The organism is Sphingobium sp. VMM (genome assembly GCF_056790315.1).
Genome location: NZ_JBXGSI010000003.1, coordinates 54889 through 279763 on the forward strand (window position 1 = coordinate 54889; position 224875 = coordinate 279763).

The following is a 224875-nucleotide window of genomic DNA, read 5'->3' on the forward strand; positions in this document are numbered from 1 at the left end:
GCAGCCCCTTTGCCTTTTGAACAGGAAGCGCTTGCCGTGCCGTCCGCCCCGACCGGCACAACATCGCTCGGGACCACAGCCCTCCCTTCCCGACGCTCCAGGTCATGACCATTCCCCCATCGGGAAATTCGCCGACCACTGGATCATCGTAGACGTGCTCTGCTGTTCCAGGCCCAGGCCGCCGGCACGATAGCCGCACAGCCGACTTGTGGTCGCGGCGCATTGGCGTCAGAGGAACGGCCATGACCGCCCCTGCCCTGCCGATCCATGCCGTCCTGCCCGACCTGCTCGCCGCCCTGCGCGTGGGCAGCAATGCGGTGCTGGTGGCGCCGCCGGGTGCGGGCAAGACGACGGCGGTGGCGCCGGCGCTGCTCGACCAGCCCTGGTGCGAGGGGCAGGTGCTGCTGCTGTCGCCGCGCCGCCTTGCCGCTCGCGCCGCGGCCGAGCGGATTGCCGAGATGCTGGGCGAACAGCCCGGCGGCACGGTCGGCTATGCGACGCGGATGGACAGCAAGGTCAGCGCGAAAACGCGGCTGCTGGTGCTGACCGAAGGCATCTTCGTCCGCCGCATCCAGGATGATCCCGAACTGACGGGCGTGTCCGCCGTGCTGTTCGACGAAGTGCATGAGCGCAGCCTGGACAGCGACTTTGGCCTGGCGCTGGCGCTCGATGCGCAGGCGGCGCTGCGCCCGGACCTGCGCATCCTGCCGATGTCGGCCACGCTCGACGGCGCGCGTTTCTCCACCCTGCTCGATGGCGCACCGGTGATCGAGAGCGAGGGCAAGATCCAGCCGCTGGAGTTGCGCCATATCGGCCGCCATGCCGAAAAGCGGATCGAGGATGAGATGGCCGCCGCCATCCGCCGCGCGCTGGAGGAAGAAACGCAGGGCGACCTGCTCGCCTTCCTGCCCGGCGTCCGGGAAATCGAGCGCACCGCCGAACGGATCGAGGGTGGCGCGTTCGAGGTCCACATGTTGCACGGCTCGCTCGATCCGGCGGCCCAGCGCGCCGCCATCCGCCCCTCGCGCGAAGGGCGGCGCAAGGTAATCCTCGCCACCTCGATCGCCGAGACCAGCCTGACCATCGATGGCGTCCGCATCGTCGTCGACAGCGGCCTGGCCCGCCGCCCGCGTTACGACCGTGCCGCCGGCGTCACCCGCCTCGTCACCGAGCGCGCCAGCCAGGCGTCCGCCACCCAGCGCGCCGGCCGCGCCGCGCGCCAGCGGCCGGGTGTCGCCTATCGCCTGTGGGAAGCGGCGGCGACCGCGGGCATGCCGCCCTTCGACCCGCCCGAAATATTGGAAAGCGATCTTTCCAGCCTGCTGCTCGACTGCGCACTCTGGGGCGTCAGCGATCCGGCCAGCCTGCGCTGGCTCGACGCGCCGCCCACCGCTGCCGTCGCCGAGGCCGCCAAGCGACTGACCGCCCTGGAGGCGCTCGACGCCGATGGCCGCATCACGGCCCATGGCAAGGCGCTCGCCACCCTGCCGCTGGCGCCGCGCATCGCCCATATGCTGGTGCGCGCCGGTGAGCGCGGCCTTGCCCGCACCGCCGCCGAGATCGCAGTATTGCTGGGCGAACGCGGCCTTGGCGGGCAGGATACCGACCTCACTTTGCGGCTCCAGCGCTGGCGCCGCGAGGGCGGCAAGCGGGCCGAAGCCGGACGGGGATTGGCGAAGCGCTGGACGCGACTGGTCGATGCCCAGCCACCCGCAGAGGGCGGACTGCACGATGTCGGCCTCTGCCTTGCCCTTGCCTTTCCCGATCGCGTCGCCAAGCGCCGCTCCGCCGATGGCGCAGACTGGGCCAGCGTGGGCGGGCGCGGCTTCCGGCTCGATCCGCTCTCGCCGCTGGCCAGCGAAACCTGGCTGGCGGTGGGCGAAGTGCAGGGCAGCGCCGCCGGCGCGCGCATCCTGTCGGCCGCCCCGATCGGCGAGGCGGAGGTGATCGCCTTGTTCGGCGAGCGCATCGCCGAGCATCGCACGGTGAAGTTCCGCCCTGCCAATGGCGGGATAGAGGCGCTGCGGGAGCGGCGGCTGGGCGCGGTGCGCCTGTCCTCCGGCTCCGATGACCGGCCCGACCCCGACGCGGTGGCTGCCGCACTGCTCGATGGCGTGCGGCAGGGCGGCCTTGCCCTCCTCCCCTGGTCGGAGGCGGCGCAATCGCTGCGGATGCGGGCGGACTTTGCCGGGATCGAGGCGCTGTCCGACGCCGCCCTGATCGACACGCTGGACGAGTGGCTGCCGCCGCTGCTGGCGGGCAAACGCCGTCTGTCCGACATCGATCGATCGCAACTATCGGGCGTGCTCGAAACGCTGATCGGCTGGGATGGCAAGCAGCAGCTCGACCGGCTCGCCCCACCCGATTTCCGTTCGCCCGCCGGTTCCACCCATGCGATCGACTATGCGGCCGAGGGCGGCCCGCGCGTGGAATTGCGGGTGCAGGCGCTGTTCGGCCTGTCGCAGCATCCGACCGTCGGCAACCAGCGCATCCCGCTGGTCCTCTCGCTCACCTCCCCCGCCGGCCGGCCGATCCAGACGACGCGCGACCTGCCCGGCTTCTGGGCCGGCAACTGGCGCGACGTGGCGAAGGAAATGCGTGGTCGCTATCCCCGCCACCCCTGGCCCGACGATCCGGCGAGCGCCAATGCCACATTGCGCACCAAAAATGCGGATGCGCGCCGCAACTCTTGACTTCACGGCGACCGCTGGTGCAACGCACAATGACGATTTTACGGAGTTTCATCGCGATGACCGCGCGCATTTACCAGATCCAGAAGAACGCCCTCCAGTCCGGCAAGGCGCTGACTCACAAGTGGGTGCTGGAATATGCGCCCGCCGAAGCGAAGAAGGCCGATCCGCTGACCGGCTGGGCCGGCTCGGGCGACACCAAGCAGCAGCTGAAGCTCAGCTTCTCCTCGCAGGACGCCGCCGTCGCCTATGCCGAGCGCGAGAAGATCGCCTACACCGTCATCGCGACCCCGCCCAAGACGCTGAAAATTCAGGCCTACGCCGACAATTTCCGCTGACCCTCCCGCCCTTGCGGGGCTGGAATAGCAGAGCGCGGCGCGACACGGCGCGCCGCGAACAAGGCATTTTGCCCCAGATGCTGCCCGATTGACGCCTTATTCGCTTGCCAAAGAGCGGCGTGAGGCGGCAAAAGCCGTGCTTTCATGGAAAGATTGAAGAGATAATGACCGATCGCAGCGAGATTTTCGACAGCGTCGCAGCGCAGATCGCCCCCTTCAACAAGAAGGGCGTCGATCTGACCGAAGCCACCACCTTTGCCGGCGACCTGGAATGGGACAGCCTGACCGTGATGGATTTCGTCGCCGCCATCGAGGACGAGTTCGACATCATCATCACCATGAACATGCAGGCCGAGATCGAGACCGTGGGCCAGCTGGTCGACGCGGTCGCCAAGCTCAAGGCCGCCTGATTTAGATTTTTGCCGTTCGCCCTGAGCGAAGTCGAAGGGCGTTGCTGAGCGAAGGTGAAGCAGGGAGCCTCGGCTCCGCTCGGCACAGAGCTTCGACTTCGCTCAGCTCGAACGGTTAAGGGACTTTGGATATTATGACCGACGCCGCCATCGCTACCGAAACCCGCGATCTCTTCTCCAAGTTCGATCCGCTGATCAACGAGCGCGAGGCGCTGCTGGCGACGGGCGTGCGCGATCCCTATGCGATCGTCATGGACCAGGTGCTCTCGCCCACCCGCGCGATCATCAAGGGCAAGGAAACCATCCTGCTCGGCACCTATAATTATATGGGCATGACCTTCGACCCGGATGTGGTCGAAGCCGGCAAGAAGGCGCTGGACGAGTTCGGCGCCGGCACCACCGGCAGCCGCGTCCTCAACGGCACCTATCAGGGCCATAAGGAAGTCGAGGACGCGCTCAAGGAGTTCTACGGCACGTCGGGCGCCATGGTCTTCTCGACCGGCTATCAGGCTAACCTGGGCATCATCTCCACCCTCGCGGGCAAGGGCGATTATGTCGTGCTCGACGCCGACAGCCATGCCTCCATCTATGACGGCTGCGCCATGGGCAATGCGGAAATCGTCCGCTTCCGCCACAACAGCGTCGAGGATCTGGACAAACGCCTGGGCCGCCTGCCCGCCGACGCGCTGAAGCTGGTCGTGCTGGAAGGCGTCTATTCGATGCTGGGCGACGTCGCCCCGCTGCCCGAAATGGTCGCCGCGATCCGCAAGCACCCCAATTGCATGATCCTGTGCGACGAGGCCCATGGCATGGGCTTTTTCGGCCCCAACGGCCGTGGCGCCTATGAGGAACAGGGCGTCGAGGGCGAGATCGACTTCGTGGTCGGCACCTTCTCCAAGTCGGTCGGCACCGTCGGCGGCTTCTGCGTCTCGAACCATCCCAAGTTCGAAATCCTGCGCCTCGTCTGCCGCCCCTATGTCTTCACCGCCTCGCTGCCGCCCAGCGTCGTCGCCACCGCCGCGACCAGCATCCGCAAGCTGATGCACGCCGGCGAGAAGCGCGCGCATCTGTGGAAGAACAGCCAGCGCCTGCACAAGGGCCTCACCGACCTCGGCTTCAAGCTGGGCAGCGCGACGCCGCAGTCGGCGATCATCGCCGTCATCCTGACCGACCAGATGCAGGCGGTGGCGATGTGGCAGACGCTGCTGGAGCTGGGCCTCTACGTCAACATGGCGCGCCCGCCGGCAACCCCGGCCGGCACCTTCCTGCTGCGCTGCTCGCTCTGCGCCGAACATAGCGACGAGCAGGTCGAACAGATCATCGCCATGTTCGAAACCGCCGGCAAGGCCACCGGCGCGATCAACTGATCGCGCTTTTCGACACTCCGACGATCGACCGGGTATTTCCTGCGATAGAATCTGCTACAGCAGCGGAACCATCTAACCTGCATATTCGCGCGGTTAACATAGTTCGGTTAGTGTAACGGTATATGGCGGAACGCGAAGTGATCGATGAACAGGACTGGGGCTGGCGCGCCGCGGCGCGGCGCTACATGCCCCTGGTCCTTGGCATATTGCTGATCGGATCGCTCGGCGCCCTGCTCTACAGCGCCAGCAGCGCCTCGCGCGATCACCAGCGCGCGCTTGCCGAACAGCAGCGCAGCTGGGAAATCATGGCGCTCGCCCGCGCCTTCGAGGCCAAGACCGCCCGCGCCGAAGTGACGCTGGCCCGCTATGTCATCAGCCTCGACCCCGACACCGGCCGCCTGTTCCAAGACCAGTGGCGCACCGCCGCCAGCCAGCTCAAGTCGCTGACCTATGCCACCCGCAAGTCCGACTGGCAGCGCGGCAATGTCCGCGCGCTCCAGTTCGCCTTCGAACAGCGCGGCAAGACGCTGAGCGAAATCGGCCTGCGCACCACCTATGACCAGAAGATGGGCGCACTGGCGCAATTCCATCAGGCCGGGCGATCGCAGGATATCAAGCGGCTGACGGCGCTGATCGATCTGGTGATCCAGGCCGAAAATGCGCGGCTGCGCGAACGCAGCCTGGCCGTCAGCCTGGCGGGCGACCGCACCGAACTGGTCGGCAAGACATCGCGTATGGTCGGCCTCGCCCTGCTGGTCTGCGTGCTGTTCGCGCTGTGGCTGGTCAATGCGGCCTATACCGAACGGCGCAACGCGCGCCGCATGGCGGATATGGAGGCGGAACGCGCCGACCGGCTGGAAGAGGCAGTTTCCGCCCGCACCAGCGAATTGTCGGACGCCTATGAGCAGTTGAAGCGCGAATCCGCCGAGCGCGCCGCCGCCGAGGATAATCTGCGCCAGATGCAGAAGATGGACGCGGTCGGCCAGTTGACCGGTGGCATCGCCCATGACTTCAACAATATGCTGGCGGTCGTCGTCGGCGGGCTGGAGCTGGCCAAGCGCAAGCTGCGGCTGAAACCGGCCGAGGCCGGCCATCATCTCGACAATGCGATGGAAGGCGCCAACCGCGCCGCCGCGCTGACCCGCCGCCTGCTCGCCTTTGCCCGTTCCGAACCGCTGCTGCCCAATGCTGTCGATCCCGACAGCCTGCTGCGCGGCATGGCCGATCTGGTCGACCGCACGATCGGCGACCAGATCATCGTCAGCTTCGCCCACAAGGCAAGCGGCTGGCGCATCTTCGTCGACCAGCATCAGATGGAAAACGCCCTCCTCAACCTGTGCGTCAACGCCCGCGACGCGATGGAGGGCCGGGGCAAGCTGACCATCTCGACCGGCCAGGCACAGCTTGCCGCCAACCAGATCGGCGAATGCCCGGCCGGCGACTATGTCACCGTCAGCGTCACCGACAATGGCTGCGGCATGACGGCCGAGGTGGCCGCCCGCGTGTTCGAGCCCTTCTTCACCACCAAGCCGGTCGGCAAGGGCACCGGCCTTGGCCTCAGCCAGATTTTCGGCTTCGTGCGCCAGAGCCAGGGCGAAATCCGCATCGAATCCGAACTGGGCACCGGCACCAGCGTCCATATCTACCTGCCGCGCCGCATCCTGACCGAGCAGGAGGCCGCGGCAGAGGCCCCGGCGAGCGAGCAGCTGCACACGCTCCATCCCCCTACCCGCATCCTGGTGGTGGAGGATGATCCGCGCGTGCTGAACCAGACCATGGCGGCGCTAGCCGAACTCGGCCATCTGCCGATCGCCTGCGACCATCCCAGCAAGGCGGCCAAGCTGCTCAGCAACAATGCCGATATCGGCCTGATCATGAGCGACGTGCTGATGCCCGACATGACCGGGCCGGAAATGATCCGCACCCTGCCCGCCCATATGCGCCATCTGCCGGTGCTGTTCGTCACCGGTTTCACCGGCGATGCGACCGACAGCGACGATTTCCGGGGGCATGAAGTGCTGCGCAAGCCCTACACGCTCAATGCCCTGGGCCTCGCTCTGTCGAACGCGCTCAGCGGATCGAACCACCCAGGAACAGCCGCGGCAGCAGAGTGACCGCGCCCAGCAGCGGCCAGCGCCGCTGCCAGGGCTTGATCTCGATTGCGGTGCCGGCATGGCGGTTGATCTTCCACGCCAGATAATCGATCCCGCCGGCATAGGTGAAGCTCGCCTTGGCGAGGCGCACCACCGACAGATATTTGCCGCGCCGCTGCAGCCCGCGCCAGACCTTGTCCGCATGGTCGGGCGACGGCGGCAGTCCCTCGGCCAGCGCCGCCGCGCCGAAGCGGCGATAGCGGTCGGGATCGGCATCGACGATCGAGAGCGAGCGCCCTGTCTTCTCCGCCCGCAATTCGGCGTTATAGGTGAGGGTGAAGCCGGTCTTCCACAGCGCCACGGGGTCATCGCCCTGCCCATCCGCCATCGGCCGGGCGAGCGACAACAGAGTCGGCGCGGCCTGCGCCACAGCCGCCAGCGCGCGCTGGCGCGCCAGATCATCCGCCGACCATAGCAGCCGGGACGGCTGGGCAAAGCGCGCCCAGACCGAGACATTATCCGCCTTCATGCTGTTCAGCCGGGCAAAATCAGCCTCCGACAGCACGGCATATTTGGCGATCAGGCCGCCATGTTCGAACGGAAACACATTGGGCGGGATCGCCCGGTTGGCGCGCGCCAGCCAGCCCTTGCCATAGGCCGCCTCATAATCGGAGACGATCAGGTAGAAATCGAGCATCAGCCCGTCGAGATTGGCCTCGCGCAGGCAGGAGCCGTAGAAGAGCACCGCCCGTGCCGCACCGGGATATTTCGCCGCCAGCGCCCCCGCCATGGCGGCCGCGCGCGGATCGGCCGGCGCGGACAGTTCGGCAGCGACGAGCGAGAACAGGCTGTTGGTCATCGCCAAGCGCTTTAGAGCCTGATCCCGCCCGGTGGAAGCGTCTTGCGCGGATCATGCGCGGACGACCATATGCACCCTATCCCCGACGATAGACCAGCATCAGATTATTGGCCGGCATCGCCACCCGCCGGGTGCGGCCGAACCCGACATCGGCCGCCGCCCGGTCGACATCGGTCAGGGTCCGCAGGCCCCATTGCGGGTTGCGATCCTTCAGCGATCGGTCGAACGCCAGATTGGAGGGGGCGGTCGGCACATCATCCTCGACATAGGGGCCATAGAGGATCAGCGGCGCCCCCGGCGCCAGCAATCGCGCGCCATGCGCCAGCAGCCCCAGCGTCGCCGCCCAGGGGCTGATATGCACCATGTTGATGCACAGGAGCGCGTCGGCCGCATCGATCGGCCAGTCGGCGCTCGCCGCGTCGATCAGCAGCGGCGCGCGCAGATTGGGCAGATTGGCGTCGCCGCGCAGCGCCGCGATCGAGGCCAGCGCCGCGGGATCGGGATCACTGGGCTGCCAATCGAGCGCGGGGAAGGTGACGGCGAAGTGGACGACATGTTCGCCGCTGCCGCTCGCCACTTCCAGCACCAGCCCGGCATCGGGCAGTTCGTTCCGCAGGACAGCCGCGATCGCATCGCGGTTGCGCAGCGTCGCGGGGGCATGGCGGCGCGGATCGGGGCCGTCGCCCTGCGGCGTCCAGGGTGCGGGGGCATCCTGTGTCATGGACAAATCCTTGTCTGTAGCCGGCCGATGCAAAAAGGGCGGTGGAGATCCTCCACCGCCCTTTGCGTCCGGCTTATTCGGCGGCGACCGCCAGGTCCGGTTCGGACCAGGTCAGCACCGGCTTGCGTGCGGCCAGCGTCTCGTCGAGGCGACGGCGCGGGGCGTGATAGGGCGCGCCCTTCAGCGCCTCGTCACCCGCCTTGGCCCGTTCGGCCAGGCTGCGCAGCGCCATGATGAACTGGTCCAGCGCCGCCTTGCTTTCGGTCTCGGTCGGTTCGACCAGCATCGCGCCATGGACGACCAGCGGGAAATACATGGTCATCGGGTGGAAGCCTTCGTCGATCAGGCCCTTGGCGATATCCAGCGTCGTGAAGCCTTCGGCCAGCCCCTTGTCGCTGAACAGTGCCTCATGCATGCACGGGCCAGCCGCACCGAAGGGCGCGTCGAGCACGTCATCCAGGCTGCGCAGGATGTAATTGGCGTTCAGCACCGCATCGCTCGCGACCTGGCGCAGGCCGTCGGCGCCGTGGCTGAGGATATAGGTCAGCGCGCGGGTGAACATGCCCATCTGGCCATGGAAGGCGACCATGCGGCCAAAGGTCTGGGCGTGGTGATCCTCCGCCGTTTCCTCTTCGACCAGCACGAACTTGTCGCCCTGCTTTTCCACGAAGGGGAGCGGCGCGAAGGGCGTGAGCGCTTCCGACAACACGACCGGACCGGAACCGGGACCACCGCCGCCATGGGGCGTCGAGAAGGTCTTGTGCAGGTTGATGTGCATGGCGTCGACGCCCAGGTCGCCGGGGCGGACCCGACCGACGATGGCGTTGAAGTTCGCGCCGTCGCAATAGACGAAGGCCCCGGCGGCATGGACCGCGTCGGAGATGGTCTTCATGTCGCGCTCGAACAGGCCGCAGGTGTTGGGGTTGGTGATCATCACCGCCGCAACGTCCGGTCCCAGACGGGCCTTCAAGGCTTCCAGGTCAACACGGCCATCCGGGGTCGCGGGGATATCCTCGACCTTGTAGCCGCAGAAGGCGGCCGTCGCCGGGTTGGTGCCATGGGCGCTTTCGGGCACCAGGATGACGCTGCGGGCGTCGCCACGCGCTTCGAGCGCGGCGCGGATCGCCAGCAGGCCGCACAGTTCGCCATGGGCGCCCGCCTTGGGCGACATCGCGACCGAGTGCATGCCGGTCAGCGTCACCAGCCAGGCGGCCAGTTCATGGATGACGGCCAGCGCGCCCTGCACCGTCGACTGCGGCTGGAGCGGATGGATGTCGGCGAAACCGGGCATCCGCGCGACCTTTTCATTGAGGCGCGGGTTATGCTTCATGGTGCAGCTGCCGAGCGGGAACAGGCCAAGATCGATGGCGTAGTTCTGGCGCGACAGGCGGGTGTAGTGGCGCACCGTTTCCTGCTCCGACAGGCCGGGCAGGCCGATGCTGTCGGTGCGGGCCAGCGAACCAAGGCGGCTGGCCACCTTGGGCGCGTCGGCGAAATCGACACCGGTGGTGTCGGTCGAGCCGATCTCGAAGATCAGCTTTTCCTCCAGCATCAGCGCGCGATTGCCGGTGGCGGTTTCCGGGGCCATATGCTCCTGCGCAACGGCCTGCGGGGTGGTCGGGCGACCTTCCTTCAACATGGTCATGCCAGTTCCTCCTCAAGCGCTGCGGCAAGGGTTTCGATATCCTCCGGCGTGACAGTCTCGGTCACGGCGACGACCAGGCCGTTGCCGATCTCCGGCGCGTCCGGGAACAGGCGGCCGAGCGAGACGCCGGCCAGCACGCCCTTGTCGGCGAGGTTGCGGACGACGTCGCGCGCATCCTTGGTCAGGACCAGCGTGAATTCGTTGAAGAAGCCGTCATTGAGCAGGGTCACGCCCGGCACCTTGGCCAGACGATCGGCAGCCTGCACGGCCAGGCCGTGGTTCAGGGTCGCCAGCTCACGCAGGCCCTTCTCGCCCAGCAGGGTCATGTGGATGCTGAACGCCAGCGCGCACAGGCCCGAGTTGGTGCAGATGTTCGACGTCGCCTTTTCGCGGCGGATATGCTGCTCGCGGGTGGAAAGCGTCAGCACGAAGCCGCGCTTGCCGGCCGCATCGACCGTCTCGCCGCACAGGCGGCCCGGCATCTGGCGGACATATTTCTGCTTGCAGCCGAACAGGCCCAGATAGGGACCGCCGAACTGGAGGCCGACGCCGATCGACTGGCCTTCGCCCACGACGATGTCCGCGCCCATATGGCCCGGTGCCTTGATCGCGCCCAGAGCGACGGGTTCCGTCACGACCGCGACCAGCAGCGCGCCGGCGGCGTGCGCCGCTTCGGCCAGCGGGGTCAGGTCGGCGATGCGGCCGAGGATGTCGGGATACTGGACGACGACGCAGGACGTATCCTTGTCGATCGATGCGATCAGCGCGTCGATGCCGGTCGCGGCGTCCAGCGTCGGCGCCTGATGCACCAGCGCGTCGCCGGTGAACTTCGCCATGGTGTTGGCGACCGAGACATAATGGGGGTGCAGGCCGGACGACAGCAGCGCCTTGCCGCGCTTGGTGATGCGGCGGGCCATGCCGATCGCTTCCCAGCAGGCGGTCGAGCCGTCATACATGGAGGCGTTGGCGACATCCACGCCCAGCAGGCGGGCGACCTGGGTCTGGAACTCGAACAGCACCTGCAGCGTGCCCTGCGCGATTTCCGGCTGATAGGGCGTGTAGGCGGTCAGGAACTCGCCGCGCTGGATCAGATGATCGACGCTGGCGGGGACATGATGCTTGTAGGCGCCGGCGCCCAGGAAGAAGGGCGCTTCCCCTGCCGACAGATTCTTGCGAGCGAGCGCGCCCATATGGCGCTCGACCGCCAGCTCGCTGGCATGATCGGGCAGGCCGGCGATGGTGCCGCTCAGGCGGGCTTCGGCGGGGACGTCGATGAACAGGTCGTCGATCGTCTCGGCGCCGATGACGGACAGCATTTCCTGCCGGTCGGTGTCGGTAAGGGGTAGGTAGCGCATGTATTTCTCCACTCCCCTCCCTTTTAGGGAGGGGCCGGGGGTGGGTGCGATTGCGCAGCAATCGCCGGCAACGCCTGAGGCCAGGTTGCAAGGCTCGCTTCGCTCGCCACCCACCCCAACCCCTCCCTTGAAAGGGAGGGGCGATTATCGGATCAGAGGCTCGCCACGAACTTCTTGTAGGCGGCTTCGTTCATCAGGCCTTCCAGCTCGCTCGCATCAGCAATGCGCAGCTTGAAGAACCAGCCATCTTCCTCGGCATCGCTGTTGACCAGCGCCGGCTCGTCTTCCAGCGCGCCATTGGCTTCGACGACTTCGCCCGAGATCGGGGCATAGACGTCGGACGCGGCCTTGACCGATTCCACGACAGCGGCGTCGTCACCCTTTTCGAAGGTCGTGCCTTCGGCGGGCAGTTCGACGAACACGATGTCGCCCAGCTGTTCCTGCGCATAATCGGTGATGCCGACGGTGGCGATGTCGCCTGCAACGTCGATCCATTCATGTTCGTCGGTGAAATAGCGGCTCATGCTTGCTCTCCTCGAAAAGCGGTAATTCAGGCCTTGCGGCGATAACGATGCGGAACGAACGGCATCGGCGCAACCGCCGCTGCAATCCGCTTGCCGCGCACCTCGATCTCCAGCGCGGTGTCGAGCGCGGAATAAGGCAGGCTGACCCAGCCCATGGCGATCGGCGCGCCCACGCTCGGCGCGAAGCCGCCCGAGGTGACTTCGCCCACCAGCACGTCGCCGGCGTAGATTTGCGCGCCTTCGCGGGCCGGCAGGCGGCCTTCGATCTTCAGGCCGACGCGCTTGGAACCGGGGCCTTCGGCCAGCTCCTTCATCACGCGGGCATGGCCGATGAAGCCACCTTCCTCGCGGCGGCGCTTCTGGATGGCAAAGCCCAGGTCCGCGCCGATGGTGCTGACGGCGGGCGACAGGTCATGGCCATAGAGCGGCAGGCCGGCTTCCAGACGCAGGGAATCGCGCGCGCCAAGGCCGATCGGCTTGACCTGCGGCAGCGCGCACAGCGCATCGGCCAGCAGCGCGACGGAATCACCCGGCACGCTGATTTCAAAGCCATCCTCGCCGGTATAGCCAGACCGGCTGATCCACAGCGGCACGCCGCGCCAAGTGAAGGGACCGGACTGCATGAAGATGAGGTCGGCGGTTTCCGGGATGAGCGCGGCCATCGCCTCGCCCGCTTCGGGGCCCTGCAGCGCCAGCAGCGCCTGATCGGCCATATGGTTCATGGTGACGTCGTCGGGCAGATGCTCGATCATCCAGCCGATATCGTCATATTTGGTCGCGCCATTGACGACCATGTAGATCGCCGCGCCTTCGAATGCACCGTCGCCGGGACGCGAGACCATCAGGTCGTCGAGGATGCCGCCTTCCTGATCGAGCAGCATCGAATAACGCTGGCGGAAGGGCTTCAGCCCCTTGATATCGCTGGGCAGCAGGGTTTCGAGCGCCGCGTCGACGCTGGCGCCGCCGGTCTCGTCGGAAAAGGTCAGCTGGCCCATATGGCTGACGTCGAACAGCCCGGCATGTTCGCGGGTCCAGCTATGTTCGGCCATGATGCCTTCATACTGGATCGGCATGTGATAGCCGGCGAAGCCGACCATGCGCGCGCCCTTGGCACGGTGCCAGGCGTCCAGCGGCAGGGCTTCGAGGGGCAGTTCCGCTTCGAGGGCGGCGACGTCGTCAGTGGCGGTCATGGCAAGACCTTTCCGTAGGAGGGATGCGGCGACAGGCCAACGCAGCCGACGAATCGGCGCTTCCGGCATGCCACCCCCTCTGTCACGGAACCTGAGAGCTTTGACCAGCGGCCTGGGACCGGCTGGCTTACCCCTTCGGTGGGACGGCACGGGGCCATCCGCTTTCCAGAGTATCTACGCGCGATGCGGTCCTTTGGCCTGAGAGATTCCGGGGCGGTTGCTCCTTCGGCGACGGGCTCAAGCCTGAAAGGCGCCCATGCTCTCCCGCATCGTGCCCGCTGCCGAATCCTCGGCACCGGAGACGCCCCACGCATTTGCCCAAAGCGCGGGCGGCGTCAATCGGGCAAATGTCGCAGGGACGCAGGTTGCAGCCGGATCAGCCTTCCTCGCGCGCCAACCGCTGCGCCATCGCCAACGCCGCTGCCCGACATTGAGATAGCGTCGCATCGACCGCTTCATCCGCCAGGGTCAGCTCGGCAAAGCCGCTCTCCCCCTCGAACATGGCCAGGAAGCGGGTGACGCCGGCATAGTTCGAGTCCGCGACGGCGCGCTGAATGAGGTCGATCCGATCCGCCCAGGGCCGCGCGCCCTGCGCCCGCAACAGGCGGGAAAGATCGTCAAGCTGGGCGGCAAAGGCCGCGATCTGGGGATGCAGTGTCATGGGCAGAGAGATAAAGCCCGCGCGACGACCGGACCAGCCGGCGGAACGCCAACGCAGCGTTTCCGTTGGCGGAGTTTGAGTGGAAAGCGGATCGGCGGCTTTCAACCGACTGTTGGCAAAATTGGACACCAATTGGCTTATCCAACGCCTAATAGCATTTCGTAAAAGCGGCCGTATGTTCGCCCTCCTGCAACTTTCACACAGTCTTTGAGAGCCTCTTGTTGAAATGCTGTGCCTGCTTGATCGACGATCATGCACGCGCCCAGATATTCTCCCGCTATGGACAGGGCAGCGAGCAGGCTCGCTCCGTTCCGCGCGCATTTCCATATCAGGTGATCTGGGTCAGCATGGTCACGCACTACCAGTTCTCCGGAGGGGGTCTCCAGAGTTAGGTAATCTGCTTCTACATCACCTATGATAAAACCGTTTTGCGCTGGCTCAGGAAGGTCGCGGAAACGGACCATACCTATTTCGGTGTTGCTGGCGTCATAGCGCGCGAACAAATCACGCAACGTAGGGTCTGGGAGATTATTAGATTGCGCCATCGTTCGATCGAACATTTCGAAAGACGATGAAATATCAATAACCTCGTCCTTGCTGAGGCCGATGGTGGCAAAGGCTTCTGCGGCAGGCTTCGCGTTCCGAAGAGCATTCTTGAATGACAATGCGTCCACCGAGTTTCCTGTTCGCTTTGATAGGCAGGCTAGGTTTCGATGGCCGCTTTAAAGCATTTCGGCAATCTCCATAAGCGGCAATAATTGGTCGTCAGCGGCCAGAGCCATGATCGCCCGTGCCCTTTCCTACTCCGGCTTTCTCTGATCTATCCTGCCCGATGGAACAGCCCCCTGCCCCTTCCGCCTTATCTCCCGCAAGCTCCATCGGCGTCGCTTCGCTGTCGTCTCATTGTCGCGTCGGTGTCGCGCGGGCGAGGCGCCATCGTCGCGTCGACATGACCCAGGTGGCGCGTCGCAGGCGCGTAGGGCCCGCAAACACGCCAGAATGCGCGGGTAACGACGCTGTGAACTTTCAACTGTCGCGTCGAAGACGGCCGCTCGCGCCTAGACCAGTGCGCCACAAATTTCGGCATGCCGCTTTTCGGCATAGCGATCGGTCATGCCGGCGATGAAGTCGGCGATGTGGCGACTGCGGGTCGGCTCCTCCAGCGCGCATTCGTCGCGCCATTCGGGCGGCATCAGCGCGGGGTCGGCCAGATAGGCGCGGAACAGGTCGATCACGATCACCCGCGCCCGGTCGGCGGCGGCCAGCTGATCGGGATGATGATAGAGGGTCGCATACATGAAGCGCTTCAATTCCCGCTCCTGCGCGGCCAGTTCGGGCGAGAAGGCGACCAGCGTGCGGCCCAGCGCGCGGACATCGGCGACCGTTTCCACCCCGGCGGCCGCGATATTGGCGCGGGTGGTGGTGAGCAGGTCATTGGCCATCACACCAATCTGTTCGCGCACCAGTTCGCGCAGCAGCCGATCCTGCGGCACATCGGGATAGCGGGCCGTCACCCGATCCCAGCAATGGCGCACCAGCGGCACGGTCAAAAGCTGTTCCAGGCTCAGCAGCCCGGCGCGCAGGCCATCGTCAATATCGTGATTGTCATAGGCGATATCGTCCGACAGCGCCGCCAGCTGCGCCTCCAGCGAGGCATGGCTGGCAAGGTCGAGCGGAAACATCGCGTCCAGTTCGCGCATCGCCCAGCCGGGCTTGGTCACGGGGCCATTATGCTTGGCCAGCCCCTCCAGCATTTCCCAGCTGAGGTTGAGCCCACGAAAGCGCGGATAGGGCGAATCCAGCAGCATCAGCGTGCGCAGCGTGTGCGCATTATGATCGAAGCCGCCATGATCCTCCAGCGCCGCCTCCAGCGCATCCTCGCCGGCATGGCCGAAGGGCGGATGGCCGATATCATGGGCCAGGCACAGCGCCTCGGTCAGATCCTCGTTGAGGGCCAGCGTGCGGGCGATGGCGCGGCCGATCTGCGCCACCTCCAGGCTGTGGGTCATGCGCACGCGATAATGATCGCCGTCGGGCGACACGAACACCTGCGTCTTGTGCCGCAGCCGGCGGAAGGAGATCGAATGGATGATGCGGTCGCGGTGGCGCTGGAACATATCGCGCGGGCCGCGCATCTCGCCGCCCGGTTCGGCATGGAGCCGTCCCCGGCTCTGGTCGGGCTGAGAGGCGTAGGATGCGAGCATCGTCATGCGAACCCCTTATTTGCTGCCCAGCTTTTCGACCACCTCGCCCGCGTCGCTCTGCCAGGCGAAGGCGTCGGCGCCGGCCTTTTTGAGGTCCGCCTCGACCGCCTTGGCGCGGGTGAAGCTGGCAAAGGGACCGATCAGCAGGCGAGAGGTCTGGCCCCAGCTTGCGCTCCAGCCATCCTGCGGCGCGACCGCGTCATATTTGCCCTGCAAGCGCTTGAAGGTGAAGGCCAGCGCGCTCTTCTGCCCGGTGCCGATCTGCACCCAGTTGCGCGCGGGATTGGCGGCCAGTCGCTTCTTTTCCTCGGCTTCCTTCTTCGCCTTGGCGTCGGCTTCCGCCTTAGCCTTGGCGGCGGCCGCCTTCTTCGCCTTGTCCGCCTCCGCCTGGCGCGCAGCGGCGCGGCGGGCAGCCTGCAGCTTCTCGACCTCGGCCAGGTCGACCGCGACCACGTTCGAGCGGCGCTCGCTGTCGGGCACGTCGATGGCGTGGATGATGTCGGCCAGGCTCCGGGTCGCCTCCGGCGCCGGCTGCGGCGCGGCACTGCCCGCCGGCGGCGTAAATTGGGTGGCGACCGGCGCCGATGGCGTCGGCGCGGGCGGCGTGCCCTGCGGCGCGGGCGGGGTCACGCTCGACGCCTGGGCAAGCGCGCTCGAATTGAGCTGCGAGGCGGCGCTCGGCTGGCCGGTGGTCGGCGCCGGCGCGGTGGAGCGCGGCGCGCCGCCATCCAGCGCATCGAGGCCCGGCGCAGGCGGCCCCTGCACATCGGCCGATGCGCTGCGGACCGGGGCAGGCGTTGGTGCCGGGGTCGGCGCAGGCGCTGTCGCCTGACCGGGCACCGGCTGCACCATCTCCGAACGGGCGCTCTGGCTCGGCGTCGGCTGGACGATCGTCTGGCGGCCGCGCGTGTCGGCGGGCAGCGGCTGGACCGTTGCGGATGCAGGCGTCGGCGTCGGCGTCGGCGTCGGCGTGGGGGCAGCAGGCTGCGTGGCTTGTGCGGCAAGCTGCGTCCCGCTCTGTGTCGGCGCGGGCTGGCTGGCGGCAGGCTGGCTGGCAGCAGGCTGGCGGGCGGCGGGCGTGCCGAGCGGCGCGCGGGCCAGCGACGTACCGCGCTGCCGGCCACTGCCGTTGCGGGTCGTGCGGCGATCCCCCTGGGCCGGCGCGGTCGAAGCGGCGGCAGGTGCGGCGTCGCGCGACGCCAGCTGGACGCCCGGCGCCGGCGGGGTCGGCACGATCGGCGTGATGCTGGTCGCGACCACCTGCGGGAAATGGCCGAAATGGACCGCAGCCGCCTTCTGCGCCGCCGTCAGATAGGGCATTTTCTGCATATAGGGGGTGATGGCGCTCGCCAGCTGGGCGGGCATGGTCTGGTCGACCACCTTCTTGGCCTCGGCCTGGCGGTTGTTCATCGCGAGGATGAAGGCATTATAGCGCCAGGCGGCCCGGTCGCTCTTGTAGAGCAGCGGCTGCAACACCTTGTCGGCGGCATCCACCTGCCCCGAAATCCCGAGCGAGGCGGCGTAGCGGCGCACCAGTTCGGCATCGTCCGGGGTGCGTTGCAGGGCGGCATGATAATCGCGCTGCGCCCCGGCCTGATCGCCGGTCATGTCGCGCGCAAGGCCACGGTCGCCCTGGATGGTCGCTTCGGGATAGCCGGCACGACTGGCCTGGTCGAACAGGCGCAGCGCTTCGGCCGGGTTCTGCATCTTCAGCATGACCCGGCCCAGGCCCGCCTTGGTGCGTCCATTATTGGGCTGGATCGCGTCGGCGCGGGCAAAGAAACCGGCGGCCGCGCGGGCATCGTCCAGCTCCAGCGCGGCTTCGCCTGCTCCAACCAACGCGTTGAAATCCCGCGGATTGGTCGCCAGCTTCGCCAGATTATTGTTGAGGTCCGCGGCGCCCGAGGGCCGGACCAGATCGGCCTGGTCGGTTTGCGCCTGCGCAGCCGTGGCAAGAAGCAGGCTGCCGAGAATCCATAGATGAGATCGTGTCACATGGCTGCCTTAGCGGATCGCGGAAGCAATGGGAAATGACCTGCACAAAAAAGCGCGCCGGGTCGCCCGAAGCGACCGACGGCGCGCCTTTGGCAGGCCGGTGCGGGCCTGTGCCCGCACGCTGGCCTTACTGGTTGTTCTGGCGGTTGAGGAAGCGCGGGATATCCAGGCCCTGCGTGCCTTCTTCGGCGCCCGGTGCCTTTTCGCTGCCACGGGTAAGGCCGGCCATACGCTCGAACAGCGTGCCACCGGTCGCGACGCGCGGCGCCGGCTGGGCGGGCTTGGGCGCGGCTTCCGGTGCGGTCGGTTCGGCTGCTTCGGCGCCGAGCAGCAGTTCATCCTGCGAGGGATCCTCGTCGGAGAAGACGGCGGCGGGACGCGCCGGCGCGAAGGCCGGCGGCGCCTTTTCGGCGGCAGGCGCGGCGATCGGCGCGGGTGCCGGAGCTTCGGGCACGTCCAGTTCCAGCGCTTCGGGCTCGGGCGCGGCGACCGGAGCCGGCGCGGCAGCGACCGGCGCGGCCGGGGCAGGTGCGGCCACCGGTGCCGGACGCGGTGTCTGCGGCACGGCGACGGCCGGACGGCTGGCGAAGCTGAACGGCTGGGTCAGCGGTGCGGCCTGGCTGCCGACTTCATTGTCGATGCCGGTCGCGACGACCGACACGCGGATCTTGCCGTTCAGATTGTCGTTGAAGGCGCTGCCCCAGATGATGTTCGCATCGGGATCGACCAGTTCGCGGATATGGTTGGCGGCTTCGTCGACTTCCATCAGCCGCATGTCGTCGCCACCGACGATCGACACGATCACGCCCTTGGCGCCGCGCATCGACACACCGTCGAGCAGCGGGTTGGCGATCGCCTTTTCCGCCGCCTGGAGCGCACGGCCGTCGCCTTCCGCTTCGCCGGTGCCCATCATCGCCTTGCCCATCTCGCCCATCACCGAACGGACGTCGGCAAAGTCGAGGTTGATGAGGCCCGGCATGATCATCAGGTCGGTGATCGAGCGCACGCCCTGCTGCAGCACCTCGTCCGCCATCTGGAACGCTTCCTTGAAGGTCGTGTTCGGGTTGGCGATCAGGAACAGATTCTGGTTCGGGATGACGATCAGCGTGTCGACATGCTTCTGCAGCTCGTCGATGCCGCTTTCCGCCGACTTCATGCGGCGATTGCCCTCGAAGGTGAAGGGCTTGGTCACGACGCCGACGGTCAGGATGCCCTTTTCACGCGCCGCCTTGGCGATGACCGGGGCCGCACCGGTGCCGGTGCCGCCGCCCATGCCGGCGGTGATGAAGCACATATGGGCGCCTTCCAGCGCCTGTTCGACGGTGATGATCGTTTCCTCGGCCGCCGCGCGACCGATTTCGGGGCGCGAACCGGCGCCCAGACCCTCGGTGATCTGCGGGCCAAGCTGGATGCGCCGTTCAGCCGGCGAGGCGTTCAGCGCCTGCGCGTCGGTATTGGCGACGATGAAGTCGACGCCCTCGACGCTGGCCGCGATCATGTTCGCGATGGCGTTACCGCCTGCACCGCCAACGCCTATCACCGCAATGCGTGGCTTCAATTCGTCCACATGCGGCGGGCTGATCTCGATGCTCATATACTTTGCTCCCTCAGCTTCCTCGTCAGGAAGTGACAACCGTCATCAATTGTTAACACCAGAAAATAGAGTATTTCACCTGCTATTTTCGTTTTCGTTCAAATTCGCTCAGTAATTCGTCCGCATCGCCCGCATCATGCGCTGCCACCATTGCGGGGCGCCCAGACGATGCACGGTTTGCGGCGCAGGCGCCATCGCCCTAAGATCAACCGGGTTTGAAGCGCCGTAAAGCGCCAATCCGGCCAAAGTAGCGAAGGCCGGGCCACTATGCGCTTCGGGCATGGCTGACAAGCCACGCGGGCGACCGACCCGCACCGCACGCCCCAATGCACCTTGCGCATAGTCGGCAATGCCCTTCATCTCCGCGCCGCCGCCGGTCAGCACGACCTGGCGCCCGGTGCTGTTGAAGCCCATGCCGGCCAGCGCCGCATTCACTTCCGCCATGATCTGGTTCAGTCGTTCGCAAATGACGCCGACCAGCGCCGCGCGGGTGATCTTGCCGCCTTCCGCATTGGGGCCGGCGCTCTGCCCCGGAATGGCGACATCGCCATGGGGCGTCGCGATCTCGATCATCTCGCGGAAGTCGCGGCGGTTCTGCATCGCCGAACCATAGAAGCATTTGATCCGCTCCGCCTGGCTGCGGCGAATGCCGAAAGCCGAAGCGATATCGTCGGTGATGTCGGACGCACCCATCGGGATCGAATGCAGCCCCACCAGCATGCCGCCGGCATAGAGCGATACATTGGTGACCCCTGCCCCCATCTCGACCAGCGCCACGCCCAGGTCGCGCTCCTCTTCCGACAGGCAGGCAAGCCCGGTCGCGATCGGCGAAGCGACGATCGAATTGACGTTCAGATAGGCGCCACGCACGCACAGGTCGAGATTGGCGAGCGGCGCGCCATCCGCCAGCACGACATGGATGTCGACGCCCAGCAGATCGGCGTGCATGCCCAGCGGCTTCTTCACCGGCACCTTGCCATTGATGGTGAAGCAGGTCGGCTGCGCATGCAGGATGATGCGGCCATCGGGGTCGATGCCCTGCTGGCCGGTGGTCAGCAGATCGTCGATGTCCGGCTGCTCGACACGATAGCCGCCCATGTCGCGCTCGACCGTGACGACGTCGCTCACCAGGCTGCCGCCCGAGAAGCTGACCCAGACATCCTCGATATTGGTGCCGGCAACACGCTCGGCCTGTTCCACCGTCTCGCGCACGGCCAGTTCGGTGCGTTCCATATCGGCGATGTAGCCGCGGCGCACGCCCCGGCTCTCGCGCTGGCCGGTGCCCAGGATCGCCAGCTCACCCGTATCGGTGCGCCCCGCGATCAGCGCGGACACCTTCCACGATCCGATATCGATCGCGGTGATGAGCTTTTCGACCTTGGGCTGTGCCATGACTTAGCCTTCCTCGCCCGCGGCAGGCGCACTTGCGGTCTTTTCCGCCTTGGCATCCGCCGCTGCCGGCTTATCGCTGGTCTGGCCCTGCGGCAGACGCAGCACGAAACGATCGGGATCACGCATGTCGAACTTGACGATGCCCCGGCCGAGCAGCCGGTTGACGCCATCCATGCGCGCGAAATTCACCAGCGCTGCCGCCGATGTCTGTTCACCTTCAGGCAGCGACAGCGTCTCCCCCGACTGAAAGCGCAGATCCCAGCGACGGTTCCCGACCCAGGTTGCGCCAGCCAGCATCGGCTTCAAGGCAGGTGCGCTTTCCATCAGCTTATTGAGGCCGGCGGTCTGGAGATTGGCATTGGGGCCGACCACCAGCGGCAGGTCGGGCATCGCCCCGGCCGACACCGATTGCAGCACCACGCCGGCCACGTCGATCAGATGCAATTGCCCGTCATGCTGCCACACCGCGACCGGATCACGCTCGACGATATCGACAACCAGCGTGTCGGGCAGGCGACGGGAAATGCGCGCATCCTTGACCCAACCAAGCTTCAGCATTTCCTGCCGCACCTTGGGCAGGTCGAGCGAGAGCATCGAGCGATCGACCTGGCCAAGCGCGATATTATAGACCGGCATCTCGTCCATGCGCTCGACGCCGCGCACCTCGACCTTCTCCACCTCGAAACCTGCGCGCGCGGCCAGGCTTGCCGCCTGCTGGCGCGCCATGTCGGGCAGACCGGCATAGATGGCGATGGCGATCAATATGCCACCGAAGATCGCGAAGATGGCCCAGGTGGCCAGCTTCTGCAGCGTATCCTCGCTGATCGGCAGCAGTTCGAGCAGCCGATCGAAGGAGGATTGGCGCTTGAGCTGGCGGCCACGGCCCGATCCGGCCTTGGCGCGCACCTTGCCCCGCGCCGTGCTCAGCCGCGCCGTGCCGCCGCGCCGGATCCGTGCCTCAGCCATTGCCAGCCCCCATGTTCGGCCCCCTCGTCAACGCTTCCTCGCAGATCCGCTCGACCAGCTCGGCATATTCGATGCCAAGCTTTTTCGCCTGTTCCGGCACCAGGCTCAAGGGGGTCATGCCCGGCTGGGTATTGACTTCCAGCAGGTAAAGCCCCTCGACGCCCTGGCTGTCGTCCCAGCGGAAGTCGGAGCGCGACGCGCCCTTGCAGCCAAGCAGCTGGTGCGCCTTGAGCGCGATCGCCTTGCATGCCTGCGTGATCTCGTCCGGTATCTCCGCCGGACAGACATGTTCGGTCATGCCGTCGGTATATTTGGCGTCGAAATCATAGAAGCCGCTCTTGGGGCGCAGCTCGGTAACGAGCAGCGCCTCATCGCCCAGCACGGCGGTGGTCAGCTCGCGCCCGCGAATATAGGGTTCGGCCAGAAGCTCGGGAAATTCCTGCCATGGGCCGACGCTGTCACGCGCGATGGGATTGCCATAATTGCCCTCGGCCGTGACGATCGCGACGCCGACCGAGCTGCCCTCATTGACGGGCTTCAGAACATAGGGGCGCGGCAGCGGATCGCCGGCGTACAGGCTCTCGCTCGCCACGATCTGGCCACCGGGCATGGGGATGCCGTGCGGCACCAGCGCCTGCTTGGTCAGTTGCTTGTCGATCGCGATGACCGATGTGGCAAGGCCGCTATGGGTGTAGGTGAGGCCCATCAGGTCCATCATGCCCTGCACCGTGCCATCCTCGCCCGGCACGCCATGCAGCGCGTTGAACACCACATCCGCCTTAGTCTCAGTCAGGCGCGCGGCAACGTCGCGATCCATGTCGATCCGCGTGACCCGATGGCCGCGCGATTCCAGCGCCTTGGCAACGCCCTCGCCGCTGGACAGCGACACCGGCCGCTCCGCCGACCAGCCGCCCATCAATACGGCGACATGCCAGGGACCACGGCTCATGCATTCTTTCCTTCAATCAACTGAACGCCGACACGCTGGATTTCCCATTCCAACTCGACGCCACTCTTTTCCTTCACGCGGCGGCGGACTTCCTCGCCCAGCGCTTCGATGTCGGCGCTGGTGGCGTCGCCGGTGTTGAGCAGGAAGTTGGTGTGCTTCTCGCTCACCTGCGCGCCGCCCAGCGCGAGGCCGCGGCAGCCCGCTTCATCGACCAGCGCCCAGGCCTTGTGCCCGTCCGGGTTCTTGAAGGTCGATCCGCCGGTCTTGCTGCGCAGCGGCTGGCTTTCCTCGCGCGCGGTGGCGATGCGGTCCATTTCCGCCTGGATTGCGGCCGGTTCGCCGGGTTCGCCGCGGAAGGTCGCCGATACCACGACCGCGCCATCGACCATGTTGGAATGGCGATAGCTGTAATGAAGATCGCGGTTGAGCAAGGTCACCTGCTCGCCCGAGCGCAGCACCACCTCGCATTCGACCAATATGTCCGCGGTCTCGCGGCCATAGGCGCCGCCATTCATCCGCACGAAGCCGCCGACCGTGCCGGGGATGGAGCGGAGAAATTCGAGACCGGCAATGCCTGCGTCCCGCGCGGTCGAGGATACGAGGATGCCCGACGCACCGCCGCCGCAGACCAGGGTGGTGGCGTCCAGCGCCTCCACCTTGGCGAAGGGCTTGCCCAGACGCACCACCACGCCCGGCACGCCGCCATCGCGAACGATCAGGTTGGAACCGAGGCCGAGCGCCATCACCGGCATCGCCGGATCGAGCATGGCCAGGAAATCGGACAGGTCGTCGGCGTCCTTGGGCTCGAACAGCCATTGCGCCGCCCCGCCCGCCTTGAACCAGACGAGCGGTGCCAGCGGCGCATCGGCCTTGAGCGCGCCGCGAACGGCCGGGAGAGAAGCCATCACCGTCAACCGCGCACGCCCCAGAGATTCATCCAGCTCTTCATCGCCTTCATGCCCGCCTCGCCGGCCTGATGCGCGGCCATGCCGGTCTGCACCTGCTTCTGCGCCGCCTCGACCATGTCGCGCGCGACTTCCACGCCCTGCATCTGCATGTCGATCATGCGCTTCTGCATTTCGAGGCCGACATTGAAGAGCTCGAACATCAGGCGGTTTCCTTGACCTTGGCGGTGACCGCAGCGGACAGGCCCGCCGCCCATTTGGTGATGTCGCCGGCCCCCAGGCAGATGATCATGTCGTCAGCCTGGACATCGGCGGCGATGACGCGGGCAAGATCGTCCGCATCGGCGACAGTGGCGGCGTTGCGATGGCCGCGACGCTTGAGCCCGGCGACCAGCGCTGCGCTGTCGACATCCTCGATCGGCTGCTCGCCAGCGGTATAGACCGGGGCGGCATAGACGATGTCGGCGTCGTTGAAGGCCTGCTGGAAATCATCCATCAGGTCGCGCAGGCGGGTGAAACGGTGCGGCTGGACCACGGTGATCACCCGGCCCTTGGCGCCTTCACGCGCAGCGGCGAGCACCGCCTTGATCTCGACCGGATGGTGGCCGTAATCGTCGATGACGGTGGCCACGCCTGCCCCGGCCGGGATTTCGCCGACCTTGGTGAAGCGGCGCTTCACGCCGCCGAACTTGGCGAAGCCGGTCTGGATGGTCGCGTCATCGATGCCCATCTGCAACGCCACGCCGATCGCGGCCATGGCGTTCAGCACATTGTGGCGGCCGGGCATCGGCAGTTCGATCCCCTCGATCCGGCGGGTCGCGCCATCGCGCTCGCGGATCTGGACGTCGAAGCGATTGCCGCCGGGCACCGGCTGGACATTCTCGCCGCGAATATCGGCCTGGGCGGAGAAGCCATAGGTGACGATGCGGCGGTCCTGCACGCGCGGCAGGATGGCCTGCACCTCGGGATGGTCGAGGCAGAGCATCGCCGCGCCATAAAAGGGCACATTCTCGACGAACTCGACAAAGGCGTCCTTCACCGCGTCGAAGCTGCCATAATGGTCGAGATGTTCGGGATCGATATTGGTCACGACCGCGATCGTGCCATCGAGGCGCAGGAAGCTGCCATCGCTCTCATCGGCTTCCACGACCATCCAGTCGCTGTTGCCCAGGCGCGCGTTGGAGCCATAACTGTTGATGATGCCGCCGTTGATGACGGTCGGATCGACCCCGCCCGCGTCCAGCAGCGCCGCGACCATCGAGGTGGTCGTGGTCTTGCCATGGGTGCCGGCGATGGCGACCGTGGACTTCAAACGCATCAGTTCGGCCAGCATTTCCGCGCGGCGGATCACCGGCACGCGATTTTCCAGCGCCAGTTCGACTTCCGGATTGCCCCGCTTGATCGCGGTCGAGGTGACGACCACGGCGGCATCGCCCAGATTTTCGGCCTTGTGGCCGATCATCACCTTGATGCCCTTGGCGCGCAGCCCTTCCACGACATAGCCTTCGGCGACGTCGGATCCTTGAACCTTGTAACCCAGATTATGCATGACTTCGGCGATACCGGACATGCCGATGCCGCCAATGCCGATGAAATGGATCGTGCCGATGTCGGTGCCGACACCCTTCATGCCTGATATTCCTTGTTCCAATATCCGTTCGCCCTGAGCGAAGTCGAAGGGCCCAGCAGAGCCGCAGGCGAAGCGGCTTCGCTCCGCTCAGCAGAGGGCTTCGACAGGCTCAGCCCGAACGGGGAGAGATATGTGCGGATCATGCAGGGACGCCCTGCAAATTGAGCGTGGTCGGCGTGGGGCCGACGCGAAGCGGGTCATTCATGATCGGCGCGGGACCGATGCTTTCGAGCAAGTCTGCCATGTCGCGCGCCGCATCCGGGCGGCCACAGGCACGGGCGCGCTTGGCGGCATTTTGCAGGGCGCCGGGTTCCAGCGCCATCTTCTGCATCTGCTTGGCCAGCTCCACGGCGGTGAAGCGCGACTGGGGGATGGTGCGGGCGCCACCGGCCTCGGTCATCTCGCGCGCATTGGCGGTCTGATGATCGTCCATGGCGCTGGGCAGCGGCACCAGGATGGCGGGGCGGCCGGCACAGGTCAGCTCGGCCAGGGTCGATGCCCCTGCCCGCGCGATCATCAGGTGCGACCAGCCCAGCTTTTCGGGCACGTCGTTGAAATAGGTGGCGAGATCGGCCGGGATCTCCATCTCGGCATAGGTAGCGCGCACCCGCTCGATATCCTCGGCACGGCACTGCTGCGTCACCTGAAGGCGGCGGCGCAACGCGATCGGCAGCATCGACAGCCCTTCGGGCACGACGCTCGACAGGATGCTTGCCCCCTGGCTGCCGCCGATCACCAGCACGCGGAACACGCTCTCGTCAGTCAGCGCGGGAAATTCCTCGTCGCGCAGCGCCTTCACTTCCTCGCGCACCGGATTGCCGACCAGATGCACCTTGCCGGCATATTTGTCCTTGAGGCGCTCGACCAGCGGATAGGCGGTGGCGATCGCGTCGACCCGGCCGGCGAGCAGGCGGTTGACCCGGCCCAGCACCGCATTCTGCTCATGGATCGCGGTCGGGATGCCGTCGGCCAGCGCGCCCAGCAAAGCGGGCATGGCGGGATAGCCGCCAAAGCCGACCACGGCGGTCGGCTTGAACGTGTCGTTGAGCCGACGGGCCATCGCCCGGCCGGCCAAGATCGCCTTCAAGGCGCCGGGCCAGCTCGCCGGATTCTTGGTCATGCGCCCCGCCGGCATGACATGGACCTGCGCCTTGTCGAAAATGCCGGGGATCTTGGCGCCGCGTTCATCGGTGACCAGGGCGACATGATGGCCGCGCGCCATCAGTTCCTCGGCCACCGCATGCGCGGGAATCATGTGACCACCCGTCCCGCCGGCGGCGAGGACGAAGTGACGGGAAATGCTCATCGACCACTCCATTTGACGACCGTGTGCCGACCCATGAAGGGGTTGCGCCGCGTGAATGCGAGCAGCAGGCCGACGCCGATACAAAGCGCGAGCATAGAGGAGCCACCGTAGCTGATAAAGGGCAGCGTCATGCCCTTTGACGGAAAAATCTGCGCATTGACGCCCATATTGATGATCGCCTGCAGCCCGAACTGGGTCGTGAGGCCGGCGGCGGCGAGGATGGTGAAATTATCCTCCTCGTCCAACAGGCGCAGCAGCACGCGCACGACGATCGCCAGATAGACGCAGGCGATGGCGATGCAGGCGAGCAGGCCGAACTCCTCGCCGATCACCGAGAAGATATAGTCGGTATGGGCTTCGGGCAGACGGAACTTGTTCTGGCCGCCGCCCGGCCCGACGCCGGTGAAGCCGCCATGGGTGATGGTGCGGAACGCCAGGTCCGTCTGGTCCGGGCCGGTATCCATCTGGACGCCGATGCCCAGGAAGTCGTTGATGCGCTGGCGACCATTTTCATAGAACATGTAGACCGCGACAAGCCCCGCCAGCGCCAGCCCGCCCAGCATGGCGATCCAGCGCATTTCGAGGCCTGAGAGCATCAGCAGCACGCCCCAGCAGGCAAGGAAGATGACCGTCTGACCAAAGTCCGGCTGCTTCATCAGGATCGCGGCGATCAGCAGCGTCATCGCGCCGGTGAGCGGCATCACCGGCAGGCTCTGGTCCTTGGCGCGCAGCGACAACAGCCAAGCCAGCGTCACGACATAGACCGGCTTCAGAAATTCCGAGGGCTGAAAGCGGAAGCCCGGCAGGTCGATCCAGCGCTTGGCGCCGTTCACGGTGGAACCCAGCAGCGGCACGAACAGCAGCATCAGGAAGAAGAAGACGGCCAGGAAGATTGCCAGCCGCCGCGCCTGTGGCCGGGGCAGCATGGAGATGACGAGCATGATCGGCAGGCCGATGAACACCCACATCAGCTGGCGATAGAAATAGATCAGCGGATTGACCGCCACCTGCGCGGTCGAGCGGTCGATCGCGGCAACCGGCGATGCGGCGGCCACGGCGACCAGCCCGATCGCCATCAGCGCGACGATCAGCGACAGCAGCACCCGGTCGATTTCCCAGAACCAGATGGCCAGCGCGGTACGCTCGCGCGGCACGGTGCGGGTCTTGAAGCCCTTCACCAGTTCGCCCGCCCTGAACATGCCCTTACGTCCCTCGCTATCCATCCCGTTGCCCCCGATCGCCCTGCCTATTCCAGAGCGTTCTATTCCAGCGCGTTCACGGCCGCGGCAAAGGCATCGCCGCGCGCCTCGAAATCCCGGAACTGGTCGAAACTGGCGCAGGCCGGCGACAGCAGCACGACATCGCCCGGCTGGGCGATGCGCGCGGCGCGACGGACGGCGGCGCTCAGCATCTCGCTGTCATCGACCGCCATGTGCGGCCGCAACAGGTCGGCAAACATGTGGCCCGCCTCACCAATGGTGTAGGCATGGGCGATATTGCCATAATAAGGCGCGCATTCGTCCAGATTGTCGGACTTGGCGACGCCGCCCAAAATCCAGTGGATGCGGGGCTTGCCATCCTTGGCCGGCCAGGCACCCAGCGCCGGCGCGGTCGAGGCGGCATTGGTCGCCTTGCTGTCATTGACGTAGAGCACGCCATTATGCGTGCCCACCGCCTGCATCCGGTGCGGCAGGCTGGCATAGCTGGCGAGCGCGGCCATGATGGTCGCGTCATCGATGCCCAATGCCCGGCCGACGGCGATCGCGACGGCGGCATTCTGGGCATTGTGCGGCCCCTGCAGCGACGGCCAGCCAAGCTGAGCCTCCGGATCGATATCGGCGGCCTTCACTTCGCGCAGCTGCGCCGGGGCCGATGCGGCGATGCCACGGCTCGGCTCATCCTCGGTCGCGATGACCGCGACATGTTCGGCCGATTGCATGGCGAACAGCCGCGCCTTCGACGCGACATAGCCGGCAAAGCCGTTGTAGCGATCAAGATGGTCGGGCGTGATGTTGAGCAACACGGCGACATCGCAGTCGAGGCTGTGCGTGAGGTCGATCTGATAGCTCGACAATTCCAGCACATAGACGCCCACGCCATGCAGGTTCGGCTCCAGCGGTTCCTGACCCAGGATCGGCAGGCCGATATTACCGCCCATCCGCGCCGGGAAGCCCGCCTGCTCGATGATGTGATGGATCAGCGCGGTGGTGGTCGACTTGCCGTTGGTGCCGGTGATGCCGACGACCTTGTGCGGCGGCAGCGTCGGCCGGGCGAGCGCGAACAGTTCGATGTCGCCGATGATCGGCACACCGGCGATCTTCGCCCGCATCGCGATCGGATGCTTGTTGAGCGGCACGCCCGGCGACACAACGATGCCGTCGAAACCGGCCAGGTCGATCTCCATTGGGTCGCCCAGTTCAGCCTTGTCGGCGACGGCCGCCCGCGCTTCCTCGCGACTGTCCCAGGCGACGACGCGCGCGCCGCTGGCGACGAGCGTCTCGACCGTGGCCAGCCCCGAACGGGCCAGCCCCAATACGGCGTAGGTCTTCCCCTTGAAGGCCTGCGAAACGATCATCCGCTTACCTCAGCTTCAGCGTGGCGAGGCCGGCGAGCGCCAGCACGAAGGAGATGATCCAGAAGCGGATCACCACGGTCGGTTCGGCCCAGCCAAGCTGTTCGAAATGATGGTGGATCGGCGCCATCTTGAACACGCGCTTGCCGGTCCGTTTGTAGAAGAAGACCTGGATGATGACCGACAGCGCCTCGACCACGAACAGGCCGCCGACGACGCCCAGAACGATTTCATGATGGGCGGTGACGGCGATCACGCCGATCGTGCCGCCCAGCGCCAGACTGCCAGTATCACCCATGAAGACCGCGGCGGGCGGCGCGTTGAACCAGAGGAACGCCAGCCCCGCGCCGATGATCGCGCCGCACAATATGGTGAGATTACCCGCGCCCGGAACATGCGGGATGCCCAGATAGGTGGCGAAGTCCGCGCGGCCGACCAGATAGACGATCGCCATGAACGCCATGCAGGCGATGATGACCGGCATGGTGGCGAGGCCATCGAGCCCGTCGGTCAGGTTCACCGCATTGCCGAAGGCGACGATGACGAAGGCGGCAAACAGGAAATAGAAAGGCCCAAGCTCGATCGCAGGCCCATTGTAGAAGGGCACGTAGAGCGCGGTGTTGCCATGCTGGTTGACGATCATCCAGGCCGCGAAACCGGCGATCAGGAACTCGAAGGCCAGGCGCATCTTGGCCGACAGCCCCTTGTGGCTGGCCTTGGTCACCTTGTCATAATCGTCGAGGAAGCCGATCGCGCCGAAACCCAGGGTCACGAACAGGCAGGCCCAGACATAGGTGGAGGACAGGTCCATCCACAACAGCACCGATACGACCATGGAGGTCAGGATCATCAGGCCGCCCATGGTGGGCGTGCCGCGCTTGGCCAGATGGCTCTGCGGCCCGTCGCTGCGGATCGGCTGCCCCTTGCCCTGGCGCACGCGCAGCCAGCCGATGAATTTGGGGCCGATGACCAGGCCGATGATCAGCGCGGTCGCAATCGCCGCGCCCGCCCGGAAGGACAGGTAGCGGATGAGGTTGAAGGCCCCCGCAAAATCCAGGGTCTGGGCAAGCCAGTAGAGCATCAGTCTTTATCTCCGTCGCGGGCGGCATCGCCAAGGGCGGCGACCAGGCGGGACAGCCCGATGCCATTGGAGCCCTTGACCAGGATCGCGTCACCCGCACGCATTTCCTTGTTGATCAGATCGGTGGCGGACGCGGCGTCCGGCACATGGTCGAAGGCGACAAGGCCGCCAAGGGCGTCGGCCAGCGGCGCCATCTCCTCGCCCACCAATATCGCATAGTCGACGCCATTCTCGCTCAACGGTTGCGAGAGTGCGGCGTGCAGTTCGGTGCTGCGGCTGCCCAGTTCGCGCATGCCGCCCAGCACGGCGATGCGGCGGTCGGCCTGCTCGCGCCCCAATTGCTTGAGCGTTGCCGCCATGCTCAAGGGGTTGGCATTATAGCTTTCGTCGATCAGCAGCGCCTCGCCCCCCGCCACCGGCAGGATGCGGCGCGCGCCGCGTCCGGGCAGGCCCGGCATTTCCGCCAGCGCCAGGCCCGCAGCGGCCAGATCGCCGCCCAGCGCCTCGACCGCGGCCAGCACGGCGAGCGAATTGGACACCCAATGGTCGCCCGGCGCGCCGACGGTGAAGCAAAGCTCCACCCCCGGCAGCGCCGCGGTCACCAGCGTCCCACCGCCCGGCGCCGGCACGGTATCGCGCACGAAAATATCCGCCTCCGGACTGAAGCCGAAGGTCAGGATATGATCGGCATGACGCTCCGCCTTGCCATAGAGGGTCGCGACATGCGGGCTGTCATAGGGGATGACAGCGGTGCCGCCCGGCTCCAGCCCCTCGAAAATCTCGGCCTTGGCTTCGGCGATCTTTTCCTCTGTCCCGAAAAATTCGATATGGGCCGGCGCGATGGCGGTGACGATCGCCACGTTCGGGCGCACCTGCCGCGTCAGCGCAGCCAGTTCGCCGGCATGGTTCATGCCCATTTCGAACACGCCATAGGCCGCATCGCGCGGCATCCGCGCCAGGCTCAGCGGCACGCCGACATGGTTGTTATAGCTTTTGACCGACCGATGGACGCCGCCCGGACAGGCCCGTTCAAGGGCATGGAACAGCGCTTCCTTGGTGCCGGTCTTGCCGACAGAGCCGGTCACGCCGATGATCTTCGCGTTGCTGCGCTTGCGTGATGCACGGCCCAGCGCCTCCAGCGCGGCGGCACTGTCGGCCACCAGCACATGGGGATAATCGACCGGCTCGCTGACGATCGCGCCGGCCGCGCCCTGGGCAAAGGCCTTGTCGACGAACTTGTGGCCGTCGGTCGTCTCGCCCTTCATCGCGACGAACAGGTCGCCCGCGCCCACCTCGCGACTGTCGAAGGCGACGCCAGAAACGGCGAACGGCGCCGACACGGCGCCGCCCGTAGCGTCTGCGATCTCGGCCGAGGTCCAGAGATCGCTCAACCCGCGCACTCCCGTGCCACGGTGACATCGTCAAAGGGTAGCACCCGGTCGCCGATGATCTGGCCCTGCTCATGCCCCTTGCCGGCGAGCAGGACGATATCGTCGCCCCCCGCCTGACCGATGGCCGCGGCAATCGCCGCGCGGCGCCCGCCAATTTCCTCCGCCCCCGGCGCGCCCGCCATCACGGCGGCGCGGATCGCGGAGGGTTCTTCCGAACGGGGATTGTCGTCGGTCACGATGACATGGTCGGCCAGATCGGCGGCAACCTTGCCCATCAGCGGGCGCTTGCCCGCATCGCGATCGCCGCCCGCGCCGAACAGCGCGATCAGCTTGCCCCTGGTATGGGGACGCAGTGCCTCGATCGCGGCGCGCAGGCCGTCGGGCGTATGGGCATAGTCGACATAGACGGGCGCGCCCGCCTTGCTGATGACGGCGCGTTCCAGACGGCCGCGCACCGGCTGGACCCGGCCCAGCAATTCCAGCACCTTGGCCGTATCGCTGCCGGTCGCGATGACCAGACCGGCCGCCGTCAGCGCATTGGCCGCCTGATAGGCACCGATCAGCGGCAGGTTGACCTTGTAGAGCTTGCCATCGGCTTCGATTTCCAGCGTCTGGCCCAACTGGGTCGGGGTGCGGTTGGCAAGACGCAATGCCTGCCCCTGCACCCCGACGCTCAGCACACGAAGCCCCCGCTTCGTAGCCCGCTGGATCGCCTTGTCCGACCATTCATCGTCGGCCCAGATGACGGCCGCGCCGCCATCGCCCACGACTTCGTCGAACAGGCGCATCTTGGCGTCGAAATAGCTGTCCATGTCGCCATGATAATCGAGATGATCGCGCGACAGGTTGGTGAAGGCGCCGGCCGCAACCGGCAGCCCCTCGGTGCGATACTGGTCGAGGCCATGGCTCGACGCCTCGAACGCGGCATGGGTGATGCCCTCGCGCTTGAGGCCCGACATGTTGGCGAGGAAGGTGACGATGTCCGGCGTGGTGAGCCCGGTCGACACCTGATCGACCGAGGTGGTGACGCCCAGCGTCCCGATCGAGGCCGACTTGTGGCCCAGCATGCGCCACAGCTGGCGCGCCAGTTCGACCGTGCTGGTCTTGCCATTGGTGCCGGTGACGGCGACGGTCACATCCGGGAAAGGCGCGAAATAGCGCGCGGCCAGTTGCGCGAACAGGCGGCGGGGATTGGCGTCGGCGATATGCACCGCGCCCTCGACCTTCGCCTCCGGCCGGGCGACGATCGCGACCGCGCCCGCCTTCACCGCGTCGGCAATAAAATCCTCGCCATTGACGCGCAGGCCCTGAAAGGCACCGAAGATGGTGCCCGGCGCAACCTTGCGATTGTCGATGGCGAAACCCGTCACGGACGTGTCGAGGCCGGTGTTGCCACCGACCTCGACGCCCAGCTCCTCGATTAGCGACCCGAGGCGCATCACTCTGTCTCCTTGTCGCCGTGCAACAGCGGCATCAAATCCGAAATATCCACGTCCCGCCGCTCGTCCGGCATTACGCCAAGCATCGGCCCGGTGCGCTCCACCACCCGCTTCACCACCGGCGCCGCCGTCCATGCAGCGGTACGCAGGCCATATTGGCCCGTCGCCTCGTCCATCGTGACGAGAACCACATAGCGGGGATTGTCCATCGGGAAGGCGGAAGCGAAAGTCGTCACCAGCGAAGTCTTGTTGTAGCGCCCTTCCTGGGGCTTTTCAGCGGAACCCGTCTTGCCGCCCACCCGGAATCCCTTGGCGTCGGCGCTACGCCCTGTACCCGCCGACACGATCATCCGCAACAGCTGGCGCATGCGCGCGCTGGTCGCGGCGGAAAAGACGCGGCGCCCCTCGGGCACTTCATCGGCCTTGAGCTTGCGGATCGTCGCCGGACGCCAGATGCCGCCATTGACCAGCGCCGCATAGGCCGCCGCCAGATGCAGCGGCGTCACCGCGATGCCATGGCCGTAGGACGTGGTCATGCTGGTGATCCGGCCCCAATTGGTCGGCCACAGGCCACCGGCACGCTCATTGAACTCGATCGGCGCGCGCTGGTCGAAATCCAGGCTGCGGAACAGCTTCTGCAACGGCGCGGCGCCCATTTCGTCGGCGATCCGGGCGGTGCCGATATTGGAGCTGTGGACCAGGATTTCCGGCACGTTGATCCAGCGGCCAAGCGAATGGTCGTCCTTGATGCGGAAGCCGCCAACGGCCAGCGGCGCGGTCGCGTCATAACGCTTGCTCATCGAAGTCACGACGCCCGCATCCATGGCCGCCGCGATCGACAGCGGCTTGAACGCCGAACCCAGCTCATAGCGGGCCTGCACCATATGGTTGCAGAGCGGCGATTCGGAGCAGCGCTTGCCGGCATAATTTTGCAGCTTGTTGGGATCGAACACCGGGATCGATGCCATGGCGATCACTTCGCCGGTATTGACGTCCAGGATGATGCCACCGGCGCCCTTGGCCCGTGTCTGGACCAGTTGGGCATAGAGCTCGCTTTCCAGCGCGCCCTGCACCCGGCTGTCGATCGACATGGCGAAGGGCCGGCTACGCTGCGCCGGGTCGATCATCCGATCGTTGAATGCCGCCTCCACGCCCATGCCGCCCTTGCCCTCGGCATTGGGTGCAAAGCCGAGAATATGCGCGGCCAGCGTGCGCTGGGGATAGAGGCGCTCCTTCTCGCGCGGAAATTCGATGCCGATCTCGCCCAGCGCGTTCACCGCCGCCACTTCCTCGGGCAGCGCACGGCGGCGCAGATAGGCCCAGCCGCGCCCCCTCAGCTTCTTGGCGAAGACTGCCTCGGACTCGTCCGGGAAGATTTCGTGCAGCTTGCGCGCCAGTTCGTCGGGATCGCCGATCAGCTTGGACGGGCGCACCGCGATCGAATAGGCGTCCATGGTCCGCGCCAGCGGTACGCCATTGCGGTCGACAATGTCCGCGCGCGCCGGGGTGAAGCCTGACAATCCATCGCCATTGCCGTTGCCGCTCGCGAAAATGCCGACCCAGGTCAGACGCAGGATCAGCACGGCCGTGATCATCATGAACAGGATCAACAGCAACATCAGGCGATTATGGGCGATCGCCGTCAGGTTGACCCGTTGCCGCCCGGCACGGGCGCCGCCCGGCTGGACGATGATCGTGGCCATTAGCGGCCTCCCTTTCGCTCGCGCGCCGCACGGGCGCTAAGGTCACCCATGGTGCTGTCGTCCAGCAACTTGGCATCCAGCATCGCCATGCGCTCCGCCCGGCGCGCGACCGGATTGGGCCGCGACACATCCGCGTCGGCCTTGGCACGCTGTTCGGCCAGCTTCACCGGCGCGGCGGGCTTGGCCAGCTTCTCGACATTATCGGCGGCATGCGCCTCGCGGATCACGGCGATATCGCTGCGGATCTGGCTGGCGGCAGGACTGGCCGGCGCAGCCTGCGGCGCGGACGGCAGATCGGCCGGCGTCTCGACCATCGCCACCATCACCGGCGGCGCGACATAGTCCGGGCCGTTGGGCTGAACGCCATCCAGATGCGCCAGCGCCTGTTCGCCCGCCAGATACTGGCCAGCGGTCGGCGTCGCATACATGAAGTCGTCCTGGTTCCACCGCTCCAGCTGGCGCATGCTGGCGCGCGCGCTGAACTCGGTTTCCAGATAGCGGATATCCCCGCGCGCCTGCGCGATCTGCATCCGCACCCGCATCACGTCATTGCGCTCGGTCGCGACCTTCAAGGAGACGAGATAGGCGCCGAGCGCGCCGAGCGCGACCAGCAACACCCAGATCAGGCTCTGCAATCTCTTGACCGCGATCATGGCCGGGCACTCCGATGGGCATTGGCAACAGGGGCGCCGGTCCGCACGGCGCTGCGCAGGGTGGCGGAACGGGCACGCGGATTGCGCGCCAGTTCCGTTTCGCCGGGCTTTACGGCCTTGGCGGGCTTTTCGAATGCAGGCGCGACCTCGACCTTCTTCTCGGGCAGGTGGCGCGATCCGCCCGCCTCGCTGCCGCTGCGCTTGCGCAGGAACTGCTTGACGATGCGGTCCTCCAGACTGTGGAAGGTCACGATCGCAAGGCGGCCGCCCGGCTCCAGCAGCGCTTCCGCCGCTTCGAGCGCACGCTCCAGCTCCTCCAGTTCGCGATTCACATGGATGCGGATCGCCTGGAAGGTGCGGGTCGAGGGATCCTTCTTGTCATGCGGCTTGTAGCCCAGCGCTCGGCGCACCACGGCAGCAAGCTGCCCGGTCCGCTCCAGCGGCCGCGCATCAACGATCGCGCGGGCAACCCGGCGCGAACGCGGCTCCTCGCCATAGCGATAGATGACGTCGGCAATATCCTCTTCCGCGGCGGTATTGAGGAAATCGGCCGCGCTCATGCCACCCTGGCTCATCGTCATGTCGAGCGGACCGTCCGCCTGGAAGGAAAAGCCGCGTTCGGGCCGGTCGAGCTGCATCGACGACACGCCGATATCCAGCGTGATGCCCGACACGCTGCCGACGCCGCGCTCGGCCAGCAGCTCCTCCATCCGCGAAAATTCGCCGGGGATCAGGGTGATACCCTTTTCATCGGCCAGCGCCTGCCCTTCCCGGATCGCATCGGGGTCGCGATCAAAGGCAAAGACCTGCGCGCCAGCAGCCGCCATGGCACTGGAATAGCCGCCCGCGCCGAAGGTGCCGTCGACATGCCGCTCGCCTGGGGTAATGGCGAGCGCGTCGAGCACTTCGGTCAGGAGGACAGGGATATGCGGCGCGGCGCTCACTTGCCGCCCTCCGTTGCGCGCTGTTCCAGCCAGCGACGCACCTTGTTGCGGATCAGCGCCGGGCGATCCGGGCTTTCGACCAGCGCCTCGGGCTTCCAGATCTGGAAATAACGGCCAACGCCATAGAAGAACACGACGTCGGTGATACCGGCCTCTTCTTTGATATCGGGGTGCAGGAAGAAGCGGCCACCCTCGTCGAAATTCACGTCCTCGATCGTGCCCAGGCGATTCTCGCGCTCTAGGTCACCGTTGAAGGGGCGATTGGCGGCGCGCGCCTCGCGCTCCAGCTCATTCACTTCCTCGAACAGGAACAGCTTATGGGACAGGCCGAAGCCGGTGGCGCAGCCATTGTCCATATGGACCGACAGGCACAGACGGTTTTCGCCGCCGCTCGCCAGCTTCACCTGGCGGCGCATCTCCAGGGGCAGCACGAAACGGCCCTTGCCGTCCGCGACGCTGAACGCGTTGCCCGAATAGAGAATGACGTCCGACACGCTGGAAATTCGCCCCTTTTAAGCAGGGCGCAGGCTTCCCGTCGCCGGAACCGCATTTTCGAATCCCGGCGCAAGACTCTCGCAAAGCCTGACTAACCCCAATGTTGGAATATCTACCAAGCATGAGGCGGCCTGCAAAGGGAAATGTTGGGTGAAGTTGGGAAAAGCCGGTCAGAAACGGGATTAACCGTTTTTTCCTCCTTTCACCAGCTTATTTTCACTTTTTGTTCTCATGCCGTTTCGCCCGGAACGACGGCGCAGCAGCATCAGACCCAGTATCGCCCAGCCTGTCCCAGCCAGAAGCGCCGATCGCAGCCCCAGCCGGACATCCGCGACATCGCGCATCCAACGGCGGCCATCCGGCATCTCCGCGCCCAGCCATTGCGCCATCAGCGCCGGCGTATCGGCGCTCCAGGCGCGCGGGTCGAGCGGCCGCGCCGGATCAGCCAGCCACAGCCGGTCGTCGATCAGGTCCGCGTCGCCCAGCAACAGCACCTCCCCGCGACCGATCCGCAGCCGCAGCGGAACAGCCGCCACCTGCCCCTCCAAAGACAGGGGCTGCATCCCGGCCATCGTCAAAAGCCGCCCATCCGGCAAGAAATGGCGTATTTCCCGGTCACGCACCGCCCCACCCCGCACGCCCCAATGCGCCAGCAAGGGGCCAAGCGTGCCGACCATCGGCGCCCGGCGCCGGTCGCCCAGCGGCAGACCGGAGGGCCAGCGCAGACGCGGATCGGTGAGCAGCAGCAGCCGGCCGCCATTCCTGACCCAGCGGTCAAGCGCGACCAGCGCCTGCGGCGTCATCGCTCGGGGCTGCGCCAGCAGCAGCACGGGCGCGCCGGATGCGGCCAGGGCCCGCACATCATCGATCGGCCGCACGTCGAACCGGCTGCGCAGCAGCGTCACGATCGGCGCATCCCGCCTTGTCCCGACCCCACCCTCGTCCCAGAAGAGCGGCAGCGCGGTGATGACAGCGAGCACCGGACGATCAGGCTGGGAGGAAATGGGACGGGCCGGACCCACGCCGAGCAGCAGCAGCGCTGCGGCCAATGCGACACATGCCGGCAGCCAGCACCGCTGCCACAGCAAAGCGCCACCAGCGGCCGCCGCCAGAGCCAGTAGCAGCAAGCCGATCATGGCCCAGGGGTCGGGCATGCGTGCAGCGGCCAGGGCGCAGAAGAGCAGCGCCATCCCGGCGCCACCCAGCCCCACCCACAGCGCATGCAGAAAGTCCTGCCGCGCCAGCCACCACCCCGTCGGCACGAGCAACAGCAGCGCCGGCCAGCCCCAGCACCATGGGTCTGCCTGCCCGGTGCACCAGGCAACCGCCAAACCGGCAAGCAGCATCAGCGTCGCTGGCAGCAACAGGGTGAGCAGTCGCGAAAGAAAGCGAACGAACGACATCATCGCCCGTCAGGGCGTCTGCGGCGTGGGTTCCTGGTCCATCGGCTTGCGGATCTTGGGATCGGGCTGCAGATCGGGGACGATCGGCGCCATTTCCGGCGCGGGTTGCACGCCCAGTTCGGCGAGCGGCTCCTTGGGCGTGGTGGCGGCAACAGCGGCATTGACGTCGATCGTCGGCACGGCCGGCGGCGCGGACGCAATATCGTCCACCCGCGCCTTGTCGATGACGATATTCGCCAGTCCGACCAGCAGGACAACGCCTGCCAGGCCGGTCAGCCCTATCTGAACGCGCTGCAACCCCTCCTGTCGGCGGGAATGATCAGCCATGAACATGCTCTATTTTATGCCGCCGCGACCCGTGTCGGCCCGTCAATTGTGCGCGAGCCAGGGGAATATCGTCAAGCCCTTCGATTCGAGCCACTGCCGGTTGTAGAGGGTCGACAGATAGCGGAAGCCGGTATCGCACAGGATTGTCACGATTTTCTTGCCCGGCCCAAGCTGTTTCGCAAGCGCAACGGCACCCGCGACATTGATGCCCGACGACAGGCCCAGGCACAGCCCCTCCTCGGCCAGCAGGCGGCGGACCCACTCCAGCCCTTCCTCGTCGGAAATGCGGAACTGGGTATCGATCGGCGCGCCTTCCAGATTGGCGGTGATGCGCCCCTGGCCGATGCCCTCGGCGACCGAATTGCCCTCCGCCTTCAACTCGCCATGGGCGTAATAATTATAGAGCGCCGCGCCATGGGGATCGGCGAGGCCGATGACGATATTCTCGTCATGCGCCTTGAGGCCCAGGCCCACGCCAGCAATCGTGCCGCCGGTGCCCGCCGCACAGATGAAGCCGTCGATCCGCCCTTCCATCTGGGTCCAGATTTCCTCGGCCGTGCCGACGATATGCGCCTTGCGATTGGCGATATTGTCGAACTGGTTGGCCCAGATCGCGCCTTCCGTCTCTTCGGCCAGGCGGCGCGAGGTGTGGACGAAATGACCGGGATTGGAATAGGGCGCCGCCGGCACCGTCACCAGTTCCGCGCCCAGAGCGCGCAGCGTGTCCATCTTTTCCCGGCTCTGCGTCTCGGGCATGACGATGATCGACTTGTAACCCTTGGCATTGGCGACCAGCGCCAGACCGATGCCGGTATTGCCGGCCGTCCCCTCGACGATCGTGCCGCCGGGCTTCAGCAGCCCCTTCTCCTCGGCATCATTGACGATGAACAGGGCGGCGCGATCCTTCACCGACGCGCCGGGATTGGCGAATTCGCACTTGGCGTAGATATCGCATCCGGTGGCTTCGGACGGACCGGCGAGACGCACCATCGGGGTATTACCGATCAGGGCGAGGCTATCTTTCTGGAGCAGCATGCACCCCGCATAGCGGAGCCGATACGTGCTTGCCAAGCAAGGGAATGCTGCATCACGAAAAGAGCCGGTTTGCCCCGGCTTTGCGCGCCGGTCGCCCGCCCCCGATCCAGGGTCGGCCCGATTCCGTGGAGGAATTGGAAAGGAAAATCGGCTATAGCCAGGGCCGCGCGGCAATCGGGCCCGCTCGATACCGGCTGGATGATGCGGCTTTCGCGACAACAGGAACGATGGATCTGGCATGGCGGCCTGGGCGTGGTGGCGCTTGCGGTGCTGGTCGTGCCGCATCTCATCACCGCCGCGCCGCTGGACATGCTGGCCGAGGATCATCATGGCCCCGATCCGGCCGAGCAGGCGGGTGCCAATTTCCCCGGCTCCGCCTTCTTCTATGCCGAAGGCGCCTTCGATCCACCGCCCGGCGCGCTCACCATCCAGAGCCCGCATGTCATGGGCCTGGCCGAGGTCAAGGTGGCGCCGGCCGCCACCTTCCGCGGGCTCACCCCAACCGACAGCTATCGCGCGCTCAACTGCCTGACGTCGGCCATCTATTATGAAGCCGGGAACGAGCCGGAAGAGGGCCAGCGCGCCGTGGCACAGGTGGTATTGAACCGCGTGCGCAGCCCGCTCTGGCCCAACAGCGTCTGCGGCGTGGTCTACCAGGGGTCGGAACGCACCGACTTCCACTGCCAGTTCACCTTCAGCTGCGATGGCGCCATGGCCCGCCTGCCCAACGCCGTCGCCTGGGTCCGCGCGCGCGGCATCGCCCAGCAGGCCCTGTCGGGCAAGGCTTACGCCCCGGTGGGCCTTGCCACCCATTATCATACGCTGGCCGTCCGCCCGGCCTGGTCCGCGACGCTGCAGCCGGTTGCCGTGATCGGCGCCCATATCTTCTATCGTGGCATGGGCTTCAACGGTACGCCCGCCGCCTTTAGCGACGCCTATCCGGGGCGTGAACTGATAGCCGGCCCTGCCCGCCGGATCTGGCCGGTCCAGCCGGTGACGCCCGTCGAATTGATGAGCGCGGGACCGGCAACCGCCTATGTGCCCCTGCCGACGGTCGCGCCCTCCACGCCGGCGACACAGCCCGCCCCAACCGCGCCTCTCACCGCGCCGATCGACAATCTGCCGAAATCGACGATCCGTCCCGAATATCGCAACAGCGGCCGGCCGCTCGGTTGAACCGCACCATCTTTTTGCGCTCGCCTGGCGAGATTATTTTAGGTTAATATCCAATCAACCAGCGAAATGCCTGAAAACAAGGGCAATTAAAATTCGCGATCAGGAGCGGAAATCGGGAACCACCCGCTTTGCCGCTCGTTCTGCATTTCGGATAGCAAATCTTTTGCCCCCCGCTCTTGCTATCCAAAAAATATGAGCCCGGAACGCATCACCCCCCCCCGACGCGTTCCGGGCTCAGACTTTTTCGGGCCACCCTCCCTCATCGTCGAACCAGCGTCAGCCGGCGGAACCCTTCCCGTCCAGGCGTGTTCTCCAGCGGTCACCGATATGGCTCGCCATGCGGTCGGCCGAATTTCGGAAGGAGAAACCGATGACCAAGACAATCGTCACCGCCCTGCTGCTCACCGGCTCGCTGCTGGTATCCGCCTGCAACACGGTGGAAGGCGCTGGCAGGGACGTGCAGAGCGCCGGCAAGGCCGTCGAGAAGTCGGCCAACTGATCACATAAAAAGGCCCGCGTTTCGCGGGCCTTTTCTTATGCGGATGCTTCCTCTGCCGCTGCTTCTGCGGCGGCTCGTTTCGCTTGGCTGCGATCGGTGAACCAGATCGCGACCAGCGTGATTTCGTAGAGCAGAAGCAGCGGGATGGCGAGCATCAGCTGCGACACCACATCCGGCGGGGTCAGCACCGCGGCCAGGATGAAGGCGCCGACGATCATGTAGCGACGCATGCCCTTGAGCTGGTCGCGCGATACGAAGCCGGCCCGGTTGAGCAGCATCAGCAACACCGGCAGCAGAAAACAGATACCGAAAGCCAGGATGAACTGCATCACCAGGCCCAGATAGCTGTCCGCGCTCGGCAGCGCCTCGATCTGCAGCCCGCTTGCATTCCCCTGATAGCCCAGGAAGAAATGGAAGGCGGTCGGCATCACCACGAAATAGGCCAGGCTCGCGCCCAGCGCGAACAGGAAGGGCGTGGCGATCAGGAACGGCAGCAGCGCCTTCTTTTCCTTCGCATATAGGCCCGGCGCGACGAACGCCCAGAGCTGGTTGGCGATGATCGGAAAGGACAGGCAGAACGCACCGAAGGCCGCGATCTTGATCTGCACGAAAAAGGCTTCGTAGAGTTTGGTGTAGACCAGCTTGCCGCCGGCGTCGCCAAAGGCTTCCTTGAGCGGATGGACCAGGATGGCAAAGAGCTGTTCGGAGAAATAGAAACAGATCCCCCCGGTGATGAACAGCGCATAGACGCATTTGAGCAGGCGGCTGCGCAGCTCGATCAGATGGTCCAGCAAGGGCGCCTTGCTGTCGTCAATCTCGCCGATCATGCCGCCGCATCCCCCTGCTTGGGCGCCACCGGCTCCTCGGCAACATAGGGTGGCTTGTCCGCCACCGGTGGCGGCGCGGCCTCCGCCACATAGGGCGGCGCATCGGCAACGGGGGCCGCCGGCGCTTCCGCCACATAAGGCGGCTTGTCGTCTACAGCCGAAGCAGCAGGCGCATCGCTGGTCGAACCATGCTCAATGACCTGGGTTTCGGGAACCTGGGTCTCGGGCGGATGCTCGGCCATGATGCGCTTATTCTGCTCGGCCCATTTCTTTTCCAGCTCTTCCAGCTCGACTTCCCGCACCATGGCATCGATGCCGGTGCGGAAATGCCGGGCCATGCCCTGGGCCTTCCCCACGATCTGCCCCACCTTGTAGAGCGCGCGCGGAAGATCCTTCGGGCCGATCACGATCACCGCAATGATCACGATCACCAGAAATTCGGTCGAATCGATGCCAAACATGCGCGACTACCAGCCTGCGTTAGAGATCAGGCCTTGGTCTTTTCTTCGGTCGCACTCGGCGCATCCTGTTCGGGCACGCGATGACCCTCGATCCGGGTCGCGGGCTTTGCCGGCGTCGCGTCGTCCTCGTCGTCGGCCATGCCCTTCTTGAAGCTCTTGATGCCCTTGGCCACGTCACCCATAAGGCCGGAAATCCGGCCGCCACCGAACAGCAGCATGACGACCAGGAGCACGATCACCCAGTGCATCAGCGAGAAAGAACCCATTTTCACATACTCCTGAAAGGAGGCCTTTCTAGGCCTCTTCCTCATCCTTTTCCAGAACGGATTGACCGCCCAGACCCTCCAGCGCCAAATCCACCGGATCCAGCAACCCCGCAGCCCGCAAATCATCCAGACCCGGCAAGTCCCGGCGGCTGCTAAGGCCAAAATGTGACAAAAACTCTACGCTGGTCGCATAGATGAGCGGGCGCCCCGGCACTTCGCGCCGTCCCACCGGACGCACCCATCCGGCCTCCATCAGCACATCCAGCGTGCCCTTCGCCACCTGAACCCCGCGAATCGCCTCGATCTCCGCGCGGCTCACCGGCTCATGATAGGCGATGATCGCCAGCGTCTCCATCGCCGCGCGCGACAGCTTGCGCGTCTCGTCCCGTTCCCGCCGCAAGATATGCGCCAGGTCGGCCGCCGTCTGGAAATGCCAGCGCCCGCCCCGCTCGACCAGATTGACGCCGCGCCCGGCATAATCCTGCGCCAGCCCGGCCAGCGTCGCGGGCAGATCACCGCCATCGCCGACATGGGCGCGCAGTTCAGCAGGCGTCAGCGGCTCCTCCGACGCGAACAAGGCCGCCTCCACCGCGCGCGCGAAATCATCCATCTCCCGGATCACCGCAACTGCTCCCATTGATCGCCCGACAGCGCCGCCCGCAGATAGATCGGCTCGAATATTCCGTCCTGCCTTATGTCCACCCGCCCCTGCTTGGCCAGTTCCAGCATCGCTACGAAGCTGCTGGCCAGCGCCGATTTCGCCATCGGTCCGTCGCGATCGTCGGGCAGGAAGGATTCCAGGGTCGTCCAGTCGAGCGCCGACCCGACCAGCGCGCTCACCCGCTGGATCGCCTCGTCCAGGGTCATGACCGGCCGCACCGCGACCATATGCACCACCGGCTGGTTACGCGCGCGGATCTGGCCATAGGCCTGGATCAGATCATAAAGGCTGGCGCTCCACTTCGCCCGCCGCACCATGTGCAGCCCCTCGGGCCGGGGGCGGACGAACACGTCGCGCCCGATTCGATCGCCGGCCATCAGCCGCGCGCCCGCCTCGCGCATGGCGTGCAGCCGTTGCAGCCGCAATTGCAGGCGTAGCGCCATTTCCTCGGGACTGGGCTCGGGCTGCGCTTCCTTGGGCAGCAGCATCGCCGATTTGAGATAGGCCAGCCAGGCCGCCATCACCAGATAGTCGGCCGCCAGCTCCAGCTTCAACTGCCGCGCGCCATCGACATAGGCCAGATATTGCTCGACCAGCGCCAGGATGGAGATTTCGCGCAGGTCGACCTTCTGCGTCCGCGCCAGCGCCAGCAACAGGTCGAGCGGCCCCTCCCAGCTTTCGAAGCTGACGGTCAGGACCTCGGCGGGCGTCGCAGCCGGGGCGGTGAAGAGATCGTCCATCGCCCCCGCGTCCGCGATCAGGCCGGAACCAGCGCCAGCAACGTATCGCGGGTCGCCAGCAACTCCTCGAACGGCGGCAGGTCGGCGACATGGGCCGACGCCATCGCCCGATCGAGCCGCGCCCGCGCAGCCGGCGTGATCTCCGGCATCAGATTGGCAATGCCGACCATATCGTCCATCCGCCCCCAGCAGTTGAGCGCCAGGTCGCACCCGGCCGCGACCACCCCGGCGGCCAGTTCGGGAATCGAGCCCTTGAGCGCCTTCATGTCGAGATCGTCGGACATCAGCAGCCCGTTAAAGCCGATACGCTGGCGAATAATCTCCTCGATCACGATCGGCGACAGGCTGGCCGGCCGGTCGGCATCCCAGGCGGTGTAGACGACATGGGCCGTCATGCCCATCGGTGCATCCTTGAGCGCGCAGAACGGCGCCAGGTCGGTTTCCAGTTCTTCCGTCCCGGCATGGACGACCGGCAGTTCCAGATGGCTGTCGACCAGCGCGCGGCCGTGGCCGGGCATATGCTTGACGATGCCCACCACATTGCCGTCGGCCAGCCCCTCGATCACGGCCCGGCCAAGCGCCGCGACGCGCATCGGCTCGGCGCCCAGCGTCCGGTCGCCCATGATGTCGCTCGCGCCCGCCTGCCGCACGTCCAGCAGCGGCAGCGCATCCACCGTGATGCCAACCTCCGCCAGCATCAGCGCCAGAGCCCGTGCATTGGCCCGCGCCGCCGCGATCGCGCTGGACGGCGCAATGTCATAGAGGCGGTCGAACACGGCGCCGGCCGGAAAGCTGGGCCAGACCGGCGCCTGCATCCGCGCGACCCGGCCGCCCTCCTGATCGATCATGATCAGCAGGTCGTCGCGCCCGTGCAGCGCGCGCAGTTCGTCGGTCAGCGCCCGCACCTGCGCGCGATCGGCGATGTTGCGCTTGAACAAGATATATCCGGCCGGCTGCGCCTCGGCAAAGAAGGCGCGCTCGTCGGCGGTCAGGGTTTCGCCGGATAGGCCGAAGATGACGGGTTTCATGACGCCGATGCTAATGACTAAGGCGCGGGCTGTCGACGCCCGCGCCCTGTTTGGGTCAATTGACGATGATGCAGCTTTCGCCCGCGACCTTCAGCTTGCCGCAGACGGTCCCCGCCTGCCCGCCGGCGCTGGCGCGCAGGCGATAGACGGTGCTGCCGCCCACTTCGGCCGGCTCGACCGACATGGCGAGCGGCGCCAGATAGGCAAAGCGCTTCGACAGGCGGCCCCAGGCATCCTTGGCGCCCGACGCGCTGCCATAGGCGCCCAGCTGGATGACGCCGCTGCCGGCCGCCTTTGGCGCGACTGCCTTGGGCGCGGCCCTGGTCTCGTCCTCGACCTTGGCGGTGACGCTCTGCGCCGGCTTGGCCGGAACAGCGGGCTTGGTGCCTGCGGGGGCTGCGCCGGTCGGGGTGATCGGCGCCTCGGGCACGCGGCTCGGGTCGATCTGGCCATCACGGGCCACGCCCTCGCTCGCGGCGAAGCTGGCATCGCCCTCGCCCTGGAACTTCTTGGCGTCCGCCTCCTTGGCAGCGATCTTGTAGTCGCCCTGCGGCGCGGCGATCAGCTGCCCCTCGCCCGCGCCACCGCCGTTGCGGTTCTGCAACCACCACATGCCCGCGACCACCGCGCCGATCAGCACCAGCCCCAGGATGATGAGGCCCAGCAGGCGCAGGGGCGAAATCCGCTCCTCATCCGCCTCGTCGAGCGCAGGTTCCAGCCAGGGCAGCCGGTCCTCGTCATCGAGGTCAAGTCGCCCACGTGCATAGTCACCCATTATCGAAACTCCGCTCGGCTCACTGCATTTCGGTCAGCGCGACCACGCCCATCAGGGCAAGGCCGTTGCGGATGATCTGCCCTATTCCGCGGCTCAAGAAAAGCCGGGCCGAGGTAAGGGCCGGATCGTCCGCCAGCACGACGCGCGCACGCGGATCGTCATTGCCCATATTCCACCAGCCATGGAATGCCGAAGCCAAGTCATTGAGATAGAAGGCAATACGATGCGGTTCGCGGGCCTGCGCCGATCCTTCGACGACGCGCGGGAACTGCGCTGCCAGCTTCACCAGGTTCAGCTCCGCCGTCCCAAGCAGGGACAGGTCGGGCGCGGGAAGGTCGATCCCGGCTTCTTCGGCGCGGCGGCCGAGCGAGGAAATGCGGGCATGGGCATATTGCACATAGAAGACCGGATTGTCCTTCGAGGCTTCCACCACCTTGGCGAAATCGAAGTCCATCTGGGCATCGGCCTTGCGCGTCAGCATGGTGAAGCGGACGACATCCTTGCCCACTTCGCGCACGACATCGGCCAGCGTGACGAAATTGCCGGCGCGCTTGGACATCTTCACCGGCTCGCCGTCGCGCAGCAGGCGGACCATCTGGATCAGCTTCACGTCGAACCGCGCCTTGCCCTCGGTCAGGGCGGCGACGGCGGCCTGGATGCGCTTCACCGTACCGGCATGGTCCGCGCCCCAGATGTCGATCAGCTGGTCCGCGCTCTGGGCCTTCTGGAAATGATAGGCCATGTCGGCGCCGAAATAGGTCCAGCTGCCATTCGACTTCTTGATCGGCCGATCCTGGTCGTCGCCGAACCTGGTCGAACGGAACAGCGGCAGTTCCACCGGCTCCCAATCGTCGGGCAGTTCGCCCTTGGGCGCTTCCAGCACGCCGTCATAGACCAGGTCATGGGCGCGCAGCCAGGCTTCGGCCTCGGCCGGCTTGCCCGCCGCCTGCAATTCCGCCTCCGACGAGAAGATGTCGTGGTGGATGCCCAGCAGCGCGAGATCGCTGCGGATCATGTCCATCATCTTCGCCACGGCAAAGGTGCGGAACAGGACCAGCCAGTCGCCTTCCGGTGCGCCGACGAACCTGTCGCCATATTCGGCGGCCAGCGCCTGCCCCACCGGCACCAGATAATCGCCCGGATAAAGCCCCTCGGGGATCGCGCCGACATCCTCGCCCAGCGCTTCGCGGTAGCGGACATGCGCGGAACGGGCGAGCACGTCGACCTGGCCGCCGGCATCATTGATATAATATTCGCGGATCACCTTGTGCCCGGCATATTCCAGCAGGGTGGCGAGCGCGTCGCCCACCACGGCGCCGCGGCAATGGCCCATATGCATGGGACCGGTGGGATTGGCCGAGACATATTCGACGTTCACGGTCGTGCCCGCGCCGAAATCGGACCGGCCATAGTCGGCGGCCTCGGCATGGATCGCCGCCAGTTCCGCCCGCCAGGTCGGGTCGGTCAGGGTCAGGTTGATGAAGCCGGGGCCGGCGATGCTGGCCGCCTCGACCTCGTCCAGAGCCTGCAGCTTGGTCACGATCGCATCGGCCAGCGCGCGCGGATTGGTGCCGGCGGGCTTGGCCAGCACCATCGCGGCGTTGGTGGCCAGGTCGCCATGGCTGGGATCGCGCGGCGGCTCCACCGTCACCGGCTTGCGGTTGAGGCCGGCGGGCAGCGTGCCTTCAGCCTCCAGCGCGTCGAGCACGGCATCGAGATGGGCGGTGAAACGGGTGTAAAGGGACACGGGCATTTCCTTCAACTCCGTTCGCCCTGAGCGAAGTCGAAGGGCCAGGCTGAACGGAGTGAAGCACTTCGCTTCGCTCAGTGGCGGGCTTCGACTTCGCTCAGCCCGAACGGAAACAAATCAACGGGCTTAACGGGTCGCGTTATATTTGAGCTGATCCTGGGTCAGGTTGAAACCCACGAGCAACTCGAAGCTGGTTCGCTGCAGCGCCGCCTTGACGTCCGGCTGGGCGAAGGGGTCGATCGCGGCATCCGCGTCGCCTGCCTTGCGCTTCTGCGTGATCTTCTGCTGAATTTCCGGCGGCAGCGTGGCCGATGCCTTGTCGACATAGGAGCCGGCCGTGGCAGTCGCGGTCGCGCGATATTCGCCCGGCGCGAAGTTCAGCGTCACCTGGCCGATCCGCTTGGCGACGACGGCGCTGCCGCCCCGCACGATCGCCGAGAAATAGGGCAAGGTCACCTGGCGCGCGGCGCTGGCGTCGTTGCGACGCGCATTCACCACGAAGGTCGCCTGGGTATAAAGCTGGGCGCCATCGGAACAGGTCGAGCGCAGATCGGTGATGTTCGCCACCACGTCGATCGCGGAGGCATCGCGGCTCTGGGCCGGATTGAACAGGGTCACGTCACCGGTATAGGCCGGGATTGCAGCCACCGGGCAAGCCGAACGCACCGTGACGATACCGCCCGTCGGGTCGATTTCCCCCCGGCGAGAACAGCCGGCAAGGGCAAGGGCGAGCATTCCGGTCAACGCAATTCGGGACAATGTCACAGGCAGCAATTCCTCAGCATGCCCCTTGGACAGAGGCGTCCGGCTTCCTTATCCATCCCCCGCCGCCCACGCAACACAAAGCGCGGTGATTTGCGTTGGCCCTTCCTTCGGGCGCGACATTGCCCTAAGCCGCGCCCATGACGCAGAGCCCCGCCCCTCGCCCGCCGATGACCCTGTTGATCGCTGCCCCGCGCGGCTTCTGCGCCGGTGTCGACCGCGCCATCATCATCGTCGAGCGCGCGATCGAGAAATATGGCGCGCCGGTCTATGTCCGCCATGAAATCGTCCACAACAAGTTCGTGGTCGACAGCCTGAAGGCCAAGGGCGCGATATTTGTCGAGGAACTGGACCAGGTGCCCGACGGCGTGCCGGTGGTCTTTTCCGCCCATGGCGTGCCCAAGGCGGTGCCGGCCAAGGCGGAGGAGCGCGGCCTCGACTATCTCGACGCCACCTGCCCGCTGGTCAGCAAGGTGCATCGCCAGGCCGAACGCATGGTGACCGCCGGTCGCCACATCCTGTTCATCGGCCACAAGGGCCATCCGGAGGTGATCGGCACCTTCGGCCAGGTGCCCGACGGCACGATGACGCTGATCGAAACGGTCGAGGATGCCGAGGCGCTGGCGCCCACCGATGCCGACAATCTCGCCTTCCTGACCCAGACGACCCTGTCGGTCGACGACACCGCCGCGATCGTCGCCACGCTGGAGCGCCGCTTCCCTTCGATCATCGCGCCCAAGGGCGAGGATATCTGTTACGCGACGTCGAACCGCCAGACGGCGGTCAAGGCGATCGCCGCCCGCTGCGACGCCGTCTATGTGATCGGCGCGCCCAACAGCTCCAACTCGCTGCGCCTAGTCGAGGTCGCCGAGCGCGAAGGCACCCCCGCCCGCCTGATCCAGCGCGCCGAGGAAATCGACTTTGCCTGGCTGGACGGCGTAACAACGCTCGGCCTCACCGCCGGCGCCTCCGCGCCCGAAATATTGGTGCGCGAAGTCGTCGACCGGATTGCGGAGCGCTTCGCCGTGACCGAGGAACAGGTCGAAACCGCGCAGGAGAATATCTCCTTCAAGCTGCCGCGCGGACTGGAGGTCGCATAACCCCCATGGCCGTTTATACGCATGTTCCCGCCGAAGAGATTGACGCCTTCCTCACCCGCTATGATGCTGGTCGGCTGGTGTCCGCCAAGGGCATCGCCGAAGGGGTGGAAAACAGCAACTATCTGCTCGAAACCACCGGCCATGACGGAAGCGGCCACCGCTATATCCTGACCCTCTATGAAAAGCGGGTGGATGAGGCGGACCTGCCCTTCTTCATGGACCTGCTCGACCATCTGGGCGCGCGCGGCTGCCTGGTGCCGCGCTTCATTGCCGACACCGATGGCAAGCGGCTGCAACAGCTGGGCGGGCGCCCGGCCTGCCTGATCGAATTCCTGACCGGCATTTCCGTGACCGAACCGACCCCGGCCCAGGCGCGCGCCTGCGGCGTGGCGCTGGGCGAACTGCACAAGGCGGCGCAGGGTTTTGCCGGCGAACGGCGCAATGCGCTCGACAAGGATGGCTGGCACGCGCTGGCCGCCAAGTGCGGCGATGATTTCGACCAGATCGCGCCGGGCCTTGGCGCCCGCGTGGCGGAGGAACTGGCCTTTCTCGACGCCCATTGGCCGGCCGACCTGCCGCGTTCGGTGATCCATGCCGACCTGTTCCCGGACAATGTCCTGATGCTGGACGATGAAGTCACCGGCCTCATCGACTTCTATTTCAGCTGCACCGACATTCGCGCCTATGACCTGGCCGTCACCCACAGCGCCTGGTGCTTCAGCAATGACGGCGCCACCTGGTTTGGCGACCGCGCGGTCGCGATCGGCGCAGGCTATGCCGCTGCCCATGGCCTGACCGACGCGGAACGGACCGCCTTCCCGATCCTGTGCCGCGGCGCCGCGCTGCGCTTCCTGCTGACCCGCGCCTATGACTGGATCAACACGCCCGCCGATGCACTGGTGACGCGCAAGGATCCGCTCGCCTATCTGCGCCGCATGGATTTCTACGCCAAGGCCGATCCGGCGGAGCTGCTCGGCGCATGAGCGACCTGCCGCAAGTCCAGATCTTCACCGACGGCGCGTGCAAGGGCAATCCTGGTCCGGGCGGCTGGGGCGCGGTGCTGCGCTTTGGCGACCAGGAAAAGGAAATCTCCGGCGGCGAGGCGATGACCACCAACAACCGCATGGAGATGATGGCAGCCGTCGAAGCGCTCAACACGCTCAAGAAGCCGTGCCAGGTGACGCTCTACACCGACAGCAAATATGTCATGGACGGCATCACCAAATGGATCTTCGGCTGGCAGAAGCGCGGCTGGAAGACGGCCGACAACAAGCCGGTCAAGAATGTCGAGATCTGGCAGGAACTGGTGAAGGCCGCCGCCCGGCACAAGCTGACATGGCAATGGGTCAAAGGCCATGCCGGCCACCCGGAAAATGAGCGAGCCGATGCCCTCGCCTGCGCCGCAGCGGAGAGCTTCCGCAAATAGGATAGGGACGGGGAGGTCACCCTCCCCGCGCCGCGCAGCTTATTCGGCTTCTTCGATCGGCGCGCCGGGGCCGTTCTTCAGGATCGACTCGATCGCATTCTTCGCGCTGGCCTTGGAGCTGTAGCCCTCGGTCCAGAAGATGATCTCGGCATTATATTTGAACTTGGCCACGAACTCGCCGGCCTTGTTCTTCTCGATCACGAACTTGTGCGCCATCATGCTCTCCTGCTGGTTGCGCTATCGAAACCGTTCGGGAGCATAAGCAGCGATATCGAGGCTGGCAATCGCCTGCGGCATGGCCTTGCCGGTCAACAGGCTGGCGCCCAGCAGGGCGGCCGCCGGCGCGGTCTGGATGCCGAAACCGCCCTGCCCGGCGAACCAGAAGAAGCCCTCGACCGCCGGCTCGAAGCCATAGACCGGCCCCCGGTCCGGCGCGAAGCTGCGCAGCCCCGCCCATTTGCGCTCGACCGCCGCGATCCGCCAGTCGACCGCCGCCTGGAACCGGTCGATGGCCTGCGCGATCGCCAGTTCCTCGGGCGCGGCATCGCAGGGGGGCGAAGCGACCTCGTCATGCGGCGTCAGCCAGATCCGCCCCTGCCCCTCGGGCTTGAAATAGAAGCCGCCCTGCATGTCCATCACCAGCGGCATCTCGTCAGCCGGCATATCCTCCAGCCGCAACTGCACCACCGTCCGGCGATAGGGCGTGATGCCGACCGGCGTGACACCGCAGGCCACAGCGACATCATCCGCCCAAGCCCCGGCGGCATTGACCAGCAGGCCGCATTCGATCGGCCCGTCGCGGGTCTCGATCCGCCAGCCATCGCCCTGTCGTTCGGCGTGCTCTAGCCTTGCCCCCAGCCGCATTTCGCCGCCCAGCTTGCGGAACCGACGCAGATAGGCCTGATGCAGCGCCGCGACATCGATGTCGCGGCAACTCGGTTCCAGCACGCCCAGCACCCAGTCGGGCCGCAGCCCCGGCACCAGACTGGCCGGATCGACCGGCTGCAATTCGACCGCCCCGGCAAAATCGGCCAGCAGCGTGTCGCGCAAGCCTTCATCCCCGGCCCGGCCGATATGCAGCGTGCGGCGCGGCGACAAAAAGGAGCCATCGAAGAAATCGGGATCGGGCGACTCCAGCAGCCTGCCAGAAGCCGTGGTCAGCGGCTGGACCACCGGCCCGCCATAGGTTTCTTCCCAGAAGGCGACCGATCGCCCCGTCGCATGATAGCCGGCGCTGTCCTCCATCTCCAGGATCAGCACCCGCGCCGTTTCCGCCAGCGCCGCGCCCAGGCTGGCGCCCGCGATCCCGCCACCGACAATCACGATATCGGGCCTGTTCAACGGGCAACCTCATCCAGGAAACGGTCGATCCGCCCCAGCGCATCGAGCCGCACCGGGTCGAGCTCGCGCAGGATTTCATGCGCGGCCTCGCGCCCATAGACATGCAGCCGGGCATCGGGCGAGCGCGCCGCGATCCGCCGGATCGCCGGCGTCGCCACCAACTGGTCGCGGCAGGCCGCCAGAACCAGGGTCGGCACAGCGATTCGCTCCGGCCCGCTTCCCGCCTCCAAAGCGCGAGTCGACTCGAGCGCCAGCCGCACCCAGTTCCAGCTTGGCGGCCCCAGCGCGATGTCCCGGCTATGATCCCGCCACCAGATTTCATCGGCGTAGCGATCGGGATCATGGGTCAGCCGCTTCTGCCGCATCTGGCGCTGCCGCTCGCTCTCTTCCTTCTGCGTCCAGGCCTGCTTCCCCCCCTGGCCGATCGCGCACATGAAATTGGCGATCGCCACCGCCAGCCAGCGCGGCAGCGGGGCCGTATGCAGCCCAAGCATCGGCGCCACGGCCACGGCCGCATCGGGCTTCGGCAGCCCCTCTGCCAGCGCCCGCAGCAGCATATGCCCGCCCATGCTGTGGCCCAGCATGACCGTCGGACCACGGCCCTCCGCGCGCCAATCATTTGAAAGCGCGCGCAAATCACCAATCCACCGGGCAAAGTCATCGATATGGCCGCACAGCGGATCATCGGTCAGCCGGCCCGATCCGCCCTGCCCCCGCCAGTCGAAACTGGTCACCGCCCAGCCCCGCTGCGCCCAGTGGTGGATCACCTCCAGATATTTCTCGATCATGTCGCCACGACCGTTGAGGATCAGCATCCGGCCACGGGTACCAGCGCCCAGCCGATAGCGGCGGATCGGCCAGCCGTCAGGGGCCTGCCAATAATCGAGCTGGCCACCCATCGGCCAGGCGCGACGGTCAAGGGCGGGCGACGGGAAGATCGGCGAATCCATGGGCCATGGTTACGGTTTGGTAAGCCATATGGTCTAGTGCCTGACCCTCATGTTGGGGGAATATTTCAGACTGGCGCTGATCGCCGCACTGGGCATCCTGCTGATCGCAGCCGCGATCACGGACCTGCGCGCGCGCATCATCTCCAACCGGCTGAACCTGGGCGTCGCCGCCCTGGCGCCACTATGGTGGATCGCCTGCGGCTTGCCGCTCTGGCCGGGCATGGCGGTGCAGTTGCTGGTCGGCCTGCTGGTCTTCGTCCTGTTCGCCGCGCTGTTCGCGTTCGGCATGATGGGCGGGGGCGATGTGAAGCTGCTCGGCGCGCTGGCGCTGTGGTTTCCGTGGCAGGCGGTGCTGACCCTGTTGACGCTGATGGCGATTCTGGGCGGGGCCGTGACGATCGTCACGGTGATCCACCACCGCCTCCGCCGGAAGCAGGGCCAACCCGAAATACCCTACGGCGTAGCCATATCGATCGCCGCCCTTTGGTTACTTGGCGAACGATATCTTAACCAATTTGCGTGATGATTGGGCCCCTGGGGGCAGGCCGCCCATTTGAGAAAGGCGAGTTTCGTCATGGATGCTAAGAAGATCGTGCTGCTGGTGGGGGCGCTAATCATAGCGGTCACTACAGCCTTGCTTGCGCGCAGCATGCTGAGTTCTTCATCTACGCCGCAGGTGAACGCGGCCGCAATGCCGAACGAGGCGGACCAGCCGCATGTTCTGGTGGCGACCAAGGCCCTGCCGGTGGGGACCATTTTGGACGCGGAAAGCTTCCGCTTCCAGCCCTGGCCCAAGGATCTGATCGAGGCCGCCTATTATCTCAAGGGCCAGGCCGATCCGCTCAAGCTTGCAGGCAGCGTCGTCCGCAACGCGATCACCGCCGGCCAGCCGCTGACCCAGGGCGCCGTCATCCGTCCGGGTGACCGTGGCTTCCTGGCCGCCGCGCTCGGTCCGGGCATGCGCGCCGTCACCGTGCCGGTCTCGGCCCAGAATGCGGTTGCCGGCTTCGTCTTCCCTGGCGACCGCATCGACCTGGTGCTGACCCAGACGGTCTCGGGCGGCGGCGATGGCGCCCCGCTCAAGGTTTCGGAAACGATCCTGCGCAACCTGCGCGTGCTCGCCACCGACCAGCGCACCGACGCCATGGGCCCCGATGGCAAGCCCGTCGTCCAGACCTATTCCAACGTCACGGTCGAAGTGACGCCCAAGATCGCCGAAAAGCTCGCCGTGTCGCAGACCATCGGCTCGCTGTCGCTGTCGCTGCGCTCGATCGCCGATACTGCATCGGATCTCGACGCCGCCATTGCCGGTTCCGACGTCGACCTGCCTGATGGCAGCAATCCGGGTTCGGAAAAGTCGATCATTGCCAAGATCGCGGCCCGCCCGGTCGATCGCGGCTCCACCTATTCGACCGGCGCCGACGTGTCGCGCTACCAGCGCAGCAGCGTCCCGGCCAAGCCTGATGCAGCGGCCATGCCCGCGATGGCAGCTCCGGGTGGTGCACCGGTCGGCACGGCCGAATTCAAGGGGCCGACCGTCCGCATCGCCCGCGGCACCAATGTGACCGAAGTTCCGGTCGGGGGGAAGTAAGATGAACGCTTACCAGATGCTCGTGCGGCACAAGGCGGCTCGTCCGCTCGCTGCCCCGGCGATCGCGCTCGGCCTGGCCCTGGCCGCCGTCGCGGCGCCCACCACGGCCCTCAATGCCGCCCCTGCGGCCGATCAGGACAATGCGATCCTGATGTCGGTCGGCGGCAGCAAGGTTGTCAACCTGCCGGCCAAGATGTCGGATGTCGTCATCGCCAATCCCGATGTCGTCGATGTCCATGTCCGCTCGAACAACCAGCTTTACCTGATCGCCAAGAAGCCGGGCGAAACCACCGTCTTCGTGACGGCCGGCAATGGCAAGGTGCTGTTTTCCGGCACGGTTCGGGTCGGCAACAACCTGACCACCATCGACGACATGCTGCGCCTGGCGATGCCCGGTGCCAATATCGCCGTCAACAAGATGAACGGCATGGTGCTGCTGACCGGCACGATCAAGGCGCCCGAAGACGCGGCCGAAGCCGAACGCCTGACCCAGGCCTTTGTCGGCAAGGAAACGACCGTCGTCAGCCGCCTGCTGATGGCGACCCCGCTTCAGGTCATGCTGCAGGTCAAGATCGCCGAAGTCAGCAAGGATGTCGGCCACAAGATCGGCACCAACTTTGCCAGTGCCGATAACAGCGGCGGCAAGGTCGCGGGCAATATCGGCGGCGGCTCACGCGACTTCGCGAGCTATGACAGCGCCAACAACAGCTGGACCTTCAACAATCCGACCGATGGCTCCTACAGTCTCGGCGGCGTTGCCCGGCTGTTCGGCATGGACATTGCCGGCGCACTTGACCTTGCAGAAACCAGCGGTCTCGCGACCACCCTGGCGCAGCCGAACCTGACTGCCTTGTCGGGCGAAACCGCCAGCTTCCTGGCCGGCGGCGAATATCCCTACACGGTCAATAACGGCCCGTCGTCGGGCAACAGCATCCAGTTCAAGCAATATGGCGTGCAACTGGCCTTCACCCCGACGGTGCTGGCCGATGGCCGCATCTCGCTGCGCGTCCGCCCGACCGTCTCGAGCCTCGACTTCAGCGTGAACAGCTCCGTTCCCGCGCTCAAGAGCCGTACTGCCGAAACCACGGTGGAACTGGGCTCGGGCCAGGGTTTCATGATCGCGGGCCTGCTCAACAATGAAACCGGCAACACGATCAACAAGGTGCCGGGCCTGGGCAATGTCCCGATCCTGGGCAGCCTGTTCAAGTCGCGCAGCTTCCAGCGCAGCGAAACCGAACTGGTGATCGTCGTCACCCCCTATCTGGTGAAGCCGGTCAACGCGTCCGACATCCGCCTGCCGACCGACGGCTTCCGCAATGCCAATGTCGGCCAGGGCCTGTTCCTGGAGCAGATGCATGACGGCGTCAGCGGCGCCCAGCCCAATATGCCGACCCGTGCGCCAGGCTCGCCCGTCGCGCCCGCGCCCGGCCCGCAGGCATCGATCGCCGCGCCCGCCCTCGCGGCCCGCGAAGACAGCCGCTCCTCCGGCAAGTCGGGCGGCGCGACCCCCGGCTTCAGCTTCTGACGGAAGGACGAAAGACATGACTTCCACCTCCCGCAAGACCCTCGTCCGCCTCGGCGCCCTTGCCCTGCTGGCGCTGCCGCTCGCGGCCTGCTCGACCGACAGCCCCAATCGCGGCGTGGACTCGGTCCACCAGCCGGTGGTCAGCTATACCAGCTACACCTTCGACGTGCAGGCCGGCGGCGCGCGCCTTGCCCCCGCCGAAGCCGCGCGCCTCGATGACTGGTTTGCCACGATCAAGCTTGGCTATGGTGATCGGGTCGCGATCGTCACCGACGCGGGCTATTACAGCCCCGATCTTGGCGAGGATATCGCCAATGTCGTCGCGCGCCATGGCATGCTGCTGGGTCAGGACAGTTCAGCCGCGGCCGGCTCCGCGCCGGAAGGCAGTGTCCGGCTGGTCGTGCGCCGCACCACCGCGTCGGTTCCCGGCTGCCCCGACTGGTCGAACAAGGCCGAGTCGCCGATGAGCCTGGGCGCTTCTTCCAATTTCGGCTGCGCCATGAACAGCAATCTCGCGACGATGGTCGCCGACCCCGAAGATCTGGTCCGTGGCCAGAGCAGCGACAGCGAATTGCGCACAGCCACCTCGAACCGCGCCATTTCCACCTATCGCGACAAGGCACCAACCGGCGCTGGCGAGCTCAAGCAACTCTCGAACGGAGGCCAGTAAGATGAACGCACCCTGGAAACATGGTTCCGTGGGCCAGCGCGACCCCTTCCACGCCTTCGTCTGCGACGATCACAGCTTCGACCTGCTACGTGCGGTCGCGTCCGAAATGGGCTGGGCGCCGGAAAAGGTGAACAAGGGCGGCATGCGCAACGCGGTGCAGAGCCTGTCGATCACCGCCAGCCCGCAGATCCTGTTCGTCGACATGTCGGAAAGCGGCGATCCGCTGAACGACATCAACAGCCTCGCGGAAGTCTGCGAACCCGGCACGGTCGTGATCGCGGCGGGCCAGGTCAATGACGTGCGCCTCTATCGTGATCTGGTCGCCAGCGGCATCCAGGATTATCTGCTCAAGCCCTTTGGCGCCGACCAGCTGCGCGATGCGCTGGCCCAGGCGCAGGCCGTCTTCCTCGCCCCGCGTGACGCAGGCCCGGAACGTCCGCACATGACCGTCGCGGTCATCGGCACGCGCGGCGGCGTCGGCGCCTCCAGCATGGCGACCTCGCTCGCTTGGTTGCTGAGCGAAAAGAAGAAGCGCCCGACCGCGCTGCTCGACCTCGACATCCATTTCGGCACCAATGCGCTGGCGATGGATCTGGAACCGGGTCGTGGCCTCACCGACGCGATCGAAAATCCCAGCCGCATCGACGGCCTGTTCATCGAACGCGCCATGGTCCGTGCCAGCGACATGCTGGCGATCCTGTCGGCCGAAGCGCCGATCAACCAGCCGATGATGACCGATGGCGGTGCCTTCTACCAGTTGCTGGAGGAGTTCCGTCAGGCGTTCGAATGCAGCGTCATCGACCTGCCACGCAACATGCTGATCCAGCATACCCACCTGATGACCGACGTGAACGTGGCTGTCGTGGTGACGGAACTCAGCCTGGCGGCGGCGCGGGACTCGATCCGCATCCTCTCCTGGCTCCGGTCCAACGCGCCGCAGACCCGCGTTCTGGTGGTCGCCAATCGCGTTCATCCCGGCGCGCCGGAAATCAGCCGCAAGGATTTCGAACAGTCGATCGAACGCAAGGTCGATGTCATCGTACCTTTCGACCTGCGCATCGGCGCCCAGGCCGCCAAGCTCGGCAAGACGCTGGCGGAAACCGCCAAGGGCAGCAAGGTTGGCGCCGCCTGCACCGCGATGCTGGACGAAGTGATGGGCCTGGCCGGCGATGAAGCCGACAATGCGGGCGGCAAGTCCGCAGCCAAGAAGGGCGATTCCCTGCTCGGCAAGATCGGCGACTTCAAGAACATGATCCCGTCGCGCCGCAAGGACAAGGCGACGGCACTGGAAGGCTGACGCGCGGGCCGCCCTAGGGCGGCGGCGCACAGGCATATTCACGCACGGGGAACGGGCGAGCAATGGACGGCAATTTCCTTCTGATCTTGGTGTTGATCGCGACCATGCTTGGCTTGGTCGTGGTTGCCTTTGCCGGCCCCTCGCCCGACAAGGCGCAGAAACGCCGGGTCGCGCTGATCCGTGGCCGCCACAGCGACTCCACCGAGGCGATGATGGAAGCGCGCATGCGCAAGGCCATCTCCAACCGGGCAACCGGCACCGAAGCCAAGATGCTGGTTTCGCTGGTTCCCAATCCGGAGAATCTGGCCAAGCGCATCCGCATGACCGGCAAGAAATGGACGCTCAGCCAATATATGACGTCCTGCGCGGTGGTCTTCCTGCTGACCACCCTGTTCCTGCTGATGCGCGGCTTTCCCTTCCTGCTCGCCCTTATGGTCGGGCTGGCCGCTGGGCTCGGCCTGCCGCATCTCTGGATCGGCCGGCTGATCAAGAAGCGCATCAACCAGTTCACGACGAAATTTCCCGACGCGCTCGAACTGCTGACGCGCGGCCTGCGCTCGGGCCTGCCGGTCGGCGAGACGCTGGGCATCGTGTCGAGCGAAATCCCCGGCCCGGTCGGCGAGGAATTCAAGCTGATCACCGAACGGATCAAGATCGGCAAGAGCATGGACCAGGCGCTGCAGGAAACCGCCGATCGCCTGGGCACGCCGGAATTCCAGTTCTTCGTCATCACCCTGGCGATCCAGCGCGAAACCGGCGGCAACCTCGCCGAAACGCTGCAGAACCTCGCCACCGTGCTGCGCCAGCGCGCCCAGATGAAGCTCAAGATCCGCGCCATGTCGTCGGAATCCAAGGCGTCGGCCTATATTATCGGCGTCCTGCCTTTCCTGGTGTTCGGCATGATCTGCTACATCAACTTCAACTATATGAGCCCCTTCTTCACCCCCGATCCGGCGGGCATTTTCGGGCTCTCGACGATGCAGGTCGTCGGCATTGGCGGCTTCTGCTGGATGGGCATCGGCGCCTTCATCATGGCCCAGATGATCAACTTCGAGATTTGACGGGGAACGGATAGAGATATGGACGCCCCTACCCCCACCGGCACCCTGTTCGGCATGACCGCGACCGATTTCGGGACGCTGCTTGCCGCGCTGGCCACGCTTGCCACCCTCTACGCGCTCTACGCCGTGATGACCGTGCGCGATCCGATGGCCAAGCGGGTCAAGGCGCTGAATGAACGCCGTGAACAGCTCAAGGCCGGCATCACCGCCTCGACCGCCAAGCGCCGCGCCAAGCTGGTCAACAAGAACCAGACGACCGACCAGATGCGGTCCTTCCTGACCAGCCTCAAGGTGCTGCAGGACGACCAGCTCAAGGACGCCCAGATCCGCCTGGCCCAGGCCGGCATCCGATCCAAGGACTGGGCCGTCGCCGTCATCTTCGGCCGCATGATCATGCCGATCCTGATCGGCGGCACCGCCGCGATCCTGCTCTATGCCGTCGGCATCTATCCCGAATGGGGCGGCGCCAAGCGCTTCATGGCCTTCGCCGGCGCACTGCTGCTCGCCTACAAGGCCCCCGACCTCTTCATCGACAACAAGATCGCCAAGCGCTCCGCCGCGATCCGCAAGGGCCTGCCCGACGCGCTCGACCTGCTGGTCATCTGCGCCGAGGCCGGTCTGACCGTCGACGCCGCCTTCAGCCGCGTCGCCCGCGAACTGGGCCGCGCCTATCCCGAACTGGGCGACGAGTTCCAGTTGACGGCGATCGAGCTCAGCTTCCTTACCGAACGCCGCATGGCCTTTGAAAATCTGGCGACCCGCGTGAAGCTCGACGCGGTCAAGGGCGTGGTCACGACCATGATCCAGACCGAGAAATATGGCACGCCGCTCGCTTCCGCGCTGCGCGTCCTGTCGGCCGAGTTCCGCCATGAACGCATGATGCGCGCGGAGGAAAAGGCCGCCCGCCTGCCCGCGATCATGACCGTGCCGCTGATTCTCTTCATCCTGCCGACCCTGTTCGTCGTCATCCTGGGTCCGGCCGCCTGCTCGATCAGCACGGCTTTCTAAAAAAATTCGGGCGAGGAGGGGGCGCTGCCGTAGCGTCCCCTCTTTCCGTTTCCGTAAACTGCAAGCGAAGCGCTGGCGCGCCGCATTTTCCTCCCTTATTCTCACCCTCAACCCAAAAGGAGAGGATCGCATCATGACCATCAAGACCGGCGCTCGCGTCGCCATCGCCGCTCTGGCCGCCTTCACCACCGTCCTGCCCGCTTATGCGGCCCAGCCCATCACCGGCCGCTGGTCGACCGTTGATGGCAAGGCGATCGTCCAGATCGCGCCGTGCGGAAAGAGCATCTGCGGCAAGATCGAGAAGATCGTGAAGCCGACGCCAGGCCGCCCCCAGACCGACATCAAGAACCCGGATCCGGCGCTGCGCTCCAAGCCGCTGGTCGGCCTTGCCCTGCTGTCGGGCTTCAGCGATGCGGGCGATATCTGGAAGGGCACGATCTACGACCCGGAAAGCGGCAAGAGCTATACGTCCAAGGTCAGCCGCAATGGCGACGGCACGCTCAAGGTTCAAGGCTGCATCGCCTTCTTCTGCAAGACCCAGACCTGGACGCCGCTGCGCTGATTGCGCGCACAGCCTGGAAAACGAAAGGGGCGCCAAATGGCGCCCCTTTTTTCTGTGGATACGGCCCCGTTCAATCCCCGGCATGTTCCATCGGCGTGAAGCGCTGCGACCAGAGCGCGCCATAGATCGCCATCCACTGCACCACCGGCCCCAGCCCTTTGGTCCGCGCCGCAAACCAGGTTTCGCGCCCCGTCCGCCGGGCCGTCACCAGTCCGGCGCGCTTGAGCTTGCCCATATGGCGCGACACCATCGGTTGCGACACGCCGGCCACGGCGGTCAGCGCGACGACATTCTGCTCCCCTTCGCGCACCAGATATTCCAGCAGGGCACGTCGCGTGCCGTCGGACAGCGCCTTGAAGAGTGAATCGCTGTTCGCTCCAAGATCGCCTCTGAATTTCACTTCCGTCATGCAAATTTCATAATCATCTGGTTATGATTTGGTCAAGTGGAGGATGATTTTCGACTCGGCCGCGCCATTAACTAAAAAAAGTGCGAACCGCGTCCTCGCTGAGTCTTTTGAGTCACACCACCCGATGATGAGTCTCCCGCGACTCGCATGACTCAATATGTTGTGGCTACCCGCTTCGTTCTCCACCATCCTCGCAATCCTCACAGGGATGAGCGCTAAATCCCTGACCTTGACGGCAGACTCCTGAGGACTCAGTGCTGATGGACGAAACATATGGGGGTTGCACACATGGGTGTCATGGAACGCGTCGCACCGCGGCGGAAGAAGGCGGTTGCGCTCGCGCCGGCACCGGCGATCGAGGCAAATCGCCTGCTGCGCGGTGACTGTATCGCGGAAATGGCCAAGCTGCCCGACGGCTGCATCGACATGATCTTTGCCGATCCGCCTTATAATCTTCAGCTCGGCGGCGACCTGTTCCGCCCCGAGGGCGGCCGCGTCGATGCGGTCGACAATGACTGGGACAAGTTCGACACGCTCAGCAGCTATGACCGCTTCACCAAGGCGTGGCTGGCGCAGGCGCGCCGCATCCTCAAGCCCAATGGCACGATCTGGGTGATCGGCAGCTATCACAACATCTTCCGCGTCGGCGCTGCCTTGCAGGATGAGGGATTCTGGATCCTCAACGACATCATCTGGCGCAAGGCGAACCCGATGCCCAATTTCAAGGGCACCCGCTTCACCAACGCGCATGAGACGCTGATCTGGGCCAGCCAGGGCGAGGACGCCAAGTACACGTTCAACTACAAGGCGATGAAGACGCTCAATGACGAGCTGCAGATGCGCTCCGACTGGGTGCTGCCGATCTGCGGCGGCCAGGAGCGGCTGAAGCGCAACGGCACCAAGGCGCATCCGACGCAGAAACCGGAATCGCTGCTCTATCGGGTAATGCTGTCCTGCACCAAGCCGGGCGACATCGTGCTCGATCCCTTCTTCGGCACCGGCACCACCGGCGCCGTCGCCAAGCGCCTGGGCCGCCAGTGGATCGGCATCGAGCGCGAGCCCGACTATATCGAGGTTGCCGAGGAACGCATTGCCGAGGCGCTGCCGCTCGATGAATCCGCGCTCGCCATCATGCAGACCGCACGCCAGCAGCCCAAGGTCGCCTTCGGCACGCTGGTCGAGACCGGCTATCTCCAGCCCGGCTCGGTGGTGATGGACAGCAAGCGCCGCTGGAGCGCCACCGTGCGCGCCGACGGCTCGCTCGCCGTGGGCAGCGACACCGGTTCGATCCACAAGCTGGGCGCCACGCTTCAGGGCGCGCCGAGCTGCAACGGCTGGACCTTCTGGCATATCGAGAAGGCGGGCAAGCTCCACCCGATCGACACGCTGCGCCAGACCTATCTGCTCGCCAACGAGCCTTGATTTCCGTCCCCCGTTCGGGTTGAGGCAGCCATAGTTCTTCCAAGACATGGCCCCAACCCGTCCGGGGCGAACGGAGCTTTATGACCCTCTCCTCCATCCCCGCTGACGCCCGGCTCTACCTCAAGCCGACCTGGTTCGTGCCGAGCCCGATCGGTCTGGCGGACGGATCGGCGGCGCGGATGGGCAATGGCCTGATCTGGTTCCAGGCCTATGAGCTGACGGCGCGCCATGCCGGCCGCCGGATCGCGCGCGAAACCATCCCGGTCGCCGCGTTCGAGGCGATCACCGCCACCCTGCCCGATCCACTGGCCGAGCGCGCCCGCCAACTGGCCGCGAACATCTCCGCCCAGCGCGCGCCGCTCAGCCTTGGCGATCGCGTCATCCGCTTCGACGCGCCGCAGGCGATGGCGATCCTCAACATCACGCCCGACAGCTTCTCCGATGGCGGCAAGCATATGACCGACCCGCAGGCGGCGGCCGATGCCGGCTTTGCCATGGCGGCGGCCGGCGCCGCTCTGATTGATGTCGGCGGCGAATCCACCCGGCCCAAGGCGCCCAAGCTATGGGAGGGCGATGAGATCGCCCGCATCGTGCCGGTGATCGAGAAGCTTGCCGCAGCCGGCGTCGCCATGTCGGTCGACACGCGCAAGGCCGCGGTGATGGAGGCAGCGCTGGCCGCCGGTGCCCATGTCATCAACGATGTCAGCGCGCTGGAACATGATCCGCGCAGCCTGGAGGTCGCGGCCCGCGCCGGCTGTCCGGTGATCCTGATGCACGCGCCTTCGACCGGCGACGATCCGCACGACAATCCCAACGGCTATGCCGATGTCGTCACAGACGTGTTCGACTATCTCGATGCCCGCATCACCGCCTGCCTCGACGCCGGCATCGCGCGCGAGAAGATCATGGTCGATCCGGGGCTGGGCTTCGGCAAGAGCCTGGCGGACAATCTGGCGCTGGTGAACGGCCTTGCGACCTTCCAGGGGCTGGGCGTGCCGCTGCTCTTCGCCGGCAGCCGCAAGCGCCTGATCGGGGCCCTGTCGAACGAGGCACCGGCGCCAGACCGGCTCGGCGGCTCGGTCGCCCTCGCCTTCCGCGCCGCGCAACTGGGCGCGCAGATGGTGCGCGTCCATGACGTCAAGGAAAGCGTCCAGGCGCTCCATCTGTGGCGGGGCCTGGCCGATGCGGGGCTGAGCGCGGTCTGACACCGCGCCCGGCCTACCGCCATACCTATTCGCTCAGGATGAAGTCGACGCCCGCCATGGCGTGGATTTCGGTGCAGTCGTAGATCGGCAGCACATTGGCCTTCACATCGACGATCATCTCCAGTTCGGTGCAGGCCAGCACGACGGCCTGCACATCCTCCTTGGCGATGTCGGTCAGTTCCGACTTCATGAAACGCTCGGAATCGCGGTTGATCTTGCCGACGGTCAGTTCGTCATAGACGATCCGATCGATCCGCTCGGCCAGCGCAACATCGGCCGGCAGCAGCGACACGCCGTGCGACACCAGCCGCTGGCGATAATATTTCTCGGTCATCACGTTACGCGTGCCAATCAGGGCGGCGCGATCGATCCGGTCGGCCTTCATTCGCGTACCGACGACATCGGCGATGTGGATGATGGGAATGGCGATGCTCGCCTGGATCCGGTCATAGATGCGGTGCATGCTATTGGCACAGATCAGCAGCGCTTCCGCCCCGCCCTGCTCCAGCCGCTGGGCCGCGCCGATCAGATGGCCCGATGCGCAATCCCAGTCTTCCTGCGTGATGCAGCCGGAAACCTGTGCGAAATCGAGGCTTTCGATCAGCAGCCGCGCACTGTGCTGGCCACCCTTGGCCCGGTGGATCGCCTGGTTGATGATCTCATAATAGCGGGCGGTGGACGTCCAGCTGAGACCACCAATCAGACCGAGTTTACGCATGTCGCTCCCAATATGGGGGCGCCTGTCCGGCCCCGTGCGGGCCGGGCATGTCGGTGCCCCAGCCCTTCTTTTACGAAAGATGCCGGCTTCGACAAGTCAGGACGATCCACCCGCCCCGTCGACGGGGCGATCCGGCGCGGGTGGATCGGGTCACTTTAGTGGGCCAGCGCCTTGACGATCTCCTCAACCATCTTCTTGGCGTCGGCCAGCAACATCATCGTGTTGTCCATGTAGAAGACCTCGTTGTCGACGCCGGCATAGCCGGCCCCGCCCATGGAGCGCTTCACGAACAGCACCGACTTGGCGTTGGCGACGTCCAGGATCGGCATGCCATAGATGGGCGACGTCTTGTCGGTCTTGGCGGCCGGGTTGGTCACGTCATTGGCGCCGATGACGAAGGCAACGTCGGCCTGGCCGAACTCGCTGTTGATGTCCTCCAGCTCGAACACCTCGTCATACGGCACGTTCGCTTCGGCCAGCAGCACGTTCATGTGGCCGGGCATGCGCCCTGCGACCGGGTGGATCGCATATTTGACGTTCACGCCTTCCTTCTTGAGCAGGTCGGCCATTTCACGCAGCGCATGCTGCGCCTGGCTGACCGCCATGCCGTAACCGGGCACGATGATGACATTGTCCGCCTGGCTCATCAGGAAGGCCGCATCCTCGGCGCTGCCGCGCTTGTAGGGACGGTCGACCGCCGCCGCGCCACCGCCCGACGGGCCGGCTTCCGCGCCGAAGCCGCCGGCGATCACGCTGATGAAGCTGCGGTTCATCGCCTTGCACATGATGTAGGACAGGATCGCGCCGGAGCTGCCCACCAGCGCGCCGGTGATGATCATCGCCGTGTTGCCCAGGGTGAAGCCCATGGCGGCAGCGGCCCAGCCCGAATAGCTGTTCAGCATCGACACCACGACCGGCATGTCCGCCCCGCCGATCGGGATGATCAGCAGGAAGCCGATGACAAAGCTCAGCGCCGTCACGGTCCAGAAGATCCAGGGCGACTGGTCGGTCACGAAATAGGCGATCAGGCCCAGGATCGCCGCCAGCGTCGCCAGATTGATGACATGGCGGCCCGGCAGCATGATCGGCTTGCCCGACATGTTGCCGTTCAATTTCAGGAAGGCGATGACTGACCCCGAGAAGGTGATCGCGCCGATCGCGACGCCCAGCCCCATCTCGATGCGGCTGGCATTGTGGATCTCGTTCGTCAGCGGATCGAGAATGCCGAACGCGCCGGGATTGAGATAGGCGGCCGCGCCGACCAGCACGGCGGCCAGACCGACCAGCGAGTGGAAGGCCGCAACCAACTGCGGCATCGCCGTCATCTCGATGCGACGGGCGATGATGAAGCCGATGCCGCCACCGATGGCGATGGCGCCCAGGATTTCGGGCAGGCTCAGCACGTCATGGGTATAAAGGGTCGTGACCACGGCGATCGCCATGCCGACCATGCCCATGCGGTTGCCGCGACGGCTGGTCGACGGGCTCGACAGGCCGCGCAGCGCCAGGATGAAGAGGACGCCGGAAACCAGATAGGCCAGCGCAACGAAGGGCGAGACGGGCGCAAGCTCGTGCATCACTTGCGCTCCTTCTTCTTGTACATGGCCAGCATGCGTTCGGTCACGGCAAAGCCGCCGAAGATGTTGACCGACGCAAAGACCACCGCGACCAGCCCCAGCAGCTTGGCCGCCAGGCTACCGGCCTCCGCCGACGCGACCAGCGCACCGACGATGATGACCGACGAAATGGCATTGGTAACCGCCATCAGCGGCGTGTGCAGCGCCGGCGTCACCGACCAGACCACATAATAGCCGACGAAGCACGCCAGCACGAAAATCGACAGGATGGCAATGAAGTCCATCGTTCCTACTCCCTGTTCGCCCCGGAGCATCGCTCGCGAAGCGTCTGCGCCATTCGCGCCCGGCCTGAGACCGAAAACGCGCAGCGATATGCGTTCAGCCCAGCAGTCGTTCGTTGACGACCTTGCCCCCCTGGGTCAGGCGGATGGCGTTGCCGATTTCCTCGTCCAGCACCGGCGCATTCTTGTCCTTGTCCCAGAAGGCGGACAGGAAATTATAGAGATTGCGCGAGAACAGGGCGGAGGTGTCGGCGGCCAGGCGGCTGGGCACGTTGCGATGGCCCACGATCTTGACGCCGTGGCGCACGATCACTTCGCCCGCGACCGCGCCCTCGACATTGCCGCCCTGCTCGACGGCCAGGTCGACGATCACGCTGCCCGGCTTCATCGATGCGATCTGCGCGTCACTGATCAGGCGCGGCGCAGGCCGGCCGGGGATCAGCGCGGTGGTGATGACGATGTCCTGCTTGGCGATATGCGACGACACCAGCTCGGCCTGGGCCGCCTTATATTCGTCGGACATTTCCGTGGCATAGCCACCGGTGCCTTCACCCTCGATGCCGGCCACCTTCTCCACGAAGATCGCCTTGGCGCCGAGCGATTCGATCTGCTCCTTGGTCGCGGCACGCACATCGGTGGCGCTCACCTGCGCGCCCAGGCGCCGCGCGGTGGCGATCGCCTGAAGACCGGCCACGCCCACGCCCATGACGAAGCATTTGGCCGCCGACACGGTGCCCGCCGCCGTCATCATCATCGGGAAGGCGCGGTCATATTCGGCCGCCGCGTCCAGCACGGCCTTGTATCCCGACAGGTTCGACTGGGACGACAAGATATCCATCGATTGCGCGCGAGTGATGCGCGGCATGAATTCCATCGCCAGCGCCTCATAGCCACCGGCGGCATAGGCATCGACCCGCGCCCGCTCGCCGAACGGATTGAGGCCCGCGACGATCCAGGCCCCCGCCGCAGCGCCGCCAAGGCTGGCCGGATCAGGGCCCTGCACGCCCAGCAGGATATCGGCACCCGCCAGCGTCGCGGCACGATCGCCAACGCTGGCACCGGCCGCCGCATAGGCGTCGTCAGCAATCGACGCCGTCGCGCCAGCGCCAGCCTCGACAGCCACGCTTGCGCCCAGCGCGATGAATTTCTTCACGGTCTCGGGCGTACCGGCCACGCGCCGTTCGCCCGCAGCCTGTTCCTTCAATATCGCAATTTTCATTATATCAGCATCCCCCTCCTATAGCGTCGACATGGCTCAGCTGGAGATCAGCAGCACGACAATCGCGGCGACGATGAGGCAGGCAATGGTGCCCCACTTCACGAAGCCGACAAACCCTTCATAGGTCTGGGTTGCGCTCTGGATGTTCCCGTCAGAAGCCATATCCGTTCCCCTAGTTATTACATCGTTGTGCAACCTCTTATCCTGTCCCACCACCCCCCTCAAGCCGTAGGGGCACAAGAAAATCTTTACAGGTTAAGGGCGCTTTTACCCCCGGTGCCTAGAGTGACCTCCTGTTTGCACAAGAGGGGTCCAGATGGTTCGCGAAGGCGTTCCCTTGCTGATGTTGATCGACGACGAGCCCGCGCAGCGCCGGCTGGTGTCCGCGCTGGCCGCGCGCGCGGGATGGCGGACCATCTTCGCCAGCGATGCCGAAACCGCCCTGGCGACGCTGGGCACGCAGGACGGCATGCAGCTCGATGCGGTCCTGATCGATCAATGGAGTCCGGATTTCGATCCGGCCGACCTGATCGGCGACATCCATGCGCAGCGCCCCGCCCTGCCGATCCTGGTGCTGACGGCGCATAACAGCGTCGCCGTCGCGGTACAGGCGATGCGCGCGGGCGCCACCGATTATCTGTCCAAGCCGATCGCACCCGAACGGCTGCTCGCCGCGCTCAACGCGACGCTGGAGGGCAATGTGCGCGGCGAACTGCGCCCGCTCACCGAGAAGATCAGCGCCCCGCTGGCGTTCGAGGATGTCGTCGGCGCCGCGCCCCAGTTCCGCACTGCCCTCGCCATCGCGGCCAAGGCCGCACGCGCCCGCGTGCCGGTGCTGATCGAGGGCGAAAGCGGCGTCGGCAAGGATGTCGTCGCCCGCGCCATCCATGCCGCCTCGCCGCGCCACAAGCAGGCGATGGTGACCGTCAATTGCGGCGCGATCCCCGCCAACCTCGTCGAATCAGAACTGTTCGGTCATGAACGCGGCGCCTTCACCGGCGCATTCGACCGCCATGTCGGCAAATTCCTGTCGGCCGACATGGGCACCATCTTCCTCGACGAAGTCAGCGAAATGTCGCTCGACGCGCAGGTCAAGCTGCTGCGCGTGCTTCAGGATGGCGAGGTGCAGCCGATCGGCGCGCGCCGCCCCGTCCATGTCGATGTCCGCGTCATCGCCGCCACCAACAAGAAGCTCAGCGACGAGATCGAGGCGGGCCGGTTCCGCGAGGATCTCTATTACCGCCTGAACGTCGTCCAGTTGACCGTGCCCCCATTGCGGGAGCGTATGGGCGACATTCCCGCCCTGTGCCGCCACCTCCTCGCCCGCATCGCGACCCAGCCGGGCCTGCGGGGCCTGGGCCTCACCGACGATGCGCTGGCGCTGCTGATGCAGCATGACTGGCCGGGCAATGTCCGCCAGCTCCAGAACGCCCTGTTCCGCGCTGCCGTGCTGTGCGAGGGCGATGCGCTGACCCCGCATGACTTCCCGCAGGTTGCCGCCCATATCCTGTCGCGCGGCGCCAGCGGTCCGCGCCAGCGCGCCGCCGCCACGCCGCCGCGCGAAGCGGCCGGCATCACCCTGTTCGAAGGCGACGGCCATGTCCGCCAGCTCGCCGAGATCGAGGCCGACGTCATCCGCCTGGCCATCGGCCATTATCGCGGCCGCATGACCGAAGTCGCCCGCCGGCTGGGGATCGGCCGTTCGACCCTCTATCGCAAGCTCGCCGAACTGGGCATCGACAACGCGGCCTGATCGCGGGACCAGGCGCCCTGCGGCTGGGGCATATTGTCGCGGGGGTTCCGCTACGGCGTTGAATTATCCCCGCGCCTATGCTTTTGAACGGGGCATGAAAGCGCCCCTCCTCGCCGCCTGCTCCCCCCTCCTGCTGCTGGTCGCCTGTGGCCGCGCCGAACCGGTCGCGGACATGCCGAGCCAGGAGGAACTGGCCGCCGCCGCCAATGCGGCCGCTGCCAATGCGCTGGCCAACGCGCAAAAGGATGATGCCGGCGACAGCCGCAACTATGTGAATATCGACCATGGCTATTCCGTCACCATGCCCGAAGGCTGGATGAAGGATGGCGAAGCCAGCAATGCCGATGGCGTCGTCTATCAGGATCCCGGCGCGGGGGCCGATGTCCGTGTCTTCTGGCAGAAGAATGACAATGACCAGACGCTGCAGCAGATCGTCGAGGCGCTGTCCGACGGCGCCGAGGGCGTGGATGGCGATTTCATCGGCGAGAATGAATATCGCGGCACCGCCAATGACGGCGAAGGCAATAATGTCGCGCTGCGCCTGCTGAAACAGCCTGACGGCGCGATCGTCACCGCCACCTTCGTCTATCCCGAAATGCTGAGCGAACAATATCAGCCGATCGCGCAGGCCCTGCTCGACAGCCTGCGTATCTTCGCACCCAAGGCCCAGACGCCGGAGGGAGCCAGCGCCACGGCCACGCCCGCACCAGCCGCCAACGCCAGCAACTGACCGGCGGCTTTCGGCGCGGTCGTTCGTTTCCGTCCGCATCGATCATTCCGAACCGCTGCCAGGAAGCCCAGCCCCTTGCCCCTGATCCGCCCCTTCGCCCCCGCCGACCAGCCGGGCATTCTCGACCTGATCCTTGGCATCCAGCGCGACGAATATGGCATCGCCATCACCGCAGCGGACCAGCCGGACCTCACCGACATAGCGGGCTTCTATTTGCCCGGCACCGGCGGCTTCTGGGTCGCGGAGGAGGACGGCCGGATCATCGGCACGATCGCGCTCAAGGATATCGGCCAGGGTCAGGGCGCGCTGCGTAAGATGTTCGTGGCGTCCAGCCATCGCGGCCGCGCCGCCGGCGTCGCGCAGGCCCTACTCGACCATCTGCTCAACGCGGCGGCCGACCGCGGCCTCGCCCAAATCTATCTCGGCACCACTGCCCGTTTCCTGGCGGCGCACCGCTTCTACGAGAAGAATGGCTTCGCGCTGGTCGAAGCCGACGACCTGCCGCCCGCCTTCCCCAGGATGGCGGTCGACACGCGCTTCTACGAAAAATCGATCGAACCGGCGAAAGCCGGATAGATTACGGATTATCGGTGCTGTTGGCCTTAGCGCCCGGCACCGCTTCCTTGCTGGTCATCGCCACTGCCGGCGGTCCTTTCTGGATCGCGGCATTGAGCTGCGCGACTTCAGGACAGCTGCCCTTGCACAGATTCTGCGCCTGAGCGAGATTTTCCTTGGCCTTGGCGATCGCGCCCTTCTCGACCATCGCCTCGCCCTGGCCGGCGATCGCGGTCACGTCGGTCGGGTCGAGCAGCAACGCTTCCTTGTAGAGGCGGATGGCCTTGCCCTGCAGTCCCTGCGCGCGCGCCACTTCGGCCAGTTCGATATAGGCCGCACGGTTGCGCGGATCGACCGCCAGCGCACTTTCCAGCGCGTCGGTGGCACCGGTCAGATTGCCCGCCTTGCGCGCCGCCTCGCCCGCCTTCTGCCATTCGATCGATCGCGGTTCGATCTGGGTATCGGGGCGCTGGGTCAGGCCCACGCTGGAAACGGTGGTCAGAAGGACGGCAAGGGCAATCGAGGCCGGGGTGAAACGCATCAAAATCTCCAGCCATGTTTCAGGCATTGACTCAAGCCCGCAGACCGAAGGGCAAGTGTCGCTATTTTGCGCGCGCTTGTCCATGGCCTGTTTCAGGCGGTCCTCCGCAGCCGGGCGAAGTAGAAGCCATCGGTGCCGTCATGGCCGGGCGTCAGCAGCAGCCCATGGCCATGGGCGCGGCCCATATCCGCTTCGATCGGCTCGGCACTCCAGCCGGCCTGACGCGCCAGAAACGCATCCACCTGATCCCGCCCCTCTCTGTCGGTCAACGCGCAGGTAGCATAGACCAGCAGACCGCCGGGCGCCAGCAAGGGCGCAGCGAAATCCAGGATCCGGGCCTGTTCCGACACCAGCCGGTCGAGCCGCGCCTGGGTCAGGCGCCAGCGCGCTTCGGGATTGCGGCGCCAGGTGCCCGTGCCCGAACAGGGCGCGTCGACCAACACGATGTCCGCCTGCCCCGCCAGCGACGCCAGCGCGCGCGCCTCATGCCCCTGGTCCAGCAGCAACCTCTCGATACAGGTCACGCCCCCCCGTTCGGCGCGCGGCGCCAGCCGGTCGATCCGGCTGCGGATCGTATCGGCGGCGATCAGCCGGCCCTTGCCGCCCATCGCCGCAGCCAGCGCCAGCGTCTTGCCGCCCGCCCCTGCGCACAGGTCGATCACCGTCTGCCCGGCCTGCGCCCCGCAAGCGGCCGAAATCAGCTGGCTGCCGGCATCCTGCACCTCGACCGCACCGCGCTTCCACGCCTCGCTCTGCTCGACCGGATAGCCTTCGGGCAGGCGCAGCGCGTCCGGGATGCCGGCGATCGGCGTCGCGTCCGGCAATTCGGGCGCCACTTGCGCGGGCGTCGCCTTCAGCCGGTTGACGCGCAGGTCCACCGGCGCGCGGCCCAGCAACGCATCCTGCTCGACCGGCGCGGCCAGCAAAGACTCCAACCAGCCCGGCACCGCGCCAGCCGCCGCGCCTGCTTCGCCCGGTTCGATCGGCAGCGGCGCATGGGCCGATCCGTCGAACAGCGCGGCCAGCTCCGGCTGCGCCTCGACCAGGCCGATCATCGCCGCACGGCCGGTCTCGGGCCGATCGGCGACGCGGCGGATCGCATCATAGACATGGTCGCGCACCGCGCGGCGATCGCGCGACCCGGCATAGCGCCGTTCCTTGAAATAGCGCGCGATCAGCGTGTCCGCCGCCGGCCCGCCATCACGGGCGGCAGCGATGATCGCGTCCAGCAGGTCGATCGCGGCTTGGATACGGGCGGATGGAGTCATTTATACCTTCCCCCCTCCCTTCCAGGGAGGGTTAACCGGAGACACGTGTCTCCGGTTAAGGGTGGGTGCCTCCGCAGGAGGCTCGCTCCGCTCGCTACCCACCCTCGATCAGAGTCACGTGCCTCTGATCGGCCCATCCCTTGAAAGGGAGGGGAATGAAATGGGTTAGCGCGTCGGATAGTTGGGAGCCTCACGCGTGATCGTCACGTCGTGGACATGGCTTTCCGACAGGCCGGCATTGGTGATCTGGACGAAGCGGGCACGCTCCTGCAGATCCTTGATGGTGCGGCTGCCGGTATAGCCCATCGCGGCCTTCACGCCGCCGACCAGCTGGTGGATGACATCCTTGGCCGGGCCCTTGAACGGCACCTGGCCTTCGATACCCTCGGGCACCAGCTTCATCTGGTCCTTGATGTCGGCCTGGAAATAGCGGTCGGCGCTGCCGCGCGCCATCGCGCCGACGCTGCCCATGCCGCGATAGCTCTTATAGGCGCGCCCCTGATACAGGAAGGTTTCGCCCGGCGCTTCGGCCGTGCCCGCCAGCAGCGAGCCCACCATGACGCAGCCAGCGCCCGCGGCCAGTGCCTTGGCGACGTCACCAGACGTGCGCAGGCCGCCGTCGGCGATCACCGGCACGCCATGCTTGTGCGCTTCATTGGCCGAATCCATGACGGCGGTCAGCTGCGGCACGCCCACGCCGGCGACGACGCGGGTGGTGCAGATGGAGCCGGGGCCGATGCCGACCTTCACGCAGTCCGCGCCGGCGTCGATCAGCGCCTTGGTCGCTTCGGCGGTGGCGACATTGCCGGCCACGACCTGGACATGGTTGGACAGTTTCTTGACCGCTTCCACCGCGACCGCGACCTGCTTGCTGTGGCCGTGGGCGGTGTCGATGACGATCAGGTCGCATTCCGCGTCGATCAGCGCCTTGCTGCGCTCCAGCCCCTTGTCGCCCACGGTCGATGCCGCGGCGACGCGCAGCCGGCCCGACGCATCCTTGGTCGCCTGCGGATAGGTCACGGCCTTCTCGATATCCTTGACGGTGATCAGGCCCACGCAGTGATAATTATCGTCCACCACCAGCAGCTTCTCGATCCGGCGGGCATGCAGCAGGCGCATCGCCTCATCCTGGCCGACACCGGCCTTGACCGTCGCCAGATTGTCCTTGGTCATCAGCTCGCTGACCGGCTGGCCGGGATTCTCGGCAAAGCGGGTATCGCGATGGGTCAGGATGCCGACCAGCTTGCCGTTCGCCTCGACGACCGGAATGCCGCTGATCCTGTGGCGCTGCATCAGCATCTGCGCGTCGGCCAGCGTGGCGGTCGGCAGGATGGTGATGGGATTGACGACCATGCCGCTTTCGAAGCGCTTGACCGCGCGGACCGCATCGGCCTGTTCCTCGACCGTCAGGTTACGGTGCAGCACGCCGATGCCGCCCAGCTGCGCCATGACGATCGCCATGTCGGCCTCGGTCACCGTATCCATCGCCGACGACAGGATCGGGATGTTCAGCTTGATCGCCTTGGTCACATGGGTGGACGTGTCCGCCTGGCTGGGCAGCACATCGGATTCGGCGGGCTGCAACAGCACGTCGTCAAAGGTGAGGCCAAGGCGGATGTCCATGTGAAAGCCACTTTCTGCTGCGCGGGTCGGGCGGAGGGGAACCGGACCGCTGGGGATTCGTGGCGGCCCATGTAACCATTAACCCGCAAAACGACCAGACCCCTTGGGGATTTTCTTGCCGCCTTTCTTGCGATCCCGATCTTGGCGTTCGGCTGGTCGCTATGCCCCCTGGCTGCCCCGCCCGCGATAGACCAGATTGGAAAAGCGCGCCTGCCCGGCTCCCGATACGAACAGCGCCGGGCGCAGGCTCAGGAAGCCGTCCGCCAGATTATGATGATAGCTCGACACTTCATAGGAAATGATCTTGCGCCATGCCTTGCCGGCGCCGCGAATATGGAAGCTCGCGACATTGTCGTCATTCACGACCCGAAGCGAAAAACGGCCACCTTCCGCCGGTCCGGGCGGCGGATAGCCCTGCTCACGCCCGACCTTGTAATTATGCAGCGCGCCCACGTCCGACCCCAGGCCGACAAAATATTGGGGATTGTAGAAGAGCAGCAGCCCCGCCTGAGCGCCGCCCTCCAGTTCAACATCGACACTCACCTCATAGGAACGATCCCCGGCGATGAAGGCCAATGGCGATGACTCCGCCGGCCCCTTGCCCTGCGCCTTCAGCACCAGCGCACCATCCCTGAAAGCGGCACGATCGAGATAATCCTTCTGCGGCGCAAAGAAGGCCAGCCGGCTCCCCATGTCGCTGGGCTTGAACGGGCCGGACAGCGCAAGCCCCGATCCGCCCGCGCGCCTGGCCGCCGGCATGGGCAACGCCGCCGACAGGTCGCCGCCGGTCATGCGCGGCCAGCCATCCGCGTCCCAGACGAACGGCTCCAGCAGCATCTGCCGTCCCAGCGTGCGATAGCCATTTTCATAGCCATGATAGGCGAGCCACCAATCGCCCGCCGGCCCTTCCACCGCCGTGCCATGGCCACGCGACCACCAGGGTTCGCCCGCCCGCGCTGTTCGCACGATGGGATTATGCGGACAATTTTCCCACGGTCCGTTGATCGATCGGGACCGGGCGACGATCACCATATGGCTGGTCGGCGGCCCGGCCGTCCCGCCCTGCCCGGAAAACAGGTAGAACCAGCCATCCCGGCGCAGCACCTTGGGGCCTTCCAGCGCCAGCGCCTCGATGATCCAGTCGTCCGGGATCGGCCACCCCTCATAGACCTGCTCGATCGGCCCGTCCCGGCGCAGCCCGTCATCGCTGATCCGCACCCGCGCGCCGCCATTCAGGAACAGATAGCGTTTACCGTCCTCGCCCACCGCATGGCCGGGGTCGATATAGCCCTTGATGTCCATGTCGACGGGGGCGCTCCATGGCCCTTCCATCCGGTCGGCATGGACGACGAAAATCTTGCAGGGAATGGCCGGCCCCGCCGAAAAGCTGGGATCGGTCGGATTGAACACCGGAATATAGATGAAATAGCGGCCTTCATGCTTGGCGATGTCCAGCGCCCAGACCGAACCCAGCGGCACGGTCAGCGCCGGCCCCACCGGCCGCCAGTTCACCAGATCGCGCGAATGCCAGATCACGACCGCCGGGAAATAGTCGAAGGACGAAAAGGTCGCCCAATAATCGTCGCCATCCTTCAATATGTTGGGATCGGGCCGATCCCCCGACAGCACCGGGTTCAGAAAGCGGCCATTGCCAAGGTCCGCCAGCCGCTCGCCCTCGGCGCCATGGCGCCAGGCCGGCGCAGAGGCACAGCTATCCGACGCCCTCACCTCGCCCAGCACCGGCATCGCCAGCCCCGCCGTCGAAGCCAGTCCGAGAAACATCGCGTCACGGCGGGAATGGGCCAAGATATTTCCCCAAAATTGATGGTGTCCGGCCCCGCTTCTGATCCGCTCGCGCATGCAACGCAATGGTCCGAAACGCAAAAGTACCGGAAACGAAAAAGGGGCGCGACCATCATGGCCGCGCCCCTTTTTCATTCCACTGCCTGCTCGGCGATTACGCGCCAGCGGGGGTCGGATCGCCGAACGGCCCCTTGCGCTTGCGCGTCTTGGGGATGGACGACCCCGCAGCCGGGATCACCGACGGCTTGATCGTGGTGCCATCGTCGCGGGTGATCTCGCCCTTTTCCAGCAGCGCCTTGATCTCCTCGCCGGAGAGCGTCTCATATTCCAGCATCGCGTTGGCCAGCAGGTGCAGTTGGTCCTCATGGCCCTTCAGCAGTTCCTGCGCACGGGCATAGCCCTGCTCCACCAGGCCACGGATTTCCTTGTCGATCAGCTTCGCCGTCTCGTCCGACATATGGACGCGCTGGCTCTGCGAATAGCCAAGGAAGGTCTCGCCCTGCTGCTCTTCATATTGCAGCGGACCCAGCTTGTCGGACATGCCCCACTGGGTGACCATGTCGCGCGCCAGCTTGGTGGCATATTGGATATCGCCCGACGCACCCGACGACACCTTGTCATAGCCGAAGATGATTTCCTCGGCGACGCGGCCACCCATGGCCACGGCCATGTTCGCGTGCATCTTGTCACGATGATAGCTGTAGCTGTCCCGTTCCGGCAGGCGCATCACCATGCCCAGCGCACGGCCGCGCGGAATGATCGTCGCCTTGTGGATCGGGTCGGATGCCGGCTCATGGACCGCGACGATCGCATGGCCCGCCTCATGATAGGCGGTCATCTTCTTCTCGTCGTCGGTCATGACCATGGAGCGGCGCTCGCTGCCCATCATGACCTTGTCCTTGGCCGCCTCGAACTCGTCCATGGCGACCAGACGCTTGCCGCGACGGGCTGCCATCAGGGCGGCTTCATTGACCAGGTTGGCGAGGTCCGCGCCCGAGAAGCCCGGCGTGCCGCGCGCGATGGTGCGCGGGTTGACGTCGGGCGCCAGCGGCACCTTCTTCATGTGGACGGCCAGGATCTTCTCGCGGCCCTCGATGTCGGGACGGGGCACCACGACCTGGCGGTCGAAACGGCCCGGACGCAGCAGCGCGGGGTCCAGCACGTCGGGGCGGTTGGTCGCCGCGACGATGATGATGCCCTCATTGGCCTCGAAGCCGTCCATTTCGACCAGCAGCTGGTTCAGCGTCTGCTCGCGTTCGTCATTGCCATTGCCCAGACCCGCGCCGCGATGGCGACCGACCGCGTCGATTTCGTCGATGAATACGATGCACGGCGCATTCTTCTTGGCCTGCTCGAACATGTCGCGCACGCGGCTCGCGCCGACGCCGACGAACATCTCGACAAAGTCGGAACCCGAAATGGTGAAGAAGGGAACGCCCGCTTCACCCGCAATCGCGCGGGCCAGCAGCGTCTTGCCGGTGCCGGGCGAACCGACCAGCAGCGCGCCCTTGGGGATCTTGCCGCCAAGGCGTGCGAACTTGCTCGGGTCCTTCAGGAACTCGACGATTTCCTGCAGTTCCTCACGGGCTTCGTCGATGCCGGCGACGTCATCGAACGTCACCTTGCCATGCTTTTCGGTCAGCAGCTTGGCCTTGGACTTGCCAAAGCCCATCGCGCCACCGGCGCCGCCGCCCTTCTGCATCTGGCGCAGCACGAAGAAGGCGATGCCCAGGATCAGCAGGAACGGCAGCGACTGATACAGCATGATCTGCCAGAAGCTGGGCTGCTGTTCGGCCTGGCCCGAATATTTGACGTTATAATCGTCCAGCAGGTCGGTCAGCTTGGGGTCATTGACCGGGACCGTGCTGAAACCCTGGCCACTCGACAGGGTGCCGGTGATCCGGTCGGGCGCGATCGCCACATCCTTGACCTGGCCTTCCTGCACCTTGGCACGGAATTCCGAATAGGCGATGGCGCTGCCGGCCTGGGTGGTCGGGCGCTCGAACAGCGAAACGAACAGGAGCAGGGCGATGATGACCCCTGCCCAAATCATCGCACTCTTGATCCAGGGATTACCCTGTGGGTCTTTTTCGTCGTTCATCATCACTCTCTTTCACCCCGCAAGATAGGGTGTGGCCGGCAAAGCGCAAGCTGGACGCGCCGTCCGCTGCCGATTTCCGGCCCTGTCGATTGCCAGATGGTCAGTTGCCGGTCAGCTGGAACAGCGCGACATAGGCCAGCACCAGCGCCAGGCCGGCGGACAGGCCGCACAGCAGATAGCCCATATAGAGAAGCAGCGGCGGATGCGCCTTGTTCAGCTTCCGGTTCCGCTTCACGGCCGAGAGGATCACGCTGATCAGCAAGCCATAGGTCAGCGCCGCAAATTCCATCATTCCGAACAAATCCCGCTATTGGTCACGCCATGTGGTTAACGGCCCATGGGTTAAGAACCGGTCAGCATGCCGCCCAAAAGCGACCGGCCGTTGGCACCTTGCGTCGGACGGTGGAACTTTTCCGAAAATCTCAGCGTCTCGGGGGTGCCGGCGACAGGGTCCATACCGCGCCACCGCGCAGCAGCCAGTCGCCCAGACTCGCCTGCCGCCCCGCCCGCGCCGCGGCAATCGCCCGGTCCAGCGCCTCGCCGCGCGGCAGCACGATCTCCGGGTCGGCAGAACAGAGCATCTCGATCAGCAGGCGGCGCAACAATTCTCGCGGCAGGTCGGTGCGGTCCAGCACCCAGGCATCGGTCGATGGATGGATATGCGTGGCCGCCAGTCCCGCCACCGTCCATATCAGCGCCGCCTCCGCCTCCGCCAGCGCTGCCGCGCTGCGCGCCGCCGCCTCGGCATCGATCCAGTCGACGCCATCCAGCCGCTTGCGCAGCGCCGCCCGGTCGAAGCGCGGATCGGCATTGGACGGGTCCAGCACATAGGGTAGCCCGGCCTGGTCGGCATGGGCCTGCAACTGCGCCTTGCGCACCGTCAGCAACGGCCGCAGCACCCGGCCGGCCCGCGCCCGCACCCCGGCCAGGCCGCCGACCCCCGATCCCCGGTTGAGCCGCATCAACAGGGTTTCCAGCTGGTCATCGGCATGATGGGCGGTCAATATCCAGTCCAGCCCGGCGCCGGCCCGCCACGCCTCCAGCTGGGCATAACGCTGTCGCCGCGCCCAATCCTGGATATTGCCGGACACTTCCGTCTCCGGCGCCAGGGTCGCATGGGGGACGCGCCGCTCCGCACACCAGCGCGCAACCATCGCCGCCTCGGCCGCGGATTCAGCCCGCAATCCATGATCCAGCGTCGCCGCCGCCACCCGGCCGGGCCAGGCCTGCACCGCCAGGTCCAGCAGCGCCATGCTGTCCGGCCCGCCCGACACCGCAATGCCGAACCGGGCCATCTCCTCCCCGTCCACCAACGCGCGCACGGCCAGCCGCAGCGCATCGGGGCGATGGGAAGGTGCCAGCTCCGGCACGTCTATCGGCTCACACGCTGCACTTGGCCTTGGTCCGGCCCTTGTCCATCATGCCGCGCAGGCCGCTCGACAGGGTCGAACCATAAACCTGTTCCAGCTCCGCATAGACCTTGCAGGCATCCGCAGGCTTCTTGAGCTGGATCAGCGCCTCGCCCAGATAGGCCAGGCTGTCGGGCGCGCGCTCGCCACGCGGGCGCTTCTGGTAATTTTCGTAGAAGGCGACCGACGCCAGCGCCGGTTTGCCATCGTCCAGATAGGCGCGGCCCAGCAGGTTGGCGGCGCGGCTGCCGACCGACCCGTCGCCATATTTGTCGACCGTCGCCTTGAGCTGCGCCTGCGCCTCGGGATAGAATTTCGCGTCCCACAGGCGGAAGCCATAGCTATAGGCATCGCCCGCCGCATCGCCGGTATCCGGCTTCTCGATCGCCGCCACCGCCGTCTTGCGCGCATCGCTGGCCACCGGCGCGGCGGCCGACTTTGCGGGCGGGGTCGTCGGCTTGGCAGCAGCCGGCTTGGGCGCAGGCGCATCGGTCGCGACCGTCGGACGCATCACCGGCGGGCCGGCCTCGACCGGCGTTACGGCCCGCGCTTCGGCTTCCGCCTTGTAGCGGTTGAACGCCTCTTCCAGCTGCTTGAGCTTGTAGCTGTTTTCCTCGACTTGGCCGGTGATCGAGGCGAGCTGCGATTCCAGCGCCCCCACCCGCGCGGTCAGGTCGGCCACCGGGCTCGACGTCGGGCTGCCGGGCGCGATAGTCGGCGTCTGGGGTCGGGTGATTTCCGCCTCTACCGGCGTGCCGGCCGGGAACACCTTGCGCTGCACCGCCCGCATTTCCTTTTCCAGCCGGTCGACCCGCAGTTCGACCGTGGGATTCTGCTGGGCAGCGGCCGGCACGGCCGACAGCAGCGGGGCCGCCAGCGCGATGGCGGTGGTGGCGAGAAAGGCGTAACGCATGATGATCCCCGACTAAATCTTTCCGCCTTTAACCATAGGCGGACGCGCCACGCAACAAAGCGCGGCCCGCTCGTACCTGTCCGGCTATGGGACGGATTAGTTGCCCGCGCTGGGCTGCGGCGCGGCGGTCGGCGGCGGGGGCGAAGCCGGCGTCGGCACGCTCCCCTGCCCGCCTGCGGGCGTCGTCGGCGCGCGCGACGGCTGGCCTGCCGGCGCCGGAGCGCCCACCGGAGCCCCTGCCGGTGCGGCGGCCCGTGCCAGCAGCGCCTCGGCACTGACCGGAACGTCGGCGATGGTGCGGTCGGCCGCGCCCAACGGCGGGATCGCCTTGCCACCCACGGTCACGTCCAGCGCCTGCGGGCGACCGGTCAGGATCGTCGGATTGCGCGCGCCGGCCGGCAAGGTGAAGCTCTCGCCCTTCTTCAGCAGCCCGTCTTTCAGCCGCTCGCCCGCCTCGTCGACGATGCGCATCCACACATCGTCATTGGCGGTGAACACCACCGGCCCGGTCACGGGCGCCGCAATCGGCGCCTGCACGCCGGCCTTGGGCGCGGCAGCGGGCTTTTCTGCCTGCTGCTCAGCGATTTCCTCGCCGGTCGGCGGGGTCAGCAACTGAGTGCGCCAGATGGTGAAGCCGGCAATCACGATGATGCCGATCACCGCCGCGGTCCAGGCCAAGGTGCGCGACGGCACCCGCGCCGGGTCGGCCGGCTCGAACGCTTCGTAGCGGGTCGCCCCCATGTCGGAATTATGCACGGCATTGCGCACGTCGGCGGCGATCGCCACCTCGTCCAGATCGATCGCGCGGGCATAGGCGCGGGCGAAACCCACCGCATAGGGAATGCCCGGCAAGGCGCCATAATCGTCCCGCTCGATCGCCTCCAGCTGGCGCTGGGCGATGCGCGTCCGGGTGGCGATATCCTGCACCGACAGCCCCTGCGCCTCGCGCGCGGCGCGCAACTTGGCGCCGGGGGTGCTGGGCTGCGCTGCCGTCGCGTCGTCCGCGACGGGTTCGAATTCGGGTTCGTCTGCCATGCTGCTCCGCGACCTTGATTGGCGGCCTTGTCTCATTGCGGGACGGCGCTTGTCAACGCCGGGGCGGTGTCTTTTCAGGCTAGCTCGATGTTCCTCTGCTCGGCCCAGCTGGTCAGTTGCGCGCGCAGATCGCTTGCCCCGCTGTCCAGCAGATCGCGCATCAGCGCCTGCAATTCGGCCGCGTCGATCGCCCGGATCATCGCCTTGACCGGCCCGACCGACGCCGGCGTGATCGACAGTCGCCGTACGCCCAGGCCAATCAGCGCCATCGCCTCCAGCGTGCGCCCGCCCATTTCGCCACAGACGCCGACCGGCACCTTGTAGATCTCGCAGATCCGCACCACCCGATCCAGGAAACGCAAGATCGCCAGGCTCAGCCAGTCATAGCGCTCCGCCAGCTTGGGATGGGCGCGGTCGGCGGCGAACAGGAACTGGGTCAGGTCGTTGGTGCCGATCGACAGGAAATCGAGCTGCGGCAGCAGCAGGTCCAGCACCTCGGCCAGCGCCGGCACCTCCAGCATCGCGCCATAGCGCACCGCCACCGGCAGCTTCTTCTTCTGCCCGATCAGCCATTGCCGCTGATGCTCGACCAGCGTGCGCGCCTCCTCGAACTCCCAGGGTTCCGACACCATCGGGAACATGATGTTCAGTACCTTGCCCGCGCTCGCCTCCAGCAAGGCGCGCGCCTGCGCCTTCATCAGGCCGTCGCGGTCCAGCGCCAGCCGGATCGCGCGCCAGCCCATGGCCGGATTATCCTCATGCTCGTCATCCTCGCGCGTCATATAGGGCAGCGCCTTGTCACCGCCGATGTCGACGGTGCGGAAGATGACGGGCCGGTCGCCGGCCGCGTCCAGCACATCCTTGTAGAGCCGCTGCTGCTTCTCGCGCTGCGGCAGCGTCGCCGACACCAGGAACTGGAATTCGGTGCGGAACAGGCCGATGCCGTCGGCGCCGACCATGTCCAGCGCCTGCGCATCCTCGCGCAGGCCGGCATTGACCATCAGCTCGATCCGCGCCCCATCCTGCGTCACCGACGGCAGGTCGCGCAGCGCGGCAAATTCCGCCCGCCGCTTCTGCGTGATGTGCAGCTTGGTCTCGAACGCCTCCTCCATGTCGGGCGTCGGCCGGATCAGCAGCGCATTTTCGGCGACATCCATCAGGATCAGGTCGCCTTCATTGACCCGGTGGCGAATGTCGCGCACCCGGCCCAGCACCGGCACGCCCATTGCGCGGGCGACGATGGTGACATGGGCGGTCAGCGACCCTTCCTCCAGGATCACGCCCTTCAGCCGCCGCCGGTCATATTCCAGCAGCTCCGCCGGCCCCAGGTTGCGCGCGATCAGGATGGCGTCCTGCCGCAGCCCCAGTTGCGCCGCCGTGCCCAATTGCCCGGACACGATGCGCAGCAGCCGGTTTGCCATATCCTCCAGATCGTGCATCCGGTCCTGCAACAGCGGATCGTCGATCTGGCGCATCCGCATCCGGGTGCGCTGCTGCACCCGCTCGATCGCCGCCTCGGCGGTCAGGCCGCTGTCGATCGCCTCGTTGATGCGGCGGATCCAGCCCTCGTCATAGGCGAACATCTTGTAGGTTTCGAGCACCTCCTGATGCTCGCCCTCGGTCCCGAAATCGGCCGTGCCGGTCATCCGGTCGATCTGTTCGCGCATCTTGGCAAAGGCGGAAATGACCCGCTGCCGCTCCGCCTCCGTATCCTCGGCGACGGTATGCTCGATATGGACGCGCGGCTGGTGGAACACGACATGGCCCCGCGCCATGCCCATCACCAGTTGCAGCCCGGTCATGATGTTCGACCCGGTTTCCTGCACCCGCGCATCGGTCGGGCCGTCATCGGCCAGTTCGGCATTGGCGATCAGCTCGGACAGCACCATGGCCACCGTCTGCAGCGCCTCGATCTCGACCTCTTCATATTTGCGCGGCTCGACATGCTGCACGCACAGCACGCCCAGCGCGCGCTCGCGCCGCACGATCGGCACGCCGGCAAAGCTGTGGAACAGTTCCTCGCCGGTTTCCGGGCGATAGGAAAAGTCGGGATGGGCGGCGGCCTCGTCCAGGTTCAGCGGCTCGACATTGGTGGCGATCAGCCCGACCAGCCCCTCGCCCTTGGCCATGCGGGTGACATGCACCGCCTCCTGCTTCAGGCCGCGGGTCGCGAACAGTTCCAGCACGCCCTCGCGCACCAGATAGATGGAGCAGACCTCGCTCGACAGCGATTCGCCGATGATCTCCACCACCTTGTTCAGCTTGGCCTGCGCGCTGGTGCGCGCCGCCATCACCTCCTGCAGGCGGACGAGGATCTGGCGGGCGGCGGCGGCGGGCGTACTGGGCATGGCAAATCGCTAACAGATGGATGGCTTTCTTTCCAAGCGCTTTCCTCGCGATATGTTCATGAACCCCGCAGAAAAGCACGATTGTTGCGCATCGCTGATAAGCTAGGTCATCTTCCTCATTTGCGTGGCGGATACATGCTGTACATTCGTCTAACGCCGCAAAGGCAGCATCAAGCATGTCTGGGAGTCAGGGATCATGGAAACGACCACGCCAACGGAGTTTGAACAGGAGCTTCTGGACCGCGGCTATTCGCGCCGCCAGCTGGCCAAGGTGACCGCGCTGCTCGGCGCCGGCGCCGTCGCGATGCGCACCGTCGGTGCCGCCGCCCAGCAGGCCGCCAAGCCGGTCGAGGGCGCGGTCCGCATCGGCGCCAACGAATGCTGGACCGGCCCCTTCCCGGTCGCCGCCGAAGCCGCCTTCAAGCTGGTGACCGAAGGCAATCGCTACGAACCCGACAATGAGCATGAAAAGCTGTTCGCCGCCGTCGCGCAGGTGGAGGGCATTCCGGCGGACCGCATCGTCGCCTGGCCCGGCTCGTCCGATCCGCTGAGCCGCGTCGCCGTCGCCTTCGCCTCGCCGACCAAGGGCATCGTCACCGCCGACCCGACCTATGAAGCGATCTGGCGCACCGGCGCCTGGCTCGGCGCCAAGGTGACGAAGGTGCCGCTGACCAAGGACAATGCCCATGACGTGAAGGCGATGCTGGCGGCCGATCCCAATGCCGGCGTCTATTATATCTGCTCGCCCAACAACCCGACCGGCACGATCACGCCGATCGGCGACATCGAATGGCTGGCCGCCAACAAGCCCAAGGATTCGGTACTGGTCGTCGACGAAGCCTATATCCACTGGACCGACACGCCGCGCGCCGCCAAGCTCGCCGCCACCCGCGACGACGTGCTGGTGCTGCGCACCTTCTCGAAGCTGTTCGGCATGGCCGGCATGCGCCTCGGCCTCACCTTCGCCGCGCCCTCGCTGATGGAAAAGATGATGCGCTATGACGGTGGCCAGGTCACCGCCATGCTGCCGATGACGGCCGTTGCCTGCGGCACCGTCTCGGTCGCCCAGGCCGATCTCATCAAGGCGCGTCAGGCCGAAATGGCGGCCAACCGTGACAAGGCGATCGCCCATCTGACCAAGAAGGGGATCAAGGTGCTGCCGGGCAGCATGGCGAACATGTTCATGGTCGACTGGGGCAAGCCCGCCAAGGACATGCAGGCCGCCCTGCTGACGCAGAAGGTGCAGATCGGCCGCAACTGGCCGATCTGGCCCAATGTCTCGCGCATTTCGGTCGGCTCGGCCAGCGAAATGGACGCCTTCTGCGAGGCCGTGGATGCGGTCTGGAAAGCCTGATCTGACCTGACCTTACGAAAAAGGGGCTGCGGCGCGCAAAATAAAGCGTGCCGCAGCCCCTTTTGCATTGCGGAAATTGTTTCCGCCTTCGTTTCTCCAGACGAAATCCAAGGCATTTCGCAGGAAAACAAGGGGACAATCGGCATGACCATGATGTTGGACAAGGAAGCGCGGGAAGACCTGATCGAGCGCGGCTATTCGCGCCGCCAGCTTGCCAAGGTTGCCGCCCTGATCGGCGCCGGCGCCGCGATGCACGAAATGCTGGCCGCGCCCGCCTTCGCGCAGCAGCAGGCCGCCCGCGGCATCAAGGGCGCGGTGCGCATCGGCTCGAACGAATGCTGGACCGGCCCCTTCCCCTCGGGCGTCGACGCCATCGCCAAGGCCGGCGCCGTCGGCAACTGGTATGACCCCGACAATTATCGTGGCGACCTGGTCTCGACCATCGCCAAGGTGGAGGGCATTCCCGAAGCCCAGGTGATGCTGTGGCCCGGCTCGGGTGGCCCGCTGGTCTCGACCGTCGCGGCCTATTGCTCGCCGACCAAGGGCCTGGTCACCGCCGACCCGACCTTCGAATCCGCCTGGCGCACCGCCGATTATCTCAAGGCGCCGATCGCCAAGGCGCCCCAGGCCGTCGGCAAGGGCCATGACGTCAAGGCCATGCTGGCCGCCAACCCGAACGCCGGCCTCTATTATATCTGCACACCCAACAACCCGACCGGCACGATCACGCCGATCGCCGACATCAAGTGGCTGCTCGACAACAAGCCGGCCGATTCCATGCTGCTGGTAGACGAAGCCTATATCCACTTCTCGGACGCACCCAGCGCCGCTTCGCTGATCGGCAACCGCAAGGACATCATTGTCATGCGGACCTTCTCGAAGCTGTTCGGCATGGCCGGCATCCGCCTCGGCCTCACCTTCGCCGATCCCGAAGTGCAGAAGCGCCTGATGCTGTTCGGCCCGTCGGCCGGCGGCCTGTCGATCACCGCCATGGCCTGCGGCAACGCCGTCTATCCCGAAGCCGCGCTCATCAAGGCGCGCCGCGACGAGATGATCGCCGCCCGCGACCAGACCATCGCCTGGCTCACCAAGAAGGGCATCGAAGTCCAGCCCGGCAGCGAAGCCAACATGTTCATGGTCAACTGGAAGAAGCCGGCCAAGGAAATGCAGGCCGCCCTGCTCGCCTCGCCGGAAAAGGTGCAGATCGGCCGCAACTGGCCGATCTGGCCCAATGTCTCGCGCGTCACCGTCGGTTCGGCCGAAGACATGACGAAATTCTGTGCGGCTGTGGACAAGGTCTACAAGGCCTGATCCACGGCACCCCATAGCAAAGCCGTCACGAAGGAGGGGCGTCCGGACAACCGGGCGCCCCTTTTCATATTAGGGCGCATCGCCTTCCTGACTGTCCAGCGCCTTGCGATCCTCATGCGACACGAACTCGCAGGTCAGCAATGTCCGTCCCGCCAGGGCAGGCCCCTGCCGCGCAACGACGGAAATCAGCCCCATCTCGCGCATATCCTGCGCCCCATCGTCCAGTTGCCGCGCAAAGCCCAGGCTCGACGCGCCGAACAACCGGCTCTTTTCCCTGGCAAGCCCATAACGGGCGGCCGCAGCCTCCGCGACTTCGCCATCCAGCAGCACACCGATCGACATGCCGGCGAAGACCACCGCCCGCGCCACAAAGCCGTCCCGCTCGATCGGCGCGGGCAACGTATAGATCGCCGCCCCCAACATCGATGTATCTGCTTTGGCGACCTTTTCGGCGGCTTCATACAGGGCGGTCGCGCTGTCGGTCGAATAAGGCGGCTGGCACAGCGCCGCACCGAAAAAGTCCGGCGCCTCCTGCGCAGCGGCGGGCGTCCCCAGCAGGACGCCGATCGGCGCCCCTATCCGGGCAAGGAAAGAGAGTTTGCTCATCCATGCCAGATGCGCAGTTTATGATGGATTTTCAATCAGGTTGAAGGGGTAGCCGGTCATCGGCCGCCCCTTTCCCGTTCAGAATATCTTGCGCACCGACAGCATCAACGTCCGCCCCTCGGGATCGAGATAGGCGGGCTGATAGGCGACGGGCGTCGCGCCCGTGCCATCGGTCACGCTCTGCCGCCGGTTGAGCAGATTGCCGACGGTGAAGCTCACCCGCATGCCTCGCGCCCACTCCTGGCCGCGGAACCGGTTGGCCATGTTGGCAAACAGCCGCAGGTCGAACGTCACCAGTTGGCCAAAGCGCAGGTCGCCACCCGACGCCGTCTGGTCGCCGGTCACATGCGACGCGCTCTGCCAGTTGCCGTCCAGCCGGATGCCGACGCCATTGTCGATCACGCCACTGCTCAGCTGCACCTTGTGGCGCGGCTGCGGACTACCGCCCAGCGTGCCGCCGTTCAACAGGTCGACCCATGGCCCGCCCTCGCTCAGCAGCACCGCGTCGCGCAGCATGATGCTGTGATAGAGCGAGAGCTGCAGCCGCGCGCCATTATCGCTGCCACCGCCGAACGGACCGCCACCGGGCGGGCCGAAGCCGCCCCGTCCACCGGGGCCACCGGGACCGCCCGGACCACCGCCGGGCGGCGGACCATCGGGCGGCCCCATGCCGTCGGGCGGAGGGCCAGGCGGCGGGCCGAAGCCATCCGGCCCGCCAAAGCCGCCGGGCGGCCCCATCGGCGTCGCATCATCGGGCCGGTGGCCGTCGACCAGGATCGCATCCTGCTCGGCATCGGGACCACCGCCGGGCGCGCCCTCTGCGGGCTGCGCATCGTCACCCTCTGCCTTTGGCGCCGCCATCTGCGCCTCATCGCCCTGCGCCGCCGCCCGCCGCCATGGCGGCACGAAGCCGGCCGGCGGCTCGGGTCGCTTGGGCTTGCGCAATATCTGCGTGAAATTGAGGCCCCAGCGCAGCTGCTTCATCTCCTCGCGCGCGACATTGACGGACCGTGTGTCGATCCGCGTCAGCATCCCTTCCTCGTCGCGGCTGTAGCGATCGGGGAAGGCCGCCTCCAATGCGGAGGACACGCCGGTCAGGCTGATGATCGCGTCGCGCGTCTCGCTGCTCACATAATTGGCCGACAGGGTCAGGTTGACCTTGGTGAGCGGCTTCACCGTCGCGCCCAGCTTGAACTGGTGGCGATTGTCGGCGGTCAGCGCCGGATTGCCACCGCTCACCTGCATCACCGTCACGCTCTGCCCCCGCACATAGTCATAGACGCGCACATTGCTGGTGGTGATGGTCGGGCTGTTGCGCTGGTCCAGCGTCGGCGCGGTCCGGTCATTATTGACCGCCGCGATGATGGTGATGCCGGTGCGCGGCGTCCAGCTCAGGCCATAGCCCAGCGTGCCGAGCGTGCCATAGTCGGAAACCTGCGTCACCGACGCGTTCATATTGGCGGTCAGCGTCCCCAGCACCGGCAGGAAGCCGTTACGCCGGCTGGCAATCGGCAGGTCGAAACTGATCTGCGCGCCGCCATTGGTGCGGCTCGCGGTCCGCTGCGACATCACCCCATCCAGCGTGCTGGACGATCGCAGGCTGCTCGTGTCGCCGCTCAGCCGCAGGTTCATGCCGACATTGCCGGCCGGCAGCTTGAACAGCTTGCCATTGACCAGCAGGCTGGCGCTGCCCGTGTCCTGCAACGCACGCGCCTTCTGCGTGCCCATGCCCCCCAGCAGGCTCGCGGGCAGCACGCCATCGGCCGCCACATCGCCCGCATCCAGCGCCGCCTGCACTTCGTCCAGATCATAGCCGCGATCGCTGTCGGTCCGGGCGTCGCTATGGCTGTAGCTGCCGATCACCGACATGCGCCAGGTCTTCGACAGGTCGATGTTCAGGCTGACGCCGCTGCTCAGCGTCAGCGCGCGCGTGTCCTGATGCAGCGGATCGAGCGACAGGATGCGCTCGACCGTCTCGTCGCCCTCGGTCAGGCTGCCGGTGGGCAGGCCATTCAGCGCCTTGCTGGTCTTGTAGTCCGCACGCCCGTTCCAGGACAGGTTCGCCGTCTCGCCCAGCTGATGCGCGACCGTGGCGTTCAGCATATAGCTGCGGGTGGCGGGCGACAGGGTGCGATAGGCGCGGTCGTCGCTGACCCGCCCGGTCGGATCGCCCGCCGCCTCCGGATCGACGATCACGTCGCGCTCGCTCTCCAGCAGCGAGGCGGAGGATTTGGCCCGCGCCGTCACACTCACCCGGTCATTGTCGCGAATGCGGGTATAGCCGACATCGCCGGCCAGATTTTCGCCCTGTCCCGCCGTCGCGATCCCGCCGCCCGCATTGGCCACCTGCGATCGGAAGCGGCGGTGCAGGATGATGTTCACCACCTTGCGCTGCGCATCATAGCCATATTTGAGCGCGACCTCCTCGGGCAGGATGTCGAGCCGCAATATCGCCTCCGTCGGCAGGTCGCTGACCTCGTTGACGCCCGAAATCCGCTTGCCGTTGACCAGCACCACCCGGCCGTCATCGCTGCGCCCCTGATTGCTGCTGGTCTGCGACGCGATCTCGTCCAGCAATTCGCTGACCGTGCCGACGCCATAGGCATCGATGTCGGCACGGCCGAGCTGGTTCTGCGCGGGAATGTCGCCGATCACCGCACCCGGCGGCGCCTGCCCCGTGACGACGATATCGTCGCTCGCCACGCTCTGCGCCATAGCCGGCGTCGATAGGGCGAACAGACTGCATCCGGCGCGCAGCAGGGCGCTGCCCGCCCGACGGCAGGACAAGGATAGGCAAGGCATCGGCATCAATCCCGTCAGTTGCGCGGCGGCGGTCCGCCCGCGCCGCCCGGTCCACCGGGGCCACCCGGACCGCCGGGGCCTCCACCGGGACCACGCCGCGGCATCAGGCTGCGCATCTCCTCGGCCGACAGCACCCCGTCATGATCGGCGTCTGCCGCGTCGAAGCGGGCATGTTCGAACGCCAGCACTTCTTCCAGCGAGGCACCGGCATCATAATTGCTGTTGGCCTGGGCGATCGCGCTGGCATTGAGCGGTTCGATCAGCCGGCCCAGTATCGCGTCCTCGGGGTCATCGCCCAGCTTGGGCATGATCGCCTCGGCCACCGGCCCGCCCTGATCGCCCATCGCGCCCGTTTCCGACAGCGCGACCGATCCCATGCTGCTCTGCCAGGCCTGGAACTCGGCCAGGCTCAGCGTGCCGTCATGATTGCTGTCGATCGCGTCGAAACGCGTGCGGATGATCGCTTCGCGCCGCGCCTGCACCACCAGCCGCAATTCGTCGATCGTCACGATGCCGTCGCGATTGCTGTCGGCTTCGGCAAACATGACGGTCACGATCTTGTCGATCTGGCTGCGCTTGATCGGCTTCATCTCGCGCGGCTTTTGTGGCCGGCCTTCGCCGCCACCGGGAGGGCCGCCGCCACCGCCGGGCGGGCCACCGCCCATGCCACCACCCATGCCGCCGCCGCCCATGCCGCCACCCATGCCCCCCTGGGCCAGCAACGGCGCCGAACAGAGCAGCAGCGCCGCCCCGATCATCATCTTGCGCATCGCGCCTCGTCCTTCTTCATGAAAACAGGAACGGGGCGGCGCCGTCCCCCGGCACCGCCCCGCATCGGTCGCGATCAGAGCGTGCAGCGCACCCGCTTGCCGCGATAGAGATAGCTGTCCAGCCTGGCGTCATAGCTCTTGTAGCGATTGCGGCAGGCCTTCTGGTGCGCCGCGCCGGTCGAACGGCCCTGGGCCTTGGCGGGTTGGGCCTTGGCCGGCTGAGCTTTGGCCGGCTGGGCTTTTACCGGGGCAGGCTTCTTGGCCGGCGCCTTGCTGCTCACCGGCTGGCTCGTGCCATGATGCGGCGCCTGCGCCATGGCCGGCGCGCCCAGCGTCGCCATCAGCGCGGCGGCGCCCAGGGTCAGGAGCGAGGGATAAGTCATGTCATGGCCTTTCATCTGGGTGGAAAATCTCCGCCCCGTCTGTGGCCACCCGATTTTGCCCCGTCATTTCACGAATATTTCAGAAGCCCGCGCCTTATTGCCCTCCTCTGTCAAAGGCTTGGCTCGGCAAGCACGCGGCGCGCCCGCATCACAGCCGCCTTGCCAAATTCCCGATATGCGGTATCCAATCCCGCAAATTGAACTTGGACTGGGAGGATGGGATGCGGTTGAGGCAGGCAATGATCGGGCTGGCCCTCCCCCTGCTCGTCGCAGCGCAAGCACCCTCGCCCGCCAGCTGGACCGACCCGACCACCGGCCATCGCATCGTCCGCGTCGATGACCGGCCGGGCAATTACGGCCTCTATTTCAACTATAATCCCTTCACCCCCGACGGAAAGCGCATGGTCTATCTGACGCCGGAGGGGATTCGCGTCGCCGACACCAGCAACTGGCGAACCCGGCTTGTGCTGAAGGAAAAGGTCGACCGGCTGCTGTTCGTCGGCCACCGCGCCAATGTCGCTTATTATACCACCAACCCGACCGGCAGCAGCGAAGGCGAGCCGTCCTTCATCGTCTGGTCGGTCGATCTCGACAGCGGCAAGCGCCGCCGGATCGCGGCAATGCCGGGCGGCCGCATCGAATCCATCAATGCTAACGACACGCTGCTTGCCGGCCATCGCGAACTCGCCCCGCCGCCGCCCGCCATCGCCGCCCAGGGCAAGCGCGATCCGAAAACCGGCTCGCCCAGCTATAGCGGCACCGACGATCAGGGCCGCCCCCTCTCCTTCGCCGCCGCCAAGGAAAAATGGATGGAGGCCCGGCTCGCCGCCGGCGTGCCGATGGAAATTTTCGCGATCGACATCGCCACCGGCCAGCAGCGCCGCATCACCGCGTCGAAGGACTGGCTCAACCATGTCCAATTCTCGCCGACCGATCCCGATCTGCTCATGTATTGCCATGAAGGCCCCTGGCAGCAGGTCGACCGCATCTGGACCATCCGCACCGACGGCAGCGCCAAAACCAAGGTGCATCAGCGCATCCTGCAGGGCGAGATTGCTGGCCATGAATATTGGGCGCCCGACGGCCGCACCATATGGTACGACCTCATCATGCCGCAGGGGATGCGCTGGCTCGCCGGCCATGATGTCGCCAATGGCGCGCGCCGCTGGTATGCGATCCGCCCCGGCCAGGGCGCCTATCATTTCGCCTCATCGCCCGACGGCCGCAGCTTCTCGGGCGACGGCGCCAATGACGGCAAATATATCAGCCTCTTCCACCCCCGCCCCGACGACAATCCCCGCGCCCGCAACACGCTGGCCGGCGACACGCTGATCGCCACCGGCACGCTGGAGACGGAACGGCTCGTCGATCTGGCAAGCCATGACTATACGCTCGAACCCAACCAGCATTTCACGCCCGACGGCAAATGGCTGGTCTATCGCAGCAATGTCGCGGGCAGTCCCGCCATCTATGCCGTCGAAACCGCGAAAACCCGCTAGACCGCGCGCGCACAAGTCCGACGCCCGTTGAATGACGGGGATGGGTGGAGAGCGGACTGTCCGAAAATCCTCCCCAAGCTTGCTTGGGGAGGGGGACCGCCGCAGGCGGTGGAGGGGCAATAGCGTTGCGCTTGCGCCATTTCCCCTCCGTCAGCGCTTCGCGCTGCCACCTCCCCAAGACAAGCTTGGGGAGGAATGAGAAACGTCAGCTTCTGGTCGCTTCCAGACCGTCCGAATTTGCCCCAGCGGCGCAGAACCAAAGAATAGCGTCTAATTAAAATCGAGACGCCACACGGAAGGGTAAACATGCCCTTCAGCCCATTCCCTCATATTCCGGTAACAGCTTCCCCGTCAGGCTGCCGCCGCGGCGCGCCCGCATTCCTTCCTGCCGGACCCTTGCCATGCGCCGCCTCACGACCAGCTTCATCGACAGCGCCTTTGGCCATGGCGCGGACGGCCGCCCGCTGTTCATGCCGTTCGGCCTGATCGGCGGCCAATATGCCATCCCCGACATGGCCACCGCGCAGCGCCTGCGTCGCGGCGTCGCCCGCCTGCTGCCGCTCGCCCTGCTGCCGATATTCTGCCTGCTCGCGCTGTTCCTGCAGCCGCTGCGCAACGCCTATGCGCTGCCGCTGCTCGGCGCCATGGCGGCCAGCTTCGCGCTGTTCACCCTCGCCTTCTCTCTCTGGGTCCGCCACGCCACGCGCGGCCTGCACCGCGTCGATCGCGCGCGACAGGGCATGCCCGCCCTGCTCGATCCGGACGAGGCGCTCGCCCGCCGCCTGCTCGACCGGGTCCGTCCGCCGCGCACCCGCTCGGCCGAAGAGACGCTGGGCGCCCTGGCCGGTTTCGCCTGCCAGATGCTGCTGCGCCATCGCGCCGAGCAGGAAGGCACCGCCGCCCCGTTAATCGAGGTCGCGACCCATGACGGGCGGCTGCGCTATTTCGGCGATGCCTTGAACGGCCTGCTCGCCGAATATCCCGGCTCGCTCTGGGCGGGCGTGGGCGATGGCAAGCCTCAATTGCTGCTCGGGCCGATCTTCCGCGAGATGACCGATGCCTGTGTCGGCGACTCCCGCGACTATGCCGACATGATCGGCCTGCTCCAGCGCCACTGGAGCGCGACCGCGCTGATCCTGCGTGGCCAGGGCGTGGATATCGAACGCTGGCCCGACCTGTTCGTCCGCGCGCTGCGGGAACTGGTGCAGGAAAGCGGCGACACATCGCTGCGCCCCGCCCTGCTCTTCATGCGCGCCGCCATCGCGATGTCGAAAATGGACCCGGCCGAAATATTGGTGCCCGACCAGCCCGCCAGCGATCCGCTCAGGCGCTCGCGGCCGACGTCTCGCACAGCGCCTTGAACTGGGCCATCATCTCGTCCCAGCCGGGATGGAAGCCCATTTCCTCATGCCGCGCCTTCGCCTCCGCATCCCAGTGGCGCGCGGTCGCGGTGAAGCGGGTGCCATCGCCCTCCGCTACAAAGTCCCAGATCGCGGTCATGAACGGGCTCTGCGGTATCCAGCCGGCGGCATAGGCATCGGTGGTGACGATCCGCGCACCCGGCACCACCTCCAGGAAAATGCCCTCCATCGGCCCGGTCTCCTCGCCATTCGGCCCGAACATCTGCACCGCGCTGCGGCCGCCGGGGCGCATATCCTCCTCGATCACCTCGGCGCGCCAGGGCTTGGGACAGAACCATTCATCCTTCAGGTCGGTCCACACCTTCCAGCAAATCTCGCGCGGCGCCTCGATCAGGCAGGTGACCGACAGCTCATGCGCCGCCCCGCTCATGCCGCCTCTCCCAGGAACGCCGCGTGCATCGCGCCGCTGTCCAGCTTCTGCATCGTCATCATCGCCTGCATCATCCGGGCGATGCCGGCGCGGTCGCCGGTATGATAATTGTCCATGATCTGGCGCGTCACCAACTGCCAGGAGAGGCCATATTTGTCGGTCACCCAGCCGCACGGCCCGGCCGTGCCGCCATCACCGGTCAGCCGGTCGAAATAGCCGTCCAGTTCCGCTTGGTCCGCACACGCCACCGACAGCGATATCGCCTCGTCAAAGCTGAATTGCGGCCCGCCGTTCAGCGCCTGATAGCTTTGCCCGAACAGGCTGAACTCGACCAGCAGCACGCTCCCGCCCGGCAGCGGCGAAGGCGACGGATTGACCTCGGGATAATAGCTCACATGGTCGACCGACCCGCCGAATACCGACACATAATAATGCGCCGCCTCCTCGGCCTGGCCGTCGAACCACAGGCAGGGCGAAATCTTGTCCATCACCCCTCTCCCTTGCTGCCGACCAGCGCGAACATCGCGCCCTGCGGATCGGTCGCCTGGATAATCCAGGCGCCACCCGGCACCTCCATCGGCCCCTGCAGCACCGTGCCGCCACCGGCCGTCACCCGCTCGACCGCCGCATCGATGTCGCCGACGGTGAAGTAGAACAGCCATAGCGGCACCGGCATCATCGGCGGCACCGGCATGATGCCGCCGGTCATGCCGTCAAAGTCCGTCGAGCCGGTCTGCGAGACAAGCTGATAGCTGCCCATCTCGCCCATATCCATGGCCTCGCCCTTCGACCAGCCGAGCTGCCCGGTATAGAAGGCCAGATCCTTGTCGAAATCGCCGGCATATAGCTCGTGCCAGCCGACATGGCCCGGCGCCATTGGCGGCGGCGCATCCATCCCCTCGGGGCTTGATCCCTTGAGCAGCATGAACACCGCGCCGCCCGGATCGGCCATCACCGCAAAGCGGCCGACGCCCGGAATATCCTCGGGCGGACGCTTCACGCTGCCCCCGGCCGCGCTCAGCCGTTCGGCATCGGCATCGACATCGGCAGACCCGACATAGCCGCCCCACCAGGGCGTCATGCCACAATCCTTGGCCTCGGCCGGAATCGCCATCACCCCGCCCAGCGGTCCGGCGCTGCCGGAAATCACCTGATAAGGGCCGTCAGGCAGGTCGCCGCCAAACGGCTCTGCCGTCCAGCCGACGACATCGCCATAAAAGGCCAGCGCCGCCGCGGGATCGCTGGTCATCAGTTCATACCAGAAGAATTTGCCGCTAAAGTCGGTCATCCTCTTTCTCCCGAAAACGATATTGGGGAAGCTCAGGCGCTTTCGTCGACCAGCACCTCGAACCCGCCATATATCAGCCGCGCGCCGATGAAGGGCATGTCCTCGCCCTCCTTGGGCTGCATGCGCTCATCCTTCATCACCTTCTCGGCGCCGGCATCGCGGGTCGCCTTGTCGGGCCATTCGATCCAGGAGAAGACGACTTCCTCATCCTCTTCGGCGATGACGGCAGTGCGGAAATCATTGACCTTGCCGGGCTTGATGTCGTTGCCCCAGCATTCGACCACGCGCAGCGCGCCATATTCGATGAAGATCGGCGCGGCGAAGGCCGCGACCTCCTTATAGCGTTCCTTGTTGCCCTTGGGCACCGGGATCACGAACCCGTCCATATAGCTCATCGTCTCTCTCCTTCTGCAAGGTCGTCGACATCAGGCGTCGGCAATTTCTCCCTGGTTCGCGGCCATCGCGGCGGCGACATCCATCCACATCACTTCCCAGATATGGCCGTCCAGATCGGCAAAATTGCGGCCATACATGAAGCCATGATCCTGCTTGGGGTTCGGCTCGGTCCCGCCCGCCGCCAGCGCCCTGTCCACCGTCGCGTCCACCGCGTCCCGGCTCATCTCGCTCAAACACAGCAGTACCTGCGCGGTTTCATGGGCATTGGGGATCTTGCGCGGGGTAAAGCCGGCGAACCGTTCATGGGTTAGCAGCATCGCATGGATCGTCTCGGAAAAACTGATCATCTGCGCGCTGTCATCGGCGAAATCATTGTTCCGCACGGCGCCGACCGCTTCATAGAAGGCGATCGCGGCGGGCAGGTCGGTGACGGGCAGGTTGACGAAGATCATCTTCGGCGCGGGCGCATCGGCCATCGTCTCTCTCCTCATGCTTTCATGGCGGCTCGCACCTTGTCGTGAGTCGCCGACTTGAACTTTGTGCGCCCGAAGATTATATTATGCAACAGACAAGTTAGAAAAGATAACCAATGAGTCCCAACCCGCGCAAACGCGCCTATCAGGATGGCTGTGCCACCGCCCATGCGCTCGATCTGATCGGTGATCGCTGGGCGATGCCGATCATGCGGGAATTGCTGCTCGGCCCCAAGCGCTTCACCGACCTGCGCGCCAGCCTGCCCGGAATCAGCGCCAATGTGCTGACCCAGCGGCTGGAGGAACTGGAAGCGGCCAGCATCCTTGTCCGCCGCCGCCTGCCCCCGCCCGCCGCCAGCCAGATTTACGAGCTGACCGAATGGGGCCGCGAGTCGGAAATATTGTTCATGGTACTGGGCCGCTGGGCGTGCCGATCGCCCACGATGCAGCCGGGCATGCCGATGAGCCAGGTGTCGGTGGTGATGTCGATGCGCACGATGATCGATCGCGCCGCGATCGGCAATCTGGATGCGACCATCGGCTTCCGCTTCGGTGAGGAGGAGTTTCGCGCCACGCTCCATGACGGCGATTTCACCATCGACCGGGGCGAAGCAGCCGGCGCCGACCTGATCTTCACCGGCGACCAGAATGCGCTCGCCGCGATCGTCTATGGCGGCCAGTCCTTCGCCGCGATGGCCCCGGCCCTGCAAATGGAGGGCGACCGGGGGCTGGCGGAACGGTTCGTCCGCCTCTTCCCCCTGCCGCCCAAGGCACCCTCAACCGTCAGCCAGGCGACGCCAGCTTCATCATGACAAGACCGGAGAGGATCAGCGCCGCCGCCGCCAGCCGCGCCGGGCTGATCGCTTCGCCCAGGAAGGCGACGCCGACGGCAAAGGCCCCCAGCGCCCCGATCCCGGTCCAGATCATATAGGCGGTGCCCAGCGGCAGGCTGCGCATCGCCATCGACAACAGGCCGAAACTGGCGATCATCGCGATGAGAGTGATGAGGCTGGGCACCAGCCGGGTAAAGCCATGCGACTGCTTCATCGCAAAGGCCCAGACGATTTCGAGCAATCCGGCAAAAAACAGGGCAATCCAGGCCATGATGGCGCTCCTTCACAGGGGCGCCGGGCCGTCCCGGACTTGAAACCCGCATGGCGGGGGAGGACGTGGCCTCGCTTGACGAAGCCCAGATAGTCCTCCCCGATGCAGGAGGCAAGCTTTGCAGGCCTCAATGCGCCCCGTTCAGCATCCCGAACACCTGGTCGAACTCGCCGCGCTTGGTCGCCTCGCTCAGGAACTTGACCCGCTCGACATGGATTTCCGCCGGGGTCGGCTCCTGCCGCAACAGGCCCATCGTCTCGCTGATGAAATCGGCCAGCGGCATCATCTGCGGATTTTCGGCATGGCCGGGCATCAGGTCGGTCTGCACGCCGGGCGGCACGATCTCCACCACATCGACGCCCGTGCCCTTGAGCTGCTCGCGCATCGCCAGCGACCAGCCATGGATCGCCGCCTTGGTCGCGCTGTAGGTCGGCGTCGCCGCCAGCGGGACAAAGGCCAGGCCCGACGACACGGTCAGGATCGTCGCGCTCTTCTGCGCCAGCAGATGCGGCAGCAGCGCATGGGTCAGGCGGATCGGGCCGAGCAGATTGGTGGCCACCGTCGCCTCGGCGATGGCGAGGTCGATCTGGTCCTCCGCCACCATGATGCCGGCATTCAGCAGCACCGCGTCGAGCGCCGGGAAATCGGCGACCAGCTTTGCCGCGAAGGCGGCGATCGCCGCCGGATCTTCCATGTCGATCACCATCGACGCCATGCCGGGGTGCGCCGCGACCACCTCGTCGAGTGCCGCCTGCCGCCGCCCGGCGATGATGACCTGGTTGCCCGCTGCGTGGAATTCATGCGCCAGCGCCGCGCCGATGCCCGAACCGCCGCCGGTGATGAGGATGGTGTTGCCGGAATTTTTCATGGGAAAGCTCCTGTGACTGGTTGCTTGCCCACTAATTTAGCCCCACACTCTCTTTTGGAAAGAAGGCACCGAAAAGTGCCATAGGCACCCAAAGGTAAGAAATGGCAAATCCTCTGGAATCCCGCTTCGCCACGGCCGAAATAGCGGCCGCCGAGCAGTATCTCGACCATGATCCGCCGACCGAACTCGATCCGCGGGTGGAGCGACTCGTCAATGAACTGATCGGCCGGGTCGCCGACAAATGGACGATGCTGATACTGGAACTGCTGGAGGAGCGCGGCACGCTGCGCTTTACCGAGATCGGCCGCGCGGTCGAAGGGATCAGCCAGAAGATGCTGACCCAGACGCTGCGCCAGATGGAGCGCGACGGCCTGCTCACCCGCACCGTCCATCCGGTCGTGCCGCCGCGCGTCGACTATGCCCTCACCCCGCTCGGCAACAGCCTCAGCGCCGCCTTCTGCGGCGTATGGGTCTGGGCCGAACGCAATCTCGCCACGGTCGAGGACGCCCGCGCCCGCTTCGACGCGCGCGACGCCTGACCGGCGATCAGCTTTCGGGCGGCGCGGGAACCGGCTGCAACGGCAATTTGGGCGCCTGCACCTGCGGCTGGGTCGGCACCACCGGCGGCGGCGCGCCCGGCGTTCCCGGAACAGACGGGGCCGGAGCAGTAGGCGCGGGCGCGGAAGCCGGCGCATCGGGCAGGATCATGTCCGACGGCCGCTGCATCGGCATGGCCGGCACCTGCCCCATTGGCGCGGGCGCAGTCGGTGCTGGCGGTTCATGGTCGTTCAGATCATCGCCGCCGACCGGGCCGACCAGCTTGACCGTCGCGCCGAACCGCTTGCGCCATTCCTCCAGCCGCCGCAGATAATCCTCATATTCCGCCCAGAAATCGCGGAAGGGCTGTTCCAGTTCATCCAGCGCCTTGGGCGCATAGGCGGCCAGCGCCTCGGGCGTCAGCCCGTTGATGATCGTCATCGTCGCCACCGCCTTCTGGCAGAAGGCCTTCTGCGCCGGCGGCAGGGCGAAGAAATTATAGACCAGCGTGTTCAGCACTTCGCGCATGCGGATCGCGCTGCTGCCGTAACGCTGCTGATAGCTGACCTCCAGCGTGTCGTTGGCGCGTTTCAGCGACGCGCCATGCACGGTCAGCATCTGGTTATACAATATGCGCGTCTGGCCATTGGTCTCGGGACAGCCCAGCGCCGCGACGTTCAGCCCCATGCGCACATGCCACAGCGCCTGGTCCCCCTCGGAATCGCGATTGGGGGTGATGAACTTCCCGGCCTCGTCCTTGTCGGGCGGCACCATGTCGGGCGCGGAATAGCGCGGCGGGGTCGGCATTACCGTAGGCACCACCGCCGGCGGCGGCGTGGGCGGCACTTGCTTCACCGGCGTCGCACAGGCCGCGAGCGCCGTCAGGGCAAGCAGCGACAGGCGGGAAGACAGGGAACGTGGCAGGAACATCAACTACTCCGACGATCTGGCCCGACCAACATGCCGGGCATTTCCACCGGAGGAAATATGCTTAACGCGCAGCCAAGGACGGCCCCGCCTGTGGTTCACCGCTGAACCCCCGCCCGGTTGCTGTTAAAAGCCCGCTATCCCAATTGGTTGCAATGCGGCAAGCCGAGCATCGCGAAAAAGGCCGGAAATAGTCGATTTTTCTCAGTCGGCGCGCGCCAGCAGGCGCGGCATCGCTCCCTTCGGCACCGTCACGCCATCATCCGCGATCAGGTCCGCCCGGCTCAGCCGGACCTCCAGCACCACCGGCGCCATCGCCAGCGTCCGCCCCGAACGCCATGCCGCCAGGTCGGTCTGATAGCGGGCATAGGCATCGAAGAAGTCGGTGAAGGGCTTTTCCAGCGCGGCGAGGCCAGTCGGCGCATAGGCCAGCAACTGGTCCGCGGGCAGGCTGTTGACGGTCGCCCCCACCCGCACCGCCTCCGCGCAAAAGGCCGCCTGTGCCGGCGGCAGCGCAAAGAAATTATAGACGATAGTGTTCAGCCGCTCGCGCTGCGCGATCGCGCCGCCGCCGAACTGTGCCTTAAATTCGCCCTCGACCTGCGCATTGGCCCGCGTCAGCGCCGCCCTGTGCCGGGCCAGCAGCGCATTATATTGCAGCCGCGCCGCGTCGCCATTCCCCTGGCAGGACAGGGCCGCCACATTCAGCGCCATGCGCATATGCCATAGCGTTGCCGGCCCGCTCAGATCGCGGTTGGGCGTGACGCGCTGACCATCGGCACCGACCGGCGGTATCTGCATATTGGCTGTCGCGCCCATCGGCGGCAGCGGCTGGGGCGCGGGCTGCGTCCGCACGGGCGCAGGCGGCGGCGCAACCGCCACCTCCTGCTGCCCCGCGCAGCCCGACAGCAGCGCAATCCCGCCCAGCGGGCACAAGAGCAGGTGACGGATCGAGGCACGCATGAACGGTCTCCGGCAAATCTGATGCCGGAAACCATGCCCGATATTGGTTAAAAGCCGATAAAGCCTGTTTTTCAGGCAGCGGGGATCAGGCCGCGCGGCGTTCCAGCGCCGTGGCGGCCTGCGCCATCAGCTCGGCGATGATGTCGGCAACCGGCTCTTCCTTGGTCACCATGCCGACCGACTGGCCCGCCATCAGCGATCCGCCCTCGACATCGCCGTCGATCACCGCCTTGCGCAGCGCGCCGGCCCAATAATGCTCGATCTGCAACTGCGCCTCGCCCATGTCGACCGCGCCGCTGTCCAGCAGGTTGGCGACTTCGCGCTGCTTCGCGGTGAAGGCTTCGGTGCCGGCATTCTTGAGCGCGCGCACCGGGATGACCGGCAGGCGCGGATCGATCTGCACGCTGGCGATCGCATCGCGCGCCGACGCGCGGAAGAAGGCCTTCTTGAACGCGGGATGGGCGATGCTCTCGCTCGCGCAGGCAAAGCGCGTGCCCAGCTGCACGCCGGCCGCGCCCATTTCCAGATAGGCGGCGATCGCCTCGCCTCGGCCGATGCCGCCGGCCACGAACACCGGAACCTGCTGCGCCATTTCGGGCAGGATTTCCTGCGCCAGCACGCTGGTCGCGACCGGGCCGATATGGCCGCCCGCTTCCATGCCCTCGACCACCAGCGCGTCGACGCCCGACCGCACCAGCTTCTTCGCCAGCGCCAGCGCGGGCGCAAAACAGATCAGCTTCGCGCCATTGGCCTTGATCGCCTCGATGCTGCCCTTGGGCGGCAGGCCACCGGCCAGCACCACATGGGATACCTCATGCTTGGCGCACACCGCGATCAGGTCGAACAGCTGCGGATGCATGGTGATCAGGTTCACGCCGAACGGCTTGTCGGTCAGCGCCCTGGTCGCCGCGATTTCCGCGTCCAGCAGTTCGGGCGACATCGCGCCACAGGCGATCACGCCGAAACCGCCGGCGTTGGAAATGGCCGACACCAGATGCCGCTCGCTGACCCAGCTCATCGCCCCGCACAGGATCGCGCTCTCGCAGCCGAGAAATTCGGTGCCGCGGGCCATCAGGGAAGCGAGTTTGGCAGTGGTCATGTCGTCAAGCCTTCAAGATACAAAAAGCCCCTCCCCGACGGGGAGGGGTTGGGGCGGGAGCATGTCGAAACAGGCCCCCTCACCCTTCCTCATCCCTCCCCTGACCGGGGAGAGGCAAAAAATCAAGCCGCCGGGGCGTCCAGGCCATAGGCGGTGTGCAGCACGCGCACCGCCAGTTCGGTCTCGTCCTCGTCGATCAGCACCGAAACCTTGATCTCGCTGGTGGAGATCGCCTCGATGTTGATGCCGCGTTCGGCCAGCGTCTTGAACATGGTGGCGGCGACGCCGGCATGGCTGCGCATGCCCACGCCCACGACGCTGATCTTGGCGACTTCGGTGTCGGTGATGATCCGGCGGAAGCCGATCGCGTCCTTGTTAGCTTCCAGGATGTCGACGCTGCGGGCGAGATCCGCGCGCGGGACGGTGAAGGTGACGTCGGTCTCCTCATTGTCCTTGCTGTCATTCTGGATGATCATGTCGACGTTGATCGCCGCATCGGCCAGCGGGGTGAAGATGCTGGCCACCGCGCCCGGCTTGTCGGGCACGCGGGTGACGATGATCTTCGCCTCATTCTTGTCATGGGCGATGCCGGTGATGAGCTGACGTTCCATCTTGGTTTCCTTGAGCTTGGCTTCCAGTTCCTCGTCGCTCACGATCAGCGTGCCGGGGAGGTCGTCCTGGGTGGGATCATCGAAGGAGGAAAGCACCTGCACGACCACGCCTTCCTTCATGGCGAGGCCGACCGACCGGGTCTGGAGCACCTTGGCGCCGACCGAGGCCAGCTCCAGCATTTCCTCATAGGTGACGAGGTCCAGCTTGCGGGCACGCGCCACGATGCGCGGGTCGGTGGTGTAGACGCCGTCGACGTCGGTATAGATGTCGCAGCGATCGGCCTTGACCGCCGCGGCCACCGCGACCGCCGACGTGTCCGAACCGCCACGGCCCAGCGTCGACACCCGGCCATCGTCCATCATGCCCTGGAAACCGGGGATGACGGCGACCTGGCCCGACTGCATCGCCGCGATCAGCGCATCGGTCTCGATCGTGCTGATGCGCGCCTTGGCATGGGCCTCGATCGTGCGGATCGGCAATTGCCAGCCCAGCCAGCTGCGCGCGTCCACGCCGATCGCCTTCAGCGTCATCGCCAGCAGGCCGCTGGTGACCTGTTCGCCCGCCGCCACGACGACATCATATTCGGCCGGGTCGTAAAGGGCGGAGGCTTCCTTGCAGAAGCCGACCAGGCGATCGGTCTCGCCGGCCATGGCCGACACCACGACCGCCACTTCATGGCCCTGGTCGACGACATGTTTGACGCGCGCGGCCACGTTGCGAATTCGCTCCATCCCCGCCATGGAGGTGCCGCCGAATTTCATCACGATGCGCGCCATTTGCTTGTCGAACCTGTCCTTTAAGCGTTTTCGAAGCAGGTGGAACACCTGCTGACTTCAGAAAACGCGACCAACAAAAGATATGGAGCAGCCGAGCCGATGCAATCGGATCGGACACTGCTCCAATTGTGAAACAAAATGTCCCAAAGGGGCAAAACGGCTGCCCTATTAGCAGCCGCGACGGATATGGCAAGCAATCCCGCCATCCGCTCGCCCTCCTTGCCGCCACCCGCGCTCCTACATGCCCCGCCTTCAAAGACATAGCTATGACAGCATGGCACATTGGCCTTCCCGCCGCCCGCTGCTAGAACCGCCGCACGGGTGCTTCGCCACCCAGCAAGACCCAAGGTGCATGATGACTGAGACGACCGCGACGATCGACCCGAAGGAAGCCGCCCATTTCGGCACCATGGCCGCCGACTGGTGGGATCCCAAGGGGTCGAGCGCGATGCTGCACAAGCTGAACCCGGTCCGCCTCGCCTATATCCGCGCCGCGATCGACCGGCATTGGGACAGCGACGATCATGGCTTCCGTCCACTCGCCGGCAAGCGCGCGCTCGATGTCGGCTGCGGCGCCGGCCTGCTCGCCGAACCGCTTGCCCGCCTCGGCGCCAGCGTCACCGGCCTTGACGCGGCGCCGGAAAATATCGCCGTCGCTGTCGCCCATGCGCAGGGCCAGGGCCTCGCCATCGACTATCGCGCTACCCCGGTCGAACAGGTCAGCGACAGCGGCTATGATCTCGTCACCTCGATGGAGGTGATCGAACATGTCGCCGATCCCGCCGCCTTCGTCCGCGCCCTCGCGGCCAAGCTGGCGCCCGACGGGTTGATGATCCTCTCCACCCCCAACCGCACACCCATGTCCCGCCTCGCCATGATCACCATCGGCGAAAGCATCGGCGGCATTCCCAAGGGCACGCATGACTGGGCCAAGTTCATCACCCCCGATGAACTGACCGCCTTGCTCGAAGAGGCGGGCCTGGAAGTCACCGACAGCAGCGGCCTCGCCTTCGATCCGGCGCGCGGCTTCACCCTGTCGGCGAACACAGCGATCAACTATCTGCTGACCGCGCGCCACAAGAGCTGACGAAGACTCGGGCGCGCCAGCCTCAAGTCGACCGTCCCGCCATGGTCGACGCGCGCCCCCGCCATCCTGCGCCATGCCGGCCCGCGCACCGGAATAGCGCGCGGTTTTCCGGGACTTCTTCCCTTCCCCTGTCATCCAGCGCCAGAGAGGTCGCCCAAGAAACGCTGTTCTCACAAAAAGCATTTGCAACTAAATTTTAATTCCCAAACATCTTAAGCATCTAAATGGCAAATTCATTTGCGAAATTGTCATTTCATCTTTCTCCTGATAAAAAATGCAGGTGCAGACATTGCCGGGTCGCCGTCTGCACCTTCGACCGCATGCGGGCCGACCAACGACGTCCTTCCCGCCCCCGGCCGATCATCCGCTCTCAGGAGATCGAAACATGAAACTGCTTTTCTGCCTCTGCCTTGCCGTGCCGCTGCTGCTGCCGGCCGCATCCCGCGCCCAATCCTCCGCCCCCTCGATCGACGTGACGGCGCCCACCACCGCCCCGCCCACGCTCGACCGCTGGGTCGAACGCACCGGCAACATCCTTTCCAACCGGCTGCGCTATCCCACCATCCTGTCCGGGCCGGAGGAAGGCATCGTCCAGGTCAAGTTCGCCTGCAGCGACAGCGGTGCGCCGGCCGGCATCGCCCTGCTCAACTCGTCCGGCTCACGCCAGCTCGACAAGGCGGCGATGCGCGCCATCCAGAGCATACCGACCCTGCATCCGCTGCCCGCCGGCATCGGCGCCGGGCAGAATTATGTCGCCACCATCCTCTTCGCCACGACCCAGGCCAGCTACAACCGGCAGATCCGCGATCTCCGGCGGCAGGCGCTCGACAATAATGCCCGCTTTGCCCGTCGCGCGGGTGGCCCGGCCATGGCCATCGCCCTGCTCGACACGCCGGACACCCCGCGCGCCGCCAACTGAGCTAGAGCATCGTGCGCAAAAGTGGGAACCGGTTTTGCGCTTAAAACGATGCGGCAACAGAAACTTAGAGCGCGCGACCTGCGTCGGATATAACGCAGCGCGCTCTAGGCTCTGCGGGCGCGTGAAAGGGGCGCGCCCGCAGTCCCCCTCGCTGCGCCCCGTGCGTTGCACTGCCCGCCGGCTGATGGCATCACCAGCCGATCGGGACAGCCGCTTGAGCCCGCGGCACAGCGAGGGGGATCATCCTATGGCCATGGACTCGCGGATCGACGCCTATATCGCCGCCCAGGCGGACTTCGCCCGGCCGATCCTCATCCATATCCGCGCGCTGATGCACGCCGCATCGCCGGACATGGGCGAAGCGGTCAAATGGGGCATGCCCTTCTTCACCTACAGGGACCAGAATCTCGCCAACATGGCCGCCTTCAAGGGCCATGCCGCCTTCGGCTTCTGGCATGACAAGGTAGGACGCGAGGACAGCAGCGACGACGCCATGGGCCAATTCGGCCGCCTCACCGCCCTCGCCGACCTCCCCTCCGACGCGGAGATCGCCCGACTGATCGCGCAGGCCATGGCCCTGATCGACGCCGGCGATCGCCCACGCACCGGCCCCAAGCCGCCCAAAGCGCCTTTGCCCGTCCATCCCGCCTTCGCGACCGCCATCGCCGCCCATCCGGCCGCCGCCGCCATCTGGGCCGCCTTCCCGCCCGGCAAGATCCGCGACTATTGCGAGTGGATCAATGAGGCGAAGACCGACGCCACCCGCGACAAGCGCATCGCCCAGGCCGTCGACTGGATTGGCGAGGGCAAGGGCCGCAACTGGAAATATGAGAAGAAATAGGGACTTACTTCCGTCCCTCCCGCGGCTCTGCGGGCCAGCAATTGGTGCAGCGCCGCCAGCAACTGACACCCGGCATCGCGGTAGCCGGCTTGAGCCCCGGTTCGGGATGCAGCCCTGCCAATATCTCCGGTGAGACGCCCTCTGGCGCGGCGCGGCTGTGACACATCAGGCATCGGGCGCGATAGGCTGCGCGGGTCAGGCCGGAATGATCCTCCTGCGCGCGCGGCGCCACCGGCATGGCGAGCAACATGCCCGCCACCCCGATGAAAATGGCCATGCCCCGCGCGCATATCGTGCGGGGCATGGCCATATTGTTCGGCGACCTGTTTAGAATTTTTGGCCGAACCTTATGCCGAAGAATTGCGGCTTGATCGTGAAGGTGCGCGAGCTGTTGGCGCAGAAGTCGATCGAGCAGAAGGTGTTGCGCGTCAGCTGCCCACGCTTGTCGAAGGCGTTCTGCAGGAACAGGGTGACGCTCCAACCATCCTTCTTGATCCCGCCCGAAAAATCGAAGCTGACAAAGCCCTTGGTATTGCCCAGCAGCTCGTTGCTCTCGACGTTCAGATCCTGCGTCGCGCCGGTCTGGTAGAGCGCCGCGCCCTGGATATAGGCGGCATAGTCGCCCAGGTCGGTGTCATAGCGGATCGATGTCGTGCCCTTGAAGCGCGGCTGGCGCGGCAGGCGGGTGCCGTTGGCGGCCGCGACCTGCGGCGTCGGCGGGCTCGATCCTTCGACGAACTCGCCCAGCGTACAGCTGCTCAGCTGCGCAATGGACTCGGTCTCGGTATTGAGTGCGAAGTTGCAGAAATCGCCCTTCAGCTTGGCATCGTTGAACGCGCCGGAGGTGGAGATCGTCACCTTGCCCAGCCGCAGGTCGGCATCATATTCGATGCCCTTGACCTCGGCCTTGCCGGCATTGCCGGTCATGCCCGCGCCCTGTGCGCCCGACACGACCACGCCATATTGGATATTGTTCCACTTCTCATAATAGACGGCGGCGTTGAAGCGGAAGATATTGTTCCAGGTCGTCTTCACGCCGACCTCGAAATTGGTCAGCGTTTCCGACTTGAACGGCGCGACATTGACGATCTTGCCCAGGCTGCGGATGCGCAGCGGCCGGTTGAACCCGCCAGGGCGGAAGCCGGTCGAATAGTTGAAATAGACCATCTTGTCGGGCTGGAACTGCCAGTCGAGCGCGACCTTGTGGGTCTCGCCATCTTCTTTGTAGCGGCCGGTGCCGTCCGCCGCATTGGGGTTGGTGTTGACGCAGGTCAGCCGCTCGTCATCGGGCAGCGGCGTGGTGCAGCCCACGCCTGCGGCCGATCCGGCCACGCCGGCAAAGCCCCGAACCTTATAGTCGGTCCAGAAATAGCGCATGCCGCCGGTCAGCTTCAGCGTCGGCGTGATGTTGTAATGACCCTCGGCGAAGATCGCCTTGTCATGATAGAGCTGGTCCTGCTCGACATAGTAGAAGGCGTCGCCCTTCACCGCCTGGGTGCCCAGGATCATCGTGCCCAGCGGATTGCCATTGGCGTTGATGACGTCGCTGGTATCGAAATAGGGATTGCCATCCTCGTCATAGGCGATGCCATACATGGCTGGCACACCGATCAGCCCGCCCGCGACATCGCCGCCGCCGGTCGCGGTATAGCCGGTGATGGTGTCAAGCCCGCGGATCGCATAGCTGGTGTTCAGCTCATTCTTCTGCCGCTGGTAGAAGCCACCGACGGTCACGTCGAACGGCCAATCCTTGGGCGTCGAAATCCGCAATTCCTGGGTGAATTTGTTGCGGTGCGTGTCGGCATGATAATATTGGGTCGGGTTGATCATCTGGCACTGCTGACTGGCGCCAGAGCCGGTGCAATTGTCGAAAAATTGCAGATAGCTTTCATAGCCCGGCCCGAAGCCGTCATAGGTGACCGTGTAATAGGTATAGTCGTTCAGCGTGCGGGTGCGGCGCTTGAAATAGCCGGTGGCCGAGACGATGTCCCAGTCGCCGATATGGCCGTGGATCGACAGCGCCGCCTGATACCAGCGATCGTCATTCTTGGTCTGGTCATAGTCATGGACTTCCAGGTCGCCGACCCGCGGATCATAGCCGAAATAGCCGCGTGCCACCTGCTTCTGGGCCGTGATCTCGGGCGTGATGTCCCAGCCCTCGGTCGGCTGCCACAGCAGCTGGAAGCGGCCGCCAAATTCGCGGATGGTGTTGTAATCATCCTTGGCGATGTCGCTATTGTCGAGCGTGTAGGATGTGTTGGGGTTGTTGTCGCCCAGAGTCAGGGTCGACGAACTGCCATCGTTGAACGTGCCGTTGTTGGGCGTGTTATCGATATAGCCGCCGTCGCGGCGATAATAGCCCATGGCGCGCATCGCCAGCGTCGGCGCCAGCGGCACGTTGATGTAGGATTCCAGCTGGCCGCCGAAATCGCCCTTGCCATATTTATTGGCTTCCACGTCATAGCCGAACTCGAACTTGTCGAGCTTGGGCTTGTTGGTGATGAGGCGGATGGTGCCGGCCAGCGAGCCCGCGCCATAGAGCGTACCTTGCGGCCCGGACAGCGCCTCGACCCGCTCCAGGTCATAGGCATGGATATCGGGCACTTCGGTGCCGGTGATCGGCATGTCGTCGAGATAATAGCCGACCGAGGCATAGGCGCCGCCGGCGGGCACGATACCGCGGAAGAAGGCGGTGTTGCGGCCGGGGCCGATGCCCTCGAAAGAAACCGACGGCAGCAGGGCGGCGAAATCGCTCAGGCCCTTCACCTGTCGTTCCTGCAATTTCTCCGCGCCCAGCGCCTGCATCGAAATCGGCACCTTCTGGATGCTCTGCGCGCTGCGCGTCGCGGTGACGACGATCTCGCCCAGCCCCTGTTCGGCCTCGGCGGCGGCCGCATCGGCGGCGGCGGCATCTGCCGCCGGGGCCTGCGCCAGTGCCGGCACGGACAGGATCATCGGTGTGAGGAACGTGCTCGTGCCAAGCGCGCAGAACGTGCGCACTCTTCGCGAGCGGAGACGAATGGCCATACGAATACCCCCTGATACGCGTTGCGACTCGTCCTCTCCTGCGAAATTCGCCCGGTGCTCCGGGTCTCCTTCCCTGACGCGTTCGCATGGCCTCGCGCACAGGCGGCCGACAGGGCGAAGGATGCCCCGCCCGAAAGAGAGACTCTTTCAGGATCGCCGCCAGACGCTGGCCACGCTGTTTATCTGTTCCATAATCCCCGGACAGTTCGCTTTTGCAGCAATCAGAACAACTGTCCTAAATTCGATACTGCCGATCGGACACGCCCTGTCAAGCGGCTGTTCGGCGACTTTTTGAAACTTTTACGACAAGCTGACTCGACGCCCGCCTGCAGCCGACATAAGATTTTGAGCAGTCGCACAAATATGAGGGGCTATGGGGAACGCGTCCGCCGTACCGGCAACCGACAGCATCCAGACGGCGCTGGCAGACGCCGCCGCCCTGCTCGACGCCCGCCCCGATGCGGCATTGGCGCAGGCCGAGGTGATCCTGCGCCGGGCCGGGCGCCTGCCCCCCGCCGAACTGCTGATCGGCCAGGCATTGCGTCGCCTCGGCAAGCCCAAGGCCGCACTGGCCCGACTCAATCCCCTCGCCCGCCAGCATCCCAGCGTCCCCGCGATATTGTGGGAACTGGCCCAAGCCGCGCAGGAAGCCGGTGACCAGCGCCAGGCGATCGGCGTGCTCGAAAGCCTGACCCGCCAGCAACCCGGCGTCCCCGGCGGCTGGTTCCTGCTGGCCGGGCTGCTACGCACGGTTGGGCGCGATGGCGATGCCTGGCGCGCCGACCTGTCGGGTGTCCATGCCGCCTCGCGCGATCGCGACCTGCTGGCAGCGGCAATGGCGATGAACGAGGGGCGACTGGACGACGCGGCCACGCTGCTGTCGGCGCGCGCAGACCGCCTGGCCGACGATCCCGCCGGCACCCGCCTCATGGGTGAGGTGCAATGGCGGCGCGGCGACATGAATGCCGCCCTCGCTCATGTCGAGCGCGCCGTCGTGCTGGCACCCGGCTTCGACCTCGCCCGCGATTTCCTCATCCGCCTGCTATTGCAGAACAACCGCCTGAGCGAAGCGCTGGCCCATGCCGAAACCCTTGCCCGCTCGCCGATCCATAATCCGGGCTATGACCTGATCCGCGCATCGGTGCTGGTGCGACTGGGCGATCAGGACGCGGCGCGCGCCATCTATGAGCGGCTGCTGGCCGATCGTCCCGACCAGCCGCAGGTCTGGCAGAATCTGGGCCATGCGCTCAAGACGCTGGGGCGACAGGCCGACGCAGTCCATGCCTATCGCCAGGCGGTGCATCATCGCCCGACCATGGGCGAGGCCTGGTGGAGCCTCGCCAACCTCAAGACCGTGAAGCTCGACGCCGCCGACATCGCCACGATGGAGCGCGCGCTCGAAACCCTGGCCCGCGATGGCCAGACGGAGGGCGAGGATGTCTTCCACCTCCATTTCTCGCTCGGCAAGGCGCAGGAGGATCGCAAGGCGGACGAAGCCGCCTTCCGCCATTATGACGCCGGCAACCGGCTGCGCCGCGCCATGATCCGCCATGATGCCGGCGAATTTTCCACTGAAGTGGCGGCTACCGCCGCGACTTTCAGCGCGCCCTTCATCGCCGCCATGGGCGATGGCGGCTGCCCCGCGCCCGACCCGATCTTCATCGTCGGCCTGCCGCGCGCCGGATCGACATTGGTCGAACAGATCCTCGCCAGCCACAGCCAGGTCGAAGGCACGATGGAACTGCCCGAGATGATGATGATCGCCAGCCGCCTGCAATCGCGGGTGGACGATGGCGAATTTACCGATTTCGCGGCCATGGCGGCGTCGCTGACCCCGGCCGACCGCCGGCGTCTGGGCGAGGAATATGTCGAGCAGACCCGCGTCCACCGCCAGAGCGGCAAGCCGCGCTTCATCGACAAGATGCCCAACAACTGGCAGCATGTCGGCCTCATCAAGCTGATCCTCCCCAATGCCAGCATCATCGATGCGCGCCGCCATCCGATGGGCTGCTGCTTTTCCGGCTGGAAACAGCATTTCGCGCGCGGCCAGGCCTTCACCTATGACCTTACCGACATCGGCCTTTATTATCGGGACTATGTCGCGCTGATGGCCGCCTATGACGCGGCCGCGCCGGGCCGGGTCCATCGCGTGATCTATGAACAGATGGTCGCCGACACGCCCGGCGAGGTCGACCGGCTGCTCGCCTATCTCGGCCTCGATTTCGAGGCGGCCTGCCTGTCCTTCTGGCAGACCGACCGGGCGGTGCGCACCGCCAGTTCCGAACAGGTGCGCCAGCCCATCTACACCGGCGGCGTCGATCATTGGCGGCGCTTCGAACCCTGGCTGGCCCCGCTGGCCGACGCGCTGGGACCGATCGCGCACAGCTATCCCGACCTGCCGCCGCGCTGATCATGCGCACATTTACTCCCCTCTCTTCCAAGGGAGGGGCCGGGGGTGGGTGCGCCGCGAAGCCGCGGCCTACGCGCTAGTGGGCAGACGTGCGCTAAACCGCGCCATCCTCCCCCCGCCATGGAAAGCGCACGCGGATATGCGTGCCCGCGCCACCCTCGACAATCTCCACCTGCGCGCCCATGCGCGACGCGGCGGACTGGACGATGGCAAGGCCCAGCCCCGTCCCCTCCGGCGCGCTGGCGCCGCCCACGCGAAAGAAGCGCTCGAACACCTTGTCGCGATGCTCCACCGCAATGCCGGGGCCGTCGTCGCTGACCGTCATCAGGGTCGCGTCCTCGCCCTGCGCCAGCGCGATCGTCACCGTGCCGCCGGGCCGGTTATAGCGGATGCCATTATCGACCAGATTGGCCAATATCTCGAACACCAGCGTGCGATGCGCCTCGACGCGATAGCTTTCAGCGTCCGACGCCTCCAGATTGAGTTCGACCTGCGCCTGGATCGCCTGGTTGATCAGTCGGTTGACCACCACCGCGCTGACCTCTTTCAGGTCTACCGTCTCCAGCGGCGGCGATGCCCCGGCTTCCTCGGCCCGCGCCAGCGCCAGCAACTGCGTCACCAGCCGCTCCAGCCGCTGCGCCGCATCGGCAATTTCGTCGAACGCCTCGCGCGATCCCCGGCGCGCCAGCTCGATCTGCACCTTCAGGACCGAAATCGGCGTGCGCATCTGGTGCGATGCATCGGCGGTGAAGCGACGCACGCCCCCCGTGGCCTGGTCCAGCTGGCGCAGCAGCCGGTTGAACGCCCGCGCCAATGGCCGCAATTCGCTCGGCAGCGGCCCCGCTTCGAGCGCCGAGAAATCCGGCCGCGCGCCGCCATCGCGCACCTCGACCGCGCGCCGCAGCCGCAGCAACGGCCGCAGGCTCCAGCCCAGCGCCGGCCGCAGCAGCAGGATCGCCACCCCCACCAGCGTCAGTTCGCCGATCAGCAGCGCGATCATCAGCCGGTGCATCAGCGCCCGCCGGTTATCCAGCGTCTCGGCCACCTGCACGATCACCGGCTCGGCGATCCGCGGCAAGCTGCGCTTCACCTCGCCGATGCGGATGTCCTGCCCGCGATACCGGGCAAAGCGGAACCGCGGCTGGTCGACCGGCATGGTCCGCGGGTCGGGCGCGGGCAGATCGGCATAGCCGGTCAGCAGCGTGCCACCCACCGCGATCCGGTAATAGACATTGTCCCGCTCGCTATTTTCCAGCATGCCGAACGCGGCGGGCGGCAGGTCCAGCGTCACCTCGCCCCGTTCCACCTGCACGGTTTCGGCGATCGCGCCCAGCGCGCCGCCCAGCACCCGGTCGTTGGTCCGGCGGACCACGTCGGAAATCAGCGTCGCGCCGCCCACGCCGATGATCGCCGCCGCGCCCAGCATCGGTCCCAGCATCGCCGCCAGCAGGCGGGTGCGCAGGGCAATGGCCCGCCCCTCGCCCGATGGCCGTCCCTCATTGGGCATCGAGCATATAGCCCACGCCGCGCACCGTGCGGATGCCCGGCCCGTCGGGCGCCAGCTTGCCGCGCAGCCGGGTCACATGCACCTCGATCGCATTGCTGCCGACCGGCTCGTCAAAGCCGAACACCTCGCCGATCAGCAATTCGCGCGGCACCACCTGCCCGGCCCTGGTCGCCAGCGACTCGAGCACCGCCAGTTCGCGCCGGCGCAGGTCCAGCGCCCGTCCGGCGACATCGGCGGCGCCGGTCGATCGATTGATGGTCAGCGGCCCGACCGTGATTTCCGGGGTCGGATCGCCGCCCCGCCGCCGCCCCAGCGCCCGCACCCGCGCCTCCAGTTCCTGCGGCTCGAAGGGCTTGCGCAGATAATCGTCGGCGCCCAGGTCCAGCCCCCGCACCCGGTCGTCCAGCGCATCGCGCGCGGTCAGCATCAGCACCGGCACTTTCTCGCCGCGCCGGCGCAATTCCGCCAATACGGTGAAGCCATCGATATCGGGCAGGCCCACGTCCAGTATCACCAGTGCATAGGGTTCCCCGCCCACCACCGCCAGCGCATCCTCGCCGGTCGCGACATGGTCCACCGCATGGCCGCCCGCCCGCAGCAGGGCTGCAATGCTGCGCGCCAGTGCGGCGTCATCCTCGATCATCAAAATCCGAATAGGGCACCCGATGCTGAAAGGTTGATGACAGCTTGGCTTCGTAACTGCCTCTCCCAATCCGACAGAAGAACGGAACATGTGAGGAGCAGGGTCGATGCGAAGGGTTATTCAGATAGTGGCGGCGCTGGCAAGCCTGTCCGTCACCAGCGCGACAGCGGTAGCGCAAAGGCCAACCGGCTATCCGCGTTCCTATGACGATCTGATCGGCGATGCCCGTGCCGAACGGCAGGTCATCGTCTATGCCAATGCCGACACGTCGGAAATGGCACCGGTCATCCTGGCGTTCCAGCGCCGCTATCCCGGCGTCACCGTCAGCTATTCCGACCTCGGGTCGAACGAGATGTTCCGCCGCTTCTCGACCGAGGCGCGCAGCGGCCGGATGTCGGCCGACCTGGTCTGGTCGTCGGCGATGGACCAGCAGGTCAAGCTCATCAACGACGGTTTTGCCCAGGCCTATGCCAGCCCCGAAAAGCCCGCCCTGCCCGCCAATGCGGTGTGGAAGAATATGGGCTTTGGCGTCACCGCAGAGCCGATCGCCTATGTCTACAACAAGAAGGCGATTCCCAATCCGCCGCGCAGCCATGCCGCGCTGGAGGCGATGCTGCGCAAGGATCGCAAGGCGCTGACCGGCAAGGTCGCGACCTTCGATCCTGCCCGGTCGAACACCGGCTATCTCTATCTGACGCAGGATTATGCCATCACCCGCGACACCGGTTCGCTGGTCGAGGCGATGGCCGCGACCCGGCCTCAACTGCACATCACCACCGAACCGATGCTGCGCGGCGTGGCCGAAGGCAAATTCTCGATCGCCTATAATGTGATCGGCTCCTACGCGCAGGAACGCGCCCGCCGCGACCCGCGCATCGGCGTCGTCTTTCCCGAAGATTATACCATCGTGATGTCGCGCATCGCCTTCATCGCGCGCGAGGCGCGGCACCCCGCCGCGGCCAAGCTGTTCCTCGACTTCCTCCTCTCGCGCGAAGGGCAATCGCTGCTCGCGCAACATAGCCTCTGGCCGGTGCGGACCGATATCAAGGGCCGCCGCCTGCCCGCTGCCCAGGCCCGCTCGATCCGCGTCGGCCCGCAGCTTCTCGTCAATCTCGACCGCCTCACGCGCCAGCGCTTCCTGCGCGAATGGCAGGCGGCCCTTATTTCCGGAGCCCGATAAGCATGTCCCATCTGATGTTGCGCGGCGGCTGCGCCGCGCTGGCACTGATCGTCGCCACGCCCGCCCTCGCCCAGGCGCCCCGCGCCGATGACCTGGCCGCACTGGTGAAGGCCCAGGCGGCCGAGATCGCCGCGCTCAAGGCCCGGCTCGACAAGATCGAGGGGCAACAGGCCGCCGCCCAGGCCGCGACGCCCCCCGCCGCTGCGCAGCCCGCGCCGCAAATGGCGCAGCAGGACACGGCCCAGCCGCTGGTCATCGCCCCCTTCGCGCCGCAGATCGTGCCCCCCGGCCCGGCCGATATCGACGTGGCCCAGGCCCGCGCGGTCGCCGCCAATCCGTCCGGCGTCACCACCGAATGGGGCGCGGGCCTGCCCGTCTTCCGCTCGGCCGACGGCGTCTTCACCTACAAGCCGCGCGGCCGCATCCTGGTCGACGTCAGCTCGACCATGGGGTCGAAATATGGCGGCCGCAACACCACGACGACCGGCATGCGCGCGCTACGCCTGGGTCTGGAAGGCGGCGTCGGCCCGCATTTCTTCTACCAGTTCGAAAGCGATTTTTCGGAGAATGAGGTCGACATCGTCACCGCCTTCCTGGGCTATCGCAACAAGATCAGCAGCAAGGTCGATTATGACGTGCGCGCGGGGCACCTGTTCAACGACCGCGCCTTCGAAGGCAGCACCGGTTCGGACTCCACCCCCTTCCTGGAACGGGGCGTGGTGTCGACCGCCATCATCCCGCAGCGCGGCTTCTACGGCATCGGCATCATGGGCCGCATGTTCGGCCCCAACTGGCATGCCTCGCTCAGCGTGACCGGCGACCGCGTCGATGGCGAACAGGCGACCAATGACAGCCGTACCTTCAGCGGCCGTGCACACTGGAACCCGATCAGGACCGATCGCTCGCTGCTCCATGTCGGCGGCTGGTTCTTCGACGAAGCCCTGTCGTCCGCCGCGACCACGCTGACCCGCAGCACCGTCATCGGCGGCCGCTTCAACGGCGCGGTCCGCGTCACCACCGGCGAACTGCTCGGCGGCCGCTCGACCACCGGCTATGGCGCGGAACTGGGCGGCTATGTCGGCGGCCTGTGGGTGATGGGTGAGGCCGGCCGCCGCATCGCGCGCCTCGACGGTGGACGCCCCAGCTTCGAAAGCAAGGCCTGGAGCCTGTCGAGCGGCCTGTTCCTGACCGGCGAACTGCCGCCCTACAACCCGCGCCTCGGCAGCTTCGGCCAGCCCAATGTGCTCGACCCCGTGCTCGACGGCGGCCTCGGCGCGATCGAGCTGACCGCCCGCTACGAAAATCTCGATTATACCGACCTGGTGCTGGGCGGCGACGGCTGGGCCGCGACGCTGGGCGTCAACTGGTATCTCAACAGCTTCACCCGGATCCAGCTCAACGGCATCCAGTGGCACACCAACAACCGCGCCGGCACCTACACGGGCGGCGATGACGGCCAGACCGTCAGCGCCCGTGTCGGCGTGACCTTCTGATCCTCCTTCCTCCAGCCCCCTCAAGGACGCAGCGATGAATCTTGCCCTGCTCGGCTTCCTGATGGTCGCCACCTTCATGACGCTGATCATGACCAAGCGGATGACCCCGCTGGTCGCGCTGATCGTCATCCCCTCGCTGTTCGGCGTGATCGCCGGTCAGGCCGCCGGCCTTGGCGACATGATGATCGACGGCATCAAGAATCTGGCGCCGACCGGCGTCATGCTGCTGTTCGCCATCCTCTTCTTCTCGACCATGACCGACACCGGCCTGTTCGACCCGCTGGTCGCCCGGCTGGTGAAGATCGTGCATGGCGATCCGCTGCTGATCCTGCTGGGCACGGTGGTGCTCTGCTCGGTCGTCAGTCTCGACGGCGACGGGTCGACCACCTACATCATCACCATCGCTGCGCTGCTCCCCCTCTACAAAAGGTTCGACATGAACCGGCTCTACCTCGTCTGCCTGCTGATGGTGACGAGCGGGATCATGAACCTGACCCCGTGGGGCGGGCCGACCGCCCGCGCCGCGAGCGCGCTGAAGCTGGACCCGGCCACCCTGTTCCTGCCGCTCATCCCCGGCATGATCGCCGGCCTCGCCTTCCTGCTCGGCCTCGCCTTCTGGTTCGGCATCAAGGAACGCCGGCGCCTGGGCAAGGTGCAGGCGCGCCAGTCGGTCGCCCCGTCGGACCTGGGCGTCTCGCAATATCCCGAGGCGCGCCGGCCGCATCTGCGCTGGTTCAACGGCCTGCTGGTGGTGGCGCTGCTCGTCCTGCTGGTCTGGGGCGTGCTGCCGCTCTCGGTGCTGATGATGATCGCCTTCGCCATCGCCATGATCGTCAACTATCCCGGCGTCGCCCAGCAGAAGGAACGGATCGCCGCCCATGCCGGCAATGTCCTGTCGGTCGTGTCGCTGATCTTCGCCGCCGGCATCTTCACCGGCATCCTCGGCGGCACCGGCATGGTGGAGGCGATGAGCAAGGAAGTCGTCGGCGTCATCCCGCCCGCGCTCGGCCCCTATATGGCGCCGATCACCGCCCTGCTCTCCATGCCCTTCACCTTCTTCATCTCCAACGATGCCTTCTATTTCGGCATGCTGCCGATCCTCGCCGAAGCCGGCGCCCATTATGGCGTCGAACCGATGGCGATCGCCCGCGCCTCGCTGATGGGCCAGCCGGTCCATCTGCTCAGCCCGCTGGTCCCCTCCACCTATCTGCTGGTCAGCCTGGCGGGCGTGGACCTGGCCGATCATCAGCGCTTCACCCTGTTGCCCGCCGCCGCGGTCGGCATCGTCATGACCCTGGTCGGCATGATCGCCCTGGCCTTCCCCTTTGTCGCCTAGGGGTGTGGACACACTCCTCCGCTTCCTGGCGGCGCTTGCCGTCGGGGCGGCCGGCGGCGCGCTTTTCTGGTCGATCCATGCGCCACTGCCCTGGGTGCTCGGATCGATGGCGGCCTGCGCGGTCGCCAGCGTCGCCGGTTTGCCGATTCAGGCTTCCGCCGCCACCCGCCGCCCGATGGCGGCGGTGATCGGCGTGGTGCTGGGCAGCAGCTTTGGCCCGCATCTTCTGCCACAGGCGCGCGACTGGATCATCCCGCTCGCCGCCCTGCCCTTCTTTCTAGCCACCGCCGCGCTGCTGTGCGTCACCTATTTCCGCAAGGTCGCGAAGTTCGATCCGGCCACCGCCTATTTCGCCGGCATGCCCGGCGGCATTGCCGAGATGGTGGTGATGGGGGCGGAGCGCGGCGCCGACGAGCGCGCCATCGGCCTGATCCATGGCGCGCGCATCTTCCTCGTCGTCTTCATCCTGCCCTTCCTGATCCGGCTCGACCATGCGCCGGTCGCGGCCAGCGCCATCACCCCGGTGACCGGCGACGTCGCCAGCTGGTCGCTGCTCTTCTGGGGGCTGGGCTGCGCGCTTCTGGGCCTGCTGATCGGCCGGCTGCTGCGCCTGCCCGCCTGGCATCTGGTCGGGCCGCTGGCGGTCAGCGCCGCCGTGCATATGAGCGGCCTCGCCGATTTCCGCATTCCTGGCTGGGCGCTGGCCGCGGCACAGGTCGGCCTTGGCGCCACCATGGGCTGCCGCTTCGTCGGCCTGACGTTGAAGGAATTGCTGCGCATCCTGGCGCTGGCGGCGGGGTCGACGGCGATCCTGCTGGCCGTCACCTTTGCCTGGGCGGCGGGGATCGGCACGCTTGCCGGGGTCGATCCGGTGCTGCTGACACTCGCTTATTCGCCGGGCGGTCTCGCCGAAATGAGCATGGTCGCGCTCAGCCTGGCGCTGGAGCCGGGCGTCGTCGTCATCCACCATCTGACCCGCGTCATCCTGGTGCTGATCGGCGCGCCGCTCGGCTTTGCCTCCATGGGGCGGAAGAACGGGGCCGACTGACCGGCCCCGCGCTCTCTTATGCGCCTCTGGCGCATCCGCACCGGCCCGCGCCCCCACCCGACCGCCCAGACATGGTATCCTGATGGGTGGTCGGGTGGGGGCGCGGGCCGGTGCCGCATCGAAAATGCGCTCTCCCGCGCATTTTCCAGACAGGATCTCAGAACAGGGTGATGAGGCCCGTGGCCGGGTCGATCGCGCCTTCATAGATCATCTTGCCGGCGACATAGAGGATCACGACCAGGCCGAAATAGGCGATCGCGCGATAGCGTTCGATCACGCGGGCCAGCAGGTTCGCCGCCACGCCCATCAGCGCCACCGACAGGACAAGGCCGATCACCAGGATGCCGGGATGCTCGCGCGCCGCGCCGGCCACCGCCAGCACATTGTCCAGGCTCATGCTGACGTCGGCAATGGCCACCGCCCAGGCCGCCTGGGCAAAGCCCTTGGGCGCGGCCTTGCCGGCAATATCCTCGGCATCTTCCGGTTCGCCATGCGCGCGCAGCTCGCGCCACATCTTCCAGCCGACCCAGACCAGCAGCAGGCCGCCGGCAAAGACCAGGCCGACAAGCTGCATCAGTTGCGTCACCAGCAGGGCAAAGGCGATGCGCAGCACCAGCGCGGCGATCACGCCGATCGCGATCACCTTGCGCCGCGACGCAGGCGGCAGGCCGGCCGCCAGCGCGCCGACGACGATCGCATTGTCCGCCGCCAGCATGATGTCGATCAGCACGACCTGGCCAAAGGCGGCCAGCGCGGATGGAGAGCCGAGATTGGAAAAATCGGCGACTATGTGAGTCCAGATGTCGTTCATAAATCCTCTCGCCGTCCCGCAAGGCAACGACGTGAAGAACATCACCGCCGCAGCGAACAGCCTATTGGGTGTGAATTGGGCCGCCGCCGATTAGCGAAGCAGCCTGTCATCAACCTTTCAGCCGCGCTGTGCGGACATGGTGCGATGCCGCTGACGCGGCTTGTTGAAGAAACGGATCGCCAGCCACCCCAGCAGCAGCGGCACCAGGCACAGGCCCAGCGCCATCATGGCGAAATGCTCCGCCTCGAAATCGAAATGGGTCAGACGGCCGCCGGCCAGATAGCCGGGCAGCAGCAGCGCCGGCACCCACAGCAGGGCGGACAGGATATTGGCGATCTGGAACGGGCCATGCGGCATCTTCACCACGCCCGCGACCACCGGCACGGTCGAACGGACCGGCCCCAGGAAGCGGCCGAGCAGCACCGAGATGAAGCCATAGCGGCGAAAGAAGAGCCGCGCCCGCGCGAAGGCCAGCCGATGCCCGCGCAGCCAGCGATGGCGATAGATGGCCGGCCCGACCGAGCGCCCCAGCGTATAGGATACCCAGTCGCCCAGGATCGCGCCGAACACGGCGCAGGCGAACACCGGCGCCGGATCGACCAGCCCCGCCCCGATCAGCCCGCCGACCGCGATCATGGTGGCGATCGCCGGCACGAACAGCCCGATCACCACCAGCGATTCGAAAAAGGCCAGCACGCCGATGATCGGCCCGCTCCACCAGCCATAGCGGGTAATCATGTCCAGGATGAGATCAGACAGGTCAGACATGCTCGATCAACGCACCAACAGGGAAGGAGTCGCAACCTAGGGCGATCCGATGAGCCTTTGGTTAACCGATGGACGAGCTGTTTCCTGTCTGCGGCCGGACGGATGCTGTCAATGATAGTTTCTCAACCGATCCCGCCATGGCTTTGCATTTCCTGACAAACGGCTAGAAACCAGTCGCTTGCCACGAAAGGGCCATGACATATGGAATATCGCACGCTCGGTCGCACCGACCTCTGGGTCAGCCTGATCTGCCTTGGCACCATGACCTGGGGATCGCAGAACAGCGAAGCCGAAGCGCACGCCCAGCTCGATTATGCGATCGGCCAGGGCGTCAATTTCATCGACACCGCCGAAATGTATCCGGTCACCCCGGTCAGCCGCGAGACCCAGGGCCTGACCGAAGCCTATATCGGCAGCTGGATCGCCGGGCGAAAGAAGCGCGACGACATCATCCTGGCGACCAAGGTGGCCGGCCCCGCCCGCGATCCCTCGCGCGGCATCCGCACCGCGGACCGGCTGGATCGCCGGAACATCGAACAGGCAATCGACGACAGCCTGCGCCGGTTGCAAACCGACTATATCGATCTCTACCAGGTCCACTGGCCCGACCGGCCCGTCCCCTCCTTCGGCGTGCGCGGCCTGTCCGCCCTGGCCGACCGGCCCGACACCGTGCCGATCGAGGAAACGCTCGATGCCCTTGCCGATCTGATGAAGGCGGGCAAGATCCGCCATGTCGGCGTGTCGAACGAAACGCCCTGGGGCGTCAGCGAATATCTGCGTCTGGCGCGGGACCAGGGCCTGCCCCGCATCGCGTCGATCCAGAACGCCTATAATCTGCTCAACCGCGTGTTCGAAATCGGCCTGTCCGAATTTGCCCTGCGTGAAGATGTCGGCCTGCTCGCCTATTCGCCGCTCGCCGGCGGCAATCTGACCGGCAAATATCTGGGCGGGGTGATCGCGCCCGGCACCCGCCGCGACGTCGCGCGCCAGTTCGTCCGCTACGACCTGCCCGGCCAGGCCCCGGCCTCCGCCCGCTATGTCGCGATCGCCCATGCCCATGGCCTTGATCCCGCACAGCTCGCGCTCGCCTATGTCAACAGCCGCCCGTTCGTCACTGCGACGATCATCGGCGCGACCTCACTGGACCAGCTCAGGGCCGACATCGACAGCGTCAACCTGACGCTCAGCGCCGACGCCATCGCCGCGATCGAGGCGGTCCATCGCGATCTGCCCGACCCCTGCCCCTGACCGGGGCCGGCCACCGCGCTACAGCGTCAGCCGGAACAGCGCGCCGCCCGACGGCGCGCTGTCGATCTCGATCGTGCCGTCATGCGCCAGCAGCACCTGCCGGCCAAGGCTCAGGCCGATCCCGCTGCCGGTCTTCTTGGTGGTGAAGAAGGGCAGGAAGATGTCGTGGCGCAGCGCCTCGGGCACGCCGGGGCCATTGTCCGCCACCTCGATCCGGGTGCGCCCGGCGCTGATCGCGGCAATGCTCAGCGACACTTCCGGCCGGTCGCGATGGCATTCGGCCGCATCGGCCGCATTGCGCAACAGGTTGATGACCACCTGCGCCAACAGGTCGGGATCGGCATCGATGCGATGGTCCGCCGGGCTGACCCGCACCTCCAGATGCACGCTCGCGCGATCGGCATCGGCCGCAAACAGCTTGGCCAGTTCATCGGCAAAGGGCCGCGCCGCGAACAACCGGCGATCGACCAGCGGCGGGCGCGTGATGGTGCGATAGGTTTCGACGAAATGCATCACCCCGTCGGCGCGTCGGGCCAGCGTATCGACGGCAGCACGGGCATCGGCGATCAGCGGGTCGCCGCCATCGTCCGCCTGCGCCATCAGGTCCGACGCGGTGCGGGCGAGCGATGTCACCGGCGTCATCGAATTCATGATCTCATGCGTCAGCACACGGATGAGGTCGCTCTGCGCCGCCACCTCGACCGCGTTCAGGGCCTGTTGGATCACCTGGACCGCAATCACCCGCGTCGCCCCGCCCAGCCGGGTCAGGCTGGCGCAGCGGATCAGCACGCGCTGCGGCCCGATATCGGTCTCGATCAACATGGTCTGGCTGCGCCCCGGCTCCAGCGCGGTCAGCGTCGCGGCGAAATGGCCGCCATAGGGGGCATAATCATCCGGCCGCACCCCGGCATGGCGGTTGAATAGCTTGCGCGCCGCCTTGTTCACCGGTTCGATCCGGCCATCGGGCGCGATCGTCAGCAGCGCGGCGGGCGCATCATCGGCCAGCGCCTCGTAAAAGCGCGACGCCTCCTGCAAGCGTACCCGATCGTCGCGCAGCTTGCGGATGCCGCGATCCAGCGCCGCGCCCAACTGGTCAAAGCCGCTGTCCGATCCCGGCCGGGCAAAGCGCGCCTGCAGGTCGCCAAACTCGATCGCCTCGACAAAGCGGGCCAGCTCGAAATTGGCGCGGCGCACATGATGCCATAGCGCCATCGCACTGACTGCCGCGCCGATCGCGCACAGGATGCGCACGGCGCCAAGGTCCGGCGTCATCAGCGCCCAGGCGAGCGCCGCCAGGCAGGCCATGGCCATGACGAGCCGCAGCGCCAGGCCGATCGAGAAGCGTCGATCAAAGCCCATGTTTTTCCATGCGGCGATAGAGGGAGGCGCGGGTCAGTCCCAGCTCGGCGGCGGCGCTGGAGATATTATAGCCATGCTTCATCAGCGCGGTCTCGACCAGCCGGCGCTCGACCCGTTCCAGATTCATGTCGTCGGGTGGTGGCGGCGCCTCCACCACGGCGGCCCGGTCGATCCGGACCGGCTCGGGACTGCCATGGCTGCGCAGCGGGATATCCTCGACGCCAAAGGGCGCGTCCCCGGCCAGGATCACCGCCCGTTCGATCGCATGGCGCAGCGCGCGGACATTGCCCGGCCAGTCATAGGCGACCAGCGCCGCCATCAGCTCGGGCGCGATCGGATGCACCGGCCGGGCATATTTGCGGGCATAGAGCGCATGATAATGGGCGACCAGCGCGGGAATATCCTCGCGCCGCTCGCGCAGCGGCGGCAGCACTATCTCGACCGTATTGAGCCGGAACAGCAGATCCTGACGAAACCGCCCCTCGTCCGCGATCTGCCCGGCGCTCAGGTTGGTGGCGGCGATCACCCTGATGTCCACCGGCACCGGCTTGTTGGCGCCCACCGGCGTCACCTTGCGCTGCTCCAGTGCGGTCAGCAGCTTGGGCTGCAGGTGCAGCGGCAAATTGCCGATCTCGTCCAGGAACAGGGTGCCGCCATCGGCCGCCTGCAACCGCCCGATCCGGTCGGCCCGCGCATCGGTGAAGGCGCCCTTCACATGCCCGAACAACTCTGAATCGATCACGCTCTCGGCCACCGCGCCCAGGTCGACCGGCAGCATGATCCGCTCGGCCCGGCGCGATCGGCGATGCAGTTCGCGCGCAACCAGTTCCTTGCCCGTGCCATTCTCGCCCAGGATCAGCACATTGGCGTCGGTCGGCGCGGCACGGTCGATCAGTTGCTGCACCCGCGCCATCGCCGGCGATGTGCCGAGCAGCGGCGTCTCCCCGGCCGGCGCCGCCGCGATCATCGCCACCTTGTCCTTCTGCGCCACCGCCTTGCGCGACGCGCGCAGCGCCGCGGCCGTGCGCACCGTCGCCAGCAGCCGCTCGTTCGACCAGGGCTTGGTCACGAAATCGGTGGCCCCGCGCTTCATCGCCTCGATCGCGACCTGCACCCCGGCATGGGCGGTAATCATCACGATCACCGCCTGCGGATCGCGCGCCAGGAAACGGCCGAGCCATTCGAACCCTTCCGCCGCATTGGTCGCCCCGCGCGAGAAATTGGCGTCGAGCAGGAATGCTTCGGGGGTCAGGCCGGCGGTCGCGGCAAAGGCGGATTCGGGGTCGCGAAAGGTCAGCACCTCGCCAAAGATCGCGCGCAGCAACAGGCGCGCGGCCAGCAATATGTCGTCATCATCATCGATGACGACGCACAGCTCGAATGGCTTCTCCTGTGTCATCCGCCCCTCTGTCATCCGTTCGCTCCCGTACAGCGCCTGTCCGGAACCGTGCAATCAATATCCGTGCCAGACCCGTCGCGGCCCGGATTCTGTCCCGCACATGCCCGCAAAAAGGCAACTGGCACGCCGCTTGCGAAGCATCGGGCAAAGGGCATGTGCCCCAAGTCCAGATGGAGACTGACAATGTATCGCCGGCCCGGCTCCTCGCTGTCAAAACCGCTTTCGATCCTGCTCGGCATCGCCGCCACCCTGCTGGTGATGGCCGCGCCGCAGGCCGCTTCCCGGCCATTCGGCTGCGAAGCGCCGCGCCAGATGGCGGCCGAGGCCGGGCATCTCCGCTGTCCCGCCCGCGCCGGCACCGGCTGCAAGCCCTTCCTCGCCTGATGTTCGGTATCGGACAAGCAATGTTCGGAATCGGACAGTGGAGTCGCCGCGCATGAGCGTCGTCAGCATGCCCAGCGAAACGCCGCGGGCCGCCGCGCCCACCAGCGGCGGCGCGATGGACCGGGTGGTGGCGCGCAAGACCCTGCCGCTGCGCGCCAAGGTCGCATTGGGCGCCGCCGGCGCGATCGCGCTGCTCGGCACCGCCTGGTATTATATGCCCAGCAGCAACAGCCAGACCCTGCCGGCCGACCGCATCGTCATCTCCACCGTCAGCCAGGGCCGGTTCGACGATTTCCTGCCGCTGCGCGCCCGCGTCACCCCGCTCATCACCGTCTATCTCGACGCGATCGAGGGCGGCCGGGTCGAAGAGGTGCTGGTCGAGGATGGCGCCACCGTCCAGAAGGGCCAGTTGCTCGCCCGCCTGTCCAACGCCGAGCTGCAACTGTCGGTCCTCGCCCGCCAGACCGAAGTGACGCAGCAGCTCAATTCGATGCGCAGCCAGGAACTGGCGCTGTCACAGAACCGGCTCACCAACAACCGCGCCATGCTGGAGGCCGATCTCGACCTCAAGAAGGCGCAGCGCCAATATGAGCGGGAAGCGCCGCTGGCCGCGCGCGGTTTCGTCGCCGGCCGGACCTTTGCCGACACGCGCGACGACCTTGCCTATCAGCGTGATCGCCGGGCCGTCCTTGCCCGCACCCAGCAGACTGACGAGCGGCTCCAGACCAGCCAGCTCGCCCAGTTGCGCGCCTCGGCCGAAACGCTTCAGTCCAGCCTTGGCGTCGCGCGCGCCAGCCTGGAGGCGCTCAATCTGCGCGCGCCGGTCGCCGGCACCGTCTCCGCCTTCTCGATCCAGGTCGGCCAGTCGATGGCGCGCGGCGAACGGCTGGGCCAGATCGACAGCCCCGGCCGCAACAAGCTGGTCGCCGGGATCGACGAATTCTACCTGCCCCGCGTCCAGCTTGGCCAGACCGCGACGGTCGACTGGAACGGCAAGAGCTATCGGATGAAGGTCGCGAAAATCTATCCGACCGTGCGCAACGGCCAGTTCGAGATCGACCTGCAGTTCCTCGACGGCGAACCGCCCCAGATCCAGCGCGGCCAGACGCTCCAGGCCAAGCTGACCCTGGGCGATCCGGTGCGCGCGCGCCTCATCCCCAATGGCAGCTTCTACAATGACACCGGCGGTGCCTGGGTGTTCGTGGTGACGCCCGACGGCGGCGAGGCGGTGAAGCGCGCCGTGCGCCTCGGCCGGCGCAACGCCGACTATATCGAGATCCTCGACGGGCTGGAGCCCGGCGAGCAGGTGCTCACATCCCCCTATACCGGGTTTGCCGACAAGGATCGGCTGGTCCTCGAAAAGAAGTGAAAGGCAAAGACATGACCCAAGCGTTGCTCAGCCTGCGTGAACTCAGCCGCGTCTATCGCACCGACATGGTCGAAACCACCGCGCTCGACGCGATCGACCTCGACATCTTCCAGGGCGAATTTGTCGCGATCATGGGCCCGTCGGGCTGCGGCAAGTCGACCCTGCTGAACATGATCGGCATGCTCGACAGCCCGTCGAGCGGCTCCTACCGCTTTGGCGACACCGAGATTGCGGGCCTGCCCGAGCCCAGGCTGGCGGGCATCCGCAAGACCCATCTGGGCTTCATCTTCCAGAGCTTCAACCTGATCGACGAACTGAGCGTGGCCGAGAATATCGAACTCGCCCTGCTCTATCACGCCATGCCCGCGGCCGAGCGCAAGGCGAAGGTCGAGGCGGTAATGGACCGCGTCGGCATCGCCCATCGTGCCCGCCACCGGCCCAGCCAGCTGTCGGGCGGCCAGCAGCAGCGCGTCGCCGTCGCCCGCGCGCTGGTATCCGAACCCCGCCTGATCCTGGCCGACGAACCGACCGGCAACCTCGACACCAGCCATGGCGAGGAGGTGATGAAGATGCTCCAGACGCTCAACGCCGAAGGATCGACCATCGTCATGGTCACCCATTCGCCCGCCCATGCCGACTATGCCAGCCGCGTTGTCCACATGCTGGACGGCCGCATCCTGCAGGAACGGCGCCGCGCCGCCTGACAGCCCAAGACGGAGAGACTTCCCATGTGGCGCAATTATCTGACGGTCGGCCTGCGGTCACTGCTCAAGAGCCGCACCTATGCGGCGATCAACATATTGGGGCTGGCGACCGGCATGGCGGCCTGCCTCATCATCCTGCTGTTCGTCCGCAATGAACTGACCTTCGACGCCTGGATGCCGCAGGCGGACCGAACCTTCCAGTTCCAGACCTATTATACCGATCCGCATGGCGGCCGCGAAAACAATCTCCAGATGGCGCCCTATGTCGCGCAGGCGGCGCTGCGGAAGGATTTCCCGCAGATCGCGGCGGCCGTCCATTTGCTTTCGGCAGGGCCAGTCGTGCTGCGCAACGGCGTCGCGACCGAAGTGGACGATATGAAATTCGTCGACGGCCCGGTGTTCGACGTGCTCGACCTGCCGCTGGTGAAGGGCGATCCGCGCACCGCGCTGGCCAAGCCCGGCGACATGGTGCTGAGCGACAGCGAGGCGAAGCGCCGCTTCGGCGGCGAAGACCCGATGGGCCAGACGCTGACGCTCATCTCGCGCGGCATCTCGACCGACTATCGCGTCAATGGCGTGCTCAAGGATTTGCCCAAGGCCTCGCACCTCAAGCTCACCATGCTCGCCCGCTATGATCCGCCCAGCTACTGGGCGCAGACGCCCGATTTCCTCAGCCAATATGGCTGGCAGTCGGGCTGGATCTATGTCCGGCTGAAGCCCGGCGCCGACGTCAAGGCGATCAATGCCCAGCTGCCGCAATGGGAAAAGCGCAACATCCCCGACCAGTTTTTCGGCGGCCGCCGCTTCAACCAGGGCGACGACATGAACTTCGCCCTCGTCAATGTCCGCGACGTCCATCTCGGCCGCGCCCAGAACGGCTCGATGACGCCGGGCAATGATCGCGGCTCGATCATCACCTTTGCCATCGTCGCCCTGCTCATCCTGGGCATGGCCTGCGTCAATTTCGTCAACCTCGCCACCGCCCGCGCCAGCCAGCGCGCGCGGGAGGTCGCCCTGCGCAAGGTGCTGGGCGCCAATCGCCGCCAGCTTGTGCTGCAATTCATCGGCGAATCCATCCTGGTCTCGGCGGTGGCGATGCTGGTCGCGCTGGCGCTGACCGAATTGCTGCTGCCGCTGGTCAGCCGCTTCCTCGACGCGGACCTCAGTCTCCATTATTTCGGCAGCGGCGGCCTCATCCTGCCGATCATCGGCCTGGTGCTGCTGGTCGGCGTGGCCGGCGGCGCCTATCCCGCCTTCTACCTGTCCCGCTTCCAGCCCGCCCGCGTGCTCAAGGCGAACAAGTCGGCGGCCGATGCGGAAGGATCGGGCCGGCTGCGCAGCGCGCTGGTGGTCGCCCAGTTCGCCGTGTCGATCGGCCTCATCATCTGCACGGCGGTGGTCTATGCCCAGACCCTCTACGCCCGCAATTCCGATCCCGGCTACAAGCGCGAGGGGCTGATCCAGATTTCGGGCATCAGCCGCCGCCAGCTCGACCCGGTGCTCGACACGATGGTGCGGGAAATCGAGAAGGTCGACGGCGTCACCTCGGTCGGCCGCACCAATATCGGCATCAGCACCACCAACAACACCAATAGCGGGATCCTCGTGCCCGGCCGTGAAGAGCCGATCAGCATGGGCATCTATCAGGTCGACACGAAATTCTTCGACACGATGGGCATCAAGCTGCTCGCCGGGCGGAGCTTCGACATCAACCGGCCGATCGACGACATCACCCGTCCCTTCCCGGAGGTTCCGGAGGCCGAACGGGCCTTTGCCGCGCGCGGCGCCAATACGGTGGTCAACGAACTGGCGGTCAAGCGCTTGGGCTTTGCCTCACCGCAGGACGCGATCGGCAAGCAGGTCCGCGGCGGCCTGGTGCGCGACGAATTTGGCGGCAGCGTGCCCATCACCATCATCGGCGTCGTCCAGGATTCGCGCTTCCGCTCGATCCGCGACCCGATGGACCCGATCTTCTTCCTCTTCGATCGCGACAATCATAACGAAATGCTGATCCGCTATCATGGCAATCCGGCGACGGTGCTGGCGCGGATCGAAAGCGTGTGGAAGCGCCTCGCTCCCGAAGTGCCCTTCACCGCCCGCTTCAGCGACGACATCGTGCGCGAAGTCTATCATGCCGAGGAAGCACGGGCCCAGGCCTTCGCCGCCTTCGCCCTGCTGGCGGTGATCGTCGGCTGCCTTGGCCTGTTCGGCCTGTCCGCCTTCACCGCGCAGCGCCGGACCAAGGAAATCGGCATCCGCAAGGTGCTGGGTGCCAGCACGGGCAAGATCGTGCAACTGCTGGTCTGGCAGTTCACCCGCCCGGTGCTGATCGCCAACCTCATCGCCTGGCCGGTCGCCTGGTGGGTGATGCGCGACTGGCTCAACGGCTTCGACTCCCGCATCGCGCTGACGCCCCTGCCCTTCCTGCTGGCAGGCGGGCTGGCATTGCTGATCGCGATCCTGACCATCGGCGCGCACAGCTTCCGCGTCGCGCGCACCAACCCGATCCACGCGCTGCGCTACGAATGACAGGAAACAGGCCGGCCATCCTGGTGGATGACCGGCCTGCCTGTTTGCGGAACTGGCCCGCGCTTATTTCACCTGGGCGAGCGCCGCATTCATCCGCTTGGCGGCGAAGGGCGGCAGCTTGACCGCCTTGGCCGCCGTCACATCGGCCGCCGTCGGCTTGCCCACCTGCACCAGCGCCACCATGCCCATCGAATAATGGGGCATGCACTTGATGCCATAGAGGCCCGGCTTGCTGACGGTCAGCACCGCTTCCTTGTTCATCGCGCCTTTCATCGGGGTCGCGCCGGCCGGCAACATGGTGGAGATGGTCTCGGCATTATGGCTGGGATCGGTCGGCTGGAAATGGATCACGTCGCCCGGCGCCGCCTTCACGAAGGACGGCTCGAACACCATCGCGCCATCGGCGCCCTTGTTCTTCATATGGACGGTGATGTCCTTGGCCGCGGCCGGCATCGCACTGGCCATGGCCAGGCCGCCGATGATCGCCAGCGCCGAACGATGAAGCATTTACTCTCTCCCGAAAATCAATGGTTTGAACTACCCCGTTAGCGTGCAACATGCCCAAAAACGGGGGCCAGACAATTGACCTTTGGTCCTATCGGCGCGCGGGTTGGACGGGCTTCAGGTCGCGGCCCAGATCGCGCCAGCCGTCGGTCCCCTCGGCCAGCCACCAGATGTTGCGATAGCCCATCGCCCGCAGCCGTCGCGCCGCATTCCAGCCCATCCAGCAATCCGCGCGGCAGAAGGTGACGATCATCCGGTCGCGCCTCCCGCCGGTCAGCCGCGCAACCCCGCGCGCGAACCAGTCGGCGATATCCGGCATCGGCGCGCCCCGCCCGCTTTCGGGAAACCAGTGGGCGCCGGGGATGCTCTCATGCGGCTGGGCCAGTTGCCAGCGTCCGTCCGCCGCGCGATGGCCGCCCTCGGCCGGCAGCACATCGATCAGGATCATGTCGATATCAGGCCGCAGCCCCGCGATCGCGGCCGGCGCGATCCTGCCCACCCCCTCGGGCGGGCGATGCACCGGGCTGCGATAATGGGCAATGCGATACCCCTCTGCGTCGAACAGGCCAGCCTCCTGCGCCCGCGCCTGCGTCACGCCCGACACCAGCAGCAGCACCGCCATCAGCCCGATCCTCGCCCGCATCCCCATCCCTCCCAGGCTCCACGACCCAAGGTGCAATGGTAGCCGGTTTTTCCCGGCGCTAGGCATGGACTTTGGGAGAAGAGGATGAACAGGCGCAAGACCCTGACAGCCATGGCCATGTCCTGCCTGCTGGCAAGCGGCAGCATAGCGCCTGCCCGCGCGCCCTATCCCGCCGATCCGCTGCATTCGCCCATGTGGACCGCCCATGCGCAGACCATCTTCGGCGACGATCCGGTCCGCTTCGACCCGCGCGTGAAGGTCAGCTATCCCGAAATCGCGGAAAATCAGCGCAGCTTCCCGGTCGCACTCGACGCCCGCGGCCTCGGTCCGGGCCTCGGTCCGGTCAGGCGCATGTTGATCCTGGCCGATCTCAATCCCATCCCGATCGCCATCGACTATCGCCCCGACGGCGCCGAACCTTATGTCGCCACCCGCATCAAGCTCGACCAGCGCACCCCCGTGCGCGGCGCGGTGCAACTGGCGGACGGCCAATGGCTGGTCAGCGGCGGCTGGGTCGATGCCGCGGGCGGCGGCTGCTCGGCGCCGCCGGTCAGCCGGGTGAAGGGCGACTGGGCACAGCATCTGGGCGAAATGCGGGGTGAAGCCTGGCCGATGGCCGATGGCGCCAGCCGGCTGCGCGTCACCTTCCGCCATCCCATGGACACCGGCTTCGTCGCCAATATCCCGACCTATCATATCGAACAGATGCGCGTGACCGGCCCTGACGGCCGGCTGCTCGGTCAGATGGAGATATGGGCCGCCGTCGCCGAAGACCCCGCCATCACCCTGATGCCCCGCGCCCATCCCGGCGACACGCTCTCCATCGCCGCGCGCGACACCAATGGCCGCGCCTATCTCGCCAAGGTGACCGTCGCCCGCCAGTCGCCCCTGCCCACTGCCACCGGCGCGACCGGCCGATGATGCTCAACCGCCGACAGGCGCTGGCCGGCATGACCGGCGCCCTCCCGCTGCTGACCGGCGCCGCAACCGATGACTATCGCATCGATCCGCAGCCGGTCGCCGATGGCCTGTGGATGATCCATGGCGCCGACGAACCGATGCTCTTCGCCAATGGCGGCGCGATCGCCAATATTACGATCATCGCCACCCCGGCCGGCACGCTGCTGGTCGATGCCGGCCCGTCGATCCGCTATGGCCATATGCTCAGGAAAGTGGCGGAGACGCTGACCGGCCAGCCGGTCGTGCGGGTCTATGTCACCCATCTCCATCCCGACCATGGCATGGGCATCGCCGCCTTCGATCCCGCCACCGTCGCCGCCCTACCCGGCACCATCGCCGACATGGAACGGGACGGACGCGGCTTTTCCGATGCGCTCTATCGCCTGCTGGGCGACTGGATGCGCGGCACCGACCTCGCCCTGCCGAGCCGGCGGATCGACCAGCCGGCGGAGGATTTCGGCGGCCGCCGCCTGCGACTGCTGCCGCTGGCCGGCCACAGCAATGCCGATCTCGCCTTGTTGGACGAACGCACCGGCACGCTGATCGCCGGCGACCTGCTCTTCCTCGACCGCGCGCCCAGCACCCCGACCGCGAACCTTGGCCGCTGGCGCGAGAGCCTGGATGCGCTCGCAAAGCTGCCGCACAAGACGGCGATCCCCGGCCATGGCCCGTTCGATCCCGCCGGCACCCGCGCCATCGCCCAGACCCGCGACTGGCTCGACTGGCTCGATGCGACGCTGCGCGCCGCCGTGCAGTCCGGCCTCGACATGGTGGAGGCCGGCACCCTCCCCATCCCCGACCGCTTCGCCACCATGGCCGTCGCCCGCTACGAACTGCAGCGCAGCGTCGCGCACCTCTATCCCGCGCTGGAAGCGGAACTGCTGCCCAGGGTGGACCTGCCGGAAGGATGATCGCCGGCGATTTTCAATGGGATTCCAGCCCGTCCATGATGCCCTGCAACACCGCTGCCGACGCCTGCAGCGCCGCCCGTTCCTCCGCATCCAGGTCCGGCGCCAGCACGCGGCTCACCCCCAGCGCCCCGATCACGCAGGGTAGGCTCAGATAGACGCCCGCCACCCCGCATTCGCCATGGGCCAGGGTCGACACCGGCAGCACCACCTGCTCGTCGCGCCGCACCGCCTCGCACAGCCGCACGATCGCCGTCGCCACGCCATAGCTTGTATGGCCCTTGCCATAGTTGATCGCATAGCCCGCCCGCATCGTCTCATGCGCCAGTTCCGCCCGGTCCAGCACCGCGCCGCCGCGAAACTGGTCCAGCGTCACCCCGCCGATCCGCACGCCCGAAAAGACCGCCACCTCGCTGTCGCCATGCTCGCCCAGCACCTGTCCCTCGACCGACACCGGCGCCACCCCCAGCCGGTCGGCCAGCCGCCGGCGAAAGCGCGCACTGTCGAGCAGCGTCCCGGTGCCGATCACCTGCCCCACCGGCAGCCCCGACGCGCGCTGCGCCACCTGCGCCATCGCATCGACCGGGTTGGACGCGACGATCATCACCCCGCCAAAGCCCGCTTCCACCACCCGCCGCGCACAGTCCGCCACGATGGCGGCGCTGCGCCCGGCGACTGACAGCCGGCTTTCCTCGCCATGCGTGGTCGCGCCGGCCGTGATGACGACGATCGCCGCGTCGCCCGCATCCCGATAGTCGCCGCGCAGGACATGGGCCGGCCGCGCCAGCGCATTGGCGTCGGCAATGTCCAGCGCCTCGGCCTGCGCGCGCGGCCCGTCCGCATCGATCAGCAATATCTGCGTGAACAGCCCGCGCAGCATCATCGCATAGGCGGCCGTGGCACCGACATGGCCGGTCCCGATGATCGCAACCTTGTCGAACCGCACCGCCATGCCTTGTCGCCTCCTGCTATTGCCCGACCGCCTCCGCCCGCGCCACCAGCGCCCGCGCCTCGTCGACATGCATCGCCTCGATCATCCGCCCCTCGAAGCGCTCGGCCCCGCCGGTCGCCGCCTCGATCAGCCGGCGCGCGTCGGCCACCGCCTGCGCGTCCGGGCCGAACGCCTGGTTCGCCACCGGCACCTGTCCGGGGTGGATCAGCGTCTTGCCGTCAAAGCCGAAGCCATGGCCCTCGGCGCATTCCGCCTCCAGCCCCGCCTCGTCGTCCAGCCGGTTGAACACGCCGTCGAACACCGCGATCCCCGCCGCCCGCGCCGCCAGCACCACGCTCTGCAGCACATGGGCCAGCCCCGCCCGCCCGGCCGACGGCGGTATCGCCAGATCCTTGCGCAGATCATTGGTGCCCACGAACAGCGCCGCACAGCCCTCGCCCGCCGCGATTCCCGGCGCCGCCAGCACGCCCTTCGCGCTCTCGATCATCGCGATCACCGGCTTCTGCGCGACGGAATAGACATCCTTCACCTGCTTGGCATTCTCGACCTTGGGCAGCACCACATAATCGGCCGCGGTGCGCTTGAGCGCCACCATCTCGGGGCCATGCGACGGCATCCCCTCGACATTGATCCGCACCGCCATCAGCCGCCCGCCAAAGCCCTCGCCCACGGCCTCCACCGCCGCGTCCAGCGCCGCCGCCTTGTCCGCGTCGGGCACCGCATCCTCCAGGTCCAGGATCACCATGTCGCACGCCAGCGTGCGCGCCTTGGCCACCGCGCGCGGATTGGACGCGGGCAGGAACAGCAGGGATCGGGCGTGGCGCAACTGCATCTTATGTCTCTCCATCACTTTGCCTTTTCCCGTTAACGAATAGCCGCCATAGTGCGCTCCCACATTGGGGAGGACATATGGTGACGACCTTCGCACTCACGGTCACGTTTCTGGTGCTCTTCTACCTGGCGGTCAGCGTCAAGGTGGTGCGGCAGGGCTATCAATATACCATCGAGCGTTTCGGCCGCTTTACCGAGGTGGCGAAGCCCGGCCTCAATTTCTACCCCGCCTTCTTCTACGCCGTCGGTCGCAAGATCAACATGATGGAGCAGGTCGTCGACATTCCGGGGCAGGAAATCATCACCAAGGACAATGCCATGGTGTCGGTCGACGGCGTGGTCTTCTTCCAGGTGCTCGACGCCGCCAAGGCGGCCTATGAAGTGTCCGAACTCTATGTCGCCATCATGCAGCTCGCCACCACCAATTTGCGCACCGTGATGGGCTCGATGGACCTCGACGAGACCCTGTCGAAGCGCGACGAGATCAACGCCCGCCTCCTCTCCGTGGTCGATCATGCCACCAACGCCTGGGGCATCAAGATCACCCGCGTGGAGTTGAAGGACATCCGCCCGCCCGCCGACATCGTCAACGCCATGGGCCGGCAGATGAAGGCGGAGCGCGAGAAGCGCGCCAACATCCTGGAGGCCGAGGGCCTGAAAAGCAGCGAGATCCTGCGCGCCGAGGGCCAGAAACAGTCGCAGATCCTGGAAGCCGAAGGCCGCCGCGAAGCCGCCTTCCGCGATGCCGAGGCGCGCGAGCGCGAAGCGGAAGCCGAAGCCAAGGCGACCCAGATGGTGTCGGACGCGATCGCGGCCGGCAATCCGCAGGCGCTCAATTACTTCATCGCCCAGAAATATACCGACGCGGTGCAACAATTCGCCACCTCGCCCAATGCCAAGACCATCCTCTTCCCGGTCGAGGCGACCCAGCTGATCGGCACGCTCGGCGGCATCGGCCAGCTCGCCAAGGAAGCGCTGGCCGACACCCCCACCCCGCCAGCGCCCCCCGCCGCGCCACGTCGAGGCCCGTTCGGCCAGACCCAGGGCTGAGGGGGAGAGCGATGGCGCCCCTGCGCAACCGGTCCGCTCTGTCAGGCCATAGCGGCCAAGCCACCGCGCGCTACGCACCCATCCCGCTTGCCGAAAACGCCACCACCACCCCGAACCGCCCACCACATCCGTTCGCTTCGAGCGAAGTCGAGAAGCCTATAGCGCAACGCATCCTCCTAAAACCGTTCGCCCTGAGCCTGTCGAAGGGCCCAGCCGAACGAAGTGAGGCCTTCGCTCCGCTCAGGCGAGGGCTTCGACAAGCTCAGCCCGAACGCACGAAAGCTGGCCCCACCCACCCCCGTCATTCCCGCGAAAGCGGGAACCCATCTCCCGCACTTTCCGCTATCCGCGACGCCAGAGCGATAGCGCCCCGCCGCCACCGAAACGACGCAAAAACACCCCACCCCACCAACCACAGGACCACCCCATGAACGACTGGCTCAGCATGCTCCAGGATCATTGGGCCTGGCTGGTCTTCGCCGCGCTGCTGGCCATTGCAGAGGTGCTGATCCCCGGCGTCTTCCTGATCTGGATCGCGATCGCCGCCGCCATCACCGGCCTCGCCGCGCTGGCGCTGCCGATCGGCATTCCGCTCCAGCTGCTGATCTTCGCCGCGCTCTCGGTCCTCTCGGTCTGGGCCGGGCGGCGCTGGTATGTGGACAATCCGGTGCCCTCGACCGACCCCAATCTCAACGACCGCACCGCCCGCCTGATCGGCGAACTGGTGACAGTCATAGAGCCGATCCGCGGCGGCGAAGGCCGGGTCAAGGTCGGCGACAGCGTCTGGACCGCCCGCGGCCCGGACAGCGAAGCGGGCGCGCGGGTGCGCGTGACGGGCGCGGAAGGCGCGGTGCTATGGGTGGAGGGGATTTAGGGCTTACGACCCACTAGCGCCCATCCTTGCAGTTCGACGGCAATTTTCCTGCACCCCAGAGCGGACATCCAGATTTGACTTGGCCTGGGACATTGCTGCTGTTCCCTCGCGAATTCGCGAACGGCAGGTCCGGCCAGTAGCGGTCATTCGGCATCTGCCAGAACTCAACAGCGGAATGATTGGATATGCAGGATCGGGCGGTTAAAACAGGAAAACGCTCCTTTTAATTCCGCGTTGCAGTGATCCATCGAACGAGCAAAGCCTTGATGCCGGTAGATGGCGAGACGCATCAAGGTCGGGCAGCTCGAGCCTCGGCGACGTCTATTCGCGCCTGGTAGCCGTGCCGCTCTAGCATGTGGAGCAGGTTGGCTCCATTGAGCAGCGCCAGAGGCTTATCGCTGGCGAAGCGGTAGGCGTCAGGCCCGTAATCAGAGGTCGTCACAAGAATGCCGCGTGAGGCACCCTCGTTCATCACCGTGCCAAAGAGGTCGCGGACCGCCGAAACGCCGACAGTGCGCGTGTAACGCTTCGCCTGAATAACGATTTTTCCACCGCTGATCGGATCGGGGTCAAAGGCGATCGCGTCGACCCCTCCGTCGCTTGACGACTGAGTGACCTTCACCTCACCGCCGCGGCTTAGGAACTCCTTCTCAAACAGCTCACGCACTAGGTGCTCGAAATCGTCCCACGAAATCGAGGCGAGATTGGTGGAGAGGTCGATCCCGCCAACTACCTCGCGTCCGTCGATAAAACGGCGATCTTCACGATCCATCTCGATCACCGGCGGGACAGGCGCCAGTGCGGCGAGGTTTGCAGCGGAGACGCCCTTCAGCGCCTTGAAGCAGGCCTTCGGATCGGCGCGGGAGAGGTCGATGCGGCAAAATTCGTCACGTTTCGCGAGGATCGACATGATGCAGCCCTGCCGCTCCAGTCCGGTGGCGGGATCGATCGATTCGACCATGCCGTTAAACAGAATAGCATCGAGGTTGCCATCGACGTCGGCTTCGAAAAGTTCGTGAAGGGTGCGCAGGCAAATCTGATAACTCGCGCTATCGAAATTCGCCTTGCGATCACGGTCGGAAATGCGCGTCTCGGTTAGCTCGCCGGTCGCCTTGACGTATTTGACGGCCTTGACCTGTGGAAGGTCATCGGGTCCCGGCAGGCGGTACGCCAGCATGAGCAGCCGGTCAGCCGGCCGATACTGCATGTCGTACGATTTCTCGAACAATCCGCTGTACTCAGAGTTCTCTAGGACGAGCGAGGCATGCTCGATTACGGCGTCTGGATCATGGTCGGCGATCGCGTTGCGCAAAGCGTCGATCTTGGCATGTGAAGCGGCCTGCGCGGCAAGGAACTCAGCCTTTGCGGCCTTGTGCCCGGTCCAGAACGCTTCTTCGCGAAGTGTCCACGCTGCGATGTCCGCCGCGTAACCTGCCTCGCGCTCAGCCTCCGCAGTCCGCCATTCCTCACCCGCGCGAGCGTTACGCCTTGCAACCTGGTCTTCGAGATGTCTGCGCTTTCCCAATAGCTTATCGAGTAAGCCGATTTGCGGAGCCTCGTAGGCTGGCTCCGGCCGTGCGGCGGTGGTGGGCCGCGCTTCGGGGAACTTCGCGGGCATCGCATATGCGCTGTGGTCTTTAAGTGTGTTCCAATCGATAGCGTCGTCGATCGTTAGGGTATGCGCAAGGATCCGACCGATCCCCTCTTGGGCGCGGATCGCGTCGGCAGTCATTTCGTCGGCCGCGCCCTTCCCGGTCTGAAACAGCCGCTTGGTTTCGAATGCAACTAGCTTTGCGTCCCAATCGGCGAGCAGCGCATCGACCTTGCTCTGCAGGATGAACAACTCGGGAGCGCCGAGTTCGCGGTGCAGGTTCATTGTCTTGTGCCGGATATCAATGTAATATCGCAGGATACGGTCGCCACGCGCGCTAAATTTGGCGCTTAGTGGCCCGATCTCAAGCTTATCTAAGTTTGGCGAATGCAGTGTGATGTCGTTCATGCTTGGCAGCCCCCCCTCAGCGTCTCTGTATCATCTTTGACATTCGAGCAAAATGGGGCCTGCGGCAAGTCAGCTTGCGATCAGTCGACGGCTATCGCATCTCGCTTATGGCTCATGGAACGACGGAGATGAAGCCGCACAGCCGACCGGCCGGTTTGCGTGATCTGAACGGCGGGTTACGGCAAATGCTGACGCTTACGTCAGTGATGCTGAACGTCTTGAGTTGGTCGGCTGCCGACTCCGCACGACCGTCAGCTATCCACGCAACCCTGCTCCGAACCGGATAGTCGCCTAGCGGCCATTCGCGCCAATGCTGTCCTACACCTCCCGCCCCATGATAGCCTCGCCGGCATGACCGACATGCCCCTTCTCCACTTCACCTCCGTCCCGATGCTGCGCCGGCGCGCGTCGGGATGGTCGCCGGCCGCGCAGCGGGCCTTTATCGACATGCTGGCGCGCTGCGGCGTGGTGGCGCAGGCGGCGCGCAGCGTCGGCTGTTCGCCGCGCTCGGCCTATCAGTTGCGGCAGAAACAGGGGGCGGATAGTTTCGCCGCCGCCTGGGACTGGGCGCTGGAGATGGGGCTGGACGCCGCCCGTGCCCAGGCGATCGCGCTGGCCCGATGCGCGCAGGTCCGCCCCATCGTCCGGCGCGGCGTGGTGGTCGGCCATCGCCGCGCGCCCGACAATCGGGTGATGCTGGCGGCGATGCGCACCATCTGTGCCGAGCGCAGCGGCGCCCGCGCCGCCATGCCCCATCGCCAGCGCATCGCCCTGCGCGATCTGGTCGCGGAACTCGCGATCAGCGCGCCGGAGATCGACCTCAGCAGCATCGCCCGATTATTATGATCTGTCGCGGGTAGGAAATAAGATGTCGAAATGTGCGGGAAATATGCGAAGTTAAGAGAGCGATTTCCAACCCGGCGCCCCGCCGGATGACTCGGAAATCGCGCCAGCCGCGTGATTTCCTACGGAGACCCAATTCCCATGACGACCTCCCGCCGCGATTTCCTCGTCGCCGGCTCCTCCGCCCTCGCCCTGTCCGCGCTCCCCGCCCGCACCCTGGCGCAGGCAACGACAGCCGACGCCCGCGCCGAAGCCCTGCTCGCCGGCATGGCCGAGGCGATGCTGGCCGATGCGCCCGAAACCGCGAGCGGCCTTGGCCTCGACACCGGCGCCCGCGCCCCGCTCAAAGCGCGCCTCGGCGACAAGAGCCCGGCCGGCCAGGCGCGGATCGCCGCCCATGTAAAGGGTCGCCTGACCCAGCTGCGCGCCGTCGATCTCGACGCCCTGTCGCCCGCCACCCGCACCGATGTGGAGGTGGTGCGCGCCGCCCATGAACTGGCCGATGCCGGCTTCGCCTTCCCCTTCGGCGACATGGCGATGATGAACAGCAACTGGTCCTATCGCAACGCGCCCTATGCCGTCGCGCAGAATACCGGTGCCTTCATCGAGACGCCCGATTTCCTCGACGCCAATCACGCCATCGCCACCCCGGCCGACGCCGACGCCTATCTCGAACGCCTCACCCAATATGCCGCCAATCTCGACGGCGAGACCGAGCGGCTGAAACATGACGCCGGCATCGGCGTCGTCGCCCCCGCCTTCCTGCTCGACAAGACGCTGGGCCAGATGAAGGCGGTGCAGGGCCAGCCGATCGACCAGTGGGTGCCGGTCGCCTCGATCGCGCGCCGCACCAAAGACATGCCGGGCGATCATGCCGCCAAGGCGGAGCAGATCACCCGCACCGCCATCGCCCCCGCCCTCGCCCGCCAGGCCGCCGAACTCACCCGCCAGCGTGGCCTTGCCACCATGGATGCGGGCGTGTGGAAACTGCCGCAGGGGGAGGCCTATTATGGCTGGGCGCTGCAGGCCGGCACCACCACCACCATGTCGCCCGACGCGGTCCATGCGCTGGGTCAGGAACAGCTCAAGGCCCTCCAGTCGGAAATGGACCGGCTGCTCAAATCCCTCGGCATGACGAAGGGGACCGTGGGCGAGCGGATGACGGCGATGGGCAAGGATCCACGCTATCTCTTCCCCAATGACGACAAGGGTCGCCAGCAGATCCTCTCCTATATCGACGGGCGCCTGGCCGATATCCGCACCCGCCTGCCCCGCGCCTTCGCGACCCTGGTACCGGCCAAGCTGGTGGTGAAGCGGGTGCCGGTGGAGATCGAGGCCGGGGCGCCGGGCGCCTATGCCGGCTCGGGCACGATCGACGGCAGCGTGCCGGGCAATTATTATATCAACCTGCGCGATACCAGCATCTGGCCGCGCTATTCGCTGCCGACGCTATGCTATCATGAGGGGATTCCGGGCCATATCTGGCAGGGCGAATATACCTACAAGCTCCCCCTGATCCGCTCCATGCTCGCCTTCAACGCCTATTCGGAGGGCTGGGCGCTCTATGCCGAGCAGCTCGGCGACGAGCTGGGCGCCTATGACGGCGATGTCGCCGGGCGCCTCGGCTATCTCCAGTCGATCGCCTATCGCTGCTGCCGTCTGGTGGTCGACACCGGCCTCCATGCCAAGCGCTGGACCCGCGAACAGGCGATCCACTGGTTCGCCACCACCAACGGCTCCACGGTCGAGGATGTCCAGGGCGAGGTCGACCGTTATTGCGCCTGGCCGGGCCAGGCCTGTGGCTACAAGGTCGGCCATGGCGAAATCGTCCGCCTGCGCGGAATGGCGCAGCAGGCGCTGGGCAACAAGTTCGACTTCCGCCTGTTCAACGACGCCGTGGTCAAGGGCGGCGGCGTGCCGATGACCGTGCTGGCGAAAAATGTCGACGCCTATGTCGCCCAGAGGAAGGGGGCGTAAGAAACCGTTCGGGCTGAGCGAAGTCGAAGCCTTCTGCCGAACGCATTGAGGCACGACTTCGCTCAGGACGAACGGATCTGACGCAACAAAAAAGGGCCGGAGGATCGCTCCCCCGGCCCTTTCCTATTCTCGCTGCCGCAGCGCTCAGCCTACAAAGGCGCGCTCGATCACGAACTGACCCGGCGCCGCGTTGGAGCCTTCGGTGAAGCCCTGCTCCTCGAAATAGGCCGCGAACTGCTTGATCATTTCCATGCTGCCGCACATCATGATCCGGTCGGTTTCGGGGTCGAACTTCGCCGCGCCCGGAATCCCCTCGAACAGCTTGCCGCTCTCGACCAGCTTGTCGATGCGCTCATTGTTGGGGAATTCCTCCCGCGTCACGGTCGGCACATAATGGAACTGGCCGGCGGCCTGCTCCGATACCAGCGGGTCTTCGGCCCACTTGCCTTCCATCTCGTCGCGGAAGGCCAGGTCGCTCACCCGGCGCACCGAATGCACCACCACGACCTGCTCGTAGAATTCATAGACATCCGGGTCACGCGGCAGGCTCAGGAACGGCGCCAGGCCGGTGCCGGTCGACAGCATGAACAACCGCTTGCCCGGCAGCAGCGCGTCGGTCACCAGCGTGCCGGTCGGCTTGCGGCCCAGATAGATCTGGTCGCCCGGCTCGATTTTCTGCAGCTTGCTGGTCAGCGGACCGTCCTGCACCTTGATCGACAGGAATTCGATTTCCTCGTCCCAGGCGGGACTGGCGATCGAATAGGCGCGCAGCAGCGGCTTGCCGTTATCGCCCTTCAGGCCGATCATGATGAACTCGCCCGAGCGGAAGCGGAAGCTTGCCGGGCGGGTGATGCGGAAGCTGAACAGATGCTCGTTCCAGTGCTTCACCGACAGCACGGTTTCCACGGAAAGCGCGCCGGTGGGTTCCAGAACCGGCTTTTCGATCGTCACGTCGGTCAAGACCTTATCCTTGCATTTCGTCGGCACCGCCATGATCGGGCGGCGCTAGTTGCGGATCATTCGCAATAATGGTGTAGTCCGCAAATGGCCCCACCGCATCGCGAAGGCAAGGCCAAAAAAACTTGGGGGCGACCAAGGGCGGGCTTTTGCCGCCCCGTAGCGTCCTCAGCCGAACAGCCCCTTGGCCAGGCCACTCAGCTCGTTGAGCGGATTGCCGTCGCCATCGCGGTCCAGGAAGCCGCCGAGCTGGCCCAATATCGCCTCCGGCCCGCCAAACTGGCCCAGCAACTGCTGCAGCGCATCGGCCGACACGCCATGCTCGGCCGCCGTCTCGGCCAGTGCCGACACGCTGGTCTCGCCGCTGCCGATCTTGGCGCCGATCTCGTTCAGCAGGCCCTGCATCTGTTCCGGCTCCAGCCCGACCTTCTGCGCGATCGCTTCCAGCCCGCCCAGATTGCCCATCAGATTGTCGAACATGCCCATGCTAATCTCCGCTGCCATGATAGGCGGACAGCATAGCACCGCCGCGCGCCCCGCCAAAAGCAAAAGAGCCGGAGCGTTCCCGCCCCGGCCCCTTCACTACATTGCTGCGTCCGATCAGGCGCCCATTCAGGCCGCCGTCAGCGCCGCGCTGCGCACGCCATCGTCGACATGCGCCTCGAACTGGGCGAAATTGTCGACAAAGGCCTTCACCAGCGTCGCCGCCGTCGCGTCATAGCCGTCCTTGTCCGCCCACATCGCGCGCGGGTCGAGGATCTGGCTGTCGACGCCATTGACCGCCACCGGCACCTCGAACCCGAAATTGGGATCGGTGCGGAATTCGGCGCTGTTCAGGCTGCCGTCGAGCGCCGCGTTGAGCAGCGCGCGCGTCACCTTGATCGGCATGCGCTTGATCCCCGGCATGGTCGCCTTGCCACCGGCCCAGCCGGTGTTGACCAGCCAGCAGGTGACCCCGCCCTTGTTGATCCGCTCTTTCAGCAGATTGCCATAGACGCTGGGGTGGCGCGGCATGAAGGGTGCGCCGAAGCAGGTCGAGAAGGTAGCGGTCGGCTCGGTCACGCCAATCTCGGTGCCCGCGACGCGCGCGGTGTAACCGGACAAGAAGTGATACATCGCCTGTTCCGGGGTCAGCCGCGCGATCGGCGGCAGAACCCCATAGGCGTCAGCGGTCAGGAAGATGATGTTCTTGGGCACCGGCCCCAGATTCTTCTCCGACGTGTTCGGGATGAAGTCGATCGGGTAGGAACCGCGGCTATTCTCGGCCAGCGAGTTGTCGTCCAGGTCGATCTCGCGGCTTTCCTCGTCGATCACGACATTTTCCAGCACCGTGCCGAACCGCTTGGTGGTGGCGAAGATTTCCGGCTCGGCCTCGGCCGACAGGTTGATCATCTTGGCATAGCAGCCGCCCTCGAAATTGAAGACCGCCTGGTCCGACCAGCCATGCTCGTCATCGCCGATCAGCGTGCGGCTGGCATCTGCCGACAGCGTCGTCTTGCCGGTGCCGCTCAGGCCGAAGAAGACGGCCGTGTCGCCATTCGGGCCGATATTGGCCGAACAGTGCATCGGCATCACGCCCTTGGTCGGCAGCAGATAATTGAGGATGCCGAACACCGACTTCTTCATTTCGCCGGCATAGCGGGTGCCGCCGATCAGGATCAGCTTCTCGGTGAAGTTGACCGCGATCACCGTCTCGCTGCGGCAGCCATGGCGCGCCGGATCGGCGACGAAGGTCGGCAGGTCGATGATGGTATATTCGGGTGCGAAGTCGGCCAGCGCCGCCGCCTCGGGCCGCACCAGCAGGGTGCGGATGAACAAGTTATGCCAGGCGAACTCGTTGATGACGCGCACATTGACCCGATATTCGGGCTGCGACCCGCCATAGAGGTCCGCAACATAGAGCTTGTCCTTCTCGCCCAGCGCCTTGAAGAAATCCTCCTTCAGCGCGGCGAAATGCGCCGGCGTCATCGGCACATTGGTCTTGCCCCACCAGACGGTGTCCTGCGTTTCGGCATCCTGGACGATGAACTTGTCGCTGGCGCTGCGGCCGGTGTGCTTGCCGGTCTTGACGACCAGCGGGCCGTCCTTGGCCAAAATGCCCTCGCCATTGGCAAGCGCGGCCTCGACCAGCGGCGCAGTGCCGAGGTTCCAATACTGGGTGGCATGGGTGGAGATGCCCTGGTCGACCAGGGTGATTGAGGATTTGGCCTGCACGCCTTAGCTCCTGATGTAAAAAGTCCCTTAGTCGCTTGTCTTTTTATGCGACCGGCCCGTCCGGGAGCGCCGCGATCCTTGTCGCGCGGACATCCTCCCCTTCAAGCCATACCGGCATAGGGCTTTGCGCTACGGCCGTCAAATAGGGGCGAACCACAGCCCGTCCCGAAAAACGACGCACGGGTCGCAGCAACAATTGCAACGCCCCTTCCTTGCAGGCCCGGCAGCCATCGTCTAACGCTGGATGCCTTCACCCATTTTATCATGACGTTCCGGGACGCAGCATGACCGCAACCATCGCGCTGGTGGATGATGACAAGAATATCCTGACGTCGGTGTCGATCGCGCTGCAGACCGAAGGGTTCGTCACGCGCATCTATACCGACCCGGAAGCTGCGCTGAAGGCGCTGACCGACAATCCGGCCGACCTTGGCGTGTTCGACATCAAGATGCCGCAGATGGATGGGCTGGAACTGCTGCGCCGCCTGCGCGAAAAGAGCCAGATGCCGGTCATCTTCCTGACCTCCAAGGCGGACGAGCTGGACGAGGCGCTGGGCTTGGCCATGGGCGCGGACGATTATATCTCCAAGCCCTTCTCGCAGCGGCTGCTGATCGCGCGCATCCGCGCCATCCTGCGCCGCGCAGAAATCAGCCGCACGCCCGAAGCCGCCGACGAACCGCCGTCCGATCCGATCGTGCGCGGCCGGCTGGAGATGGACCCGCCCCGCCACCGGGTGAAATGGGACGGCAAGGATGTGACGCTGACCGTCACCGAATTCCTGATCCTGGAAACCCTTGCTGCACGGCCCGGCGTGGTGAAGAACCGCAACCAGCTCATGGACGCCGCCTATCAGGACGACGTCTATGTCGACGACCGCACGATCGACAGCCATATCAAGCGGCTGCGTCGCAAATTCCGAGAGGTAGACCCTGACTTCAACGCAATCGACACGCTCTATGGCGCCGGATACCGCTTCTCCGAAGAATGAGGACGCACCGCTCGCGGTGCGCTGGTCGGGGCGATTGAGCCTCACCCCGCGCATCCTGGCGGTCAATGTCTTCGCGCTCGCCCTGCTGGCGGGCGGCTTCTTCTATCTGGACAGCTATCGCACGCGGATCGTCGACGATCGGCTGGAACAGTCGGCGCGCGAGCTGAAGCTGCTCGCCATTGGCCTGGAAAACGCGCCTGCCGACCGGCAGAATGCGCTGATCGCCGCCTATGCGCGTCAGACCGGTGACCGGGTGCGCCGCTATGACGCGGCCGGCAATCTGATGGCCGACAGCTTCGCCATGGATGCGCCGCGCTATCGGCTGCGCCTGCCCTCGGAAGAGGAATGGCAGCGTCATGTCGCCCGCTTCCTCGACAAGGCGGTCGACCGTGTCGTCTCCGCCGATCGCCCGCCCAATTTCGAGGAACCCGCCGTCGATCGCGCCAGCGCCTGGCCCGAACTGGTGCTGGCCGCCAAGACGCGCCAGCCCCAGGCGATGAACCGCTACGCGCCCGACCGTACCTTCATGATCTCGGCCGCCGTCGCCGTGCGCGACGGTTCGGGCCTGCTCGCGACCGAAAATGCGCGCGACATCACCCGCATCGTCCGCGCCGAACGCCTCCGCCTGGGCATCGTGCTGGCCGCCGCCGTCCTCGCCTCGGTGCTGCTGTCGTTGTTCCTCGCCCGCACCATCGTCCAACCGCTTCAGCGCCTGGCCCGTGCCGCCGTGCGCGTTCGCCTCGGCCGCGCGCGGGAGGTCACCGTGCCCCGCCTGCCCGAGCGGCGCGACGAGATCGGCATGCTCGCCCGCGCCCTGTCGGACATGAGCCATGCGCTGCGCCAGCGGATCGACGCGACCGACGCCTTCGCCGCCGACGTCAGCCATGAACTCAAGAACCCGATCGCCTCACTCCGCTCCGCGCTCGATTCGCTCGAACGGGTGGACCGGCCGGACCTGCGCGACCAGTTGATGGCGATCGCACAGGATGATGTCCGCCGGCTCGACCGGCTCGTCACCGACATCGCCGAAGCCTCCCGCATCGACGCCCAATTGTCCCGCACCCGGTTCGAGCCGATCGACCTTGGCCTGCTGATCGAGCGCATGGTGCTCGCCCGCGAAGCACGCGGCGTGCCGCGCGGCATCCGCCTCGCCTTCGCCCGCCCGCGCAAGGAAGTCGCCGTCGTTTTGGGCGAGGAACAGCGGATCGTGCGCGTGCTCGACAATCTGATCGACAATGCCATTTCCTTCTCGCCCGACGACGGGCTGGTCCAGATCATCGCCACCGTCGCCGACAATGAAGTACTGGTCAGCGTCGAGGATGAAGGCCCCGGCGTCCCCGAGGGCGAGCGCGAGCATGTCTTCCGCCGTTTCCATAGCGTCCGCCCGGAAGGCGAGGCGTTCGGCAAGCATTCGGGTCTCGGCCTCGCCATCGCCCGCTCGATCGTCGAGGGGCATCAGGGCAAGATCAGCATCGCCGATCGCGAGGACATGCAGAGCGGCGCCCGCTTCATCGTCCGTCTTCCCATGGCCGTGGAACGCGACCCCGGCATAATGTCCGAATGAAAGCAATAAGCTGTTCATTCCTGCTGGCCACAATACTCCGCTGCGATGTCGCGTGAATCGACGCAATTCGATTTCCAACGCGGCGAACTGGGGCTAGAAGCAGGAAGGCAGGGGAACATGGTGCGGGCACTTTCATCAGAGACGCTTCACGCAACGACCGTCGCGATCGAGGGACGCTCGGTGCTGCTCTATGGCGCCAGCGGCATGGGCAAGTCCGACCTCGCCCTGCGCCTGATCGATCGCGGTGCGACGCTGGTTTCCGACGATTATACCCTGCTCAAGCGGGTCGACGGCCGGCTGATCGCCACCGCCCCCGAAACCATCAGCGGCAAGATGGAAGTGCGCGGCATCGGCATCGTGCCCGTGCCCCATGTCGGCGATTCGCCGGTCGCGCTGATCGTCGATCTGGCCGAAACGGTCGAACGCATGCCGATGCACGCCGCCACCCGCACCATCGCCGGAGTCGAAATTCCGCTGGTCGCCGTCGTCGCGCATGAGGCGTCCGCCCCGATCAAGGTCGAACTCGCGCTCAAGGCCCTGGGCAAGACATGAGCGATAGCGCGCCCAAGACCATCCTGCTCGTCTCCGGCCTGTCGGGCGCCGGCAAGACCACGGCGCTCAAGACGCTGGAGGATATGGGCTGGGAAGTGGTGGACAATCTGCCGCTGGTGCTGCTCGACCGCCTGCTCGACACGCCCCTGCCCGCCGGTCATGGCGGCGAGGATGACCGGCCGCTGGCGCTCGGCATCGACGCACGCACCCGCGGCTTCGACGCCAATGCCATCGTCCAGCGGATCAAGGCGCTGCGCGAACGCCATGGCCATGATATCGAGACATTGTTCCTCGACTGCTCGGGCGCCGAGCTGGAACGCCGCTATGCCGAAACCCGTCGCCGCCACCCGCTGGCGCAGGATCGCCCGGCCGCCGACGGCATCGCGCGCGAACGCGAACTGACCGAACCGCTGCGCCGCTGGTCGGCCCAGCTGATCGACACCACCAGCCTGTCGACCAATGCGCTGCAGCAGGAAATGCGCGCCCGCTTCGCCCGCGAACAGCTGTCGGATCCAGTTCTCTCCATCCTCTCCTTCGGCTATTCGCGCGGCGTGCCGCGCAATGTCGACCTGATGTTCGACATGCGCTTCCTGCGCAACCCCTTCTGGGACGAGGATTTGCGCCCCAAGACCGGCCTCGACGCCGATGTCGCCGCCTATATCCAGGCCGACCCGGCCTATCAGGAGGCGCTGGGCAAAATCCAGGATCTGCTGACGACCCTGCTGCCGCGCTACGCCGAAGCCGGCAAAACCTATATTACCGTGGCTTTCGGCTGCACCGGCGGGCGCCATCGCTCGGTCCATGTCGCCGAACATGTCGCTAGATACTTGCAAGATGCGGGCTTTTCGCCCACCGTCTCGCACCGCAATATGGAATCAGCGCCCCAGGACAGTCTGGAGAAGCGCAGACCGGGAGGCCCGAAAGCAATATCATGACAAAGGTGGGCCGCGGAAGCAGATGATCGGACTCGTACTCGTCACCCATGGGTCGCTTGCGACGGAATTCGTCGTGGCCATGGAACATGTCGTGGGACCGCAACAGCAGATCGAAACGATCTGCATCGGGCCGGAAGATGACATGGAATTGCGCCGCGCGGACATCGCGGCGGCGGTCGCGCGCGTCAATGACGGCGCCGGCGTCATCCTGCTAACCGACCTGTTCGGCGGCACCCCGTCCAACCTCGCCATCTCGCTGCTCAAGGCCGGCGAGATCGAGGTGATCGCGGGCATCAACCTGCCCATGCTCATCCGCCTGGAAAGCGCCCGCAAGGTGATGGACGTGCGCGCCGCCGTCGCCGCTGCCCGCGAAGCAGGCCAGAAATATATCAGCGTCGCATCGGAATTGCTGGGCAGCACCTCATGAATGATATCAGCCGGGAAGTCAGGATCAGCAACAAGCGCGGCCTCCACGCCCGCGCCAGCGCGAAATTCGTGACCCTGGCCAGCGGCCTGCCCGCCCAGATCACCGTCAGCAAGGATGGCAGCGAAGTCACCGGCACATCGATCATGGGCCTGATGATGCTCGGCGCCGCCATGGGCGACAGCATCACCATCAGCGCCGCCGGCCCCGACGCGCATGACAGCCTGCACCAACTCGTAGCCCTGGTCGAAGACAAGTTCGGCGAGGAATAGGCACGCGACCAGCGGCCGCGTTGCCGCGACGGGTTCCCATCCCGACATTGACGTCACGGCCCCGCCGCCCCATCTTGCGACATAGGGCGACCGCTGATCGGGAGGCAGCATTCGCCACCGGTTCAAGTGGATAGGCGCCATGCTCGACACGAAATTGAACGACGAAGCCGCCCGCCTGGCCGCGCTCGGGCGCTATGAAATTCTCGACACGCCGCCCGAGCCCGCCTTTGATCGCATCACCCAGCTTGTCCGGTCGATCCTGGGCGTGCCGATGTCGGTCGTGTCGCTGATCGACGGCGATCGCCAATGGTTCAAGTCGCGCACCGGCATCGACGCGACCGAAACCCCGCGCGACATCGCCTTCTGCAACCACACCATCCGCGACCGTGTGCCGATGGTCGTGCCCGATGCCTGTTCCGACCAGCGCTTCAGCAGCAATCCGCTGGTCACCGGCGATCCCAATATCCGCAGCTATGCCGGTGTCCCGCTGGCGACGCCCGACGGCTATAATGTCGGCACCCTCTGCGCGATCGATACCGTGCCGCGCGAATTTGATCCCGGCCAGATCGCCATCCTCGAAAATCTCGGCGCGCTGGTGGTGGAGCAACTGGAACTGCGCCGCATTGCCGAGCGCGACCATCTGAGCGGCGCCCTCACCCGCCGCGCCTTCGTGGCGGAAATGGACAAGCATATCGCCCTCTTCCGCCGCTATGCGCGTCCGGCCAGCCTGCTGCTGTTCGACATCGATCATTTCAAGCGGGTCAATGACAGCCACGGCCACCCCGCCGGCGATGTCGTGATCCGCGAGGTCGCCGCCTGTTGCGACCGGACCAAGCGCCCGAACGACATATTGGGCCGGCTTGGCGGGGAAGAGTTCGGCGTGCTGCTCCCTGAAAGCAATGCGGCGCAGGCCGGGGCCGCCGCCCAGCGTTTCTGCGATGCCATCGCCGCGCTGGAAATCGCCCACATCCCGCCGCTGCGCGTCACCGCCAGCTTCGGCATTGCCGAGATCGGGCCTGACCGGATCAGCAGCGACGCCTGGATCGCCGCCGCCGATGTTGCCCTCTATGCGGCCAAGCATGGCGGTCGCAATCGCGTGGTCATCGCGAAAACGGACGCCGCCCAGCCCGGCTGACACCGAAAGGCTGTCCTTTTTCCCATTCCCTCGATAGAGAGACCGCTTCGTCCGCACTGGTCGCGGACCAGAAGGCAGGACGCAGAACGTGGCACGCGAAATCACCGGTTTTTCCAACCCGCTGGTCAAGCGCGTGCGCTCGCTGCGGGAAAAGAAATATCGCAAGGCCGAAGGGCTGTTTCTGGCCGAAGGGCTGCGCATCCTGACCGAAGCGCGCGAGGAAGGCGTGCTGCCCGAAATGTTATTCCATGCCGGCTCCACCCACCCGCTCGCGCTCGACCTGATCGACGCGATCGAAGCGGACGGCGGCGACGTGATCGAAACCACGCCCGACATCCTGTCCAAGATCAGCGGCAAGGATAATGCCCAGGCCGTGGTCGGCGTCTATCGCGACCGACTGACCCCGCTGGAGAAGCTCGATCGCAACACCGCCGACATCTGGATCGTCGCCCAGTCGCTGCGCGACCCCGGCAATCTCGGCACCATATTGCGCACCGGCGACGCGGTCGGTGCCGGCGGCCTCATCCTGATCGACGATTGCGTCGACCCCTTCTCGGTCGAATCGGTGCGCGCCAGCATGGGCGCCCTGTTCACCCAGTCGATCACCCAGGCGCGCTGGGGCGAATTCATGCACTGGCTGCGCCAGGGCCCGGGCGAACTGATCGGCACCAGCCTGAAAGCGACCCAGGATTATCAGGAACCGAGCTATCAGAGCCCCAGCTTCCTGCTGGTCGGCAATGAGGCGCAGGGCCTGCCCGAAAGCTACGAAGCCGAATGCGACCAGTTGGTGAAGATGCCGATGCTGGGCAAGGCCGACAGCCTCAACGCCGCGGTCGCGACGGCGGTCATGGCCTATGAGCTGCTGAACCAGAAACGACGGAAATAGAGGCGAATGTCATCATCCTTCCCTGCAAGGGGAGATGGCAGGGCGAAGCCCTGACGGAGGGGTGTCGCCCTATCGCGCGCGGCACCACCCCTCCACCATTTGCCAGGCAAATGGTCCCCCTCCCCTTGCAGGGGAGGATGGCGGCGCGAACGGATTGAGAAGGATGGGGGCGATGACGAAGACGAGCGGCATGGGCGCAATGTGGCTGCACAAGCGGGTGCTGGCGGCCAGCCTCATCGGCACGGCGGTCGAATTTTACGACTTCTATATCTACGCCACCGCCGCCAGCCTGATCTTCCCCTCGCTCTTCTTCCCGGCCTCCTCGCCCTCGGCGCAGTTGATGGCTTCCTATGGCAGCCTCGCCCTCGCCTTCCTCGCCCGGCCGCTCGGCGCCGCCGTCTTCGGCCATTATGGCGACCGCATCGGGCGCAAGGCGACGCTCGTCACCTCGCTGATGCTGATGGGCGGCTGCACATTGCTGATCGGCTTCCTGCCGACCTATCTCATGATCGGCTTCTGGGCGCCGCTGATCCTGTGCGTGCTGCGTTTCGGCCAGGGCTTTGGTCTGGGCGGCGAATGGGGCGGCGCGGCGCTGCTGGCGGTCGAGAATGCGCCCGAAGGCTGGCGCGCCCGCTTCGGCATGTTCCCGCAACTGGGCGCCCCAGTAGGCTTCATCGCCGCCAACGGCCTGTTCCTGCTGCTCGGCGCCTTCCTGACCGATGCGGAATTCTTTGCCTGGGGCTGGCGCCTGCCGTTCCTGGGCAGTTCGGTCCTCGTGATCCTGGGCCTCTGGGTCCGCCTCAAGCTCACCGAGACGCCGGAATTCGCCGCCGCGCAGCAAGAAGCACCGCCGCCGGCCGTGCCGCTTGCCACCCTGCTCTCGACCCATCTGGGCGCGGCCATCGCCGGCACCTTCGCCTGCGCCGCCTGCTTCGCCGTCTATTATATCGCGACCGCCTTCGCGCTGGGCTATGGCACCACCGCGCTCAAGATCGACCGGGAAATCTTCCTTGCGATCCAGCTTGGCGCGATCATGTTCATGGCGCTCAGCATCGTGATCGCCGGCTGGTGGTCGGACAAGAGCAGCCCCACCCGCGTCCTCGCCTGGGGCTGTGCCGGCACGTTGCTGATGGGCATCATCTTCGGCCCGCTGATCGGCACCGCGGCGCTACTGCCGATCTTCGTCGCGCTCAGCCTCGCTCTGTTCGTGATGGGCTTCATCTACGGCCCGCTCGGCGCCTATCTGCCCGCCCTCTTCCCGACCCAGCTGCGCTATACCGGGGCGTCCTTCGCCTTCAATCTGGGCGGCATATTGGGCGGCGCGCTGGCGCCGATCGTCGCGACCTGGCTGATCGGCATGCAGGGTGTTGCGCTGGTCGGCCTCTATATGTCGGCGGCCGCGCTCATCAGCCTGGCGGGCCTGTGGTGGACCAGCCGCAGCTGAATCAGATTGCCTTGCGCATCAGGATCATCGGCACGCCACTATCCTCGAACGGGCGGACGTCGATGAACCCGAAGCTGCGATAGAGCGGCACGCCCGCCATCGTCGCCGACAATTCCAGCGCGGCAAAGCCCTCCCGCCGCGCGGCCGCCTCGCACAGCGCCAGGATGGTCGTGCCGACCCCTTTGCGGACATGGTCGGGATGGGTGTACATCGCCCGCACCTTCGCCGCCTCGGTCGCGGGGTCGAGCATGCGGTCGTCGCGCCCGGCCGTGTGGTCGCCGCCATAGGCGGTCGCCCGGCGGCTCCATCCGCCACATCCGGCGATCGCGCCCTCCGCCTCCACCACGAAATAGGTCCGGTCACCGATCAGCCGCCGGTCCAGCCCCATGAAGCCATGGCTGGCTTGTACCTGCGCAGCGGTTAGATAGGCCGACTGCAATTGCTCGATGGCCAGCGTCATCAGGGTGGACAAAGCGGGTTCGTCGGCGGCGGTCGCCAGGCGGTTGGTCAAGGACATGACCCCTCCTGCAACGAAATCGGCCGGCCCCGCAAGGGACCGGCCGATCGGATCATGATGATGCGGGATCAGAACTTGAATCCGACCTTCGCATACCAGAAGCCGCCGTTGAAGCCGAAGGGCGATACGTCGGGATAGATGTCACCGGTGAAGCGACCACCCGTCGACGCATAGACCGGCCCCAGCCCGCCGTCTCGATTGTCATATTTGTCGGGATAGTTGCTGAACAGGTTCTGCGCGCCGGCACTCAGCGTGAAATTGTCATTGAGCTGATAGCTGACTTCCAGATCGAACACGAACTCGCTGCCAAAGCTCTGATTGACATAGCTTTCACCGTTCGCACCGGTGCCGTCGTCATAGACCTTGTACTTGCCATACCAGTTCGCCCGGCCGAGCACCGACAGCGCGCCGCTGGTCCAGTTCTCGGTCAGGATCACGCGCGTCTTGGGCAGCGTATTCTGCAGCTGCATGATGCGCGTGTCGCTGATGATCGGCGATCCGGTATCGGGGTCCAGCCCGACGCGGATGACCTTCGTCTTGTTGTAGTTGAAGGCCAGCGTGGTGTTGAACGTCCCCATGCTGTCGGTCGAGAAGCGATAGCTGCCGACCACGTCGACACCCTGGGTCCGGGTATCGAAGGCATTGGTCAGGAACTGCACCTCGTTGACCGTGGCATAGTTGGCCAGGCCCAGCGCCTGAAGTTCGGGCCGCTGATCGTCGGTGATCACCCGCGATCCGGTGGTGCCGATGCGGTCCTTCACCTTGATGTTGTAATAGTCGATCGTCAGCGACGCGCCGGGGGCTGGCGTGAACACCGTACCGGCCGAGAAGCTGACCGACTCTTCCGGCTTCAGCGGCACCGCGCCCAGATATTGGGCGACCGGGCTGGCGACCGGCAGCGTCATGAACTCGATCGCGTTGGGATTGCCCGGATTGAAGGTGGTCGCGATGCTGCTGGTGTTGGTCTGGCCCGGCGTCGGCGCACGGAAGCCGGTCGACAGCGTGCCGCGAACCGCGAACACATCCGGCACGATGGCGTAGCGTGCCGACACCTTGCCCGTGGTCGAATTGCCGAAATCGGACAGATGCTCGTAGCGGCCGGCAAAACCCAGCGAGAAGGCTTCGGTGATGTCACCTTCGACGTCGATGTAGAGGCCCTTGGAATTGCGGCTGCTCTCACCCGCGATCGCCGGACCATAGCCGGGGAAACCATTGGCGCCGACCGGCAGCGCGACCGAGAGCTGGCTGCCGTCCGCGTTCAGCACCGCCGTGCCATCCTGATGGAAGACCAGGTTCCCGGTATAGGGCCCGATCGCATAGGAAGCGGCGTCGCCCAGACCCAGTTCATAGGATTCCCGGAAATATTGCCCGCCAAAGGCGATCGTGATCGGGCTCGCCAGCCCGACTTCCCAGGGATAGCTGAAATCCGCATTGAACAGCGTTTCGCGCTGTTCCAGCTTGCCGAGGTAGAATTCGGTCGGCGACGTGATGCCCAGCGACGGGTTCATCGTGCCGTTCATGGTATATTTCAGCGTGGACTGGCCATAGCTGCCCGACAGGTCGTAGTTCAGGCCAAAGCCGAGCGTGCCCTTGTAGCCGACGGTGCCCGAAATATCGTCGATCTTGCCGAAGAAGATCGGCGTGAAGCCGCCCGAATAGACGCAGCTCCAGTTCTGCACCAGCGGATCGGAGCAATCCGACACCTGCGTATAATCCCGCGTCGTGGGGTCATAATCGTTGGGCGCATAGACATTGCCGCCCGCCGCGCCGGTCTGGATGCCCGGTGTCGTATTGTCGAAATCGGTAAAATAGTCGTTGAAGATGCCGTTGAGGCCGAAATTGGCGGAATTGACCGACTGGCGATAGTTGAAGCTCTCTTCCTGGAAGCTGTGGCCATAATTGCCAAAGAAGTAGATGCTGCTGTCGTCGCCCAGGTCGAAGCCGCCATTCACGAAGAATCGATAGGATTCCATCTTCGGATTGCCATAGCGCTGCGCCAGCTTGGGTACGCCGATGTCGGGCTGCTCCTGCGACAGTTCCAGCGCGCCGGGTCGGGTGACGCCGCGGCTGGTCTTGCCGGCGTTCACATATTCGCCGCTGATGTTGATGAAGCCATTGTCGCCCAGCTTGAAACCACCGTTCAGCGCGACCTGATAATCCTCGCCATCGCCGCGATAATATTGGCCATAGCGGGCATAGCCCGAAATGCCGTCGGTATCGTCGCGCAGCGCCATGTTGATGACGCCCGCGATCGCGTCGGAACCATATTGGGCCGAAGCGCCGTCGCGCAGCACTTCGACGCTGCGCACCGCAATCGCCGGAATCTGCGCAAGGTCGGCCGAATGGGCGCCAGCGGACTGGGCGTTCGCGCCGATCTGCACCAGCGCGGAACGGTGCATGCGCTTGCCGTTCACCATCACCAGCGTCTGGTCGGGCGCCAGCCCGCGCAGGTTGGGCGGCCGGACGAAGGAGGAGCCGTCACCAATGGCATAGCGCGCCACCGAGAAGGACGGGACCAGGTTCTGGATCACCTGGTTCATGTCGGCGACGCCCTGCTTCTGCAGTTCCTCGCCGGAATAGACATCGATCGGCGTCGGCGATTCGGCGACGGTACGGTCGGTACGCCGCGTGCCGGTGACGATGATCGTCTGGCCGGGCGTTTCCGCTGCGGCCGCCTGGGGCGCAACATCCTGCGCAAGAACAGGCATTGAATAGGACAGTGCAATGGCAATCGCACTGCATGAAAACAGACCCTGATACTTCATCAAAAAGCCCCCTATTTCTTTTTTTAGAGACCTTTCGACACCCCCCTCTTCTTGTTGCCGGATGAGATCGGAATGGACGCAACTATCCGTTTCTGAAATCGTAAATTTCAGTGCGTTTCACTCAGTAACATCTGGAAATATCAGGCTGGCATAATTGCATCGACTGCGAAATGGCCCTTTGGGCGGCCGCAAAAATTTGTTCGCACGCGCAATAATTCGCGCCGTAAAACAGCGTGTCAAATCATTGTAACACAAAGAAAAAGGCGGCGGCCCCGGGGGCCACCGCCTGTTTCATTTTTACAACTGTCAAGGACAGTTTTGAAGGATCAACCTTCGGTGCGGGTATCGCGGCGCTCGGCGATACGAGCGCGCTTGCCGGTGCGGCCACGCAGATAATAGAGCTTGGCACGACGCACGACACCGCGACGAACGACGGTGATCGAATCGAGGTTGGGCGAGTAGAGCGGGAACACGCGCTCCACGCCTTCGCCGAACGAAATCTTGCGCACAGTGAAGTTGCTGCCCATGCCCTTGTTGGAACGGGCAATGCAGACGCCTTCATAGTTCTGGACGCGGCTGCGCTCGCCTTCGACAACCTTCACGCCGACGCGCAGGGTGTCACCGGGACGGAAATCGGGGATTTCCTTCGCCAGGGCGGCAATGTTTTCGGCCTCGATCTGCTGGATCAAGTTCATGTAACTCAGTCCTTATTTTCGCGTTGCGCACCAGAGGGCGACTGGTCCCGAACACCGATATGGCGTTCCCAAAGGTCCGGCCGCCTTAGCCGTGTATCTGCCTCCGCCTGTTGTTTCCGCCAGGCGGCGATCTTCGCATGATCCCCCGATCGCAACACTTCGGGAATCCTGCGCCCCTCCCATTCAACCGGTCGGGTATAATGCGGATATTCAAGAAGCCCCGTTTCAAAGGATTCCTCGACACCGCTGGAAGCGGCGCCCATTACACCGGGAAGCAGGCGGATGCAAGCATCCAGCAGCATCAGCGCGCCCATTTCCCCGCCGGACAGGATGATGTCGCCCATCGATATCTGCTCGATCGGTCGGGCCTCGAAAATCCGCTCGTCAAAGCCCTCGAATCGCCCGCACAGCAAGGTCACGCCGGGACCATCCGCCAGCGCACGGATCCGCGCCTGCGTGATCGGCTTGCCGCGCGGCGTCATCGCCAGGATCGGCAGGTCGGGCCGCTGCGCCAGCGCATGGTCGATGCCCCGCGCCAATATGTCAGGCTTCAGCACCATGCCCGCCCCGCCCCCGGCCGGCGTATCGTCGACGGTGCGATGCTTGTCGGTCGCAAAGCCGCGCATCTGGATCGGGTCGCACGACCATTTCCCCTCGGCCAGCGCCCGCCCGGCCAACGACACGCCCAGGGGGCCCGGAAACATCTCGGGATAGAGGGTCAGGATCTGGGCCGCAAAGCTCATCGCCGGCGCGCCCGCAGCCGGGCGGCAGACAGGCCGCCAATCAGGCAGAGCGCACCGCAGCCCATCATCACGAAGCCGATCATCCGCAGCATGTCGGCAAAGGGCCGTTCGGGATGCAGCATGCCCGGCAGCAGCACCAGCAGCGGCAGGGGACAGACCAGCCCGATCGCCACCAGCCCCTTCACCCAGAGCGGCCAGCCAAGGCCGAACAGCCGCCAGCCGCCAGCCAGCATCATCAGCAGATAGATTGCGGTCAAAATTTGCGCCATGGCTGCGCGCCTAGAGCATTTTCGCCGCAGGGGGAACTGTCGATCGCCCGCGCCTCAGGGCGCCTTGACCTCCAGTTTCAGTTCCTGGATTTCCGCGTCGGCGGTCGGCGCCAGCAACAGGCTGCCCGCCACCCGCCCCTTCTCGCAGGTCCAGGTGAACTTGCCCGACAGATTGCCGGTCGCGCTCAGCGGTGCATCGACCGCACAGTTACCCACCTCTCCCTTCAACGCCGCCAGGCGCTTGCCCCAATGCACCGCATCGGCGTCCATGAGGAAATTCATCGCCAGATTGTCGCGGGCGGCCAGCACATCGCCCGACGCATAGATGCGCCCCGCCGCGGCATAGCCCTGCGCTAGCAGCGGACTGACCGGCACGTCCCGCGCGATCAGCGCGCCCGCCTTCTGCAACAGCATCGCCGCATCCCAGGCCGCGCCCGCCCCGCCATTATAGGTGCGATTGGTGAAGACGAAGATGCCGACACCATAATCCGGCATCAGCATCACATGGCTGCCATAGCCGGGATAGCCGCCGCCATGGGACAGGGTCAGCCCCAGGTCGCAATCCTGCGCAATCCGCATGGCAAAGCCATAGGCCGCCGCCTGGCGGCAGGCGGTCGCCCCGCTCTTGCCGTTGCGCTGGCCGACGCTCATGAAATTGCTGCCCTCCGCCAGCATCCGCACCGACGCCCGGCTGACCGGGCCGCTCTCCGCATCGTCGCGCGGCGGCCAGGCCGACAGCAGAAAGGCCACCCAGCGAGCATAGTCATTGGCACTGGTCTGCAGCCCGCCCATCGCGCCAAAGGCGCCATCGGCCATATCGGGCTCGCGCTTCCAGCGCCCATCTTCCCAGCGATAGCCGAGCGACCGCCGCGCAACCGGCCATTCGCTCAGCTGATAGCCGCTCGACGCCATGCCCAGCGGCGTCAACAGGCTCTGCTCGACATAGCGGCGATAGGGCATGCCCGAGACATTGGCGATGATCCGCCCCAGCAGCGCATAGCCGAAGTTGGAATATTCATAATGAGTCGCCGGCGCGCTGCTCATCGGCACGCCCTGCTCCAGCATCCGGGTGAAGTCCGCGTCGGGCAGCGGCGTCTGCCGGTCGCCCCACGGATTATCGTCGACAAAGCCCGCGCTGTGCGTCAGCAGGTCGCGGATGCGGATGCGCGGACTATCCTTGGTCGCATAGGTCCAGCCGCGCATTTCCGGCACATAAGCCTCGGCCAGATCGTCAAGCGAGAGCTTGCCCTCTTCGCGCAGCTTCAGGATCGACAGCGCCGTGAACGCCTTGGTCATGGAGGCGATACGAAACAGACTGTCGGCCGTCACCGGCCGCTTCTGCACCAGATCCTGCGCCCCAAAGCCCTTCACATGGACCAGCCTGCCATCGGCGACGATGCCATAGACCAGGCCCGGCGCATGGCTATCGACCTGGAAATCGGCAAAAAGACGGTCAATCTCGGGGATGGCAGCGTCGATCTTCCTGGCATCGGCAGCAACCGCCGGCGCGGACAGGATGGACAGAAATCCCAACAGGGTCACCATGCGCACAGCCATGGTCATCATGCGCTCCAATCCTCCACTGTCAGGCCGGGAATATCGGCGAAATCCTTTTCGTTGCGCGTCACCAGCACCATGGCCGACGCCATCGCCTGCGCTCCGATCAACCGGTCGAAACCCCGACGGCGCACCCCCACCAGGCGTACCATCTCGGCATAGGTGCGCGCGGCCGCATCATCGAAGGGCAAGATATTCAGCAGCGCCAGAAATGTATCGACACGCCGCAGGTCGCCGACCGGATCGCTAGAGCCGCGATTGCCGACCCGCAATTCGGCAGCGGTGACAGCGGAAACCGACAGGCGATCGAACTCTGCCGCCATCCGCTCGGCCAGACGGGCGCTCCGTCCGAGCAGAAAATCGATGCAAACATTGGTGTCGAGCAGATAAGCGATCTGCGTCATGCCGCAGACGACGCCGGCCCGGTCCAATCGCGATCCCCCTGATCGATATCGCCGCGCCCTTCCGCCATGAAGCCCGCCGACATGCTGCCAAACAGGGACAAAAGGATGTCGCGCTGCTGCCCCTGCTTCCAGAAGGAAAAGCTGCCATCGGCATGCGGTATCATGACGACTTCCTCGCCGTCATTCAGGCCCAGGCTCTTGGGCAGCCGCAACGCCAGGCTGTTGCCCGACTTGAAGACCTTGGCCCGATATTCTTCGCCCATGGAGAAGCTCCGTATATACGGAGCGTATATACTATTCGGTAAAAGCCGCGTCAATCACGGCGCCGTCCTCGCTCAGCACCACCACATGCATCGGCGCCATGAAGCGCTTGCCGGGCTTGCCCTCGATCGACGGACGCTGCACCTCGATGATGTCGCCGGCGCCGAAATTCTCGACCGCGATGATCTCGCCCAGCGTCTCGCCGGTGCTGCTTGTGCAGGGAAGGCCGACCAGGTCGGCATGATAATATTCGCCCTCGGGCAAGGCCGGCAGGGCGGAACGCGGGACGGTCAGCGCCGTGCCGCGCAGGGCTTCGGCCGCGCCGCGATCGCCGATCTCGGCAAAGCGGGCCACCGCGCCATTCGGGCCGGGGCGCACCGACTTCAACGTCAATGTGCGCCCCGCCGCATCGAAGCTCTTATAGCTTTTCAGGGCCTCAGCCCCTTCGCCAAACAGCTTCAGACGGACTTCGCCCGCCACGCCATGGGCACCGATGATCGCGGCCAGGGTGACGGGCTTGTCGGTCAAGAGGATCAGCCCTCGGCCTGCTCGGCAGCGGCTTCCTCGGCGGGAGCAGCTTCTTCAGCGGCCGGAGCGGCGGCAGCGGCAGCGGCTTCGCGCGCAGCTTCTTCAGCTTCGGCAGCCTTGGCGGCGCGGTCTTCAGCGCGGTCCTTGGCCTTCTGGCCCGGCTCTGCCTTCTTCGGGTTGTTGCGAGCAGCGCGTTCCTTCACGCCAGCGGCGTCGAGGAAGCGGGCAACGCGGTCGGTCGCCTGGGCGCCGGCGGCAACCCAGTGCTTCGCACGCTCGACGTCGATGATGACGCGCTTTTCGTCGCCCTTGGGCAGGACGGGGTTGTAGCTGCCGATGCGCTCGATGAACTTGCCGTCACGCGGAGCGCGGCTATCGGCCACGACGATGCGGTAATAGGGGCGCTTCTTGGAGCCGCCGCGCGACAGACGGATGGAGGTTGCCATGGAACTAGACCTTTCTACTCAAACCAAATTACGGAAATTGCTTATTTCTTCATGAAATTCTGAAAGCCGGGCGGAAGCTTGGGCATGTTGCCGCCCAGGCCACCAAGGCCACCCAGACCCGACAGGTCGGGCGGACCGCCCTGCCCATCCGCGCCGCCCGGACCACCCAGGCCGCCCAATCCACCCATGCCACCGCCGGTGAACATCTTGGCCAGCCCCTTGAGGCCGCCCATCTTGCGGATCTTCTTCATCGCCGTTTCCATTTCCTGATGCATTTTCAGGAGACGGTTGACGTCCTGCACGGTGCGGCCGGCGCCCTTGGCGATACGGATCTTGCGCTTGGCGTTGATCAGCGCGGGCTTCTCGCGCTCCTTGGGGGTCATCGACCCGATCATCGCGTCCAGATGCAGCAGCGTCTTGTCGTTGGCGCCGCTATTGGCCATCGCCGCCTGCGCCTTCTTGAGGCCCGGCAGCATGCCGGCCAGCGCGCCCAGGCCACCCATGCGGCGCATCTGGTTGAGCTGGCTGCGCAGGTCGTTCATGTCGAACTGACCCTTGGCCATCTTCTTGGCCAGCTTGTCGGCTTCCTCGGCGTCGATCGTCTCGGCGGCCTTCTCGACCAGGCTGACGACGTCGCCCATGCCCAGGATGCGCTGGGCAACGCGGGCCGGGTGGAAGGGCTCGAGCGCGTCCAGCTTTTCACCGGTGCCGGCAAACTTGATCGGACGGCCGGTGACCGCGCGCATCGACAGCGCGGCGCCGCCACGGGCGTCGCCATCCATACGGGTCAGCACGACACCGGTCAGCGGCACCTGCGCGGTAAAGCTGGTCGCCACGTTCACGGCGTCCTGGCCGGTCAGCGAGTCGACCACCAGCAGGATTTCCGCCGGATTGGCGACGTCGGCGACCGCCTTCATCTCGTCCATCAGCGCCTGATCGACATGCAGTCGGCCGGCGGTGTCGAGCATGACGACGTCGAAGCCCTGCAGCTTGGCCGACTGCAGCGCGCGCTTGGCAATCTCGACCGGCTGCTGGCCGGCGACGATCGGCAGGGTCGCGACATCGATCTGGGTGCCAAGGACGGCAAGCTGTTCCTGCGCAGCCGGGCGCTGGACGTCGAGCGACGCCATCAACACCTTCTTGCGCTCCTTGTCCTTCAGGCGCTTGGCGATCTTCGCGGTCGAGGTCGTCTTGCCCGAACCCTGCAGGCCGACCATCATGATGACGGCGGGCGGGGTCACGTCGATCAGCAGGTCGCTGGTTTCGGCGCCCAGCGTCTCGGTCAGCGTGTCGGAGACGATCTTGACGACCATCTGGCCGGGCGTGATCGACCGCAGCACATCGCTGCCGACAGCCTTTTCGGTCGCCTGGTCGACGAACTGGCGGACGACGGGCAGCGCCACGTCGGCTTCCAGCAGTGCGACTCGCACTTCGCGCATCGCGGCACGGACATCGTCCTCCGTAAGCGCACCGCGCCCACGCAGCTTGTCGAATACCCCACCGAGACGATCGCTTAGCGAATCGAACATCATCACCTCAATTCGGGCCAAGGCCCGGAAAATCCATGCGCCACCCCAAAACGACAAAATCGCCGGCGGGCGAAAACTCGCCGGCCAGCGTCCATTCGATATCCCTCTTGGATATCCTGGAGTCGTCAGGGTTCCAGGACCAGAGTCCCGGATGCAGGGCGCCCCTTAAGCCAAAGCGGCGGCAAGCGCAAGTGCGCTATCCCGCAGCCAGCGCGGCCGCCGCCCCAATGACGATCGCCGTGCGCCCCAGCAACTCGACCAGCAGCAATCGTCCGGCGATCACCGCCAGCCCCCAGCGATAGGCCGGATGCACCGCACCGCGCAGTCCGGCATCGGCGCGCATCGCGATCCCGACATAGAGCAACTGCATCAGTGTCGCACAGACGCCCGCCCATGGCCCCAGCAACGGCATCGGCAATATCCGGCCGAATGCCGGCTCCATCATCGCGATGGTCCCGCACAATATCAGCCGCTTGTGCCAGTCGCTCCGCCGCCGCAGCAGGATTGCCGCCAGCGTCAGCGCACCAAAGGCCAGCATGTCGAGCGGCCCCAGCACCAGGAATATGCCCGGCGGGAAGAAAGGCGGCACCCGCCCCATCTGCACCGCCAGGATCGACGTCGCGATGCCCCAGGGGATCAGGAAGCAGGCAAGCCCGGCCGCAACCCAGCCCAACTGGCGATGGAGATCGGTCCGCCGCTGCGCCACCAGCAGCGCCTGCGCCAGGAACAGCAGCGTCCATGCCAGCAGCGATAGCGCATGGACATGCACCCACCAGGGCACGGTCGCCACGTCGACATAGCCGCGCAGGGCAAAGCTGCCGAAGCCGCCAACCACGGTGACAGCGACCAGCGCCGCCATGCCGGTAAAGATGCGCCGTTCCCGCGCCTGTCGTTCCACTGCACCGATTGCCGTCGCCATTGCGTCGACCTCCCGCTCTTTGGCAACAATAGCGCAGCAACCACGCCCAATATTGTAAGAAGTCGCCACGTTCCGGCTCGGCGCTTGCGCCCGCCCGTCGTTTGCGCCAGCAAACCCGCCACAGACCGCATAACAGGGGGAGCTTTTCTATGAGTTGGACACGTCGCAAGCCGATGGAGGCGATGACGCCCCAGGGAGGCGGCCACAGCATGGCGCGCACCCTGTCCTGGCCGCATCTGCTGGCGCTGGGCGTCGGCGCGATCGTCGGCACCGGCATCCTCACCCTGATCGGCGTCGGCGCCGATCGCGCCGGCCCCGCCGTCCTCATCTCCTTCGCCATTGCCGGCGCGATCTGCGCCTGCGCCGCGCTCGCCTATGCCGAACTGTCGACCATGATGCCGGCAGCGGGCAGCGCCTACAGCTACTCCTATGTGGTACTGGGCGAAGGCATTGCCTGGATCGTGGGCTGGAGCCTGATCCTCGAATATTCGCTGGTCGTCTCGACCGTGGCAGTCGGCTGGTCGGGCTATGCCGCCCCGCTCCTCACCCCGCTCGGCTTTCCCGAGGCGCTGACCAAGGGGCCGGAGCTTGGCGGCCTCATCAACATCCCCGCCATCTTCATCATCGGCGTCGTCGCCGCCCTGCTGATGTTCGGCACGCGCGAAAGCGCCCGGCTCAACACGCTGCTGGTGCTGATCAAGATCGCGACCCTGAGTCTGTTCGTCTGGGTCGCCCTGCCCGCCTTCGATGCCCAGCATCTCGAACCCTTCATGCCGTTCGGCTTTGCCAAGCATATGGGGCCTGACGGCATCGAGCGCGGCGTGATGGCCGCCGCCGCGATCATCTTCTTCGCCTTCTACGGCTTCGACGCGATCTCGACCGCGGCGGAGGAAGCCAAGAATCCGGACCGGGACCTCGCCATCGGCATCGTCGGCTCGCTGATCGTCTGCACCCTCATCTATGTGCTGGTCGCCGCCGCAGCGGTGGGCGCCATGCCCTTCACCCGCTTTGCCGACAGCCCGGAGCCGCTTGCCCTCATCCTGCGCGAAATGGGCCAGGGGTCGATCGCCCGGATCGTCGCGATCGCCGCCGTCATTGCGCTTCCCACCGTGCTGCTGGGCTTTCTCTACGGCCAGAGCCGCATCTTCCTGGTGATGGCGCGCGACGGCTTCCTGCCGCAATCGCTCGCCCGCATCTCGAAGCGCGGCACCCCTGCGCGCATCACCGCCGTCACGGCCGTGCTGGTCGCGGTCATCGCCGGCGTGCTGCCGATCGACCAGATCGCTGCGCTCGCCAATGCCGGCACGCTGATCGCCTTCACCGCAGTGGGCGCCTGCCTGCTGATCCTGCGCCGCCGCGCGCCGGACATGAAGCGCCCGTTCCGCACCCCGGCAGCGACGCTGGTGGGCCTGGGCGCCGTGCTCGGCTGCGCCTATCTGTTCCTCAGCCTGCCGATGAAGACCATCTATGCCTGCCTGATCTGGAACGCGATCGGCCTCGCCGTCTATTTCCTCTACGGCCAGAAGCGCGCCACCGCCGCCGCGCGCTAGGGCCGAGGCCCGCACAAAGAAAAAGCCTCCCGTCGCGACAGCAACGGGAGGCTTTTTCTTTGCCTCGAACAGGGCAGCGCTCAGTGCGCCGCCGACGTATCCACCGGCCCGCTGGGCTTGGGCGCCAACCAGACGATCACCGCCGCCGCAAACAGCACCAACGCGGAGATGAAGAAGACATAGTCGACCGAAATGGCGATCGCCTCCTGCTCCACCAGATTGGATATGGTCTGGCGGATCTGCTCGGTCGTCATCCCCATGCCCGACAGCGCGCGCTGCGCATCATCGGGCTGCAAGGCGCCGGCCAGTTCGTTGCGCGACACACGCTGGCTGTCGCTCCACCCGGTCAGCACCAGCGACGTCGCGATCGCGATCGCCATGGTCCGCAAGAAATTCTGCAGGCCGGCGGCCGACGCGGTCTCGCTCGGCGGCACCGACCCCAGGGTCAGCGTCGTCAACGGGATCATGAAGAAGGGCATGGCGAAGCCCTGCACAAACTGCGGCAGCGCCAGCCCGAAAAAGTCGATGCCGCTGGTCCAGTGCGCCCGCCACAAGGTCATGCAGCCCAGCCAGAAGACCGCGCCCGAAATCATGATGCGCGGATCGACCTTGCCGGTGAAGCGGGCCGCGAACGGCGCGCTCATCACCGCCGCCATCGCCGTGAAGGCGGTGACGATGCCCGACCAGGTCGCGGTATAGCCCATCGACATCTGCAGCCATTGCGGGATGACCACGATGCTGGAGAAATAGGCGCCGAAGGCCAAAGCCAGCGTGAAGACGCCCGATGAGAAGCCGATATGCCGGAACACCCGCAGGTCGACGATCGGATGCTCCTCGGTCAGTTCCCAGATGATGAAGACGATGAAGCCGATGCCGGCCAGGATGGCGAGCGTCAGGATCAGCGGGTCGGAGAACCAGTCATGGTCGCGACCGATGTCCAGCATGACCTGCAGGCAGCCGATCCAGAAGATCAGCAGGCACAGGCCGATCTTGTCGATCGGCTGGTGCGCCGTATCGGTCTCCACCGGCCGCAGCATCGCCATCGCCGCGAACACGCACAGCGCCGCGATCGGCAGGTTGATGAAGAAGATCCAGTGCCAGCTCCAATTGTCGCTGATATAGCCGCCAACGATCGGCCCCATGGCCGGCCCCAGCAGCGTCGTCATCGCCCACAGGCCCATGGCGCGCGGTCGCATTTCCGGCGGGAAGATGCGCAGCAACAGGGTCTGCGACATCGGCATGATCGGCCCGCCACAGATGCCCTGCCCCAGGCGCGCGGCCACGATCATGCCCAGCGTGGTCGACAGGCCGCACATCATCGAGAAGAAGCCGAAGCCGATCATCGCCCAGATGAAGGTCCGCACCACGCCGAAACGCAGCGCCAGCCAGCCGGTCAGCGGCACGCAGATCGCCTCCGCCACCGCATAGGATGTGATGATCCAGGTGCCCTGGTCGCCGGAGATGCCCAGATTGCCGGCGATATGCGGCACCGAGACATTGGCGATGGTCAGGTCGAGCACGACCATGAAGTTGCTCAGCGCCAGCACCAGCCCGGCAAGCGTGCGGGTGCGCGGCGAGAGCAGATTGAAGGTTTCGGGACCGCTCACGCGCTCGCTCCCTTACTTGCCGGCCAGATCGATCTCGACTTCGGTGGACAAGCCCACGCGCAGCGGATGCTCTGCCAGTTCCTTGGGGTCGAGCGCGATGCGCACCGGCAGGCGCTGGACCACCTTGATCCAGTTGCCGGTCGCGTTCTGCGCCGGGATCAGCGACAGCGACGAACCGGTGCCGCCGGAGAAGCCCACGACCTTGCCATGATAGACGACGTCGCCGCCATAGATGTCGGCCACCACCGTGGCGGGCATGCCCACCTTCACATGGCGCAGCTGGCGCTCCTTGAAATTTGCGTCGACATAGACTTGCGAGAGCGGGACGATGCTCATGATCGGGCTGCCCTGCGCGACACGCTGGCCGATCTGGACCGCACGCTTGGTCACAACGCCGTCGATCGGCGCACGGATGATCGTGCGTTCCAGGTCCAGCTTGGCGTCTTCCAGCTTCGCCTTGGCAACCATCACCGCGGGATCACTTTCCTCGGTCGAACCGCGGATCAGCGCGTCGTTGGCGGCCAGCTGGCCGGTCGCGGCATTGCGGGTCGCCTGCGCGGTCTCGACACCGGCACGGGCCAGATCCAGCGCCGCCTTGGCAGCGGCATAGGATTTGCGCGCCGCGGTGACTTCGTCACCCGAAACCGCGCCGCCCGCGACCAGCGCCTCGCGACGCTGCAGGTCGATGCGGGCCTTGTCGAAATCGGCCTGCGCGGTCGCCAGCTGGGCACGGGCCTGGACGATGTCAGCGCCACGCGCCTCGACCTGCGCCGACAGCGAACCGCTGGTCGCGCTGGTCTGGCGGAAGCGGCGACGGGCATCGGCCAGATCGGCCTCGGCCTGCTGCAGCGCGATCTGCGCATCGGTCGGGTCCAGCTTTACCAGGATGTCGCCACGCTTCACAGTCTGGGTGTCGGTGACGTTGACCTCGATCGCCTGCGCCGACAGCAAGGGGGTCACCTGGGCGACCTCCGCATTCACATAGGCATTGTCGGTGCTGACATGGTTGCGGCCGATCAGGAAATACCAGGCCGCCCACAGGACACCGACCACCAGCACGGCGATCGCCAGACGGGTCAGCCAGGTCTTGCGGGCATTGCCGCGCTGCTCGGCCAGTTCGGGGGAAGTTTCGGTGGCGGCATCAGCCATTGGGTCGATCCTTGGACTGAGCGTCGCTCGCGGCAAAGCCGCCGCCGAGCGCGCGAATGAGGGCAATATCGAGAGAGAAGGCGCTCGCTTCCAGCTGCGCGACGGACTGACGCGCCGCGAGCAGCTGGTCTTCGACATTCAGCACGTCGAGATAGGTGGAAAGCCCGCCCTTGTAGCGTTGCTGGGCGACGCCATAGGCATCCTGCGACGCGGCCAGCGCCGCCTTGGCGTCGGTCAGCCGCTGGTCCAGCGTCCGGCGGCTGGTCACGGCGTCGGCGACGTCCTGATAGGCGCCCAGCACCGTCTTGTCATAGCTGGCGACCGCCTCGTCATAGGTCGCGCGCGCGCCGCGATACTGGCCGCGCAACTGCCCGCCATGGAAGATCGGCAGGCTGATCGCCGGGCCGGCGCTGCCGAACAGCGAATCCTTCTTGAACAGATTGTCCGCAAAGGACGTCGACCCGCCCGAAGCACCGGTGCCGGTGAACAGCGTTTCATACCCCAGCGACTGGACGCCGATCAGGGCGCTCAGGCTCACCGCCGGGTAGAAGGATGCCCGCGCCACCTTGATCCGGCTGGCGGCGGCCTGCGTCCGGGCCAGCGCGGCGGCGACGTCGGGGCGACGCGCCACCAGATTGGTGGTGACGTCCGCCGGCAGGCCCAGCGGCGCCAACTGGCCGATCTGCGGCCGGGTCATCGCCAAGCCACGGTCCGGCCCGGCGCCGATCAGCGCGGCGATCTGATGCTGGCGCAGTTCGATCGCCACGCGGGCGGCCGCCAGTTGCGCCTTGGCCGAGGACACGGTGGCGTCGGCCTGGCGCACGCTGCCGCGCGTTTCCAGGCCATTCTGCCGCCGGTCGGCGACCAGCTTCTGGCTGGCCGTACGGATTTCCAGCGTGCGCTCCTGGATTTCCGCCTCGTCATAGAGGCGGGCCAGGTCGGCATAGGCATCGGCAATCGCCGTGGTCAGCGCCAGGCGCGCCTGCTGCGCGTCGATCTCGGCCGCGCGGGCCTCCGACGTGGCTGCCGCCAGCGACGCCCGGTTCTTGCCCCACAGGTCGATGTCCAGACCAAAGTCCAGCCCGACCTTGCCGGTGCCCAGCCAGCCCTGCGGCACGAAATCCTTGGGCATGCCCATATTATAGCTCTGCTTGGTCACGCCGGCATTGGCCGTGGCGTCGACCGTGGGCAGCAGCGCCGCGCCCGATTGCTGGGCCATCGCCGTCGCCTGGCGGAAGCGCGCCAGCGCCACCGCCATGTCGGGCGAATTGCGCAGCCCCTCCTCGATCAGCGATGTCAGCTGCGGATCGCCATAGGCGCTCCACCAATTCTCGCTGGGCCAGGCGACCGTGTCGGCGCTCAGGCTGCGCCCGGCCTCCACGCTCTGCGGCGCGCGAATCTCGGGCTTGTCGCCCAGATCGGGTATTGAAGCACAGCCGGCCAGAAGCAGCGCTGTCACTGCAATACCGCCGGTGCGAATGGAAAAACTGATGCGACTCACGGACATATCCAAACCGTACCATCCAGTATGAAAATCGCCTTTGCCCCGCCGTACCACCCTTGTCAATATAAATAGCGTACTCTATGGTACGCTTATATGACATGCCCGGAAAAAGCTTTAGCCCCCAGTCGTCGGGAGGCCCGCCGCCTCGACCGGCGCCAGACGATATTGGAGGTGGCTGCCCGGCATTTTCTGGAAAATGGCTATGCCGCGACCAGCATGTCGGCCATCGCCGCCATATTGGGCGGGTCAAAGGGCACGTTGTGGAATCATTTCCCGTCCAAGGAGGAATTGTTTCGCGCGGTTCTCGAAAATGCGACCAGCACCTATCGCGCGCGGCTTTCGGAAATATTGGACCCCGGCGGCGACCTCCCCTCGACGCTGCACCGCACCGCGCTCAGCCTGCTCGAAAAGGTGACATCGCCCGAAGCGATCGCGCTGCACCGGCTGATCGCGTCGGAAGGTGGCCGTTTCCCGGAAATGAGCCGCATCTTCTATGAAATGGCGCCCAGCCATACGCGGATGCTGCTCGCCCGCTTCCTCGAAGGGGCGATGGACCGCGGCCAGTTGCGCCGCGACGACCCCGACAAGGCCGCCCGCGTGCTGATGCGCCTGACGACATCCGGCTGCCATGAATTGCTGCTGCTCAGCCAGATCGAACGGGTCACGCCGCAACAGATGGAAAGCGACGCCACCTTCGCCGTCGACATCTTCCTGCGCGCCTATGGCGCAGAAGGCATGGCACGTTAACCATTTCTTTGCCGCCAGCTTCTATCCTGCCGATCGCAGGAGTTGCTATCCAATGCCGTTTTTCAAGCGCAAGCCCCTTCACCAGATCGTCGCGCAGCAGCCGGAAAGCGGGGCCACGGCCTCGCGTCGGCTGCGCGTATTGCTGATCGACGAGAATGCGACCGCCCGCGCCGTCATCGCTCGCCGCCTGTCGCGGCTTAACTATGACGTGGTGCTGGCCGAAAATGGCTTCATCGCCCTTAATCTGCTGGTCACGCGTCCGGTTGACCTGATCCTGATCGACATGGACCTTTTGATGCTGCCCGCCGTGACGACGATGAAGCGCATTCGCGCTACCGCGCTCGCCCCCCATGCCTGCATCGTCATGCTGACCGGTCGCATCGACAGCCAGTCCGCCGTCGAAGTGCTGGAAGCCGGCGCCGACGACCATATCGTCAAGCCTTTCGATTTCGACCTGCTCGATGCGCGGCTGCGCCATCTGTGCGCCCGCGCCGAACGGCTCGGCATGCTCAGCCGCCACAATGCCGAACTCGACGCCCGCATCGCCCGCCGCGCGGTGGAACTGGGCGAAACCCGCGACGCCCTGCAGGAAATGCAGCTCGACCGCGCCCGCCTCGTCTCCTCGATCCAGGCCTTGCAGGATGAAGTCGCCCGCCTCAGCGCGCGGCAGAACTGACCCACAGACTGAGGCCGGTTTCAAGCCGTTCGGGCGGACCATCCGCTGCGATCCGCTCGGCATCCGCCCGCGCCCGGTCCAATATCGCCGGTGCCACCGAAGGATCATGATAGACCCGGTCGGCCAGCGCCAGCATCCGCGCATCGCGCATGGTCAGGTCGTCGGGATCGGCCGATGACAGCCGAACATGATATAGCTCGGCATTGTCCGCTTCAGGGCTTTCGGCCAGCCAGAAATCGACATCCGGATCGAAGCCCAGCGGATCGATCGCGCCGCCCGGCGCCAGCGCCTTTCCGATCGCCTGCCGCCGCGCGCCCGCATCGGGCCACAGGTCGCGCAACCGCCCCCGCGCCGCGAACAGCGCCTGCGCCAGATCGCCCAGCCCGCTCGGCAACAGCGCCTCGATCCGCTGCCGCAGCGCCGCCGCCAGTCCCGCCGACGCCCCACCCGTGCCGATCGCGATCAGCACCGGATTGCGATCGACGATCGCCGGCAGGGTGAAATCGCACAGGTCCGGCTTGTCGGTGGCGTTGACCAGCACGCCGCGCGCGCGCAGTCGTGCCACCACCGCCGCGTCGCCATCCGACACGATCGCGACCCGCGCATCCGCATCATCCTCGCCGACGATGCGCGCGCCGGCGCGCTCCAGCAGCCGGCGCTTGGCATCGGCCGCCTCGCCTTCTCCGGTCAGGATGACCGCCCGCCCCTCCAGCCGCAGAAAGACGGGCAGGCTGTGCATCAGCCAGCCACCCAATCGGGGATATGATCACCCGCGATCAGCGCCTCGATCGGCGGACGCGCGCGGACCACCGCCCATTTGTCGCCCGACACCAGCACTTCGGGGGTCAGCGATCGGCTGTTATAGGTGCCCGCCATCGTCGCGCCATAGGCACCGGCGGTCATGAAGGTCAGCAGGTCGCCGGCCGCCACCACATCCATGTCGCGGCCCATGGCAAAGGTATCGCCGGTTTCGCACACCGGCCCGACCACGTTCGACGCGATCCGGTTGCCGTCCGGCGCCACCGCGCGTATATCGTGCCATGCGTCATAGAGGCTGGGGCGCATCAGGTCGTTCATCGCCGCGTCGACGATCACGAACGGCGCCTGCGCGCCCTGCTTGATGCGGATCACCTTCGACAGCAGCACGCCGGCATTGCCCACGATCACCCGGCCCGGCTCGAACATCAGCCGCGCATCCCAGCCCTGCGTCACCCGCGTCACCATCGCGCCATAGTCGGCCGGGCTCGGCGGCAGCGGCTGCGACGGGTCGTAGGGCACGCCCAGGCCACCGCCCAGATCAGCGGTACGGATGTCATGGCCCGCCGCGCGCAACTGCGCGATCAGCGCGCCGACTTTGACAAAGGCCGCCTCCAGCGGCGCCAGGTCGGTCAGCTGGCTGCCGATATGCACGGCGACGCCCTGGACATCGAGGCCCGGCAGGTCGCGCGCGGCGGCATAGCTTTCCAGTGCCCGGTCATAGGGGATGCCAAACTTGTTTTCCGACTTGCCGGTCGAAATCTTGGCATGGGTGCCGGCGTCGACATCGGGGTTGATGCGATAGGCGACCGGCGCCTTCTTCCCCATCGACTCCGCAACCTCCGACAGCATTTCCGCTTCCGGCTCGCTTTCCAGGTTGAACTGGAAAATGCCCAGCTCCAGCGCCAGCTTCATTTCCTCGGCGGTCTTGCCGACGCCCGAAAAGACGATGCGATCGGCCGGAATGCCCGCGGCCACGGCGCGCTGCAACTCGCCGCCCGACACCACGTCCGCGCCCAGCCCCAGCTTCGCCAGCGTCGCCAGCACGGCGGCGTTGGGATTGGCCTTCACGGCAAAGGCGATCAGCGGATTGTCGAGCTGGGACAGCCCTTCGCGGAACACGCCGACATGGCGTTCCAGCGTCGCGGTCGAATAGACATAGACCGGGGTGCCGACCTGCTGCGCAATTTCCGTCATCGGCACCTGCTCCACATGCATGGTGCCGTCTACATAATCGAAATGGTCCAAGGTCTGATCCTTGCGGGAATAGGGACTATTGTTGCGGCCGGCTTTCCGGCGGCAGGTCGAACTCGTCATTGCCGCGCTGGCGCGACTGGGTCAGCAGTTCGACGTTCCGCTCCGGGCGGGCCTGGGTGCCCGGATCCATCATGTCGGCGGCGGTCGGCGCAGTCGCCGCCCCCACCGGCACGGCAGGCAATTTCTGGCCCGCCACGGGTTTGAGCGATTCACGGCCACCGCAGGAGGCCAGCGCCAGCGCCATTGCCCCGATCATCAGCCCATTGCGGACATGCCGTGCCATCTGCCTCACTCCTGTGTCGCGCGCGCCGCGGCGATCCGCGCGCGCACCTGGTCGGGCGCCGTGCCGCCATGGCTCTTGCGGCTGGCGACCGACGCATCGACCGTCAATACCGCATAGATGCGATCGTCGATACGCGCATCAATGGCCTTGAGCGTTTCGAGCGGCAGGTCGGCCAGCTGCACGCCAGCTTCCTCCGCAGCCGCCACCGCACGACCGGTGATATGATGCGCCTCGCGGAAGGGAATGTCGCCCTCGCGCACCAGCCAGTCGGCCAGGTCCGTCGCAGTGGCAAAGCCGCTTTCGGCCAGCCCCCGCATCCGGTCGGTGCGGAACGTCACCGTCTCGATCATGCCGGTCATCGCTGCGATCGACAGGCCCAGCAGGTCATGCGCCTCGAACACCGGTGGCTTGTCGTCCTGCATATCCTTGGAATAGGCGAGCGGCAGGCCCTTCATGGTCACGCACAGCGCATTCATGCAACCCATGATGCGGCCGGCATGGCCGCGCACCAGTTCGGCCGCGTCCGGATTGCGCTTCTGCGGCATGATCGAGCTGCCGGTCGAATAGGCGTCGGGCAGCTTGACGAAGCCGAAGGGCTGGCTCGCCCAGATGATGAACTCTTCGGCCAGGCGCGACAGATGCAGCGACGCCTGCGTCGCGGCCATCAGATAGTCGAGCGCGAAGTCACGGTCCGACACGCTGTCCAGGCTGTTGTCGGTCGGCTTGGCAAAGCCCAGCGCCGCCGCCGTGGCATGGCGATCGATCGGGAAGCCGGTGCCGGCCAGCGCGGCGGCGCCCAGCGGGCATTCGTCCAGCCGCACGCGCGCATCGGCAAAGCGGCTGCGGTCGCGGCGGACCATTTCATAATAGGCCATCAGATGATGGCCCAGCGTCACCGGCTGCGCCGACTGGAGATGGGTGAAGCCCGGCATCACCGCATCGACATGTTCCTCGGCGCGGGCGAGCAGCGCCTGCTGCAACCCGGCCAGGCCCGCCATCACCTCATCCATGGCGTCGCGGACCCACAGGCGGAAATCGGTTGCCACCTGGTCGTTGCGGCTGCGCGCGGTGTGCAGGCGGCCGGCGGCCGGGCCGATCAGTTCGGCCAGCCGCGACTCCGTGACCATGTGGATATCTTCCAGGTCCAGATTGACCGGAACGCCATTGGCTTCATATTCCGCCGCGATCCGGTTCAGCCCCTCGGTGATCGCCTGCGCATCCTCGCCATCGACGATGCCCTGCTTGGCCAGCATCGCGACATGCGCCTTGGACCCGGCGATATCCTGTTTCCACAAGCGCTTGTCGAAGGGGATGGAGGCATTTATCTCACGCATGATCGATGCCGGGCCGGCCGCGAACCGGCCACCCCACATGCTGTTGGAGCCTGCTTCCATGATATCGTCCTTGCGCTCGGTAATGACACTGCTCCTGCTGGCTGGGCTGGCGGCATGCGATAGGCAATCCCCGCCCGCGGGGCAAGCCAATGCGAGCGCCAGCGGCAAGGTGACGGGCGACGAAGTGCAGCCCGCTGCCGGCGGCAGCGCCAAGGGCGAATTCAACTACACGATCGACCGCAGCAAGGCGGGCACACCTGCGCCGACCTTCGCGTTCGAAAATCCGCAGGGCGGCACGGCGACGCTGCAGGACTTTGCCGGCCGCCCGCTGCTGGTCAATCTCTGGGCGACCTGGTGCGCGCCCTGCGTCGCAGAGATGCCGACGCTCGACGCCCTCGCCGCGCAAAGTGACAGCGAAGGTGACAGGAGTCTGGCGGTATTGACGATCTCGCAGGACGTGCAGGGCCAGGCTGCGATCAAGCCGTTCTTCGCCAAGCACGAGCTGCCCCACCTCAAGGACTGGACCGATCCCGAGAACAAGCTCGGTCTGGGCTATGCCACCGGCGTCCTGCCGACCACCGTCCTCTATGATGCCAAAGGCAAGGAGGTTGCGCGCGTGGTCGGCGCGATGGACTGGACCGGCGCGGAAGCCCGGAAGCTCATCGCCATGGCCAAGGGCGAATGAGGCACAAGTAAATCAACAACGAACCAGGATCAAAAATCCGCCATGCCAGTTGATTGCAAAACGCATCAATGTCGATGCATTACATATAATTGCACAGTCCGGCAGCACCGCAATAAGCTAATGAATCCTGACACGGAAAAATTGCAGAAACATTTCATTTTTACTTAAATTTTGTGCGGCGCAATAGAGGATATTCCGCAGATCATTCGTCACCCCCTATGTCGATATAATGACAATATCAGGGGGCATCGAATGAATAGACTATCTGCTCTAAAAATTTCTCTGATCGCCGCATCATCCTGGTCGGCCTGCGCCATGGCGCAGGAAGCACCGCAGGAACCGCAGGCCGATGAAGGTGCAGCCATCATCGTTACCGGCACCCGCGCAACCGGCATGCAGGCCGCGGAAAGCGCCGCGCCGGTTCAGGTCTTCGGCGAGGAAGCGCTGAGCCATGTCGGCCAGCCGAACCTCAACCAGGCCCTGACCCAGATGGTGCCAAGCTTCACCGCCCAGACCCAGGGCACCGACATGTCGAACTTCTCGCTGTCGGCCCGTCTGCGTGGCCTGAGCCCCAACCACACGCTGGTGATGGTGAACGGCAAGCGTCGCCATGGCTCGGCCATTCTTCAGGTCATCGCCGGTCCGTTCCAGGGTTCGGCCGCGCCCAGCATCGACCTCATTCCGCCAGATGCCGTATCCCGCATCGAAGTGCTGCAGGATGGCGCCGCCGCCGTCTACGGCACCGACGCGATCGCCGGCGCCATCAACATGATCCTCAAGGATGACAGCGAAGGCGGCAGCTTCAAGGTCACTGGCGGCCAATATTACAACAGCGAGGGCGAACTGTTCTCGGCTTCGGGCAATGTCGGCTTCAAGCTGGGCGAAGACGGTTTCTTCAACCTGACCGGCTTCCATCGTCGCCAGAACTACACCTCGACCGGCACCGGCCAGGTGACTATGTCGGACATTGATGGCAATCCCTATGTGCCGACGGCCGGCACCTATCCGGGCTCGTTCGGATCGACCAACAATTATTATGACCCCGCCTGGGCTGGCCTCGACCTCAACGGCATCAACGGCGGCCAGGCCAAGTCGCAGCTTAACCTGCTCTTCTACAATATGGGCTATGATTTCGGCGGCGTCGAACTCTACAGCTTCGGCGACGTGTCGCGTCGCGTCGGCTATGCCAAGCAGGGCTATCGTCCGCCCAACCGCATCTGCGCCAGCACCACCGACACCAGCACCTGCTTTGGTGACACCGGCACGTTCGGCATGGTCCCCCAGCAGAAGGTGGAGCAGAAGGAATATAGCTTCACGGTTGGCGCCAAGGGCGAATTTGGCGGCGGCTGGAACTATGACGTCAGCACCACCTATGGCTATGACCAGAACAAGATCTGGACGATCGAATCCGCGCATCGCGCCATGTGGATCGAAAGCTACACGGCCGCACAGAATGACTCCAGCATCACGCCCTACACGCCGACCGACGCCTATGACGGCGGCTTCAAGCTTAGCCAGCTGACCAACACCCTCGACATCCGCAAGGAATTCGACGTTGGCATGGCCGAACCGCTGACCCTGGCCTTCGGTGGCGAATATCGTCGCGACACCTATGAAATCGTCGCCGGCGACTTCGCATCGACCTACAAGGAAGGCGTCCAGTCCTTCCCCGGCTACAAGGATGTCGATGCCGGCAAGCACAGCCGCAGTTCGAAGGCTGGTTACATCAACCTGATCGCCAGCCCGGTCGAAGGCTGGACCATCGACCTTGCCGGCCGCTATGAAGATTATAGCGACTTCGGCGACACCACGATCGGCAAGATCACCACCCGCTACGACTTCTCGGATGCCTTCGCGATCCGTGGCACGGCCAGCACCGGCTTCCGTGCGCCCACGCTTGCGGAATCCTTCTACTCGACCGTCAATGTCGGCCCGACCAGCGCGGTGCTCCAGTTGCCGGCCGGTTCGCCAGCCGCCATGCTGCTGGGCTTCAATGCCCTGCGTCCGGAAAAGTCGACCAACTTCTCGGCAGGCATCGTCCTGCGTCCGGCTCCCAAGCTCGCGATCACGATCGATGGCTATTATATCAAGATCAAGGATCGTATCTCGGCAACGGCTTCGCTGCCGGCCATTCAGGGCGGTCTGCCCGTCGCCGGTGCGGAAGACATTCTCGCGGCGATCGCGTCCACCGGCCTGGTGCTCGACACCGGTCTGCAGACGCTGGGCGTGGCGAGCTTCACCAACCTGATCGACACGGAAACCTATGGTGTCGACTTCTCGGCCAACTATGTCGTGCCGCTCGACTTCGGCAAGCTCAACCTGTCGCTGAACGCGAACTACAACAAGACCAAGATCACCGACAACAAGAACACCAGCCTGTTCAGCGCGCAGTCGGAAAGCTACATCGAAGACGCTTCGCCCGACTACAAGATCGTCGCCGGCATCAACTTCGCCAGCGGCCCCTTCTCGGCCAATCTGCGCCAGACCTTCTACGGCAAGACCAGCATCCTCGTCCGCTCGGCCCTTTCGGCAGCGGCGATGAACGGCCAGCCGCTTGAACGTGACGGCGTAGTCAAGGCGACCGGCATCACCGATCTGGAGCTGGGCTATGACTTCACCGATTATGTGAAGTTCTCGATCGGCGCGAACAACCTGTTCGACAAGCGCCCCGAAAAGCCCAAGCTGCTCAGCGGCGTGACCGTCCTCCCCGGCCAGTCGCCCTATGAGAACGGCTCCACCAGCTGGAACTCCTATTATGGTCACGGTGCCTATGGTTCGGCCGGTGGCTATTACTACGCCCGCGTAGACTTCAAGTTCTGATAGGCTAGAACTGAAGGGCCGGTCTCCCAGGAGACCGGCCCTTTTGCTTTGTCAGCGTCCTGAAGCCGGTCGGCACGACCGGCGGCTCGCAGGACGCGGCAACAATGATAGGGATGTGGATCGATGCCTCGATCCCCATCAGGGGGAAGCGAAAACCATGACCGACCGTCCGGACACTCTCAGCCGCCGCATGCTGATGCGCGGCGCCATGGGCGCGGCGGCAATAGCCGGCGCGGCACCCGCCCTCGCCCAGCGCGACCGCAAGGTGGCGATGAGCGATGATCCGGGGGCGATGGTCGCCACGCTGACCGACGGCATCTTCATCAACAGCAACGAAAACCCGCTCGGCCCCGCCCCCGCCGCGCTGCAGGCGCTGTCCGGGCTCGATCCGCTCGCCGGCCGCTATGGCATGGCCTTCGCCTCGAAGCTCGAAAGCCTGTTCGCCCGCCAGAACGGCCTGTCGCCCGATCAGGTTCAGGTCCATCCCGGCTCCTTCATGCCATTGCGCTCGGTCGCGCTGACCTATTCGTCCAAGACCCGCCCGATCGCCTATTTTGAGCCGACCTTCGACCAGGGGTTCCTGGGCAAGGGCAACCAGCCGGTCACCCGCGCCGTCGCCCTGCCGCTGGCCGGCGACTTCACCGCCGATGTCCGCAAGCTGCTCGCCGCCGCGCCGGACGCCGGCGTCTATTATCTCTGCAATCCCAACAACCCGACCGGCCTGCCGATCCCGCGCGCCGACATCGAATGGCTGCTCGCCAACAAGCCGGCCGGTTCCGTGCTGCTCGTCGACGAGGCCTATATCCATTATAGCGACGCGCAAAGCTGCCTCGATCTGGTAGCGAAGGGCGCGGACATCCTTGTGACCCGCACCTTCTCCAAAATCTACGGCCTGGCCGGCCTGCGCTGCGGCCTAATCGCCGGGCGCAAGGATCTGCTCGACGGCATGGCCGACTATGGCGTCAACATCACGCCGATGCCCGCCGTGGTCGCGGCCGAAGCCAGCCTGCTCGATCCCACGCTGCTGCCCCAGCGCAAGGCCTATAACAAGGCGGTGCGCGACGATCTCTTCGCCTGGCTCGACGCGCGCGGCCTCAAATATCTCCCCTCGCAGACCAGCTTCGCGATGATCCATGTCGGTCGCCCCGGCGCCGATGTCACCGCCGCGCTGGCAAAGGAAAAAATCTTCATCGGCGGCCCGCGCAAGCATATGGACGACTGGGTCCGCGTCTCCTTCGGCACGCCAACCGAGATGCAGGCATTCAAGACCGCGCTCGCCCGGATCATGGCATGAGCCTCAGCCGGCGCCAGGCGCTCGGTGCAGCACTTGCCGTGCCGCTGGCGGCACAGGCCGCCCGCGCCGTCGCCGCGCCACCGTCGCTCCCTGACAAGGCCAGATTCGCCGCCACCCCGCTCGCCTATTTCGACAGCGCCTCCACCCATCCGGTGAGCCTGGGCGCCAAAGCCGCCGCCGACACCTATCTCGCCGGCCGCACGCTCGATCCCGTCGCCGCCGCGCGCAAGCCGGTCGATCGCGCCGCGCTGATCGCCAAATTCGCTGCATTGATGGGGGCCGACGCGGACGAGATCACCTGGGTCCAGTCCACCACCATGGGCGAGCAGGCGGTGCTGCGCGCACTGGGCTTCCCGCATGCTGGCGGTCGCGTGGTCACCGACACGCTCCATTTCTACGCCGCCTTCCCCATGTATCAGGAAATGGCAAAACAAGGCGTCGACGTCGCCTGGGTGCAGGCGCGCGAGGGCCGCATCGCGCCCGAGGACATGGCCCGCGCCATCACGCCGGGGACGAAGCTGGTCAGCGTCTCGGCCGTCTCCACCTATAATGGCTTTCAGCATGACCTGAAGGCGATCAGCGCGATGGCGCACAAGGTCGGCGCGCTGGTCTATGCCGACATCATCCATGCCGCCGGCGCGGTGCCGATCGACCTGCATGACAGCGGCGTCGATTTCGCCGCCTGCGCCACCTATAAATGGCTGATGGGCGATTTTGGCCTGGGCTTCCTCTATGTCCGGCGCGGTGTCGCGGACCGGCTGCCGCGCACCGAATATGGCTATTATGGCTTTGCCGCGCCCGGTGCGCCGCCCGGCATCGGCCTCTCCCCGCCACAAACCCATGTCTTCCCGCTCGATCCGCCCGGCGATGCACCGACCAGCTATGTCGCCCGCCCCGGCGCGCTCGGCCATTTCGGCACCGGCACCTATGCCCAGGCGATCAGCGCCATGCTCGATCATTCGATCAGCTACATCTCGGCCCTCACCGTGCCGACGATCCAGGCCTATGCCCAGCAACTGATCGGCCAGTTGCGCGACGAGCTGCCGCGCAAGGGCTATCGCCTCATCACCCCGCCGGGCACGACCAGCCCGCTGCTGAGCGGCATCCTGCCCAATGCGAAGGGCCTGCTCACCGATCCGCTGGCGCGGGCCCAGGTCCGCATGTCGGTCCACGACAATTATTTCCGCATCTCGCCATCGGTCTTCAACGATGACAGGGATGTCGAACGGCTGATCGCCGCCCTGCCCCGCGTCTGATCCTTTTCGGAGCCCTATGATGAAAAAGCTGCTCGCCCCCGCCCTGCTCGTCGCATTGATGATCGCCGCCCCCGCCGCCGCGCAGAAGCCACTGCCGGCCAAGCTGCCCTTCTCGCCCGCGATCCGGGTCGGTGACATGCTCTACATGTCGGGCCAGATCGGCCAGGTGCCCGACGGCATGGATCCGCACAAGGAAGGGTTCGACGCCGCCGTCCGCAACGCGATGGATTCGATCGGCAAGATATTGAAGGATAATGGCCTCGACTTCGGCCATGTCGTCAAATGCACGGTGATGCTGGACGACATGGCCGACTGGCCGCGCTTCAACACCACCTATGTCAGCTATTTCGAGGGCAAGCGCCTGCCCACCCGCAGCGCCTTCGGTGCCGACGGCCTGGCGCTCGGCGCCCCGCTCGAAGTGGAATGCCTGGCCTCGTTCAAATAGGCCAGCCGGGCCTCGCCTGGACCGTCACGGACAGGCGAGCCTCCCACCTTTCCTACACGCGTTTTTCCTGATCTATCCTGACGGATGGACCAGCCCCTCCCCAATCCGCCCATCCCCGCACCCCGGCGCGCCCGCCGCCAATGGACGCCCGATCGCCAGCGCCGCTTCCTCGCCGCGCTGCTCGAAACCGGCAATATCAGCCATGCCGCGCAGATGGTGGGCATGTCCCGCTCCAGCGCGCACCGGCTGCGCGATCGGCTGGCCGGCACCGGCTTCGACCGCAGCTGGGCCAGCGCGCTGGCGCTTCACGCCGCCCGCCGGGCCGATCCGCTCGCGCCGATCCGCCCGTACAAGGGACCGATCGGCCGATAAATGTCGCGTCCCTGTCGCCTGGCTATCGCGTCGCTGTCGCTTCGGTGTCGCTTCGGCGTGACCTCAGCGTCGCTTCCGTGTCGCGTCACCGGCGCGTTGCAGGCGCGTTGCAGGCGCGTTTCCGCCAAAATCGCCCGGAAATCGCGACGCAGAACGGTGTGAACTTTCAACTGTCGCGTCGTTTCAGCCCCTTCCCTTCCCCCGCTTCGATCCCCATAGAGATCAGCCATGACCGACCAGCCTGCGCAAGCCGCCATCGAGATCCGCGACCTGACCAAGGTCTATAAGGGCGGCAAGCGCGCGCTCGACGGGATCAACCTCACCATCCCGCGCGGCCAGATCTATGGCCTGCTCGGCCCCAATGGCGCCGGCAAGTCGACCACGATCAACATCCTCGCCGGCCTCGTCAACAAGACCAGCGGTTCGGCCAGCATCTGGGGCTTCGACATCGACGCCAATCCGCGCAATGCCAAGAACAGCATCGGCATCGTGCCGCAGGAGATCGTCTTCGATCCCTTCTTCACGCCGTTCGAGACGCTGGAGAACCAGGCCGGCTATTATGGCGTGCCCAAGGACAGGCGCCGCTCGATGGAGCTGCTGCGCGCGGTCCATCTGGAGGACAAGGCCAATGCCTATGCCCGCACGCTCTCCGGGGGCATGAAGCGCCGGCTGCTGGTGGCCAAGGCGATGGTCCATTCGCCGCCGATCCTGGTGCTGGACGAACCCACCGCCGGCGTCGATGTACAACTGCGCCAGCAGCTCTGGGCCTATGTGAAGGAACTGAACGCCATGGGGGTGACGATCGTCCTCACCACCCATTATCTCGAAGAGGCCGAGGAGCTGTGCGACCGCATCGGCATCATCAACCATGGTCGGGTCATCACCGACAAGCCGACCCGCGAACTGATCGCGATGGCGCAGGAAAAGGTGGTGCAGGTGACGGTCGACCGCGACATCACCGCCCCGCCGAGCGACCCCAGCTTCGAGAAGGTCGAGCTGACCGACGAGCGCACCCTCACCATCACCTATATGAAGAACCGCGCCAATGCGGGCCAGGTGCTGAGCGCGGTGCAGGCCGGCGGCCTCGCCATCGTCGACGTGGTCACCCGCGACCCCGACCTGGAGGATGTCTTCCTCAACCTGACGGCGGCTGCCTGAAGAAACCCCGTTCGGTTCGAGCCTGTCGAGAACCAGTGCGCAGGGTTCTCGACAAGCTCGAACCGAACGGGATAGGGCAAAAGCCCGGAGAGTGAATATATATGCCCACCATCACCCATGACGTCGTCATCATCGGTTCCGGCGCGGCCGGACTGACAGCCGCCATCAACCTCGCGCAGGACCGCAAGGTGGTGGTGCTGGCCAAGGGCGCGCTGGATGGTGGATCGACCAACTGGGCGCAGGGCGGCATTGCCGCGGTACTCGACGCGGGTGACAGTTTTGCGGCCCATGTCCATGACACGATGGTCGCGGGCGCCGGCCTCAACGATCAGGACACGGTCGAGTTCGTCGTGTCCGAAGCCCCGGCCGCGATCGAGCGGCTGGCGGCACTGGGCGTGCCCTTCAATCCCAATGAAGAGGGGGATGGCGACGAGTTCGGCGAACGCTGGCACCTCACGCGCGAAGGCGGCCACAGCCATCGCCGCATCGTCCATGTCGACGATGCCACCGGCCACGCCGTTCAGGTCGCGCTGCTCAAGGCAGCACGCGCCAATCCCAACATCACCCTGATGGAGGATATGGTCGCGGTCGACCTCATCACCTCGCGCCATGGCGAGCGCTATTCGGGCGACGGCCATGTCTGGGGCGTCTATGCCTTCAACAAGCAGACCGGTCATGTCGACGCGATCCTCGGCCGCGCGACCATCCTCTGCACCGGCGGCGCGGGCCGCACCTATCTCTTCTCAACAGCGCCGCGCGGCGCGACCGGCGACGGCATCGCCATGGCCTGGCGCGCGGGCTGCCGCGTGTCGAACATGGAGATGAACCAGTTCCACCCGACCTGCCTCTATAATCTGGAGGTCAAGAATTTCCTGATTACTGAAGCCGTGCGCGGCGAAGGCGGCCACCTCAAGCTCCCCCCCGGCGTGCCGGGCGGCGGCGAGCGTTTCATGCCCCGGTTCGACGCCCGCGCCGAACTGGCGCCGCGCGACGTGGTGGCGCGCGCGATCGACCATGAGATCAAGCGCCTTGGCCTCGACTATGTCCATCTCGACATCAGTCACAAGCCGCCCGAGTTCGTGAAGCAACATTTCCCGACCATCTACGCCCGGCTGCTCGATCTCGATATCGACATCACCAAGGAGCCGATTCCGGTCGTCCCGGCGCAGCATTATACCTGCGGCGGCGTCATCATCGACCTGGATGGTCGCACCGACCTGCCCGGCCTCTACGCCGCGGGCGAAGTGACCGAAAGCGGCCTGCACGGCGCCAATCGCCTGGCCTCCAACTCGCTGCTCGAATGTTTCGTCTTCGGCGAGGCGGCGGCCAAGCATATCCGCGCCCATTGGGACGAACTGCCCGCCCCGCCGCCGATCCGGCCGTGGGATGAAAGCCGCGTCACCAATGGCGACGAAGAGGTCATCGTCCAGCATAACTGGAAGGAAATCCGCCGCTTCATGTGGGACTATGTCGGCATCGTCCGCACCACCAAGCGGCTGGAGCGCGCCCAGCATCGCATCGACCTGCTGTCGAAGGAAGTCGATGAATATTACGGCAATTTCCGAGTCACGCCGGACCTGATCGAACTGCGCAACCTGCTGGAGGTCGCCCGGCTGGTGGTCCGCTCGGCGCTCCATCGCAAGGAAAGCCGGGGCCTGCACTACACGCTCGACTATCCCGAGACGCTGGCGCAAGCCGTCGACACGGTGCTGGCGCCCTGACCCAAAAAAGAGGCGCGGCCGGGCAGCCGCGCCTTTGAAGGGAGGAGGAGCAAACGCCAGGGGCGTCGTCTCGCCGACCAAATTAGCGCCGACGCAGGCCGGCGCTTTGATCGAGGTCAAACGCCTTTGAGGAAATTGCCGAGCGCCGCATTGAACCGGGTCGGCTGGTCGGCCATCACGACATGGCCGCTCGGCCCGATCGGCATCAGCTTCGCGTCCTTCTTGGCCGCATAGGCAGCCCGGAAGCGCCGGGTGATCTCGACCGACTGGGCCTGGTCCGCGCCGACGGCGTAGACCACCGACATCGGCACCCCGATCCGGCCAAGCTGCGGGCCAAGATCGGTATTGGCCAGGTCACGCAGCGCGGTGGCGATCACCTCCGGATTGCTGCCCTCCGCCCCCGGCGCCTGCGCGACGATCTGGGCGAGGTAGCGGCGCCCGGCCGCCGTGCCGGTGAAATATTGGCTCAGCTGGTCGGCCAGATAGCCCATGCCATTGGCGGTGCCGCCAACCATCGCCGCCCCGGCGGGCAGCATGTCGACCACCATCACCCGGCTGGCGAGGCCTTTTAGGCCCTGCATCATCGCCAGCGTGCCGCCCATGCTGTGCCCGACCACCGCCGGCCGCCGCAATCCGGCGGCGGCAATATAGCGGGCAATCTCGTCCGCCACCGGCTGCACCACCGGCCCGCTGCCATTGGCGTCGGCAGCAAGGCCGGCAAAACCGCGGACATGGACCAGATGCCAGCGATAGCCCGGCATCTGCCCCGTCACGCCGTTCCAGATGCCCGGACCACTGGCAAGGCCGGGGATCAGCAGCACGTCCCGGCCGCTGCCGCGCACCGTCACCATGATCCGGCGCGAGGCAAAATCCGCCGCCAGTGCCGGCATCGCCCATCCCGCCGCCAGCGCTCCCGCGCCGCAGAGCAGGCCGCGTCGATCCATCAGTCCATCCGTCATCCGCTCCCTATTGCCGCCCCGCCGCTGAACCGCAACTGAGCGCCGTTCCGCCGTTCAGACTCCTTACATCGCAATTGTGGAATCATTCGTCGCATCGTCCTTGCCTACAATGCGGGTCGCCGCGCCTTGTAACGGCTTGAAGTGCGGGGTTAGTGATGAGTTCGAATGATAGCAGGCGCGTCTCGTCGCGCCTTGTGCTTGCGGTGGTTGCCTTGTCCGCCTGCGTCGGCGCGCCACCCCAGCCTGGTGCCCAGGCCAGCAGCGCGCGACCGAATAATCCGCCGCGCCAGACGGTGCAGCCCACGACCAACACCTGGCCGATCAAGCAGGTCGCCAATCCCCCCGCCCCCTACAAGGATATCGACCAGCGCGAGCAACCTTCGCCCGCACTCGTCAGCGTGATCCAGAATCTGGGTCAGAGCTTCCGCGGCAAGGTCGGCATCGCGGTGCGCCGGGTCGGGGCGGACTGGACCGTCGCCTATAATGGCAATGCCCTGTTTCCACAGCAGAGCGTGTCGAAACTGTGGGTATCGATGACCTTCCTGGACGCGGTCGATCGCGGCAAGATTCGTCTCGCCGATTCGACCACCATCACGAAGAAGGATCTGACCCTGTTCCACCAGCCGAGCGCGGCGATGGTGGGATCGGGCGGCTGGACCACCACCTATTCCGACCTGATGCGCCGCGCGATGACGCAGAGCGACAATACTGCCAACGACACGCTTCTGCGCGCGGTCGGCGGGCCGGACGCGGTGCGCGGCTATCTGGCACGCCGCCACATCGCCAATATCCGTTTTGGTCCGGGCGAACGGCTGCTGCAATCGACCACCGCCGGCCTCGACTGGCGGCAGGATTATTCGATCGGCCGCAATTTCTACGCCGCCCGCGCCGCGCTGCCCATGTCGGTGCGGCAGAAGGCGCTCGACAATTATCTCGCCAGCCCGCCCGATGGTGCCGCGCCGGCATCGATCGTGCAGGCGCTGGCCAAGCTCAAGGAAGGCGACATGCTGTCCTCCGCATCGGCCCGCGTGCTGATGAACTTCATGGAGGAAGCCAAGACCGGGCCGCAGCGGATCAAGGGCGGCGTCCCCCACAGCTGGACCTATATGCACAAGACCGGCACCGGGCAGGATCTGCCGCCGCGATCGACGGGCTATAATGATGTCGGCATCATGACCGCGCCCGACGGCACCAGCTATGCGGTTGCGGTGATGATCGGCAGCACCACCGTGTCGATCCCCGAACGCTGGCAGTTGATGCAGGCCGTCTCGCGCGCCGTGGTCGCCAATCACGAGAAGCGCTAGAACATTCTGAAGAAAATTAGAGCATCCTCCGTTTCACCCTAATCGGACGATGCTCTAAGGATCAGAAGCGCCTGACGATGCCGACATAGAGTTCGGCGTCGGGGCTGTCATGGTTGAGGCCCAGATTGGCGCCGGCATCGAACTGCATGTCGTCGCCCGCCTGCCAGCCCAGCGACAGGCCGGCCAGCGCCTGGGTGGCATGGCCGTTGGGATCATCGTCGCGCATCAGCGATGCCTCGATCGATCCGGACAGGTTGTCGCTGATGTCGAAGCCCAGCCCGACGACGCTGCCATAGGCGAGATGCCGGCCATCGCCATCCTCATCGACCGCCGCGTCGACTTCTGGCGTGGCCTGGAGCGTCAGGCCATGGCCCAGATCATAGCTGATCGGTACCAGCATCCCGGCGCCCCAGTCGCCCTCACCGATCGCATCGCCGCCGGTCGGCAGGCTGGCATAGGGCATGACCGCGATCGAGAAGCCCGAACCGTCCGGATTGCGCAGATTCTGCCGCAGCGCGACGCGCATGTCGCCGATGCCGCTCTCCTTCTCCACCGCGCCGGTCACCCGATCGCGCGTGCGCACATGGCCAAAGGCGGTCCAGCCCAGTTGCGCTTCCAGGCTGTCGGTCAGGCCGATGCGCAGCAGCGCATCACCAAAGTTCACAGTGTCGATGCGGTTCTCCGCATCCTGCTCGCGGGTCCAGTCGCCCAGCCCCAGTTCGACCTGAACCTTGCCCGGAGCCATGGTGCAGGGCGGGGTATCGAGCCCCGGCCGGTCGGCGCAAAACTCCCGATCATCCTGCGCCCAGGCCGCGCCACCCTGCGCCGCCATCGCCAGCAGCATCGCCGCGCCCCATGCCCGCATCACATGCCCTCCCCTTCCCAATCTGTTTCCAGCGCAACGAAACGGATAGGAAGCAGCAAATATCCCGCACTGGCCTTTACTGTCCCGCTGCGGCACTAAGTCCCTATGCCGCGCCCCTTTTCCTCGCTGCTCGACCGCGTGACGCCGCGCACCATCGATGAACTGGAATGTGCGCTGTCGGTGCTGGGCGCGATCCTGCTCGCCCATCTGCTCGGCGCCACCCATGTCTCCTGGGCCGCCTTTGCCGGCTATATGGTGATGCGCGGCCATGCCGCCGAAACATTGGCGCGCGGCGTGCTGCGGATCGTCGGCACGGTCGCGGGCGGGCTGATCGCGCTGGGCAGCGCGCCCTTCATCGTCGGCTACTGGCCCGCCGCCGCCGCGGCGCTGGCGCTGATGGGGACGATCAGCCTCTATGCCGCGATCACCTCGCGCCGTTCCTATGCCTGGCTGTTCTTCGGCCTGACCTATGCCATGGTCGTGCTCGACAAGATCGAGCATCCCGCGATCGCCCTGCCCGAATTCGTCCAGACCCGCGTGCTCGAAACGCTCGCCGGTATCGCCGCCAGCCTGATCGTCAGCCTCGCCTCCACCCTGACTCTGCGCCGCCGCTGGCCGGCCAAGCGCACGCCCGCCGCGACCGGCGCGGGCTGGCACGGGGATTCGCTGCGCCACGCGCTGCAAGCCGGCGTGGCGCTGGCGCTGCTGGTGGCGCTCAATGCCTGGATTCCTGTGCCCGCGCTGGCGCAGGGCGCGATCATGATCATGGCGGTGATGCTGCTGCCGGTCACGGGCATCGGGTCGAGCGGCCTCGCCCCGGTCAGCCAGCGCATATTGCAACGGATGATCGGCTGCATCGGCGGCGCCCTGTTCGCGGCCTTCTTCCTGGTCGCGGGTGCCGACAATATGGCGCTGCTGCTCGGCGCCACCGCGATCGGCGTGATGCTGGGCCGGCATCTGGAAAATGGCGATCCGACCCATCGCTATGTCGGCACCCAGTTCACCCTGGCGGTGCTGGTGATGCTGGTGCCCGACCGATATGACCAGCTGGTGCTGGAACCCGGCGTCGAGCGGCTGATGGCGATCTTCATCGGCATGGCCGTGCTGATGCCCGTGCTGCTGATTGGCCATATGCTGCGCGGCCGGCGCGCCGACGACGCGACCGCCCCGGCCGGCGGCGAGAGCGGCGGCGTATAAGCGTCGGGCACTGGAGCGGCGGGCCAATCCCCGCTATCCCCTGCCCCATGTCTCAGCAGAATCATCTCTATCTGGTCGACGGCAGCGGCTATATCTTCCGCGCCTATCACCAGCTTCCGCCGCTCACCAACCAGCATGGCCAGCCGGTCGGCGCGGTCTATGGCTATACCACCATGCTGTGGAAGCTGGCCGAGGAGCTGGGCAAGGCCGAGGGGCCGACCCATCTGGCCGTCGTGCTGGACAAGGGCAGCCACACCTTCCGCAACGACATGTATGATCAGTATAAGGCGAACCGGCCGCCCGCGCCCGAGGATCTGGTGCCCCAGTTCCCGATGATCCGCGACGCCACCCGCGCCTTCTCGCTCCCCTGCATCGAGGAAGCCGGGTATGAGGCGGACGACATCATCGCCAGCTACACCCAGGCCGCCGTGCGCGCCGGCTGGCATGTCACCATCGTCAGTTCCGACAAGGATCTGATGCAACTCATCCAGCCCGGCGTCGACATGTACGACACGATGAAGAATGAGCGGCGCGGCGCCGACTATGTCATGGGCAAGTTCGGCGTGTTGCCCGAGCAACTGGGCGACGTGCTGGCGCTGATGGGCGACAGCGTCGACAATGTGCCAGGCGTGCCGGGCATCGGCCCCAAAACCGCGGCCAAGCTGATCACCGAATATGGCACGCTGGAAGCGGCGCTGGACGCGGCCCCTTCGATGAAGAAGTCGAAGATGCAGGAAAACCTGATCGCCCATGCCGACATGGCGCGCCTGTCGCGCCGGCTGGTCGCGCTGCATGACAGCATGGACCTGCCCGAGCCGCTGGACGACCTGACCTTGAAGGGCATTCCCAAGGAGCCGTTGCAGGCCTTCCTGTCGCATCATGGCTTCAAGACCCTGCTCAACCGCCTCGGCGCGCCGGCCGCTACGGTTGCGGTCGCCAGCGCGGCCGCTGCGACCGGCAGCGCCGACGCGCCACCGTCGCCCCCGGTAATCGAGGTCGAGCATCCGCCGATCGACTGCGCCCTCTATGAAACCGTCACCACGGTCGAGGCGCTGCAGGTCTGGATCGACGAAGCCCGCGCGCTCGGCGTGGTCGCGGTCGATACCGAGACCGATGCGCTCGACAGCATGGAATCGGGCCTGGTCGGCATCAGCCTGTCCACTGGGCCGGGGCGCGCCTGCTACATCCCGCTCGCCCATCGCTCCGCCGACGACATGTTCGGCGAAGTGCCGCAGCAGATCGCGCTCGACGACGCGATCCGGCTCCTGAAGCCCCTGCTCGCCGACGATGCGGTGCTCAAGGTCGGCCATAATATCAAATATGACCTCAACGTCCTCGCCCGCGTCGGGCTGGAGGTGTCGCCGATCGACGATTCGATGGTGATGAGCTTCAACCTCGACGCCGGCAAGTCGCTGGGCGGCCATGGCATGGACGAGGCGGCGAGCGTCCACCTCAATCACACCTGCATCAGCTTCAAGGAAGTGACCGGCACCGGCAAGAAGGCGATCAGCTTCGCCCATGTCCCGCTCGACAAGGCGACCGCCTATGCCGCCGAGGATGCCGAAGTCACCTGGCGCCTGTGGCACAAGCTATCGGGCCGCCTGCCGGCCGAAGGCGCGACGCGGGTCTATCAGTTGGTGGACCGGCCGCTGATCCCGGTGGTCGCCGGCATGGAGCGGCAGGGTATCAAGGTCGACCGCGAAGCCCTGTCCCGTCTCTCGCGCAGCTTCTCCCAGTCGATCGCCGGCCTGGAGGCCGAGATATACGAACTGGCCGGCCATCCCTTCACCATCGGATCGCCGCAACAGCTGGGCGTCGTGCTGTTCGATGAAATGGGCCTCAAAGGGGGCAAGAAGGGCAAGAGCGGCACCTACTCCACCGACGTTACCGTGCTGGAAAAGCTCAAGGCCGAAGGGTCGGCCATTTGCGGGCTGGTGCTGGAATGGCGCCAGCTCTCCAAGCTCAAGTCGACCTATACCGACGCGCTGCAGCAGCAGATCAACCGCGACACCGGCCGGGTCCATACCAGCTATTCGCTGACCGGCGCCCAGACCGGCCGCCTGTCCTCGACCGATCCCAATCTGCAGAATATCCCGATCCGCACCGAGATCGGCCGGCAGATCCGCCATGCCTTCGTCGCCGAACCCGGCAATGTCATCCTGGCGGCGGACTATAGCCAGATCGAGCTGCGGCTGGCCGCGCACATGGCCGACGTGCCCGCGCTCAAGGACGCGTTCGAACAAGGTGAGGATATTCATAACCGCACGGCCATGGAATTGTTCGGCGAGGTCAATCGCGACACGCGCGGCCGCGCCAAGACGATCAACTTCGCGATCCTCTACGGCATTTCGCGCTGGGGCCTGGCCGGCCGGCTGGAAATCAGCGCCGACGAGGCGCAGGACATGATCAGCCGCTATTATGAGCGCTTCCCCGGCATCAGCGTCTATATCAACGAGACGCTGGAGAAGGCGCGCGCCAACGGCTTCACCGAAACCCTGTTCGGCCGCAAGACCTGGTTCCCGCGCATCAAGGCACCGGTCCAGCACGAACGACAGGGCGCCGAGCGCGCCGCGATCAATGCTCCGATCCAGGGCACCAGTGCCGACATCATCAAGCGGGCGATGGCACGCATGGGCCCGGCGCTCGAAGCCGCCGGCCTCCCGCGCGTGCGCATGCTACTGCAAGTGCATGACGAACTGGTGTTCGAACTGCCCGAAGGCGATGTCGAGGCGGCGAGCAAGGTGATCCGCAAGGTCATGGAAAGCGCGGCCGAACCGATGGTCAGCCTGTCCGTGCCGCTAGGCGTGGAAATCGGCACCGGCCCGAGTTGGGGCGCGGCGCATTAAGGCATGGGCATGATTACGTCTGAACTTGACCGCCTCGTTGATCTGATCGTGAACATTCTAAAGACGGAGCACGGCGTTCGAAGGGCAATCACGCCCAAATCTCAGTTATGCAATGACCTTGGTGTCTGTGACGATGACATCGATGATGTCATGCTCGATGCCCTTCGTCACATTAGCCGACGCCCCCTCATGGTCGGAGAGCCAGGCAGCGAAGACGTCGTATTCGACCCTCAATTGACCGTTGAAGGACTGGCGCAATTCATACTGGAAAAATGCCCGAAGGCATGAAGCAGACCGGCGGGAATATTTCGACGGTCGCTGAGAATATTTGATGTCAGCCTTCGCTGGCATGAGGGAAAAGGAGTGACTCTCCACGAAAAAGGCCGGCCCCATCGGGACCGGCCTTTTTCTCAATCGAACAGCTCTTCCAGAAAGCTCTTCCGGCGTTTCTTGGGATAGCCGCGCCCATCGTCACGATATTCACGGTCCGGGCGGTAGCTCATCTGTGGCGCGGCGGGGGCCGGAGCCGGCTGAGCCGAGCGCTCGATGATTTTGTCGAGTTCACCCCGGTCCAGCCAGACGCCGCGACATTGCGGGCAATAGTCGATCTCCACTCCCTGCCGGTCGCTCATGTGGAGCCCCACATGGCAGACCGGGCAGAGCATGGCCGACACGGTGGCCTGATCGCGCATGCTTATTCGCGCTCGCCGGTCAGGCTCAGCAGCATCTGGAACAGGTTGACGAAGTTGAGGTAGAGCGACAGCGCGCCCATCACCTGCATCTTCTGCGCCACCTCATGGCCGGCATAGTAGAAATATTCCGACTTGATGCGCTGCACGTCCCAGGCAGTGAGGCCGGTGAAGACCACCACGCCGATGATCGAGATCACTAGTCCCATGGCCGACGAGCCGATGAAGATGTTGATCAGGCTGGCGACCACGATGCCGATCAGGCCCATCATCAGGAAGCTGCCCATCTTGGTCAGGTCACGCTGGGTGGTATAGCCCCAGAGCGCCATGGCGAGGAACATCACCGCTGCCGAGAAGAAGGCCTGGGCAATGCTGCCGCCGGTGAAGACCAGGAAGACGCTGCCCAGCGACACGCCCATCACCGCCGCGAAGGCGTAGAAGGCGGTGCGTGCGCCGGCCGTCGTCATCTTGTCGATGCGGAAGCTGAAGAAGAAGACAAAGGCCAGCGGCGCGAAGATCGCGACCCACTTCAGCGGCGTGCCGAAGATGGCAGCGGCCAGCACGGGGGTATTGCCGACCAGGGCAGCGACCAGGCCGGTGATGACCAGGCCGATGCCCATGTTGCGGAAAACGCCGAGCATGTGCGCGCGCAGGCCAGCATCGGTCTGCGCCGTCTGGCTGGCACCATAGCCCGGCATGCGTACGGGATTGTTCACGGCTTCACTCACTCCATAAAAAAGATGGTTCGAGTGAGCCCGGTGCGGTCTCCTGCGGCAAAAAGAGGGGGGAATTGCCACAAAACCTGCACCGGGCGCACCCGATGCGGTCCGACATCGCGACCTGGATCAAGGGGGAAGAGATCCATGTCGCCAGAGGGGCCCGGTCCGCACAGCCAATATCGGGTCGCCCGGACGATCGCGCAAGGCGCCACCGCCCAAGCAACAATTTATTACATTTGCCGCCCCGCCCCGACGCTGCGGATGAAGTCCCACACGTCCGAGGCGAAGGGCGGCTGCCGTTCGTCCTTCCACTCGTCGACATGATCGTACATGCGCGTCACCCCCTCCATCATCGCCGGCGTGGCGATGGCGGTGAAGGGCGCGAGCAGCGCCTGCCATTCGTCATAAAACGCCCCTGCCGCCGCGCTCGCCGGATCGAGCGGCAGCGCCGCCTCGATCCGGGCGGTGAGGTCCGCCCATTGCGCGCTATAGGCCGCCTGATCGAAATCGGCCGGCATCCTGGGCATCGTCTCGGCAAAATCGGCCTCGGCCTGGGCGCTGATATAGCGGCCACTGACCGCCTTCCATTCTTCTTGCATGGTCATGCTTTCTCCACTGCGGATCAGCGAGCAAAGGGTCGCGGCATCGAGCGGCTCGCCACGGTCGATGCGGGACAAGGCGGTTTCCAGATGGCTGCGCGCCTGCGCCAGTTCCTGCGCCTGCGCGTCGATCGCTGCGATCTGCGCGCGCAGCAGCGCGCCAAGGTCGATCGGCCGGCCGTCGAACAACGTCTTGATCTGGGCAAGGCTCAGCCCTGCGCGCTTGAGCGCCAGCAATTCGTGCAGCCGCGCCAGCTCGGCCGGGCCGAACAGGCGCCGCCCCGACGCGGTGCGCAGCGGCGCAACCAGCCCGCGCGCCTCATAGAAACGCAGCGCCCGGCTGGTGAGGCCGGTGGCGCGGGCGACGGCGGCAATATCCAGAATCTCGGTCATGCCCCTTGCTACCGCTTGACCCAAGGTCAAGTTCAAGCGCTTTTTTGCGGTGCCCGCCCCGTTGACGATCGCGCCGTCTCGCGACATGGCTGGCGCCATGAGCCAAGACCAGCATAGCGACGCGCCCCTGCGCCTGTTCAACAGCCTGACCCGGTCGATCGAGCCGTTCGCGCCGATCGAGCCCAACCATGCGCGCGTCTATAGCTGCGGCCCGACCGTCTATAATTATGCCCATATCGGCAATCTGCGCGCCTATGTGTTCGTCGACACGCTGCGCCGGACCCTGCTGTGGAAGGGGCTGGACGTCACCCAGATCATCAACATCACCGATGTCGGCCATCTGACGTCGGATGCCGACGCCGGCGACGACAAGATGGAGGCCGCCGCCCGTGCCAGCGCCAAGAGCATCTGGGACATCGCGGCCCATTATACCGAAGCCTTCAAGGCCAATATCGCCGACCTCAACATCATGGCGCCCAGCGAATGGACGGTCGCGACCGACTATGTGCCGCAGATGATCGAATTTGCGCAGAAAATCGCCGACGCGCATTGCTACGAACTGGAGAGCGGCCTCTATTTCGACAGCAGCACCGTGCCCAATTATGGCGCGCTGGCCGGCGGTCGCGACGATGCCGCCCATGCCCGCATCGACCCGGTGGCGGGCAAGCGCAATCCCAGCGACTTCGCCATCTGGCGCAAGTCGCCGCCGGGCGAGCAGCGCCAGATGGAATGGGACAGCCCCTGGGGCAAGGGCGCGCCGGGCTGGCACTTGGAATGCTCGGTCATGAGCCAAGCCCGCCTCGGCCAGCCGTTCGACATCCATACCGGCGGCATCGACCATCGCGAGATCCATCATCCCAATGAGATCGCCCAGAACCAGGCCTATTGCGGCTGCACCGATGCAGAGCCGGACTTCACCGGCGCGCGCTGGTGGATGCACAATAATTTCCTGGTCGACCGGCAGGGGAAGATGTCGAAGTCGAAGGGCGGCTTCACCACCCTGTTCAGCCTGGTCGATGCCGGCGTGCATCCGATCGCCTATCGCCTGCTGTGCCTGGGCGCCCATTATCGCAGCGAACTGGAGTTCAGCGCCGACAATCTGGCCGCCGCACTGACCCGCCTCAAGCGGCTGGTCATGGGTGTCGAGGGGCTGAAAAGCCGGGCCGAGGGGATCACCTGGCAGTCGGTGACGCTCGATTATCTGCGTGCCAATCTTCACCCCAAGCTGGTGCCGCTACTGGAGCAGTTCGATGCGGCGATCGCCGACGACCTGATGACGCCGCGCGCGCTACCGCTGCTGGAGGAAGCGATCAGCATGAAAAAGGTGCCGGTCGACGAGAAGCTGTGCCTGATCGCCGCGTTCGACCAGGCGCTGGGCCTGCGCCTGCTGGACCTGACCCGCGCCGAGTTGCGGGTGCAGCCCAAGGATGCGCAGATCACGCCCGAGGAGATCGAGGCCGAATTGGAACGGCGCACCACCGCCCGCGCCGAAAAGGATTTCGCCCTGTCGGACGAGATACGCGACGCGCTGATCGCGCGCGGGGTCGAAGTGATGGACGGCGATCCGCTGCGCTGGGACTGGCGCCTGACACTGGCCTGATGACTTGACGCCGTCCTGGGTTCGACCCAAGACGGTATCGGGTCGAGAAAAGTGGGGCGCATCATGCTGTTTTCCGCGCGCGCGGGCGCGTTTCTGCTGGCCTTGGCCGGCCCCGCGCTGCTGCCCGCTGCCGCCGCCCCGTCGCCCGCCTTCCGCACTGATGATCCGCACTATGCCCGGCTCTACGCGCTGGAGGACAAGGCCGACGCGCTGTTCGAGAGCGACGATTATGCCCTGTCCATGTCGCAGAAGACACGCGACGCCTGGACAGCGCTCGAAACGGCGGCATCCCACAGCAAGGTGCAGGGCCAGGCCCATCCGCTGGCGGGGGTCGCGCTCATCAACCTGTCGTCGATGGACCAGATCGACGGCCGCAACCCCGACGCGCTCGCTCATGCGGACCGCGGCCTTGCCCTGCTGTCGCCCTTCCGCGACGCCTATCCGATCTACTGGATGCAGGGCCTGTCGATCAAAGGCTATGTCCAGGTCACTCTGAACCAGATCGGCGCCGGGGTCGAGACGCTGGCCGAAGCGAGCCGCTATATCGACGGCTATTTCGCCCGCACCGATCCCAAGGCGCTGGATGAATCGGCGATGATGCTGAAGTCCAACATCGCCTTTGCCCATGCCCAGGCGCTGTCCCGTCTCGGCCGCAACAGCGAGGCGGTCGAGGCGCAACGCCGCAGCATGGAGGCGCGGGTCGCCGCCAGCGGCCAGAACAGCGCGGACGCGGTCGGCGCCTATTATATGTATGCGCAGATGCTCTCGCGCGCGGATCGCGATGCCGAGGCGGAAATCTATGCCCGTCTGGCGGTGGATACCGCGACCGACCATGTCGATCGCAAGCATCCCAATTATGCCCGCGCGCTCGAAGCGCTCGGCCTGCTGCTCTCGCGCACCGGGCGGCGCAACGAAAGCCTCGCCTATCTGGAACGATCGATCGCGATCAAGCGCGAGACCAGCGGCACGAAGAGCCTGGCCTTTGACTTCGCGCTGCAGAATCTCGGCAATCTGCTGCTGCCGCTGGAACGCTATGACGAGGCCGAACCGCTGTTTCTGGAGGCCGAGCGCGGCTTTCGCGACATCGAAGGTGACACCAGTCCGCAGTCCGCACGCGCGCTGGCCTTTGCCGGCGTCGCCGCTTTCGCCCAGGGACGCAGAGAAGAAGCGATCAGCCGGCTACAGACCGCGCTGGCGCGCGGCCGCACCGGCAGCGCCGAGGATCGCGACATGGGGCAGCGCGTCTATCCCTTTCTGATCCCCGCGCTGATCCAGGCCGGCCGGATGGACGAGGCGCGCGCTGCAGCCGCCGATTTCGACCGCGAGACCCGCCAACTCGACAATCTGCCCGGCTTCGCCATCGCCAATGCCGGCATGCTGTCGGCCTGGGCCAATGGCGGCGACAGCGTCGATGCGGCCTGCCGGCTGATCGCGCTGCTGCGCACCAGTCTCAGCCTGCAGGAGGACGGCGCCCTGACCGAGGATCAGCGCGCCGCGCTGGACAGCGTGCTGGCGATCGCGACACAGGCGCGCGACGCCGGGCTGGCGATGGACGCGATGGCCCTGCTTGCCGGATCGGGCATCGTCCAGGCCAATCATCTGGTCGCGCAGCGGATGGTGGACGACCCCGCACTGGGCAACCGGGTCCGCGCGCTGCAGGACCGGACCCGCGCGCTACAGTCCGCCGACAGCCTGTTGCTGCAGGCGCTCGCCCGCGACGAAGGGGTCGCGGCTGCACGCGCCAATCGCGCGACCCTGGCAAAAGAGGTCAATGCCGACCGCGCCGCGATCGCCCATGATTTTCCCCGATGGCTGGAGGCGCGTGGCGGCGCCCTGCCCGACCTGGCATCGCTGCGCGCCAATCTGGCGGCGGACGAGGCGCTGCTGGCGGTGACGCCTGCCTTCGACGGCGTCTATATCCTGGCCGTCAGCCGCGAACGGACCGCCATCATCCGGGCGCAGGAGACGCGCGCCAATCTGGTCGGCCGGATCGCGCGACTGCGCGCATCGCTGAGCGCCACCGGCTTCGATCAGGAAGGCGCCCATATCCTCTACACCCAGATCTTCACGCCCGATGTCCAGGCCGCGCTGGGCAAGGCGCCGCGCCTGCGGGTCGTGCCGACTGGCGCGTTCGCCGCCCTGCCCTTTGCCATGCTGCCGCAAAAGCCGGTGCAGCATGTCGACCGCAACACACCCTGGCTGATCCGGCGCTATGCGCTGCGGATCGACAGCGGCTTCCGCCCCGTCGTGCCGCAAAAGCTGGCGGCCCAGGATGACCGGATGCTGGGCATCGGCGCGCCCCTGCCCTTTTCGCGGGAGACGCAGGCGATCGCCCTCAGGCAACGCGGCGGCGGCGCGGCCACGCTGGCGCAATTGCCGCCCCTGCCCGGATCGGCCGAGGAATTGCGATCGGTTGCGCGCTATTTCGGCCCCGATCATGCCCGGCTGCTGATCGGCGCGAACGCCAGCGAGGCGATCCTGCGCACCAGCGACCTGCGCCCCTATTCGGTCATGCTGTTCGCCACCCACGGGCTGGTCGGCGGCCAGATGGAGGGACTGGACGAGCCGGCCCTGCTGCTTTCGCCCCCCGGCACGGATTCCGGCAATGACGGGATACTGACGGCATCGGAAGTGGCGCAGATGCGGATCGGCGCCGACTGGGTGATCCTGTCCGCGTGCAACACCGCCGCCGGCAGCAGCGCCCAGGCCCAGACCTATTCCGGCCTGGCCCAAGCATTCCGCTATGCCGGCGCCGGCGCCCTGCTGGTGTCGCACTGGCCGGTGCGGGACGATGCCGGCACCTTCATCACGGTCGAGACGGTCAAGGCCAACCGGCGCGGCGCCTATCGCGGGGTGGCGTTGCAACGGGCGATGCTGAAGCTGATCCGGTCCGGCAAACCCGACGCGGTGCAGCCCTATGTCTGGGCGCCGTTCATCCTCGTGGGGCAATAGCCGCTTGCGGATCGACCCGGTTGGCGAGCGGACGACCGGCGGCGAAATCGCTGATATTGGTCATCGTCGTCTCGGCGATGCTCGCCAGCGCCTCTTCGGTCAGAAAGGCCTGATGCCCGGTGACCAGCACATTGGGGAAGGTCAGCAGCCGCTGGAACAGATCATCCTCGATGATCTCGTTGGACAGATCCTCGAAGAACAGGTCCGCCTCCTGCTCATAGACGTCGAGCGCGACGCCGCCGATCTTGCGCGACTTGAGCCCCGCCACCAGCGCCTGCGTATCGATCAGCGCGCCGCGGCTGGTATTGACGATCACCAGTCCATCGCGCGCCCGACCGATCGCGTCGGCATTGATGATATGGCGTGTATCGGGCGTCAGCGGGCAATGGAGCGAGACGATATCGACCTGTTCCAGCAGGTCACGTGGCGGCACGTAGCGCACGCCCATCGCCAGCAGTTCGGGATCCTCGGCCACATCGCTCGCCAGCACCTCGCATCCAAAGCCCAGCTTCAGCGTGCGGGCGACCAGCGCGCCGATCCGCCCGGTGCCGATCACGCCCGCCACCCGGCCATGGAGGTTGCGGCCGATCAGCCCGTCGAGCGCGAAATTATTTTCCCGCACCCGCGCCCAGGCGCGATGAATGCGCCGGTCGAGCGCCATCAGCAGCGCGACGGTGAATTCCGCAACCGCGTGCGGCGAATAGGCCGGCACCCGCACAACCGTCAGCCCCAGGTCCGCCGCTGCGACCAGATCGACATTATTATAACCGGCACAGCGCAGCGCGATCAGCCGCGTGCCGCCGGCCGCCAGTTTGGCCAGCACGGTCGCGTCCAGTCGGTCGTTGACGAACACGCAAACCGCCTCGAACCCTTCGCCCAGGCTCGCGGTGTCCGCGTCCAGACGGGGTTCCAGGAAATGCAGTTCATGTCCCTGATTGGCGGCCGACAGGAAATGCCGGTCATAGCCCTTGGTGCCGAAGATCGCGATGCGCATGGCGCCATAGTGCCCGCCCGCCCGCCATCGTCAAGCCGCGGCATATACTGAGCCAGTCCGTTTCACATGTCGGCCAGTCCGGTTGGACAGGCTATCGCAAAGACGGCACTTTGCGTCGCATCCTCAACGATCCGATATGAGTGCCCCGCCCCCATGTTTGCGCTTCTGCTGGCGATCGCCGCCGCGTCATCGAGCAAGGTTCCGCCGCCACCGCCCGCATCGGACCAAGGCGGCATCTACATGTTCGAGACCGGCACCAGCCTGCTCGCCAAATGCCGCAACAAGGCGCCGGAATATAAGCTGGCTTGCACCGCATACATCGCCGGGGCGACCGACGGCATCCGCAAGGAGATGTTCCTGGGCCGCGCCCGCACCGTCTGCTGGCCCAAGCGGATGGCGGCCGAGGATGTGAAAAGCACCGTCGTCGCCTATCTGGAGCGCTACCCCGACCAGCGCGGCGCGGCGGCGTCGGCGCTGGTCAGCATCGCCCTCAACGATCGCTATCCCTGCCAGAAATAAAGCCGCTCGATCAGTCTGATCGATAGTATCCTTGCGCAAAGAGGCGCCGCAACCGCTATAAACTTGCCCTGCCGGGCGGTTGCGCGTAGATGCGGCCCCTATTTTTTTGACGTGAAGGAGACTCGACGTGGCGGCGAAGTGGACGCCGGAAAGCTGGCGGGAGCATAAGGGCATCCAGATGCCCTTTTATCGGGACCAGGAGGCGCTTGCCTCGGTAGAGGCCCAGCTTGGCCAGTTTCCGCCCCTCGTCTTTGCGGGCGAGGCACGGAATCTGAAGGCCGATCTTGGCCGCGTCGCGAACGGCGAAGCCTTCCTGCTGCAGGGCGGCGACTGCGCCGAGAGCTTTGCCGAGTTCCATCCGAACAATATCCGCGACACGTTCCGCGTGCTGCTGCAGATGGCGGTCGTCCTGACCTTCGCCTCGAAGCTGCCGGTGGTGAAGGTCGGCCGCATGGCGGGCCAGTTCGCAAAGCCCCGCTCGGCCGATACCGAGACGATCGGCGGCGTGGAACTGCCCAGCTATCGCGGCGACAATGTCAACGACATCGCCTTCACCCCCGAAGCGCGCGAGCCCGATCCGCAGCGGATGATCCGCGCCTATAACCAGTCGGCGGCGACGCTGAACCTGGTGCGTGCCTTCTCGACCGGCGGCTATGCCAGCCTCGACCGGGTGCATGGCTGGATGCTCGATTTCATGGGTCGCAGCCCCTGGGCCGCGAAGTTCGAGGCGATGGCGGACCAGATCGGCCAGGCGCTCGACTTCATGCGTGCCTGTGGCCTGGACGCGGACAGCGTGCCCCAGCTTGGCGGCACCAGCTTCTACACCAGCCATGAAGCGCTGCTGCTGCCGTTCGAACAGGCGCTGACCCGTCAGGACAGCCTGACCGGCGACTGGTATGACACCTCGGCGCACATGCTGTGGATCGGCGACCGCACCCGCTTCGAAGGGTCGTCGCATGTCGAATATCTGCGCGGCATCGGCAACCCGATCGGCATGAAGTGCGGTCCGACGCTGGAGCCGGACGAACTGCTGCGCCTGCTCGATCTGTTGAACCCGAAGCGGGAAGCCGGGCGCATCACGCTCATCACCCGCTATGGCCATGACAAGATCGAGGCCGGCCTGCCCAAGCTGGTGCGCGCGGTGAAGCGCGAGGGTCATTCGGTGGTCTGGTCCTGCGACCCGATGCACGGCAATGTCATCAAGGCAGCCAATGGCTACAAGACGCGGCCGTTCGACCGCATCCTGGCCGAAGTGCGCGGCTTCTTTGCCGTGCATCGCGCCGAAGGGACGTTCGGCGGCGGCATCCATGCCGAAATGACCGGCCAGAATGTCACCGAATGCACCGGCGGTGCGATCGCAATCACCGACGAAGGCCTGGCTGATCGCTATCACACCCATTGCGATCCGCGCCTCAATGCGGCGCAGAGCCTGGAACTGGCTTTCCTGCTGGCAGAAATGCTGAACGAGGAACTGAAGGAACGCCGCGCCGCGGCCTGACGAAAAAGGAACCGGCCCCTCCGAATCGCAAGGAGGGGCCGGTTCATCCCGCCTCTGCCCCTTGTTCAGCCGGGATCCGCGATCGGATCGAACTCCAGATGCAGGTGCCGCAGCGCCCGCAATATATAGGTGGGCTCATAGTCGAAGCGCAGCGCCTCACCCGCCCCATGATGGGCCGGGGACAGGCGGATATTGCCCATCCGCGCCAATAGCCGTTCGATGCTGACCGCCACCTCGCGCCGGGCCAGCGGCGCGCCGATGCAGGTATGCGCCCCCCGGCCAAAGGCCAGATGCTCCTTGGCGCGCGGCCGATCCATGTCGAACTGCGCTGGATTGTCGAAGCGGCGCGGATCGCGATTGGCGGCCATGTGCGACATCAGGATCGTCGTTCCCGCCTTGATCTCGACCCCGCCCAGCTCCGTCGTCCGCGTGCAGATGCGCCCGCCGCTCTTCACCGACCCGTCATAGCGCAGCACCTCCTCAAGGAAATTGGGGATGCGCTTGGGGTCGGCGCGCAACTGCGCCTGGATATCCGGCCGGATGGCGATGATGCGGAAGGCGTTGGCCAGCAGCCGGTTGGTCGTGTCCTGCCCCGCACCGAACAGGAAGGCCGCCATTGCCGTCAGGTCAACCAGGGTCGGGCTCGTCCCATCCGGAAACTTCGCCAGCGCCAGCGTCGTCAATATGTCCTTCTTCTCCGTGTCCGCGCCCAGCAGCCGGCGCACCGGCAGCACCGCCGGATGGTTCAGGAAGCGGCGCCAGGCGATGTAGCGGAACATATGCTTGCCAAGGCCGACCAGCGGATTGTGCTTCAGATCCTCGGGCGATCCGTCGATCTGGGCCGGCACCGCCCCTTCCAGCAGGACGCGGAAGGCCGCGCGCCCCTTGGCCGGGATGCCCAGCAGGTCCGCGATCACCAGCGTCGCATAGGGGCCGCCATATTGGCGCACCAGATCGACCTTGCCGTCGGCGGCAAACTCGTCGATCAGGCTGTCGGCGGTCGCATAGAGGGATGGCTCCAGCGCCTTCAAGCGGCTGGGGGTGAACAGGCTGCCGATCACCGATCGCAGCTTGGCATGGCGGGTTCCGCTTTCCGTCACGATCTGGTCGGCAAAGGCGATCTTGGGTCGCGCCGCCTCCAGTTCCGCCGCGATATCGTCGCCCTGCGGCGTGAACGGCAGGTCGGTCATTGGCCCGGTCACGGCGTTGATGCTCGAAAAATGCTCGGTATCGAGCATCACCTGGACCGTTTCCTCATAGCCCGTCACCGCCACCACATTGCGATGGGGCAGCCGCGTCACCGGCCCCTGGGCACGCAGAAAGTCGAAATAGGCATGGGGATCATCGACCAGATCCACATCCTTGTAGAAGTCCGCCGTGGCGTAATCGCGCATGATCCTCACCCATTTATGATATACATTGGATCATATCACCCGCAATGCCGCTGTCAACGACGGCAAAATGGTAAAGCAAATCGCAGGGCTTTCGCGCTAGGACAGCGCCATGCATGGGTCGGGAGCACAGGAAAGCAGCATGATCGGGGCGGGTCTCTATCGCCGCGACATTGACGGGCTGCGCGCCGTCGCCATCCTGCCGGTGCTGTTCTTCCATGCCCATGTGCCCGGCTTTTCCGGCGGCTATGTCGGCGTCGACATCTTCTTCGTGATCTCCGGCTTCCTCATCACCGGCATCATCGCGCGCGAGGTGGATGAGCAGCGCTTCTCGCTCGTCCATTTCTACGAACGCCGCTTCCGCCGGATCATGCCGGCGCTCAGCCTGATGATCCTGGCCGTGCTGGCGGCGGCCTGCTGGCTCTATCTGCCCGGCGATATCGAAGGCGTGCCGAAATCCGCGCTCGCCGCCACGCTGTTCGCCTCCAACCTCTGGTTCTTCACCGACACCGGCTATTTCGCCGGCGGCGCCGACGTAAAGCCCCTGCTCCACACTTGGTCGCTGGCCGTGGAAGAGCAATTCTACATCGGCTTCCCGATCCTGCTGATGCTGGTCGCGCGCTGTGCCGCCCGCTGGCGCGGCCTGATCGTCGGCGCGATCGCCGCGCTGTCGCTGGCACTGGCGATCACGCTTCAGCGCGACACCAGCGGCTTCACCTTCTACCTGCTGCCCACCCGCGCCTGGGAATTGTTCGCCGGAGCGCTGCTGGCGCTCGGCGCCATCCCGGCGACACGGGCGCGCTGGCTGCGGGAGGCGCTTGCGTGGAGTGGCCTTCTATCTGTCGCCTTCGCTGTCATCTTCTACACGCGCGAGACCGTCTTCCCCGGCATCACCGCCCTGCCCCCGGTACTGGGCGCGGCGCTGCTGCTGCACAGTGCGCCGGGCACCAGCGTCGGGCGCCTGCTCAGCCTGCGCCCTTTCGTCGGCGTGGGTCTCATCTCCTACTCGCTCTATCTGTGGCACTGGCCGCTGATCGTCTTCACCGAATATGCGACCGATGCGGCCCTGACCGGATCGACGGCCATCGCGGTCGTGACAGCTTCCTTCATCGCCGCCATCCTCTCTTGGCGTTTCGTCGAGCGTCCCTTCCGCGATGCCCGCCACATCCCCGCCCGGCGCATCTTCCAGTTCACCGGCGGCGCCATGTCGCTACTCTGCCTCCTGTCGCTGGCCCTGCTGGCGATGGGCGGCTGGCCGCAGCGCTTTGCGCCCCAGGTGCTGCAACTCGCCGCCGGCCGCACCGACATCAGTCCGGCGCGCAAGGCCTGCCACGACACGTTCGCCCGCGGTGCCCAGCCCTGCATTCTCGGTGCCAAGGTCCGGCCCGACGCCCTGCTCTGGGGCGACAGCCATGGCGTGGAAATGGCCTATGCCCTGTCGCTCAAGGCCAGGGCGGAAGGCCGCGCCCTGATCGAGCGGACCACGTCCAGTTGCCCGCCGGTGCTGGGCTATGATGCGCCCAAGGATGCCCGCTGCGCCCGCGCCAACCAGGCCGCCTTTGCCGCGATCCGTGCCGATCCGGGCATCCGCCGCGTCTATCTCGCCGCCTTCTGGGCCAATGGTGAATTTGATGATCCCGCCTTCGTCGCGAAACTCGACGCCACCATCCATGCGCTGCGCGCCGAAGGACGGCAGGTCATCCTGATCGGACCGGTGCCACCCCAGCCTTTCGACGTGCCGCGCCATCTGGCCCACCTCGCCCGCGCCGGCGATCTTGCGCAGGCGCAGGGTGTGGACCGCGCCACGATCGAGGCCCGCACCCATAATCTGCGCGCGCTGTTTGCCCGTTGGCAGGCACGGGGCGTGACGCCGATCGATCCGATGGCGCGGCTATGCGATGCCCGCCGCTGCGCCATCATCCATAACGGCAAGCCGCTCTATTTCGATTCCCATCATCTGAGCGTCGCCGGCGCGCGGCTGGTGATCGGCCAATAGGCTATTCCGCCGCCATCGCGTAGCTGCGCGGCAGTTCGTTCGCCAGCGCCTCGGCCATCGCCGCCACCACGCCCTGCATCCGCGTCAGCCCCGGCCCCGGCCGATCGAGCGTGACGTCGAGATAGAGGGCACGGTCCACCTCCAGCTGCAGCGCATGGAAATCGCGCTCCGGCCGGCCATGCCGCTCGATCAGATGGTCGCCGGCATAGGGATGGTTCTGCGAGGTCAGCACGCCATGCCCGGCCGCGACATCGGCCGCCAGCATCATCAGCCGTGTCGCGGCGCTGCGGCCGAAGCGATCGCCCAGCACCAGCGCCGGGGCAGCCTGTCCGGCAGCCGGCGGCGGCAGCGGCGGCATCGAATGCAGGTCGATCAGGATGGCATGGCCATGCCGTTCCCGCGCCGCCGTCATCATCTGTGCCAGCCGGGCATGATAGGGCCGATGCACCGTCTCGATCCGCCGCCGCGCTTCCTCCCAGGGGATGGGCCGCTGCCACAATTCCAGGGCGCCGGGCAGGCGACGGGGAATGAGGCCCAGCCCGCCGCGCAGTTTGGCGCTGCTCTGCAGCGGCTGGTCGCGGGGCAGACCGGTCACCATCACCGGATCCAGCTCCCGCTCATGCCGGTTGAGGTCGATCATCGCGCGCGGCGCGCGGGCGACCAGCACGCTATAGCCCCGCGCGACCAGCGGCCCCGCCAGCATGTCGGCCCCGCGATCCTCCAGCCGGCGCAGCACCTCCGGCCGCACCCGCGCCAGAGCGAGCAATTCAGGGGAATAGTCGCGCCCGGCATGGGGCACGGACACAATCAGCGGACCATTGGGAAGAGCAGGACCATGAAGATCATAGGCCGCCGTCGATTCGGTTGGCGGACGCGTACCAAAATGATCCAACGCCATTCCTTTCACCGGCCGGGGAAAAATTTGGTCGGCTGGATAATCTTTAATCCTTGTCGCATATATCCAAACGGCTTGCCAGTCTGTGGGCAAGGCAAGGGGCGCCGCGGAAGACGGCTTACAGGAAATTTGGGGTCAATGGTTCGAATCCTGCTGGCGGAAGATGATGACAGCATGCGCGCCTATCTGGCGCGGGCGCTGGAAAAGTCGGGTTATGAGGTGGTGGCGGTCGCCACCGGCACCCAGGCCGTGCCGCATATCGAATCGGATCGGTTCGACCTGCTGCTGACCGACATCGTCATGCCCGAGATGGACGGCATCGAACTGGCGCAGCACACCGCCAATGTCGCGCCCCAGACCCGCATCATGTTCATCACCGGCTTTGCCGCCGTGACGCTGAAAGCCGGCAAGGCGGTGCCGCAGGCGAAGGTGCTGTCAAAGCCCTTCCACCTGCGCGACCTGGTGCTGGAAGTCGAACGGATGTTCGGCAGCGAGACGCTGACCGGCCTTAGCTGAGCGCTTCGGCCTCGTCCGCGCCCTGCCCCAGCGGCGGCAGCGGCTTGCCCGCCATGGCCGCCGCAAAGCGCTCGCGATCCAGACCCTTTTCCCAGACCGACACCACCACCGTCGCCACCGCATTGCCCACGAAGTTGGTGAGGCTGCGGCATTCGCTCATGAAACGATCGACGCCCAGGATCAGGGTCATGCCCGCGACCGGCACCGACGGCACGATCGACAGGGTGGCGGCCAGGGTGATGAAGCCTGCGCCGGTCACGCCCGCTGCGCCCTTGGAAGACAGCATCGCCACCAGCAACAGCAATATCTGTTCCTCCAGGCTCAGATGCACGTTGGTCGCCTGCGCGATGAACAGCGCCGCCAGCGTCATGTAGATATTGGTGCCGTCGAGGTTGAAGCTGTAGCCGGTCGGCACGACCAGCCCGACCACCGACTTGCGGCACCCCGCCTGTTCCATCTTCTCGATCAGGCTGGGCAGCGCCGCTTCCGACGAGGATGTGCCCAGCACCAGCAGCAGTTCGGCGCGCAGATAGCGGATCAGGTGCAGGATATTGAAGCCCGCGAACCAGGCGACCGTCCCCAGCACGACGAGCACGAACAGCAGCGAGGTGAGGTAGAAGGTCGCGACCAGCCCGGCGAGGTTGGCGAGCGTCCCGACGCCATATTTGGCGACGGTGAAGGCCATCGCGCCGAATGCACCAAAGGGCGCCGCCTTCATCAGGAAGGACACCAGCTTGAAGATGGCGAGGCTGGCCGATTCCAGCACCGTCATCAGCGGCTCGGCCTTTTCCCCGATCATGCTGAGCGCGATGCCGAACAGGATCGCGACGAACAGCACCTGCAGGATATTATGCCCGTCGGCCACCGCCGACACCAGGGTCGCGGGAATGACGTTCAGGAGGAAGGCGACCAGCGTGCGATCATGCGCCTGCTGCGCATAATCGGCGATCTTGCTGGCATCGAGGGTCGCCGGATCGATGTTGAGCCCGGCGCCAGGCTGCACGACATTGGCGATGATCAGGCCGACGATCAGCGCCAGGGTGGAGAAGGTCAGGAAATAGGCAAAGGCCTTGGCCGCGACCCGGCCGATCGCGCCCAGTTCCTTCATGCCGGCAATGCCGGTGACGATCGTCAGGAAGATGACCGGCGCGATGATCATCCGCACCAGCGCGATGAAGGCATCGCCCAGTGGCTTCATCGCTTCGCCCGTCGCCGGGAAATAATGGCCGAGCAGCACGCCCAGCGCGATCGCCACCAGCACCTGGAAATAGAGATGGCGATAGAAGGGGAGCGGCCGAACCGGTTCCGTCGGCGTCGATGGCGTAGGCAACATGATGTTTTTGCGTCCCCCCTTATTTGCACCGCAGCATATGGCCTCCCCACCCCCTGTCCAGCGGGTTGGAAAAGTTTCTACAAAAAAGTGTCATTTAGCGCTTGCGCGAGTCACCGACCCCCGTTATTGGCCCCCTCCACGGCGGGCGTGTAGCTCAGTGGTAGAGCACTGTGTTGACATCGCAGGGGTCGCAAGTTCAATCCTTGCCACGCCCACCATGATAAGGCCTTGGAAGTCTCCGGATTTCCGAGGCCTTATTTTTTACCCTTTTCCGGCTATGACGCGCAGCAGCGAGACGGAGACCAGCAGATGACGGCAACATGTGTGGTGATGGGCGGACGGCGGGTGCTGTTCGTGATGGCGATCGACGCCGAATATGGCCCACATCTGCAAGCCCGGATCACCCCGCTGATGACCGGCGTCGGCCCGGTCGAGGCGGCACTGGCCATGGCCGTGACGCTCGACCGGATGGCGCAGGCGGACACCCTGCCCGATCTGGTGGTGTCACTCGGCTCCGCCGGATCGCGGGTGGGCATGCTGGGCGAGGTCTATCAGGTCGCCAGCGTCTCCTGGCGCGACATGGATGCCTCGCGCCTCGGCTTTACCAAGGGGGTGACGCCGCTGATCGATCATCCGGTCGACATTCCGCTGGTCACGCCGCTCGAAATCCGCGCCCTGCGCCTGTCGACCGGTGCCAATGTCGTGGGCGGCGAGGAATATGCCGCGATCGACGCCGACATGGTCGACATGGAGACTTTTGCGATCGCCCGCGCCTGCCAGCGTTTCGGCGTGCCGCTGATGGGGTTGCGCGGCATTTCCGATGGGCCGGGCGAGTTGAACGACATGCTCGGCTGGACGCAGTTGCTCTCACTGATCGACGAAAAGCTGGCGGTGGCCGTCGACGCCCTGGGAGAAGCGCTTTAACAGCCGCCCGGCTGGCGCGCGGCGCCGCGCGGCCAGGACAGTTCATAGGTAACAAGGAAGCCGTCATGGTCGGACAGTTCCGGCCCGCTCGGTCCACCATCGAACATCGCCTCCACCCGGATCGGGCGAACCGAGACCCGGTCGCCCGGCCAGAAAAATTGCAGATCCTGCGTGTCCATCCAGGGCTCGTCGCCATCCCAGGACATGCGTACATCGCAGCCTGACGCGGCATCGGCGCAGACGCGATGGACCAAGTTGAGCGCCTGATAGCGAGAGAAATTCTCCCAGCGCGGTTCGGAATGGCGCATGTTGAAATCGCCACCAAAGATCAGCGGATAGGCGTCGTCATGGCTGGCATCGATGAAGGCCGAGGCCTCGAGCGCCTGCCGTTCATGCGCGGCGAGATTGCGCGGTCCGGGCGCGCGGGACGCCCCGCGCGAGTTCATGTGCGTGTCATAGATGTCGATCGGCGTCGGCACGCCGGGCATGGCGATGCGGGCCAGCACGATTCCCTTGTTCGACAGGCAATCGAGGCCCGCACAGGATTTGCGGCCATAGGCGCGCCGCTGCGTCAGGAGAATCGGATAGCGCGAGGCGACCGCCAGGCCGCTGCCGGAAAAATGAATGCCGATCTCGCCCCGGTCGATATGCGACTTGCCCGGCAGCTTGTCCTTGGTCGACCCACGCGCGCGGGTCGTGCGATGCGGGCCGGCGGCGATCGCCGGATAGCCGGTATCGGCCACCGCCTGCTTCGCCGATCCGCTGAACATTTCCTGGAACAGCACCACGTCGGGCGCCGTCCCCGCCGCGCGCATGGCGGCCAGTCGCTCCGCTATCTGGTCAAGGGACGGCCCACGCCCGCTGCGCGCCGGCCAGCCCAGCCCCTCGATATTATAGGTCAGCACCGACAGGGTGGTGGTGATCCGCTGCGCATCCGGTGCGGCGAGCGCAGGCGCGACTGCCGCGCTACAGGACAATTCCCGATAGGGGGCCGGCGTCGCACAGGCCGACAGCAGCAGCGGCGCCACACAGGCGCCGAACCGGTGGAGGAAGCGGGAAGTAGCAGCCATATGCTCCTCGTCATCGGATCGGCGCATCATGACGCGAAAGAGCGCCGGCGACAACCGGCGCCTGGACCGGATCAGTCGCCCTCGAACAACAGGATCGCGCGCGAGGGGACACCGTCCTGCTCCAGCGCGGCAAGCCCGCCCAGATCCGGCAGGTCGATCGCGAACAGCGCCATCAGCACCTGCGCGCCCTGCTCGCGCAGCAACCGCGCCGCCGCCTGCGCCGTCCCGCCGGTGGCGATCAGGTCGTCGACCAGCAGCACGCGCGCGCCCTGCGGCACCTGTCCTTCATGCAGTTCCAGCCGGTCGGTGCCATATTCCAGCACATAGTCGATGCCGACCGTCTTGCCCGGCAGCTTGCCCTTCTTGCGGACGGGCACGAAACCCTTGCCCAGCTTCAGCGCCAGCGCCGCGCCCAGGATGAAGCCCCGCGCCTCCACGCCGACGATCAGGTCGGGGTCGAGCGGTCCCGCCACCTTCGCCATCTGGTCGATCAGTTCGGCCAGACCCGGCCCGTCGGCCAGCAGGGTCGTGATGTCGCGGAACTGGATGCCCGGCTTGGGGAAGTCGGGGATGGTGCGGACCAGCGCGGTCAGACTGTCGATGCTCATGGTTGAAGCCCCATAAGGAAAGGGCGCGCTCCCGACAAGGAACGCGCCCCATTCTTTCATGCCATCAGGCGGAGGTGCGGTCAGGCCGCCTTCTTCTTGTCCGCCCAGATATTCTGATAGGCCATATAGGCAAGGCCCGTGGCGATCAGCAGGAAGAGGATCGTCGCCACGCCCGCGCGCCGGCGATTTTCCAGCTTCGGCTCGGCCGTCCAGGTAAGGAAGGCGGCCACGTCCTGCGACATCTGATCGATGGTCGGCTTGGTGCCGTCGCCATAGGTCACCTGGCCATCGGCCGACAGCGGCGGCGCCATGGCAAGGTTCAGGTTGGCGAAATAGGGGTTGAAGTGCAGCCCCTCGGGCGTCTTGGCATCCGGGAAATGCTTGAGCAGTTCAGCCGGCTGTTCCTGGAAGCCCGTCAGCAGCGAATAGACATAGGCCGAGCCATGATGGCGCGCCTTGGTCATCAGCGACAGATCCGGCGGGATCGCATTATTGTTCGCCGCCGCCGCCGCGACATTGTTCGCGAAGGGGGACGGGAAATAATCGGCCGGAATGCCATCGCGGGTCGAGGCCTCGCCCGTCGCCGGATCGACGCTGGGGGTCTTGATCGCCCAGTTCTTGGCGATCGCCTTGATCTCCGCCTCGTTATAGCCAATGCCGGCGAGGTCGCGGAAGGCGACGAACTTCAGGCTGTGGCAGGCCGAGCAGACCTCCTTGAACACCTGGAAGCCGCGCTGGAGCTGCTGATTGTCATAGCGGCCCAGCGGACCGTCGAACGAGAAGGAGACATGCTTGGGGGGCAGGTGGAACTCATGCTCCACCGTCTTGGCCGGAGGCTCCACCACGTAGGAATAGGCACCCACGAGGAAGGAGATGAGCAGCCAGCCGGCGAAGAAGAGGCCGACAAGGAATGCGCCGATGCGTACCATGCTTGTCTTCCCCCTTATTCGGCCGGGACTGCGGCGGTTTCGCCGTCAGCCTTGGCATATTTGGCCAGTACCGCTTCGGTGATCGAATTGGGCAGCGGCAGCGGCTTTTCGAAACGCGCGATCATCGGCAGGATGATCAGGAAATGCGCGAAATAATAGGCCGCGGCGACCTGGCTGATCATCACATAGGGCTCTTCCGCCGGCGCACCGCCGCAATAGCCCAGGATCAGCACGTCGAGCACCAGGATCCAGAAGAACGTCTTGAAGGTCGGGCGATAGCTGCCCGAGCGCACCGGCGAGGTGTCGAGCCAGGGCAGGAAGAAGAGCAGCAGGATCGATGCGAACATCGCCAGCACGCCCAGCAGCTTGGCCGGCACGAAGAAGAAGTCGACGGTGAAGGCGCGCAGGATCGCGTAGAAGGGCCAGAAATACCATTCGGGCACGATATGCGCCGGGGTCGAGAGCGGGTTCGCCTCGATATAATTGTCCGGGTGGCCCAGATAATTGGGCGCGAAGAACAGCAGGATCGCGAACAGGATCAGGAAGACGCCCGCCCCGAAACCGTCCTTCGCCGTATAATAGGGATGGAAGGGCACGGTATCCTGGGGGCCCTTCACCTCGACACCGGTCGGGTTGGAGGAACCGGGAATATGCAGCGCCCAGATATGCAGGATCACCACGGCCGCGATCACGAAAGGCAGCAGGAAGTGGAGCGAGAAGAAGCGGTTCAGCGAGGCATTGCCGGGAGCAAAACCGCCCAGCAGCCAGGTCTGAATCGGCTCGCCCACCACCGGGATCGCGCCGAACAGGCCGGTAATGACCTTGGCGCCCCAATAGCTCATCTGCCCCCAGGGCAGGACATAGCCCATGAAGGCGGTCGCCATCATCAGCAGGAAGATGACGAGGCCGAGCAGCCAGACCATCTCGCGCGGCGCCTTGTAGCTACCGAAATAGAGACCGCGGAAAATGTGCAGATAGACGACGATGAAGAAGAAGCTGGCGCCGTTGGCATGGGCATAGCGCATCAGCCAGCCCGCATTCACGTCACGCATCGTCTGTTCGACGGTGCCGAAGGCGACCAGCGTGTTGGCGCCATAATGCATCGCCATGACCACGCCGGTGACGATCTGGATCACCAGCGCCAGCCCGGCAAGCACACCGAAATTCCAGAAATAATTGAGGTTGCGCGGCACCGGATAGCCGGCACCGACAGCATTGTAGACGAGGCGCGGCAGCGGTAGCTTCTCGTCGACCCACTGCATCAGCGGATGCTTGGGGGTATAATGTTCAGCCCATGGAAAGCTCATGACGGTCCCCCTCAACCCACAAGAATGGCAGTGTCGGAAGTGAAGCTATACTTCGGCACTTCCAGATTCTTGGGGGCAGGCCCCTTACGGATGCGGGCGGCCGTGTCATAGGACGAACCGTGGCAAGGGCAGAAATAACCGCCGAATTCGCCGCGATTTTCGCCCTCGCCCGCGCCCAGCGGCACGCAGCCCAGATGGGTGCAGACGCCCATGGTGATCAGCCACTGCTTCTTGCCGTCGACGGTGCGTTCCGCCAGCGTCTGCGGATCGCGCAGCGTGGACGGGTCGACCTTGTCGGCCTCGGCAATTTCCTTGTCGGTGAGCTGGCGAACGAACAGCGGCTGCGACCGGAAGGTCGTCTTGATCGCCTGGCCCGGCTGGATCGCGGAAAGATCGACCTCGGTCGATGCGAGCGCCAATACGTCGGCGCTGGGGTTCATCTGATCGATGAGCGGGAGAATGACGCCAACGGCGCCCACCCCTGCGAAGCTCACCGCAGCGATATTGATGAAATCGCGGCGACGCACTCCGTCTTCGCCGGATAGACCCTGCCCGTCAACTTGTTCTGAGTTCGCCATGCACCTCTACCCTTGCAAGACTTCCCTATTCACGCCGGAATGCCTTGAGTGATCCTGATTATCAAGGGAGTTAGGGTATACCCCGCCTCCCCCCGGCGTGGGTCAAAGGTCTGATAACCGGACTGTCAGGGCTTTGCCAACCGCAAAGTCATCCAGACTATGACAAATCGCCGCGCTGCATTATGCGACAGCCATGCGTATCGCTCTCTACCAGCCCGAAATCGCCGGCAATGTCGGCGCCATCCTGCGCCTCGCCGCCTGTTTTGCCGTGCCCGTCGACATCATCATGCCGACCGGATTCGCCTTTTCCGACGCCCGGCTGAAGCGCGCGGCAATGGATTATGGCGCAGCGGCCGAAGTCGTGCGCCACGCCAATTTCGAGGCATTTGATGCCGAAAGACGGGCCGCCGGCCGCCGTTTGCTGCTGATGAGCAGCCACGCGTCGGAACGGCTGCCCGACGTGACATTTCGCAGTGACGATGTCTTGCTGATGGGATCGGAAAGCGCGGGCGTGCCCGATCATGTCCGCGATCTGGCCGATATTCGCGTGCGCATTCCGATGGCGCCGGGCTTCCGCTCGCTCAACATCGCCGTTTCCACCGGCATCGCCGTTGCCGAGGCCCTTCGCCAGACCGGGAGCTTCCCCGCATGACGCCTGACATACGCTTCACCCTGAACCCGCAGCAGCAGGCGGCCCGTACCTGGTTCGAATCGCTGCGCGACCGGATCTGCGCAGAGTTCGAGGCGATCGAGCGCGAAGCCGGCAGCGACGCCAGCTTCGCCTACACCCCCTGGGACCGCGAGGCCGACGGCGTGGCGCCGGGCGAAGGCGGTGGCGGCGTGCGCGGGGTGATGAAGGGCAAGGTCTTCGAGAAGGTGGGCGTCAATGTCTCGACGGTGACCGGCGATCTTGCCCCCGGCTTTGCCCAGACCATCCATGGCGCGGCCGACAATCCGGCCTTTTTCGCCACCGGCATCAGCCTGGTCGCGCATATGGCGAACCCGCATGTGCCGGCCGTCCACATGAACACCCGCTTCCTCAACACCAGCAAGACCTGGTTCGGCGGCGGCGCAGACCTCAATCCGCCCCTGCCGCGCGACGAGGATACGGCGGATTTCCATGCGGTGTTGCAGGCCGCCTGCGACGCCCATGATCCGGCCTTTTATCCGCGCTTCAAGGCCTGGGCGGACGACTATTTCTTCATCCCCCATCGCGGCGTGCACCGCGGCGTCGGCGGCATCTTCTACGATCATCTCGAATGCGCGGACGATGCGGCATTCGACGCCAATTTCGCCTTCACCCGCGATGTCGGCGACGCTTTCCTGGAGGCCTTCCCGCCGATCGTGCGGCGGCGGATGAATGAGGTGTGGAGCGAGGAAGAGTATCGCACCATGCTGGAATGGCGCGGCCGCTATGCCGAATTCAACCTGGTACATGACCGCGGCACCCTGTTCGGACTCAAGACCGGCGGCAATATCGACGCGATCCTGATGAGCCTGCCGCCGATGGCGAGCTGGAGCTGACCCGATGGCACTGACCCCGGTCGATCCGCGCGAGATCGCGACCATCGTCACCCATCTGGAAATGCGCGAGCGGCCGAAACCCGCGCCGATCCCGCCCGCGCCGCTGCGGCTCGTGCCGTGGAAGACGCCGGACCTTGCCGCCTATCGCGCCCTGTTCCGCCGCGTGGGCGAGCCGTGGCTGTGGTTCTCGCGGCTGGTAATGCCGGACGATCAGCTCGCAGCCATCCTGCATGATCCCTTGGTCGAGGTTTATGCCGTCACCGATCCGCGCGGCGTCGAGGTCGGCCTGCTGGAACTGGATTTCCGCAGCCCGTCACAATGCGAGCTGGCCTTTTTCGGGCTGGTGCCCTCGCTCAACGGCAAGGGGCTGGGCAAATGGCTGATGGCGCAGGCCAAGTCGCTCGCCTGGCGCAAGGGGGTGGAGCGCTTCTGGGTCCATACCTGCACGCTCGACAGTCCGGCGGCGCTCGGCTTCTACATCAAGTCGGGATTCACGCCCTATGGCCGGGAGATCGAAACCTTCGCCGATCCGCGCCTGCTGGGCCTGCTGCCGCCCGAAGCGGCGCCGCAGATCCCGATGTTCGGTCAGCCCGCCGACGCCTGACGATAGATACGGGCCAGCATCACCAGCATATAGACCTGGATCACCGTCGATACCGCCGCCGACGCGACGCCGCCCACCAACCGGGCGGCCTCCGGCCCAGCGGCAAGGCCGGCGAGCGCACCGAAGATCGTCTGCGCCGCCATGCTGGCAATGCCCGACAGCAGGGTGATCAGGATGATGAAGCCCAGCAGCCGCCAGAAACAGCCCCGCGTCAGCGCCCAGGCTTGGCGCAGCGAGGACACCACCCCCTGATTGCCGTCGATCACCGCCGGATTGAGCAGCATCAGCCGGACGCTGGCGAAGATGGTGGCGCCGCCGACAAAGGCGCCGAGGATGGCGCCGATGCTGGTGCCCACAGACTCCGAGACCAGGCTGGCCAGAACGGCGACCAGAATCGCGGCCAGCATCAGCCCGCCGATCAGGAACATGGCGAGCAAGGCGGTGCCCAGCAGCACCGGCAGTCGCGCGAAGCCCAGGCGCAACGCCTCCCCAACGCTGATGCCCGGCCGCAGCGCCAGCGCAAACAGCGTCAGCGATCCGAACCAGATGATGATGACGCCCAGCAGCGTCGCCAGTGCAAAGCCCGGCGGTATGTCAGGCAGGCCGGTGCGCTGGGGATTGGCCATCCATTCGGCCAGTTGCGGCGGCGTCATTTCCTGCAGGATCAGCCCCGGCAGGGCCAGGAACAGCAGCGCGACGGGGAAGAGCAGCGACGCTTCGCGGGCGACGAAGGCAACCGCCTCCTCCCACGCCTTGCCGATCGAGACTGCCGCCATATCTAATGCCTACCCCTGTCCTGCGAAATGCGGCCCGAGACTTGATCGCTCGCCCCGCTCAAGTCAAGGAAGCGCCATGACCGATCCCCTGCCCTTTCCCGACGTCGAGTGGCGCAGCGATGCCGCCCCCGTCGACTATCCCACCGCCCTTGCCGATATGGAGGCGCGGGCCGCCGCCATTTATGAAGAGGAAGCGCGCGAGCGCGTCTGGCTGCTGGAGCATCCGCCGCTCTATACCGCGGGCACCAGCGCCGATCCGGCCGAACTGATCGATCCGCGTTTTCCCGTCCATGATGCCGGGCGCGGCGGCCGCTACACCTATCATGGGCCGGGTCAGCGCATCGGCTATCTCAACATCGACCTGCGCGAGCGCGGCAAGGATGTGCGCAATTTCGTCCATCATCTCGAAGGCTGGATGATCGACGCGCTCGCCGATCTGGGCATTACCGCCCGCCGCGCCGAAGGGCGCATCGGCATCTGGACCGACGACCGGCAAGGACGCGAAGCGAAGATCGGTGCGCTGGGCATCCGCGTCCGCCGCTGGGTGACGCTGCACGGCTTTTCGATCAACGTCGATCCCGACCTGTCCCATTTTGGCGGCATCGTGCCGTGCGGGATCAGCGAGTTTCCGGTGACCAGCATCGCCGCACTGGGCGGCAATGCCTCGATGGAAGCCCTTGATGCCGCGCTCAAGGCGCATTTCCCCGCCTTTCTCGGCCGGCTGCGGCGCTGCGGATCGGGCGACGGCACGGGACTTGAGCAATGCGGGACCGCCCGCTAGGGTCCGCCACTTCGCCAGGTGGGGGGCCGCCGGGCATGTTGAGCCATGTTATGGAGACCCGGATGCGCCTTGACGCAAGGATGATGACTGCCGCCCTGTTGATCGGCTGCATGCCGCTGGCAGGCTGCGGCGGTGGCGGCGAAAAGAGCGGCAACACGGTGCAGATGAAGGATATGGAAGTGGTCGATGGCACCGCCACCGACGCCATGACCGATCTGGACGGCGTGCAGAGCGAGGGCACCAGCTTGGCCCTGCCGGAAAACCGCACCGAACCCAAGGCCGCTGCTCCGGTCAAGGCGGACAATGCGACCGCACCCGCCAATGATGAGGAAGTCGTGTCGGATCAGTGAGGCTTTTGCCGTTCACTTCCGATACAGCCGCGCTATAGTCGATGCCGTTATGGGGGAATTGGGCGTTCGCGCCGTCAAGACCCCGGCTGAGAGGGTTTATTCAATGACGTTCCGTTTTCGCTCGCGCCAGGCCTTTGCCGCCCTGACGATCGCTGCCGCGTCGCTCGCCGCCGCGCAGCCGGCCGCCGCGCAATTCTTCTGGTCGCCGCCCGACATGTCGGCCCCTGCCCTGACCGACGAGGCCGCCGCCACCGCGCTGGGCCTGCCCGGCGCCACCGCGGACGAGATCAAGGCCGGCCTCACCTGGAACCTGCGTGCCGCGATCAACGTCGCCGCGCTGCAGTGCCAGTTCGAACCGACCCTGCTGTCGGTCAGCAACTACAACGCCATGATCGCCCATCATGACGCCGAACTTGACGCGGCGCAGGCGACGCTGCTCGGCTATTTCCAGCGCACCAAGGGCAAGGGCAAGCCCGGCCAGTCCGCGTCCGACATGTATAATACCCGCATCTATTCGGGCTATTCGACGGTCCAGGCGCAGCGCGGCTTCTGCCAGGCGGCGGCGGCGGTCGGTCGCCAGGCGATCTTCGCTGATCGCGGCCAGCTCAACGTCGTCGCGCGCCAGGGCCTGGCCTCGATCAAGAAGTCGCTCGTCCATGCCGGCGAGCAATATTATGGCGATCCGGGCTGGAACTATCAGCTCGCCCTGCCCTCGCTCGACGCCAAATGCTGGAAGAAGGGCGTATTGCTGCCCGAATGCCACCAGCAGTGGAACCAGAAGGCGGGCGTCCAGCCCTGATCTGACGGAGACTTAACGCAGGCCCAGATATTTATGGGCCTGCACCGTCAACCGCCAGCGCGGCCGGGCCATCACCAGATCGATGGCCGCGCGGGCATTGTCCACGGCATGGGCATCGTCGAGCGGCTGGACCAGCAGATGGTCGAAGCCCCAGCCCTCCATCGCCTCGACATCGGCCAGGCTGTGGCCGCCATCGGGCTGCGGCCAGACCAGCTTCAGCTCATTGCCCTTCACTTGGACCACGTCGCTGCCCGCCTTGGGGCTGATGCAGACCCAGTCGATGCCCGGATGCGCCGGCAAGGTGCCGTTGCTTTCGATCGCGATGGTGAAGCCACGGGCATGGAGCGCGTCGATCAGCGCATCGTCGACCTGCAACATCGGCTCGCCACCGGTCAGGACGATATAGGGGCCTTCCCCCTCGCCCCAGAAGGCGAATGCCGCATCGGCGAGCGCGTCGGCGGTCGCGAACTTGCCGCCGCCATCACCGTCGGTGCCGACGAAATCGGTATCGCAGAAGCGGCATACGGCATCGCGCCGGTCCTGCTCGCGCCCGCTCCACAGGTTGCAGCCGGCAAATCGCAGGAAGACCGCGCGCCGCCCCGCCTGCACCCCTTCGCCCTGCAGGGTCAGGAACATTTCCTTGACCGCATAGGTCATGTGTCAGGCCTTTCCGGGACGCGTCGCATAGACGGTGGGATCGGGCAGCCCTGCTTCCTCGAAGCCCTTCGAGCGCAGGCGGCAACTGTCGCACAGGCCGCAATGCTTGTTGTCGGGCGTCGGATCATAGCAGGACCAACTGAGCCCGGCATCCAGGCCCAGGCGATGCGCCTCGCGCACGATGTCCGCCTTGGTCATGAACTGCAGCGGCGTATTGATGCGGATCGGATGGCCCTCGACCCCCGCCTTGGTCGCCAGCGTCGCCATTTTCTGGAACGCGTCGATAAATTCGGGACGGCAGTCGGGATAGCCCGAATAGTCGAGTGCATTGACGCCGATATAGATGTCGCTGGCCGAAGCGACTTCGGCCAGGCCCAGCGTCAGCGACAGGAAGATGGTGTTGCGCGCCGGCACATAGGTGACGGGGATTTCGTCGCCCACGCCGCCCTTGGGCACTTCGATGTCGGCGGTCAGCGCCGACCCGCCAAAGGCCGTGAGGTCGAGCGGCAGCACGATGTGCGACATGGCATTGAGCGCCGTCGCGACCTTGGCCGCGGCGCGCAGTTCGACGCGATGCCGCTGATTATAATCGATCGTCAGCGCCAGGACGCGATAGCCCGCTTCACGCGCGAGCCCGCCCGCGACCATTGAATCCAGCCCGCCCGAAAGCAGGACGACGGCGAATTTTCCATTCTGTGCGACCATGATGCTGCGCTAGACCTCGTTATGTTGCAGTGCAAGGGGGCCACCGGTCAGCGGCATGCCCCGACATGGCGCCCTTCGACCATGTTGGAAAAGGGCGCGCCGTCGCTGATCCCCTGCGATCGTATCTGGATGAGGCGCGGCGTTTCGACGCGCAGGTCGGTGCGCGCATTGCCGGCCGCCCCGCAATCGAAGGTCACGGTGGCGGCAGCAGGCGCGTCGCTGACCACGAACGGCTTGCAGCCGGGGCCGGCATTGGCCGGCTCCAGCAACTGATGCGGCATCGTCACGCACAGGCGGCGGGGCGGCGCGGTGGGGTCATCGCGCAGGCGCAATTCCCATTCACCCGTTTCCAGCTTGGCGAGCGCGGCCAGTTGCGGAGCATTCGCCGCCCCGGCCCAGCTTGCCATCATCATTGCCGCCGCGGCGCCCAGCGCCTGCAGCCCCAGCCTTGCCATCTTGCGTCCAGACCTTGTCATCGGCGCCGGGGAGCGGCGCCATGCTTCATCCTTTTGTGCCGCGCAATTGCGGCAATTTGATAGCGCGGGGCGAACGGCCCTGCCGCAATTGCCCCGCGCCAGCTTTCAATGGGTGACGAAACTGTCCAGCGCCAACGGGAACAACCGCGAGCAGAAGGCGCAATCGACGCCGATAATGCCCTTCTCGTCCGCCATCGCCACCCGTTCGTCGGCCGGGAAGCGGCCGATCACATCGCGAATATGGGCAAGGTCACAGCGACAGCCCTTGGCAAGCGCCGTCGTTTCGGTGACGCGCACCTCTTCCTCCTCATGGAACAGGCGCCAGGCGATGTCGGTCAGCGGCAGGTCGAGATCGGTCAGTTCCTCGTCGCGCAGCGTGCCGGCCAGCGCCTGCACATGTTCCCATTCGGGATGGTCATGGCGCACATGCAGGCGCTCGCGCCCCACTTCGCCCTCGGGCAGATGCTGGAGCAGCAGGCCCGCCGCGACGCAGCCTTCGCCCGGCTCATGCCGGGTCGCGATCTGGACGATGCTGGGGATCTGTTCGGACTGGAAGAAATAATGCTCCGCCGCCTCGGCCAGCGACGATCCGTCCAGCGGCACGATGCCCTGATAGCGCTCGCCGGTCGCCGCCTGGTCGAAGGTGATCGCCAGATAGCCCTTGCCGAACAGGCCGAACAGGGTCGGATCGCTGCCGATTTCCGCCAGCCGTTCGGCATCGAACTTGGCATAGCCGCGCAGTTCGCCGCCCTTGTAATCGGCCACCAGCAGGCTGACGACGCCATTTTCGGTCTGCGCCTGCAGGGTCAACTGGCCGCCGGCATCCTTGAGCAGGCTACCGAGCAGCGCGCCCAGCACCAGCGAGGACGCCAGCACCCGCTCGATCGCCGGGGGATAGGCATGGGCAGACAGCACCTGGTCCAGCACCGGCCCCAGCCGAACGAAACGGCCACGCACATGGCGCGAGGGGATGGTGAAGCCAAGGGCCTGATCGACATTGCTACTGGTCACGATATTTCCTTCCGATCCACCCGCCCCGAAAGCCGCGAGGGCCCGTCCTCCGCTTCCCAGCGCAGGACAGGCCCCGTCATCTTTCAGGGCGAACGGAAAATTTCGCCCGAATATAGGGTGAGCTTACAGCTTTCCAAGCGCCCAGAGCAGAACCGACTTCTGGGCATGGATGCGGTTCTCCGCCTCGTCCCAGATCAGCGACTGCGGACCGTCGATCACCGCCTCGACCACTTCCTCGCCGCGATGGGCGGGCAGGCAGTGGAGGAATTTGGCGTCGGCCTTGGCGCCCGCCATCAGCTCCGGCGTCACCTGATAGGGCATCATCGCCGCCAGCTTTGCCTCGGCATGGGCCTGGCCCATGGAGATCCAGGTGTCGGTGACCACGACGTCGGCACCGGCCACCGCCTGCGCCGCATCGCGGGTCAGGGTGATGGTCGAACCCGCTGCCTGCGCTGCCGCGGCAAAGGACGGATCGGGATCATAGCCCTCAGGGATGCCCATGCGCACGTCGAACTTCATCAGGCCGGCGGCCTCGACGATCGAGTGGAGGACGTTGTTGCCGTCGCCCAGCCACGCCCATTGGCTGCCGGGCAGCGCCAGGCCATGCTCGACCACGGTCAGCAGGTCGGCAACGATCTGGCAGGGATGCGACAGGTCCGTGAGGCCATTGATGACCGGGACGCTGGCATATTCGGCCATTTCCTCGATCTTGGCATGGTCATCGGTGCGGATCATGATCGCGTCGGCCATGCGGCTGAGCACGCGGGCCGTGTCGGCGACGGTCTCGCCGCGTCCCAACTGACTGGTCGCGCCGTCCAGGATCAGCGAATTGCCGCCGAGCTGGCGGATCGCCATGTCAAAGCTGACGCGGGTGCGCGTGCTGTTTTTCTCGAAGATCATCGCCAGCGTGTGGCCGGCGAGCGGCGCATCGGCGTCGACCCAGCCCTTGGGCTTGCCTGCCCGTGCCGCCTTGCGATCGATGGCATCAGCGATCATCGCGGCGATCGCGTCGCCGCCCGCATCGGTGAGATTCAGGAAATGCTTGGTCATTGGAAACAACCTCTAACCCGTTCAGGCTGAGCGAAGTCGAAGCCCCCGCCTGAACGAAGTGAAGGCACCTCGCTTTGCTCGGCGATACCCTTCGACTTCGCTCAGGGCGAACGGAAACTAAATGGTCAGGCCGCCTTGGCGTCCGCGAAGCTCCGCGCACCGGCGGAAATCTTCTCGATGCACTCGGCGATATGGCTTTCGTCGATGACGAGCGGCGGCAGGATGCGCAGCACATTCTGGCCCGCCGATACCGACAGGAAACCATGATGGTCGCGCAGATGGCCGACGAAGGCGCGCGCATCATAGGCGTCCTTCATCTTGACGCCCAGCATCAGCCCCATGCCGCGCACATCCTCGAACATGTCGTCATGGTTTGGGATCATCTGCTCCAGCGCGGAGCGCAGACGCGCGCCCATCGCCGTCACCTGCTCCAGGAAGCCGTCCGCCAGCACCTCTTCCAGCACCGCGATGCCCACCGCCATGGCGAGCGGGTTGCCGCCATAGGTGGAACCATGGGTGCCGAACACCATGCCCTTGGCCGCTTCCTCGGTGGCGAGACAGGCGCCGAGCGGGAAGCCCGCGCCGATGCCCTTGGCCACCGCCATGATGTCCGGCGTCACGCCATATTGCTCATGGGCGAAGAAGGTGCCGGTGCGGGCATAGCCGCACTGCACTTCGTCCAGGATCAGCAGCAGGCCATGCTCGTCGCACGCCTTGCGCAGGCCGGTCAGGAATGCCTGGGTTGCCGGGGTCACGCCACCTTCACCCTGCACCGGTTCCAGCAGGAAACCGGCGGTATTGTCATCGATCGCGGCCAGTGCCGCGTCGAGATCGTTGAAGGGCACGACCTGGAAACTGGGCAGCAGCGGCTCGAAACCATCGCGCATCTTGGGCTGGCTGGTCGCCGAAATGGTGCCCAGCGTGCGGCCGTGAAAGGCGTTGTCGAAGCTGATGATCTTGTGCCGGTGCGCTTGCCCATTGGCATAATGATAGCGGCGCGCGGTCTTGATCGCGCACTCGACCGCTTCGGCACCCGAATTGGTGAAGAAGACGGTGTCCGCGAAACTATTATCAACCAGCTTCTGCGCAAATTCCTCCCCCAGCGGCGAACCGTAGAGGTTGGAGATATGCATCAGCGTCGCAGCCTGATCGGCAATGGTCTTCACCAGCTTGGGGTGGCCATGGCCCAGCAGATTGACGGCGATGCCGCTGGCGAAGTCGAGATAGCGCTCGCCGCGCTCCCCGATCAGGTAGCAGCCCTCGCCTCGGACCGGACGCACATCGCACCGGGGGTAAACGGGCATGAGCGGCGTAATCGACATGTGCCTTCCCTTTCTGGGTTGATGCTGCGCGTCCGTGCGCATTGGATATAACGCAAAAAGGCGGCCCCCGCCGGGCCGCCCTTGTGCGAGTGCCGCCTATACAGGCCACCGGAAGGGGGTGCAACCCCGCAACCGGGCCAGTCGACAGCCTATGGACTGATCGCGCCGTGAGCGATCAGGGCTGGCCGATCTGGCTCCAGGCATCGGCAATCTCGCCGACCATGGCGCGGGCCTGCTCGACCGGCGCGGCATCATGCTCCTTGGCGCTGACCAGCAGCAGGCGGCGGGCCTCGCGATAGATGCGCGCCAGGCCGGTGGCAATGTCGCCGCCCTTGTCGAAGTCGAGGCTCGCTTCCAGCGCGAACAGAATCGACATGGCGCGCGCCTGCTTGTCGGACACCTTCAGCCGGTCGCCATTGCGTTCGGCCAGCGCCGTGGCATCGAGCGCGATCAGCAGTTCGTCGAACAGGATCTTGACCAGCGCGTGGGGCGTGGCGCCCTCGATCCGGCTGCCCGAATGCACCGCCGCATAGCGCCGTGCCGCTGCCGTACCCGCAAAGCTGTGATTATAGAACATGTTTCAAAGTCCCCGATTAACTGTCGCTCTTGTTCCAGGCATCGATCTGCTGCTGGAGATAGCTTTGGGTTGCGTTGAGCGCAGACAGCTTGGTCTGCATTGCCGAATAGATGGAAGTCAGGCGCGTCTCATAGTCGGCCATGTCCTCGTCCAGCTTTTCGAGCTGTTCGGTCAGGCTGTCGGCCAGCTTCTCATAACGGTCCTGCGCCGCCCTGATCGGGCCGTTGTCCAGCTCGATATTGTCGCGCACGCTGTCCATCAGGCCCGACAGGCCCAGATTATCGGCGGTCGACTTGGCGGGATTGAGCATCTTGGTGATGCCCGCCGGATCGGCGGCCAGCGCCTTGTCCAGCGTATCGGTGTTGAGTGTCAGCGTGCCGTCGCGGTTGGTCGCGATGCCGATATCGGCCAGCGTCTTGTAGCTGCCGGTCGAGGCCAGCTGGGTCGATGTGATCTTCGACAGCTGCGACTTCATGTCGCGCACTGCCGACACACCGTTGAGGACGCCCGCGGTCGACGAATCCGTGCCGGTCGAGGTCGACGTGTTCAGCGCCTTCATCAGCGTATTATAGGCGTCGACAAATTCCTGCAGCAGATCCTTCATCGTCGCGGTCGGCTGCGTCATGGTCAGGTTGACCGTGCTGTTGACGTCCGCCGCGGTCAGTTCGATCCGCAGATAGGGGATCGCATCGTCGATGGTGTTGCTGGCATATTCATAGTCGGTGCCGTCGAGCGTGATCTTCGCATTGGCCGGGTCCGACGTCGAGGTCATCGCGCTGCTGTTGAGGCCGGCGAGAACGCTGGTCGAGCTGTCAGCCGAGCTGGTGATGGTGAAATCATTGGCCGCGCCGGTTTCGCCCTTGAACACTAGCCGCGTGCCCTGTGCATCGGTGACGACGCTCGCGGTCACGCCGATGTCGGCGGCGTTGATCGCCGAAGCCAGGCCGGAGAAACTGTTATTGCTCGAATCGACGGTGATCGTGGCGGTCTTGCCGCCCGCCGTCGTGATGGTGAGCGAGCCAGTGCCGACCGCCGTGCTGCTGGTGGCGCCGCTGGTCGCGGCCGAGGCGAAGATGCGGGCGGTCGCCAGCGACTTCACCACCAGCTGTGCCGGCATGCCCGTCGGCGTGCCGCCGCTCAGCAGGCTGACCGACGCGATGTTGGTGTTGGTCGAATTGGGCGTGCCGGTATATTCGGCTCCCGACAGGACGCTGGTGAGCGCATCGGCGAAGGTGTCGAGCGAACTGATGGCCGACGCCAGCGCCGAGATGCGGGCATTGTTGGTCGTCTGCTGGGTGGTGATCGCGGACTGGCGCGGGTCGCGGGTCGCGCTGACCAGGCTGGTGACGAGCGCGCTCGTGTCGATGCCCGAATTGGCACCCAGCGCCGACAGGATGCTGCTCCCTACCGATGTCGTCGTCGTTGCCATGGGCCGTCCTTTCAAATGAGAGAACGGCCGTAGCGCGAAGATGTTTAGGAATGATTTTCAAGCTGATGGCAAAGCCCGCAAAAAAGCGGGCATGGCCGCGATCAGATCGCCGATGCGGACAGGATCTGG

Annotated in this window: 217 protein-coding genes, 1 tRNA gene, 1 pseudogene and 1 riboswitch (1 of these 220 cut by a window edge); of the genes and pseudogenes, 87 read left to right on the plus strand and 132 right to left on the minus strand. The window is 65.9% G+C overall.

The genetic code is table 11. From position 1 onward, the window contains the following. Window positions 1-242: 242 nt before the first annotated feature. The 5 genes from hrpB (at window position 243) to ACUCV3_RS04940 (ending at window position 6919) form a co-directional block, all read left to right on the plus strand. Window positions 243-2693 (plus strand): ATP-dependent helicase HrpB, encoded by a 2451-nt coding sequence (hrpB, locus tag ACUCV3_RS04920; RefSeq protein ID WP_279729240.1) that lies wholly within the window; start codon window positions 243-245, stop codon window positions 2691-2693. 56 nt (window positions 2694-2749) lie between these two features. Further along, complete coding sequence (locus ACUCV3_RS04925; protein ID WP_004207936.1) at window positions 2750-3028, plus strand: ETC complex I subunit; 279 nt, start codon at window positions 2750-2752, stop codon at window positions 3026-3028. Window positions 3029-3192: 164 nt separating this feature from the next. Beyond that, window positions 3193-3438: an acyl carrier protein gene (locus ACUCV3_RS04930; RefSeq protein ID WP_279729241.1), complete on the plus strand. Its 246-nt coding sequence runs from the start codon at window positions 3193-3195 to the stop codon at window positions 3436-3438. Window positions 3439-3572: 134 nt separating this feature from the next. After that, window positions 3573-4805 (plus strand): serine palmitoyltransferase, encoded by a 1233-nt coding sequence (spt, locus tag ACUCV3_RS04935; protein WP_010336299.1) that lies wholly within the window; start codon window positions 3573-3575, stop codon window positions 4803-4805. 122 nt (window positions 4806-4927) lie between these two features. After that, a complete protein-coding gene (locus tag ACUCV3_RS04940) occupies window positions 4928-6919 on the plus strand; it encodes an ATP-binding protein (protein ID WP_482240399.1) in 1992 nt (663 codons plus the stop codon). On the opposite strand, the gene ACUCV3_RS04945 is transcribed toward ACUCV3_RS04940, so the two are convergent. The 30 genes from ACUCV3_RS04945 to ACUCV3_RS05090 form a co-directional block, all read right to left on the minus strand. Continuing rightward, entirely contained in the window at window positions 6876-7757 is an 882-nt protein-coding gene (locus ACUCV3_RS04945) for a hypothetical protein (RefSeq protein ID WP_279729242.1), read from the minus strand. The two genes, ACUCV3_RS04940 and ACUCV3_RS04945, sit on opposite strands and share 44 nt — an antisense overlap. A gap of 76 nt (window positions 7758-7833) precedes the next feature. Continuing rightward, window positions 7834-8478 carry a DUF938 domain-containing protein gene (locus ACUCV3_RS04950; protein ID WP_279729243.1) on the minus strand — a complete coding sequence of 215 codons (645 nt, stop codon included), beginning with the start codon at window positions 8476-8478 and terminating at the stop codon, window positions 7834-7836. A gap of 73 nt (window positions 8479-8551) precedes the next feature. Beyond that, complete coding sequence (gcvPB, locus tag ACUCV3_RS04955) at window positions 8552-10123, minus strand: aminomethyl-transferring glycine dehydrogenase subunit GcvPB (protein WP_010336294.1); 1572 nt, start codon at window positions 10121-10123, stop codon at window positions 8552-8554. Further along, window positions 10120-11478 (minus strand): aminomethyl-transferring glycine dehydrogenase subunit GcvPA, encoded by a 1359-nt coding sequence (gene gcvPA / locus ACUCV3_RS04960; RefSeq protein WP_279729244.1) that lies wholly within the window; start codon window positions 11476-11478, stop codon window positions 10120-10122. The genes gcvPB and gcvPA overlap by 4 nt, the downstream gene beginning before the upstream one ends. A 152-nt stretch (window positions 11479-11630) precedes the next feature. Continuing rightward, window positions 11631-12002, minus strand: a complete 372-nt coding sequence (gcvH, locus tag ACUCV3_RS04965) for a glycine cleavage system protein GcvH (protein ID WP_004207946.1) — start codon at window positions 12000-12002, stop codon at window positions 11631-11633. A gap of 26 nt (window positions 12003-12028) precedes the next feature. Then, window positions 12029-13192, minus strand: coding sequence for a glycine cleavage system aminomethyltransferase GcvT (gcvT, locus tag ACUCV3_RS04970; RefSeq protein ID WP_279729245.1), 1164 nt, complete (start codon window positions 13190-13192; stop codon window positions 12029-12031). A gap of 176 nt (window positions 13193-13368) precedes the next feature. Beyond that, a riboswitch (glycine riboswitch) is annotated at window positions 13369-13469 on the minus strand. 99 nt (window positions 13470-13568) lie between these two features. Beyond that, a complete protein-coding gene (locus tag ACUCV3_RS04975; RefSeq protein WP_279729246.1) occupies window positions 13569-13853 on the minus strand; it encodes a hypothetical protein in 285 nt (94 codons plus the stop codon). Between the two features lie 137 nt (window positions 13854-13990). Continuing rightward, window positions 13991-14527 carry a hypothetical protein gene (locus ACUCV3_RS04980; RefSeq protein ID WP_279729247.1) on the minus strand — a complete coding sequence of 179 codons (537 nt, stop codon included), beginning with the start codon at window positions 14525-14527 and terminating at the stop codon, window positions 13991-13993. Between the two features lie 384 nt (window positions 14528-14911). Next, window positions 14912-16063, minus strand: a complete 1152-nt coding sequence (locus tag ACUCV3_RS04985; RefSeq protein WP_482240400.1) for a deoxyguanosinetriphosphate triphosphohydrolase — start codon at window positions 16061-16063, stop codon at window positions 14912-14914. 9 nt (window positions 16064-16072) lie between these two features. Beyond that, the gene (locus tag ACUCV3_RS04990; protein ID WP_482240401.1) at window positions 16073-18052 is read right to left on the minus strand and encodes a tetratricopeptide repeat protein; all 1980 of its coding nucleotides are present in this window, start codon (window positions 18050-18052) and stop codon (window positions 16073-16075) included. 127 nt (window positions 18053-18179) lie between these two features. Beyond that, a complete protein-coding gene (ftsZ, locus tag ACUCV3_RS04995; RefSeq protein ID WP_279728694.1) occupies window positions 18180-19646 on the minus strand; it encodes a cell division protein FtsZ in 1467 nt (488 codons plus the stop codon). A gap of 108 nt (window positions 19647-19754) precedes the next feature. Continuing rightward, entirely contained in the window at window positions 19755-21038 is a 1284-nt protein-coding gene (ftsA, locus tag ACUCV3_RS05000) for a cell division protein FtsA (protein WP_482240402.1), read from the minus strand. Window positions 21039-21041: 3 nt separating this feature from the next. After that, the gene (locus ACUCV3_RS05005; protein WP_037510504.1) at window positions 21042-22004 is read right to left on the minus strand and encodes a cell division protein FtsQ/DivIB; all 963 of its coding nucleotides are present in this window, start codon (window positions 22002-22004) and stop codon (window positions 21042-21044) included. After that, window positions 21997-22953, minus strand: coding sequence for a D-alanine--D-alanine ligase (locus ACUCV3_RS05010; RefSeq protein WP_037517189.1), 957 nt, complete (start codon window positions 22951-22953; stop codon window positions 21997-21999). The genes ACUCV3_RS05005 and ACUCV3_RS05010 overlap by 8 nt, the downstream gene beginning before the upstream one ends. Further along, window positions 22950-23858 (minus strand): UDP-N-acetylmuramate dehydrogenase, encoded by a 909-nt coding sequence (gene murB / locus ACUCV3_RS05015; RefSeq protein WP_182115403.1) that lies wholly within the window; start codon window positions 23856-23858, stop codon window positions 22950-22952. Before murB ends, ACUCV3_RS05010 begins: the two co-directional genes overlap by 4 nt. Window positions 23859-23863: 5 nt before the next feature. Beyond that, the gene (locus ACUCV3_RS05020; RefSeq protein WP_004207957.1) at window positions 23864-24061 is read right to left on the minus strand and encodes a hypothetical protein; all 198 of its coding nucleotides are present in this window, start codon (window positions 24059-24061) and stop codon (window positions 23864-23866) included. Continuing rightward, complete coding sequence (gene murC / locus ACUCV3_RS05025; RefSeq protein WP_482240403.1) at window positions 24061-25488, minus strand: UDP-N-acetylmuramate--L-alanine ligase; 1428 nt, start codon at window positions 25486-25488, stop codon at window positions 24061-24063. The genes ACUCV3_RS05020 and murC overlap by 1 nt, the downstream gene beginning before the upstream one ends. A 139-nt stretch (window positions 25489-25627) precedes the next feature. Continuing rightward, entirely contained in the window at window positions 25628-26794 is a 1167-nt protein-coding gene (gene murG / locus ACUCV3_RS05030; RefSeq protein WP_017501212.1) for an undecaprenyldiphospho-muramoylpentapeptide beta-N-acetylglucosaminyltransferase, read from the minus strand. Next, window positions 26791-27993, minus strand: coding sequence for an FtsW/RodA/SpoVE family cell cycle protein (locus tag ACUCV3_RS05035; RefSeq protein WP_010336276.1), 1203 nt, complete (start codon window positions 27991-27993; stop codon window positions 26791-26793). Before ACUCV3_RS05035 ends, murG begins: the two co-directional genes overlap by 4 nt. A 62-nt stretch (window positions 27994-28055) precedes the next feature. After that, on the minus strand, window positions 28056-29369 hold the full coding sequence (gene murD, locus ACUCV3_RS05040) for a UDP-N-acetylmuramoyl-L-alanine--D-glutamate ligase (protein ID WP_279728690.1): 1314 nt from the start codon (window positions 29367-29369) through the stop codon (window positions 28056-28058). Window positions 29370-29373: 4 nt separating this feature from the next. Beyond that, the gene (mraY, locus tag ACUCV3_RS05045; protein ID WP_017501213.1) at window positions 29374-30447 is read right to left on the minus strand and encodes a phospho-N-acetylmuramoyl-pentapeptide-transferase; all 1074 of its coding nucleotides are present in this window, start codon (window positions 30445-30447) and stop codon (window positions 29374-29376) included. After that, complete coding sequence (locus tag ACUCV3_RS05050; protein WP_004207963.1) at window positions 30447-31838, minus strand: UDP-N-acetylmuramoyl-tripeptide--D-alanyl-D-alanine ligase; 1392 nt, start codon at window positions 31836-31838, stop codon at window positions 30447-30449. Before ACUCV3_RS05050 ends, mraY begins: the two co-directional genes overlap by 1 nt. After that, entirely contained in the window at window positions 31835-33277 is a 1443-nt protein-coding gene (locus ACUCV3_RS05055) for a UDP-N-acetylmuramoyl-L-alanyl-D-glutamate--2,6-diaminopimelate ligase (RefSeq protein ID WP_279728689.1), read from the minus strand. Before ACUCV3_RS05055 ends, ACUCV3_RS05050 begins: the two co-directional genes overlap by 4 nt. Next, entirely contained in the window at window positions 33277-34980 is a 1704-nt protein-coding gene (locus ACUCV3_RS05060) for a peptidoglycan D,D-transpeptidase FtsI family protein (protein ID WP_004207965.1), read from the minus strand. The genes ACUCV3_RS05055 and ACUCV3_RS05060 overlap by 1 nt, the downstream gene beginning before the upstream one ends. Further along, complete coding sequence (locus tag ACUCV3_RS05065; protein ID WP_004207966.1) at window positions 34980-35633, minus strand: hypothetical protein; 654 nt, start codon at window positions 35631-35633, stop codon at window positions 34980-34982. The genes ACUCV3_RS05060 and ACUCV3_RS05065 overlap by 1 nt, the downstream gene beginning before the upstream one ends. Then, a complete protein-coding gene (gene rsmH / locus ACUCV3_RS05070; protein WP_279728688.1) occupies window positions 35630-36577 on the minus strand; it encodes a 16S rRNA (cytosine(1402)-N(4))-methyltransferase RsmH in 948 nt (315 codons plus the stop codon). Before rsmH ends, ACUCV3_RS05065 begins: the two co-directional genes overlap by 4 nt. After that, a complete protein-coding gene (locus ACUCV3_RS05075) occupies window positions 36574-37071 on the minus strand; it encodes a division/cell wall cluster transcriptional repressor MraZ (RefSeq protein ID WP_279728687.1) in 498 nt (165 codons plus the stop codon). The genes rsmH and ACUCV3_RS05075 overlap by 4 nt, the downstream gene beginning before the upstream one ends. 183 nt (window positions 37072-37254) lie before the next feature. Beyond that, the gene (locus ACUCV3_RS05080) at window positions 37255-38478 is read right to left on the minus strand and encodes a Gldg family protein (protein ID WP_279728686.1); all 1224 of its coding nucleotides are present in this window, start codon (window positions 38476-38478) and stop codon (window positions 37255-37257) included. A gap of 6 nt (window positions 38479-38484) precedes the next feature. Next, window positions 38485-38802: a hypothetical protein gene (locus tag ACUCV3_RS05085; protein ID WP_004207970.1), complete on the minus strand. Its 318-nt coding sequence runs from the start codon at window positions 38800-38802 to the stop codon at window positions 38485-38487. Window positions 38803-38844: 42 nt separating this feature from the next. Further along, window positions 38845-39837, minus strand: coding sequence for a cysteine synthase A (locus ACUCV3_RS05090; protein WP_037510479.1), 993 nt, complete (start codon window positions 39835-39837; stop codon window positions 38845-38847). Window positions 39838-40035: 198 nt separating this feature from the next. On the opposite strand from ACUCV3_RS05090, the gene ACUCV3_RS05095 reads away from it, so the two are divergent. Together ACUCV3_RS05095 and ACUCV3_RS05100 are read left to right on the plus strand one after the other, a co-directional pair. Beyond that, entirely contained in the window at window positions 40036-41013 is a 978-nt protein-coding gene (locus tag ACUCV3_RS05095) for a cell wall hydrolase (RefSeq protein WP_279728685.1), read from the plus strand. Between the two features lie 370 nt (window positions 41014-41383). Beyond that, window positions 41384-41512 (plus strand): entericidin A/B family lipoprotein, encoded by a 129-nt coding sequence (locus ACUCV3_RS05100; protein ID WP_004207973.1) that lies wholly within the window; start codon window positions 41384-41386, stop codon window positions 41510-41512. A gap of 35 nt (window positions 41513-41547) precedes the next feature. Here the strand turns inward: ACUCV3_RS05100 and tatC are convergent, their stop codons facing one another. The 9 genes from tatC to ACUCV3_RS05145 form a co-directional block, all read right to left on the minus strand. After that, a complete protein-coding gene (tatC, locus tag ACUCV3_RS05105; protein WP_037510477.1) occupies window positions 41548-42339 on the minus strand; it encodes a twin-arginine translocase subunit TatC in 792 nt (263 codons plus the stop codon). Continuing rightward, the gene (locus ACUCV3_RS05110; protein ID WP_279728684.1) at window positions 42336-42800 is read right to left on the minus strand and encodes a twin-arginine translocase TatA/TatE family subunit; all 465 of its coding nucleotides are present in this window, start codon (window positions 42798-42800) and stop codon (window positions 42336-42338) included. Before ACUCV3_RS05110 ends, tatC begins: the two co-directional genes overlap by 4 nt. 26 nt (window positions 42801-42826) lie before the next feature. Further along, entirely contained in the window at window positions 42827-43066 is a 240-nt protein-coding gene (locus tag ACUCV3_RS05115) for a twin-arginine translocase TatA/TatE family subunit (protein ID WP_004207976.1), read from the minus strand. 28 nt (window positions 43067-43094) lie between these two features. Further along, complete coding sequence (scpB, locus tag ACUCV3_RS05120; RefSeq protein WP_010336265.1) at window positions 43095-43676, minus strand: SMC-Scp complex subunit ScpB; 582 nt, start codon at window positions 43674-43676, stop codon at window positions 43095-43097. An 8-nt stretch (window positions 43677-43684) separates the two neighbouring features. After that, window positions 43685-44467 carry a segregation and condensation protein A gene (locus ACUCV3_RS05125; RefSeq protein ID WP_004207978.1) on the minus strand — a complete coding sequence of 261 codons (783 nt, stop codon included), beginning with the start codon at window positions 44465-44467 and terminating at the stop codon, window positions 43685-43687. A 17-nt stretch (window positions 44468-44484) separates the two neighbouring features. After that, entirely contained in the window at window positions 44485-45495 is a 1011-nt protein-coding gene (gene nagZ, locus ACUCV3_RS05130) for a beta-N-acetylhexosaminidase (RefSeq protein WP_279728683.1), read from the minus strand. Between the two features lie 55 nt (window positions 45496-45550). Then, the gene (locus ACUCV3_RS05135; RefSeq protein ID WP_279728682.1) at window positions 45551-46270 is read right to left on the minus strand and encodes an SPOR domain-containing protein; all 720 of its coding nucleotides are present in this window, start codon (window positions 46268-46270) and stop codon (window positions 45551-45553) included. A gap of 19 nt (window positions 46271-46289) precedes the next feature. Beyond that, entirely contained in the window at window positions 46290-48017 is a 1728-nt protein-coding gene (gene argS / locus ACUCV3_RS05140; protein ID WP_279728681.1) for an arginine--tRNA ligase, read from the minus strand. Window positions 48018-48146: 129 nt separating this feature from the next. Next, a complete protein-coding gene (locus ACUCV3_RS05145; protein ID WP_010336260.1) occupies window positions 48147-48755 on the minus strand; it encodes a hypothetical protein in 609 nt (202 codons plus the stop codon). Between the two features lie 167 nt (window positions 48756-48922). On the opposite strand from ACUCV3_RS05145, the gene ispH reads away from it, so the two are divergent. From ispH to rnhA, 3 genes are read left to right on the plus strand one after another with little or no spacing between them, the layout of a single operon-like run. Then, complete coding sequence (gene ispH, locus ACUCV3_RS05150) at window positions 48923-49882, plus strand: 4-hydroxy-3-methylbut-2-enyl diphosphate reductase (protein WP_279728680.1); 960 nt, start codon at window positions 48923-48925, stop codon at window positions 49880-49882. A gap of 5 nt (window positions 49883-49887) precedes the next feature. Beyond that, the gene (gene thrB / locus ACUCV3_RS05155) at window positions 49888-50865 is read left to right on the plus strand and encodes a homoserine kinase (protein ID WP_279728679.1); all 978 of its coding nucleotides are present in this window, start codon (window positions 49888-49890) and stop codon (window positions 50863-50865) included. Next, window positions 50862-51308 carry a ribonuclease HI gene (rnhA, locus tag ACUCV3_RS05160; RefSeq protein WP_004207986.1) on the plus strand — a complete coding sequence of 149 codons (447 nt, stop codon included), beginning with the start codon at window positions 50862-50864 and terminating at the stop codon, window positions 51306-51308. Before thrB ends, rnhA begins: the two co-directional genes overlap by 4 nt. Window positions 51309-51347: 39 nt before the next feature. Here the strand turns inward: rnhA and ACUCV3_RS05165 are convergent, their stop codons facing one another. The 3 genes from ACUCV3_RS05165 to ACUCV3_RS05175 are packed head-to-tail and all read right to left on the minus strand — an operon-like array spanning window position 51348 to window position 53599. Next, the gene (locus tag ACUCV3_RS05165; RefSeq protein WP_004207987.1) at window positions 51348-51524 is read right to left on the minus strand and encodes a YegP family protein; all 177 of its coding nucleotides are present in this window, start codon (window positions 51522-51524) and stop codon (window positions 51348-51350) included. A 21-nt stretch (window positions 51525-51545) separates the two neighbouring features. Then, a complete protein-coding gene (locus tag ACUCV3_RS05170) occupies window positions 51546-52649 on the minus strand; it encodes an NAD(P)/FAD-dependent oxidoreductase (protein ID WP_482240404.1) in 1104 nt (367 codons plus the stop codon). After that, window positions 52646-53599 carry an alpha/beta hydrolase gene (locus ACUCV3_RS05175; protein WP_482240405.1) on the minus strand — a complete coding sequence of 318 codons (954 nt, stop codon included), beginning with the start codon at window positions 53597-53599 and terminating at the stop codon, window positions 52646-52648. Before ACUCV3_RS05175 ends, ACUCV3_RS05170 begins: the two co-directional genes overlap by 4 nt. 49 nt (window positions 53600-53648) lie before the next feature. On the opposite strand from ACUCV3_RS05175, the gene ACUCV3_RS05180 reads away from it, so the two are divergent. The 8 genes from ACUCV3_RS05180 to ACUCV3_RS05215 all read left to right on the plus strand — a co-directional run bounded on the left by ACUCV3_RS05180 (window position 53649) and on the right by ACUCV3_RS05215 (window position 61313). Further along, window positions 53649-54122 carry an A24 family peptidase gene (locus ACUCV3_RS05180; protein WP_010336255.1) on the plus strand — a complete coding sequence of 158 codons (474 nt, stop codon included), beginning with the start codon at window positions 53649-53651 and terminating at the stop codon, window positions 54120-54122. 51 nt (window positions 54123-54173) lie between these two features. Next, window positions 54174-55190, plus strand: a complete 1017-nt coding sequence (gene cpaB / locus ACUCV3_RS05185) for a Flp pilus assembly protein CpaB (RefSeq protein ID WP_279728676.1) — start codon at window positions 54174-54176, stop codon at window positions 55188-55190. A gap of 1 nt (window position 55191) precedes the next feature. Further along, window positions 55192-56715, plus strand: a complete 1524-nt coding sequence (locus ACUCV3_RS05190) for a type II and III secretion system protein family protein (RefSeq protein WP_279728675.1) — start codon at window positions 55192-55194, stop codon at window positions 56713-56715. 16 nt (window positions 56716-56731) lie between these two features. Beyond that, window positions 56732-57385: a CpaD family pilus assembly protein gene (locus ACUCV3_RS05195; protein WP_279728674.1), complete on the plus strand. Its 654-nt coding sequence runs from the start codon at window positions 56732-56734 to the stop codon at window positions 57383-57385. Window position 57386: 1 nt separating this feature from the next. Further along, window positions 57387-58682 (plus strand): pilus assembly protein CpaE, encoded by a 1296-nt coding sequence (locus tag ACUCV3_RS05200; RefSeq protein WP_136186691.1) that lies wholly within the window; start codon window positions 57387-57389, stop codon window positions 58680-58682. A 62-nt stretch (window positions 58683-58744) separates the two neighbouring features. Further along, complete coding sequence (locus ACUCV3_RS05205) at window positions 58745-59743, plus strand: type II secretion system F family protein (RefSeq protein WP_279728673.1); 999 nt, start codon at window positions 58745-58747, stop codon at window positions 59741-59743. 18 nt (window positions 59744-59761) lie between these two features. Continuing rightward, on the plus strand, window positions 59762-60751 hold the full coding sequence (locus ACUCV3_RS05210) for a type II secretion system F family protein (RefSeq protein WP_004207996.1): 990 nt from the start codon (window positions 59762-59764) through the stop codon (window positions 60749-60751). A gap of 133 nt (window positions 60752-60884) precedes the next feature. Further along, entirely contained in the window at window positions 60885-61313 is a 429-nt protein-coding gene (locus tag ACUCV3_RS05215) for a DUF2147 domain-containing protein (protein WP_017503164.1), read from the plus strand. Between the two features lie 70 nt (window positions 61314-61383). Here ACUCV3_RS05215 and ACUCV3_RS05220 read toward each other — a convergent pair whose 3' ends face one another. Next, the gene (locus ACUCV3_RS05220) at window positions 61384-61722 is read right to left on the minus strand and encodes an ArsR/SmtB family transcription factor (RefSeq protein WP_004207998.1); all 339 of its coding nucleotides are present in this window, start codon (window positions 61720-61722) and stop codon (window positions 61384-61386) included. A gap of 288 nt (window positions 61723-62010) precedes the next feature. Here ACUCV3_RS05220 and ACUCV3_RS05225 point away from each other — a divergent pair, with 288 nt between their 5' ends. Next, window positions 62011-63144, plus strand: a complete 1134-nt coding sequence (locus tag ACUCV3_RS05225; protein ID WP_010336249.1) for a site-specific DNA-methyltransferase — start codon at window positions 62011-62013, stop codon at window positions 63142-63144. 80 nt (window positions 63145-63224) lie between these two features. Continuing rightward, window positions 63225-64349 (plus strand): dihydropteroate synthase, encoded by a 1125-nt coding sequence (gene folP, locus ACUCV3_RS05230; protein WP_279728672.1) that lies wholly within the window; start codon window positions 63225-63227, stop codon window positions 64347-64349. Between the two features lie 25 nt (window positions 64350-64374). On the opposite strand, the gene ACUCV3_RS05235 is transcribed toward folP, so the two are convergent. The 5 genes from ACUCV3_RS05235 to ACUCV3_RS05255 form a co-directional block, all read right to left on the minus strand. Continuing rightward, window positions 64375-65067, minus strand: coding sequence for an aspartate/glutamate racemase family protein (locus ACUCV3_RS05235; protein ID WP_004208001.1), 693 nt, complete (start codon window positions 65065-65067; stop codon window positions 64375-64377). A gap of 155 nt (window positions 65068-65222) precedes the next feature. After that, window positions 65223-66644, minus strand: a complete 1422-nt coding sequence (locus ACUCV3_RS05240) for an NAD(P)(+) transhydrogenase (Re/Si-specific) subunit beta (protein ID WP_037517256.1) — start codon at window positions 66642-66644, stop codon at window positions 65223-65225. Continuing rightward, on the minus strand, window positions 66644-66928 hold the full coding sequence (locus tag ACUCV3_RS05245; RefSeq protein WP_004208003.1) for an NAD(P) transhydrogenase subunit alpha part 2: 285 nt from the start codon (window positions 66926-66928) through the stop codon (window positions 66644-66646). Before ACUCV3_RS05245 ends, ACUCV3_RS05240 begins: the two co-directional genes overlap by 1 nt. Window positions 66929-67022: 94 nt before the next feature. Next, entirely contained in the window at window positions 67023-68144 is a 1122-nt protein-coding gene (locus tag ACUCV3_RS05250) for an NAD(P) transhydrogenase subunit alpha (protein WP_279728671.1), read from the minus strand. A 36-nt stretch (window positions 68145-68180) separates the two neighbouring features. Beyond that, window positions 68181-68306 (minus strand): aa3-type cytochrome c oxidase subunit IV, encoded by a 126-nt coding sequence (locus ACUCV3_RS05255; protein WP_010336245.1) that lies wholly within the window; start codon window positions 68304-68306, stop codon window positions 68181-68183. A 154-nt stretch (window positions 68307-68460) separates the two neighbouring features. On the opposite strand from ACUCV3_RS05255, the gene ACUCV3_RS05260 reads away from it, so the two are divergent. The 3 genes from ACUCV3_RS05260 to ACUCV3_RS05270 all read left to right on the plus strand — a co-directional run bounded on the left by ACUCV3_RS05260 (window position 68461) and on the right by ACUCV3_RS05270 (window position 71203). Beyond that, a complete protein-coding gene (locus ACUCV3_RS05260) occupies window positions 68461-69897 on the plus strand; it encodes a sigma-54-dependent transcriptional regulator (RefSeq protein WP_482240406.1) in 1437 nt (478 codons plus the stop codon). A 94-nt stretch (window positions 69898-69991) separates the two neighbouring features. Further along, the gene (locus tag ACUCV3_RS05265) at window positions 69992-70627 is read left to right on the plus strand and encodes a hypothetical protein (RefSeq protein ID WP_004208008.1); all 636 of its coding nucleotides are present in this window, start codon (window positions 69992-69994) and stop codon (window positions 70625-70627) included. A 75-nt stretch (window positions 70628-70702) separates the two neighbouring features. Next, window positions 70703-71203, plus strand: coding sequence for a GNAT family N-acetyltransferase (locus ACUCV3_RS05270; RefSeq protein WP_125987467.1), 501 nt, complete (start codon window positions 70703-70705; stop codon window positions 71201-71203). Window position 71204: 1 nt separating this feature from the next. On the opposite strand, the gene ACUCV3_RS05275 is transcribed toward ACUCV3_RS05270, so the two are convergent. The 10 genes from ACUCV3_RS05275 to ptsP all read right to left on the minus strand — a co-directional run bounded on the left by ACUCV3_RS05275 (window position 71205) and on the right by ptsP (window position 84223). Next, on the minus strand, window positions 71205-71723 hold the full coding sequence (locus ACUCV3_RS05275; protein WP_037517267.1) for a tetratricopeptide repeat protein: 519 nt from the start codon (window positions 71721-71723) through the stop codon (window positions 71205-71207). Window positions 71724-71815: 92 nt separating this feature from the next. Then, the gene (locus ACUCV3_RS05280; protein WP_482240407.1) at window positions 71816-72991 is read right to left on the minus strand and encodes an RsmB/NOP family class I SAM-dependent RNA methyltransferase; all 1176 of its coding nucleotides are present in this window, start codon (window positions 72989-72991) and stop codon (window positions 71816-71818) included. 165 nt (window positions 72992-73156) lie between these two features. Continuing rightward, window positions 73157-74614: an IMP dehydrogenase gene (gene guaB / locus ACUCV3_RS05285; RefSeq protein ID WP_010336239.1), complete on the minus strand. Its 1458-nt coding sequence runs from the start codon at window positions 74612-74614 to the stop codon at window positions 73157-73159. A 159-nt stretch (window positions 74615-74773) separates the two neighbouring features. Beyond that, window positions 74774-76396 carry a family 43 glycosylhydrolase gene (locus tag ACUCV3_RS05290; RefSeq protein ID WP_482240436.1) on the minus strand — a complete coding sequence of 541 codons (1623 nt, stop codon included), beginning with the start codon at window positions 76394-76396 and terminating at the stop codon, window positions 74774-74776. Window positions 76397-76571: 175 nt separating this feature from the next. Continuing rightward, on the minus strand, window positions 76572-78518 hold the full coding sequence (gene ftsH, locus ACUCV3_RS05295; RefSeq protein ID WP_004208015.1) for an ATP-dependent zinc metalloprotease FtsH: 1947 nt from the start codon (window positions 78516-78518) through the stop codon (window positions 76572-76574). 100 nt (window positions 78519-78618) lie between these two features. Continuing rightward, window positions 78619-78810: a hypothetical protein gene (locus ACUCV3_RS05300; protein ID WP_004208016.1), complete on the minus strand. Its 192-nt coding sequence runs from the start codon at window positions 78808-78810 to the stop codon at window positions 78619-78621. A gap of 130 nt (window positions 78811-78940) precedes the next feature. Beyond that, window positions 78941-79888, minus strand: a complete 948-nt coding sequence (tilS, locus tag ACUCV3_RS05305) for a tRNA lysidine(34) synthetase TilS (protein WP_279728666.1) — start codon at window positions 79886-79888, stop codon at window positions 78941-78943. Between the two features lie 10 nt (window positions 79889-79898). Further along, on the minus strand, window positions 79899-80840 hold the full coding sequence (locus ACUCV3_RS05310; RefSeq protein ID WP_279728665.1) for a hypothetical protein: 942 nt from the start codon (window positions 80838-80840) through the stop codon (window positions 79899-79901). Window positions 80841-80936: 96 nt separating this feature from the next. Next, window positions 80937-81875 (minus strand): helix-turn-helix domain-containing protein, encoded by a 939-nt coding sequence (locus ACUCV3_RS05315; RefSeq protein ID WP_279776181.1) that lies wholly within the window; start codon window positions 81873-81875, stop codon window positions 80937-80939. A 74-nt stretch (window positions 81876-81949) separates the two neighbouring features. Beyond that, window positions 81950-84223, minus strand: a complete 2274-nt coding sequence (gene ptsP / locus ACUCV3_RS05320; RefSeq protein ID WP_004208020.1) for a phosphoenolpyruvate--protein phosphotransferase — start codon at window positions 84221-84223, stop codon at window positions 81950-81952. A gap of 196 nt (window positions 84224-84419) precedes the next feature. On the opposite strand from ptsP, the gene ACUCV3_RS05325 reads away from it, so the two are divergent. Next, the gene (locus ACUCV3_RS05325; protein ID WP_482240408.1) at window positions 84420-85577 is read left to right on the plus strand and encodes a pyridoxal phosphate-dependent aminotransferase; all 1158 of its coding nucleotides are present in this window, start codon (window positions 84420-84422) and stop codon (window positions 85575-85577) included. Between the two features lie 144 nt (window positions 85578-85721). Continuing rightward, the gene (locus ACUCV3_RS05330; RefSeq protein WP_048937677.1) at window positions 85722-86888 is read left to right on the plus strand and encodes a pyridoxal phosphate-dependent aminotransferase; all 1167 of its coding nucleotides are present in this window, start codon (window positions 85722-85724) and stop codon (window positions 86886-86888) included. 69 nt (window positions 86889-86957) lie between these two features. On the opposite strand, the gene ACUCV3_RS05335 is transcribed toward ACUCV3_RS05330, so the two are convergent. From ACUCV3_RS05335 to ACUCV3_RS05350, 4 genes are all read right to left on the minus strand, one after another. After that, a complete protein-coding gene (locus ACUCV3_RS05335) occupies window positions 86958-87494 on the minus strand; it encodes a hypothetical protein (RefSeq protein ID WP_279731758.1) in 537 nt (178 codons plus the stop codon). A gap of 78 nt (window positions 87495-87572) precedes the next feature. Continuing rightward, a complete protein-coding gene (locus tag ACUCV3_RS05340) occupies window positions 87573-90296 on the minus strand; it encodes a TonB-dependent receptor (RefSeq protein ID WP_482240409.1) in 2724 nt (907 codons plus the stop codon). 14 nt (window positions 90297-90310) lie between these two features. Further along, window positions 90311-91066: an EF-hand domain-containing protein gene (locus tag ACUCV3_RS05345; protein WP_017502475.1), complete on the minus strand. Its 756-nt coding sequence runs from the start codon at window positions 91064-91066 to the stop codon at window positions 90311-90313. A gap of 74 nt (window positions 91067-91140) precedes the next feature. Beyond that, on the minus strand, window positions 91141-91449 hold the full coding sequence (locus ACUCV3_RS05350; protein WP_279730324.1) for a BA14K family protein: 309 nt from the start codon (window positions 91447-91449) through the stop codon (window positions 91141-91143). 239 nt (window positions 91450-91688) lie between these two features. Here ACUCV3_RS05350 and ACUCV3_RS05355 point away from each other — a divergent pair, with 239 nt between their 5' ends. Both ACUCV3_RS05355 and ACUCV3_RS05360 read left to right on the plus strand, forming a co-directional pair. Next, a complete protein-coding gene (locus ACUCV3_RS05355) occupies window positions 91689-92948 on the plus strand; it encodes an oligogalacturonate lyase family protein (protein WP_279730326.1) in 1260 nt (419 codons plus the stop codon). Between the two features lie 401 nt (window positions 92949-93349). Continuing rightward, entirely contained in the window at window positions 93350-94309 is a 960-nt protein-coding gene (locus ACUCV3_RS05360; protein WP_279730328.1) for a hypothetical protein, read from the plus strand. Here ACUCV3_RS05360 and ACUCV3_RS05365 read toward each other — a convergent pair. From ACUCV3_RS05365 to ACUCV3_RS05385, 5 genes are read right to left on the minus strand one after another with little or no spacing between them, the layout of a single operon-like run. Continuing rightward, window positions 94272-94739, minus strand: coding sequence for an SRPBCC domain-containing protein (locus ACUCV3_RS05365; RefSeq protein ID WP_482240410.1), 468 nt, complete (start codon window positions 94737-94739; stop codon window positions 94272-94274). The genes ACUCV3_RS05360 and ACUCV3_RS05365 overlap by 38 nt on opposite strands. Beyond that, window positions 94736-95227 (minus strand): VOC family protein, encoded by a 492-nt coding sequence (locus ACUCV3_RS05370; RefSeq protein ID WP_278987801.1) that lies wholly within the window; start codon window positions 95225-95227, stop codon window positions 94736-94738. The genes ACUCV3_RS05365 and ACUCV3_RS05370 overlap by 4 nt, the downstream gene beginning before the upstream one ends. Further along, window positions 95227-96027 carry a VOC family protein gene (locus ACUCV3_RS05375; protein WP_279730331.1) on the minus strand — a complete coding sequence of 267 codons (801 nt, stop codon included), beginning with the start codon at window positions 96025-96027 and terminating at the stop codon, window positions 95227-95229. The genes ACUCV3_RS05370 and ACUCV3_RS05375 overlap by 1 nt, the downstream gene beginning before the upstream one ends. A 32-nt stretch (window positions 96028-96059) precedes the next feature. Then, window positions 96060-96422, minus strand: coding sequence for a DUF1428 domain-containing protein (locus tag ACUCV3_RS05380; protein WP_482240411.1), 363 nt, complete (start codon window positions 96420-96422; stop codon window positions 96060-96062). A gap of 30 nt (window positions 96423-96452) precedes the next feature. Then, window positions 96453-96899: a VOC family protein gene (locus ACUCV3_RS05385; RefSeq protein WP_279730333.1), complete on the minus strand. Its 447-nt coding sequence runs from the start codon at window positions 96897-96899 to the stop codon at window positions 96453-96455. A 113-nt stretch (window positions 96900-97012) separates the two neighbouring features. On the opposite strand from ACUCV3_RS05385, the gene ACUCV3_RS05390 reads away from it, so the two are divergent. Then, window positions 97013-97708, plus strand: a complete 696-nt coding sequence (locus ACUCV3_RS05390) for a winged helix-turn-helix transcriptional regulator (protein WP_279730335.1) — start codon at window positions 97013-97015, stop codon at window positions 97706-97708. Here the strand turns inward: ACUCV3_RS05390 and ACUCV3_RS05395 are convergent. Both ACUCV3_RS05395 and ACUCV3_RS05400 read right to left on the minus strand, forming a co-directional pair. Then, window positions 97680-98000, minus strand: a complete 321-nt coding sequence (locus tag ACUCV3_RS05395) for a DMT family transporter (protein ID WP_188081873.1) — start codon at window positions 97998-98000, stop codon at window positions 97680-97682. The two genes, ACUCV3_RS05390 and ACUCV3_RS05395, sit on opposite strands and share 29 nt — an antisense overlap. Window positions 98001-98127: 127 nt before the next feature. Then, entirely contained in the window at window positions 98128-98868 is a 741-nt protein-coding gene (locus tag ACUCV3_RS05400) for an SDR family oxidoreductase (RefSeq protein WP_482240412.1), read from the minus strand. 101 nt (window positions 98869-98969) lie between these two features. On the opposite strand from ACUCV3_RS05400, the gene ACUCV3_RS05405 reads away from it, so the two are divergent. Next, window positions 98970-99407: a winged helix-turn-helix transcriptional regulator gene (locus tag ACUCV3_RS05405; RefSeq protein ID WP_004208038.1), complete on the plus strand. Its 438-nt coding sequence runs from the start codon at window positions 98970-98972 to the stop codon at window positions 99405-99407. A 7-nt stretch (window positions 99408-99414) separates the two neighbouring features. Here ACUCV3_RS05405 and ACUCV3_RS05410 read toward each other — a convergent pair whose 3' ends face one another. From ACUCV3_RS05410 to ACUCV3_RS05425, 4 genes are all read right to left on the minus strand, one after another. Then, window positions 99415-100335, minus strand: coding sequence for a hypothetical protein (locus tag ACUCV3_RS05410; RefSeq protein WP_279730337.1), 921 nt, complete (start codon window positions 100333-100335; stop codon window positions 99415-99417). 201 nt (window positions 100336-100536) lie between these two features. Next, entirely contained in the window at window positions 100537-101295 is a 759-nt protein-coding gene (locus ACUCV3_RS05415; RefSeq protein ID WP_279730338.1) for a hypothetical protein, read from the minus strand. Window positions 101296-101380: 85 nt separating this feature from the next. Beyond that, complete coding sequence (locus tag ACUCV3_RS05420) at window positions 101381-102394, minus strand: NAD(P)H-dependent flavin oxidoreductase (RefSeq protein WP_017501365.1); 1014 nt, start codon at window positions 102392-102394, stop codon at window positions 101381-101383. Between the two features lie 122 nt (window positions 102395-102516). Then, entirely contained in the window at window positions 102517-103782 is a 1266-nt protein-coding gene (locus ACUCV3_RS05425; protein WP_004208043.1) for an aspartate kinase, read from the minus strand. 352 nt (window positions 103783-104134) lie between these two features. Here ACUCV3_RS05425 and ubiG point away from each other — a divergent pair, with 352 nt between their 5' ends. From ubiG to ACUCV3_RS05440, 3 genes are all read left to right on the plus strand, one after another. Beyond that, the gene (ubiG, locus tag ACUCV3_RS05430; protein WP_279730342.1) at window positions 104135-104869 is read left to right on the plus strand and encodes a bifunctional 2-polyprenyl-6-hydroxyphenol methylase/3-demethylubiquinol 3-O-methyltransferase UbiG; all 735 of its coding nucleotides are present in this window, start codon (window positions 104135-104137) and stop codon (window positions 104867-104869) included. 385 nt (window positions 104870-105254) lie between these two features. Continuing rightward, on the plus strand, window positions 105255-105788 hold the full coding sequence (locus ACUCV3_RS05435; protein ID WP_017501367.1) for an energy transducer TonB family protein: 534 nt from the start codon (window positions 105255-105257) through the stop codon (window positions 105786-105788). 247 nt (window positions 105789-106035) lie between these two features. Further along, complete coding sequence (locus ACUCV3_RS05440) at window positions 106036-106629, plus strand: YdeI/OmpD-associated family protein (protein WP_279730344.1); 594 nt, start codon at window positions 106036-106038, stop codon at window positions 106627-106629. A 4-nt stretch (window positions 106630-106633) separates the two neighbouring features. Here ACUCV3_RS05440 and ACUCV3_RS05445 read toward each other — a convergent pair whose 3' ends face one another. Together ACUCV3_RS05445 and ACUCV3_RS05450 are read right to left on the minus strand one after the other, a co-directional pair. Next, a complete protein-coding gene (locus tag ACUCV3_RS05445; RefSeq protein ID WP_279730346.1) occupies window positions 106634-106906 on the minus strand; it encodes a hypothetical protein in 273 nt (90 codons plus the stop codon). Between the two features lie 50 nt (window positions 106907-106956). After that, the gene (locus tag ACUCV3_RS05450) at window positions 106957-109584 is read right to left on the minus strand and encodes a TonB-dependent receptor (RefSeq protein ID WP_279730354.1); all 2628 of its coding nucleotides are present in this window, start codon (window positions 109582-109584) and stop codon (window positions 106957-106959) included. 445 nt (window positions 109585-110029) lie between these two features. Between ACUCV3_RS05450 and ACUCV3_RS05455 the strand changes: the two genes are divergently transcribed. Further along, window positions 110030-112066, plus strand: coding sequence for a tetratricopeptide repeat-containing sulfotransferase family protein (locus ACUCV3_RS05455; protein WP_279730347.1), 2037 nt, complete (start codon window positions 110030-110032; stop codon window positions 112064-112066). 94 nt (window positions 112067-112160) lie between these two features. Here the strand turns inward: ACUCV3_RS05455 and ACUCV3_RS05460 are convergent, their stop codons facing one another. Both ACUCV3_RS05460 and ACUCV3_RS05465 read right to left on the minus strand, forming a co-directional pair. Next, window positions 112161-113573 (minus strand): sensor histidine kinase, encoded by a 1413-nt coding sequence (locus ACUCV3_RS05460; RefSeq protein ID WP_279730348.1) that lies wholly within the window; start codon window positions 113571-113573, stop codon window positions 112161-112163. After that, window positions 113563-114216 (minus strand): response regulator, encoded by a 654-nt coding sequence (locus ACUCV3_RS05465; RefSeq protein WP_004208051.1) that lies wholly within the window; start codon window positions 114214-114216, stop codon window positions 113563-113565. Before ACUCV3_RS05465 ends, ACUCV3_RS05460 begins: the two co-directional genes overlap by 11 nt. Before the next feature lie 106 nt (window positions 114217-114322). Between ACUCV3_RS05465 and ACUCV3_RS05470 the strand changes: the two genes are divergently transcribed. The 4 genes from ACUCV3_RS05470 to ACUCV3_RS05485 are packed head-to-tail and all read left to right on the plus strand — an operon-like array spanning window position 114323 to window position 119273. Next, a complete protein-coding gene (locus tag ACUCV3_RS05470) occupies window positions 114323-115396 on the plus strand; it encodes an ABC transporter substrate-binding protein (RefSeq protein ID WP_279730350.1) in 1074 nt (357 codons plus the stop codon). A 2-nt stretch (window positions 115397-115398) separates the two neighbouring features. Further along, a complete protein-coding gene (locus ACUCV3_RS05475; RefSeq protein WP_279730352.1) occupies window positions 115399-116889 on the plus strand; it encodes an OprO/OprP family phosphate-selective porin in 1491 nt (496 codons plus the stop codon). Window positions 116890-116923: 34 nt separating this feature from the next. After that, window positions 116924-118225 (plus strand): CitMHS family transporter, encoded by a 1302-nt coding sequence (locus ACUCV3_RS05480; protein WP_097384243.1) that lies wholly within the window; start codon window positions 116924-116926, stop codon window positions 118223-118225. 4 nt (window positions 118226-118229) lie between these two features. Then, window positions 118230-119273 (plus strand): AbrB family transcriptional regulator, encoded by a 1044-nt coding sequence (locus ACUCV3_RS05485; RefSeq protein WP_017501375.1) that lies wholly within the window; start codon window positions 118230-118232, stop codon window positions 119271-119273. A 157-nt stretch (window positions 119274-119430) separates the two neighbouring features. On the opposite strand, the gene ACUCV3_RS05490 is transcribed toward ACUCV3_RS05485, so the two are convergent. After that, window positions 119431-120084, minus strand: a complete 654-nt coding sequence (locus ACUCV3_RS05490; protein ID WP_169860141.1) for a YjbE family putative metal transport protein — start codon at window positions 120082-120084, stop codon at window positions 119431-119433. Window positions 120085-120201: 117 nt separating this feature from the next. Next, the gene (locus tag ACUCV3_RS05495) at window positions 120202-120852 is read right to left on the minus strand and encodes a DedA family protein (RefSeq protein ID WP_004208058.1); all 651 of its coding nucleotides are present in this window, start codon (window positions 120850-120852) and stop codon (window positions 120202-120204) included. 201 nt (window positions 120853-121053) lie between these two features. Here ACUCV3_RS05495 and ACUCV3_RS05500 point away from each other — a divergent pair, with 201 nt between their 5' ends. Beyond that, window positions 121054-122100, plus strand: a complete 1047-nt coding sequence (locus ACUCV3_RS05500) for an NADP(H)-dependent aldo-keto reductase (protein WP_482240413.1) — start codon at window positions 121054-121056, stop codon at window positions 122098-122100. An 18-nt stretch (window positions 122101-122118) separates the two neighbouring features. On the opposite strand, the gene ACUCV3_RS05505 is transcribed toward ACUCV3_RS05500, so the two are convergent. Together ACUCV3_RS05505 and ACUCV3_RS05510 are read right to left on the minus strand one after the other, a co-directional pair. Further along, entirely contained in the window at window positions 122119-123459 is a 1341-nt protein-coding gene (locus tag ACUCV3_RS05505; protein ID WP_004208060.1) for a sensor histidine kinase, read from the minus strand. Continuing rightward, window positions 123449-124858 (minus strand): sigma-54-dependent transcriptional regulator, encoded by a 1410-nt coding sequence (locus ACUCV3_RS05510; RefSeq protein ID WP_279730954.1) that lies wholly within the window; start codon window positions 124856-124858, stop codon window positions 123449-123451. Before ACUCV3_RS05510 ends, ACUCV3_RS05505 begins: the two co-directional genes overlap by 11 nt. A gap of 183 nt (window positions 124859-125041) precedes the next feature. Between ACUCV3_RS05510 and ACUCV3_RS05515 the strand changes: the two genes are divergently transcribed. Genes ACUCV3_RS05515 through ACUCV3_RS05530 form a run of 4 tightly spaced genes read left to right on the plus strand, consistent with a single transcriptional unit; the run spans window position 125042 to window position 129844 of the window. Continuing rightward, on the plus strand, window positions 125042-125242 hold the full coding sequence (locus ACUCV3_RS05515) for a hypothetical protein (protein ID WP_004208062.1): 201 nt from the start codon (window positions 125042-125044) through the stop codon (window positions 125240-125242). Window positions 125243-125294: 52 nt separating this feature from the next. Then, window positions 125295-126611 carry an efflux RND transporter periplasmic adaptor subunit gene (locus ACUCV3_RS05520; RefSeq protein WP_279730951.1) on the plus strand — a complete coding sequence of 439 codons (1317 nt, stop codon included), beginning with the start codon at window positions 125295-125297 and terminating at the stop codon, window positions 126609-126611. Between the two features lie 11 nt (window positions 126612-126622). Beyond that, window positions 126623-127315 carry an ABC transporter ATP-binding protein gene (locus ACUCV3_RS05525; RefSeq protein WP_004208064.1) on the plus strand — a complete coding sequence of 231 codons (693 nt, stop codon included), beginning with the start codon at window positions 126623-126625 and terminating at the stop codon, window positions 127313-127315. A 24-nt stretch (window positions 127316-127339) separates the two neighbouring features. Further along, window positions 127340-129844, plus strand: a complete 2505-nt coding sequence (locus tag ACUCV3_RS05530; RefSeq protein ID WP_482240414.1) for an ABC transporter permease — start codon at window positions 127340-127342, stop codon at window positions 129842-129844. Between the two features lie 63 nt (window positions 129845-129907). Here the strand turns inward: ACUCV3_RS05530 and ACUCV3_RS05535 are convergent, their stop codons facing one another. Together ACUCV3_RS05535 and ACUCV3_RS05540 are read right to left on the minus strand one after the other, a co-directional pair. Further along, window positions 129908-130351, minus strand: a complete 444-nt coding sequence (locus tag ACUCV3_RS05535; protein ID WP_017501382.1) for a pseudoazurin — start codon at window positions 130349-130351, stop codon at window positions 129908-129910. Window positions 130352-130439: 88 nt separating this feature from the next. Then, window positions 130440-130991, minus strand: coding sequence for a rhodanese-like domain-containing protein (locus tag ACUCV3_RS05540; RefSeq protein ID WP_482240415.1), 552 nt, complete (start codon window positions 130989-130991; stop codon window positions 130440-130442). Window positions 130992-131075: 84 nt separating this feature from the next. On the opposite strand from ACUCV3_RS05540, the gene ACUCV3_RS05545 reads away from it, so the two are divergent. Together ACUCV3_RS05545 and ACUCV3_RS05550 are read left to right on the plus strand one after the other, a co-directional pair. Continuing rightward, the gene (locus ACUCV3_RS05545) at window positions 131076-131912 is read left to right on the plus strand and encodes a quinoprotein dehydrogenase-associated SoxYZ-like carrier (RefSeq protein WP_279730946.1); all 837 of its coding nucleotides are present in this window, start codon (window positions 131076-131078) and stop codon (window positions 131910-131912) included. After that, window positions 131909-132862, plus strand: coding sequence for a quinoprotein relay system zinc metallohydrolase 1 (locus tag ACUCV3_RS05550; protein WP_279776355.1), 954 nt, complete (start codon window positions 131909-131911; stop codon window positions 132860-132862). The genes ACUCV3_RS05545 and ACUCV3_RS05550 overlap by 4 nt, the downstream gene beginning before the upstream one ends. Before the next feature lie 13 nt (window positions 132863-132875). Here the strand turns inward: ACUCV3_RS05550 and ACUCV3_RS05555 are convergent, their stop codons facing one another. Together ACUCV3_RS05555 and ACUCV3_RS05560 are read right to left on the minus strand one after the other, a co-directional pair. Further along, the gene (locus ACUCV3_RS05555) at window positions 132876-133811 is read right to left on the minus strand and encodes a lactate/malate family dehydrogenase (protein ID WP_136186654.1); all 936 of its coding nucleotides are present in this window, start codon (window positions 133809-133811) and stop codon (window positions 132876-132878) included. A 16-nt stretch (window positions 133812-133827) separates the two neighbouring features. After that, on the minus strand, window positions 133828-134643 hold the full coding sequence (locus tag ACUCV3_RS05560) for an HpcH/HpaI aldolase/citrate lyase family protein (RefSeq protein ID WP_279730958.1): 816 nt from the start codon (window positions 134641-134643) through the stop codon (window positions 133828-133830). Between the two features lie 77 nt (window positions 134644-134720). Between ACUCV3_RS05560 and ACUCV3_RS05565 the strand changes: the two genes are divergently transcribed. After that, entirely contained in the window at window positions 134721-135692 is a 972-nt protein-coding gene (locus ACUCV3_RS05565; protein WP_169860132.1) for an SPFH domain-containing protein, read from the plus strand. A 427-nt stretch (window positions 135693-136119) separates the two neighbouring features. Continuing rightward, complete coding sequence (locus ACUCV3_RS05570) at window positions 136120-136566, plus strand: NfeD family protein (RefSeq protein ID WP_279730941.1); 447 nt, start codon at window positions 136120-136122, stop codon at window positions 136564-136566. A gap of 289 nt (window positions 136567-136855) precedes the next feature. On the opposite strand, the gene ACUCV3_RS05575 is transcribed toward ACUCV3_RS05570, so the two are convergent. Then, window positions 136856-138565 carry a restriction endonuclease gene (locus tag ACUCV3_RS05575; protein ID WP_482240416.1) on the minus strand — a complete coding sequence of 570 codons (1710 nt, stop codon included), beginning with the start codon at window positions 138563-138565 and terminating at the stop codon, window positions 136856-136858. A 351-nt stretch (window positions 138566-138916) separates the two neighbouring features. Here ACUCV3_RS05575 and ACUCV3_RS05580 point away from each other — a divergent pair, with 351 nt between their 5' ends. Next, the gene (locus tag ACUCV3_RS05580; protein WP_279730937.1) at window positions 138917-139411 is read left to right on the plus strand and encodes a hypothetical protein; all 495 of its coding nucleotides are present in this window, start codon (window positions 138917-138919) and stop codon (window positions 139409-139411) included. Between the two features lie 138 nt (window positions 139412-139549). Then, a complete protein-coding gene (locus ACUCV3_RS05585; protein ID WP_279776590.1) occupies window positions 139550-141385 on the plus strand; it encodes a DUF885 domain-containing protein in 1836 nt (611 codons plus the stop codon). Window positions 141386-141529: 144 nt separating this feature from the next. On the opposite strand, the gene ACUCV3_RS05590 is transcribed toward ACUCV3_RS05585, so the two are convergent. The 3 genes from ACUCV3_RS05590 to ACUCV3_RS05600 all read right to left on the minus strand — a co-directional run bounded on the left by ACUCV3_RS05590 (window position 141530) and on the right by ACUCV3_RS05600 (window position 144556). Then, window positions 141530-142378 (minus strand): ferredoxin--NADP reductase, encoded by an 849-nt coding sequence (locus ACUCV3_RS05590; protein ID WP_069336411.1) that lies wholly within the window; start codon window positions 142376-142378, stop codon window positions 141530-141532. A gap of 132 nt (window positions 142379-142510) precedes the next feature. After that, window positions 142511-142828: a hypothetical protein gene (locus ACUCV3_RS05595; RefSeq protein ID WP_004208078.1), complete on the minus strand. Its 318-nt coding sequence runs from the start codon at window positions 142826-142828 to the stop codon at window positions 142511-142513. A gap of 126 nt (window positions 142829-142954) precedes the next feature. Next, a complete protein-coding gene (locus tag ACUCV3_RS05600) occupies window positions 142955-144556 on the minus strand; it encodes a phosphoenolpyruvate carboxykinase (RefSeq protein WP_482240417.1) in 1602 nt (533 codons plus the stop codon). 284 nt (window positions 144557-144840) lie between these two features. Between ACUCV3_RS05600 and ACUCV3_RS05605 the strand changes: the two genes are divergently transcribed. The 9 genes from ACUCV3_RS05605 to ACUCV3_RS05645 all read left to right on the plus strand — a co-directional run bounded on the left by ACUCV3_RS05605 (window position 144841) and on the right by ACUCV3_RS05645 (window position 152757). Further along, complete coding sequence (locus tag ACUCV3_RS05605) at window positions 144841-145545, plus strand: response regulator transcription factor (RefSeq protein WP_004208080.1); 705 nt, start codon at window positions 144841-144843, stop codon at window positions 145543-145545. Then, window positions 145514-147109: a sensor histidine kinase gene (locus tag ACUCV3_RS05610; RefSeq protein ID WP_010335533.1), complete on the plus strand. Its 1596-nt coding sequence runs from the start codon at window positions 145514-145516 to the stop codon at window positions 147107-147109. The genes ACUCV3_RS05605 and ACUCV3_RS05610 overlap by 32 nt, the downstream gene beginning before the upstream one ends. A 117-nt stretch (window positions 147110-147226) precedes the next feature. Beyond that, entirely contained in the window at window positions 147227-147661 is a 435-nt protein-coding gene (locus ACUCV3_RS05615; protein ID WP_004208082.1) for an HPr kinase/phosphorylase, read from the plus strand. Next, window positions 147658-148596 (plus strand): RNase adapter RapZ, encoded by a 939-nt coding sequence (rapZ, locus tag ACUCV3_RS05620; RefSeq protein ID WP_279730606.1) that lies wholly within the window; start codon window positions 147658-147660, stop codon window positions 148594-148596. The genes ACUCV3_RS05615 and rapZ overlap by 4 nt, the downstream gene beginning before the upstream one ends. Before the next feature lie 22 nt (window positions 148597-148618). Then, a complete protein-coding gene (locus ACUCV3_RS05625; RefSeq protein ID WP_004208084.1) occupies window positions 148619-149023 on the plus strand; it encodes a PTS sugar transporter subunit IIA in 405 nt (134 codons plus the stop codon). After that, a complete protein-coding gene (locus ACUCV3_RS05630) occupies window positions 149020-149292 on the plus strand; it encodes an HPr family phosphocarrier protein (RefSeq protein ID WP_004208085.1) in 273 nt (90 codons plus the stop codon). The genes ACUCV3_RS05625 and ACUCV3_RS05630 overlap by 4 nt, the downstream gene beginning before the upstream one ends. Window positions 149293-149431: 139 nt before the next feature. Beyond that, window positions 149432-150427 (plus strand): sensor domain-containing diguanylate cyclase, encoded by a 996-nt coding sequence (locus ACUCV3_RS05635; RefSeq protein WP_279730604.1) that lies wholly within the window; start codon window positions 149432-149434, stop codon window positions 150425-150427. Between the two features lie 88 nt (window positions 150428-150515). Next, on the plus strand, window positions 150516-151313 hold the full coding sequence (locus ACUCV3_RS05640; RefSeq protein WP_278392727.1) for a TrmH family RNA methyltransferase: 798 nt from the start codon (window positions 150516-150518) through the stop codon (window positions 151311-151313). 172 nt (window positions 151314-151485) lie between these two features. Then, entirely contained in the window at window positions 151486-152757 is a 1272-nt protein-coding gene (locus tag ACUCV3_RS05645) for an MFS transporter (protein ID WP_279730602.1), read from the plus strand. A 1-nt stretch (window position 152758) separates the two neighbouring features. Here ACUCV3_RS05645 and ACUCV3_RS05650 read toward each other — a convergent pair whose 3' ends face one another. The 12 genes from ACUCV3_RS05650 to ACUCV3_RS05705 all read right to left on the minus strand — a co-directional run bounded on the left by ACUCV3_RS05650 (window position 152759) and on the right by ACUCV3_RS05705 (window position 163390). Then, complete coding sequence (locus ACUCV3_RS05650; protein ID WP_214862991.1) at window positions 152759-153274, minus strand: GNAT family N-acetyltransferase; 516 nt, start codon at window positions 153272-153274, stop codon at window positions 152759-152761. A gap of 68 nt (window positions 153275-153342) precedes the next feature. Further along, window positions 153343-156039: a TonB-dependent receptor plug domain-containing protein gene (locus ACUCV3_RS05655; RefSeq protein WP_347881921.1), complete on the minus strand. Its 2697-nt coding sequence runs from the start codon at window positions 156037-156039 to the stop codon at window positions 153343-153345. 326 nt (window positions 156040-156365) lie between these two features. Continuing rightward, the gene (gene rplS, locus ACUCV3_RS05660; protein WP_004208091.1) at window positions 156366-156734 is read right to left on the minus strand and encodes a 50S ribosomal protein L19; all 369 of its coding nucleotides are present in this window, start codon (window positions 156732-156734) and stop codon (window positions 156366-156368) included. A 5-nt stretch (window positions 156735-156739) separates the two neighbouring features. Continuing rightward, window positions 156740-157477: a tRNA (guanosine(37)-N1)-methyltransferase TrmD gene (gene trmD / locus ACUCV3_RS05665; protein WP_037517360.1), complete on the minus strand. Its 738-nt coding sequence runs from the start codon at window positions 157475-157477 to the stop codon at window positions 156740-156742. Next, window positions 157474-157746, minus strand: a complete 273-nt coding sequence (locus ACUCV3_RS05670) for a hypothetical protein (protein WP_010335523.1) — start codon at window positions 157744-157746, stop codon at window positions 157474-157476. The genes trmD and ACUCV3_RS05670 overlap by 4 nt, the downstream gene beginning before the upstream one ends. Window positions 157747-157800: 54 nt before the next feature. After that, window positions 157801-159312 carry a serine hydrolase domain-containing protein gene (locus tag ACUCV3_RS05675; RefSeq protein ID WP_482240418.1) on the minus strand — a complete coding sequence of 504 codons (1512 nt, stop codon included), beginning with the start codon at window positions 159310-159312 and terminating at the stop codon, window positions 157801-157803. After that, the gene (locus ACUCV3_RS05680; protein ID WP_279730597.1) at window positions 159309-159707 is read right to left on the minus strand and encodes a type II toxin-antitoxin system VapC family toxin; all 399 of its coding nucleotides are present in this window, start codon (window positions 159705-159707) and stop codon (window positions 159309-159311) included. The genes ACUCV3_RS05675 and ACUCV3_RS05680 overlap by 4 nt, the downstream gene beginning before the upstream one ends. Continuing rightward, a complete protein-coding gene (locus ACUCV3_RS05685) occupies window positions 159704-159970 on the minus strand; it encodes an antitoxin (protein WP_004208096.1) in 267 nt (88 codons plus the stop codon). The genes ACUCV3_RS05680 and ACUCV3_RS05685 overlap by 4 nt, the downstream gene beginning before the upstream one ends. Before the next feature lie 31 nt (window positions 159971-160001). Then, window positions 160002-160496, minus strand: a complete 495-nt coding sequence (gene rimM, locus ACUCV3_RS05690; RefSeq protein WP_004208097.1) for a ribosome maturation factor RimM — start codon at window positions 160494-160496, stop codon at window positions 160002-160004. Window positions 160497-160501: 5 nt separating this feature from the next. Further along, window positions 160502-160942 (minus strand): 30S ribosomal protein S16, encoded by a 441-nt coding sequence (gene rpsP, locus ACUCV3_RS05695; protein ID WP_004208098.1) that lies wholly within the window; start codon window positions 160940-160942, stop codon window positions 160502-160504. 41 nt (window positions 160943-160983) lie between these two features. Beyond that, window positions 160984-162474 carry a signal recognition particle protein gene (gene ffh / locus ACUCV3_RS05700; RefSeq protein ID WP_010335520.1) on the minus strand — a complete coding sequence of 497 codons (1491 nt, stop codon included), beginning with the start codon at window positions 162472-162474 and terminating at the stop codon, window positions 160984-160986. A 193-nt stretch (window positions 162475-162667) separates the two neighbouring features. Continuing rightward, the gene (locus tag ACUCV3_RS05705; RefSeq protein ID WP_279730593.1) at window positions 162668-163390 is read right to left on the minus strand and encodes a hypothetical protein; all 723 of its coding nucleotides are present in this window, start codon (window positions 163388-163390) and stop codon (window positions 162668-162670) included. 149 nt (window positions 163391-163539) lie between these two features. On the opposite strand from ACUCV3_RS05705, the gene ACUCV3_RS05710 reads away from it, so the two are divergent. Continuing rightward, window positions 163540-164940, plus strand: coding sequence for an amino acid permease (locus tag ACUCV3_RS05710; protein ID WP_279730592.1), 1401 nt, complete (start codon window positions 163540-163542; stop codon window positions 164938-164940). A gap of 80 nt (window positions 164941-165020) precedes the next feature. Here the strand turns inward: ACUCV3_RS05710 and ACUCV3_RS05715 are convergent, their stop codons facing one another. From ACUCV3_RS05715 to ACUCV3_RS05725, 3 genes are read right to left on the minus strand one after another with little or no spacing between them, the layout of a single operon-like run. After that, window positions 165021-166547: a DHA2 family efflux MFS transporter permease subunit gene (locus ACUCV3_RS05715; RefSeq protein WP_004208105.1), complete on the minus strand. Its 1527-nt coding sequence runs from the start codon at window positions 166545-166547 to the stop codon at window positions 165021-165023. Between the two features lie 12 nt (window positions 166548-166559). Then, window positions 166560-167696 (minus strand): EmrA/EmrK family multidrug efflux transporter periplasmic adaptor subunit, encoded by a 1137-nt coding sequence (locus tag ACUCV3_RS05720; RefSeq protein ID WP_010336804.1) that lies wholly within the window; start codon window positions 167694-167696, stop codon window positions 166560-166562. Further along, entirely contained in the window at window positions 167689-169203 is a 1515-nt protein-coding gene (locus tag ACUCV3_RS05725) for an efflux transporter outer membrane subunit (RefSeq protein WP_169860116.1), read from the minus strand. Before ACUCV3_RS05725 ends, ACUCV3_RS05720 begins: the two co-directional genes overlap by 8 nt. Window positions 169204-169293: 90 nt before the next feature. On the opposite strand from ACUCV3_RS05725, the gene ACUCV3_RS05730 reads away from it, so the two are divergent. Beyond that, window positions 169294-169947 carry a TetR/AcrR family transcriptional regulator gene (locus ACUCV3_RS05730; protein ID WP_279731710.1) on the plus strand — a complete coding sequence of 218 codons (654 nt, stop codon included), beginning with the start codon at window positions 169294-169296 and terminating at the stop codon, window positions 169945-169947. 52 nt (window positions 169948-169999) lie between these two features. After that, on the plus strand, window positions 170000-170623 hold the full coding sequence (locus tag ACUCV3_RS05735) for a response regulator transcription factor (RefSeq protein WP_125986234.1): 624 nt from the start codon (window positions 170000-170002) through the stop codon (window positions 170621-170623). Here ACUCV3_RS05735 and ACUCV3_RS05740 read toward each other — a convergent pair. The 4 genes from ACUCV3_RS05740 to argH are packed head-to-tail and all read right to left on the minus strand — an operon-like array spanning window position 170604 to window position 174292. After that, on the minus strand, window positions 170604-171362 hold the full coding sequence (locus ACUCV3_RS05740) for a precorrin-2 dehydrogenase/sirohydrochlorin ferrochelatase family protein (protein ID WP_279731708.1): 759 nt from the start codon (window positions 171360-171362) through the stop codon (window positions 170604-170606). The genes ACUCV3_RS05735 and ACUCV3_RS05740 overlap by 20 nt on opposite strands. Next, on the minus strand, window positions 171362-172627 hold the full coding sequence (gene lysA, locus ACUCV3_RS05745; protein WP_279731706.1) for a diaminopimelate decarboxylase: 1266 nt from the start codon (window positions 172625-172627) through the stop codon (window positions 171362-171364). The genes ACUCV3_RS05740 and lysA overlap by 1 nt, the downstream gene beginning before the upstream one ends. Before the next feature lie 25 nt (window positions 172628-172652). Next, entirely contained in the window at window positions 172653-172919 is a 267-nt protein-coding gene (locus ACUCV3_RS05750) for a hypothetical protein (protein WP_004208112.1), read from the minus strand. A 5-nt stretch (window positions 172920-172924) separates the two neighbouring features. Then, on the minus strand, window positions 172925-174292 hold the full coding sequence (gene argH / locus ACUCV3_RS05755) for an argininosuccinate lyase (protein WP_099231393.1): 1368 nt from the start codon (window positions 174290-174292) through the stop codon (window positions 172925-172927). 43 nt (window positions 174293-174335) lie between these two features. On the opposite strand from argH, the gene ACUCV3_RS05760 reads away from it, so the two are divergent. The 8 genes from ACUCV3_RS05760 (at window position 174336) to nadB (ending at window position 184004) form a co-directional block, all read left to right on the plus strand. Beyond that, a complete protein-coding gene (locus ACUCV3_RS05760) occupies window positions 174336-174938 on the plus strand; it encodes a TlpA family protein disulfide reductase (RefSeq protein WP_279731704.1) in 603 nt (200 codons plus the stop codon). A gap of 252 nt (window positions 174939-175190) precedes the next feature. After that, complete coding sequence (locus tag ACUCV3_RS05765; protein ID WP_029547592.1) at window positions 175191-177758, plus strand: TonB-dependent receptor plug domain-containing protein; 2568 nt, start codon at window positions 175191-175193, stop codon at window positions 177756-177758. A gap of 157 nt (window positions 177759-177915) precedes the next feature. Next, a complete protein-coding gene (locus ACUCV3_RS05770; protein ID WP_279776174.1) occupies window positions 177916-179052 on the plus strand; it encodes an aminotransferase class I/II-fold pyridoxal phosphate-dependent enzyme in 1137 nt (378 codons plus the stop codon). Further along, window positions 179049-180308, plus strand: a complete 1260-nt coding sequence (locus ACUCV3_RS05775) for an aminotransferase class V-fold PLP-dependent enzyme (protein WP_279729028.1) — start codon at window positions 179049-179051, stop codon at window positions 180306-180308. Before ACUCV3_RS05770 ends, ACUCV3_RS05775 begins: the two co-directional genes overlap by 4 nt. Before the next feature lie 19 nt (window positions 180309-180327). Next, window positions 180328-180753 (plus strand): RidA family protein, encoded by a 426-nt coding sequence (locus ACUCV3_RS05780; protein WP_279729052.1) that lies wholly within the window; start codon window positions 180328-180330, stop codon window positions 180751-180753. 84 nt (window positions 180754-180837) lie between these two features. Beyond that, on the plus strand, window positions 180838-181125 hold the full coding sequence (locus tag ACUCV3_RS05785; protein ID WP_279729029.1) for a terminase small subunit: 288 nt from the start codon (window positions 180838-180840) through the stop codon (window positions 181123-181125). 228 nt (window positions 181126-181353) lie between these two features. Beyond that, window positions 181354-182283, plus strand: a complete 930-nt coding sequence (locus tag ACUCV3_RS05790; RefSeq protein ID WP_004208122.1) for an ABC transporter ATP-binding protein — start codon at window positions 181354-181356, stop codon at window positions 182281-182283. Window positions 182284-182384: 101 nt separating this feature from the next. Further along, window positions 182385-184004 (plus strand): L-aspartate oxidase, encoded by a 1620-nt coding sequence (gene nadB / locus ACUCV3_RS05795; RefSeq protein ID WP_279729030.1) that lies wholly within the window; start codon window positions 182385-182387, stop codon window positions 184002-184004. A 116-nt stretch (window positions 184005-184120) separates the two neighbouring features. Here the strand turns inward: nadB and ACUCV3_RS05800 are convergent, their stop codons facing one another. Next, window positions 184121-184963 (minus strand): alpha/beta fold hydrolase, encoded by an 843-nt coding sequence (locus ACUCV3_RS05800; protein WP_169860107.1) that lies wholly within the window; start codon window positions 184961-184963, stop codon window positions 184121-184123. Window positions 184964-185118: 155 nt separating this feature from the next. Here ACUCV3_RS05800 and ACUCV3_RS05805 point away from each other — a divergent pair, with 155 nt between their 5' ends. Then, window positions 185119-186267 carry a serine hydrolase gene (locus ACUCV3_RS05805; RefSeq protein ID WP_136186629.1) on the plus strand — a complete coding sequence of 383 codons (1149 nt, stop codon included), beginning with the start codon at window positions 185119-185121 and terminating at the stop codon, window positions 186265-186267. 61 nt (window positions 186268-186328) lie between these two features. Here ACUCV3_RS05805 and ACUCV3_RS05810 read toward each other — a convergent pair whose 3' ends face one another. Beyond that, a complete protein-coding gene (locus ACUCV3_RS05810; RefSeq protein WP_279729053.1) occupies window positions 186329-187132 on the minus strand; it encodes a transporter in 804 nt (267 codons plus the stop codon). A gap of 105 nt (window positions 187133-187237) precedes the next feature. On the opposite strand from ACUCV3_RS05810, the gene ACUCV3_RS05815 reads away from it, so the two are divergent. Genes ACUCV3_RS05815 through ACUCV3_RS05825 form a run of 3 tightly spaced genes read left to right on the plus strand, consistent with a single transcriptional unit; the run spans window position 187238 to window position 191463 of the window. Continuing rightward, window positions 187238-188329 carry an FUSC family protein gene (locus ACUCV3_RS05815; protein WP_279729031.1) on the plus strand — a complete coding sequence of 364 codons (1092 nt, stop codon included), beginning with the start codon at window positions 187238-187240 and terminating at the stop codon, window positions 188327-188329. A 47-nt stretch (window positions 188330-188376) separates the two neighbouring features. Continuing rightward, a complete protein-coding gene (polA, locus tag ACUCV3_RS05820; RefSeq protein ID WP_482240419.1) occupies window positions 188377-191175 on the plus strand; it encodes a DNA polymerase I in 2799 nt (932 codons plus the stop codon). A 9-nt stretch (window positions 191176-191184) separates the two neighbouring features. Next, entirely contained in the window at window positions 191185-191463 is a 279-nt protein-coding gene (locus ACUCV3_RS05825; RefSeq protein ID WP_157228580.1) for a hypothetical protein, read from the plus strand. Window positions 191464-191585: 122 nt separating this feature from the next. On the opposite strand, the gene ACUCV3_RS05830 is transcribed toward ACUCV3_RS05825, so the two are convergent. The 3 genes from ACUCV3_RS05830 to ACUCV3_RS05840 form a co-directional block, all read right to left on the minus strand. After that, window positions 191586-191867 (minus strand): TFIIB-type zinc ribbon-containing protein, encoded by a 282-nt coding sequence (locus tag ACUCV3_RS05830; protein WP_010338438.1) that lies wholly within the window; start codon window positions 191865-191867, stop codon window positions 191586-191588. Window positions 191868-191869: 2 nt separating this feature from the next. Continuing rightward, a complete protein-coding gene (locus ACUCV3_RS05835) occupies window positions 191870-192562 on the minus strand; it encodes a Bax inhibitor-1/YccA family protein (RefSeq protein WP_159368029.1) in 693 nt (230 codons plus the stop codon). A 251-nt stretch (window positions 192563-192813) separates the two neighbouring features. Further along, entirely contained in the window at window positions 192814-193575 is a 762-nt protein-coding gene (locus tag ACUCV3_RS05840) for a MerR family transcriptional regulator (RefSeq protein WP_279729033.1), read from the minus strand. 97 nt (window positions 193576-193672) lie between these two features. Here ACUCV3_RS05840 and cysS point away from each other — a divergent pair, with 97 nt between their 5' ends. Both cysS and ACUCV3_RS05850 read left to right on the plus strand, forming a co-directional pair. Then, complete coding sequence (cysS, locus tag ACUCV3_RS05845) at window positions 193673-195175, plus strand: cysteine--tRNA ligase (protein WP_432215158.1); 1503 nt, start codon at window positions 193673-193675, stop codon at window positions 195173-195175. A gap of 63 nt (window positions 195176-195238) precedes the next feature. Beyond that, on the plus strand, window positions 195239-198127 hold the full coding sequence (locus tag ACUCV3_RS05850; RefSeq protein WP_482240420.1) for a CHAT domain-containing protein: 2889 nt from the start codon (window positions 195239-195241) through the stop codon (window positions 198125-198127). Here the strand turns inward: ACUCV3_RS05850 and ACUCV3_RS05855 are convergent. Further along, window positions 198108-199121: a 2-hydroxyacid dehydrogenase gene (locus ACUCV3_RS05855; protein WP_279729037.1), complete on the minus strand. Its 1014-nt coding sequence runs from the start codon at window positions 199119-199121 to the stop codon at window positions 198108-198110. The two genes, ACUCV3_RS05850 and ACUCV3_RS05855, sit on opposite strands and share 20 nt — an antisense overlap. A gap of 153 nt (window positions 199122-199274) precedes the next feature. Here ACUCV3_RS05855 and ACUCV3_RS05860 point away from each other — a divergent pair, with 153 nt between their 5' ends. Together ACUCV3_RS05860 and ACUCV3_RS05865 are read left to right on the plus strand one after the other, a co-directional pair. Next, window positions 199275-199640 (plus strand): Rap1a/Tai family immunity protein, encoded by a 366-nt coding sequence (locus tag ACUCV3_RS05860; RefSeq protein ID WP_482240421.1) that lies wholly within the window; start codon window positions 199275-199277, stop codon window positions 199638-199640. Window positions 199641-199767: 127 nt separating this feature from the next. Continuing rightward, window positions 199768-201138 carry a class II 3-deoxy-7-phosphoheptulonate synthase gene (locus ACUCV3_RS05865; RefSeq protein WP_004208138.1) on the plus strand — a complete coding sequence of 457 codons (1371 nt, stop codon included), beginning with the start codon at window positions 199768-199770 and terminating at the stop codon, window positions 201136-201138. A 65-nt stretch (window positions 201139-201203) separates the two neighbouring features. Here the strand turns inward: ACUCV3_RS05865 and ACUCV3_RS05870 are convergent, their stop codons facing one another. Then, window positions 201204-202532, minus strand: coding sequence for a cytochrome P450 (locus tag ACUCV3_RS05870; RefSeq protein WP_214863035.1), 1329 nt, complete (start codon window positions 202530-202532; stop codon window positions 201204-201206). 139 nt (window positions 202533-202671) lie between these two features. On the opposite strand from ACUCV3_RS05870, the gene ACUCV3_RS05875 reads away from it, so the two are divergent. Further along, window positions 202672-204525, plus strand: coding sequence for an acyltransferase family protein (locus tag ACUCV3_RS05875; RefSeq protein ID WP_279729038.1), 1854 nt, complete (start codon window positions 202672-202674; stop codon window positions 204523-204525). 1 nt (window position 204526) lies between these two features. On the opposite strand, the gene ACUCV3_RS05880 is transcribed toward ACUCV3_RS05875, so the two are convergent. After that, a complete protein-coding gene (locus ACUCV3_RS05880) occupies window positions 204527-205417 on the minus strand; it encodes an N-formylglutamate amidohydrolase (protein ID WP_482240422.1) in 891 nt (296 codons plus the stop codon). A gap of 141 nt (window positions 205418-205558) precedes the next feature. On the opposite strand from ACUCV3_RS05880, the gene cpdR reads away from it, so the two are divergent. Then, entirely contained in the window at window positions 205559-205936 is a 378-nt protein-coding gene (gene cpdR, locus ACUCV3_RS05885) for a cell cycle two-component system response regulator CpdR (protein ID WP_004208143.1), read from the plus strand. On the opposite strand, the gene ACUCV3_RS05890 is transcribed toward cpdR, so the two are convergent. Next, a complete protein-coding gene (locus tag ACUCV3_RS05890) occupies window positions 205929-207269 on the minus strand; it encodes a dicarboxylate/amino acid:cation symporter (protein ID WP_010338427.1) in 1341 nt (446 codons plus the stop codon). The genes cpdR and ACUCV3_RS05890 overlap by 8 nt on opposite strands. Window positions 207270-207412: 143 nt before the next feature. On the opposite strand from ACUCV3_RS05890, the gene ACUCV3_RS05895 reads away from it, so the two are divergent. Both ACUCV3_RS05895 and ACUCV3_RS05900 read left to right on the plus strand, forming a co-directional pair. Continuing rightward, window positions 207413-207487 (plus strand) — tRNA-Val (locus tag ACUCV3_RS05895). Between the two features lie 91 nt (window positions 207488-207578). Further along, window positions 207579-208193 carry a 5'-methylthioadenosine/S-adenosylhomocysteine nucleosidase gene (locus ACUCV3_RS05900; RefSeq protein WP_279729040.1) on the plus strand — a complete coding sequence of 205 codons (615 nt, stop codon included), beginning with the start codon at window positions 207579-207581 and terminating at the stop codon, window positions 208191-208193. On the opposite strand, the gene ACUCV3_RS05905 is transcribed toward ACUCV3_RS05900, so the two are convergent. The 5 genes from ACUCV3_RS05905 to petA all read right to left on the minus strand — a co-directional run bounded on the left by ACUCV3_RS05905 (window position 208190) and on the right by petA (window position 212685). Next, window positions 208190-209263 (minus strand): endonuclease/exonuclease/phosphatase family protein, encoded by a 1074-nt coding sequence (locus tag ACUCV3_RS05905; protein ID WP_482240423.1) that lies wholly within the window; start codon window positions 209261-209263, stop codon window positions 208190-208192. The genes ACUCV3_RS05900 and ACUCV3_RS05905 overlap by 4 nt on opposite strands. A gap of 71 nt (window positions 209264-209334) precedes the next feature. Further along, window positions 209335-209871 (minus strand): adenine phosphoribosyltransferase, encoded by a 537-nt coding sequence (locus ACUCV3_RS05910; protein ID WP_004208158.1) that lies wholly within the window; start codon window positions 209869-209871, stop codon window positions 209335-209337. A gap of 80 nt (window positions 209872-209951) precedes the next feature. Next, complete coding sequence (locus ACUCV3_RS05915; RefSeq protein ID WP_279729043.1) at window positions 209952-210800, minus strand: cytochrome c1; 849 nt, start codon at window positions 210798-210800, stop codon at window positions 209952-209954. 14 nt (window positions 210801-210814) lie between these two features. Beyond that, the gene (locus ACUCV3_RS05920; RefSeq protein WP_048938713.1) at window positions 210815-212107 is read right to left on the minus strand and encodes a cytochrome b; all 1293 of its coding nucleotides are present in this window, start codon (window positions 212105-212107) and stop codon (window positions 210815-210817) included. An 11-nt stretch (window positions 212108-212118) separates the two neighbouring features. After that, window positions 212119-212685, minus strand: coding sequence for a ubiquinol-cytochrome c reductase iron-sulfur subunit (petA, locus tag ACUCV3_RS05925; protein WP_004208161.1), 567 nt, complete (start codon window positions 212683-212685; stop codon window positions 212119-212121). A gap of 193 nt (window positions 212686-212878) precedes the next feature. Here petA and ACUCV3_RS05930 point away from each other — a divergent pair, with 193 nt between their 5' ends. The 3 genes from ACUCV3_RS05930 to ACUCV3_RS05940 are packed head-to-tail and all read left to right on the plus strand — an operon-like array spanning window position 212879 to window position 214813. Further along, window positions 212879-213337: a tRNA (cytidine(34)-2'-O)-methyltransferase gene (locus tag ACUCV3_RS05930; protein WP_004208162.1), complete on the plus strand. Its 459-nt coding sequence runs from the start codon at window positions 212879-212881 to the stop codon at window positions 213335-213337. Then, on the plus strand, window positions 213334-214209 hold the full coding sequence (hemF, locus tag ACUCV3_RS05935) for an oxygen-dependent coproporphyrinogen oxidase (RefSeq protein WP_279729044.1): 876 nt from the start codon (window positions 213334-213336) through the stop codon (window positions 214207-214209). The genes ACUCV3_RS05930 and hemF overlap by 4 nt, the downstream gene beginning before the upstream one ends. Window positions 214210-214213: 4 nt before the next feature. Next, a complete protein-coding gene (locus ACUCV3_RS05940) occupies window positions 214214-214813 on the plus strand; it encodes a GNAT family N-acetyltransferase (protein WP_185704204.1) in 600 nt (199 codons plus the stop codon). Here the strand turns inward: ACUCV3_RS05940 and ACUCV3_RS05945 are convergent. Continuing rightward, window positions 214795-215589, minus strand: a complete 795-nt coding sequence (locus ACUCV3_RS05945) for a DUF7847 domain-containing protein (protein WP_279729045.1) — start codon at window positions 215587-215589, stop codon at window positions 214795-214797. The two genes, ACUCV3_RS05940 and ACUCV3_RS05945, sit on opposite strands and share 19 nt — an antisense overlap. Before the next feature lie 76 nt (window positions 215590-215665). On the opposite strand from ACUCV3_RS05945, the gene lipB reads away from it, so the two are divergent. From lipB to ACUCV3_RS05960, 3 genes are all read left to right on the plus strand, one after another. Next, a complete protein-coding gene (gene lipB, locus ACUCV3_RS05950; RefSeq protein ID WP_279729046.1) occupies window positions 215666-216370 on the plus strand; it encodes a lipoyl(octanoyl) transferase LipB in 705 nt (234 codons plus the stop codon). A gap of 62 nt (window positions 216371-216432) precedes the next feature. Further along, window positions 216433-216720: a hypothetical protein gene (locus ACUCV3_RS05955; protein ID WP_037507785.1), complete on the plus strand. Its 288-nt coding sequence runs from the start codon at window positions 216433-216435 to the stop codon at window positions 216718-216720. Window positions 216721-216823: 103 nt separating this feature from the next. Further along, a complete protein-coding gene (locus ACUCV3_RS05960; RefSeq protein WP_278392691.1) occupies window positions 216824-217519 on the plus strand; it encodes a hypothetical protein in 696 nt (231 codons plus the stop codon). A 12-nt stretch (window positions 217520-217531) separates the two neighbouring features. Here ACUCV3_RS05960 and queE read toward each other — a convergent pair whose 3' ends face one another. From queE to argF, 5 genes are all read right to left on the minus strand, one after another. Further along, window positions 217532-218176, minus strand: coding sequence for a 7-carboxy-7-deazaguanine synthase (gene queE, locus ACUCV3_RS05965; RefSeq protein ID WP_037507690.1), 645 nt, complete (start codon window positions 218174-218176; stop codon window positions 217532-217534). 3 nt (window positions 218177-218179) lie between these two features. Further along, window positions 218180-218881 carry a 7-cyano-7-deazaguanine synthase QueC gene (queC, locus tag ACUCV3_RS05970; RefSeq protein ID WP_004208170.1) on the minus strand — a complete coding sequence of 234 codons (702 nt, stop codon included), beginning with the start codon at window positions 218879-218881 and terminating at the stop codon, window positions 218180-218182. Between the two features lie 47 nt (window positions 218882-218928). Further along, complete coding sequence (locus tag ACUCV3_RS05975) at window positions 218929-219336, minus strand: DUF3617 domain-containing protein (protein WP_037507688.1); 408 nt, start codon at window positions 219334-219336, stop codon at window positions 218929-218931. A 126-nt stretch (window positions 219337-219462) separates the two neighbouring features. Continuing rightward, window positions 219463-220368: an Hsp33 family molecular chaperone HslO gene (gene hslO, locus ACUCV3_RS05980; RefSeq protein ID WP_004208172.1), complete on the minus strand. Its 906-nt coding sequence runs from the start codon at window positions 220366-220368 to the stop codon at window positions 219463-219465. A 123-nt stretch (window positions 220369-220491) separates the two neighbouring features. Next, window positions 220492-221418, minus strand: coding sequence for an ornithine carbamoyltransferase (gene argF, locus ACUCV3_RS05985; protein WP_037507687.1), 927 nt, complete (start codon window positions 221416-221418; stop codon window positions 220492-220494). An 84-nt stretch (window positions 221419-221502) separates the two neighbouring features. Between argF and ACUCV3_RS05990 the strand changes: the two are divergent. Then, window positions 221503-221556: pseudogene (locus ACUCV3_RS05990) on the plus strand (hypothetical protein); the annotation flags it as partial. Here the strand turns inward: ACUCV3_RS05990 and ACUCV3_RS05995 are convergent. The 4 genes from ACUCV3_RS05995 to ACUCV3_RS06010 all read right to left on the minus strand — a co-directional run. Continuing rightward, on the minus strand, window positions 221544-222740 hold the full coding sequence (locus ACUCV3_RS05995; protein WP_279729048.1) for an aspartate aminotransferase family protein: 1197 nt from the start codon (window positions 222738-222740) through the stop codon (window positions 221544-221546). The pseudogene ACUCV3_RS05990 and the gene ACUCV3_RS05995 sit on opposite strands and share 13 nt — an antisense overlap. A 175-nt stretch (window positions 222741-222915) precedes the next feature. After that, window positions 222916-223317 (minus strand): flagellar export chaperone FliS, encoded by a 402-nt coding sequence (locus ACUCV3_RS06000; protein WP_004208175.1) that lies wholly within the window; start codon window positions 223315-223317, stop codon window positions 222916-222918. Between the two features lie 16 nt (window positions 223318-223333). Then, on the minus strand, window positions 223334-224746 hold the full coding sequence (fliD, locus tag ACUCV3_RS06005) for a flagellar filament capping protein FliD (protein WP_279729049.1): 1413 nt from the start codon (window positions 224744-224746) through the stop codon (window positions 223334-223336). A gap of 101 nt (window positions 224747-224847) precedes the next feature. Then, window positions 224848-224875, minus strand: the 3' end of a protein-coding gene (locus ACUCV3_RS06010; RefSeq protein ID WP_026109657.1) for a hypothetical protein. It continues 452 nt past the right edge of the window; only the last 28 of its 480 coding nucleotides appear in the window; the start codon falls outside the window, past its right edge — the gene reads right to left on this strand; it ends in the stop codon at window positions 224848-224850.

Bases quoted from the DNA above. Each gene is read 5' to 3' on its own strand.
- hrpB (WP_279729240.1), top strand. From the start codon at position 243: ATGACCGCCCCTGCCCTGCCGATCCATGCCGTCCTGCCCGACCTGCTC.
- ACUCV3_RS04925 (WP_004207936.1), top strand. From the start codon at position 2,750: ATGACCGCGCGCATTTACCAGATCCAGAAGAACGCCCTCCAGTCCGGC.
- ACUCV3_RS04930 (WP_279729241.1), top strand. From the start codon at position 3,193: ATGACCGATCGCAGCGAGATTTTCGACAGCGTCGCAGCGCAGATCGCC.
- spt (WP_010336299.1), top strand. From the start codon at position 3,573: ATGACCGACGCCGCCATCGCTACCGAAACCCGCGATCTCTTCTCCAAG.
- ACUCV3_RS04940 (WP_482240399.1), top strand. From the start codon at position 4,928: ATGGCGGAACGCGAAGTGATCGATGAACAGGACTGGGGCTGGCGCGCC.
- ACUCV3_RS04945 (WP_279729242.1), bottom strand. From the start codon at position 7,757: ATGACCAACAGCCTGTTCTCGCTCGTCGCTGCCGAACTGTCCGCGCCG.
- ACUCV3_RS04950 (WP_279729243.1), bottom strand. From the start codon at position 8,478: ATGACACAGGATGCCCCCGCACCCTGGACGCCGCAGGGCGACGGCCCC.
- gcvPB (WP_010336294.1), bottom strand. From the start codon at position 10,123: ATGACCATGTTGAAGGAAGGTCGCCCGACCACCCCGCAGGCCGTTGCG.
- gcvPA (WP_279729244.1), bottom strand. From the start codon at position 11,478: ATGCGCTACCTACCCCTTACCGACACCGACCGGCAGGAAATGCTGTCC.
- gcvH (WP_004207946.1), bottom strand. From the start codon at position 12,002: ATGAGCCGCTATTTCACCGACGAACATGAATGGATCGACGTTGCAGGC.
- gcvT (WP_279729245.1), bottom strand. From the start codon at position 13,192: ATGACCGCCACTGACGACGTCGCCGCCCTCGAAGCGGAACTGCCCCTC.
- ACUCV3_RS04975 (WP_279729246.1), bottom strand. From the start codon at position 13,853: ATGACACTGCATCCCCAGATCGCGGCCTTTGCCGCCCAGCTTGACGAT.
- ACUCV3_RS04985 (WP_482240400.1), bottom strand. From the start codon at position 16,063: ATGACGATGCTCGCATCCTACGCCTCTCAGCCCGACCAGAGCCGGGGA.
- ftsZ (WP_279728694.1), bottom strand. From the start codon at position 19,646: ATGAGCATCGAGATCAGCCCGCCGCATGTGGACGAATTGAAGCCACGC.
- ftsA (WP_482240402.1), bottom strand. From the start codon at position 21,038: ATGGCACAGCCCAAGGTCGAAAAGCTCATCACCGCGATCGATATCGGA.
- ACUCV3_RS05005 (WP_037510504.1), bottom strand. From the start codon at position 22,004: ATGGCTGAGGCACGGATCCGGCGCGGCGGCACGGCGCGGCTGAGCACG.
- ACUCV3_RS05010 (WP_037517189.1), bottom strand. From the start codon at position 22,953: ATGAGCCGTGGTCCCTGGCATGTCGCCGTATTGATGGGCGGCTGGTCG.
- murB (WP_182115403.1), bottom strand. From the start codon at position 23,858: ATGGCTTCTCTCCCGGCCGTTCGCGGCGCGCTCAAGGCCGATGCGCCG.
- ACUCV3_RS05020 (WP_004207957.1), bottom strand. From the start codon at position 24,061: ATGTTCGAGCTCTTCAATGTCGGCCTCGAAATGCAGAAGCGCATGATC.
- murC (WP_482240403.1), bottom strand. From the start codon at position 25,488: ATGAAGGGTGTCGGCACCGACATCGGCACGATCCATTTCATCGGCATT.
- murG (WP_017501212.1), bottom strand. From the start codon at position 26,794: ATGAGCATTTCCCGTCACTTCGTCCTCGCCGCCGGCGGGACGGGTGGT.
- ACUCV3_RS05035 (WP_010336276.1), bottom strand. From the start codon at position 27,993: ATGTTCAGGGCGGGCGAACTGGTGAAGGGCTTCAAGACCCGCACCGTG.
- murD (WP_279728690.1), bottom strand. From the start codon at position 29,369: ATGATCGTTTCGCAGGCCTTCAAGGGGAAGACCTACGCCGTATTGGGG.
- mraY (WP_017501213.1), bottom strand. From the start codon at position 30,447: ATGCTCTACTGGCTTGCCCAGACCCTGGATTTTGCGGGGGCCTTCAAC.
- ACUCV3_RS05055 (WP_279728689.1), bottom strand. From the start codon at position 33,277: ATGCGCCTCGGGTCGCTAATCGAGGAGCTGGGCGTCGAGGTCGGTGGC.
- ACUCV3_RS05060 (WP_004207965.1), bottom strand. From the start codon at position 34,980: ATGGCCACGATCATCGTCCAGCCGGGCGGCGCCCGTGCCGGGCGGCAA.
- ACUCV3_RS05065 (WP_004207966.1), bottom strand. From the start codon at position 35,633: ATGATCGCGGTCAAGAGATTGCAGAGCCTGATCTGGGTGTTGCTGGTC.
- ACUCV3_RS05080 (WP_279728686.1), bottom strand. From the start codon at position 38,478: ATGATGTCGTTCGTTCGCTTTCTTTCGCGACTGCTCACCCTGTTGCTG.
- ACUCV3_RS05085 (WP_004207970.1), bottom strand. From the start codon at position 38,802: ATGGCTGATCATTCCCGCCGACAGGAGGGGTTGCAGCGCGTTCAGATA.
- ACUCV3_RS05090 (WP_037510479.1), bottom strand. From the start codon at position 39,837: ATGCTGCTCCAGAAAGATAGCCTCGCCCTGATCGGTAATACCCCGATG.
- ACUCV3_RS05095 (WP_279728685.1), top strand. From the start codon at position 40,036: ATGATGCGGCTTTCGCGACAACAGGAACGATGGATCTGGCATGGCGGC.
- ACUCV3_RS05100 (WP_004207973.1), top strand. From the start codon at position 41,384: ATGACCAAGACAATCGTCACCGCCCTGCTGCTCACCGGCTCGCTGCTG.
- tatC (WP_037510477.1), bottom strand. From the start codon at position 42,339: ATGATCGGCGAGATTGACGACAGCAAGGCGCCCTTGCTGGACCATCTG.
- ACUCV3_RS05110 (WP_279728684.1), bottom strand. From the start codon at position 42,800: ATGTTTGGCATCGATTCGACCGAATTTCTGGTGATCGTGATCATTGCG.
- ACUCV3_RS05115 (WP_004207976.1), bottom strand. From the start codon at position 43,066: ATGGGTTCTTTCTCGCTGATGCACTGGGTGATCGTGCTCCTGGTCGTC.
- scpB (WP_010336265.1), bottom strand. From the start codon at position 43,676: ATGGATGATTTCGCGCGCGCGGTGGAGGCGGCCTTGTTCGCGTCGGAG.
- ACUCV3_RS05125 (WP_004207978.1), bottom strand. From the start codon at position 44,467: ATGGACGATCTCTTCACCGCCCCGGCTGCGACGCCCGCCGAGGTCCTG.
- nagZ (WP_279728683.1), bottom strand. From the start codon at position 45,495: ATGAAACCCGTCATCTTCGGCCTATCCGGCGAAACCCTGACCGCCGAC.
- ACUCV3_RS05135 (WP_279728682.1), bottom strand. From the start codon at position 46,270: ATGGGTGACTATGCACGTGGGCGACTTGACCTCGATGACGAGGACCGG.
- ACUCV3_RS05145 (WP_010336260.1), bottom strand. From the start codon at position 48,755: ATGCTCGCCCTTGCCCTTGCCGGCTGTTCTCGCCGGGGGGAAATCGAC.
- ispH (WP_279728680.1), top strand. From the start codon at position 48,923: ATGACGCAGAGCCCCGCCCCTCGCCCGCCGATGACCCTGTTGATCGCT.
- thrB (WP_279728679.1), top strand. From the start codon at position 49,888: ATGGCCGTTTATACGCATGTTCCCGCCGAAGAGATTGACGCCTTCCTC.
- rnhA (WP_004207986.1), top strand. From the start codon at position 50,862: ATGAGCGACCTGCCGCAAGTCCAGATCTTCACCGACGGCGCGTGCAAG.
- ACUCV3_RS05165 (WP_004207987.1), bottom strand. From the start codon at position 51,524: ATGGCGCACAAGTTCGTGATCGAGAAGAACAAGGCCGGCGAGTTCGTG.
- ACUCV3_RS05175 (WP_482240405.1), bottom strand. From the start codon at position 53,599: ATGGATTCGCCGATCTTCCCGTCGCCCGCCCTTGACCGTCGCGCCTGG.
- ACUCV3_RS05180 (WP_010336255.1), top strand. From the start codon at position 53,649: ATGTTGGGGGAATATTTCAGACTGGCGCTGATCGCCGCACTGGGCATC.
- cpaB (WP_279728676.1), top strand. From the start codon at position 54,174: ATGGATGCTAAGAAGATCGTGCTGCTGGTGGGGGCGCTAATCATAGCG.
- ACUCV3_RS05190 (WP_279728675.1), top strand. From the start codon at position 55,192: ATGAACGCTTACCAGATGCTCGTGCGGCACAAGGCGGCTCGTCCGCTC.
- ACUCV3_RS05195 (WP_279728674.1), top strand. From the start codon at position 56,732: ATGACTTCCACCTCCCGCAAGACCCTCGTCCGCCTCGGCGCCCTTGCC.
- ACUCV3_RS05200 (WP_136186691.1), top strand. From the start codon at position 57,387: ATGAACGCACCCTGGAAACATGGTTCCGTGGGCCAGCGCGACCCCTTC.
- ACUCV3_RS05205 (WP_279728673.1), top strand. From the start codon at position 58,745: ATGGACGGCAATTTCCTTCTGATCTTGGTGTTGATCGCGACCATGCTT.
- ACUCV3_RS05210 (WP_004207996.1), top strand. From the start codon at position 59,762: ATGGACGCCCCTACCCCCACCGGCACCCTGTTCGGCATGACCGCGACC.
- ACUCV3_RS05215 (WP_017503164.1), top strand. From the start codon at position 60,885: ATGACCATCAAGACCGGCGCTCGCGTCGCCATCGCCGCTCTGGCCGCC.
- ACUCV3_RS05220 (WP_004207998.1), bottom strand. From the start codon at position 61,722: ATGACGGAAGTGAAATTCAGAGGCGATCTTGGAGCGAACAGCGATTCA.
- ACUCV3_RS05225 (WP_010336249.1), top strand. From the start codon at position 62,011: ATGGGTGTCATGGAACGCGTCGCACCGCGGCGGAAGAAGGCGGTTGCG.
- folP (WP_279728672.1), top strand. From the start codon at position 63,225: ATGACCCTCTCCTCCATCCCCGCTGACGCCCGGCTCTACCTCAAGCCG.
- ACUCV3_RS05235 (WP_004208001.1), bottom strand. From the start codon at position 65,067: ATGCGTAAACTCGGTCTGATTGGTGGTCTCAGCTGGACGTCCACCGCC.
- ACUCV3_RS05240 (WP_037517256.1), bottom strand. From the start codon at position 66,644: ATGCACGAGCTTGCGCCCGTCTCGCCCTTCGTTGCGCTGGCCTATCTG.
- ACUCV3_RS05245 (WP_004208003.1), bottom strand. From the start codon at position 66,928: ATGGACTTCATTGCCATCCTGTCGATTTTCGTGCTGGCGTGCTTCGTC.
- ACUCV3_RS05250 (WP_279728671.1), bottom strand. From the start codon at position 68,144: ATGAAAATTGCGATATTGAAGGAACAGGCTGCGGGCGAACGGCGCGTG.
- ACUCV3_RS05255 (WP_010336245.1), bottom strand. From the start codon at position 68,306: ATGGCTTCTGACGGGAACATCCAGAGCGCAACCCAGACCTATGAAGGG.
- ACUCV3_RS05260 (WP_482240406.1), top strand. From the start codon at position 68,461: ATGGTTCGCGAAGGCGTTCCCTTGCTGATGTTGATCGACGACGAGCCC.
- ACUCV3_RS05265 (WP_004208008.1), top strand. From the start codon at position 69,992: ATGAAAGCGCCCCTCCTCGCCGCCTGCTCCCCCCTCCTGCTGCTGGTC.
- ACUCV3_RS05275 (WP_037517267.1), bottom strand. From the start codon at position 71,723: ATGCGTTTCACCCCGGCCTCGATTGCCCTTGCCGTCCTTCTGACCACC.
- ACUCV3_RS05280 (WP_482240407.1), bottom strand. From the start codon at position 72,991: ATGACTCCATCCGCCCGTATCCAAGCCGCGATCGACCTGCTGGACGCG.
- guaB (WP_010336239.1), bottom strand. From the start codon at position 74,614: ATGGACATCCGCCTTGGCCTCACCTTTGACGACGTGCTGTTGCAGCCC.
- ACUCV3_RS05290 (WP_482240436.1), bottom strand. From the start codon at position 76,396: ATGTTTCTCGGACTGGCTTCGACGGCGGGGCTGGCGATGCCGGTGCTG.
- ftsH (WP_004208015.1), bottom strand. From the start codon at position 78,518: ATGAACGACGAAAAAGACCCACAGGGTAATCCCTGGATCAAGAGTGCG.
- ACUCV3_RS05300 (WP_004208016.1), bottom strand. From the start codon at position 78,810: ATGATGGAATTTGCGGCGCTGACCTATGGCTTGCTGATCAGCGTGATC.
- ACUCV3_RS05310 (WP_279728665.1), bottom strand. From the start codon at position 80,840: ATGCGTTACGCCTTTCTCGCCACCACCGCCATCGCGCTGGCGGCCCCG.
- ACUCV3_RS05315 (WP_279776181.1), bottom strand. From the start codon at position 81,875: ATGGCAGACGAACCCGAATTCGAACCCGTCGCGGACGACGCGACGGCA.
- ptsP (WP_004208020.1), bottom strand. From the start codon at position 84,223: ATGCCCAGTACGCCCGCCGCCGCCGCCCGCCAGATCCTCGTCCGCCTG.
- ACUCV3_RS05325 (WP_482240408.1), top strand. From the start codon at position 84,420: ATGGAAACGACCACGCCAACGGAGTTTGAACAGGAGCTTCTGGACCGC.
- ACUCV3_RS05330 (WP_048937677.1), top strand. From the start codon at position 85,722: ATGACCATGATGTTGGACAAGGAAGCGCGGGAAGACCTGATCGAGCGC.
- ACUCV3_RS05335 (WP_279731758.1), bottom strand. From the start codon at position 87,494: ATGAGCAAACTCTCTTTCCTTGCCCGGATAGGGGCGCCGATCGGCGTC.
- ACUCV3_RS05340 (WP_482240409.1), bottom strand. From the start codon at position 90,296: ATGCCTTGCCTATCCTTGTCCTGCCGTCGGGCGGGCAGCGCCCTGCTG.
- ACUCV3_RS05345 (WP_017502475.1), bottom strand. From the start codon at position 91,066: ATGCGCAAGATGATGATCGGGGCGGCGCTGCTGCTCTGTTCGGCGCCG.
- ACUCV3_RS05350 (WP_279730324.1), bottom strand. From the start codon at position 91,449: ATGACTTATCCCTCGCTCCTGACCCTGGGCGCCGCCGCGCTGATGGCG.
- ACUCV3_RS05355 (WP_279730326.1), top strand. From the start codon at position 91,689: ATGATCGGGCTGGCCCTCCCCCTGCTCGTCGCAGCGCAAGCACCCTCG.
- ACUCV3_RS05360 (WP_279730328.1), top strand. From the start codon at position 93,350: ATGCGCCGCCTCACGACCAGCTTCATCGACAGCGCCTTTGGCCATGGC.
- ACUCV3_RS05365 (WP_482240410.1), bottom strand. From the start codon at position 94,739: ATGAGCGGGGCGGCGCATGAGCTGTCGGTCACCTGCCTGATCGAGGCG.
- ACUCV3_RS05370 (WP_278987801.1), bottom strand. From the start codon at position 95,227: ATGGACAAGATTTCGCCCTGCCTGTGGTTCGACGGCCAGGCCGAGGAG.
- ACUCV3_RS05375 (WP_279730331.1), bottom strand. From the start codon at position 96,027: ATGACCGACTTTAGCGGCAAATTCTTCTGGTATGAACTGATGACCAGC.
- ACUCV3_RS05380 (WP_482240411.1), bottom strand. From the start codon at position 96,422: ATGAGCTATATGGACGGGTTCGTGATCCCGGTGCCCAAGGGCAACAAG.
- ACUCV3_RS05385 (WP_279730333.1), bottom strand. From the start codon at position 96,899: ATGGCCGATGCGCCCGCGCCGAAGATGATCTTCGTCAACCTGCCCGTC.
- ACUCV3_RS05390 (WP_279730335.1), top strand. From the start codon at position 97,013: ATGAGTCCCAACCCGCGCAAACGCGCCTATCAGGATGGCTGTGCCACC.
- ACUCV3_RS05395 (WP_188081873.1), bottom strand. From the start codon at position 98,000: ATGGCCTGGATTGCCCTGTTTTTTGCCGGATTGCTCGAAATCGTCTGG.
- ACUCV3_RS05400 (WP_482240412.1), bottom strand. From the start codon at position 98,868: ATGAAAAATTCCGGCAACACCATCCTCATCACCGGCGGCGGTTCGGGC.
- ACUCV3_RS05405 (WP_004208038.1), top strand. From the start codon at position 98,970: ATGGCAAATCCTCTGGAATCCCGCTTCGCCACGGCCGAAATAGCGGCC.
- ACUCV3_RS05410 (WP_279730337.1), bottom strand. From the start codon at position 100,335: ATGTTCCTGCCACGTTCCCTGTCTTCCCGCCTGTCGCTGCTTGCCCTG.
- ACUCV3_RS05415 (WP_279730338.1), bottom strand. From the start codon at position 101,295: ATGCGTGCCTCGATCCGTCACCTGCTCTTGTGCCCGCTGGGCGGGATT.
- ACUCV3_RS05420 (WP_017501365.1), bottom strand. From the start codon at position 102,394: ATGACCACTGCCAAACTCGCTTCCCTGATGGCCCGCGGCACCGAATTT.
- ACUCV3_RS05425 (WP_004208043.1), bottom strand. From the start codon at position 103,782: ATGGCGCGCATCGTGATGAAATTCGGCGGCACCTCCATGGCGGGGATG.
- ubiG (WP_279730342.1), top strand. From the start codon at position 104,135: ATGATGACTGAGACGACCGCGACGATCGACCCGAAGGAAGCCGCCCAT.
- ACUCV3_RS05435 (WP_017501367.1), top strand. From the start codon at position 105,255: ATGAAACTGCTTTTCTGCCTCTGCCTTGCCGTGCCGCTGCTGCTGCCG.
- ACUCV3_RS05440 (WP_279730344.1), top strand. From the start codon at position 106,036: ATGGCCATGGACTCGCGGATCGACGCCTATATCGCCGCCCAGGCGGAC.
- ACUCV3_RS05445 (WP_279730346.1), bottom strand. From the start codon at position 106,906: ATGGCCATTTTCATCGGGGTGGCGGGCATGTTGCTCGCCATGCCGGTG.
- ACUCV3_RS05450 (WP_279730354.1), bottom strand. From the start codon at position 109,584: ATGATCCTGTCCGTGCCGGCACTGGCGCAGGCCCCGGCGGCAGATGCC.
- ACUCV3_RS05455 (WP_279730347.1), top strand. From the start codon at position 110,030: ATGGGGAACGCGTCCGCCGTACCGGCAACCGACAGCATCCAGACGGCG.
- ACUCV3_RS05460 (WP_279730348.1), bottom strand. From the start codon at position 113,573: ATGCCCAATGAGGGACGGCCATCGGGCGAGGGGCGGGCCATTGCCCTG.
- ACUCV3_RS05465 (WP_004208051.1), bottom strand. From the start codon at position 114,216: ATGATCGAGGATGACGCCGCACTGGCGCGCAGCATTGCAGCCCTGCTG.
- ACUCV3_RS05470 (WP_279730350.1), top strand. From the start codon at position 114,323: ATGCGAAGGGTTATTCAGATAGTGGCGGCGCTGGCAAGCCTGTCCGTC.
- ACUCV3_RS05475 (WP_279730352.1), top strand. From the start codon at position 115,399: ATGTCCCATCTGATGTTGCGCGGCGGCTGCGCCGCGCTGGCACTGATC.
- ACUCV3_RS05480 (WP_097384243.1), top strand. From the start codon at position 116,924: ATGAATCTTGCCCTGCTCGGCTTCCTGATGGTCGCCACCTTCATGACG.
- ACUCV3_RS05490 (WP_169860141.1), bottom strand. From the start codon at position 120,084: ATGAACGACATCTGGACTCACATAGTCGCCGATTTTTCCAATCTCGGC.
- ACUCV3_RS05495 (WP_004208058.1), bottom strand. From the start codon at position 120,852: ATGTCTGACCTGTCTGATCTCATCCTGGACATGATTACCCGCTATGGC.
- ACUCV3_RS05500 (WP_482240413.1), top strand. From the start codon at position 121,054: ATGGAATATCGCACGCTCGGTCGCACCGACCTCTGGGTCAGCCTGATC.
- ACUCV3_RS05505 (WP_004208060.1), bottom strand. From the start codon at position 123,459: ATGGGCTTTGATCGACGCTTCTCGATCGGCCTGGCGCTGCGGCTCGTC.
- ACUCV3_RS05510 (WP_279730954.1), bottom strand. From the start codon at position 124,858: ATGACACAGGAGAAGCCATTCGAGCTGTGCGTCGTCATCGATGATGAT.
- ACUCV3_RS05515 (WP_004208062.1), top strand. From the start codon at position 125,042: ATGTATCGCCGGCCCGGCTCCTCGCTGTCAAAACCGCTTTCGATCCTG.
- ACUCV3_RS05520 (WP_279730951.1), top strand. From the start codon at position 125,295: ATGAGCGTCGTCAGCATGCCCAGCGAAACGCCGCGGGCCGCCGCGCCC.
- ACUCV3_RS05525 (WP_004208064.1), top strand. From the start codon at position 126,623: ATGACCCAAGCGTTGCTCAGCCTGCGTGAACTCAGCCGCGTCTATCGC.
- ACUCV3_RS05530 (WP_482240414.1), top strand. From the start codon at position 127,340: ATGTGGCGCAATTATCTGACGGTCGGCCTGCGGTCACTGCTCAAGAGC.
- ACUCV3_RS05535 (WP_017501382.1), bottom strand. From the start codon at position 130,351: ATGCTTCATCGTTCGGCGCTGGCGATCATCGGCGGCCTGGCCATGGCC.
- ACUCV3_RS05540 (WP_482240415.1), bottom strand. From the start codon at position 130,991: ATGCGGGCGAGGATCGGGCTGATGGCGGTGCTGCTGCTGGTGTCGGGC.
- ACUCV3_RS05545 (WP_279730946.1), top strand. From the start codon at position 131,076: ATGAACAGGCGCAAGACCCTGACAGCCATGGCCATGTCCTGCCTGCTG.
- ACUCV3_RS05550 (WP_279776355.1), top strand. From the start codon at position 131,909: ATGATGCTCAACCGCCGACAGGCGCTGGCCGGCATGACCGGCGCCCTC.
- ACUCV3_RS05555 (WP_136186654.1), bottom strand. From the start codon at position 133,811: ATGGCGGTGCGGTTCGACAAGGTTGCGATCATCGGGACCGGCCATGTC.
- ACUCV3_RS05560 (WP_279730958.1), bottom strand. From the start codon at position 134,643: ATGCAGTTGCGCCACGCCCGATCCCTGCTGTTCCTGCCCGCGTCCAAT.
- ACUCV3_RS05565 (WP_169860132.1), top strand. From the start codon at position 134,721: ATGGTGACGACCTTCGCACTCACGGTCACGTTTCTGGTGCTCTTCTAC.
- ACUCV3_RS05570 (WP_279730941.1), top strand. From the start codon at position 136,120: ATGAACGACTGGCTCAGCATGCTCCAGGATCATTGGGCCTGGCTGGTC.
- ACUCV3_RS05575 (WP_482240416.1), bottom strand. From the start codon at position 138,565: ATGAACGACATCACACTGCATTCGCCAAACTTAGATAAGCTTGAGATC.
- ACUCV3_RS05580 (WP_279730937.1), top strand. From the start codon at position 138,917: ATGACCGACATGCCCCTTCTCCACTTCACCTCCGTCCCGATGCTGCGC.
- ACUCV3_RS05585 (WP_279776590.1), top strand. From the start codon at position 139,550: ATGACGACCTCCCGCCGCGATTTCCTCGTCGCCGGCTCCTCCGCCCTC.
- ACUCV3_RS05590 (WP_069336411.1), bottom strand. From the start codon at position 142,378: ATGGCGGTGCCGACGAAATGCAAGGATAAGGTCTTGACCGACGTGACG.
- ACUCV3_RS05595 (WP_004208078.1), bottom strand. From the start codon at position 142,828: ATGGGCATGTTCGACAATCTGATGGGCAATCTGGGCGGGCTGGAAGCG.
- ACUCV3_RS05605 (WP_004208080.1), top strand. From the start codon at position 144,841: ATGACCGCAACCATCGCGCTGGTGGATGATGACAAGAATATCCTGACG.
- ACUCV3_RS05610 (WP_010335533.1), top strand. From the start codon at position 145,514: ATGGCGCCGGATACCGCTTCTCCGAAGAATGAGGACGCACCGCTCGCG.
- ACUCV3_RS05615 (WP_004208082.1), top strand. From the start codon at position 147,227: ATGGTGCGGGCACTTTCATCAGAGACGCTTCACGCAACGACCGTCGCG.
- rapZ (WP_279730606.1), top strand. From the start codon at position 147,658: ATGAGCGATAGCGCGCCCAAGACCATCCTGCTCGTCTCCGGCCTGTCG.
- ACUCV3_RS05625 (WP_004208084.1), top strand. From the start codon at position 148,619: ATGATCGGACTCGTACTCGTCACCCATGGGTCGCTTGCGACGGAATTC.
- ACUCV3_RS05630 (WP_004208085.1), top strand. From the start codon at position 149,020: ATGAATGATATCAGCCGGGAAGTCAGGATCAGCAACAAGCGCGGCCTC.
- ACUCV3_RS05635 (WP_279730604.1), top strand. From the start codon at position 149,432: ATGCTCGACACGAAATTGAACGACGAAGCCGCCCGCCTGGCCGCGCTC.
- ACUCV3_RS05645 (WP_279730602.1), top strand. From the start codon at position 151,486: ATGACGAAGACGAGCGGCATGGGCGCAATGTGGCTGCACAAGCGGGTG.
- ACUCV3_RS05650 (WP_214862991.1), bottom strand. From the start codon at position 153,274: ATGTCCTTGACCAACCGCCTGGCGACCGCCGCCGACGAACCCGCTTTG.
- ACUCV3_RS05655 (WP_347881921.1), bottom strand. From the start codon at position 156,039: ATGAAGTATCAGGGTCTGTTTTCATGCAGTGCGATTGCCATTGCACTG.
- rplS (WP_004208091.1), bottom strand. From the start codon at position 156,734: ATGAACTTGATCCAGCAGATCGAGGCCGAAAACATTGCCGCCCTGGCG.
- trmD (WP_037517360.1), bottom strand. From the start codon at position 157,477: ATGAGCTTTGCGGCCCAGATCCTGACCCTCTATCCCGAGATGTTTCCG.
- ACUCV3_RS05670 (WP_010335523.1), bottom strand. From the start codon at position 157,746: ATGGCGCAAATTTTGACCGCAATCTATCTGCTGATGATGCTGGCTGGC.
- ACUCV3_RS05675 (WP_482240418.1), bottom strand. From the start codon at position 159,312: ATGATGACCATGGCTGTGCGCATGGTGACCCTGTTGGGATTTCTGTCC.
- ACUCV3_RS05680 (WP_279730597.1), bottom strand. From the start codon at position 159,707: ATGACGCAGATCGCTTATCTGCTCGACACCAATGTTTGCATCGATTTT.
- ACUCV3_RS05685 (WP_004208096.1), bottom strand. From the start codon at position 159,970: ATGGGCGAAGAATATCGGGCCAAGGTCTTCAAGTCGGGCAACAGCCTG.
- rpsP (WP_004208098.1), bottom strand. From the start codon at position 160,942: ATGGCAACCTCCATCCGTCTGTCGCGCGGCGGCTCCAAGAAGCGCCCC.
- ffh (WP_010335520.1), bottom strand. From the start codon at position 162,474: ATGATGTTCGATTCGCTAAGCGATCGTCTCGGTGGGGTATTCGACAAG.
- ACUCV3_RS05705 (WP_279730593.1), bottom strand. From the start codon at position 163,390: ATGGCGACGGCAATCGGTGCAGTGGAACGACAGGCGCGGGAACGGCGC.
- ACUCV3_RS05710 (WP_279730592.1), top strand. From the start codon at position 163,540: ATGAGTTGGACACGTCGCAAGCCGATGGAGGCGATGACGCCCCAGGGA.
- ACUCV3_RS05720 (WP_010336804.1), bottom strand. From the start codon at position 167,696: ATGGCTGATGCCGCCACCGAAACTTCCCCCGAACTGGCCGAGCAGCGC.
- ACUCV3_RS05725 (WP_169860116.1), bottom strand. From the start codon at position 169,203: ATGTCCGTGAGTCGCATCAGTTTTTCCATTCGCACCGGCGGTATTGCA.
- ACUCV3_RS05730 (WP_279731710.1), top strand. From the start codon at position 169,294: ATGACATGCCCGGAAAAAGCTTTAGCCCCCAGTCGTCGGGAGGCCCGC.
- ACUCV3_RS05735 (WP_125986234.1), top strand. From the start codon at position 170,000: ATGCCGTTTTTCAAGCGCAAGCCCCTTCACCAGATCGTCGCGCAGCAG.
- ACUCV3_RS05740 (WP_279731708.1), bottom strand. From the start codon at position 171,362: ATGCACAGCCTGCCCGTCTTTCTGCGGCTGGAGGGGCGGGCGGTCATC.
- ACUCV3_RS05750 (WP_004208112.1), bottom strand. From the start codon at position 172,919: ATGGCACGGCATGTCCGCAATGGGCTGATGATCGGGGCAATGGCGCTG.
- argH (WP_099231393.1), bottom strand. From the start codon at position 174,292: ATGTGGGGTGGCCGGTTCGCGGCCGGCCCGGCATCGATCATGCGTGAG.
- ACUCV3_RS05760 (WP_279731704.1), top strand. From the start codon at position 174,336: ATGACACTGCTCCTGCTGGCTGGGCTGGCGGCATGCGATAGGCAATCC.
- ACUCV3_RS05765 (WP_029547592.1), top strand. From the start codon at position 175,191: ATGAATAGACTATCTGCTCTAAAAATTTCTCTGATCGCCGCATCATCC.
- ACUCV3_RS05770 (WP_279776174.1), top strand. From the start codon at position 177,916: ATGACCGACCGTCCGGACACTCTCAGCCGCCGCATGCTGATGCGCGGC.
- ACUCV3_RS05775 (WP_279729028.1), top strand. From the start codon at position 179,049: ATGAGCCTCAGCCGGCGCCAGGCGCTCGGTGCAGCACTTGCCGTGCCG.
- ACUCV3_RS05780 (WP_279729052.1), top strand. From the start codon at position 180,328: ATGAAAAAGCTGCTCGCCCCCGCCCTGCTCGTCGCATTGATGATCGCC.
- ACUCV3_RS05785 (WP_279729029.1), top strand. From the start codon at position 180,838: ATGGACCAGCCCCTCCCCAATCCGCCCATCCCCGCACCCCGGCGCGCC.
- ACUCV3_RS05790 (WP_004208122.1), top strand. From the start codon at position 181,354: ATGACCGACCAGCCTGCGCAAGCCGCCATCGAGATCCGCGACCTGACC.
- nadB (WP_279729030.1), top strand. From the start codon at position 182,385: ATGCCCACCATCACCCATGACGTCGTCATCATCGGTTCCGGCGCGGCC.
- ACUCV3_RS05800 (WP_169860107.1), bottom strand. From the start codon at position 184,963: ATGACGGATGGACTGATGGATCGACGCGGCCTGCTCTGCGGCGCGGGA.
- ACUCV3_RS05805 (WP_136186629.1), top strand. From the start codon at position 185,119: ATGAGTTCGAATGATAGCAGGCGCGTCTCGTCGCGCCTTGTGCTTGCG.
- ACUCV3_RS05810 (WP_279729053.1), bottom strand. From the start codon at position 187,132: ATGCGGGCATGGGGCGCGGCGATGCTGCTGGCGATGGCGGCGCAGGGT.
- ACUCV3_RS05815 (WP_279729031.1), top strand. From the start codon at position 187,238: ATGCCGCGCCCCTTTTCCTCGCTGCTCGACCGCGTGACGCCGCGCACC.
- polA (WP_482240419.1), top strand. From the start codon at position 188,377: ATGTCTCAGCAGAATCATCTCTATCTGGTCGACGGCAGCGGCTATATC.
- ACUCV3_RS05825 (WP_157228580.1), top strand. From the start codon at position 191,185: ATGATTACGTCTGAACTTGACCGCCTCGTTGATCTGATCGTGAACATT.
- ACUCV3_RS05830 (WP_010338438.1), bottom strand. From the start codon at position 191,867: ATGCGCGATCAGGCCACCGTGTCGGCCATGCTCTGCCCGGTCTGCCAT.
- ACUCV3_RS05835 (WP_159368029.1), bottom strand. From the start codon at position 192,562: ATGCCGGGCTATGGTGCCAGCCAGACGGCGCAGACCGATGCTGGCCTG.
- ACUCV3_RS05840 (WP_279729033.1), bottom strand. From the start codon at position 193,575: ATGACCGAGATTCTGGATATTGCCGCCGTCGCCCGCGCCACCGGCCTC.
- cysS (WP_432215158.1), top strand. From the start codon at position 193,673: ATGAGCCAAGACCAGCATAGCGACGCGCCCCTGCGCCTGTTCAACAGC.
- ACUCV3_RS05850 (WP_482240420.1), top strand. From the start codon at position 195,239: ATGCTGTTTTCCGCGCGCGCGGGCGCGTTTCTGCTGGCCTTGGCCGGC.
- ACUCV3_RS05855 (WP_279729037.1), bottom strand. From the start codon at position 199,121: ATGCGCATCGCGATCTTCGGCACCAAGGGCTATGACCGGCATTTCCTG.
- ACUCV3_RS05860 (WP_482240421.1), top strand. From the start codon at position 199,275: ATGTTTGCGCTTCTGCTGGCGATCGCCGCCGCGTCATCGAGCAAGGTT.
- ACUCV3_RS05870 (WP_214863035.1), bottom strand. From the start codon at position 202,532: ATGCGCGATTACGCCACGGCGGACTTCTACAAGGATGTGGATCTGGTC.
- ACUCV3_RS05875 (WP_279729038.1), top strand. From the start codon at position 202,672: ATGATCGGGGCGGGTCTCTATCGCCGCGACATTGACGGGCTGCGCGCC.
- cpdR (WP_004208143.1), top strand. From the start codon at position 205,559: ATGGTTCGAATCCTGCTGGCGGAAGATGATGACAGCATGCGCGCCTAT.
- ACUCV3_RS05890 (WP_010338427.1), bottom strand. From the start codon at position 207,269: ATGTTGCCTACGCCATCGACGCCGACGGAACCGGTTCGGCCGCTCCCC.
- ACUCV3_RS05900 (WP_279729040.1), top strand. From the start codon at position 207,579: ATGACGGCAACATGTGTGGTGATGGGCGGACGGCGGGTGCTGTTCGTG.
- ACUCV3_RS05905 (WP_482240423.1), bottom strand. From the start codon at position 209,263: ATGGCTGCTACTTCCCGCTTCCTCCACCGGTTCGGCGCCTGTGTGGCG.
- ACUCV3_RS05910 (WP_004208158.1), bottom strand. From the start codon at position 209,871: ATGAGCATCGACAGTCTGACCGCGCTGGTCCGCACCATCCCCGACTTC.
- ACUCV3_RS05915 (WP_279729043.1), bottom strand. From the start codon at position 210,800: ATGGTACGCATCGGCGCATTCCTTGTCGGCCTCTTCTTCGCCGGCTGG.
- ACUCV3_RS05920 (WP_048938713.1), bottom strand. From the start codon at position 212,107: ATGAGCTTTCCATGGGCTGAACATTATACCCCCAAGCATCCGCTGATG.
- petA (WP_004208161.1), bottom strand. From the start codon at position 212,685: ATGGCGAACTCAGAACAAGTTGACGGGCAGGGTCTATCCGGCGAAGAC.
- ACUCV3_RS05930 (WP_004208162.1), top strand. From the start codon at position 212,879: ATGCGTATCGCTCTCTACCAGCCCGAAATCGCCGGCAATGTCGGCGCC.
- hemF (WP_279729044.1), top strand. From the start codon at position 213,334: ATGACGCCTGACATACGCTTCACCCTGAACCCGCAGCAGCAGGCGGCC.
- ACUCV3_RS05940 (WP_185704204.1), top strand. From the start codon at position 214,214: ATGGCACTGACCCCGGTCGATCCGCGCGAGATCGCGACCATCGTCACC.
- ACUCV3_RS05945 (WP_279729045.1), bottom strand. From the start codon at position 215,589: ATGGCGGCAGTCTCGATCGGCAAGGCGTGGGAGGAGGCGGTTGCCTTC.
- lipB (WP_279729046.1), top strand. From the start codon at position 215,666: ATGACCGATCCCCTGCCCTTTCCCGACGTCGAGTGGCGCAGCGATGCC.
- ACUCV3_RS05955 (WP_037507785.1), top strand. From the start codon at position 216,433: ATGCGCCTTGACGCAAGGATGATGACTGCCGCCCTGTTGATCGGCTGC.
- ACUCV3_RS05960 (WP_278392691.1), top strand. From the start codon at position 216,824: ATGACGTTCCGTTTTCGCTCGCGCCAGGCCTTTGCCGCCCTGACGATC.
- queE (WP_037507690.1), bottom strand. From the start codon at position 218,176: ATGACCTATGCGGTCAAGGAAATGTTCCTGACCCTGCAGGGCGAAGGG.
- queC (WP_004208170.1), bottom strand. From the start codon at position 218,881: ATGGTCGCACAGAATGGAAAATTCGCCGTCGTCCTGCTTTCGGGCGGG.
- ACUCV3_RS05975 (WP_037507688.1), bottom strand. From the start codon at position 219,336: ATGGCAAGGCTGGGGCTGCAGGCGCTGGGCGCCGCGGCGGCAATGATG.
- argF (WP_037507687.1), bottom strand. From the start codon at position 221,418: ATGACCAAGCATTTCCTGAATCTCACCGATGCGGGCGGCGACGCGATC.
- ACUCV3_RS05995 (WP_279729048.1), bottom strand. From the start codon at position 222,740: ATGTCGATTACGCCGCTCATGCCCGTTTACCCCCGGTGCGATGTGCGT.
- ACUCV3_RS06000 (WP_004208175.1), bottom strand. From the start codon at position 223,317: ATGTTCTATAATCACAGCTTTGCGGGTACGGCAGCGGCACGGCGCTAT.
- fliD (WP_279729049.1), bottom strand. From the start codon at position 224,746: ATGGCAACGACGACGACATCGGTAGGGAGCAGCATCCTGTCGGCGCTG.